Here is a 187,681-nt window from a genome sequence, read left to right as displayed (position 1 = left end):
GATATGTACAGAATCTGCAAGACCGAATTACTAACTTCGACTTGTTTATCAGTCACTTTAAAGTTGAAAATGAAACTGGAAAGAATCTTGCAAAATTAATTGTAAATATTTAATATACTTTATATAAGTTTTTTTGAAAGATTTAATGCTTGCTTCTTCCCAAAATCGCTAAACCTCCCATTTATTTGGTTAAATTAAATACCAAATTATATTTTTTTCAGAGATTCAAAACTCAATATATCAATTATTTATATGGATTTATCTTAATAAAGACTGTCGATAACAACTCTGTTTAACTCAAAAAATATACAAAAATTCAGAATATTATTTTGAATGTTTAAATAAGATGCTGAATATCAGTATATTGAAGTGATTATTTTAATATTGATGCCTGTTGTAAGCTGCGGTAAAATCAGAACGCATCGATTTGAAGCGGGCAATAACGGTCTGGATAAATTCTTCATCAATAATTTCAAAAACATCATTTACGCCACCGCCACTCAGGTCTAGTTCAGCAAGTTTATAACTTTGCTCAAAAGTACCCTGTTCAAATTTTACAATGTATTTTTGGTTCATTGAAAAAATGGTGATCTTACATTCCGGATGCGGAAGTTCTGCTACAACTCTCATTTAGGATATATTTTATTTATAATTCAACTGATGTTCCGTTAAGTGTTCCCCAGCTATCAATAATGGAGAAACGGGCAAAAAGTTCTTCTTTGTACCATTCTCTCGCTCTGGTAAGCTTAATCACATCGGCATGGTCGAAAGTTTTATAGGCATAGTTTTTTACACTCTCAGCATCGTCCCATATCGAGAAAGTGGCCTGGTCAAAAAATGGATTTTCTCCCATACCTGCAGATAGGACAAATCCTGGTGCCGTATGCATCGCATCTGCCGCCCTTTTAATATTATGCCTGAACTCTTTTAGTCGGTTAAATTTAATTGCAGCCCTGGTAATTACTGCAATTTTCCCAGAGGAAACTTTGTTTGTCTTATCAACTTTAAAAGGTTGTGCTTTTGACCATAAGCCATGACTTGTTAAAGGATTGAGTAAGATGGTTAAACTTTCTATTGCGAAAAAATTAAACCATTTCATCACTATAGAATTTTGGTTAAAATGATCATAATCTTTACGGTCATTCCAGGTCGTTAATACAGCCCAATGCTTGTAATCCGGAGATAAGTCAACCCTTGCATCTTTACCACTTCCCATTAATTTCCAAAAACTACACTTTTTATTTAGCCATAAGGGTAACCTTAAAACCGCCATTCCTATAAATGCGAAGGGGATAGTTAGGCCACGGAATTTAGTAATGGTTAAGGCTACGATCATAATAAGCGGTTAAGGGATCAAAACTAAGCATTTTCAGGATAGGTTCTCATTCAAATTTTTGTCATTAAAAACCATGCTGTCTTACAACTCGCATTTCATTATTAACTTTGAATTTATAAATAAAACAAATGGCAGAAGATTTAGTTATTACAAGAGATACTTCTAAAGAAGCGCAGTATCAATCCATTATCCCTCAAATTAAAGCGCTATTATATGGCGAAACAGATTTTGTTGCCAATATGGCAAATGTTGCCGCCGCACTTAAAGAGCAGTTTGGTTGGTTTTGGGTTGGGTTTTACCAGGTAAAAAACGATGAGCTTGTTCTTGGACCTTTTCAGGGGCCTGTTGCTTGCACAAGAATAAAAAAGGGTAAGGGCGTTTGTGGTACTTCCTGGGCTGAAGCTAAAACCATTATTGTACCAGATGTAGAAGAATTTCCTGGCCATATCGCCTGTGCATCAGCCTCAAAATCTGAAATCGTTCTGCCGCTGATTGTTAACGGTGAAGTAATCGGAGTGCTAGATATCGATAGTGAAGTATTAAATAAGTTTGATGAAACAGATCAGCTTTATTTAGAGCAGGTTATTGCGATTTTATTAAACAGATAATTTAGATTAAATATTGAAATTAAGTCCTGAATATTATCAGAATGAGAATGTGGTGAGCCTTGCGAAAGATTTACTGGGTAAGGTACTCTATACCAAAATTGGTGAAGAAATTACTGCCGGTATCATTGTAGAAACAGAGGCTTATTTCGGGGAAAAAGATAAAGCATCTCATGCATATGGCGGTCGCCGTACCCACCGCACTGAAACCATGTATGGTGAAGGCGGTGTTGCTTACGTATATCTCTGTTATGGTATGCATCATCTTTTCAATGTGGTTACGTCAGTTAAAGACGACCCGCACGCGGTTTTGATCAGAGGGATAGAACCAATGCTGGGATTAGAAATTATAGAACAGCGACGGAATATGTCTCGTTCAAAAGGTGCTATTTCCGCCGGACCCGGTTCGGCTGCAAAGGCATTGGGGATCGATAAGACTTTTAATGCCAAAAATCTTTCCAATGAGGAAATCTGGATTGAGGACCATGGTATCCGGTATGCAGACGAAGATATTGCAGCAACACCACGTGTTGGTATCGCCTATGCCAAAGAGCATGCGTTACTACCATGGCGATTTTTTGTAAAAGGCAATAAATATGTAAGTAAACCGAATAAGGTTTAATTTATAGAAACCTTTTAAGGCGCTTGCTGTTTTTCTCTATAAACAATCAAAAACATGAAAAACGAGAAAAATATAGCCATCTTAAAAGAGATGGCAGAAAGTGTAAGAACCTGTATGTTTACTACCTTTTCTTCAAACGACGAATTTGGAAGCAGGCCAATGGGTACTGCGAAAATTGAAGACGATGGCACCCTGTGGTTTTACACCAACGAGTACTCCTTGAAATCGAAAGAAATTTCAAAAGAAAATAATGTATTGCTGGCTTATAGCGATCCTTCTAAAAATACTTATTTAACGGTAAAAGGTAAAGCTGAACTTGTAGACGATAAAGTACGCAAAGAGGCTTATTTTTCCCCATTTGTAAGAGCCTGGTTTCCTGATGGCATTGAAGATCCGAGATTAATTCTGATAAAGGTTACCCCTGAAGAAGCAGAATACTGGGATTCATCTTCATCAAAAATTGTGGTGTTGTTTAGTATTTTGAAAGCGGTAGTTACCGGAGATACGCCAGATTTGGGTAAACATGATACAATGAAATTCTAATAAATTTAAAAGAATTGAAAGGCAGGATTGGAAACAGTACCTGCTTTTTTGTAATATTGGCTGATGAATTTCGAAAACACACTATCGTTTGCCCAATTACAGGATGAGGCTGATCAGCTTCATCACTTCAGGTCTCAGTTCTTATTTCCAAAACATAATGATAAAGATTTTATCTACCTGTGTGGCAATTCATTAGGTCTTCAGCCTAAAGTGGCGGAAGAAGTCCTGAAGGGGCAACTTAACAATTGGGCCAACTACGCTGTTGAAGGTTGGTTTGATGGAAACGAGCCCTGGATGTTCTACCACAAGGCGCTTAAAAAGTTAATGGCTCCGATCGTTGGTGCGTTACCCTCTGAGGTTTGTCCGATGAATACCCTGACCGTAAACCTTCATTTGTTAATGGTTAGCTTTTATCAGCCCAATGGCAAACGCGTTAAAATCATTATGGAGGGCGGTGCTTTTCCATCCGATCAATATGCAATAGAAAGCCAGGTGAGGTTTCATGGTTTTGACCCTAAAGAAGCGATTATAGAGGTTTTTCCTAAAGAAGGTGAGGAAATACTTCTTACCGAAGATATCATAGCTAAAATCAAAGAAAATGCTGATGAAATTGCTTTAGTTTTGTTTGGTGGAATAAATTACTACACCGGACAATGGTATGATATGGAAGCCATTACCAAAGCAGGACATGAAATAGGCGCAGTAGTGGGCTGGGATCTGGCGCATGCTGCAGGTAATGTCCCTGTAAAATTGCATGATTGGGATGTTGATTTTGCATGCTGGTGTTCGTACAAATACCAGAATTCAGGTCCGGGTGGCATAAGCGGAATTTTTGTTCATGAAAAACATTTTGGCAACGCCGAACTAAACCGGTTTGCGGGATGGTGGGGCTATCAGGAAAGTAAGCGTTTTAAAATGGAAAAAGGCTTTGTTCCGGAAGCCGGGGCAGACGGGTGGCAGGTAAGCTGTACGCAGGTAATGCCGATGGCATTATACCATGCTTCACTTCAGATTTTTGAAAAAGCAGGATTCATTGAGCCCTTAAGAAAAAAGAGTATCACTTTAACTAAATATTTGGAATTTACTATAAATGAAGTAAATAAAGAATTAGGATTTGAGCAGTACAAAATTATTACGCCAAAGAATCCTGTAGATAGAGGCGCGCAGTTATCCGTTATTGCACAGCGCAATGGTAAAGCGATTTTTGACGGCTTAATGGCGAATCACATTCTTGGCGATTGGCGCGAACCCGATGTAATCCGTTTAAGTGCCGTACCACTTTATAATTCTTATGAGGACGTTTATTTGGCAGGGCAAGCGTTATTAAAAGTCAGTAAAGATATTTTAACGTAGAAAAGAAAAACAATGATTAATTACAACCCTAAAGACTGGAGTACGTTCATTTTTCATATCGATAAAAGTGACACTTTTAGAAAACTTTGGCCGTTAATGCTTGGCGTAGCTGTATTTTCAGGACTGGTTGCCTATGCCGAATTGAATTACTTTCAGCTTTCTAAAACGAGCAATGTAACCAATATTGGCATGATGCATAGTTTATTGGGTTTTGTATTGTCGCTTTTATTGGTTTTCAGAACAAATACGGCTTACGACAGGTGGTGGGAAGGCCGGAAATTGCTTGGGTCATTAACCAACGTGAGCCGTAACCTGGCTATAAAGATTAAAGCACTTAAACTGACAGATGAGGATGTTCGCTTTTTTGAATACGGCATCCCTAAATATGCTTTTGCATTAAAAGAACATTTAAGAGAAAAGATGTATTTTGGTAAGAATAGCTTGCTAATCGAAGTTGAAGAAGGTAAACACATCCCAAACCAGATAGCAGGCAGTTTAACCAACAGATTCTATGGACTGCTGGAAAAGGGGGCAATTTCGCAGGAACAGTTTATTGTTCTTTCCGGTGATTTTAATCAGTTCACCGATATCTGTGGTGCCTGCGAAAGAATTAAAAATACGCCGATCCCGTTTTCTTATAGTGCATTTATTAAAAAGTTTATTTTTGTTTATGTGATTACTTTACCCTTTGGCTGGGTGTTCAGTTTAGGTTATTTTGTAGTGCCAATTGTTCCTTTTATCCTCTATGTATTAGCGAGTTTAGAGTTGATAGCTGAAGAAATAGAAAACCCGTTTGGTTACGATGCGAATGATCTTCCGGTGGATCAGATCTGTACCAATATCGAAAAACACGTAGGAGAAATTTTAGGCTAATGATCAGAATTGCCTGGCATCCGCTCTACGCACATCCTTTGCCTGAGGGGCACCGTTTTCCGATGCTGAAATATGAACTGATACCGGGGCAGCTTTTACATGAGGGAACTATAAAGTCTCAGAATTTGTTTAGTCCAGAACCCGTTTCGGAAGAGATTATTCTCCTCTCTCATGAAAAAGCATATTGGGAACAATTGAGGGACTTAACACTTTCTGCTAAAGATCAGAGACGGATTGGATTCCCGTTAAATGCGCAGCTTTTGGAGCGTGAGCTAAGGATTACACAAGGCACAATTGACGGAGTTCATTTCGCTATAGATAATGGTATTGCCTTTAATGTTGCAGGTGGCACCCATCATGCAGGAAGCAATTGGGGTGAAGGTTTTTGTTTGTTAAACGACCAGGCTATCGCTGCTAATTATCTGTTACATAAAAAGTTAATTAATCGCATATTAATAATTGATTTAGATGTACATCAGGGAAATGGTACGGCCGAGATGCTCCAACATGAGCCTAGGGCATTTACTTTCTCCATGCATGGCGAAAAGAATTTTCCGTTTAAAAAAGAAGTTTCAAATCTTGATGTTCCTCTAGATGATGGAATAGCTGATGATGAATACCTGTCCATATTAAATGTCAATCTGAAGAAGGCTTTTGAGATGGCTAAACCTGATTTCGTATTTTATCTATCGGGAGTGGATGTACTTTCAACAGATAAGTTGGGTAAACTGGCTTTAAGCAAAGCAGCATGCAAAGAACGTGACAGGATGGTGCTTCAGGCGTGTAAAAATAAAAATCTACCTTTGCAGGTAAGCATGGGCGGAGGCTACTCGGCAGATATCAAGGATATTGTAGATGCGCATTGCAATACCTATCGTCTTGCTTTTGATTTATTTGGATGAGCGCTTTTGCAAAGCCATAATATCATTATCTTCGCGCCTATATGTTGGAGATTATTTATCAGGACGAAAATCTAATTGCGATTAACAAACCTCATGGCTTGTTGGTGCACCAGTCTTCCATCGCAAGAGACGCGACAGAATTTGCCCTGCAATTGTTAAGAGATCAGGTAGGGAAGCATGTCAGTCCCGTACATAGGCTAGACAGAAAAACCAGCGGTATATTGTTGTTTGCTTTTGATAAGGAGTCTGAAATTGCTATGCATCAGCAATTTATGAATGCTGAAACCGATAAGAAATATTTGGCCATTCTGCGTGGTTTTACACCCGATCAGATGGAAATTGATTATCCTTTAGCCAAAGAAAACGGAACCATACAGGAGGCTTTAACGTCATTTCGTACACTTCAGAAAGCGGAGGTACCGGTAGCTTTTGGTAAACATCCAACCTCCCGTTATTCACTGGTAGAAGCCGCACCTAAAACCGGACGGATGCATCAATTGAGGAGACATTTTAGCCATATTTTACATCCGATTATCGGCGACAGGACACATGGCTGTAACAAACAAAACAAATTTTTTAAAGAACAATGGGACATGACAACCATGTTGCTCCATGCTTCTGAATTAGGATTTGTTCATCCCATTACAAAAGAAAGAATCCACCTGAAAGCCGGTTTGCATGATGAGTTCAAAAGAGTGATGGATTTCATGAAAATGGAACTTTAGCACAATTTTTACCACCAAAATCTGTTTATATAACATCTATGATTAAATACTTACGTTTTACACTCCCTGTTTTAGCGCTTTTTGCAGTCAGTTGTTCTTCAGTTTATATGCCAAACGTTCCAAATACCCCCATGTTAAGTAAACAGGGTGAATTTAGTGGTGGCGCTCATATCTCTTTAAAAGGCAATGCCAGTGTTAACGGTGCTTATGCTGTTTCTGATCATATAGGCGTGCTTTTTAGCGGCTCAAGGATGAACAGTGAAAGAAAAACCAAAGATTTCGGGCACAAGCTGATTGAAATCGGAGGAGGTTATTTTGATACTTTTGGTCCGGATGATAACCGCATTATCGAAATTTATGCGGGTGTAGGAAAAGGTTGGAGCGACATTACATTCCGTGATTATAAAAATGATATCCTCATTAGTTCTGAACTGCAGGAAGTAGATTACAGAAAAACATTCTTACAGGTAAACTACAGCTCGAAGAAGAAAAATAATTTGCGCTTGTTCGGAACCGATTTTCCCATTAATTATGGTACCGCTTTGAGGATTAGTCATATTAAAATGGATCGGTTCTTTTTAAATGGTGCAGTGCAGCCTAAAGAAGATAATATTTTCTTTGAGCCGGTTTTTTTTACGCGGATGGCGCTTAGCAAAACTTTTCAGCTTCAGTATACCACAAGCAGCAATATAGGCTTAAAGAATCGCAAATATATGTCTGCTGGTAACTCGATTTTTACCATAGGGGTTGTGGTGAATGTTGGGGGAAAATAATTTAGTTATTCCTCTTTTCTAAAGTCACTTGGTATGACATCAAATAAACGTCGTCATTGCACGCCACAATTACCGTCATTTCGGGTGAAGTGCAACGGAGTCGAGAACCCGAAGGCTCCGAGAAGCTAAATCGATCTCTAGGGTATCTTTGATTATAGATCTCTCCATTGCGCTGCGCTTCAGTCGAGATGACGATCGTTTAATTCAAACTCCTCGTCTTGTTCTGAAACCTTAAAAACAACAGGATAGAGGCCGTTAACAAGCCCAATGTTAATCCATACCAGATTCCATTAACGCCTAAGTTGAAATGAAATCCCAAAACATAACCAATAGGGATCCCAACTACCCAATAGGCTAAAAAAGTAATTAAGGTTGGCATGTTTACGTCACCCATTCCGCGTAAAACCCCCAATCCAACCACCTGTGTGCCATCAAAAAGCTGAAAGAATCCTGCGATGATTAATAGTTGTGCCGCAATTGGAATTACTGTGGCATCTTCGGTATAAATAAAAGGCATCAAATCATTAGCAATTACAAAAATGACCGCTGTACACGACATAAATAGCAATATTACATGATAGCTGGCGATTGCCGATTTACGAAGGTCATCGAAATTATTTTTACCAAAGTTATTTCCGGTTTTAATGGTTGCTGCCGATGCCACGCCACTGGCGATCATATACGTCATAGCCGCTAAACTAATAGCAATCTGGTGTGCGGCTTGTTCAATCGCACCAATGGTACCGATTAATAGTGCAGCACCACTAAAAGCACTGATTTCAAAAGAATATTGCATCGCTACCGGCATTCCGATTTTAGCGATTTTAACCGCCCTCATCTTATCAAAAAAAGTTGCCTTAAAACCGGTCAGATACTTTTTAAAATGCTTTGAGCGTAATACATAAAAGCACATCACAGCAGCCATCAAAATCCTGTCTATCAGCGTGCTTAAACCCACACCGCTAACGCCCATAGATTGGATGCCAAACATGCCTTTCACGAAGATAATTCCTAAAATAATATTGATGGCATTTCCCCAGATGGAAACAAACATGGCTTGTTTGGTAAAGCCTAAACCTTCGGCAAATTGCTTAAATGTCTGGAAAATCAACAATGGGATAATCGAAACAGATAAAAGATTGAGATAAGGTTTTGCATAGCGTACTACCTCGGGCGTCTGGTCCAGCCGATCAATAACAAAAAATATCCCCAGTTGCACCAGCACATATAATAATACGCCAACACAAATGTTAATGATTAAACTGTTTGACAAAAGCCTCCCGCATTCATCATCATGTTGCCGGCCGTTTTCCTGTGCAATAAGCGGGGTTAAACCATAAGAGATGCCAAGGCCAATTACGAGAATGAGCATAAAGATACTGTTCACCAGCGAAACAGCAGCTAACTGAATGGTATCGGTAAAATGACCCACAATGATGCTATCGGCCATGTGCACCAAAGTATGGCCAACCTGCGAGCCCACAATTGGCAAGGCCAAATGAAGATTTTCTTTATAATAGGGCTTATACCGGTTGTAAATTTTAGAAAACATGAGTTTGCAAAGATCGGTTTTTTAAACCTCATAAAATAGGGATGTAGAAAAGTTAATATTAAGGAGCCGTTAAACAGACCCTGAAGCAGGTTCAGGGTGACAATATCTTTACCTGATCCGTCATGCTGAATTTAGTTCAGCATCTTTCCTGTTACCCTCTATATTACCATAATATGATTAAAATAGATCCTGAAACAAGTTCAGGATGACGACAATCAAGAAAAATCACGCTACCTCACGGCCGTAAAATACTCTTCCTTTTCGGTGGTATGCGATTTGATTACGTTAGTTAAAATTAAATTAACCAGTACTTTCTGGGCCTTGCGGTACGAACTCCGCAACAGTTTGCTAAATTCTTTCAGGGTAATCTTTCCATTTTGCTCCAGGTATTCGAGCAATTTTTTTTCATTATCAGAATAGGAGATGAGTACACCATTGTCTTTATCCTCCTGTTTAAGCACTTCAACAATAATCCGGCTGGCTAAAACGCTTTTATCATCAATGCGGATATAAGCCCACCATTTCTTTTGATGATCAAGTGCATAGTGCGGTTTGGTATCACTTTCAGGAATTTCAACCACCAAAACCAGCTTATCATCTACGTAAATCTCTTCAAAATGAGGTTCAATAGCCGGTTTGCAGAACTGATGTGCAGCAGTTAAAATCATGTATTTCTCTTCTTCTTCAGATTTCACTCCCTTAATGGATCCATTATCTGCAATGCCAATTAATAATTTACCACCTCTATTATTGGCAAAAGCAACCAAACTCTTAGCTATTTTTTCGGTACTCGTAATGGTTTTTTTGAAATCCAGCATCACGCCCTCACCCTGCAAAATTAAATTCTTAATACTCGGCATAATCTAAAAATTAGTAAGCAACTCTTGGTGTTTCGCCCTGGTGCAGGTTTCTGATGTACACTTCATTCATTACGGTTGCACACAATTCGCCTTTTTTATTGGTGATCTCCATAGGGTAGGCTTTTACGAACTTTCCAATGGTTCTTAAAGCCTGCTCAGCGTCATTAAGCATGTCATCAGTTACTGTAATAGTGAAATATAAAGTAGAACGTCCGGGTTTTAAATATTGTATTGAAGCACTCTTAAGCCAAACCCGGACTTTAAATCCCCGACGCTGCATCAGCTGATCAAATAAAAGCGCGTAAAATGGATCTGTAGCTGCGTAAATAGTTCCTCCAAAAATAGAACCGTTGTAATTTTTATTCAGAAAACTCTTGCTCAGTTTAACCGTACAGCTTCTAAAGTCGTTGTCAAATTTCTGAACCCAAATGCGTTGAAAAAATAGGGGTGGGTAAAAACGCATTACCCATTTAAGGGTGTTTTGAGAAATAATCATATTTACTAATATCAGAAAGTTTTATCACCTTTTAAAGTTTTACCGATCTTGTTTTGGTCATATTTTTCTGAAATGACAGATTCCCTTTTTATGGCATCTCGATCAAGACTTTTGGTTATATAGTTTTTTTTATAGCAGCTTATGGTTAAACAGTATTTAGGGAAATAATATACCGGAATGTGTGATGATATTATCTCGAAAATTAAAAATGACAACAAATACCGTTTGATCTTCTTCGTTAAGGCTCAATAGCTGGTGTTTATTTGCGAAAATATTATCCTTTGTCGGATAATATTTAAAACCAAATGATAGTAAGGTTGTTTTGGATGATAGATAACATTAAAAACTATGAAAAAGATAATTTTAAGTCTTGCTTTTGCTGGTTCTCTTATGATAGCCACATCAGCATGCAATTCGTCAAAAAACATGGCTGGTTCTTCAGACAGCACAACAACGGATTCGACAACAACGGCGCCAATGGATACAACATCCAAATCAATGCCAGACACGACAACAAAAATGCCACCCGACACGACAAAACAAAATCCTCCTATGTAGGATCTTAAAAGCCATCCACACAGGGGTGGCTTTTATTTTAGAAATCTATTTTAAATATTTGTGTTAATGCGTACTTTCAGCCGATTAAACCAAATAGTTAAATGGATCATCAAGCTAAAACCAACAGCCGTAATGTAATTTTTTTAGTTATTGTAGCTGCTCTGGGCTATTTCGTCGATATTTACGACCTCGTTCTGTTTTCCGTAGTGCGCTTAAAGAGTTTTACCGATATAGGTGTTTCTGCAGCAGATATGCGTACCGAAGGGGAATACGTTATCAATATGCAGATGTTTGGCCTGTTGCTTGGAGGCTTACTCTGGGGAATCATAGGCGATAAATTCGGGCGAATCAAAGTATTATTCGGATCAATTTTAATGTATTCACTGGCAAATATAGCCAATGGCTTCGCTACTGATGTGCATACCTATGCCATAATCAGGTTTATAGCAGGCATTGGCTTAGCGGGCGAATTGGGTGCGGGCATTACCCTTGTTACGGAAACCATGGATAAAGAGAAACGTGGTTACGGTACCATGGTGGTGGCTGGCATCGGTTTACTGGGCGCCGCGGCAGCAGCTACCATTGGAAAGCATTTTACCTGGCAAACGTCTTATTTTGTAGGTGGCGGTATGGGCTTGCTGTTATTGCTTTTGCGTGTAGGCACTTTTGAATCGGGTATGTTTAAACATGCTGAGCAGGATAAACAGATTTCAAAAGGTAATTTCTTTATGCTATTTTCTGATCGGAAAAGATTCTTAAAGTACCTGGCCTGTATCTGTCTCGGCCTTCCGCTCTGGTTTATTGTCGGGATTTTAGTTACCCAGTCACCAGAAATAGGTAAAGCATTGGGCGCTAAGGATGCCTTGAATGCAGGAACCGGCATTATGTATACCTATTTTGGTATTGCCATTGGCGATGTGGTTTGTGGTATTTTAGCACAGGTTTTAAGATCGCGTAAAAAAACAGTACTTATTTTTCAAAGTTTATCGGTAATCACCGTCCTGGTTTACTTAAATAGTACTGGTTTAACAGAAAGTAATTTTATCCTGATCTGCCTTTTTATGGGTTTTGCAGTTGGTTACTGGGCAACGTTTGTGACGATTGCTGCCGAACAGTTTGGTACAAACATCCGCTCAACAGTTACCACTACAGCGCCCAACTTTGTGCGTGGCGCTTTGATTCCGATCACGTTTGTTTTCGAATTCTTTGTGCATCGCTACAACATTGTATCTGCCGGTTTTATTGTGATGGGGATTGTAACCGTAATTGCCATGATTTCTGTTGCTTCTTTAAAAGAAAGCTTTAATAAAGACCTTAATTACCTGGAACAATAGGCACAGGATTCGGGACAGCGGAGATGAAAGACTCCTGGCTAAAAAGCAATGTCAACGCAATGTACTATATAAACATAAATCAATATAGCTGCCTTATTAGCTTTAAATTTGTATGGAAATAGAAAAAATCATCATGTTCAAAGAAGAAGTAGCAGTAAGATATAAGCAAATACAGGATGAAATTTGCAGGGGACTGGAAATTGCAGATGGCAAAGGAAAATTTGAGGAAGAGCTCTGGGAAAGAAATGGCGGGGGAGGCGGGCGTACCCGGATTATGCAAAATGGCGCAATCATCGAAAAGGGTGGCGTGAATTTTTCTGCTGTACATGGTAAGCTGCCCGAAGCGGTAAAAAAAGCCTTCAAGGTTAATGAGGATGATTTTTTTGCTACAGGCGTTTCCATCGTAATCCATCCAAATCATCCACTGGTACCGATCATTCACATGAATATCCGTTATTTTGAACTCAATGAGGAGACGCGTTGGTTTGGTGGTGGTATCGATTTAACACCGCACTATGTTTTCGAGAACGATGCACGTTTCTTTCATCATAAAATAAAGCAGGCATGCGACGATTTCAGCACTGAATTTTATCCAAAATTTAAAACACATGCTGACGATTATTTCTTTATTAAACACCGTGAAGAAACGCGCGGTATTGGCGGTATTTTTTACGATCGCTTAAAACCTGAAAATACCAATCTTTCATGGGAACAGATTCTAGATTTCTCTATCAACATTGGTGAAACATTTTTACCAATTTATTCCGAATTAATTGACCGTAACCGGGATAAGGAATTTACCAAAACTCAGAAGGAGTGGCAATACCAACGCCGTAGCCGGTATGTAGAATTTAATTTGGTATACGATTCAGGAACAAAATTTGGCTTGGAAACCAACGGTCGGATCGAATCGATTTTGATGAGTTTACCGCCACAGGCCAATTGGGGCTACAATGTGCAGCCAGCAATAGATTCAGAAGAATACAAAACGCTGCAATTGCTTAAAAAAGGGATTAACTGGATTTAGGTTGATCGTGTCGTCACCCTGATCCGATAACTATTGTATTTTTTCAGGGGCTTTCATGCAGAAGATGCTGAACAAGTTCAGCATCCTGGCTTTGAGCTAAAATAGCGTTAAGGGTGCCGATACTTCATGGAAACCAGCTTTCAGTTTACCGGTTCTGAAATCATTTACAATATTGTGCGCCATACGTGTTGGCTCAGGGATTCGGTAATTCCCCACGCAGTTTTTTACAATTTCCAGGCTTTGATCAGCGGTAATTAAATGACCGGCAGATACGTAAACCGGCGCACACTTGATCTTTGTGCGTAAAGCGAAACCTAAGGTTTCGCCATGACTGATAATTTCTGTAGTGCTTAATTTTTTATTTTCAGGAACATGGTTTTCACCGTATAAAAGGCTCTTGGCACAACCTATAGTTGCTTGATTGGCCAAAATCCCAAAATGTGAAGCAACGCCCATTCGCCTCGGGTGTAAAATTCCATTTCCATCCAATACCACAACATCTGGTTTATTTTTAATCAATTCCCAAACTTTTAATAATGCAGGCACTTCTTTAAAACCTAAAAAACCAGGCTTATAAGGGAAACTGGTTTCATAAGTTGCTAACGAGAAAGATTTCAAAACCATATCCGGATAGGTGAGTATTACAATTCCCGCATACATTGTATCGCTGTTTTTGTTAAAAGAAATATCAGCCCCGGCAATCGTTTCAATATTTTGGAGCTGCTGAAACTTTAATTGTTTGGCGAGTTCGGTTTGATAAGCGGTAGCTTCCTCGAAGCTGTAATGGTCGTACATAATTTTAGTACAAGTTCAGGCCATAATTGTTTGCATTAACCTAAAGGCAATGGAATTGGGGAGAACTCAAAACAATTTTAATGGTTGATAATCAGCTAAATTAACAGCGTGCATTCTGGGAGAATTTCTCCAGCTTACTGACCGGTTTTTCTTTGATCCATCACGATATTGACCATCTACCTGTTCGCTTAAAAAGGAAAATAAGAAAAGATGATGCTTCGGAAAAACGACTTCCTCATCTTTGATCAGAGGAATTTCATTTAACTGTTTACTGATTTGGCCGATCAAATGAGTTGGCTCAGCGCTAAAAATTGGTATATCCTGAAAATGGAGCAGTTTTGCGCGGTCATCGGCAAAAATTTCCACCAGCTGATCTGCTTTGTACTCCAGGGATATTCCTGATTCCCAAAACGTGGTGGAAATATCGTCCCCGCTCATTGCCAATAGTTTCCTCTAATGCTTCAATTGCGATTTTTAAATCTTCTTCATTGAAAAATTGGGTGAATTGTTTAACTGTATCCTGTAAATCCTGTTTTCGTTGTTCCAGGTTCTCGTGTTCTTCTGCTATGATTTTACCCAAGATTTTATCATATAACTGTACATCTGTTTTCTCGGAGAGAAACTGTATAGGTCCTAAGCCTTTTAGTGGCAATAATTCCCAAAACGAATGTAAATCTAATTGATCCATAATTTAAATGTAGTTAATTAACGGCGTATAGATTTTATTTTTTAAAAAGCGTAAATAAACGTGTAATAACTATCAAAGTAGTATTAAATTTCATTACTTTAACTATTTTAGGAATATGTACCAGAATTAAACCTGAAAATGGACAATATAGCCTTCTTTGATATAGAGCTAAATGCCTCGGGCAAACAATTGCTTGATATTGGCTGTGTTTTGTCAGATGGGCAGGGCTTTCATAAAAATCACCCGGAAGAATTTTTAAATTTTATCAGGAAGTGCGACTTTATTTGTGGACATAATATTGTAAAACATGATCTGGCTTACCTGCAAAAGTATTTTGGTCATGCTGAATGGGGCTTCGGTAAAGCTATTGATACCTTGTTATTATCGCCTTTATTGTTTCCGAAACTACCTTATCACCGTTTGTTAAAAGACTATAAAGTTCAAACCGAAGAACGCAATAATCCTTTTAACGATGCGAAAAAAGCAAAAGACTTATTTTACGATGAATTAAGGGCTTTTACAACGCTTGATGATCGCTTTAAGTTGATCTTGTATAGTCTGTTGCATGATCAAACCGGTTTCGATAATTTCTTCAGGTATCTTCATTATTCCGCACCAGTTACTAAAGAACAGCTTAATACCAATATCAGTATTTTATTTCAAGGGAAGGTTTGCAAAGAATGTGAACTTGATCATTTTATCGATACAACTCCTGTTGCTTTGGCTTATACGCTGGCTTTGCTCCATTGTGATGATCGTTTTTCGATTACACCACCCTGGGTATTAAAAAACTATCCGGATGTAGAGCGCCTGCTATTCCTGATGCGGAACAATCCGTGCTTGCATGGATGTGATTATTGCAGGCTTGCCCACGATCCTATATTGGCGTTGAATAAGCATTTTAGTTTTTCCGGGTTTCGTAAGTATGGCGATGAACCGCTCCAAGAGGATGCCGTTAGGGCTGCTATTCAGGGTGAATCTATTCTGGCTGTATTTCCAACGGGCGGTGGTAAGTCTATCACCTTCCAGGTACCTGCATTAATGAGCGGCGAAAATGCAAAGGCCTTAACCGTGGTAATTGCTCCCTTACAATCTTTGATGAAAGACCAGGTAGATAACCTGGAAAAGAAAGGGATTACAGAAGCGGTTACCATCAACGGACTGTTAGATCCAATAGATCGTGGCAAAGCGATAGAACGTATAGAAAATGGCTATGCAAGCTTACTTTACATTTCGCCTGAATCGCTTCGTTCAATTACTATCGAAAGGCTGCTGCTTAAAAGGAAGATTGCCAGATTTGTGATCGACGAAGCACATTGTTTCTCATCCTGGGGACAGGATTTCCGGGTAGACTACCTATATATTGGCGATTTTATCAAAAATCTGCAGCAAAAGAAAGGACTTGATCATACCATTCCGGTGTCGTGCTTCACGGCTACAGCAAAGCAGAATGTAATTGAAGATATCAGGTCTTATTTTAAAGAGAAATTACAACTTAATTTAAAAGTATTCAGGGCTGATGCTTCACGCACAAACTTACACTACCGTGTTTATCAACGGGATAATGAGGATGAAAAATATAATCAGCTTAGAGATATCATCGAGGAAAAGAATTGTCCTACAATTGTTTACGTATCCCGTACAAAAAGGGCCAGGAATTTGGCCCATAAGCTAACCAAAGATGGATTTGTTGCCAAGGCCTACCATGGCAAAATGGAAAAAGACGAAAAGTCTCAAAATCAAAATGCTTTTATGCGCGGTGAAGTCAACATTATGGTGGCCACTTCTGCATTTGGTATGGGGGTAGACAAAAGTGATGTTGGCGCCGTTATCCATTACGACATTTCCGACTCGCTGGAGAATTATGTACAGGAGGCTGGCAGGGCAGGGCGTGATGAGCAGCTACAAGCCGATTGTTTTGTACTTTTTAGTGAAGAAGACCTGGATAAACATTTCATCCTACTCAACCAAACCAAAATTAGCAGCAAGGAAATAAACCAGATATGGAAAGCCGTAAAGGAGTTAACCAGATCAAGGGATAAAGCTTCTAATTCAGCACTGGAGATAGCAAGGAAAGCAGGCTGGGACGATGGCATCAGTGAGATTGAAACCAGGGTAACCACTGCGATTGCAGCATTGGAAGATGCCGGTTATTTAAAGCGAGGACAAAATATGCCTAGGGTTTTTGCGACCAGCATATTGAGTAAAAATGCACAAGAGGCAATAGAGCGGATTTATGCATCAGAAAAATTTTCCGAAGGCCAGCAGAAACAAGCGGTGCGGATTATTAAAAAACTTTTTTCGAGCAAAAGCAAAAGATTATCAACAGATGAGGTTGCTGAGTCGAGAGTAGATTATATATCCGATCAGTTGGGTATGTACAAAGAAGATGTAATTAGGACAATTGAATTGATGCGTGAGGAAAAAATACTGGCCCATACCAAAGACCTTACAGCTTTTATCAAAAAGACAGAGTCAGCCAGCAGATCATTAGCTATTGTAGAAAGTTTTAGAAAACAGGAAGAAATGTTATTGTCACAGTTAAAAAACGGGGAAGGAGCTTACTATCTAAAGGAAATCATTGAGGTATTTTTTAATTCCGGTATCAAAGATAGTTCGCTTAACCAGTTAAAGACGATTATTAACTTCTGGGCGATAAAAAAATGGATCAATCGCCGTAATTTAGAACACACGAAAAACCATATGCAGATCGCTTTACTGGTGGATAAAGCAATCTTTAGCGAAAAGCAGGAAAAACGGCATCTTCTTGCACGGATGATTACAGAATATCTGCACAGAAAAGCATTGGCACTTGTTAAATCTGATAACAATGAAGAAGAAGAGGTCTTGATTGAATTTTCTGTACAGGAACTTAAAGAGATGGTAAAGAAGGAGCAAGGCATGTTTTCTATCCAAGCTGATATCGATGATATTGAAGACAGTCTTTTTTACCTGTCGCGCATAGGCGCGATAAAGATAGAAGGCGGATTCATGGTTGTACATAATAAGCTCACCATTGAGCGGATTGAAAAGAACAACCGTATACAATATAAAGAAAGTGATTACGACAAACTGAAATTGTTTTATCAGCAAAAAGTGCAGCAGATCCATATTGTTGGAGAATACGCCCAGAAAATGATCCGTAATTATAATGAAGCGCTAAAATTTGTCGACGATTATTTCAAACTAAACTACCCATCTTTTCTCTCGAAATATTTTCCCGGCAGCAGGCAGGATGAAATAAAACGCAGCCTTACGCCTGCAAAATTTATGAAATTATTTGGTGCGCTTTCTCCAACACAGCTAAAGATCATTAATGATACAAGCAGCCAGTACATCGTTGTAGCTGCCGGACCCGGAAGTGGTAAAACAAAGTTATTGGTACATAAGTTAGCCTCTTTACTAATGGCTGAGGATGTAAAACATGAGCAATTGTTAATGCTTACATTCTCGCGGGCAGCGGCAACAGAATTCAAGAAACGGTTGATGGAACTCATTGGCAACGCTGCTCATTATACCGAAATCAAGACTTTCCATTCGTACTGCTTTGATCTGTTAGGCAGGGTAGGAAGCCTGACGGCTTCTGAAAACATTATCCAAGCGGCGGTTGACAAAATTAAGGCTGGGGAGATGGAGCCTTTCAGGATTACAAAATCCGTATTGGTTGTGGATGAGGCTCAGGACATGAATAAAGAAGAGTATGAACTGGTACAGGCCCTGATGCAGCAAAATGAAGATATGCGGGTAATATTGGTTGGCGATGATGACCAGAATATATATGGTTTTCGCGGAGCAGATGCCGCCTACATGCAAGCCTTTATTACTGAAAAAGATGCTGTTAAATATGAGCTTACGCTGAACTACCGTAGCAAAAACAATATCGTATCGTTAGCCAACCAGTGGGCAGCAACCATTAGCGGCAGGCTCAAAACTGAACCTTGTTTTGCAAGCCAACATCAAAACGGACTGATCCACATTATTGAGTATGCCAAAAACCAGATTATCGTTCCTTTAGCTGATAATTTAAGCGCAGCGGAACTTTCCGGATCTACCTGTGTGCTTACAAAAACCAATGAAGAAGCCATGTTACTCTGTGGCCTGCTTTTGCAGAAAGGAGTAAAGGCGCAGCTTATACAGTCAAACGATGGCTTTAACCTGCAAAATCTTTACGAGCTCCGCCTTTTCTCTGATATGATCAATGCCTTTTCAGACAGCCCGCTGGTAGCAGATGAAGAATGGAGTGAGGCCAGTCGGCATTTAATGAGTTATATTGAAACCAGTGCCCAGAAAAACATTGCTATTTCTGCAATACGTAAGTTTGAGGAGGTGAATAATGCAAAGAAATATAAAAGTGACTGGAAAGCTTTTCTTTTTGAATCTAAAGTAGAAGATTTTGTGGATATTGATGCAGTAGTAGTATATGTCTCCACGATCCATAAAGCTAAAGGTAAAGAATTTGACAATTTATATTTGTTATTACAGCATTTTAAACCCCTTAACGATGAGCATAAGCGGCAATTTTATGTAGCCGTTACCAGAGCTAAAACCAATCTTAATATATACTATCAGGGCCGTTATCTCCGGCATTTTGCCGCAGACGGACTTATATATGCCAAAGATGATAACCAATACCCTGAGCCGCAACAAATAACCATGCATCTCACGCTTAGAGATATACAGCTTGGTTATTTCGAATATATACAGAATCGCATCAATTCAATCTTTAGCGGCTTACGTTTGCAGCCATCAGATGAAGGATTAAAAAATGGTAATGGTGAGCTCATCGTTAAATATTCACAAAAATTCAAAACCATTCTACAGGAGCGTTTTGACCAGGGATTTAAAATAGCTGCTGCGAAAATAAATTTTATAGTGTACTGGAAAGACGAGGAGAAACAAAAAGAATCAAAGATTGTGTTGCCATCATTATTGCTGAAAAAAGATTGAGGATTTTAAATAAGAATACGCATAACAAGCAATATAATATTGTCTTATAATTAATATTATGTTAAGTTACATATTACAACAGTACCCTATCGCGTTAAATTTCAAACTCTTCTATAATTCCTGAAGTCTGCGGTTAAGTTCCTGTACTTTATTTGTTGTTCCTTTTTTATTATAGATATCGATCAGCAACTGCACGGTTTTTCTATCGTTCGGATTAATTTCGTTGGCGCGCTGCAAAGCAAATTGGGCACGGTTAATTAAACCTTTATATTTTTCGGTTTTATCTGCGTCGCTTTTACGCAGCGTTTCATTTGCGGTATTGATGTATGCCAGACTTAATTGGTACAAAGCGTCAAAATAATTCTGATCGGTAGACAATGCTTTATCATATGCTAAAATTGCCGTAGCGTTATTGCCGCCAATCTGCTGCAGGTATCCATAAAGGAAATAAAGTAACTTATTGCCTTTTTCTACCTTTAAATTGCTTTCGATCAGTCCCTGTGCTTTACTATAATTTTCGGTATCCAGCAACAAGTTAATATAGTCGTTGGTTAAAAAACGGTTAAACGGATTAAGTGCTAATCCTTCTTCAAGGGTTTTAATGGCGGTTTCAGTTTCCGATTTAACAACATACATCTGTGCCATTTTTTGAAAAACTGATGGATTTTTGATCCCGTTTTCTTTAGCGCGTTTAAAATAAGTTAAAGCTTCATCATAAGCCTGGATGTTTAAGGCGCAAATGGCGGTATTTAGTGCCAAGGTGGTATCAGCAGGGAAATTATCGCCTACATCTTTCAGATCTGCAAATGCCTCCTTGAAATCGTTGTTGAAAAAAGCCTCATTGCCCTTTTCTTGTTTTTTGATCAGGATATTGTGGTTGGAAGCCTTAATTAAGCCTGAATTGTCATCGTAGCGGTCGAGCGATTTTGCCTTTGCAACAGCATCAATCGCATTATCATAATACTTATTGGCATTATTCGGATCAGTATCTATTAAGCTCGCGAAAGACATCAGATAAGATTTGATCGACCAGGTTTCCGCCCATTTTTTTGTTTTATTATCTTTTTCTGCAGATTCAATAGCTTTTAAACCCTCGTTTATAATAGCCAATTGCTTTTTTTCATTTTCTTTATTGGCGATAGATGCCTGCAATTTACCTACTGCGTTTCGGGCAATCAAGATCTGACTTTTTTGCGCAACAGCATTAAAAGAGAGGAAAATTAAGGCAATCAATAATATTTTAAAGCAATTTTGCATAAGCTAGATTATGTAGTAAACCGTAATAAACCATAAAAATAAACATAAAAAAAAGAGCCCCGAAATTTCAGGGCTCTTTTTTTAGATCGGTATCAGAATTATTCTTTAGGCAAAGCGTCTAAACGTTTTTTGATATCTTCATAATTTTTAGTATCGTTTCTGAACGCATAGATGGTTTTCAACGTTTCCAAAGCCCCCTGATTTTTAGCATCAATTTCTAAAGCTTTTTTGTAAAAAGGAAGAGATTTATCCAACAAAGCATTCATTTTACCCGTTACTTCGTTAAATTCTTTCACTTTTTTGGAGTCGATTTTATTTCTGTCGGCTTGTAATTTTAATGCCTGACTGAAATAGATATTACCTAATAAAACCTGATAACTGGCATTGTTTGGCTCCTTAGCGGCCAATGCTGTTAACATCTGCTCAGATTTTGCTGCGTCACCCCTATCAATATAAATCTGCGTTTCAGTTTTGATCCAGTCAGTATTTTCAGGAAATTTTGTCGTAGCTTCTTTGATTAGCGCTAATGCGGCCGTAGTATCTTTTTGCTTACTTAAAGTAGCATTCAGTATCTCAGAATATAAATCTTTAGATTGAGGTGAATTTAAAGAAATCACTTTTTTAAACTGAGTAATCATTGCCGGATAATCCTCTATATTTCTCGCTGCAATACCAGCGTTCAGATACATCGCAGTATCTTGTGGGTTAATCACCGTTGCAGCCACAAATTTCTCGTAAGCAGTTTTGTAGTCTTTTTTATTATAGGCAATTACACCAGCATTTCTGACAGCGTTGCTAACATTGGTTTCTGCTAAACTGATGTTATCTTTTTCATTACCCTTGGTATCTAATTTCTTTGCTTCAACAATTGCATCCTGGGCAATTTTTAAATTCGCATCAGCATTTGCAGCGCTGGTAGAATCCAGAATTGCTGCAGAGGAAGCAAATAGTGCACGGTATGACCATGCTTCAGGCATTATTTTAGATTTCTCATCAGCAATGGCTTTATCTGTATGGGCTAAACCTTTTGCCAAAGCTTCAAGTTTCTTCGCTAGTGGAGTTGTTGCACTGGAATTGGTGATCTGGAACAAATTCCAATCGTTTTTTGCGGCATTAACTTCACTTTTCTGAGCAAATGCAGCGCTTACCGCACCTGCTAAAACTATACTTAGAAATACTTTTTTCATAATTTTTATGCTAATCTTATTTTTAGTTTAATTTTCTTCTTCTTCCGCTTCGTTATCTGATTCCCCCTCTTCTTCTTCAGTCTCAGTATCATCAGTTTCAGGTGAAGTATCCGCTTCCAGCTCTTCGCCGTTTGTAACTACCACATCAGTTAAATCTACTGTTTCTTCTTCATCTTCCTCATGGTCGATTTTTGTTACTGAAGCAATCTCGTCATCACCTTTTAATGAGATTAAACGAACCCCTTGTGTGGCGCGTCCCATTACCCTCAATGCTGAAACCGGAATTCTGATAACAATTCCTGAACGGTTAATGATCATCAGATCTTCGCTGTCGGTAACGTCTTTTATAGAAACCAATTGTCCGGTTTTTTCAGTAACGTTAATCGTTTTTACCCCTTTACCACCACGGTTGGTTACACGGTAATCTTCAATATCGGTACGTTTACCATATCCTTTTTCTGATACTACTAACACCGTAACCTCAGGATTGTTTACAGCAATCATGCCAACAACTTCATCCTGATCATGCGCAAGCCTGACACCACGTACACCTGTAGCGGTTCTACCCATCGGACGAACGGTTTTTTCGTTGAAGCGGATGGCCCTGCCTGAACGCAATGCCATTACAATTTCGCTTTCGCCATTGGTTAAACAAGCCTCTAACAAGATATCGCCTTCATTAATGTTAATGGCATTGATACCATTAACACGCGGACGTGAATATGCTTCAAGAGAAGTTTTCTTAATGGTACCTTTTTTAGTACACATAATGATGAAATTGTTCTCTAAATATTCCTGGTCTTTAAGGTTTTTAACCTTGATATAAGCTTTGATTTTCTCTTCTTTCGGAATATTAATGATATTCTGTATCGCCCTTCCCTTACTGGTTCTCGAACCTTCCGGAATTTCGTATACCCTCAGCCAGAAACACCTTCCTGCTTCGGTAAAGAATAACATATAATTGTGGTTGGTGGCCACCAGCATGTGCTCAATAAAATCTTCATTTCTTGAGGTACTGCCTTTTGAACCTTTTCCGCCCCTGCCCTGTGCTTTAAATTCGCTTGCCGGCGTGCGTTTAACATAACCTTCATGAGATATGGTAATCACCACTTCTTCATCATCGATGAAATCTTCCATGCTCATATCTTCAGCCGAGTGAACGATGGTGGTTTTACGCTCATCGCCAAACTTCTGTTTTACTTCTTCCAGCTCGTCTTTAATGATTTTCATCCTTAAACCTTCATCTGCCAGGATAGATTTCAAATATTCGATGGTTTTCATCAGTTCGGCATATTCTTCTTTGATCTTATCACGCTCTAGTCCGGTTAAACGACGTAGAGTCATATCAAGAATAGCACGTGCCTGAAGGTCGCTCAGCCCGAATTTCTCCATCAGGCCTAAACGGGCTTCGTCTGGTGTTTCGGAAGCACGGATTAATTTAATTACTTCATCTAAATGATCCAAAGCAATCAAATAACCCTCTAAAATATGTGCCCGTTTTTCAGCCTCAGCCAGTTCGTATTTGGTACGGCGAACGATTACATCATGGCGGTGATCCACAAAATGTACAATCAAATCTTTAAGATTCAACATTTGTGGACGTCCCTTTACCAGTGCAATATTATTTACGCTGAAAGAGGTTTGTAAGGCCGTATATTTATATAGGTTGTTTAAAACGATTGAGGCATTGGCATCGCGTTTAATTTCGTACACGATACGGATACCATCTTTGTTCGATTCGTCTTTAATGTTGGCAATGCCCTCCAGTTTTTTCTCGCCTACCAATTCAGCAGTACGCTCAATCATCTGGGCCTTGTTTACCTGGTAAGGAATTTCGGTAACAATAATAACCTCGCGGTCTTTAATGCTTTCTATTTCGGCTTTTGCACGCATTACAATACGTCCGCGGCCGGTTTCGAACGCTTCTTTAACGCCGGTATATCCATAAATGATACCGCCGGTAGGGAAATCAGGAGCTTTAACAAACTTCATTAATTCCTCTATGGTAATATCCCTGTTGTCAATATAATTTACCACCCCATCAATTACTTCTGTTAAATTGTGTGGTGCCATATTAGTGGCCATACCTACTGCAATACCAGAAGATCCGTTAACCAATAAGTTAGGGATTTTTGCAGGTAAAACGGTTGGTTCTTGTAGCGTATCATCAAAGTTTAACTGAAAATCTACCGTATCTTTATTGATGTCGGCAAGCATTTCTTCAGCGATTTTCGAAAAACGCGCCTCCGTATAACGCATTGCCGCCGGAGAATCGCCGTCAATGTGGCCAAAGTTTCCCTGGCCATCTACCATAGGATAGCGCAAGCTCCAATCCTGGGCCATACGTACCATGGTAAAATATACTGATGCATCACCATGGGGGTGATACTTACCTAAAACCTCCCCTACAATACGGGCAGATTTTTTATGTGGTTTATTGCTGGTTACACCAAGATCAAGCATACCATATAAAACACGGCGGTGTACAGGTTTTAATCCATCGCGTACATCAGGCAATGCCCTTGATACGATAACCGACATTGAATAATCAATGTAGGCCGATTTCATCTGCTCTTCTATGTTAATTGGAATGATTTTGTCGTTCTGCTGATTCTCTAAATCTTCTGCCATAAATTATTATTCTCGCTACTTGAAACGATATTAAAAAAGGGTGTTGTTATAACCTTGCGAATTTAGCAAAATTTAGCCGGATTAAGGCATTGTGGAAAATTTTTGACCGTTGCCATAGGTTTTTTACTCTCGGCCGGATTTTAAGTTATTGAAGGCCAGTTTAAGAGTTTTTAATCTATAACCTGTCAGGTTTTTGAAATCTGACAGGTTTGCCTACTTGGATGGATGATTTTTTTGGAAATGTAGGGTACTGTTTTAGTGGCAGTCTGCAGCCCTGCTACCGCTCCAGGTCCTCAATCGTACCTCGCTGTGGGATTTCCGCTATATCAGGTTTATGAACGGCGATTGTGTATGATATGCTGATTTAGACCGCTCAGTTTTCTGGAACTAAAATTTACATTCTTAAGTAATTCTGATACTTTTGTTTTTCAACCTTTTAAAGATGGCAAACAATAAGAAATCTGCAATGAGTTTCATTATGGTCACCCTCCTGATTGATTTTACAGGTTTTGGGATCATTATCCCTGTTTTACCTAAGCTTATACAGGATTTGACCGGCAGTGGTTTCGGTTTGGCCGCAGAATACGGGGGCTGGCTTACACTGGCCTATGCATCAGTACAATTTATAAGCGCTCCAATTATCGGTTCATTGAGCGATCGTTACGGAAGAAGACCCGTATTATTAAGCTCTTTGTTTGGTTTAGGTATTGATTATATCTTTTTGGCGTTTGCTCCTTCCATTATATGGTTGTTCGTAGGACGTATCATTGCAGGTATCACAGGTGCCAGTTTTACTACCGCCCAGGCATACATTGCCGATGTTTCAGCTCCCGAAAAAAGGGCGCAAAATTTTGGGCTGGTTGGCGCTGCATTCGGTGTTGGTTTTATTTTAGGTCCCGTTTTAGGTGGTATTTTTAGCCATTTCGGCACCCGGGTACCATTTATGATCGCTGCAGGCTTGTCCTTAGTGAACTGGCTTTATGGTTATTTTATATTGCCGGAATCGTTACCTATTGAGAAACGCAGGGCTTTCGACTGGAAAAGGGCCAACCCCATTGGCTCATTGCGCAGTATCGGTAAATATCCGGCATTGGCGGGCTTAATGGCTACCTTATTTTTGCTGTATTTTTCCAGTCATTCGGTTCAATCCAACTGGACATTTTACACCATGGAGAAATTTAACTGGGATGCGGCATGGGTTGGTTATTCATTAGGCTTTGTGGGGTTGGTTATCGGAATTGTACAGGGTGGATTAATCAGGATAATTTTACCAAAAATAGGTGAAAAAAAAGCAGTTTACTTCGGTCTTATTTTATATGTAATCGGCTTTGTAGCATTTGCCTTCGCATCTAAAGGCTGGATGATGTTTGCGTTTATGCTTCCTTACGGTTTGGCCGGAATTGGCGGACCTGCCATGCAGGGGCTGATTTCTAATCAGGTGCCTGCCAATGCGCAGGGCGAAATGCAAGGTGTTTTAACCGGTTTACAAAGTTTGGCAGCCATATTTGCGCCCTGGGTAATGACACATATTTTTGCTTATTTTATAGAAGGTAATGCACCGGTTTATTTTCCAGGTGCACCGTTTATATTGAGTGCGGTGTTAACTTTGATTGGATTGTTTATTGCGATCAGATCTTTGCAAAAGCACCATTAACAAAAAAGTAGATTGATGAAAAAAATATTAAGATTTACATTTTTGCTTTATTCTTTATTTTTTATTGAGAATAAATGCCACGCTCAAAGCAAAGCAATCCACTGGGAAGGAACATATACAGTGAATTATCAAGCAGATTTTAAAATTAAAATCTATAAAGTCAATAGTAAATATAAAGCTATAGTGACCACTGAATTTACAGATCAGTTGTGTAACACAGCATTTCCTGACGAACACACCATTACCTTGTATTTCGAAAAAAACACCAGAGGGAAGGGTTTATCCTTTATTAAAAAAGGGGATTGGATAATACAAATTAAGAATATTAGAAACGATTACTATTTCATGCATAGAGGATTTCCGTTAACATCAAATCCAGATGATATCAGAATGAAAAAAACTTAAATAATTTAATGAATTAATTTAAAGTTAGAGTAACTCATTTGCCAGATTAGCCAACTCACTCCGCTCTCCTTTTTGTAAGGTAATATGCGCATATAGCGGATGGTTTTTTGCGTTTTCGATTAAATAAGACAAACCATTACTTTCCGAATCGAGGTAAGGTGTATCAATCTGATAAATATCACCAGTGAAAACAATTTTAGTATGCTCCCCTGCCCTTGAAATGATGGTTTTAACTTCGTGCGGTGTTAAGTTCTGTGCCTCATCAATGATGAAGAAGATTTTGGTGAGGGTTCTGCCCCTGATAAATGCCAGAGGTGCGATGGCTATTTTTTCAGTTGTAATCAGTTCATCAATCTTTTCTGACATTTTATCATCTCCAATAAACTGCTCTTTGATAAACCGCAGATTATCCCAAATGGGTGCCATAAAAGGATCTGTTTTAGATTTTGCATCGCCCGGCAGGAAACCAATATCTTTATTGCTCAGTGAAACAATGGGCCGGGTGACATAAATCTGCCTGAAATTTTTACGCTGTTCCAGCGCACTGGCCAGGGCCAACAGTGTTTTACCAGTTCCGGCATTGCCCTGTATGCTTACCAGTTTAATTTCCGGATCTAAAAGTGCGTGGATGGCAAATGCCTGCTCGATATTTTTCGGTTTTATTTTAAAGATTGCATCGGTTGAGACAGCCGAAATCGTTTTTAAACGATGGTTATAAAATACACTGGCCGTTTTTCTTTTATTTTTTAAAACGTAAAAGTGATTGGCGTTTTTAGGTGGTAGTGTTATTTCGCCTGCATCAATAAATGATTGGTTTTTTACTTTCTCAATGATGTCAATCGGAAAATTACCCAATTCGGTCTTGCCGGCGTAGAGTTCATCTACATTTTTAATCTTGCCTGTTTCGTAATCTTCAGCATTTAAATCCAAAGCCTTTGCTTTTAACCTCAGACAGATGTCTTTAGATACCAGTATTACTTTTTTATCTGGGTATTCTTCTTTTAAACTTAATGCTGCGTTTAAAATCTTATGGTCGGTTTTACCTTTTCCATAAACCTCTTCTGCATTTACAGTTAATGACTTTTCATTTAAAACGACCTTAAATTTACCTAAATCGTGACTTTTCAGTGAAATCCAATCGCTGATGAGTTTTTGCTTCGAGGTTTCATCAATAAGGCGGATAAAACTTCTGGCTTCGAAATTTCGGGTATCATTACCGCTTTTAAAATGATCGAGTTCTTCTAAAACCTGGATGGGAATGGCTACATCATGCTCCTGAAAGTTGTTGATCGCGTCATGATCGTATAAAATGACTGAAGTATCAAGAACGAATATCTTTTTTGACAGACCGGAGAATGATTTACCTTTTTTAGCCATTTGGTAAATTTAATGTTTAAGCATTAAATAAAGGAAATTCCTTGATTTTTATATAATGGATGCTACCTCAGGATACGCCAACACCTGGGTTTAAAATAAAAACGGGGACCTTCTTCTTTCGATTGAGTTCCCCGTTTTAACTTTAAAATAACCGTAGTTACATTTAAAGCATCAAATCTTGTTTACTTTGATTTTTCCGTTTTCGTTAGGTTTTTTCAACTTTTACGATTCGTGAAAATTTATTTCCAGCTCATCCGTCCGTAAACTTCGTAGCTTTCTATAAGCGCTGTTTGGGCCTGTGCGATTTTCTTATTGTCCAATCTTTCGATGTGTATATATATTCTTACTCGGTTTTACCCTTTCTGAAATTAATCGTTTTCCCTGTAAACGATCCGAAATAATTCTCCTTTCGGTTCTTTATCTCTTTTGGATTGTTTTGTCAGCATTCAAAGTACTCCGTATTTGATATGATCTAATTTAGGGCATAAACTATTAATTATCAAGTATAAAGTAAATGTTTTTATGAACAATGTTATCCACTTAAAAACACTGGTTATCAACAGGTTGAATTCAACTAAACTTCGAATTTATGGTTGAGTGCGGCATTTTTTGAGTTTGTCAACAACAGACGTTAATACACTTATTAACATGTTTACAGGTGTTTAGTAATCAGTTGATTATCGTTTTTCTGCGCAAGGATAGTAAAAAAACAAAAAACTTAATTTTAATCCCAACAAAAAACATCCCTATTATGTTATTTTTGTAACATGCAGATCAGGCAACCCATTAGAAATATACAAGACTTTTTATTGAGTACGTATTTTGCCGATGGTCTCCGTATTACCATAGGTGTACTACTCCCCTCTTTAATCTTTGCCCAGTTTAGCTTATTAAAATACGGCATGACTCTATCTTTGGGCGCTTTATGTGTCAGTGTGGTGGATAGTCCGGGGCCGATGGTACACCGCCGAAATGCCATGCTGATTACCACGGCACTCATTTTTACCTTCTCCATCATCACTGGCCTAACCAATAAAAATCATTACTTTATAGGCTTTTTATTGGCCGTATCAAGTTTTGTATTTTCGATGTTTTATATCTATGGCATCAGGGCGGCATCAGTAGGTACCGCAGTATTGTTGATTATGGTACTGAGTATTGATGATATCCGACCATGGCAGGAGGTATTGTTACATGCCGCTTTGGTGCTGGCTGGTAGCCTATGGTATACCGGTTTAAGCTATTTTGTGTATCGCTTACGTCCTTTTCGTTTGGTACAGCAATCGCTAAGTGATTCCATTTTAGAGGTGGCAGAATTTCTTCGTGAAAAAGCCAAATTTTATCATCAGAATAATAACTATGATAAAACCTATTCAGAACTGTTACAACTTCAGGTCTCCGTTCATGAAAAGCAAGATGCGGTGAGGGAATTATTATTCAGAACCCGCGAAATTGTGAGGGATTCGACTCCTGAAGGCAGATTTTTATTATTGGTGTTTGTAGATATGGTAGACCTGTTTGAGCAGGTGATGTCTACCTATTATAATTACCAGCAGTTACACGACCAGTTTGATAAGGCCGGTATCTTATCAGATTATGAAATGGCCATTAAGCGGATTTCGTATGCCCTTGATGATATTGCATTTGCCCTGAAAAGCGGAGGCATACCTGTTATTTCGAAGCGTTTACTGATTGAGATCGAAAGGTTAAAGATCAAAATAAATCATCTGGAAAAAAACAACCAAAACCAGGAATACAATACCCTGGGCATTATCGCCTTGAAAAATATCGAGGTGAACATCGAAAATATCCTGGCAAGGGTTAGAACCATTTTCAGCTACTTTAAAATCAGAAACAGCAAAGATATTAGAAAGGCTGAGGTAGATACAGAGAAATTTATCACCAGGCAAAAATTCGATTTCAACCTGTTTACAGAGAATTTAACCTATACCTCTTCTACCTTCAGGCATTCGTTACGGGTTACCGTGGTGATGTTGCTGGGTTTTATTGTGGCTCAGATTCTTGATTTTTCACATAGTTACTGGATTCTTCTCACCATCCTGGTGATTTCGAAACCGGGATTCAGTTTAACCAAAGAGCGTAATTATCAGCGTTTAATCGGTACTACGGTCGGGGCTTTTATCGGTATGGGGGTAATTACCTATATCCATGACCGGAATACGCTGTTCGTCATTCTGTTAATCTGCATGATCGGCTGCTACAGTTTCCAAAGGAAAAATTATGTAGTCAGCGTACTTTTTATGACTCCTTATATCTTAATCCTGTTCGATTTTCTGGGAATGGGATCGATCGCTTTGGCACGTGAAAGGATTTACGATACCTTTATAGGCTCTGGTATTGCTTTGTTAGCCAGTTATTCCTTATTCCCAACCTGGGAACATGAAAAGCTGAAAGAAGCTATGGTAGATATGCTAAAAGCAAATAAAGCGTATTATGAACAGGTGATTAAATTGTATTTTGAAAAAAATTACAACAGAACGGAATATAAGCTGGCCCGTAAAGAGGTGTATGTAAGTACCGCGAATTTAGCTTCATTATTTCAAAGGATGTTCTCTGAACCCAAAAGCAAACAGCTGTTTATTAAAGAGGTTCATCAGTTTACCGCACTAAGCCATTTATTGTCATCTTATGTTGCAACACTTTCGCTATACAATAAAGAACACCAGTTTATCTTCGAGAGTTTCGAGACCTTAAAGCCGATCGCCAATAATACCAACTATTTATTAGACGCTTCTATTGATAATCTGGAGCAGGGAAAGGACGCAATAGATAATGTACCTTTAATCAGGTTAAACGATAATGGAGTTGCAATAAAAAAAGGAGAAGACCTGGTTCCTGAGCAGTTTGACCTGATCCAGAAAGTGGCTTACGATATTTACAAATTATCGGTAAAAATAAGGCTTTAATTGATAACCGGAATTAACTTCCAATTTCACCCTTAGACGTTTCAGCAGGCAGTATTTACGGATGCCTGAAACAAAGGCCAGTATAATTTGTTAAACCTAGTCAATTAAGAAATGATGATGGAAAAGTTATATACGGCTGAAGTTACAGCTACCGGAGGAAGAGACGGACACATTAAATCGGGTGACGGAATTTTAGATTTAGAGCTGAGAAAACCAAAAGAATTAGGTGGCCAGGGTGGAGCAACGAATCCTGAAGAATTATTCGCAGCAGCATGGGGACCTTGCTACTTAGGTGCCTTAGGTTCTATTGCCGAACGCGAAGGTGTTGATGTTAGCGAAGCTAATGTTAAGGTGCTTGTTTCGTTTAATAAGGATGGAAATGCATTTGCACTTTCGGCAGATCTTGATGTTCACATTCCAGGGATTTCGCATGAGGAAGCCCAGGCGCTAGCAGATAAAGCTCATCGTGCCTGTCCATATTCGAAAGCAACCAAAGGTAATATTGAGGTAAGGGTAACAGCGGTATAGACAAATTTCCCTCGTGCTGTCGGATGTTACCATCCGACAGGTAGATAGATTTCAGACCAAAGTATTTATAAACGATAAAGTCCCGGATTTTAATCCGGGACTTTATTGTTTATAGCATTATTTGCATTGTGAGTTGGAAACAACTGACAGCACAGATGTTTTATGAATTATGTTAAACAGCTTCCGGCTCCATTCTTGTATTAGCGGGTCTGCCATTTTTAAACGCATCGCGGGTTTTCAATCCTAATAATTCAAACATGGCCATATCATCAACAAATGCCGGATTAGGTGTAGTTAATAGCTTATCACCAGCAAAAATAGAACTTGCACCAGCCATAAAGCAAAAAGCCTGTTCCAGTGTACTCATTTCATTTCTGCCAGCTGATAAACGTACGACCGAATTTGGCATTACAATACGTGCTGTTGCAATCATCCTGACCATATCCCAGATCGGAACACGTGGCTGATCGGCTAAAGGTGTTCCTTTTACCGGTACCAAAGCATTAACGGGTACTGATTCGGGATGTTTTTCCATGTTTGATAAGGTTTGCAGCATGGAAACCCGGTCTTCTACTGTTTCCCCTAAACCAATAATACCGCCACTACATACGGTTAGTTTAGCTTTCCTTACATTTTTGATTGTATTTAAACGGTCATCATAAGTTCTGGTAGATATAATCCGCTTGTAATCATCTTCAGAAGTATCGATATTATGATTATAGGCATACAAACCCGCATCAGCTAAGCGCTGTGCCTGGTTTTCGGTAAGCATGCCCAATGTGCAGCAAACTTCCATATCCATGTCATTAACGGCTTTAACCATTTCAATCACACGGTCAAAATCGCGGTTATCGCGTACTTCGCGCCAGGCAGCACCCATACATAAACGAGATGCTCCGCCCTCTTTGGCTTTAACAGCAGCGCTAACTACCTGGCTTACCTGCATCAGGGGCTGTACTTCTAAATCAGTATGGTAGCGGGCCGCCTGTGGGCAATAGCTACAATCTTCTGCACAGCCACCGGTTTTAATGGAAATTAATGAACTCACCTGAACTTCATTATAATCTTTATTTTCGCGGTGAATGGTTGCGGCTTCATAAACCAGATCCAAAAACGGTCTATTATAAATTTCGTATATTTCTTCTTTTGTCCAATCGTGTCTTGTTGTTTGCATCGGGATCAGATTTTGCAGATAATTTTTTTGTTTTAATTAATTAACAGCCATTCCAGTTTGGTTTTGCCCTAATCCTGGTCTTGCTGGTTTATAGTAAAAGTTTGCTGGCCAATCCTAAAATTAACAGGAATCCAAAAACATCGGTAAAAGTAGTAATAATTATAGATGATGCAATGGCAGGATCAATACCTACACGTTTTAAAATAAGCGGAATACCTGCACCTGTTATCCCTGCAATAATCAGATTACCGGTCATAGCCAGGAAGATAACCAGACCAAGCATTGGGTTTCCATCAAAAAAGAAAGCAAAAATAAATACGATTAAACCATTAGCTGCACCGTTAATTAAGCCTACCGTAAATTCTTTCAATACCGTTCTGTAAGCTTGCTTATCCGTCAAGTCATAGAGCGATATACGTCTTACCGTTACCGCAAGTGCCTGGGTGGCTGCATTTCCGCCCATGCCCGCAATAATGGTCATGTACGCCGCTAATGATGGAATCAGTTTAATAGTGGGGTCGAAATAACGTACTACTGAAGAAGCAAGGAAAGCCGTGCCCAGGTTAATAATTAACCAGGGTAAACGTGATTTCACGGCTTCAACCCAGTTACCGCTCAATTCCTCATCTTCCGATACTCCTGAAATTTTCAGGATATCCTCGGTACTTTCCGCTTCCATTACATCAATCACATCATCGAAAGTTACCCTGCCAAGCAGTTTTTGATTTTCATCTATTACCGGGATACTGGTTAAGTTATACTGTGAAATCAAATTGGCTACTTCTTCCTGATCTGTATTAGGATGGACATAAACCGCATCTATTTTAACCAGTTCCGTTATTTTGGCATTGTGTTTTGCCTTAATGATATCTTTTAAGGAAACAATGCCTTTAAAAGCTTCCTCATCATCCACTACATAAATGGTATAAAACTCCTCCATTTCCTCGCTCTGGCGGATAATCTCATCAATAGCATCCTTTTTGGTAAGGTTAATGTTTACACAGATCAGTTCTGTGTTCATCAAACCACCTGCAGTTTTTTCGTCGTAGGTTAAGAGGTTTCGGATTTCTGAAGCATGGTCTTCGGTCAGGTCTTCCAGAATTTCTTTCTGCTCATGGTCTTCCAGTTGCGAAATAATATCTGTAGCATCATCATAATCCAGCTCTTCAACAATCTCTGTACGTTTATCGGGGTGAAGTTCAAAAAGTAATTCCTCCGGGTGGGATTCCTCATCCATTTCCGAGATAATCTCTGAAGCTATCTCGGCCGGAAGAAGGTTTATAATATGCCGCTGTTCAGATTTATCCAAACGTTCGAACAAAATCGCGATTTCGGAGGCATGGTACTCCTCTAAAACCATTTTTAAAGTTTCATCGCCAGCTAAAATTGCATTTTTAACCTTGAGTACGTCGCTTTTATCTATTTCGAATGACTGCATCTATAACCTAAACCAAAATGCCCTAAAGCTACGAATATTAACAATTGATTTCAGGACCCTTTCAAATTTATATTAATCTTTTAATTTTTCCTATTGAATGTATTTATACGTCATGAATCATGATAATGCTATTTTGGCGTCATCGTTTCAACTGGAACGCAGCGGAATGGAGAGATCTATATAGATAGAATTCCCGAATGCGTTGCATTTCGTTCAAAATGGAGAAACTAGAGGAAACTTTTTGTTCAAGTTCTATTTAAACCAACCCTTCCGCCAAAAATAAATCACTTGTATAATGGCAATCACGGCCATAACAATCCAGGTGTACAGATAACCATGTTCAGCATATAACTCTGGCATATTATCTTTTAATATTTTTCCGGTTAGAGGATCCTCTCTGCTGAAATTCATACCATAAATTCCCGCTATAAAGGTTAACGGAATAAATATTGACGAAATAATGGTCAACACCTTCATGATTTCGTTCATGCGGTTACTGATAATCGATAAGTTCATATCAATATTGGCAGATGCAATCTCCTTTAAAGATTCGATAAAATCGATAATCTGGATGCAATGGTCATAAGCATCTTTCATGTAGGTTTTGGTCAGATCGGATATTAATGGACTGTCTGAGCGGATAATGTCATTTAATTTATCCCTTTCTGGCCAGGTTACTTTTCTAATGGTGATCAAAGATCTTTTAATGGCCTGTGTATCGTACATGATCCTTCTATCAGGATGGTCGTATAACCGGTCTTCAATCGCATCTAATTCTTCGCCCCAAAAATTCAGAAGTGCAAAATAGTTGTCTACAATTACATCCATGATGGCGTACATTAAGTAACTACTGCCGCCAATGCGGATGTTGCCCTTTCCTATTTCCAAACGTTTCCTTACCGGCTCAAAACAATCTGCATAGGTTTCCTGGAAAGTGATTAATGTACGCTCTGATAAGATAAAAGAAATCTGATCGTTACAGAGCACATTTTCATCGCTTAAATATAAATGCCTGCTTACTGAAAAAATGTATTTATCGTTATCGTATTCATCCAGTTTAGGACGTTGATAAGAGCTGGTAATGTCTTCCAGTACAAGCCTGCTGATATCTAATTTAGCATATAGAGTTTCAAATATATTGGGGTCAGCCAGGCCTTTAATATCAAACCAGTAAAAAAAGTCTTTGTTTTCGATCAGTTTATCGATGTTATTGATGTTTTCCAGTTCTGTTTTCTTATAACTCTTATCGTTATAAGCATGCAGTACAATAACTGGCTTTAAGGCATCTTCATCAATGGCGTATAAACCCGGACTGGTGCCGGGAGCCGGGACTTTGTAGTGCTTATGACGGTTACGTGGCTTGCTTTTTCCCATATGTTATAAATATAGCCGGGCTTGTGGACCCTGGTTAAATAACAGATCAACAATACTTAAGTTGGGTAAAAATTGATGTTTATCTTCAAAAACCTGATAATAGGGTTTATTGTTTACAATATCTTCAGGTTTTTTAGGGTTCATGGCTGAGCGGAAATCGAGTGCAGGCTGGATGTTATCAAAATACTCGCCCGTGAGTTCAAAGCGTTTATTTAGTTTTAATTTTTTATTCAGCCACATTAAAAGTTCGAGGTTGTAATCGAACAAAAATTCAAATTTATCGGTATAGAAACGATTAAGTTCATCTTCATAAAACTCAAAATAGGCTGAGCTGCGGTAACAGCTTTCTAAGCTTAACCAATGTAAACGTTGCCAGTTAAAATCGTAACTTATCCGAACATCTTTCATTTTTGTATGTGTTTTTGAACCTTTAACCAACGGAACGGTAATATCTAATTTGCCATTAGGTGAGTAAATGCTGGCCCTGTTACGGTAAGTCTGTTTGGCTAAATGCTCATGTTGTTCTATTAAAAAATCTTCTCCCAGCTGTTGCAATAAACTAAAATAACCTACTGGTGGAAGATAAAATAATGGAAGTATAGCTGTATTTTGCATTTGAAAATTTATGTTTGTAGCTGAAACGTTTTAAAAATAATGATTAAGAAAGGGATTGCGCATGTAGGCGTATTTTTTTTGTACCTGTTATCGCTGCTCCCCCTGCCCTTTTTGTTTTTTTTTGCAAGATTACTATATTATCTTCTTTATTACGTAATTGGCTATCGAAAAAAAGTTGTCAGACAGAATTTGACGCAATCCTTTCCTGAAAAATCTGCTGCCGAAATAAGAGTCATCGAGAAAAAATTCTTTGTATACCTGGCAGAACTCATTTTTGAAATCATCAAAATGACGAGTATTTCAAAATCGGAAGCTTTAAAAAGGGTAAAGTTTACGGGATTGGAACAATTAGAGTCGCATTTTAAAGCCGGAGAAAGCGTACTGGCTTGCACCGGTCATTACGGAAACTGGGAATTGGGTACCCTGGCGCTTGGATTAAGCATATCTGCCAAAACCCTGGTTATTTTTAAGCCCATCAAAAATAAAATCTTCGAAACGTGGTTTGACTGCATGAGGACAAAGTTCGGTAATGTTTTTATTGCCATGAGGCAAACCCTGCGGGGAATAGCTGCTTATAAAAACGAACCTACCCTATTGTGCTTTGCTAGCGACCAGTCGCCCACCAGGGAGGAAGCCAAATACTTTACAGATTTTTTAAATCAACCCACAGCTGCACTTTTAGGCGTAGAAAAGATTGCGAAATCGACCAGAAGACCGATATATTATTTCAAAGTAAGTGTAGTCAAAAAAGGTTATTACCATGTAGAAGTAATACCCATGTGTCTCGATCCGGAAAGCATACACGAATTTGGGATTACTGACCTGCACTTTAAATTTTTAGAAAACATTATAAAAGATCAGCCCCAATACTGGCTATGGAGCCATAAGCGCTGGAAATTTAAACCCGAACAAAAAGAATGAACCCATCAGTAGCTGTTGTAATTTTAAACTGGAATGGAAAGGCATATTTAAAGCAGTTTTTACCCGGAATCCTGCTTTCCGAATATGACAACCTGCAGATTGTTGTGGGCGATAATGCTTCGACCGACGATTCAGTTTTATTTTTACAAGAAAACTTTCCAACTGTTAAAATTATTCAGAACGACCAGAATTATGGATTTGCGGGAGGCTACAACAAAGTTTTGGAGCGCGTTGAAGCAGATTATTTTGTTTTGCTTAATTCTGACGTAGAAGTAACCCCAAATTGGATCAAGCCTGTGGTTGATTTGATGGAAAGCGATATGCGTATTGCTTCGGCACAGCCTAAAATTAAATGGCAGTTAAACAAAAAACAATTTGAATATGCAGGTGCCGCGGGCGGATATCTTGATATTTATTCGTTTCCTTTCTGTCGCGGCAGGCTTTTTAATGTATATGAGCTTGACAATGGTCAGTACAATGATGCAAGGGAGGTTTTTTGGGCAAGTGGGGCGGCATTTTTTATCAAAAGTAAATGCTGGATAGAGGCCGGAGGACTGGACGCCGATCTTTTTGCACATATGGAAGAAATAGATCTTTGCTGGCGATTAAAAAACCTCAATTATAAAGTCATGTACTGTCCGGACGCTGAAGTATACCACGTAGGCGGCGGAACTTTACAAACTGAAAATCCTTTTAAAACTTACCTTAATTTCAGGAATAACCTGATCATTATGCAAAAAAACCTCCCGGCAGGTGATGCAATTTTTAGGATTACCATCCGGATGTTTATCGATTTTGTTGCCTGGTGGCATTTTTTACTGACCGGAAAACCAAAATTTACGATGGCCGTGACCAAAGGCCACTGGCATTTTCTTAAATCGCTTTTAAAAACAAGCAAAAAACGGACAGCTTTTCAGAAAAATTATACCAAACACACAGGGGTGTATAACAACAGTATTGTTTGGGCATTCTTTATAAAGAAAATTCAATATTTTTCGAAATTAAAATAAAGCATTTCGTCCTTTCGAGTGAAGCGAACAGATATTCATCAGTAGCAAAATATTTAAACTTGCTTAAAAGATTTCTCGACTGCGTTGCACTTCGCTCGAAATGACGAATCGATCTTCCCGATATTACCTGATGCTACCTGTGATAGTTTTAAGACTAACAAATTATATTACACCAATAAACTTTCTATTGCCAGGCGGTAACCCTTCATTCCAAAGCCGGTTAACACCCCCTGGCAGTTTTTTCCGGTTAAGGAAACATGTCGGTATTCTTCACGGGCGTAAATATTAGAAATATGCACCTCAACCACCGGCGTTTTAATGGCGGCAATGGCGTCTGCAATGGCAACCGAGGTATGTGTATAACCGCCAGCATTTAGCACTACTCCATCATAACTAAAACCAACCGCATGTAATTTATTAATAATCTCACCCTCAACATTACTTTGATAGTATTCGATTTCGATATCCGGATAAGCCGTTCTTAGTTCTTGAATATAATCTTCAATGCTGGTATTTCCATAGATAGACGGTTCTCGTACGCCTAATAGATTTAAGTTTGGGCCGTTAATAATTTGTATTTTCATCATATAATGTTGTAACGTTGCAATGTTATAAAAAATCTCAAATAAAAGCATGCTTTGGTCATCATATATTAAAGGATTTAAATCGTATTTGAAACTGGAACGGTCATTATCTGGAAATTCAATTGATGCCTATCTCAACGATCTCAATAAACTGATCCAGTATTTTCAATCGTTAAATGCAGAACCAAAACTGAATGAAATTACAATAACCCATCTAAAATCTTTCATTTCATGGTTAAATGAACTTGGAATGCTGCCGAGTACGCAAGCCAGGGTAATATCGGGTTTAAAGGCTTTCTTCGCCTATTTAATGATTGAAGATTTGATTTCAAATGATCCAACAGCATTATTGGAAGCGCCAAAGCTCAGTAGAAAATTACCGGATACGCTGAATATTTATGAAATTAATGCCCTTATAGCTGCTATAGATGCTTCCAAACCTGAAGGCATGCGCAACAAAGCCATTATAGAGGTGCTGTATGGTTGTGGTTTAAGGGTAACTGAATTAACCGAATTAAGGATATCAAATGTGTTTGATAAAATTGAATTTATCAGGGTTATTGGGAAAGGAAATAAAGAACGTCTGGTACCCATCGGTAGTGTAGCGCTTAAACTAATTAATATTTACCTGAATGAAGTTCGTGTACATGCCAATATTAAAAAAGGAAACGAAGATTTTGTCTTTCTAAACCGTTTTGGGGCGAAACTTTCACGTATTTCGATATTTAACCTTATTAAAAGCCTTGCTATCTCCGCAGGAATAAAAAAGACGATCAGTCCACATACGTTAAGACATTCATTCGCGACTCATTTAATTGAAGGCGGTGCTGATTTACGTGCGGTTCAGGAAATGTTGGGTCACTCGAGTATTACGACCACGGAGATTTATACACACATTGATCGGGATTATTTAAGGGAGGTGATTACACAATTTCATCCAAGGGCTTAATTATAGACAAATTTAAATATGATTAAAGTTACAGTTCCATTTGATAAAAGCATTTTCATTAAAAGTAATAAACTCAAATTTAGATTAGAATATAAGCAGAGTTATATAAAATTGCTCATTTATGTTATGCTAACAATGGGATTAATAATTTTAATTATTACAGATAAAGGACCATCCTCATCTTTTTATGGGGTAGCTGGAATGATACTTTTCATATTGACCTTTAATTATATCTTAAGAATTATAAATTTAAGAACACTTTTTTTTAGAGAAATGGATGCCCTGAGTGAGAAACATGAGAAACAGAATTTCATTTATACTTACGAATTTACTAATGATGAATTTTGTTATTCTGATAATGAAAAAAGATTTCATTTTAATTGGGGAGCCTTCTCAAATTATTCGGTTATCAATGATTTCTTTATATTGTTTATTGACAAAAAAATATTTCTCATGCTGCACAAATCTGAAACAAGTGAGTCACAATTTAACAATATCATTGAATTAACTAATTCAAAGCTGGATTTTAAAAAAGTTTAGTCATCATAGCCTTACCTAAAACAGCTAATTTTCCTTGCATTATTTTTAAGCACGACGGCATAAATTTGAATTAGAGTGTTTTTGCTGCTTTATGTTTCTTGACTTTTGGACGCCTGACTTGGTGATATCTTCCTTATGATTAAGAAGTTGAGGATATTAAGAATTCTGGATGAGTCCTATAGCTATAGAAATTGATCATTGTTATTGGTTTAGATTCCATCATCCATTTTTCATCGCACCTCTAACATCAAGCCCTGCTTTTACCATCCTATCTTTACCTTGCATGTCTTGTCTTAACTCTATATTTATAAAACCTTTATCTTCCAGCATCTCGATAGTTTCTTTACCAAGATATTCGTTTATTTCGAAGTAAAGTTGTCCGCCAGGTTTGAGGTTTGTTTGTGCAAATGCTGCAATAGCCTTGTAAAATAGCAGCGGGTTGTCGTCACTTACAAATAATGCCAGGTGTGGTTCGTGTAATAAGACATTGTGATGCATGTCTTCTTTTTCTAAATATCTGATATATGGAGGGTTACTGACGATGATATCAAATTTTTCTTCATATTCAAAATGTAAAATGTCTGCCTCTATAAAATTGATTTCTACACCAATTTGTCTCGCATTCTGTTTGGCGACTGCGATAGCTTCAGGGGAAACGTCCAGGGTAGATACTTTTGCGTATGGCAGATGTTTTTTTAGAGCGATAGGTATACAACCAGATCCGGTTCCAAGATCAAGTATGCTTTGGGCTTTGGAAGATGCCAAACCATTAACTGAAAACTGTTTACTGCAAACCGAGATGATCCAATCTACCAATTCCTCCGTTTCTGGCCGGGGTATCAACACATTTCCATCAACTTTAAAAACTAGTCCATAAAAATGTGCTTCTGCCAAAATATGCTGAATGGGTTTTCCGATCTGCAAATCGTTCAGGATACTCAAAAGTTTTTGCTGATCGATAAAGTTGATTTCCATGTCTTTCGCCATCATCAGTTTACTGCGAGACAGGTTTAAAACCCGTTCGGCAGCCAGACTAAAAAGCCATTTGGCCTCCTCGCTGTCGTAAAACGGCACCAATTCCAATTTATAATGCTCTTCAAGCGCTCCTATTTTCATGTCAGACAAAATTACTTATTTGCGACGATAACCATTCTCTTTTGATCGGCCTGTGATGCTTTTTTTACTACTTTTGCGCTAATGAGTGATGAATTTTATATCAAACGATGCCTTGATCTGGCTACCTTAGCTTCAGGGAATGTTAGCCCTAATCCCATGGTTGGCTGCGTGATTGTTGCAGACGGGAAGATTATCGGGGAAGGTTATCATCAGGAATATGGAATGGCACATGCAGAACCCAATGCGGTTAAAGCCGTATTTGATGCTTATGGCAAAGAGGCCGGGAATCTATTAAAGCGAGCTACAGCGTATGTTAATCTGGAGCCTTGTGCACATTTTGGCAAAACTCCGCCATGTGCTGATTTATTGGTAAAACATCAGCTAAATAAAGTAGTTATTGGCAATAGGGATCCTTTTTCAGGTGTTGACGGCAAAGGTATCGAGCGACTTAAAAATGCAGGTATTGAAGTGGTGAGCGGGATTTTAGATGATGAATGTCATTACTTCAACAGAAGATTTTTTACCAGGATAAAAAAACAAAGACCTTATATTATTTTAAAATGGGCCGAAACCGCTAATGGCTATTTCGCTACAAAGGATGGTCATCAGAAATGGATCAGCGGTGCCCTGGCTAAACGTCTGGCACACCAATGGAGAAGTGAAGAGGATGCGATCCTGGTTGGCAAGCAGACCGCGATAATGGATAATCCGCAGTTAACGTCCCGCGAGTGGCCGGGTAAAAATCCTGTCCGTTTGGTAATTGATAAAAATCTGCAGGTACCACTGTCAAATCATATTTTTAATAATGAAGCCAAAACCATCATTTTTAATGAAATTAAAACCGATGTTGTTGATAATATTCATTATATCCAGATGGAAGATATGCACTTTTATCTGGCGCAAAAAATAGCTTTCCAGCTTTACCTAATGGATATACAGTCGGTTATTATTGAAGGTGGTGCCAAAATTTTAAGTCAGTTTTTAAGTACCAACCTGTGGGACGAAGCACGTATTTTTACCTCATCCGGCAGTTGGAGCGATGGCGTACCTTCTCCAAATATTAGTGGAAACCTTCAAGAAACTGTACAGGTTGGAGACGACAAGCTCTCGATCTATTTAAACGACATCCGATAAAATGATTTATATTATTTTAAGTATTTGCTGCAGTGTTACGGTAGCTGTTTTATTAAAGCTGGCTAAACGATACCAGATTAGCGTTATTCAAGCCGTTACGGTCAATTACTTTATCGCATTAAGCTTATGTTTCCTTTTTTTTAAGCCTGATGTTAAGCTGATCACCTATGCTTCTCCATGGCCCATTTACATTGCACTGGCGATTCTACTGCCTTCGATATTTTTGTTTCTTGCCGCATCAGTAAAGAAGCTTGGCATCGTTAAAACCGACATTGCCCAACGTTTATCGCTATTTATTCCGATACTGGCGGCTTATTTTCTCTTTAGAGAAGATTTTAATCAGTTCAAAGTTATTGGCCTGGCGATAGGGTTCGTTGCTATTGTTTTAACATTCCTCCGAAAATCTGATCATCAGAAAACCGGGAAAGAAAGTTTGCTCTATCCTATTATGGTTTTTGTTGGTTTTGGCGTCATTGATGTGCTCTTTAAACAAATTGCGCTGTACAAAGAATTACCCTATACCACCTCACTTTTTACTGTTTTTGGTCTGGCCTTTATTGTTTCGTTGATATTGGTAATTGCCATGGTGGTGGCTGGCAAAACAAAACTGCAATTGATAAATGTAGTTTGTGGATTTATTTTAGGCTTGTTTAATTTTGGCAATATCCTTTTTTATATGAAAGCGCATAAGGCATTGGCAAACAATCCATCTACCGTTTTTGCCGCGATGAATTTGGGGGTAATTATTGTAGGCACTTTAATCGGGCTGATTGTGTTTAAAGAAAAACTGAGTAAATTAAATTATGCGGGGATAATTTTGGCCATTGCGGCAGTTATCTTCATTACCTTATCACAACATGCTGTTCGATGATTCTTATAAAACAATCGAAAATACTTCAGAGGGTATATTTCGAGATAAGGGGAGCAAATTTATTGCATATGCCTACCCCATCCGTGGCGAGGAAGAAGTAAAACCGATTGTAATGAACCTGCGGTCTGCAAATCCTAAAGCCAATCATTTTTGTTATGCTTACCGTTTAACACCAAAACGTTCGGTTTTTAGGGTAAGCGATGATGGTGAACCATCCGGTACTGCAGGCAAGCCAATACTGAACTGCCTTTTATCTGAAGATCTTACCAATATACTCATTGTAGTGGTACGTTATTTTGGCGGCACCCTACTGGGCGTTCCTGGTTTAATTAATGCCTATAAAAATGCTAGTATAGAGGCTATTAAAGCTTCAAATGTCATTTCCAAAACGGTTAATGATGTGTATGAAGCTCACTTTGAATACCTGCAGATGAACGATGTAATGAAGTTAAGCAAAGAAGAAAATCTGCAGATTTTAGCACAGCAATTTGATATCAATTGCATCTTGAAATTTGAAGTGAGAAAAGCACAACTTAATCAGGTTTTAAGTAAATTTGATAAGATTGATGGTGTCAAGCTAAAATATTTATACACCATTTAGTCACCACAGGTAGTAGCCCACCGAAATCTGCGTGAAAAATACCATGTAAAGAACTTAATCAGTAGCTGCAGATTTGGATATTACAGCGATAAATCTGTTTAAGCCAAATCTGTTGGGATAAAATAAACCAAATATGAAAATATCAGAAAGCGACCTAATCATCAATCCTGACGGCAGCATATATCACCTCAATCTTTTACCAGGAGATATTGCCGAAACGATCATCACTGTTGGTGATCCTGACCGCGTTGGCGAGGTTAGTAAATATTTTGATCAGATAGAATTTAAAAAAGGTAAACGGGAATTTGTTACACACACCGGGTATGTAGGCAAAAAACGCGTTACCGTACTCTCAACAGGAATCGGAACGGATAATATAGATATCGTTTTCAATGAGTTGGATGCACTTGTTAATGTTGATTTTGAAACGCGTGAAGTAAAAAAATCGCTTACTTCTTTAAATATAATCAGAGTAGGTACATCTGGTGCGGTCCAGCCAGATATCCCGATGGGAACCATTTTAGCTTCATCGTATAGCTTAGGAATGGATGCTTTAATGAATTATTATGTTCATCAATTATCTCCTGATGAACAACTGTTGCTGGATGACGTAAAAACTCACTTTGGTCAACTTAAACATATTAACCCTTATCTAACTGCTGCGGATGATGGCCTGCTACATACCATTGGTAAAGACATGATTCACGGTATCACCATTACTGCCCCGGGTTTTTACGCGCCACAAGGCAGAATCGTAAGGGCAAAAAATTCGGTTACAGATTTCATTGGTTTAATTAACAGTTTTCAGCGTAACCAGCACCGCATTACTAATTTAGAAATGGAAACTGCCGGTATTTACGCTTTAGCTAAAGTTTTGGGGCATAAAGCACTGTCAATTAATGCTATTTTGGCCAGCAGGGTAAAGTTTGAATTTAGCAATGAACCGAATAAAATTGTAGAGCAAGCGATTAAAATGGTACTGGAAAGGGTTTAGTTATTATTGTTTAATATTAGTTTTTCGATCAGATTAGGTATTTTTAATTAGGCCGGGCGTCCCCTGACCTGTGAGCTACGCAGTAAACCGAGCCTTCTTCGAGCTCACCGAAGGTTATTTATTTGAGGGTCTTCCCAGCTAAAAGATGTTGACCACGAGTGCTGAGCTTGCCCAAGTATCAAAACGCTTTTAGGGAATTTCAAACATGATCCTTCGACAAGCTCAGGATGACACTTTTACTTAAAATATAGTCTTTGTATATTTCTAAATCGTAGGAATAGTTTCCTTTACCAGTTCATTTCCCCCGGCATCTAAATAAGTACAGGTCATTTCATCCAGGTCTGTAACCCATTTTTCTACACCCGCGTCTGCCGCCTGTTTACAAAAGCTGATGTAATCTGTTTCACCTTGTTGATGTACTTTTAAAGCGTGCTCCAATTTTCCTGCAGAAGCTTCCTCATTAATGACCAATGTTGGATATTCATCAGGACTTACCTGCTGTGCATTGTCTTCATCATCGAAATAGATCGATAAGCCATTGCTGACGTAAACATCATTCCGTTTAACCCCCAATTCCTTAATTTCCTTTATAAACTTCGGAAAATCTGAACCGGATTTGATTTTTGACGCTGCGGCCTGTATATGTTCAATAGTAAACATAAATTATTTATTTAATGAAACTTTGTAAATGGTTGTTTGCGTATACAGTTCATCCGGCCTTAAAATCGTATTAGGGAATGTTGGGATATTAACTGCATTAGGATGATGCTGGGTTTCGACACAAAAGGCATCAAAGCTGTTGTAATCCTTACCCCCCTTTCCATTCTTTACATCTAAATATTTCGCAGTATATAAATGAGCTACCGGTTCTGTGGTGTAAACGCTTAATACTAAACCGCTTTCTTCTTCAATTGTTTTGCTTGCCAGCGACAAATCGCCATAAATTTTATCCAAAACAAAACTCTGATCATAACCTTCATCCCTATTCCAGTCTTGACCTATTGCTTTAGGTTTGGTAAAATCCAGAGGTGTGCCCGCAACAGCGATAAGGTTTCCCGTTACAGAATAATTATCATCCTGCTCTAAATAATGTGAAGCAAAAACCTGTTGTTTATGATTTTCGACACTTCCGCCATTAGGAGCCAGATTAAAATAACCATGATGAGTTAAGTTTATGGCGGTAGCCTGATCTGTTTCTGCTTCATAACTTAAAATCAACTCATCATTTTCGGTGAGTTCGAATGTCAGATCAATCACCAGGTTTCCAGGAAAACCCTCTTCTCCATTCACGCTTTCATATTGCAAGGTAACCGAAGGTTGAGCGCCATCATTGATTTCAATAATATCCCAAATCTTTTTATCAAAACCTACAAGGCCACCGTGCAGCGTATTATCGCCGGCATTTTGCGGCAACTGATAGTCTTCCCCGTCTATACTGAATCTTCCATTTTTTATACGATTGGCATATCTGCCAATGATGGCCCCTAAATATGGATATTTTGCCAGATAACCCGGACTCAGGTATTCATCAAATGTATCGAAGCCGAGAACAATATCCTGCTTTTCACCCCTGGCATTTGTGACTATAAATTTATTGATAATAGCACCATAATTAAATATTTTGACGTAAGTGCCTTTGCTATTGGTGAGTTCGATTGCGATAACTTCATCGCCATCAATAATTTTTCCGGTGGGTATTTGCTGTACGCTCATAAATTGTAACTTAGGGCTTTTGTTTTCAAAACAAACATAGCATTATTAATGCTTTTTATAAATATATTTTAACCCAATGAACATCAGCCTGCAGGAAAAATTCGCCCAGCAATACCATAAAAATGCCGAAGCCATTTATTTTACACCTGGACGGGTTAATCTGATCGGAGAGCATATCGATTATAATGGCGGTTTGGTTATGCCCTGCGCCATCTCTTTAGGAACCTGGGTAGCCATTGCCCCGAACAATGATGGGCAATTCAGGTTTAAAAGTTTAAACTTTGATATTGAAACGGTAGTAACCAGTAATACGGTTAATGAAAAGAATGGCAGCACCTGGACGAATTATCCTATTGGGGTAATCAATGAATTTATAAAAGACGGTAAGGATATCAGCGGCCTGGATTTTCTATTTTATGGAAATATTCCAATCGGATCTGGGCTATCATCTTCAGCTTCAATAGAAATAGCCACTGCTTATGCCCTGAATACCTATTATAACTTAGGCTACGATAAATTAGCGCTTGTTAAAATCGCCAAGCGTGTTGAGAATGATTTTATTGGTCTAAATTCGGGCATCATGGATCAATTTGCGGTTACTTTCGGAGAAAAAGACAAAGCCATTGTGTTGGATTGTGAAACCTTGAAATACAAAATGGTTGATGTTGATCTGGGCAATTATGTGCTGGCCATCATTAATACCAATAAACCGCGGGAACTGGCAGATTCAAAGTACAACGAACGGGTTGCAGAATGCCAAATAGCCCTGAAACAATTAAACGAAGAAATTACGCTCAACTACCTTTGTGAACTTAATGCAGAAAAGTTTGCCCTGCACAGTCATTTAATCAGTGATGAAACCATACTAAACAGGGCTACACATGTGATTAAGGAGAATGATCGTGTACATTTAGCTGCTAAAGCATTAAATGGAGGAGATTTAGCAACATTTGGCCGCTTAATGTATGCTTCTCATGAATCTTTGCGTACCTTATACGAAGTAAGCGGAAAAGAGTTAGATACAGTAGTAGATTTCTGTTCGGGCTACGATCATGTAATTGGCGCGCGTATGACGGGTGCAGGATTTGGAGGATGTGCCATTGCGCTTTTAGAGAAAGGCTATGAAGAAGATTTTGCTAAACACTTAACTGGTTATTATCTTGAAAGAATAGGTTATTCAGCTGCAATTTATATCAGTGAAATTGGTGGCGGACCATCCATTTTATAAAAACAATTGCCACAAGATGCATAACATGTAAATACAGATTCGATATTACATCCAATCTGTGTAATCCTTCCATCTGTGAAATCATTTTGAAAAATAATGAGAAAATTAAAATTAGACGAGTTAAACCGTCCGGATATTGAAGCATTTAAAACACAGGAAAAGTTACCTGTGGTGGTGGTTTTAGATAATGTGCGCAGCATGCACAATGTAGGTTCTATATTCCGTACTGCAGATGGTTTTGCGCTTGAGAAAGTAATACTCTGTGGCATCACCGCACAACCACCCCATCGTGAGATTGAAAAAACGGCCTTAGGTGCCACACAATCTGTTGATTGGATTCATTACACTGATACCCTACAAGCTGTTGACACCCTGCGGAACCTGGGTTATGAAATAGTGGCCATTGAGCAGGCCGAAAACAGTACCATGCTGAATACTTTCAATCCCGATCCCGAGAAAAAGTATGCTTTGATATTCGGGAATGAGGTTGATGGTGTTAGTGATGAGGTAATGGCCAAAATTGATGAATGTATTGAAATTCCACAGTTTGGCACCAAACATTCGTTTAACATCGTCATTTCTGCCGGGATCGTATTCTGGGATTTCTTCGCTAAATTAAAATTGTAATATCCTGATTCAATTCAGCGGCTTTGCGATTCAACATCCATCCGTCTTCACCACATGGGATGTTGGATTAATTTTATCAATGTTTCTCGCTATCAGGGTGCGAAGACTGAGGTTGGGCAGGGAAGCCATAAACCATCATTTAGATAAAATTTCATAGGATAAATCTTAATCATAAACCATTATTGTATATTATTGTGTACAGTAAAATATGGTGCAACTGCCGTTACGTAACTTTTTTGTGAAATAAATTTAACATGTTAATTATCTGATAATATGCTAATTGTGTATTAAATAAGCTATTTGGCAAGATTTTTTCTTATTAGGTTCAAAACAGTAGGATAAAAAAACTGTTAAGACACTAATATTTAAAAATAGAAGAAAATGAATACTAGAATTACTAAATCAACAATGTTGGTTGCCTTATTAGGATTATCATCACAATTATTTGCACAGGAAGTACCACCTCCGCCTCCGGGAAGGTTTGGTAAGCAATCATTAAGAACTTGGAGTATTGGTGCCCATGGCGGTATTCTTAGCCAAAATACGTTTTTAGGTGGCGGAAGTGTTAAAGCTGAAGAGTTTAAAAGTATCGGTTACGGCGCTTTTGTTAAAAAACAAATTTTACCAGCGTTAGGTTTACAGGCTGACTTTTTACGCGGTGAGATTAAAACCCTTAACCAGGCCAGCACCATTGAGCAAAAGAATAGCATTAACTGGTCAGGTTCATTAACAGCTGTTTTAAATATTGCCAACTTCAGTCTGAATACTGAGAACGCAGTTTTAATTCCTTATGTTAAAGCGGGTGCCGGATATATGTCATCTGATTCTGAGGTTGCATCAACCCAGGCTTTCACTGATAGAGAAGGTTGGTTCATTCCTACTGGTGTGGGATTTAAACTTGGTGTAGCTAAAGGAATCAACATCGACTTAGGCTACGACATTAACTTCATCAAGTCCTCTCCAACAGTTAAAAGTGCTTACAACGAGAGCAGATTTTCTTATGCACACGCAGGTTTAGAGTTTGCTTTAGGTAACAAAGAAAATTCTCAGTTACAAAACTACAGCGCGGTTGCCGATTTACGCAAACAAAGTGCTGAAGAAAGTGCTGAGTTAAGAAGAGCCTTATCAACTGCTGAACAAAATGCACAACGTGATAGAGAGCAATATGCTAAAGATTTAGCTGATGATGATAATGATGGTGTAGCAAACAAATTTGATAAATGCCCTGGAACTCCTTCAGGAACAGTTGTTGATGGTTCTGGTTGTCCAATCAAAGTTCAACGTGAAATCATTAAAGAAACTAAGGTAATTACTGAAGAAGACCGTAAAGTGGTTAAAGATGCAATTTCTAACTTAGAATTCGATTTAGGAAAATCAACTATCCGTTCTAAATCATATGCTACTTTAAACCGGGTTGCTGCATTGTTGGTAGATAAAAACTTTAGCCTGAAATTAGCTGGCCATACTGATAACACCGGTGGTAGAGAGTTAAACTTACGTTTATCTAAAGAAAGAGCAGAATCAGTTAAAGCTTATTTAGTATCTCAAGGTGCAAATGCATCTAGAATTGAAGCTACAGGTTACGGACCTGACCAACCAATTGCAACAAATAAAACTGCAGCTGGCCGTCAAGAAAACCGTCGTGTAGAGTTTACTTTATACTAATCGTAAATAACGGTTAAATAAAAGCTCCTCATATTAATTTCTGAGGAGCTTTTTATATATTAGAAATCGCCATCCTGAACTCGTTTCAGGATCTTTATTGGCGGAATAGACTTTGAAACAAGTTCAACGTGATGTCCCTCGTTAAGACAATCCCTTTTTATTCTTATAGGTCATTTTAGCTTTAGCGCCTGCACTATAATTGTAATTTTTTAAGTTGCTGGCCTTCTTTTCGTGAAACGCTGCACCCCTTTCAGACGATTCATCATCCTCAGTACCTTTTTTTTTCTTTGGTTTATCAGCAGCATCAACCACCTTTAAATCTTCAGGTAACTCCATTACTTCCAGTTTCTGACCAATAGCCTGCTCGATTTTTTTTACTTCAATCAATTCAATGTCTGTAGAAAAAGTGATGGCTACCACATCTTCATTACCATGCTTGACAATACGTTTAATTAAGGTTTCTTTTTGTTCTGGCAATTCGAAATGAAAAATGAAAGGAATTCCTTCAATATTGAGTTCGCCCGAATTCTCATTAGCCACAATTAATACCCTGGCCTCTGGGGTATTTTTAAATTCGTTAATATCATCAAAACCCCTATCATCAAAAAACAACGGACGGTAAATGCTAATTTCGCCCTCTTTATGCTGGTTAAAGTTTTTATACACGGTTTGTGCGGTTAAACGCGTATTAACAAAAACCACAGCCTTATCAAAAACTTCAGCATCATTTAGTAGCAAGGTTAATAAATTTAGCTTTGTCCTGAAATTGGGTACCTGATAAAGCATCTGATGGTAAACTTCTGCCTGCTTCTCGCCAATCTCGTCTACCTCGATGGTTGCTGCCGAATCTTTCATGAAAGGGGCAATCATGTGTTTAAGTTTGTCGTGCAGTACCTCTGTAAACACCACATGTTGAGATTTGTAGGCGCTGTTTGCTAACTCTACAACTGGTAACTGCAGACCTTTTTTAACAATAAGTTCTGCATTATCTACTATAAACAACTGTATTTTATTGGTATTTAAAGCTAGCTTTAAATACAATGCCCGGGCACGATCCGGTACGGCAACAATAATATCACAGCCATCGGTAACCTCATTCATTTGCGTTTCAATGGTGCCCCGGCTGTCAATTCCTAAAATCCTGAAAGTATTGTTGAGGTTCAATAGTTTAAATTGTTCCAAAACATGGTCTACATGGTCAATGTCAGGCACTAAAATCAATGCTCTTGGCGCCTCCTCAAATGCATATTTCAACTTCATTAAAGTAGCTAAAACATAAGTAGTAGTTTTTCCTGAGCCCTCTGGTCCAACCGCTATAACATCCTGACCACCCAAAATACGCGACATCGTTCTGATCTGGATTTCTTTTGGTGTTAAAAATCCCGCATCCGTCATGGCCGCTACAAGTGGTTTGCTAAGTTTCAATTTATCTAAAGACACAATTACTATTTTAATGTTTGAAATGCAAATATCCTTAAAATAATTAGCTTTTATGAAATTGAATTTAAAGGATGTAAAAGCGCCTGTTAAAATATGCTTTACACCTCGCTTATTTCAGCAAAATAGTAACTTTTTTAGTTCAAAACCAACTTCAATAGCTATTTGATACACAGTAATGTTTTTTATTTTACTGTAAATGAAGTAATTAAATTAATTTCTGAATAAATAACTACAAAATCTATAGATATTATATACTAATTTATATATTTGTCTAAATCTAAGTGTTACATTGTTGAACGATTAATATTAAAAATCATGTCGATTTATTTCCAATACCCTGCTATAGATGAATATCCGCAATTGCTTAATCCTTTGCAAACCGATGCAGAAAAATTAGCAATTGATCAGGATGAAGATAATTTAAATAAAGAACAGATTTTAGCGCTAAGAGATTATTTAACACTAAAGCAATTGTAAAAACACGGCCAGTTGACCGATTGGAAGGTGGAGTTTCATAAACTCTTTATAGTGGTTCGAATCCATTACTAGGCCGCAAAGTGTATCTCATAGCACTTTATCCTGATTCTGCTCAATCAGGTAAGATTTGGTTATCTTATATTTGTTTTGTTGTTAGCAAGGCTATTCGCGATGGATAGCCTTCCTTTTTATTAGACGCTGTTACCCTCCGTGCAACGAAGGATCTTGATTAAGTTAGCGCGATTTGTTGTTTTTAGAAGCGCAGTTTCAGTGCTGTTGGCAGAGGTTTGGTCCTGCTGTACACTTCAATCTTTTTGGGAAAATTAAGAAAAGACAACACGTCTTTGCCAAAAAGGATTTCCGTTTCCATCAGGGCTATACAGCAGGTATAGTGGTTTAAAATTATTTGGTAAGGAATCAAATTGTTAGACATACAAAATACATAAATTAGTAAAAGATTTTATGTATTGTTCTAAACGGCAAATATTTTTAAAATCTCAAAACATTTTATTTCAAATGCGGTTACTTATATAATTCACATTATACTAATCTTTTACAGATTAATTTGTTTGGTTTAAAAAAGGGATTTATGGATATAAATCCCTTTTCTTTTATGCAATTAATTTTAACTCTATATTTAGCCGTATCAATTCCACTATCCTGTTTTAGATGAATAGAAAACATTTCCTTTCTTCGTTTATTGCATCAGGTACGATGTTGCCCGCCTTTAGCGCTTTAGCTATGGAAAGCGAAAGTTCGGCGTTTAAAATCCCACCCTATTTAAAACCTGGAGATACTATCGGAATAACCAGTCCGGCAGGATACATTACCCTGGAACAGATTCAGCCTGCGGTTTTGCAGATGCAAGGCTGGGGATTTAACATTAAGGCAGGCGAAACCATCGGTAAACGTGATTTTACCTACGGCGGAACAGATGAAGAAAGGCTGGCTGATTTCCAGAAAATGCTAAATGATCCCGATATTAAAGCCATTATGTGTGCACGTGGCGGTTATGGTTTTATACGCATTATTGATCAGCTTGATTTTTCTTTTTTTAAAAGAAATCCTAAATGGATTATCGGTTTCAGCGATATTACTGTACTACATTGCCATCTGGCCAAAAAATTTGGCATTGCTTCGATCCATGCCAAAATGTGCAACAGTTTTCCCGATGATTGGGCTAAAGCTGAACCCATACAGATAGAAACAATCCTCTCCATAAAGAATGCTTTGACCGGTGAAGAATTGGGTTATACTGCTCCGGTAAATAGCAATAACCGTTTTGGGAATGCGGATGCAATATTGGTTGGCGGGAACCTGAGCATTATTGAAACACTTGCCGGCAGCTCATCAGACTTAGATACCAAAGATAAAATTTTATTTATAGAAGATACCGGCGAATACCTGTACAGCATCGATAGGATGTTGTGGAACTTAAAACGTAGCGGCAAACTTAAACACCTGAAGGGACTGATTGTGGGTGGGTTTAAAGTGAAACCCGACGATGCAGGCGAAGAATTTGGGAAAAATATTTATGATATCGTACTGGAGAAAGTAAAAGAATATACCTACCCTGTGGCATTTGATTTTCCTGTTGGTCACCAACGCAATAACTTTGCACTCAAATGTGGTGCAAAACATACGCTTATGGTAAATGAAAACGGCTCGGCCTTGCGCACGATTTAACTCTATAAGCTTAGTGATAAGTTTTCGCTTTATAATAGCGACTAATTACTGTTAAAATTTCGTATTTTTGATAATAAAGTATTGGTCATGACTATCATCGCACATCCTAAAAACAAAAAGCAAGCGGCTGCAATTGAGGCTGTTCTAAAAGCTTTAGATGTATCTTTTCAAAAAGAAGAGGCAAGTCCTTATCATCCTGAATTTGTAGCTAAAATAAAGTCCAGGGCAGCAAGCGCTGAGAAAGGCAACACAACCAGAATTAAAGATCCTAAAAATATATGGGAAAGTATTTTATAGAAGTTGAAAAACAAGCTAAGAAAGATCTAGAAATACAATACAAATCTGGGGATAAGGCCTCAATTAGAAGAATAAATCAGATTTTTATCGAATTATCTGAACATCCTGAAATCGGAATCGGAAAACCTGAAAGATTGAAATTTGATCTATCAGGTTTTTGGTCAAGGCAGATAAATCGTAAAGACAGGTTGATTTATAAAATAGAAGAAAATATAGTAACCGTTACCATAATATCAGCATTAGGCCATTATAGCGACAAATGAAATCTAAGCCGTTTTCACTTCATCCTCGCTATAATCCTTGATATCAGTAATGTAACCGTTTATCAAGAGAAAATCGAACAATGGTTTGGCTTCTGGTGTAATCGGCATATTCTCCGTTGTAATGACCTGATTGGTTTTTTTGTCGAGAAAAGGGTAAGCAAATAACCGCACATTGGTATTAAACATGTCGTTTACGTAGCTCAATAGTTGACCCGAATAATTTTCGCCACTGAAGTTTTTAGCATTGAATACGAACTTTAAGTTGTTGATGTTTGTAGCCAAGCCAACACTTTTTGGCTTACACCGTGCCAGATATTTGGCAAGGCGGTTATGACGGGTAAAATTAGAAACAATCACCGTGTTTCCGGTATCGCACATTTCCTGGGTACGTTTAGCTACTGTTTCTAAATCGATATCATCAGGTGTTTCCTGTGCATCGGTTAAAACATTGGTTGCCAAAACTTCAATCATTACAGCAAGATTTCCCTCTTCTACTTTATTGGTACGTTTAAACTGCTCGGTAGCTTTGTTAAACAGGTTAAAGTTAGGCAATGATTTTTGCCCGTATTTAGTCCGTAAAATCATGATATCTTTCTTGTACAAAAGGTCCTTGGCCTGTCGTGGATGCGCATCAGCATCGAAAATGGCTGCAGCCGAGAAATCTTTCATAATCATGTACAGATTGAGTAAGATGTTATCTACTCCAGGAAATGCTGGTCCTTTAACCGAAATCAAATCAATTTCTACTGATCCGATGGTTAAATTGTCAGCCAGCGATTCTACCATGATCTTAGGATCCTGGTTATAATAGAAAGCTGCATAAAGCAAGTTTACACCGATGATACCCAGCACACGCTGTTGCATGTTTACATCAGTATCTAACAAACGGACATGAAAGAATATTTCATTAGGGAAGCCTCCGGGCTCATTTTGGAACCTGATTCCAACCCAGCCGTGGGGTTCGTTGGTACGTTTATAATTTAAAGTGGTTACGGTATCAGCAAAAGCAAAAAAGGTGCGGCTTTCATACTTTTCGCCTGATAAACGTTCATTAAGCAATCCGAATTCATGGTCAAGCATCTGTAAAAGCCTGTTTTGGCTAACGTACCGTCCATTTGCTTCTGCTCCATAAATAGCATCACTAAAAGTCATATCGTAGGCCGACATGGTTTTTGCAACTGTTCCAGAAGCTGCTCCGGCATTAAAAAAATTTCTTGAAACTTCCTGTCCGGCACCAATTTCAGCAAAAGTGCCGTAGATTCTTGGGTCAAGATTTATTTTGAGTGCTTTGCGTTTCGTATCCAGAATTTCTCTTTCCATACCGCGAAAATACAAAAAATTGAGGTTAAGCTAATTTTAAGTATGTAACTTAAAATCGATCTAAATACTAAACGACTCCACGGCCATCACCTACGGCGATTTAGAATGAAATCTTGCAGAATGGAGAAATCCGATTCCTTTGTCAACTAGATAGATTTCTCCACTTCGGTCGAAATGGACGATCCGTATTAAAAAAATAAGGTTAATGCCATCCGGCATTAACCTTATAAAACCTAAACCTAAACTCAATGATTACGAAATCTGCATCAGCCACCAATCAACTTCATCTTTAACCCTACTGATGCAGGTTTCATAATGCTTAAAAACTAAACTATTATGAAAATCCTCTTCCGAGAATGCTTTATTACGATACTACAATTTCTCTGTGCTGTAATTTCGCTGTATCTTTTTTGCTGATGTTGATCGATAAAATGCCATCTTTATATTCGGCGGTGATTTTATCCCCATCAGCAGTATCAGGTAAATTAAATGATCTGGCAAATGAGCTGTAATCAAATTCTTTACGGGTAAAATCTTTAGCTACCTGGTTTTCATCTTTTTTTACTTCCGCCCAAACAGAAAGCGTGTCTTTTTTTAAATTGATTTGAAAGTCTTCTTTTTTCAATCCCGGGGCAGCCAGCTCAATTACATACGCTGCCTCATTTTCATGGATATTCACATTCGGTGATTTATCAACCATTTTGTTTTTACTTACAGCGTCGCTAAACAATGAGTCAAAAACATTGTTAAAGTAAGGAGCAGTGTTACGGGTTCTGTTGTTAAAATTTACAAGTGTCATATCGCTTATTCTTTATTTTTTCTAATTTTTAAATTGATAATTCATTCTATTCAACTTATATACCAATCCAGATATTTATGATTTTTAAGACATTTTGGCAAAATAAATCTAAATCAAAAGACAAATTGACAGAAATTAAGGCTTTTTCAGACAAATTCAATTATAAAACAAATATTCATCTGCGCTTTGTTGATTTTGATATGATGGGGCATGTAAACAATTCTGTTTACTTCACCTATCTGGAGATCGCCAGAACTAAATACTGGGAAGAAATTATTAAATGGAATTGGAAAAAGACGGGGATAGTGATTGCGCACGCAGAATTAGACTATATTTTACCCATCGTAATGAACGATAAGGTTGCTATCCACGTGAAAACATCAAGAATTGGTAATACAAGCTTCGATCTTGAGTACCAGATTGTAAAGCTAAAGGGAAGTGAAGAAGTAATCTGCAGCAAAGGAAAAACAGTTTGTATAGCCGTGGAATATTCTACAGGTAAACCTACGGCAATTCCTGAAGAAGAAAAACAAAAAATGCTGGGTTTTGAGCAATTGAGTAGTCAATAGTCATCGTGCTGGAATTGTTTCTCTGAGTTATAGACTCAGTTTTATTAATGAGTCCGTAGAGCCGCTGTGCTTAACTCTACGGACAGAAATGAATCAGTAGTCGTTATGCTGGACTTGTTTTTACTGAATTATAAACTCAGTTCTATTCATCAATCCGTAGAGCCGCTGTGCTTAACTCTACGGATAGAAAGGTGAATTTGTTTCAGCATCTTAAAACCAATAACTGATGATACCCTTAAACAAGTTCAGTGTAACGAATAAATCAATCTGGCATAATCTTTCCCGGATTTAATATTCCATTAGGATCAAAAACATGTTTAATTCCCCTCATTAAATTAAGGTGTATTTCTGAGTACTTTATGGGCATAAATTCTTTCTGAACCAGGCCAATGCCATGTTCTCCTGAAAGGGTGCCGCCTAAAGCGGTGGTGAGTTCAAATATTTCAGCGATACCAGATTTGAGTTTGTTTTTCCAGTCCTCATCACTCATTCCCGCCTTAATAATATTTACGTGCAGATTTCCATCGCCCGCATGTCCGTAACAAACACTCTCAAAGCCATATCTGGCGCCAATCTCTTTAATACCACTTACGAGTTTGGGTAAAGCCGCGCGGGGAACGACAGTATCTTCTTCCTTATAAACCGAATTAGATTTAACTGATTCGGCCATTGTTCTGCGCATCCGCCACAATTCCTCTTTTTGAGCAGCTGTATCAGCAAATAAAACTTCCGTACAGTGGTGTTCTTCTAAAACGATGTTGGTTTTCTCGCAATTTTTAAAAATATCATCCAGGTCATCGCCATCAAATTCAATCATCAATAGAGCAGCCACATCATCTTTTAAATCAAATTTAATATCATCAAATTTGATTACCCATTCTACGCCTTTCCGTTCCATAAACTCCAGGGCTGATGGTGTTACGCCGGCCCTGAAAATGGCTGAAACTGCAGCACAGGCAGCTTCGTTAGTGCTAAAAGATCCCATCATTAAAACCGATTGACCAGGTTTAGGCAATAGCTTGGTTACGATTTTAGTCACCACACCTAAGGTACCTTCCGAGCCGATCATCAATTGCGTTAAATTATATCCTGAAGCATATTTCAAGGTATTTGCGCCTGTCCAGATAATATCGCCGTTGGGCAACACCACTTCCAGATTTAAAATGTATTCGCGGATGGTACCATATTTTACTACTCTTGGGCCACCAGAGCCGTGCGCCACATTACCTCCAATAAAACAAGATCCTTTACTACTGGGATCAACCGGGTACAAAAGGCCTTTTTCTGCTACTGCATTAATAAATTTTTCGGTAATTACCCCGGGCTCAACAGTTGCCTGTAAGTTTTCGGTATCAATATCCAGAATGGCCTTAAACTTTTCCATTGATAGCGAAACCCCGCCATAAATGGGCAAGGCAGCGCCACTTAAGCCTGTTCCACCTCCACGGGGTGTAACCGGAACATGATGGGCATTGCAGATTTTCAATAAGGCCGAAACCTCTTCCGGCGTAGTGGGCTTAACCACCACCTCCGGCTGATAGCGTAAATCTTCAGTTTCATCATGGCTATATTTTTCGAGGTTTTCTGTGTCTGTGAAAACTTTATCGGCACCAATTGCTGAGGTGATTGCTGCTAAAATTTCGTTATTAATAGGGGTAAAATTCATTTTAATTTGTTGCTGAATAACTAAGTTGAACAAAAGAATGGCCGATTTGTCCGGGCATTGGCGGATGAAGCTTTTTTATGCCTACATCAATCTTTTCTACAAAGGGGTATTTTTCAATTACTTTTGAGATGATGTTATTCAAAACGGTTTCTAATAGCTTTTGGGTATTTTTCATCTCCGCAATAATAATATTGTTCAAATCTTCGTAATTAACGGTCTGCACCAGTTCATCATCAAAACCCATTGGCGTAAATTCGGTTGTTAAATCGATAATAAAATGATTTCCAGTCAATTGCTCTTCAGGGTAATAACCATGCAAAGCAAAACATTTCACATCTTTTAAAGCTACAGTTTGTTTGAAATGGCTCATGTATGTTCTTTAAGTTGTAAAATTAAATTTTTATTCATGAATTTAATGCCCATTACCGTAAATTGTTACCTTTGAAATGAACGCGGTTTTTTAACCAGATAATACAAAATTACATGAGCAAATCAGTGAAAAAAGACCTGTATGAGGCGCCAGACTATTATTTATTAGATGAATTATTAACCGATGAACACAAATTAATCCGTTCTACGGCCAGAGATTGGGTAAAAAAGGAAGTGAGCCCTATTATTGAGGATTATGCTCAAAAGGCAGAATTTCCTAAACATTTAATAAAGGGACTGGCGGATATCGGTGCTTTCGGACCTACCATTCCGGTTGAGTATGGTGGTGCCGGACTGGATTATACTGCTTATGGGATTCTGATGCAGGAAATAGAACGGGGCGATTCAGGCATCCGCTCTACCGCATCTGTCCAGGGTTCGTTGGTGATGTACCCTATTTATGCCTATGGAACTGAAGAACAGCGCAAAAAGTACCTTCCTAAATTGGCTAGTGGTGAAATGATGGGCTGTTTTGGCTTAACGGAACCGGATCATGGCTCCAATCCGGGCGGCATGGTTACCCATATTAAAGATGCCGGAAGTCACTATATTTTAAACGGTGCAAAAATGTGGATCAGTAATGCCCCCTTTGCCGATATTGCTGTGGTTTGGGCAAAAGATGAATCAGGCAAAATCAGAGGAATGGTGATAGAACGTGGAATGGAAGGCTTTTCTACACCAGAAACCCATAATAAATGGAGTTTACGTGCATCGGCAACCGGTGAGCTTGTTTTTGATAATGTTAAAGTGCCAAAGGAGAATGTTTTCCCTGAGATCAGCGGATTAAAAGGTCCGTTGGGTTGCTTAAACCAGGCACGTTACGGTATTGCCTGGGGTGCTTTGGGCGCAGCAATGGACTGTTATGATACCGCTTTGCGCTATTCGAAAGAGCGTATTCAATTTGGAAAGCCGATCGGTGGTTTCCAGCTGCAACAAAAAAAACTGGCCGAAATGGTAACCGAAATTACGAAAGGTCAGCTGTTGGTTTGGCGTTTGGGCGTACTTAAAAGCGAAAATAGGGCTACAGCCGAACAAATATCTATGGCGAAAAGAAATAGTGTAGAAATTGCCCTGGATATTGCCCGTAACGCACGCCAAATGCTTGGTGGAATGGGTATTACCGGCGAATACTCCATTATGCGCCATATGATGAACTTAGAATCTGTAGTTACTTATGAAGGTACACATGACATACACCTATTGATTACGGGCATGGATGTGACCGGATTGAATGCCTTTAAGTAAGAAAGGATTAAAAAGATTTTAGATTTTAATGATAAGGAATACCAGATCAGATACATGGATATTTAAGATTTAACTTGTCGAATAACTTTTAAAAGAGAAGCTGAAAAGGAATTTTGATGAGGTTTGATTGTTGGAAAACGGCCTACCCATTGTTATTAATAATCTATTAACTTTAGAGCTCAAGGCGCATAAATTTAGAAAACTATCGTTCGGCACAAGCTAAAAATTTTATTGTAGCTTATAATTTCAATGTCGGATTATTGATTAATTTTGGCGCAACAAGTCTCCAGTTTAAAAAGATTTACAATCCTGGAATGGATATAAATCAGGATTGAGCAAAGTCTAATGATTGGGATGATACCATATACTTAACCTTAACTAATAAATAACCGGATCTGATTTTCCTGAGCTTTGATCATTAAAATCTTTAAATCCTAAAAATCATGATACAGAATGGACTTTAAAAAATATACCTACATACCTGCCCCACCCGAAGAAGTTTATTTAGCGCTGACCAAGGACATCAGCATAAAATTATGGACCGGTGCCGAAGTGGAGTTTGAAGAAGTACCCGGAACGGAATTTTCTTTCTGGGATGGCGATATTACTGGCAAAAACATCGAATTTGTTTATGGAAAGCAGATTGTACAGCAATGGTATTTTGGAGAAGAAAATGAACCATCCATCGTAACCATTAAACTGCACGAAGATAAAAAAGGAACATCACTTGAATTTAGGCAAACCAATATTCCCGATGAAGATTATAAAGATTTTACGGAAGGAATTCAGGAGTATTTTTTAGGTGGTCTGGTCGATTTTTTTGAGGAGTAACAATAGCATCAATGAAAGCTCCAGTTAATACTCTCCTTTTTTCTTCTTTGCTAATGGTCTTTTTATCAAGTTCCTGCAGAACCTACATAAGCCCAGCTTTACCTGGAAATAATATGGGTTATCTGCCACGTCAAATGGAGGCCGATAGCATTAAATCGTTAACACATGCATCAGCCAGTTACGCCGGGGCGTCATCTCCTGGAAATGGTAGCGTTTCATTTGAAATGGGTATGTTAAACATTAACCGTGGGCATACTTTTAAGGGGTTTAATGTTGCATATGGTGTGATGGGTTATTTAGGAAATGCTGAACACCAGTATTCAAATAATAGGAATGATGCCAATGGCGATTACCCGCCCGCTTTTAACAAAAAAATGTATGGTTTTGGTTTAAGAACTTCTGTCGGTTTTCACAGTACTTCCATAAATGGAAATACCGATTTCAGATTTATAAACTGGGAAAACGCACTAAGTACCGAAAATGGAGCATATGCTGATTTCAGGAATGAAATTTATAATGGTAAAGTTTATAATTATGCCGGTGTTTCAAACAGGAAAAGATTTTGGACAACCGGACTTTCAACCGAGGTAATTTTCAGGGCCAGGCGCAACCATGATATCAAACACGCTTTCAGGCTGTTCATTGGTGGAACTCCTGGACTGGCCAACAGTTTTAAATACGGCCAACTCGCAGATCTTGATAAAGTAATCAACAGTTCCTCTGCATGGAATTTTAACTACTTTTTAAGCGTAAAAAGATTTACACTTTCACTTGAAATAGCGGAAAATATAAATCTTGCCAGTAAGATTTCTCTTGGGTATAAATTACAATAAAAACATATCAATGCCAGAGCTGTTCTAATATAAATTAAAAGCAATATTATGAACAGAACATTAGGAATTGTATTGATTGTTGTGGGCATTGCCATGCTCATCTGGACTGGTTTCTCTTATACTAAAAAAGAAAAAATTGTGGATGCAGGTCCCATTCAGATATCAGCAGATAAAGAAAAATCTGTAAACTGGCCTCCGTATGCCGGTGGTATTATTTTAATAGCGGGTGTAGTTGTTTTTGCGACTTCAAAGAACAAGAAATAATATTGAAAAACCCTTTCTGGCTATTATTTTAATTGAGTTAAATTATAATCCCATTGAGGTAGTTAATAAGCTTAAATAATATACTGATTTTCAATTACTTATAATTTATCGCCTATGTTTATGCAACATGGTTGCAAAAATACAGGCGATTATTTTGCAACTATGTTGCAATTGATTAACTTAGTGCTGTTGCAACCGGGGATAAGCCGAACCCCCGTAACCACAGTAGGCATCAATATTAATCAATTATTTTATGAAAAATCAATCAGAAAAAATCACATTGAGCTTGGAAGACCTTCAATTGGAAAGTTTTGTAACCAGTATCGACAGCGAAGTGGCTGTGCGTTTATCTGGTGGTTTGGGTAATGTATCTGAGCCAACCCATACTGAGCAAACAGATGACCACCATACGCCACCAGTTAGGTGTACTACTGTGATCTGTTAATTAACGCAGGTATTTTCATCTCAAGGCGCTTTAGGGCGCCTTGTTTTTTAAGGTGGTTGTTCTTAATCAGTGGTAAGCGACTATGCATGATCAAATGATTTGAGTTTAGCGTTTAAGGCGCAGTTTGCTATTTCTTAATGATTGATCATTTACGACTTAGGCTATTTGGGTATTGAAAAAAGCTACCATTTACAGAATCCATTAGTCCGGTCCTCATCGAATAGCTATCCGATGTCGCGCATGCAAATCTTAAAACATTTTAATTGTGGTTTTTATGAGTGTTTTTTAATTTATTAGCATTCATGGACAATTGGCAGTTCCCAGATTAACTGATTTGATGAATTTGATCTGTTCTAGACGACAACTTCCGACGAAGTTATCTATTCGGATCCTGAAACAAGTTCAGGATGACGACTTGATGGAAAGTTTTTGCGTTTAATCAATTAATCATTTTGCAATCCAATTTATATTGCATACTTCAATAAAGCCAGCCTCAATCAATAACCTGATTTGCTGAATCATTTTCTTTGTTAACTCCTCCAAAGACTTTTCGTTTGGAGAATCTTCAAATAATGTGGATTGGAGTAATTTTACGAGCTCTTCTCCTTTCATTTTTTCTTTCTCTGTTGCATTTAAAATTATCGCGATAAATACGCCAACACTAATTTCTCTTATTCCGTTTTCATCACTGATTAATAGAAGCATCTCATTTTCTCTATGTTGTTTCGGACGATAAATTTTTATCCGATCGCTTAATCTGAAAAATTGATGGAGTAACTCCAGATCAGTTAGCTTAAGGCTTTTTTCGGCCTGTTTAAGCCAGTATTTATGTTTTTGCCTGAAACTGAAATAACCTTTGTGTTTTTTCCATAAATCAACCAAAGTGCTTTCCAGATTAAATGAAGTTGCAATATCATCGTTGCGGATTTTCGAAATTTCTGATTGTAGTTTTGCTCTAAAATTGTAAATGTCTTCAGCCTCAAAAGCCGAAAAATCCTTTAATTTCGACAATGTTCTGGGATAATATTTTGAAAAAATCGACCTTTTAATTTGAATTTCATCATATTGATGGCCAAGTATTGATTTTTGATCATTGTGGGGTAACCCGGGATTCAAAATGTTATCAAAGCCTTCCCCCTTTAAAATAGCTAAAATAATATAACCCACTCCTGTTTTTCCTGATAACAAGCCATAATCATCAATACCTGATGACACATAGGTGTTATAACTGTTTGTTCTTTGATGGAGTTCTCCGGCCTGATCTAATATTAAATCAATTTGAGATGTTAATTGATAACTTAATAAAACCGGGATCATTCCACAATACCCGCTCACTAAGGTAAAATCAGTTCGATTTAGCTTTTTTAAATCATCCAGACAGCGTTCCAGTGCGTTTCGGCAATCCGCTTGGTAATCTTTTTGTTTTGTATGCTGCAGAGCCATTTGTCTCGTTAGTCCGATTCCCGCAGCACCATGCGCCCATGAATTTACATCCGTCATTTCAGGTAAAAACGTCTCCAGCCTCCATTCATGTACGTCAGGCTTATTTAACCTGTGCGGGCCAAGCCGCAAGTCCAGCCAGTTTTTAGCAGGTTGGTGGAAATATTGCATTTCGTACCGCAAAGCTTCTTCAGCCAGATAAATCAATCCCGAAGCATTAAAATACTGGCCAACCTGCAGCAACACCCAGGCAATACCCGAGGCGCCGTGAGAAAAGCCGGTCATGCTATCATAGGCTTTTTTCGATCTGGAATAGTCCCACTTTAACCCCTGTTCGGAGATCCGTGCTTCTGCAATTAACCGATCGATCAGCAATCTCACCAGGTTTAATACTTGAGGGTGATTAGTGTAGTGATAAAGTAAGTTTAATAACAGCAAATTACCACAGTAGCCACTTAAAAGATCGGCTTTTAATAATTCGGTTAATTGTTTTTCATGATGGAGCGTTAATGTTAACGCTTTTTCTTTATAAAACCCGTCATTCGTCACTTCGTAAATTTTGAGGCAGTTGTAAATTACCCCTCCCAAACCGGTATACAAAGCAAAAGATTTAGGGTGAAGCACTTCTTCTGCATTTAAAATCCGGTGCATCGCTTTGTTTATGATACGCAGGTGATCTGCATTTCTATCAAACTGATATAATTGGAGAAAAAAAAGAACGATACCACAATTACCGTTAAAGAGGTCATAACTTTCCCTAAATTCATATTCTTCAGGGTTGATATAAAAGGGCGTTGGCCACCAGATTTCCTGATCGGTTTCTTTGAAATTCAGGCATAAGTCATCGTAAATCTTATAAAGCTGATTTCTTAATTTTTCGATCTGTTTTGCAGTAAACATTATCAAATATTACGTGATGGATTATTCATGGATAAACTCAAGACAGGTTAGTATACAATACATGATGTAAGCTTCTTCATAATTATAAACACCTAAACGGTTATTATTCATATGCATAAAGCTGGATATTACCTGAAATAATTTATTTTCTTCCAAATCAGACGATCTGTATAGTTTTAGTATCCCAATGGTTTCAGATAAATACGCGTTTAGATCATCATCTGCTTCCCTGGCTTTAAGCGATTGCCAAAACTGGTCTGCAGCTTTAACCATTTGAGGTTTTGATGTTTCAAAAACGGTTTCAAACTGGTTTAACCAAAATAACCTTTGCCTTTCCTTCGGTTCTGTTTGGTTAAAGAGTTTGGGTAGCCAGCCTTCTAAAAATAAGTTACACACATTTATTAATGCATCCTTATTCCATCCGGTAGCATATAACAAGGTCAGATGTACTTTTATAGCCTGTGCAATGGGCGATTGGTTAGTTTTCTGATTGACGATCCAGTTTAAAATATAGGCAGACGAACATTCAAAATATTGTTCTGCCCATGGCATAGTCTCTAAGTTTCCATATCGCTCGACTTCTGGTTCATATTCGGCGATCTGAATGGATTTTATTACTGAACTTTCTGCAGAAAGTGACTTAACGATTGAATGGTGCCCGTTTTTTGTAGCTTTTAACCTCAAACGGATATGATCGCCGCCTTCCCAGTAACGTATAAAAAACCAGGGCGCATGCCATTGCTGAATAAAAGGATGAACCAGCTGTTTTAAAAGTTGATCGGCATCTCCATAATGGAATAAATATACCGATAACCATTTAAATTGTCGATTTTCCATAAAGTGATCAGTTATTGTACCATTGGATCAGGTATTCGCTTACCTTATTCTTTGTTGGTTTCGGAAATACCTCTTCAAGGGTAATGTAATTGCCGGCCCTCAACAATAATTTCTTAAACATGGCTAAAAATAATGGGCTATGGAAAGAAAGGTATTGCGGTTTATAATCATCATGCAGGCCTTCCCTTTTGTCATCCGATTGAGTTTGATAAGCACGTTTTCTTAAAAAGATAAATATCTCCCAAGGTATCTGATTATTAATGAGCCAGTTGTTTAGTCTGATAAAATATTCAAAATCTGTTTCAAACTGATCCTGTTGAGGAATAATGGATGTTTTTATACGCCATGTTTTACGCCTTAAAATAATATTTTGGGCATAAACGATCCTCGGCAATGTAAATAAATCAGGAGAAGGAACGCGATGTCGATCTAGGTAAAACTGGTCAACCAGTTGAATAAAGGGCTGTAACGAGACACGCGCATCGGGATTGAAATGTGCGAGCAGTTGATAAAGGTTAGACCGGTTGTAAAAAGACTCTAAACTTAAATCATAACTGTAAAATTCAGTATCTTCTTTATAAAGTCTTAACACTTCATTTTCTTTATCATAATTTATCCTTAAATCGCTTATGTTAAATTGTTTGCCAAACGGATAAATGTTATTTCCGCCCGGAAGTTCAAGTTCATGAGCCAGCAATGGCGGATGGATATTCGCATTAAATGTGGAAGCATCGTTCAGTTCTACCTTAATGGCGCCATGATGAAGGTTTTCATTTAGCTTGACAATACTGTTGGTAATTTTTTGATCAAAGAGCGATAAAAAGCGGCAGCTCACTTTGCCCATTCCTGGCAATAAAGCGTTGATAACGCCGGCAAAGCCATTTTCATTCTCGACAAATTGTACAAACATTCCTGCTGCAGCATTTTTAGCTAGGTCAGAGGCAGCTGGCAGGCCATCAAAGAAATTAACGTCTAAATGAATCCGGCTTTCATCATTGTCTTCAATTGCTGATAGTTTCTTTAAAACTGCATCTTTCCAAGACTTTAAAGCAGGAAAATCAGTAGTTGGAAGTGATTCTTCTTGTTTTTCAGGCTTTTTTACGTGGAAGTAGTAATTTCTGTAAAAAGTTATCAGGTCTGCTGTTTCATTATCCCCGTAGTGCGCTAAAAAGAAATCACGCATTTTTTTACGTTCTCTACGCATCACATCAAGCGGAAGTAAGAAACTGATCAGTTCATTTGTTTTATCAACAAAATCCTTTATCTGTTGTTCAGGTAGTTCCAGTTTTTCTGTTGTAAAGCAGTCTTCGTAAAAAATATGCCTGGCTGAAAAATAGTAAGGAATAAATTTATGGACTGAAATTTTTTCGGCTTCAGGGCTTTCTGGAGTTATTTTTTTTTCTGATGCGCTACTGTAAAAAGGAAGTCCAGCCTCCTGTTGTAATCGGCAAAACACTTCATTTAATTGTTTTTCTGCTTCCTGAAGAATTTGATAGCGTTCAAAAGGACCAGTTGATGAGTACTCATTTCTGTATTGCTGCAGGTTTTGAAATAGTGTGATAACCGGTATTGCTGATGGCTCCACCCCTTTGAACGATTTCAGAAAAAGTAATAATTTGCTGTCCCATGCTTCGTCCATACCAGAAAATCCTAAGCTCATTTCAAGCATACCCGCTTCAACTAATTTAATGACGTATATCTTGATACTTTCATAATCCGCGTTGTCAACATTCTGATAAAGTCTCAGGATCAATTGTTTAAATGAGATAAGTTGACGCTGATTTAATTGCTGGTAAACTAATAACTGCAGGCCTTTTGCATTGATCTGCTGAAACGATTCGATGTTGTTGAAATTGCTTAAGAAGCAGATTTTATCCTTTTTAATTGACGCCGTTATATTCAGTTTAATCAATAGTTGCTCGTTTAATAAAGGATGCCTTTTCAATATTGATTTGAGGTATTCGAATATCGCATTATTTAATTTTAATCGGCTACAAACTCTATGATGAGTCGTTTTGGATATCTCCGATGCACCCAATGTTGCCAGCCCGGTATAGGTAAAACTACTGAATGGTGACGTTTTAAAAGTCATCCTGCTCAGGTACCTCATCAAGCTGAATAAGGTCCGGTGCTCTTTCTGTTTAAAGCTTTTAACGTCTTTTTGCGTAAAATTGCTTAACTGCTCATAAAGTAACGGACTTGATAACAAAAGCCCGTTCTGCAGTTCAGGCAGTTGTGCTGTTGCCTGTATTTTTTGCTGATGAATATGCTGTTCTTCTTCAAATTTTAGGGAACACTCATTTTTAAAAAGGGTAATTTGTTCCAACTTGTTTAAATAAGCCTTAAAATCATGCTGAAGTGTTTGTGGTAATAAAGAAACATAATGAGGATCGATCTGTTTATTGTTGAATAACTGACGTTTAAGATTAATTAATTGCTGTCTAACTTTATCATCCGTCTGAAGATTAATTACAGGATATAAAGCATCACATATTCTGTTTTTTAATTTCTCTTTGTCATCAAAATGATTTTGATAAGATGATAAAAGATGTTCTGCATCTCTGAGTTGCAGTTGATCAAAAAGTTGATGGTGTAATCCGGCATAACGTACCAACGAATAAGGAAAAATCTGTGAGCTCATATCTATATTTTATTTACCGAGTTCGAGTTGATTTTTGATCAGGTTATAGTAACTCCCTTTATTGAGCAATAACGTTTCATGCGTACCACATTCCATTATTTCGCCCTGGTGCAGTACGATAATCTGATCGGCATGTTTAACCGTGCTGAGCCGATGGGCTACAATCAGCACTGTTTTACCTTTAAAAAAAGTATTAAGGTTATTCACTATCGAGCGTTCATTCTGCGCATCAAGTGCATTGGTGGCTTCATCCAAAAAAATATAATCCGGATTACGATAAATCATCCTGGCGATTAAAAGGCGTTGTTTCTGTCCTTCACTAAGTCCATAACCATCTCTTCCAACTACTGTATCATAACCAAAGGGCATTGAAGAGAAAAAATCGTGCATATTAGCCATTTTTGCTGCTTCATAAAGGCGTTTATAGTCTTTAATCGCTGCACCCGCGAAAATGTTATTGGCTATAGAATCCATAAAAACATAACCATCCTGCATCACTACGCCACAATGTTTCCGCCACAATTTTGCATTTACCTGCTCAAGTTTTTGCTCTCCTATAAAAATTTCACCTTCCGTAAGACCATAAAACTTTAATAATAACTTGATAAGCGTCGTTTTACCGCTTCCACTCGTGCCTACAATGGCGGTTACTTTTCCAGCCGGAATAAATAGATCAATATTTTTTAAAACGCAAGGTGCATGCCTGCTCCCGTATCTAAATGACACTTTGTTTAATGAAATATCAACCGGGCCAAAGTTTTTTAGTGGTTCTTTCATATTTAGGTCCTCCTCCTCCTCCTGTTGCACTTCATCTATCCGCATTAAACTGAACCTGGTGTTTTGTGATACCCTCGCAAATTCTACCAGTTGGTTTACAGGAGCATTTAGCTGTCCACATACGTAAGTAACGGCCAGCATGCCGCCAAGGGTGATCTGATCATTGATCACCAACATGGCTGCAGCGTATGTAATCAATACGTTTTTGATCTCATTGATAAAAGACCCCACCCCTTGCATGCGTTGATCAAGTTGGAGGGCTTCCAGTTTTAAGTCAAACGACTGGTCCTGGAGGCTTTCCCAGAGCTGCTTTTTATTTTCTTCGCTACCTGTAAGTTTAATTTCCTGCATGGCATAAAAAATTTCCAAAAGCAACTGTTGATTGGCCGAGAGTACCTTAAATTTTTTCTGATCGATGATTTTGCGTTTCTGTTGAAAAGAATTTGACCATAAGATGCTGCCGGCGGCACCAATAATAAAAAGCAGAAATATTTGCCAGTTGTAATGAAAGAGTACGCCGCCTAACACCAGTAAGGTAATGGCCGACAGGATAAAATTAATGAGGAAATTGGTCAGAAATTCCTCGATGCGCTGGTTATCATTTACCCGCTGCATATTGTCGCCGGCCTGCCGGTTATCAAAAAATGAAAACGGGAGTTTCATCAATTTGGCGAGAAATTCTTTTAGCATGGTAATGCTCGTTCTGGCACCAATACGAAATAGAATCCTGGCCCGCATAAAATCCATCAACATCCTGCCCGAAAAAAGCATTAGCTGACCAAGGCAGATGAGCAAGAGTAAATTGGTGTTTTTGGCATTAATTCCCTTATCAACTACCATTTGGGTAAGTAATGGGATAATTAATGAAAAGCCACTGGCCAGAAACAAGCTGATTAGAATGGGGAGCCAGCCTTTTTTATGCATTTTAAGGTAAGGAAATAACGACCATAAGGAAGTTTTATGTTCATCGGGCGCTTTCAGCTCTTCGAAAGCCTGGGTGGGCTGAAGTAACAAAACGCGCCCCGTATTCTTTTCTGTATTGATTGTCCACGCAGTTAAAAAATCGTCAACGCTGAGTTTAATTTTGCTATTTAGGGCCGGATCGGCCAGGTACATATGTTTATCATTTACTTCATAAAGAACCACATAATGTTCTTTTTGCCAGTGTAATATGCACGGCAAAGGAATGTTTTTCAGTTTATGAAAAGGTAATTCTGCTGCAAGTGTTTTAAAACCCAGCTGATCCGCAGCATCGGTCAGATTGAGCAACGTTGTTCCCTGCTTTCCGATCCCGCATAACTTTCTTAAATACTGCATAGACAGGTTTTTACCGTGATGAGCTGCAACCATTTTTAAACAAACCGGACCGCAATCCATGGCATCGGGCTGTTTGTAAAACGGATAATTATTTCTACGGATAAAATCTTTAATCATGAAAAGACCAGATTATGTAATGCAATATAGTTGCAAATATGTAAAATATAATGCAACTTTGATGCATTAAAAAAATATAAATTTCAGATGAGAACGAAGCGTTTTGGCATGTGGCAGATGCTGATCAAAAAAGAATTATCACTGAGCTACCGGAATAAAACAGTGCTGATTTCGGCCATTGCCATATGGATATTGTTTATAGCCGCTATGTTTTGTACTTTTTTAAATTACAATGCCAACCATAAACAGCGATTGGAAGCCAATGCTTTATTCAGACAGCAATGGGCGCATCAACAGCGTAACCCGCATGATGCTGCACACTTTGGAACTTACCTGTTCAAGCCCATGCATCTGCTTAATGTTTTCGATCCGGGTATTAATGATTATACAGGAAATACCTACCGGATAGAAGCACACCAACAGCACGAAATCAGCGATAGTAACGCTGAACATCATGATTCGGCTATGCGTTTTGGCAACCTCAGCTTCGCACTTATTTTACAGTTGTTAGTCCCCTTGTTTCTGCTGTTTATTACTGCTACCAGTGTCACCAGCGAGAAAGAGAGCGGTACGCTTAAAATGCTTTTGGCTCAGGGTTTAAGTAGCAGAAAAATGATCTGGGCAAAAGTTTGTGCCAATTACCTGCTTATCGTAATGATCATACTTCCCGCCTTTATAATCGTGGCTTTAGCGGTTACTTTTACAGGCGATACCAGCCTGCTCTTTGGCAGGCTGGTATGGATTTTAGCAACTTGTTTATTATACTACCTGCTGGTTGCTTTACTTGGTACACTTATTTCTGCAGTAAGCAATCATTCAGGGAAAGCATGGTTAGGTGCCTTATGCTTCTGGATTTTCATGAGCATTATTTTCCCTAAAATAGTAACCGGTATAGCCACCCATAACTACCCGTTAATGTCTCGCGCCGCTTTTAATGATTTGGTGGAGCAGGGTTACAGAAAGGGCCTAAATGGAAAAGATCCTTACGCTGACCGCGGAAAACGGTACATCGACAGTTTATTGAATAAATATCATGCAGACAGTGTACAGGCGTTACCTTTTAATGTAGACGGGTTTACCCTTCAGTTTAATGAAGATTATCGGACCATGGTCTTTAACCACTATTATAAGACCGTTGAAAACCGTTTTGATCAACAGCGACGTCTTTTAAGCCTATCCGGTATTTTTGATCCCTTTTTATCAACCAAACGCCTTTCGATGGCGCTGGCAGGTTCTGATTTTTATCACCACGAACAATTTTTTAAACAGGCACAAACCTATCGCAACCACCTGATCAGAAAATTGAATTTACAGTTGGCTATGCATGGTAAAGATGTTAAGGGAGAATATGTGGTAGGCCCCCGCTATTTTAGCCAGCTTAAAGATTTCAGCTATCAATTACCCACACTTTACAGGGTATTACAGTTAGAAAACATTGCTATCGTTTCATTGATTGGATGGATACTTATGCTTATGTTTTTACTTCAGTTCATTGTTTCACGTTCTTTAGCACTTAATTATGCAACTCTTTAAAACCATTTTTTTATTCGAGTTCAGGCTGTTGACCAGGCAAAAATTTATATTGGTTTTAATCGGTTTTTTCTTTGCAGCCGGACTTTACAGTATTTACGATGGTTTCCGTTTTACTCAAAAACAATTATTGGCTATTGATAGTCTTCAACATGAATATCAGAAAAAGTATGAGGAAGCTGTCGCAAGTTTCTCTGCTGATACAACTACTGCAGCTGGAAAGACTTTATTTAATCAGGCTGGAATTCCTTCGGTAATTGAGTATAAAAACCCTTTATACGCAATTCATAAGCCTCATTCATTAAGTATTTTATCGATTGGACAAAGGGATTTAACACCTTATTATGATGTGATTACACGCAGACGGAATTTTGTTCAAGGTTCAAATGCTGAAATTTCTAATCCAGAGGCGCTCGCATCAGGAAATTTCGATCTCGCTTATGTGATTATCTATCTGCTCCCCTTACTCGCCATTGCATTAAGCTATAACATCTTATCAAAGGAGAAGGAACAACAAACGGATAAATTACTTTCTTTGCAAGGGCTGTATTTTGCCAGGATAATTAGCTATAAACTTGTTTTTAGGTTTATGCTGATTGGCACAATGGCCTGGTTGCTCAGTATTGTCGGTTTTGTCAGTTCGGCCTTATTGATTTCTTTTGATGCAATAGCGGCTATATTTTGGATGCTTAGCATTAGTGTTTATCTTTTCTTTTGGTTTGCAGTTATTTTTTTGATTGTCAGATTAAATCAAAATTCTGTTCATAATGCACTTTATCTTTTAGGAGCATGGTGTTTTTTCTTAATGCTCTTACCCGCATTGTGTAATGCCATTGTGCGTTTGCATTATCCCATTCCACTAAAAACCGACGCTGCTGTTGCCTTAAGAGAGAATAGTGAATCGGTTTGGGCATTGCCGCGCAAACTCCTTATCGATACCTTTTACCTGAATAACCCAAAATACAGGCATTTAAGGACAGCATCTGACACGAGCGAAAACAATACTAAACGTTTTGCAGCCTACTATGATCTTTTAGGACGCCGAATGACCGGGGTTGCAAAAAATTACAGCCAGTATCCTGCAAAACAAAATGCTGTTGCCAATCATGTAAGCTGGATAAATCCGGCAACTAAAACTCAATATTTATTGAACGGGATTGCTGAAACCGGATTGAAGGATTATCTCTCATATCAGGACCAGGTAAACGCTTTTCAGAAACAATGGGTTGATTTTATGAACGATTATATCATAGCAGATAAAAAACTAAGCTTAAATGATTTAAAAACCCTACCTGAATTTAAGCTTAAACCAGCACCAGATAAAAATCAGCAAATTCTGCTTGGTATATTATACCTGTTTTGTATTGACGTATGCATCATCTTTTTTGCCACAAAACTCCGGATTTAAATTAAAATCACCATACATATAACAAATCAATCACACACAAAAAAAATGAAGAAAAAGTTTTACATTATCTTATTTTTACTGATTTCGATACAACAGGTTTATGCACAGCACGAAAAGCGCAGTAAATCAGTGCAGGATTCAACGGCCAAAGTACGCCAGCTTAGCGAAGTCCGTATCGATGGTCAGAAAGCAATCAGGCTCAAAAAGGATACTTTATCTAATAGTTTGAGGATGCAGGTTCCGCTTTTACAGATGCCCCAGAATATCATTAGCATTTCTGCTGCGCTGATACAGCAACAAGGCGGGTTACAATTAAAAGATATGGCCAGAAATGCCAGTGGTGTATATTTTGGATATAACAGTTCACCTTTCGATAATTCTGCATCAATAAAAGTGAGGGGATTTAACGCAGCCACCACCATCAATGGAATGCCAAACCGGTTGGTTTTAGGCGCAACGCTTGATGATGAAGCCATTATCGAAAACCTTGAATTTGTTAAAGGACCGGCAGGATTTATCAGTGCGTTGGGTGAGCCTGGCGGAACGTTGAATATTGTGACAAAATCACCAAAAGAAAAACTGCTAAATGTAATGGTTACAGGGGGCAATTACAATTTGTTACGTGCCACAGCAGATGTTGGGAGTGCATTAAAAAGCAAGGGCTTTTCGTATCGCTTCAATACGGCTTTTCAGCATCAGGATTCATACCTCAATTACATGAAAACAACCAAATATGTAGTAGCACCTGTGTTGCAATATAATTTTAGTCCGCGTACATTTTTAATTGCAGAATACAATTACATTCGTGGAGAGGTCAGAAATGGATCTTCCATCAATAAGTTGCGTCAGGATAAGGATGTGCTGCAAGATCCGATCAGCTTAAATTTCAGTGCTGGAATTGGTTTGCCTTTAAGTGTTTCGCAAACACACACCTTCAGGTTTAATGCTGTTCATAAATTTAATGAGAACTGGCAGCTCACATCACAATCGAATTTTGTGAAAGCACCCGCCAACCAGTGGTACATGGTATCGGCCAATAACCGGACATCGATCAGTTTTAATGCTCAAGGCAAAACGAACCGCATTGCAAGCAATTCCAATATGTTGGGCGAAACCTATAACACCAACTTGTTTCTGTCTGGTAAATTTAAAACCGGTACATTTAAACACACACTATTAATTGGTAGTGATTATACTACCGGTAAAGATTCACTGTCAACCTACTACGGAACCAACTCCTTCTCTTTCGAACGGAATAATCCAGATTTTTATGTAGATGCGAATACCGTAGGCGTCACTAAAAGATCAATCAGACAGGAGAATCACATTCACTACTCAGCAGCCTATGTTTATGATAATATCGCCTTTGACAAATTTCTACTGACCGTTGGGGCGCGTTATACCGATTACCGTAACCGCAATATTTTAACCACTACAAGAGGCCCGCGCCTGCCAGATTATTACAGACAACATGCTTTCTCGCCCCGTGCTGCGCTAAGCTTTATGCCTGATTCGACTTTGTCTGTCTATTTTCTTTATGATCAATCATTTGTACCTAAAACCGGTCAGGTAGTAACCGAAACCATTGATGGCCCACAGGACGGACAAAAAACGGTTACCGCATCAAAACCTGTTGAGCCTGAACTGGGCAATAATTATGAATTGGGCATAAAGAAAAACTGGTTTAATGGCCGTTTATTAACTACGGTAAATGGCTTCCACACGGTAAAAAGAAATGTAGCGGCAAGAGATTTTAGAAGTTATACGTCTGCTGCCGGGGCCATAGCCTATTATCTTCAGTTGGGTGAAGTAGTGAGCAATGGTTTTGAGGTGGATGTAATCGGAAATATCACCGATCGGCTATCACTGATCACAAATTACACTTATGTAGACGCCAAAATAACCAAAGATAATAACCTCAATCCAACCGCTGATGATCCATCAATTATTGGACAAAAAATGCCGGATGTACCTCAACAAGTATTTAATACCTGGCTACAATATAGTTTTCCTCTAAGCGGTTACCACAAAATCTCCATCAGCGCAGGGCAAAGCACCATTACCAAACTTTCTGCCATCAGTCAAAGGGATACCTACCTGCCCAACTATACTAAATTTGATGCTGGTTTGAGCTTTAGCAGTCCGAAGTATATGTTTAGGTTAATTGCAGATAATCTAACCAACAAGCGCTATATGGCATCTGGCGACATTACTACGGATTTTCCGTATGCTGGCAATAATTATTTCTTTGTTGAAGGAGAACCATTTACGATCAGACTTTCGTTAGGGGTTAAATTTTAAGCTATACACGATGTTAGAACCTGTTGGATTAACCAAAAATAACGGGAACATATCGCTTTAAATAATCTGAGTTTAAAGGTAGGAGCTGGAGAAATATTTTATCTGCCTGGATAAAATATGCGGGCAAAACCAGGGTAAACAATGTGTTTGTTGGCACTAACTACGAGCAAAGCAAACAATTTTTAGCCTACATGCCGGAGGCGAAGACGATTTGAGATAGTAAAATCGTTATTGCACGAATGTCTTTTCAGAAAAATCGTCATCTCGACTGAAATACAGTGGAACGGAGAGATCTATCAAATAGATTTCCCGACTTCGCTGCACTTCGCTCGAAATGACGAGTTTTAAAAATCTATATCTCGTAACTATATACCGATCTTATCGCATCTCTTAGGTTATATTTTGAGGCCATCACTTCTCCGTAAGCACCTGCACTTCTGATAGCAAAAATATCCCCTCTAAACGATTCGGGTTGTTCTACCTCTTTTCCAAAACAATCGGTACTCTCACAAATTGGACCGACGATATCGTATTTTACGACTTCGGACTCTGGGCTCCGGACTCCGGACTGACTAAGATTCTCTATTTTATGATAAGCCTGATACAATGCGGGACGCATCAGTTCGGTCATCCCTGCATCTAAAACAACAAAGTTTTTCTTCTTTCCATTTTTAATATATAGTACACGGGTAATTAATGATGCTGATTGACCAACCAAAGCCCTGCCCAGTTCAAAATGCACTTCCTGACCAGGTTTAATGGTTAAGAATTCATTGAAAATTTTAAAGTAAGATCCGAAATCAGGAATTTGATGATCGGGATTGTGGTAGTCGATCCCTAAACCTCCACCTACATTCAATACCTGAAGTTTAAATCCCTTATCTTCAAACCATGCGGCAAATTCATTTACGCGAACGCAAAGGTTTTTATATACATCCAGATTGGTAATCTGCGAGCCGATGTGGAAGTGAATACCGATAAACTTAAGATTTTCTGAAGCTTTTAGGGCATCGGCACATTCAGTTAAATCCCATGAATTGATCCCGAATTTATTTTCATCTAACCCTGTTGTAATATTATGATGGGTATGTGCATCAACATTTGGATTAATGCGGATGGCAACCTGAGCAGTTTTACCTTTTTTAGCCGCCAGTTCATTTAATACCGCTAATTCCTGGATAGATTCTACATTAAAGCAGAAGATATCAAGATCCAGTGCCTCATTAATTTCTTTGTCAGATTTACCCACGCCGGCAAAAACAATTTTTTTATTGTCGAAACCAACCTCTACTGCTCTTTTAACCTCGCCGGCACTCACACAATCTGCACCGAAACCAATTTCTTTGATCTGTTTTAACACTATAGGATTGAAATTTGCCTTTAATGCATAATGGATGTGAAATTGATAAGGAGCTGCTGCATCTGCACAAGTTTGCAGGGTTTTTTGCAACAGATCGGTATCATAGTAGTAAAAAGGCGTTTCAATATTGTTAAACTTTGATATATCTTTATCGGCGAACATGTTCAAATTCCTTGTTATAATTTTAATTTTATTCTTTGCGCTAATTTATCTGGGTAACTACCTCGATTTAAAGCATGGAAGAGTTACCCGGAAACAATACAATGGGAAAATCCGATTTTTTATCGTATTACTATTATTGTTACTGTTTCTTTTATTTATAAAAAAATGAAGATAGCGGCCGCCATATTTATTGTTCTTATTCTTTCTGCAGGATTATTTAATTCTTACAAAAAATATAAAAACGGTTTGTTACCAGCAAACTTTCTGGCTTTTCATTGCCTTGTCGGCCTGCTGGTTGTAATCGGCGCCTTTTTCTTGTTATTCGAATAACCTGTTGTGTAAGCTTCTCAAAGCCTCTGTTTTATATTCGCTTAAAATTAAAAGCGAAACGTTATAGTTACTTCCACCATATGATATCATACGGATCGGAATGTGTTTTAATCCTTCTAAAACCCTACTGGCGAAACCGTGTTTCTCTGAACCGAAATCGCCCACTACACACACAATACTGTGATTGGTATCTACTTCAACAGTTCCAAAACTTTCCAGTTCTTCAATAATCTGTGGCAAATGTGCGGTTTCATCAATGGTTAAAGATACGGCTACCTCAGAAGTGGTAATCATATCAATAGGTGTTTTATAACGTTCGAAAACCTCGAAAACCCTGCGTAAGAAACCATAGGCCAGCAACATCCGACTGGATTGGATGCGGATTGCCGTAATACCATCTTTAGCAGCTATTGATTTAATTTTACCTTTTTCGCTATTATGGGTAATTAAAGTGCCGGCAGCAGAAGGTTCCATAGTATTCAGCAAACGAACCGGTATCTTATATTTCTGTGCAGGGAAAACAGATTGAGGATGTAAAATTTTGGCCCCAAAATAAGCCAGCTCAGCTGCTTCATCAAATGATAACTGCGCAATTGGTTTAGTTCCTTTAACAATACGAGGATCGTTATTATGCATCCCGTCAATATCCGTCCAGATCTGAACTTCTTCCGCCAGAATTGCCGCGCCTAATAAAGATGCGGTATAATCACTACCGCCACGGCGTAGGTTGTCAACTTCACCAAAACTGTTGCGACAGATGTAACCTTGTGTAATGAAGAGTTTATTGTCTTTATGTTGTTCCAGCAACGGCATTAAGTGCTTTGTGGTAAACGGAATGTCAGGTTCATTATCCTCATCCGTTTTCATAAAATCCAAAGCAGGCAATAGTACAGATGGTACGCCAATGGATTTTAAATAAATATGGTATAAATTAGTTGATAAAAGCTCCCCTTGTGCCAATACCACTTTCTCTTCAATTGATGTAAAAATATCATTGGCTAAACCTGCCAAAAAGTTGAAGTGATAATCGATTACTTCATTGCCCTGTTCCTGAAATTCGGCAGCAGGCAATAACTCAATCACAAACGTTTTATATTTTTGATACAGGTTTTCTACGGCTTCGCTTCCCTTCTTCTTATCGCCAGCTAAAAAATGAGTTGCAATTTCTACTAAACTATTTGTAGTTCCAGACACGGCTGATAAAACTACAATCTGCTCTTCATTTGGATTAATGATATCCAACAATTTCGTCATGCGCTCAGGACTACCTACAGAAGTACCCCCAAATTTTAATATTTTCATTTGCTTGCTAATGGTTTTAAAAGGTAACGAAACGCTCAGTTTTTTTTATCCCAGGGCTTGGTTTAAAAGTTTATGATGATTCGTTTATTTATAAACTGTTTCTAATCCATGATTATGCGAGGAGAACCTTACTGATTTTGCAACGATTATGAAAAAAGTTAAAATCGCCTCACATTAATAATGGATTTTCTTTATTATTGTATCGGGGCGTGAAATTAAACAAAAGCAGCTTAAAAGCAACACCCTCAACAAAATAAAATTTGGATGAATTGAAATAAATATCTTCAAACCAAACCTCATCCATTAAAATTTGTTCATCACGAGATATTAAACTAAAAAAAACAGCTCAATGCAGGCAATTGACCAATCAACGCAAGCCACCATTAATCAATGGTTAAATGGAAATTATGATGAAGATACCAAGGCTGAAATCCAGTCCCTTGTAGATAAAAATGCAACAACCGAACTAACTGATGCATTTTACAGAAGTTTAGAGTTCGGAACAGGCGGTTTACGCGGCATTATGGGTGCAGGTTCTAACCGCATAAATAAATACACCATAGGAACGGCTACACAGGGATTAGCCAACTACCTAAACAATAAATATCCTAACGAACAAATCAAAGTGGCGATTGCGCACGATAGTCGCAATAATTCGGATTACTTTGCAAAAATCACTGCCGATGTGTTTTCGGCCAATGGCATATACGTATATTTCTTCTCTGGATTAAGACCAACGCCAGAGCTTTCTTTTGCTGTACGTCATTTTGGTTGCAAAAGTGGTGTAATGTTAACGGCATCGCATAACCCTAAAGAGTATAACGGTTACAAAGCTTACGGTGCTGATGGAGGTCAGTTTACTTCTCCCGATGATAAATTGGTGATTGATGAAGTAAATAAAATTAAAAGCATAGATGAAGTAAAATTTGATCGCGTTGATGCAAACGTTCAATTGATTGGTGAGGAGGTTGATCAGTTATATCTGGATGGCATTACAGCGCTATCGATTTCCCCTGATGCGATTAAAAGACAACAGGATTTAAAAATTGTATACTCTCCTATTCATGGAACTGGAATTACATTGGTTCCTAAAGCTTTAGCACAGTTTGGCTTTACGAACGTAACCATTGTTGAAGAGCAAAGTACGCCTGATGGTAATTTTCCAACTGTGGTGTATCCTAACCCGGAAGAAAAAGATGCGTTGACTTTAGCGATGAACAAAGCTAAAGAAATAGATGCTGATTTAGTTCTGGCAACCGACCCTGATGCTGACCGCGTGGGTATTGCCGTAAAAAACAATAATGGCGAATGGGTATTGCTTAACGGTAACCAAACAGGCAGTTTGTTGATTAATTACTTATTATCTGCATGGCAGGATAGCGGTAAATTGGATGGCAATCAGTTTATTGTAAAAACCATTGTAACCTCTAACCTGATCGAAGAAATTGCCAAAAAGAAAAATGTAACCTACTATAATACGTTAACCGGATTTAAATATATCGGACAGTTAATGACCGAACTTGAAGGCAAAAAGTATTTTATCGGTGGTGGTGAAGAAAGCTATGGCTACCTGATTGGTGATTTGGTACGAGATAAAGATGCTGTGGTTTCTGCCGCTTTCATTTCTGAAATGACGGCGTATTATAAAGATAAAGGTGCTAGTTTATACAATGCCTTGTTGGATATGTATGTAGAGTATGGTCTTTATAAAGAAGACTTGGTTTCGCTAACCAAAAAAGGTAAATCCGGTGCTGAAGAAATCAAAGCCATGATGGTTAAATTTAGAGAAAATCCGCCTGCAACTTTGGGTGGTTCTAAAGTATCGGTATTAAAAGATTATGAATTAGGACAGGAAACAGATTTATCAACGGGAAAGATAACCAAACTGGATTATCCTACCTCTGATGTTTTACAGTTTATTACTGAAGATGGCAGTATTGTTTCAGCCCGCCCGAGTGGTACAGAGCCTAAAATCAAATTCTATTGCAGTGTAAATGCACCTTTAGCCGATAGAAAAGATTTTGATTCGGTTAATGCAAAGCTTGAAGAGAAGATCAAAACGGTTATGGCCGATTTACAGGCGTAATCTTAATGCTTAATTATAGTTGTGGTTGTCACATCGAGCTTGCCGAAACGCTTTTTAAACATTCACAAGAGGTTCTTCGGCAAGCTACCATTGACAGAATCTACTAGTTGGTCGTCATCCGATAGCAATCGGATCTCGCGCATGCGGGAATCACCTCTACTGGTCTTAGCGTCTCGCTAAGACCTTTAATTCTTATATAGCGGCGTATTAGTACGGGGGATTTCGATCAATGCTATTTTACCTTATGTTTCTAATAGTAAGCGTTACAATTCTTATACCCTCAACTGGTCTTAGCGTCTCGCTAAGACCTTTAATTATTATAAAGGGACGGATTAGTACGGAGGATTTCGATCAATGCCATTTTACCTTATGTTTCGAATAGTGAGCGTTATAATTCTTATACTTCTCTTATATCGGGACTTGGTGATGTAAATTTATTTTTCGGAAGTCAGTAAAGCTGGTCAGAAGTATAAAGCCGACAATTTTGAACGCCGGACTTCTGAGGTTTCAAGTAATGAATAATGCAAGAGTTCAAGAACTATTGCTGAAAGATATGATGCATATGTTCTGACCGCCCAAACTTCCTACTTTCGGACATCTGACCCCGGACTTTTCCAAACATTAAAGATCTAAATAAATACCTTGTATATTTGCATCTTTAAGATAATATCATGAATAAAATCACAATTTATTTAGCTACTTCCCTGCTAGCTGTTTCTATATTTTCGGCTTGTAAACAAGAAAGAAAGCTTCCATTTTATGGGGAACGTCATGCTGAAACGGTTAAAAATGCTGCAGGTGTAGAGAAAATTGACACTGTTTATCAAACCATTCCTGCCTGGTCTTTCCTGAACCAGGATAGTGTGATCACCACAAATAAAGCTACTGATGGAAAGGTTTATGTCGCCGATTTCTTTTTTACTTCCTGCACCACCATCTGCCCTACCATGCACCGCAATTTAATGACGGTTTACAATGATTTTAAGGCCAATCCAGATGTAATGTTTGTATCACACACGATTGATTTTAAATATGATAAGCCTCATGTTCTGAAAAAATATGCTCAGAAGTTAGGTGTTGATGGTCCTAAATGGTTATTTCTTTACGGCACAAAAGATAGCGTATATACCTTGGCCGAAAAGAACTACTTAGTTGCTGTTGGCGAAGACAATACGGCTAAAGATGGTTATATCCACCAGGGTTATCTGGTTTTGATAGATAAAGACAGACGGATTCGCGGCGCTTATGATGGTACTAAAGCAGACCAGGTAGCGCAATTGAAAAAAGATATTCCGGTTTTACTGGCAGAGTATAAAAAGTAATCATCAGTCTTCATCCCTATCCGTTAGGGATGAAGATTTTATAATAAACATCCATGCGTAAGTACATTATCAATGCACTCTTTTTTATCTCACTGGCTGCCATTATCGTTTCCTGCCAAAATCAGGAAACCATCGATCTGCAAAATTATATGTCGAATGGAAAAGATATCTATAAAACCAAATGTCAGAACTGCCATGGTGAAAATGGTGAAGGTTTAGGCCAGCTCGCTCCCCCGTTAACTGATTCTGTGTTTTTAAAGGCAAATAAATCCCGTTTAGCGTGTTTCATTAAAAATGGAGTAAATGAATCATTAGTTGTTAACGGTAAAGAATACAAGGAAAAAATGCCTGCTTTTCCAGAACTCGCTGACATTGATGTGGCGCAGGTAATGGTTTACATTACCAATTCATTTGGCAATAAGCAGGGATTTGTGCCTTACTCGCAGGTTTCAACAGATTTGGAGAATTGCAAGTAAATATTATTTCGTGTATTTAGAGTATGACAACGATAACTCTTCAAGTTCCAGATAGCTTAGGTAGGCATGAGCAGGATACGGTACGTTTCATCGCAGCAAAGCTGTATGGATCTGGAAAATTATCATTAGGTCAAGCTGCTGCTATGGCTGACTTATCTGTACGTACCTTTTCTGAATTACTTTCAGATTATGATGTTTCGTTAATCAATTATTCTGTTTCAGAAATGTTAAAAGATGCAGGAAAAATATGAAATCGTAATCGCCGATACAACCTGTTTCATTTTATTAGAAAATATCGGAGAGCTTAATCTTTTAAAATCTCTTAGCCACCACAACGATAATCGCAAAGGAATTTGGTTCCCCTTTGCCTGATTGGATTGAAATCAGAACACCAAAAAACATTTCATTTCAAAATTCCCTGGATCTCGAGGCTGGTGAAGCAAGTGCTATTGCATTAGCAACAGAATCAGAAAGTTCTCTTCTCATTTTAGATGATAATAAAGGGAGAAAAGCAGCCGAACGGTTATAGCTTCTTTATACGGGTACATTAGGCATAATTTTAAAGGCAAAAAATGTTGGTTTGATTACTTCAGTTAAACCTATCTTTCAAAAAATACAACTGACAAGTTTTAGATTTTCTCAAAAGGTGCTAAATGAAATATATGCACTCGCTAATGAATAGTATTATGACTATTGTAATAAAAAACCCATCTTTGCGCAAAATGCAGGTTGTTCTATCGCTGTTCCGAATAAAATCGGAAGAGAGGAAAGTCCGGGCAACGCAGGGCATCCCGCTTTCTAACGGAAAGGGGTTCAGGAATGAAAACCTGGACCACGGATTAGTGCAACAGAAAATATACCGTCCCGGTTTTACATCGGGATAAGGGTGAAAACGTGCGGTAAGAGCGCACGAGCATTGCAGGCGACTGCAGTGGTTTGTAAACCCCGGGAGTTGAAAGACCAAATAGGCTAACATCCTGACTTACCGTCGGGATAAAGGGCTGCCCGTCCGATGTTAGTGGGTAGGTCGTTAGAGATAAACGGCAACGTTTATAGTAGATAAATGATAGAAATCCTGAGCAATCAGGAGACAGAACCCGGCTTATAGACCTGCATTTTTTTTACTCACTTAATAAAATGCGCTTGGCTTCGCCAAGTTTAGCATCTTCCGCCTCACCTAATACAGGAAATTTCAAGTCGAGGCTTTTTAATTTGTCTTCAATAATTTCGCTTATTGCCAGCCTGGCGAACCATTTTTTATCAGCAGGAATAATGTGCCAGGGCGATTCCGGTGTGCTGGTTTCGTTAATTGCATGTTCGTAGGCATTCATATATTGATCCCATAATGCCCTTTCTTCAATGTCTCCTGAAGAAAATTTCCAGTTTTTGGTGGGGTCATCAATACGTTCTAAAAAGCGTTTTTTTTGCTCATCCCGGCTTACATTTAAAAAAAACTTTAAAACAACTGTTCCATTGGCGGATAAATGTTCTTCGAAATTTTTAATGCTCTTATAACGCTTTTGCCAAAAATTTTTGCTGATCTTTTTAACATCACTAAGGCCTGGTATATTTTCGTTTAAAATATATTCGGGATGCACCTTGCAAACCAATACATTTTCATAGTGGGAACGGTTATGGATCCCGATTCGTCCACGTTCAGGCAGCGCCTTATAATGTCGCCACAGAAAATCGTGCTCATATTCTTTTTGCGTAGGCGTTTTAAAGCTATAAACCTGACATCCCTGTGGGTTTAGCCCGCTCATTACATGCTCAATAGCGCTATCTTTACCGGCAGCATCCATAGCCTGGAAAATAATAAGTACCGCATGTTTCGCGGAGGCATACAATTTTTCCTGTAAATGACTCAGCGATATTTTCGAGTTTACCAGGGCATCTTTCGCTTTTTCTTTGTTATAACCGCCTGTAAAATCAGTTTTATGGTTTTTTAAGGAAAATTTCTTATCTCCCTGTACAATTAAGCCTTTAAATTCGTTTTTCATCATTATATTATTTCCAGGTAACCGATGCGTCGATAATTTAAATATAGAACTAAAAAATAAGTAAATTAAATCCGTTAATTTGCATACAGAGTTTTTTATATTTAACGCCACAGCTTTTACCTTAAGATTATCTTATCCAATATGTTTAAAGAGATAAAAAACAAGTACTTACGTTATTTTGCCATAGTTTTATTTTTTATAATAATTTTCTTTTCCGCTCTGCAATTAAACTTTTTATGGTTGTTTGGCTATTCACCAAGTGTTCGGGATATTAAAGCACCTACGCTACGTGTGGGTTCTGAACTTTACACTGCAGACGGCAAACTAATTGGAAGATACTTTAAAGAGAACAGAACACCTGTAAATTACAATGATATTGCACCGAGTGTAATACATGCGCTGGTTGCTACTGAAGATGTACGTTTTTATAAACATTGGGGAATTGATGTGCAGGCCGTGGGGCGGGCAGTTGCTGGCTTAGGGAAAGATGGTGGTGCCAGTACCATTACCCAGCAATTGGCCAAAAACCTCTACCGTACGCGTTACAATAAATCGCAGGGATTATTGATTAAGATACCTTTGGTGAGAACCTTGATTGTAAAGTTAAAGGAATGGATGACGGCGGTAAAATTAGAAGCCAACTATTCTAAAAACGATATCATTACCATGTATCTGAATACCGTTTCTTTCGGTAACAATGCTTACGGCATAAAAACGGCCAGTAGGATTTACTTTGATAAAGAAACCAAAGACCTGGCCACTACAGATGCAGCGATGCTTGTAGGGATGTTAAAAGGAACTACCTTATATAATCCAACCAAAAATCCTGAAAAAGCTTTGGAAAGAAGAAATGTAGTGTTGGCACAAATGAACAAGTACAACTACCTAAGCAAAGATAGTTTGATCCAATTATCAAAGGAGCCTGTTAAATTAAAGGAAGGTAAAATGCAGGATGGCAGCGACGGCGATTCTTATCTGAGGGCAGCTGTGGCAAAATATTTAGAGAAATGGTGTACTGATAATGGTTACGACCTGTATGAGGATGGACTAAAAATTTACACTACTATAGACTCAAAACTGCAGAAATATGCTGAAGAAGCTGTTGCCGATCAGATGAGAATTTTGCAGCGCAGGTTTTACAGCGTTTGGGGCAATGAAGATCCATGGTACGATTCGGAAAAACACAAAGTTGATTATCCGGATAGAGCAATGAAAAACCTGCCGGTTTATGCACTTTTGCAAAAAAAGTTCCCCAACCATCCAGATTCTGTTACTGCCTATTTCAATAAAAAGAAAAGGATGCAGGTTTTTACCTATAAAGGCGATCGTGATACTTTGTTCTCTACTCTGGATTCGATCCGTTATTACGGAAAAATCATGAATACCGGAATGATGACCATGGAGCCCGCAAGTGGAAAAATTAAAGTTTGGGTTGGCGGTATCGATCACAAATTCTTCAAATACGATCACGTTAATCAGGCTAAACGCCAGGCAGGTTCTACCTTTAAGCCATTTGCTTATTTAACAGCTTTAGAACAAGGGATGAGTCCTTGCGATAAATTTACCGATAAACCGGTTAAAATTGCTTATCAGGACAAAGGTGAAACCAAATATTGGGAACCGAAAAATGCCGATTATAGTGTTTCTTATCGTGAAATGAGTTTGCGCTGGGCAATGGCTAAATCGGTAAATACCATTACTGCACAGGTAACCGAAAAGGTGGGTTGGGATAATGTGGTCAAGTATGCACACGAATGCGGGATTGACAGCCATTTGGAGTCTGTACCTTCCGTAAGTTTAGGTTCGAATGATGTTACCGTTTACGAAATGGTAAAGGCTTACGCTACCTTTATGAATAAGGGGATTAAAACAGATCCCATTTTAGTGGAAAAAATTACCGATCAGGATAATAATCTAATTGACGAGTTTAAGCCTAAAACAAAAAGGGTTCTGTCAGAAGAAATTGCCTGGTTAATGACCTATATGTTCCGTGGTGGTATGGAAGAACCTGAAGGTACCTCACAGGCATTGTGGGAATGGCCAGACTTGTTTAGAAAAAATAATCAGATTGGCGGTAAGACAGGCACCTCATCCGATTATGTAGATGCATGGTACATGGGTTTAACCAAAGATTTGGTAACCGGGGTTTGGGTGGGTTGCGACGAAAGAACCGCACACTTCAAAAATGGTGAACAGGGAGAAGGATCAAGAACGGCACTACCTATTTTTGCCAAGTTTATGGAAAAGGTATACCTCGATCCAAATTCAGGTTATACTTATGGCCCTTTTCCAAAAGCTACCGTTGATATTACCCGTACTTACAATTGTCCTAGTCCGAGAGTTGTTAGGGATACTACATCAACTGATAGTGTAGCTGTTGATTCTACTGATTTTACCGTCCCTACCGAATTGCCGGTTACTACTGAGCCGGTAAACAATGAACCTGAAGTTAAAAAAGAAGAAAAGAAGACAGATCCTGTTCAAAATCCCGTTACTCCTACCGTTCCACTTACCAGAAAAGAAGAACGTGAATTGAGAAGAAAACAACGTCAGGAAGAGAAGGAAAAAAAGAAAAACGAAGAAACTAGTCAGCAATAGTTTGTTGGAATAACAAAAATAGTTTACCATACGTGTAAAATAGCGAGTATGATTTTAAAAAAGTGTTAAATTTTTAATACTCTTTTAAACAATTATTACTTTTATTTCCAGAACTTTTTACCATTTCATTTTCATAATTTTTCGAACAAACATCACTAAAACCACATATATGAAAATAGGCTCTACTTTATTTAGGCGATATTCTCCTTTGTTGCTCCTGCTTATTCTTTCTTTTTCAGTTAATGCCCAATACTTTGGACAAAATAAGGTTAGATATAAAAAACTCGACTTCAAGGTTTTACAAACGCCTCATTTTGAGATCTATTATTATATCAAGAACGATAAACTTTTAAAACGTTTTTCGCAGGAAGCCGAAACATGGTACAAAATGCACCAGGAAGTTTTTAGAGATACTTTTCTTAAGAAAAATCCTATCATTCTATATAACAACCATCCCGATTTCCAGCAAACAACGGTACTTAACGGAGAAATTGGAATCGGTACCGGTGGGGTTACCGAGGCGTTAAAAAACCGTGTAATTATGCCTGTTATGGAGTTGAATAGCCAAACCAGACACGTTTTAGGCCATGAGCTGGTTCATGCTTTTCAATACCATTTGCTGTTAGAGAAAGATTCAATCAGTTTAGAGAACGTCGGACAAACGCCACTATGGATGGTTGAGGGTATGGCAGAGTATTTATCCATCGGAAAAAAAGATGCATTTACTTCCATGTGGATGCGCGATGCCATGTTGAACCGTGATATACCTTCGTTAAAAGATTTAACCAATTCCAATAAATATTTTCCTTACCGTTATGGTCAGGCATTTTGGACTTACATCGGTTCCCAATATGGCGATACCACTATTGTTCCGCTATTTAAGAATACGGCAAAATATGGTTATGAAAATGCCATAAGGTATACCTTCGGGTATGATGATAAAACATTATCGGGTTTATGGAAGAATTCCATTGATGCACATTATAAGCCGATGTTGAAAGCAGATAGTTCGCAGATTAAAATTACCGGTACAAAAATTATCGACAATAAAAATGCCGGCAATATGAACGTCGCCCCTGCCCTAAGTCCGGATGGAAAATATTTGGCATTTATGTCTGAGAAAGATCTTTTTGGTATAGATTTATTTCTCGCCGATGCCAAAACCGGTAAAATTATCAGAAAACTCAGCAGCCAGATCTCCAATGGGCATATTGATGATTTCAATTTTATAGAATCGGCTGGTGCTTGGTCGCCGGATAGCAAACAATTTGCTTTTAGCATCTTTAGTCATGGTAAAAACCAGATGATGATTATCGATGTTTCTAACGGATCTACCATATCTCAAACGGCCATGGGGCAGGTACAACAGTTTGGTAATTTAACTTGGTCACCAAATGGAAAAGATATTGCTTTTTCAGGTATGGTTGAAGGGCAAAGTGATATCTTTTCTTATAACCTGGATACCAAAGCAGTAACTCAGATTACCAATGACGTTTATTCTGATTACGCCCCCAATTACTCGCCTGACGGTAAAAAACTAGTGTTTTCGTCCGATAGAGCAGCCATTCAGGCCAATACAATTAATGCCGTGCTGCCTATAAACCTTGCTGTTTATGATATTGCTACTAAAACGGTAAGTAATTTAGATGTTTTCCCTGGAGCGAACAACCTGAATGCCCAGTTCTCATCAAATAGCCAAAATATCTATTTTTTATCAAATAGAGATGGGTTCAGGAATTTGTATAAATACAACTTTGCTGATCATTCGGTTGATCAGTTAACCGATTATTTTACTGGAATTAGCGGGATTACCGAATTTTCTCCTGCCATTTCGGTGTCGGCAACCGATGATATTGTTTATAGTTATTATCGCTACCAGCGTTATACCCTTTATAATGCTAAATTAAGCAGCTTTACAGCGAAAAGAATTGGTAATCACGAAGAAAATTTTGATGCTGCCATTCTTCCTCCAATGGAAAACATTGGCGTAAATATCATCAATTCTAATTTAAATAATTTCGACCGTTTCGAAAAAATAGTTGCCGATTCCATGAAAACGGTACCTTATAAACCAAAATTCAGGTTAGATTATTTAGCAAATAGCGGTGTAGGTGTTTCAACCAGTCGTTTTGGAACCGGCGTTGCTGGCGGAATTGTAGGCATGTTCAGCGATATTCTGGGTACCAATCAAATTATTGCCAATATTTCTGTAAATGGTGAAATTTACGATGCTGGTGGATTAGTTGGTTACATTAATCAGAAAAGCAGGATAAACTGGGGGGCAGCCGTTTCGCATATCCCTTACGTATCTGGTTTTAGGTCTTACGGCTATCAAAACATACCTACAGGAGATAATACTACCATTAATGCACTGGCAGACCGGACAGATATTATCAGGACCTTCGAAGATCAGTTTCAGGTTTTTGGTGCTTATCCATTTAGTAAAATACATCGTTTTGAGTTAGGCGGCTCATTTTCGCATTATGGCTATAGGATTGATCGATATAGCAATTACTATAATGCTGACGGTTACTACATTGGTTCAGATCGGAGCCGGATTTCTAACGATGTAGCTTCTAATGATTATGGAATTCCATTTAATTCTTTTACACTGTATCAATTAAATGCCGGATTTGTAGGCGATAATTCCATATTCGGTCTTACCGGCCCGCTGGATGGTTTCAGGTACCGGGTAAGCGGCGAAAAATATTTAGGCACTTACAACTTCGCCGGTGTAACAGCAGACCTCCGTAAATACTGGAGGGCTAAGCCGGTAACATTTGCGGTAAGAAGTTATAATACCTTAAGAATTGGTAAAGATGCAGACAGGCTTTACCCAATGTATGTCGGTTATCCCTATCTGATCAGGGGGTATGAATCAAACTCCATTTACAAAAGTACTTCTGCACAGTCTTCAGAATCTTTTGATATTAACCAGTTAACAGGAAGTAAAATAGCTGTTTTTAATTTCGAAGTACGACTTCCATTTACAGGGCCTAAAAAGTTAGCAGCTATACCTTCTAAGTTTTTATTCTCAGATTTGAACTTATTTTTTGATGCAGGACTGGCCTGGACGAATGATACGCAGGTAAAATTTAAAGGTGAACCAACTTATACAACTCAACCTGTTTTGGACGCAAATAAAAAACCGGTTGTTGACGAAAAGGGAAATCCGGTTACCTATCAGGCTACAACAGAGCGTGTGCCGGCAATGAGTGTCGGTATATCTTTAAGGGTTAATGTTTTTGGCTATTTTGTACTCGAACCTTATTACGCGATCCCTTTTCAAAGAAAAGATGTTAAAACCGGAGTATTCGGTTTAACGTTTGCGCCAGGTTGGTAAATTGAGTTAAGAGATCAATTTAATAATCTAATCAGTTAATCATCTGTTAGCCTTTAGGTTATAAATATTAATTTTAGCTTGAATGATCAGGGTGACCAATCCTGATCATTCAAGCATTTTTATATATTTATAGATCATGATTCATATTCAATCGGCAAGCATTAGAGCTTAAACCTGGCTAAGAGAGGCTTGTAAATGAGAGTTTAACCTGATTGTTGATATTGCGGTGTAGCAGGATATTTTCGAAATCAAGACCAATCGTCAAATCAATCCAATCCGGATTACAGGATCTTACTAAACGTTCTTTTTGCATACGTGTAAAGCGGCTGATTGATTTAAAACGTACCAAAGCCTGTGCCTCAGTTTTAAATTCCTCAAAATAAACCAAACGGGTTAATTGCTGACCGTTATCAAAAAACAAGTTTGGCATCTGTTTGTAGAAATCAAGGGTTTTGATCAAATCTGAACTCATGCCTACGTGCATACTTGTACGGTTTCTGTCGGTAACGATATAAACAAATTTTTTCATGATCTTATGTTTAAAATTTAAAACTAAACTATTTAGTATACTTTCTTGCAAATCAAAATAATATTACTAACTTTATGAGCATAAAATTACTAACTATTTTAGTAATTCCAAATTTATTTTAAAATTTATTTTTATGTCAAATATTTCAAATAATTTAAAGTACCTCAGGAAGAAAAAAGGCCATACACAGCAAAATTTCGCTGATATTATGGAAATCAAGAGATCGCTTATCGGGGCTTACGAGGAAGACCGGGCGGAACCTAAATATGATTTGCTAAAAAAAATAGCTGAATACTTTGATCTGACCATTGATGAATTCATTAATGAAAAAATATCTGACAGCTGGAAACCCAAGCCAAAAAGCCAGGGATCTAACCTTCGGGTGCTGAGCATTTCTGTAGATCAGAACGACCGCGAAAACATCGAATTGGTTCCGGTTAAAGCAAGTGCCGGTTATTTGAACGGGTTTTCAGATCCTCAATACATTAGCGATTTGCCTAAATTTCAACTTCCATTGCCTGCGTTAAGACAAGGTACTTTCAGGGCTTTCGAAATCATGGGCGATAGTATGTTACCGGTACAACCGGGAAGCATCATTATCGGCGAGTACCTCGATAACTGGAATGAAGTAAAAACCGGTGAAACCTATATTGTGATCAGTAAAAATGAAGGTGTCGTATATAAAAGAGCAGGTAACCGTTTCAGGGAAAATAAGGATTTGAAACTGATATCAGATAATAAAGTATATGATCCTTACACCATTGCTGCAGATGATATTCTGGAAATATGGAAAGCCAAAGCATATATATCTACATCATTACCCGAGCCTGCCCCAGATCCGACAATGGAAACACTCACACAAATGATGGCGCAGATGCAGAAATCAATTTCTCAGTTGAATAAGAATTAACATTTTTTTAACAAGTGCCAATTAAACTGTTTGTAATTTTTTATATCTATTCATTTAAAAACACATAAAAAAACATAACATGAAAAAGGCAATTTTAACAGTGGCAATTGCGGTAATGGGTTTAACTGCTACATTTGCGCAAGACACAACAAAACACGCAAGACGGGCAATGCCTAAAATGACGGCTGAACAAAGAGCAGAAAAGGTGACCTCAAGATTGGAAAAACAGCTGAGCTTGACCGCTGATCAAAAAAGTAAGATTTACGCTATTGAGTTGGAGAATGCAAAGAAATTGGAAGCCTGGAGATCTGCTGATAAAGGCGATATGAAAGGCAAGATGAAAGAACGTAAAGCAGCAATGGATGAGCAAAAATCTAAAATAGATGCTGTTTTAACTGCTGATCAGAAAACTAAAATGGATGCTTTCCGTGCAGAGGCGAAAGAACGGGTTGAGAAAATGAGAAAAAACATGGGTACAAGAGGAAAAAGAGATAAAGAACCTGTCGTTTCCAATCCTCCTGCACAAGGTTAAATAGTAAAGCAGTAATTAATTATATTTTGGAAAGCGTTTCGATTATTCGGGACGCTTTTTTTACTTTTGGGCGATGCGTAAAGTTGAACAGTTTATTAGCGGTAAGCTTCAGGAACGGAAAGATAAACTTTCGATCAGGAATTTATCGATAAACATCCCTCCTGTTGATTTTTGTTCCAACGATTATCTGGGTTTTGCCAGATCTGGTGAATTAAAGGAGAGCATGAATATTACCCTCGCCTCCATGCCACATCACCTGAACGGCGCCGGTGGTTCAAGATTATTAAGCGGAAATACCAGGTTTACCGAAGAGACAGAGCAGTTCATCGCCGATTTTCACCAGGCCGAAAGCGGATTGATCTTTAATTCAGGGTATGATGCCAATGTGGGGCTGTTATCCAGTGTACCACAACGGGGCGATACTATAATTACAGACGAACTGATTCATGCAAGTATCATCGATGGCTGTAGGTTAAGCCATGCTACACGATTTAAATTTTATCATAACGATATAAACGATCTGGAAAGCAAACTGAAACTGGCAAAAGGAAACATATTCGTTGTAGTAGAAAGCGTTTATTCTATGGACGGGGATATCGCCCCTTTACCGGCGATATCAAATCTTTGTGAGCGGTATGATGCTAATCTGATTGTAGATGAAGCCCACGCCACCGGTATTTTTGGCGCAAAAGGTCAGGGATTAATCAATCACTTTAACTTAACTGACGGCGTATTTGCGCGTATTGTAACATTCGGTAAAGCATTGGGGGTACACGGAGCGGTCGTTTTAGGAAGTAAAAACCTTCGGCACTATCTTATTAATTTTGCCAGATCATTCATTTACACTACAGCTGCGCCCATTCATAATATCGTTGCGGTTAACTGCGCATATCAATATTTGTGTGAAATTGATCATCAGTTAATTCATCAAAAAATTACCGTATTCAGAAAAGCATTAAAAGAGCATCATATTAAAGCACTTGATAGCGAAAGCACCATCCAGGGAGTTTTATTTTCATCAAATGAAGCAACCAAAAAAGCCGCCGCCAGCTTACAAAGCAAAGGCTTTGATGTAAGGGCAATATTGAGCCCTACAGTAGCGCCAGGTAAAGAAAGGCTCCGGATCTGCCTTCATACGTATAATACCGACGAAGAAATTAAGTTATTGGTTAATTACCTCAAAGAATTAAATTAAATGAATAAATATTTTATTACCGGCATTGGGACAGGTATCGGAAAAACATTGGTTAGTGCTATTTTGACTGAAAAATTAAAAGCCGATTATTGGAAACCCATTCAGTCTGGAGATTTGGAAACCAGCGATAGCATAACAATAAATAGTTTAGTGAGTAATAGCCGTACCGTTATACATCCTGAAAGCTACAGATTAACACAGCCCCTATCACCACATTTATCCGCCAGATTAGATGGTATTGAAATAGACCTTAATCAAATTAATCTTCCTGAAACGAACAACAACTTAATTATTGAGGGTGCTGGCGGATTAATGGTACCTTTAAACGAAACGGAGCTGATTGTCGACCTGATCAAAAAACTGGAAGTAGAAGTAATATTGGTTTCACAAAATTATCTGGGCAGTATTAACCACACCTTACTATCGGTCAATTTACTCAGGCAATACGAAATTCCTGTTAAAGGAATCATTTTTAATGGTACTGAGAATGAAGAAACCGAAAGATATATCCTTCAGTATACCAAAATAAAAAAGCTAGGTTACATACCTGGCTTAGATCAGATTGATAAAGCGCATATTGCTTCAGCCGGAGAAAATATAGTGATTTAATGATCAGCATTGGTCGAGATTGCACAAATCTCGACCAATAAACATTTAATCTGCTATTAATCAGTAATCCAACAAGCAATTATTTTGCCTGCACTAAAATATCCGGATAATCAGAAATGATTCCATCTACCTGTAAAGCCTTTAGTTTCTGAATATCGGCCAGGGTATTTGCCGTCCATGGAATAATTTTGACACCATCTGCATGAGCCTTTTTAACCAGTTCTTCGTTTACCATTTGCCATAGCGGACTCAATATAAATGGTTTAAATCCCAGGTCGGCAATATTTTCTTCATATGTTTTTTTATTGGCTACCAAAAAAGAAGTTTTTATTTTTGGGTATTTCTCATGGATAATCTGAATTGTCCTTTTATCAAAAGATTGTATTACCACGAAATCTGAAATTTTTTTCTTGATGATTACATCCATCAAAAGCTTGACAAACTTATCCGGATCAGGATTGGTTACCCCATCACCACCTTGGCTGCACTTTGTTTCGATGTTATAGAAAAACTGTTTGCGTTTGTTATCTTTAATATCGCTTTGTACGGCGTCAATCAAATCAGAAAGTAAAGGTAAATGTGTCTTTATTTTCTGCTGTTGCGGGAATTGCGCAAAATATTTAGTGCCCAGGTCAAACTGTTTAATGTCTGCATAATTCATTCCAAAAATGCAGTATTTTCTGGCATCTGTTTCCGGAATATCTTTTCCATCAGGTGTAAGCATAAAAGCCGGGCTCAGGTAATCATCATGTGTAACCACCACCTTACCATCTTTGGAAATATGTGTATCCATTTCCAAAGTGGTAATGCCATCGATTTTCATTGCATTTAACATCGCCTCAATGCTGTTCTCTGGCATTAAACCCCGTCCACCCCGGTGTGCTTCGGCACTGAATGCCGGAAATTTAACTTCCTGGCCTTGCGATTTTATGGCCAATGAAGCCAGAAGAATAACTACTGCTGTTTTTTTAAGGTTCATATCAAAAAAGGAATTTTAAAAGGTCTTAGTAAGTTAATTAGCTGTTGGATGGCAACATCCAACAGCACGATAATTAATTTTTAGTGTCGTCAGATGTTACCATCTGACGGGATTGATTAAAAAAAGATTCTAATTTACAGAGGACTAATTGTCGGTACCGCTTTCCGGATGGCTGGCATGACGACTAAGCATCAGCTTCGGCTTCAAATTTTTCTCCAAAACGATCCGTGGCCACTACTTTTACCTTTTTAACCGATGGGCTAAAATGGGCTAAAAACAAATGGTCTGTAGACACCGGCTCAACAAATGGTCTGGGGTTTGGCAATTTATCACCCTGGTACAATTTTACCGATAAAGGATCGAATCCATCCTGAATGGCCAGAGCGCCCATCGCCTTTCCGTCTAAAAAGTATTCTACTTTCCATTCAGGATCATAATTCCAAACATTTGCGATTAGTCTTTTTTGATTGGTAAGCGTATCTACGTAGATACTCAACTGTTTTTTACGGTCTTCACCGGTTGACTTATAATACCATTTCAACGCTGTTCCATCTACCTCATAAACACCATAACCACGCGGTGTCCCGTCGCCACAAATGGGACCTGTCCACCAGCCACCACATACTGTACCATGGTTATGTTCATAAATGCCGTTTTTAATTACATTTTTATTAAAGTGTGTATGGCCGGACATGATATGCACATTTTTGAAATCTTTTAAAACAGCATAAAAATCATCGTTGTTTTTTACCGAGTTATGTACAGGAATATGTAGGCAAACAATAAGGAGAGCATCTTTCGGAACAAACTGTAAATCTTTAGCCAGCCATGCTAATTGTGTTGGGGTAATGTAACCATCATAAGTCCGCTCTACACCAAGGTAACGCACGTCATCTAAAATTACATAGTGGGCCTTTCCCCTATTAAAAGAGTAATAGGTTGGCCCGTAATGTGCCTGAAATGTACGGTCTGAAGTATCGTCATCACCCATGCGGTAATCCATATCATGGTTACCCAGGCATTGGAAAAACGGAATACCAATCTGTGCAATTGCCTCATCATACGCTGGAAAAAGCACTAAGTTGTCCCATACCAGGTCACCTACACCAATGCCATGAACAGGTGTTTTTCCCATTCCTTTTACTACCTCACGCGTATCTGGCACCGAAGTTTCCATCATTTGTTGCACATCTTTTTTGGTTTTTACCTGTGGATCGGCCCAAATGATAAAATTGTGTTTGTTGTCATTCTGTTTTAGTGGTTTGAGATCGAAGTTTAGTTTACCTGCCGTATCTGGCTTATAATAATGGCGGGCAATGCTGCTTTCGGTCTTAAATTCATAACCTGATGGTGTACTGATCCATACAAAGCGGGCCAGTTCGTGAAGTTTTAGTTCGTAATTACCACTTCTGTCAGTTTGTACTACGCTATAGCCGTCAGAAATGACAACGCCGGCCAGGGCTTTACCTTTACTGGTTACAGTACCGCTTACCAGGCCATCAACAGCGAATAACGATGAGGGAAAGGATTTTAAGCTAACAAATAAAGTGGAGGTTAATAAAGTTGATTTTTGTATAAATGATCTTCTGTTCATGTTGACGTAAAATTGGGATTACAAGCCACAAAGAAAACCCAGGGCTTTCTTTGTGGTTAGGATAGTTTATTTCAATCTGGTTGGTGGAATGGTGTCTGTGCGGATATATTCTCCGGTCACCGCATTTATAATTCTCACCAAAGATGTGCCTTCAATATCTTCGAGGGTTGATGAAGTATTAAGGTCAATATCCGATTGGCTTCTGGCTTTGACCCATTTACCCAATGATGGGTTGTAAATACCACCAAGTTTATTCCAGAAACCTTGATCGGCAGGAAGCTGATAATTGAAGCACAACGTATTTTCACCGCTTCTGTAATATGGTTGAGGGGCAAGTGTAATCGGATTGATCTTATCGTAAAAGTCGGTATTGGCAATTTTGTAGCCTGCCGAAGGCGCATTGTACAAACTGCCGCCACTACCTATAAAAATCACATCTATTGGTGCCGTATTCACGTTAACCGTTGTACCTTCAAAAATGGCAAAGCCTGAGGCATTTCCCGAGTTGGCAAATAACCCTGATGTATATAAACCAAAACCATCTCCATTACCTGCAGGTGCTTCAGCAGGAGTAGCTAAGGTATAATTTTTTGCCTTGATCCAATTGGCAGATGCAATTGATTTTGATTTTGATCCATTGATCATTTTAGAAGATCCGCCTACATAAAAGAATGTGCCCTTTGCTGCTTTACCAGAAGTTAAATCAAATTTATAGGTTCTGGCTACTAGTCCTGTCGGGTTTTTCAATGCGTCAGCACCCGTTGCCCACCCTTTTATCGGGAATACACCTGTTGGCGATGATGCACCTGCGTTGTTTGTTACTACTACGCAGAAAGGAGTCACCGAAAAATCAATATCCCTGGTGGCCATAAATTGCATGTATTCATAATTTCCATCACCGCCCTCAGCATCAGCCATATAACCTGTTATAATAGCCGAAGCAATATCTGGTGTAGAACTTAAAGCAACCGCATCTTTGATGGTACGCATTCTATGGTGCGGTTTTAACGTTCCGTTTGCGGTAACGGTGTTAAAAATGATTCCGTAATAATTTCCGTTGAAATTAAGTCCGCCCGTGTTGGCAAAAGTGGCCGTTGCCTCCGTGTGCAGGGTAAAATTATCAAAACCGTCGTTGATGGTTTTATCACCCGCATAAGTATCATTAGGGCCGGCGCCAGGCTCAAATCCAGCTTTTACAATCGCAACCAGGGTACTTTCGTAATCGTTAGGTTTGGCCAGGATAAAACTACTTCCTACCCGGTTGGGTGGAATCGGCACATTGGATGCGATTTTGGTAACCGCACTGGCCGGAACACCCGTAACCTGCAAAATTCCATCTACCCTTTTTAAGACTCCACCTTCAACTCTTATCCCAACAGAGTCGCCCGGAACATATTTCGAGGCATCAGCACCGATGGCAACAGAGATACCTCTAATTAAGCCTAAACGTCGCCTGTCCTGTATAATAAGTAAGCCTTCAGGCAGGTTTTTACCCGAATGGTCTGATATCACTACGCCGGTTATGCTGCTCGATCCAAACATGTTCTCATTGGTAAGCGTAACATCTGATCCTTTATAAAGGTTCCTTAAATCATATAGCGGTACATAATCACCAATCACACCACCAGGATAATTTGATTTTTTACATCCAGACCAGGTTAAGGCCAGTGACAGAAAAGTTAAGCTATAGAATATTATCTTTTTCATTTTAATCATTTTTAATTGTGTGTTAAGGTTTTTGCCACCATACGTTGGTATTGATTGCGTCAGGTCCCTGTTCTGCTACGGCCAGTTGGTAATTTGTTGGATTTGCAGACTGTACATACACCGGATAAGTCATCCGTGCCGGCATTACCCCGCCATTTCTTAACCCCGGTCCTTTTGGCAGAACCGGATGGCCGGTACGGCGGTATTCGAACCATTGCTGCATATCAACAAGAAATAGTGCAAAGTACTTCTGCAGGTGTATCTGCTCCATTTTACCTTCCGTAGATTGGGTATTGTCCCAATCGATATCCGCATCGGTAACATATTTGGTAAATGCTGCTGATGTAGTTGAAGTGGTAAATGCAGGTACCCAATAGTTAATGGCATTGGCAATGCCGGCATTATAATAATTGGCCGCTGACCCTTTGATCCAGCCTTTTACTGCAGCTTCAGCCAAAATAAACTGAAGCTCCGCATAGTTCATCAAAATGCCTGTTTTAGGCGATTGCTGTAAAGATCTGGCACCATAGGTGCTGCTGCCAAGGGCCTGATCATATGAATAAAAATAAGCCTGTTTTACCACCCCGGCACCAACGGCATAACCGCTTGGCACACCTGAATATCCTTGTGGCCCCTGCGCAATTCCTAACCGGTTTGCTCCTCCATCACCATTTGGCGAATTGGCATCAATACGCGGATCAGCCCAGTCTCTTAAATGCTCAATAAAAAAACTTCCAATTGCCGGAGATCTGAAATCCTGTACCCTAACCCCATTTACATAAGGATTTACATAAGGATCTGTTCCGGTTAAACCAGTCCATGGTAAAGTTGCCGATTCGCTATTGTTTGCCATGACCGGATAATTACCAGGATTGGTATCTACAATTTCTTTGATCTTGGCAATTGCCTGTGCCGAAACTTCCGGTTTGCCCGATACCCTCAGCAATAATCTTAAATACAGTGAATTACAGAATTTCCGCCATTTGGCTATATTCCCTTTAAATACCGGATCGCTTGATGGGGTTATCGCAACGCCTGAACTTAACAAGGTATTGGCTTCCTCCAGTTTTTTAAACATATCCAGATAAATATCTTTCTGTTTATCAAACTTAGGTTCTAAAACGCCGCTGCTGCCCTGGTTGGACTGAAAATATGGGATATCGCCATAAGTGTCTGATAACATAGAGTAAACCCATGATTGGCAAACCAAAGAAATGCCCTGATATGATTTGTTTTCCATGCCGGGTTTACTTGCTAATTTGTAAATATCTTTAAAGTTGGTAAGCTGAACATACCAGGCATTCCATAAATAGTCAGAAAAGGTGCTTCTGTATTCGTACCTAAAAACGGTTCCGTCACCATCGCTGATACTAACCGTTACCTGCATCAGTTCGTTATTAAAATTACGGTTACGAACCATTCCGCTGGTTAAAGTATTCACCAGTGCTGGAGCCAATAATTTATCAGGTGTGGTGGACAGGATATTGATCGGATCGGTGTTAACTTCCTGAAAGTTTTTATCGCATGATGAAAGTGTAGTAGCCGATACCATTAAACCTGCAATAATTTTATATAGATTCTTTTTCATGTTTTAAAAGATTATATGCCAATTGATAAATTGAAACCAAAAGTTCTGGTTGATGGGAACTGACCGATCTCAAAACCGGTAACGATATCAGAACCGCTAAGCGTTCCAAATTCCGGATCAAACATCGGCCATGGCGACCAGATGAAAAGATTACGGCCATAAACCCCAAAAGTTGCGGAGGAGAGACCAATCCTTTTGAGAAAACGTGGATTGAACCTATAATTTAAAGAGGCTTCCCTAAATTTAATAAAATCGGTACTGAAAGTACTGCCCTCTGCGTTATCCGTACCGGCATGCGAGCGGTAATATTCATCAATATCATAAGCAACTGTTGTATTTGGCACATAAGAGCCATCCGCCAGCTGAACTACTCCATTACCTATAATACCATTATACCTTCCCGGCAGTGTGCTGGTTAATTTACCCTGCTCAACCATTTTGTAGTTTAATAAAGAGTGTGCAACGGCGCCTATCTGCGCATCAAACAGCACGTTTAAACTGATATTTCTATAAGCAAAAGTACTTCCGATACTGAATTTGTATTTAGGCATGGTATTGCCCAGGTAAACCACGTCATTGGTTATTTTGGCAAATCCTGTGGTAGCATCGTAAACTACATTACCCTGTGGATCGCGCACATAGCCCCTGCCATATAAATCACCCATACTACCGCCCACCTTAGCCACAATCTGGCCACCTGCAACCGGACCGGTACGCAGGATAATCGAACTATCTGTTAAGGCTTTAATTACATTTTTGTTCGAAGCAAAAGTGGCATTCATGGTCCATTTAAAACCGCTTTTAGTAACAACAGGTGTTCCATTTAAGGCTACTTCAACACCACTATTGTTTACCTGCCCTGCATTGATCAATGCCTGGTTATAGCCTGTTGAACGGTCAATAATTCTGGTTAGAATCTGGTTTTTGGTATTTCCGGCGTAAACAGCAACATCAAAACCTAACCTGCCCTTAAATAAACTTACTTCAGTGCCTACTTCATAGGCGGTAGTTTTAAGCGGTTTTAAGTTCTCGTTTGGTAAAATGGTTGGATTTACAAGTGAGCTGTCAGGATAAGTGCCATTAGACGCCAGTGAATAGGTATAGGCTGTACGATAAGGCGTGGTGCCACCGCTACCAACCTGTGAAACTGATGCCCTTAACTTAGCAAAGCTGACTGCTTTAGGCAGTTTGAAGAATTCTGAAAGCACAAAACTGGTGCTGATTGCCGGATAGAAAAACCCAACATTATCTGTCCTGGTGGTTGTAGCCAATACACTGCTCCAGTCTTTACGTCCGGTAAGCTCCACATACCAGTAGTTTTTGTAGTTGGTAGATAAGACTCCATAAAAACTATTGATCCTATATCGGCTGGTATCCGGGATAGAAATTAAAGGATACAGATTGTTGGTTAATTCGTAAATATCCGGTACGATCAAACCATCGGCGCGTAAATCTGATTTGTTATATTTATTTCTTAACTCACTTCCACCAAAAGAAGCATTGATACTAAAGTTTTTATTGATTTTTTTATCATACCTCAACAAGAAATCGATGTTGGTTTCCTGCGCATTGATGTGTTGTTGCCGGGTTGAACCTTTAGGTAACCGGCTACCGGCATCGTACGGACGATCCTGCGCGCGCCTTTCGTTTGAATAATCAATACTGGACCTTAATAATAGGCTCAGTTCCTTTGTAAACTGATAGCTAGCCTGAATATTCGCCGTGATGTTATTACGTCTTGTCCTATTGATAAACTCGTTAACAACTGCATAAGGGTTCTCAGGAAATGAACTGAACGGATATTTGATGACCTTATTTTCCTGTCCGTTTGCCCAATAGTTTTTGATCCAGTCCAAACTTGCATTCGGTTGCCAGAAAATAAACCAATACATCAACGATTGATTCCCATAACCTGCACCAGGTAAGTTATCGCTAAAGCGGTTGCCATAATTGATTTTCGTGGCGATTTTTAATTTAGAGGTTACATCGGTATTGGTAGATAAGGTAAGCGTGGTACGCTCTATGCCAGTGTTGGGTACAATCCACGTATTGTTCTGGTTGGTAACCGAAAAGCGGGCTGTGGTATTTTTATAGCGGCCATCTAAACTCAGGGAATTGGTTAAATTATCGCCCGTGGTAAAGAAATCCCTGATCTGGTTTTTATAAGGTACCCAGGGTGTTCTGGTTTTACCTGCAGTTTGTGTAACCGGATCGTACTGGAAAAACATCTGACCATCAAAACGCGGTCCATAGGCAGAGCTGGTTCCGCTTGTACTTGCACCATCAGCACTTGCACCATAAGAATAATAGGCTGCACCATCTAATCCCTGGCCATATTCATATTGCATATCAGGCCAACGGTTTACCTGCTCAAAAGACCCGTTGGAAGTGAATCTGATGTTTACCTTCTTGTGTTTTGAACTTCCTGATTTGGTGGTGATAATAATGGCACCATTGGCGCCGCGCTGGCCGTATAAGGCGGCAGCTCCTGGTCCTTTCAATACCGTTACACTTTCAATATCTTCAGGGTTGATGTCGTTAATAGAGCTTCCGTAGTCAGCCGGCATATTATCACTCCCGGTTCCATACACCCCATCAGAACTGTTGGCAGTACGTCTACCGCCGGAATTATTGATTACTACTCCATCCAGCACAATCAAGGCTTCGTTATCACCTGTCAGGTTGTTTTCGCCCCTTAAAATGATTTTGTTTGAACCCGCCGGGCCGCTGTTGGATCTAATCAGGTTTAAACCGGCAACCTTGCCTGAAAGTGCATCCGTCCAGTTGGTAGAAACGGCTTCTGTTAACTGGTTGCTATCAATTTTTGTTACTGCATAGCCTAATGCTTTCTCCTGCCTTTTTATACCTAAAGCGGTAACTACCACTTCATTTAACGAATTGTCAGCTTGTACCAATTTAAAATTAACACGTGTAGTTGTGCCAACGTTAACCTTTACCTGCTGCTTTCTGGCAACTTCATAAGAAATGAATCTTGCTTCAACAGTATAAATGCCTTCGGCTACATTCAGGTTATATTCACCGTTGTTATTGGTTTGCCCAAGGATATTCAGTTCAACAATTTTAATGGTAGCAGCCGGAATAGGTTCGTTGTTTTCATCAACAACCTTACCGCTAACTTTACCGGTGTTGGTGTTTTTTGCCGTAATAATGATATTCCCTGTAGAACTGGCCTTATAGGTAAAGGGCATTCCTTTTAGCAGCAGATCAAGTATTTCAAAAAGCGATCTTGTCCCTCTGGAAACATAAATCTTTTTCTGATCGTTGAGCTGGTTATTGTTATATGCAATATGATTGCCGCTCAGCTTTTCTAAATTATCGAAAGCTTTTTTTAGGGTGATGCCGTCCGCTTCGAATAAAAATTTCTTATCGCTTTGCGCATAGGTATTTAGAGAGAAAGAGAGCAGATTTAACATGATTATGGCCATAATTACCATAATTCTTGTGGGATACTGATGGAAAACTTTAATCCATCGGGTATTAATTTTCATATCTTTACTAAGTTTTACTTTGTCAAATGAGTATACAGTTTTCAGGGCTTGAAATGTGTCCAGCATTTCGAGCCAATTTTTGGTTTAGTAATTTTATATCATATCTATCTTTATAGTTTGCCGTTAATAAATGATTAGTTTATTTTCATAGATGGTATATTTTGAGTCGGAAAGCTTAGCAATTACATCCATAATCTGCTTAACTGAACATTTATCAAATTTTGCAGTAAGTTTTACGCCTTTTAAAGCCTCCTTTTTAATTTCGACATCAAGATCATACTCACGGGCGATCACCTCGGCTATTTCGATCAGGGGTTTATCGTGGAAAAAGATTTTGTATTCCCTCCAGCTGTCATAATCAACCGCATTTACCTGATGTTTATTAGCCTGTCCGTTACTGCTGTCGATGCTGAGTTGTTGATTTGGTAAAAGGAACCGTACAGGGGCGGCTTTACGTTTATCTTTAAATAAAACTCCCACTTTACCCGTTTGTACGGTGATGGCGATATTTCCTGAGGACGGATAGGCATTGATATTAAATGAGGTGCCCAGCACGGTGGTGCTTACTTTTCCTGTATGTACAATAAAAGGCTGCTTGCTGCGGTGCTGTACATCAAAAAAAGCTTCACCCGATAGGTAGACAATACGTTTACCGGTATTAAAATTTAAAGCGTACCGGATTTTACTATCCCCGTTTAAATAGATGTTGGAACCGTCGGGCAAAGTCACCAGTCTTTTCTGTCCACGTGGATTGTAAATTTCATGGTAAGCAATGGTTGTGGTTTTTTTGGGATGAGAACGGGTAAGATAAAGTATTGGCAATACAGCAATCACCAGAATTGCGGCAGCTATTTTAAGATAGCGCTGGTATTTAATTTTCTTGATTAGCGGTGGTTGTTCAGTATTACTTTCAATATGTTGTTGGATGGCCAACCAGCTTTTTTGCTGGTTAACAGGTTTGTTAAGCGAATGATCTGCCGCTTCAAAAGCTTTTAGGATTTCCCTGAAAATCTGCTGGTTTTCCTGGCTACTTTCTACCCAGGTCAATAAATCAGTTAAATCTTCTGTGCCGATGGTTTTCTTGCTGTAATCTTCTATTAATCTGTAGTAACGTTCGTCCATTTAGTGATGCGGTTCTGAATGTAAGACAGATTAATGCCTGCTGATACGTAGCGAAAAAGATCAAGTTATTGTTAACAAATCGTTAAGTATAAAGGGTTGCGTATCGACCCAAATCAGTTCATGAGTTGAAGGCGTATTTCATCAGGTAATATGAATGTTTTCGGTTTGGAAATGAAAGGTCAGCAATTCATAGCCCTTGTCGACCTACAATTAATGGACACCTACACGGGTGAAATAAACCCGATTGTCTGGAGGAGAGCTTCCGATTCCTAATCGAAACTCGTACCAAAAAGCGCGGCTGAAGACCCCTATGGAAAACTGAACCAGCCTTTCCAAAAACTAATACAAATAATATTTGGATGAATGATCTTTTTAGGACGATTGCGTTCAAACCTATGCTTCTCCAGAAATAACGACATAGAATTAAATAGCCGATCGGTCCGCAGTAAGCAATCTGAAGTTTTTCACGGCCTGGTATAGTAATGTTTCTACCGTTCTGGTCGTTATTCCGAGTAAATCGGCAATAATGCTTTTTTCCATCATATCTATGCGGCTCATTAAAAGCACCTCCCGTTGTCGGTCGGGCAACAGTTTAATCAGATCCATAATCTCGGAGTAAGATTCCCTGCTGATAAGCTGCTCATGCGGGTTTAGATAAGTATCAGGATAATCAAGGGTCTCTTCACGGTCGTTGATACTTAATATATGGAATTTTATACGTTGAACTTCATTAAAGGCTAAATTTTTTGCAGCAGTAAACAGGTATTTTTTGATGGATCTGATCTGCAAATCGTGTTTTTTGTCCCAGAGCTTCATAAAAAGATCCGCAATAAGCTCTTCGGCCCTATTGTAGTCTTTAATATAGATCGAGGTAAATTTACATAAAGCAGGATAATACCTGTTAAAAAGCGCTTCAAATGCCAGGCTGTCTCGATTGATCATCAGAGACATTAAGTCTTCATCACTTTTGCTTAAATATACATCCTTCATCTTGCGAGCAAAAGTAGCCCGCTAACGTTACGGTAATATTAAGCAAACTTTTACTTTAGGTTACCTATGTATTAATTGTGTTGGATTGGTAGTTGAAAAAGTGTTTCTTATACAGCCTGTTCAAAGAAAAATTACGCTCCAGAATGATCAATCCTACAACAGGGAATATCAGGAGTTCGATAATGTTAAAAATGTAAAAGAGATAACCAATTACCAGTATTAACCTGAAGCATTCCAGATAATAAATCCATTTGCGCTGTTCCAGTAATGCCCCTAAATTAATCAGCGTAAGCAAAATAAATGTAGATATGGCTACTTTGTTTACCAAAGTTAACGAGTTGTAAAACATGGTAGTGCCTGTAAGCATGGTAACAATGCCAATTAACTGTATATTTAAATAGGTTTTAAACCTGGGTTTGCCCTGATGGTATTTTTTTTGCTGAGCATAACGTTCCTCCAAAACAGGCCTGATAGTTTGATCCATTAATGCCGGACTGCCAAAAATAGCATTCCACTTGGCTTTAAACCCGTTTGCACGCTTATAGGCCTCTCCTATTTCCAGGTAATAATGAAAATGCTGCCAAAGGAAACTATAACTTTTGATAGGATGGGTTAAGCCATATTTTGGGGCCTCTTCTTCTTTTTGGAAAGTACCAAAAAGTTTATCCCAAAAAACAAACACATCACCATAATTTTTATCCAGGTATTTCTCATCGGACGCATGATGAACGCCATGTAAAGAAGGCGTAATCAATATATTTTCCAGCCAGCCTAATTTACCCACTAATTGTGTGTGTGTAAAAAATGAGTAGGCCCCGTGAGCCAAAAGTATAGTAATGATCATAGTCGGGTGAAAACCCAATAAGGGTAATATACACCAGAATACATTACGGAAAATGGCCTGGATGGTGGTAATCCTCGCGGCTGCCGACAAATTAAATTCTTCGCTCTGGTGATGTACAATATGTGCAGCCCATAAGAAATTAATTTCATGACCCAACCTATGGTACCAATACCAAACAAAATCGGTTGAGAGCAGCAGCAATATCCAGACATACCAATGAGTAGAAATCTCGAAAATCGCATAGTTGGCATACACCCAGTTATAGACCTGGTAAAAACTGGCCGCGATAAACAAATTCAATAACCTTTCGGCAATGCCAACACTAAAATTTGCTACCGTACTCTCATATTTGAAGATTTTAGTTTTCTTTTGGCATTTGGCAATCTTAAATTCAATAAATACAAAAATAAAAAAAGCTGGAATAGCAAAGGCAAGGTAATTTACCGTCATAAAATTTATATCTTTTTATGTTAACGGGACAAACATAAATATATTCTATTAAATACATAGATTTTATAGTTTATTTTGTTTGTGTAAATCAATCTTCATTTAATGTTTGCCATTTTAATTTATTTGTAGAACTTCGGAATTATAAATAAAGCAGTATGGCTACAGAGAAAAAAATTGAAAACAACAATATATTATCGATAGATATTGGTGGTACAAGTATAAAAACGGTTCTTTTGGATGAAAGCGGCAATATGCTTAATGAATATGTAAAAAGTAAAACACCGCCCGAAGCTACACCAAAGGATATCGTAAACGGAATTGTAGATCTGGTTAAGCCTTTTCCGCAAACTTATAACCGCATTTCCATTGGTTTTCCGGGCTATGTTAAAAATGGTATCGTTAAAACTGCACCGAACCTGGCGAAAAATAAATGGGAAGATGTAGATCTTGCACAGCGTGTTGCTGATGTACTGGGGCATCCCGTGCGCCTGGTAAACGATGCCGATCAGCAAGGCCTAGGTGTAGTGGACGGAAAAGGTTTTGAAATTGTTTTTACTGTAGGAACAGGTTTTGGAACGGCACTATTATTTGATGGTGAACTACTGCCGCATTTGGAACTGGCGCATTTCCCGATTAACAAAGAAGAAGATTACGATGATTATATCGGGAATAAAGCTTTTGAAAAAATTGGCGCTGAGCGCTGGAATAAGCGGTTAAAAAAGATTATCGAAATTTATAAAACAGTTTTCAATTACGATACGCTCTATATTGGCGGTGGCAATTCTAAACACATCGATTTTAAATTAGAAAACAATATCAAACTTGTAACCAACAGAGACGGGATTAAAGGAGGTGCTAAACTTTGGAAACTGGCCGATAAGTACAATATTTTCACCGTCGAACCTAAAAAATAATAACCTTTTATTACAATCTTTTAACAACAATAAGTCCGATATTAATTTGTAAACCCTAATTTTGGGTATATTCTAAAACACAAAAAATGGCAAATAACGATTCTGAAAAATATAAGTTGGGAATGATCGGTTTAGGCACAATGGGCCGAAACCTGTTGTTAAACATGGCTGATAAAGGCTTTTCCGTAACGGGGTATGATAAAGATAGCAAAATGATTGCTAAACTTGAAGAAGAAGGTAAAGCACATCAGCTGGAAGGCTTTAATGATATTGAAAGCTTTATCTCTAGTTTACAAACCCCGCGTACCCTGATTTTATTGGTACCTGCAGGCCCGATTGTAGATAGCGTTATTGCCGAATTAAAACCGCTTTTAAGCAAGGGAGACATCATCATCGATAGCGGAAATTCACATTTTACCGATACCAACCGCCGTGTTGATGAGTTAGAGAAAGATGGCTTACATTTCTTCGGAATGGGTATTTCTGGTGGTGAAGAAGGTGCACGTTTCGGTCCGAGTATGATGCCGGGCGGCGATAAACAAGCATATAATGTGGTTAAGGATGTTTTTGAAGCTGTAGCTGCTAAAGTAGGTACCGATCCCTGCGTTACCTACATTGGCCCGGGTGCTTCAGGCCACTTTGTTAAAATGGTACACAATGGTATCGAATACGCGATTATGGAGCTTATTGCAGAAGTTTATGGCATCCTTAAAAATGGCTTAGGTTATTCCAATGAAGAAATTTATAAAGTATTTAAAAAGTGGAACGAAGGCAGATTGCAATCATTCTTATTGGAAATTACTGCTGAGATCTTCTTGTTTAAAGATACAGAGACAAAGAATGACCTGCTAGACCAGATTAAAGATGAAGCGCGTTCAAAAGGCACCGGAAAGTGGACTTCGGAAGTTTCAATGGAACTTCAGTTACCTATACCAACCATTAATGAAGCTGTTTCTAACCGCGATTTATCTAAGTTTAAAGCCTTAAGGGTTTCTTTAGAAGAAGCATTTGGTAAAAATGATACCAAAATTGCGGTTACCGTTGAGGAGCTGGAAGATGCATTTTACTTTTCAATGATCAGTGCTTATGCGCAAGGGATGCATTTGTTGGTGCAGGCATCAAAAGAATATCAGTACGATTTACAGTTGCAGGAAATTGCCAAAATCTGGCGTGGTGGCTGTATCATCCGGGCTAAATTCTTGGAAGATATTTATCAGGCTTATGATAAAAACAATGCTCTGGAACATTTATTCAGTGATGCAGGTATTCAAAATATCATTAAAGATACTTTAAAGGGTACCCGTAATACAATTTGTGCCAGCATAAATGCTGGTTTAGGCATCCCTGCTTTTGCATCTACCCTAACCTACTTTGATACTATTACTACCGGCAGAATGCCTTCAAATTTAATCCAGGCACAACGGGATTTCTTTGGTGCGCACACTTTTGAGCGTATTGATAAAGATGGCGTTTTCCATGCCGATTGGAATAAATTATCTTAACCTAATAGACACACGAACAAAATATAAGATGAAAGCCAAAACCGCATTAAACCCTACCATTTTTGTAATATTTGGTGGAACAGGCGATTTAAATAAAAGAAAATTAGCACCAGCGCTATATAACCTGTTTATGGAGGGCTATATGCCTGAAAAATTTGCCATTATAGGTACCGGAAGAACAGAATTTACCGATGACAGTTATAAAACTGCATTGGAAGAAGCGGTAAATGACTTTTCTCGTAGCGGGAAAGTTAAAAAAGACAAATGGGAAGATTTCGGAAATACGATCCATTATTGCCCTACCGATTTTGCTGAACCGAAAACTTTTGAAAATCTAAAAGCTGCCGTAGAAAAATATCAAAAAGAGTTTGGTGCTGGTACCCAGGTCATTTACTATCTGGCAGTGGCGCCTAATTTCTTCCCTATTATCGCGGAGTGTTTGCAGAAATATAAATTAACGCAAGATGAAGATAATAGCCGCATCGTTATCGAAAAACCTTTTGGCCATGATTTAGAATCAGCAAAAGAGTTAAACGCATTGTTAAGCACCATTTTTACCGAAAAACAGATTTATCGTATCGATCATTATCTGGGCAAAGAAACCGTGCAAAACATGATGGCTTTCCGTTTTGCCAATGCTTTGTTCGAACCATTATGGAACAGATCTTATATCGATCATGTCCAGATTTCAGTAACCGAACAGTTAGGTGTGGGCGATCGTGGAGGTTATTACGAAGGTTCGGGTGCTTTAAGGGACATGATCCAAAACCACCTGTTACAATTGCTCTGTTTAGTTGGAATGGAAGCACCAATTAATTTTGATGCCGATGAAATCAGAAACCGCAAGGTAGAGGTATTAAAAGCAATGCGTCCTTTTTCTGCTGAAGATATCCGTTTTCATACAGTTCGTGGCCAGTATAGCAAAGGTTGGGTTGAAGGCAAGGAAGTTCCCGGCTACCGTCAGGAAAAAGGTGTTGATCCGCACTCCAATACCGAAACTTTTGCGGCAGTTAAATTCCATATCGATAACTGGAGATGGCAGGGTATCCCTTTCTATTTAAGAACAGGAAAACGCTTAAACCAAACTTCATCATTAATAACGATCCAGTTTAGAGATGTGCCACATCAGATTTTCTCTTCAGATGTAACTGAAAATTGGCAGCAAAACAGGTTGGTGATCAGCATCCAGCCGGAAATGAGTATCCGCATGCAGGTGCAGGCCAAAAGACCTGGATTAGACATGGTATTGAATCCTGTTGATATGGTATTTGATTATAAAGGCACTTACGAGGGTGATACACCGGAAGCTTACGAAACCTTGTTATTGGATGCCATGATGGGCGATCAAACCCTGTTTATGCGAGGCGATCAGGTAGAGGCAGCCTGGGAACTGGTGATGCCGATTTTAAATACCTGGGAAAGCAAGAAGTCGATCAACTTCCCTAACTACCCTGCTGATAGCTGGGGACCTGAAGAAGCTGAAGCACTTATTGCAAGAGATGGTTTCCACTGGTTTAACCTGCCATTAAAGAATAAGGAATAATTTATCCACGGCACGTCACCCTGAACCGAGCTTTGGCGAGTTCACCGAAGGTAATTTAGTTCAGGGCCTTTTTGGGATAGATGCTGAAATAAATCCGATAGCTATCGGATCAGCATGACGACTTTATTATTGATAAAATGAATCTACTCATATATAAAACATTAGAAGAACTAAACCAGGATCTGGCAGATTATGTAATCAAAATTGCAGAAATGTCTATCGAAGAAAACGATCGTTTTAATTTCGTACTTACAGGCGGTAGTTCTCCTAAAGCGCTTTATCATCTTCTGGCTACAGAGGGGCAGCACAGGATCGATTGGGAAAAAGTATATTTTTTCTTTGGCGATGAGCGCAACGTTCCGGCCAGTGATGATAACTACAATGGATTAATGGCCAAGAAAACTATTTTAGATCCGTTGGGTATTAAAGAGGATCATATTTTTTATGTAGATACTACTTTGGCACCGGAAAAAGCGGCTATTGAATATAAAAAAGCAATTGATCAGCATTTTAATGGCGAAGACATTGTTTTCGATTTAATCCTGCTAGGCATGGGCGATGACGCGCATACCGCTTCGATTTTTCCGCACACTACATTGGTGAAGGATGAAGAAGTGAATGTAGCAGCTGTGTATGTGGAAAAACTAGATACTTATCGCATTAGTTTTACTGCACCATTAATTAATAAAGCAGATAATGTTGCTTTTCTCGTTTTTGGAGAGAATAAAGCCGAAGCACTTAAACATGTAATTGGCGATACAGAAAAAAATCCTGATCTGTATCCCTCTCAGCTAATCGATCCGATTGACGGTAAATTAACCTGGTTTGTAGATGTAGCTGCGACTAAGTTGCTGGAAGATTAATGAAATGTGCATTCGGATGTTACCATCTGAATGTATAAGACAGGATTTTCTGAATGTCAGCTGGTAACATCTGACACCACAGATCGAAAAATTAGCGTTTAAATGTGAAGTCGGATGTTACCATCCGAATGTATAAGCCAGAATCGTCTGAGTGTCAGATGGCAACATCTGACACCACGGAAGGGAACAAATCAGTTTTGAATGGGCTGTCGGATGTTACCATCCGACAGTTCTTAAACCATATTGGTCAGGGTATCAGACGGAAACATCTGACGCCCTGGTTACCTAATCCAACTTCTCTTCAATCAGCAATTTAATAATACCATCAGCCATACCCACCTTAGGTACATAGATCTGTTTTATACCTGTCCACTTCATTAAGGTTAAATAAATCTCGCAGGCCGGGATAATCACATCTGCACGATCGGGATTTAAACCCAATACATGAATCCTTTCTTTCAGTGAATAACTGGTTAATTTATTATACATCGAATTCAGTTTCTGCAATGATAAAGGTGCATTTTCCTTTTCATCAGACATGCGGAACAATTTATTGATATTGCCACCTGTACCTATGCCTGCTAAATGTTTATAGGTTTTGGTATGCTCCTTAACCCAATCTTTCATCTCTTCCCAGGTTTCTTCCTTATCCTGGTTATCAAGCATTCTGATCGTACCGATATTAAATGATCTCGATGCCTCCGGCACACCCTTTACAAAAACAGATAACTCGGTACTACCGCCGCCCACATCAATATACAGGTAATTTTTATTTTCGTCTAATGCTTCTTCAATGTGGTTGGCGTATATGATATTGGCTTCGCGTTGTCCCTCAATAATTTCTAGAGTAATGTCTGCTTCTTTTTTAATCAGTTTAACAATATCTTCACCATTTTGGGCCTCGCGCATGGCAGAGGTTGCACAGGCCAGGTATTCAGAAACATGGTAAACATCCATCAGGTTTTTAAAAGCAATCATGGTTTTTACCAGATCGGCTGATTTTTTCTCCGAAATATGTTGGTCCAGAAATGCATCATCGCCCAATCGTAGGGGCACACGTATAAGCGTATTCTTTTTATATTTATATTTTCCGTCTTGTTTGCTGATATCGGCAATGAGTAACCTCACCGCGTTAGATCCGATATCGATAGCTGCGTATCTTAACATTATGATTGATGCTTGGTTTTTAAATAGTTATAAATATCCACCTGCGCCCTTATTTTTTTACTTAATCTGTTTTTATGATATTTATTGCTGTTAGTGGCATTTATTTGTCTTGATTTGGTATTATCTTGCAGCTGCAGATCAATGATATCTTGTATTTCCTGTTTAATATCATGATCCAGCACCGGAAAGCCAACCTCAACACGATGTTCAAAGTTTCTGCTCATTAAATCTGCAGATGATAAATACATGTCGTTTTTGCCGTTGTTTCCAAAAATATATACCCTTGCATGCTCCAAAAACTTATCGATAATACTAACCGCAGTAATATTTTCACTAAACCCCTTTACTCCTGGTACCAGGCAACAAATCCCACGGATAATAAGCTGGATTTTAACCCCGGCATTGCTCGCATCATAAAGTTTTGATATAATGCCTTCATCGGCCAAACTGTTTACTTTTAACATGATATAAGCAAGTTTACCTTGTTTGGCATTTCTGATTTCGCGGTTGATAAAATTAACCAGTTTAGAACGGCTCTCCAACGGAGAAACAATCAAATGCTTGAAACCTTTGGTTACGGTACGCTTATTTAGCGCATCAAAAAGTTTAACCAGATCATTGGTGATCTCTTTCCTGGCGGTGAAAATGCTATGATCGCAATATAAACCTGCGGTTTTTTCATTGAAATTCCCTGTTGCCAGGTTCGCATAGTATACCGCTTTATCTTTTTCTATCCGTTTAACCAAACAGATTTTAGAATGTACCTTATAATCTGTTAAACCATAATTTACTTTAACACCCTCTTCCATTAACCGGCTTGTCCAGTAGATATTGGCCTGTTCATCAAAACGAGCTTTAAGTTCTAACAGAACAGACACGTTTTTGCCATTTTTAGCGGCATTGATTAAGGCGTTGATTACTTTTGAGTTTTCGGCTAAACGATATAGGGTGATTTGTATTTCCGTTACTTTCGGATCAATGGCAGCTTCACGTAAGAACAAAATAATATAATCGTACGATTGATAGGGTAAATTGACCAAATAATCACGCTGTGCAACTTTATTGAACATACTTTGCGTTCTATGCAGATCATGAACCTTTAACGGTACATTTGGTGCATACTCCAATTCCTTTTTGCCCACATTCGGGAAAGCAATAAAGTCGCCGAATTTATGGTAGCGGTTACCCGGAATCAAACTTTCGGCTTCCAGTTTAAGCTTGTTTACCAACACGGTAAGCATATTCAGTGGCATGGCCGAATCGTAAAGCAAGCGCATCGGCTTTCCTTTTTTTCGTTTCTCTAAGCTGTTTTTTAAATCATCAATAAACTTGTCACTAATGTTTTTATCAATATCCAATTCAGCATCGCGCGTCAACTGAATGGAGTAAGCTTCCAGATTATCGTAAGTGAAAACATAAAAAATATCGTCTAAACAATATCTGATGATGTCTTCGGCAAGAATAATAAACTTTAAATCGTTTGTTTCGGGCAGTACCAAAAACCGGGGTAAATTGGGCGGAATTTCAATAAGTGCATATTTCTCTTTAACTTTTGTATCTTTTTTAGAAAGTTTGACAAAAAAGTAAAGGTACCGGTCTTTCAATTCCGGAAAAGGTTTATCCATATCAAGCATGATCGGAACCAGGTTGGATAAAATTTTATCCCTGAAATGATTTTTAACAAATTCTCCCCTGCTTACATTTAGCTGTGTGTCGTTTAAAATAAAAATCCTGTTTTGAGCAAGTTCGTTAATTAAAGTAGCCTGAAACAGCTGGTCGAATTTTCTTTCCTGTTTAACAACAATATTTTTAATCTCATTCAGAATTTTTTTCGGGTTAAATCCTAAAAGTGCTTTGGCTTTATCGTTCAGATTGGTGAGCCGGCTAATAGTGGCCACCCTAACCCGATAAAACTCTTCTAAATTGGAAGAATATATAGATAAAAATTTAATCCGTTCAATCAGCGGAACTGTTTCATCGGCTGCTTCCTGCAGTACGCGTTCATTAAAGTAAAGCCAACTGATTTCGCGGTTAAAAAATGGAATCTTCTTATTGCTCATCTAAAAAAATAAAAAATCCCTGCCAAAACAGGGATGTTCAAAACTGCAAATTATTTTGTTAAATCGATGTTAATTCATTTGCATGTTAACGTTAACAAATTTATTTCTTGGTTGGTGTTTTTACATTTTTCTTTGCTTCAGAACTGTCTTTAGCAGCTGTTTTGTTCAGCGTTTCAGGTGTTTTTTCCGGTGCCTTATCCGCTGCTTTTTTGGTTGTTTTAACTGTTTCATTTACAGTCGTTTTTGACTTATTCAATGGCTTTGCCAATACCTTTTCGGCCTTCTCTTCGGTCTCTATTGCGGCAACTTTAACACTTTGTACCACCGGTTTTGCTTTAGCTATAGCTTTTTTAACCACTTTTTCAGCAGATTTTTCAGATTTACTTACCGCTTTGGCAACAGGTTTTTTTATTTCTTTTGCTTTTTCTTGCGAAGCATGCAACAAACCATCAATTTTTTGACCCACATCAGACTTAACAATGGTAAATTTTTTGGTTAATTTTCTAGCCACCCGCTTACTTGCTTTACCCACCTCCGTACTGATTTCAGATACATCATGACCTAAACTTTTAATCACATCTAAAAATTGAGTAGTAATAGACTGTTCAAGCTGTTTTTTGGCTTCTTTTTTTATAATCTTTTTTTGAGACTTCGGCTTAGGGGTTTTCATATTATTTTCGTTTTTTTGTGAGAATGGATTAATTTCTATTAAATCTACTTATTTTTTTACTTTAAAGCTAAAACCATGCCTTCTTTTGATATTGTAAGTAAAGTTGATGCGCAGACATTAGACAATGCCATTAACAATGCTAAAAAAGAAATACTGAACCGATTCGACTTTAACGGATCAAAAAGCACAATCGATCTGGATAAAAAAACAAATGTGATAACCATTGTGACTGAAGACGATATGCGTTTGAAAGCTATTGAAGGATCTATTATTTCCCGGATGATGAAGCAGAATTTGGATCCAAAAAGTTTAAATTTCGGCGATGAACACCATGCCTCAGGTAACATGATCAGAAAAGAAATCAGCATCAAAGAGGGATTGGATAAAGAAGCGGCGAAAAAAGTGGTAGCCAAAATCAAAGCCAGCGGGTTAAAAGTTCAGCCTGCCATTATGGATGATCAGGTTAGGGTTACGGCCAAAAAAATTGATGATTTACAAGCTGTTATCAGTCTTTGCAGAAACGAAGATTTTGATCAGCCATTACAGTTTATCAATATGCGTAATTAGTTTAACTGGTTAACTGTTAAAATCGGTCAATTGTTAATAATAATCAGACAATTAAATGGTTAACCAAATTTAAACAATTAACCGATATCAATTATGGAAATCAGCGAAAACGGTTTTATATTTTCTGATCAAAAAGAACGCTTAGATCTCGAAGCTATCCATCAGTATTTAAGTGTCGAATCCTATTGGGCGAAAGGCATTCCTATAGCTACCGTAAAACGATCCATAGAAAATTCATTATGTTTTGGTATTTATAAAGATCATGTGCAGGTAGGTTTTGCCCGTTGGGTAACCGATAAAGCAACATTTGCCTGGCTTTGCGATGTTTACATAAACGAGAATTACCGTGGGTTGGGCTTGTCAAAAAAAATGATGTCATTTATGATTTTCCATCCGGATTTGCAGGGCCTGAGGCGTTACCAATTGGCTACGTTAGACGCCCATGGCCTCTATGAACAATTTGGGTTTTCAGCTATTCAAAATCCCGAAAGGCAAATGGGCATTGTGATTCAAAATCCATATCGTTAAGGGCCAGAAGAGATATCAAAAACCTTTTTTCGAGTATCTTGTTTCTCATACATATTAAACATTGAGAAAACATGAAAAAGATATTTCTATTGTCGACAGCTTTTGCCCTGGCACTTTCTTTTGAGGCCTGCCAAACTGCAGATAAAAAATCAGCAACTACTAAAGACAGCGTTGCTGGCGACACCACTATGGTAAACGGTAATCACGTTGCCGGATCAGAAAGTACTGAATCTGGAGTGGATGAAGCAGGTGCTACTTTTTTAAGAAAAGCGGCCGTTGGCGGTATTATGGAAGTTGAAGCGGCCAAGATTGCAGCCCAGAATGCTAAAAGTGCAGAGGTGAAAGAGTTTGCGGCTAAAATGCTTGCCGACCATGAAAAAGCCAATGCAGAATTAAAAGCATTGGCTGTAAGTAAAAAAGTAATTACCCCTGATGCCTTACCAGCTGATGAACAGATTCATTTAGATGGTATGAAAAAAATGACTGGTGCGGCGTTTGATAAACACTATATGGATATGATGGTTACCGATCACGAAAAGACGGTAGCACTATTCAAAAAAGGTACTGAAAACCGCGATCAAAGTATTAAAGAATGGGCTGCGAATACTTTAAAAGTAATCGAATCGCATAACGAGATGGCTCAGAAAATTGCCGCAGGCTTAAAATAGGTTATCAAGTTATCCTATATCAACTAGTCGTCGTTTCGAACCTGATATAACGAAGTCGGGAAATCTTTTCAGATAGATTTCTCCATTCCGTAGAAACTGGTCCGGAACGACGACTTTTTTCATTATTATCGGTCTTAATTGTTATAAAAGCACATCAATATCAATTTAATTTAAACACAATTTCTTTCAACAAAAAATTAAAATTAACTTTCGCCGTTTAATACAAAAATATATAAATGAACAAGAGTAGAATTTTTAGAACATTGTTGGGTATTGCAATTGTTAGTGCAGTACCAACTTTGGCTCATGCGCAAAAAGCCAATTGGCAAAACCTCGACCTAAAAAGCGATAGCACATTCGGAATCAGTACGGAGAAAGCATATAAAGAACTTTTAAAGGGTAAAAAATCCGTAAAAGTTATCGTGGCTGTAAATGATGGTGGTGTAGAAGCTACACACGAGGATCTGAAACGGATTATGTGGGTAAATACCAAAGAGAAACCCGGCAACGGTAAAGATGATGATAAAAATGGCTACATCGACGATATTAACGGCTGGAATTTTATTGGAGGACCAAAGGGATCTGTAAATTTTGAAACCTTAGAACTGACCCGTTTAGTTCGTCGGGATCAGGCACGCTTTGCCAATACTACAGATACAAATGTAGCAGAAAAGGATAAAAAGGATTTTGAAGCATTTAAAGCAGAAAGGTCCGAGTTGGAGCAAAAACTGGCCGAAGCAAAAGAAAATTTAGCGGGTATTACTGGTTTTAAAACAGCGTTAGATGCTGTAGTACAGAAAATTGGTAAAGAAAATCCAACAGCAGAAGATTTTAAAAACTTTAAGCCATCTACAGCGATTGAAGGTCGTATCCAGGGAATATTGATCCAACAACTGGAAAAAGGCAGTTTTAAAGATTTTTACGAAGACCAGATTAAAGAAGGATTGGATTATTATACGCGCCAGGCCGAATATAACTTAAATCTTGATTATGATCCACGTTCAATAGTTGGCGATGATCCAAATAATGATAAAGAACGGTTTTATGGGAATAACGATGTTGCAGGCCCTGATGCGATGCACGGTACACACGTAGCAGGTATTATTGCAGCAGATAGAACCAACAAAATTGGAATTTTAGGTGTAGCCGATAACGTAGCCATTATGGGCGTGCGTTGTACGCCAAACGGTGATGAAAGGGATAAAGATGTAGCAAATGCGATCCGCTATGCAGTTGATAATGGCGCTAAAGTAATCAACATGAGTTTTGGTAAAGCTTATAGCTGGAATAAAGCAGTTGTTAACGAAGCAATGAAATATGCGGCATCTAAAGATGTATTGATTGTTCAGGCTGCAGGTAACGAGAACAAAAATATTGATGTTGAAAATAATTTCCCTAACCACAAGGATTTAGATGAGAAAACTATTGCATCATGGATTACCGTTGGTGCTTCAGGTCCTAAAGATGATGAAACTTTGAAAGCCAGTTTCTCGAACTATGGTAAAAACCAGGTTGATGTTTTCGCGCCAGGTGTGCAGATTTATTCTACCGTACCAGGTTCTAAATACAAAAGCTTGGATGGAACCAGTATGGCCTCTCCGGTTGTGGCTGGCCTGGCTGGCTTAATCCGTTCTTATTATCCAAAATTAACGGCAGCGCAGGTGAAAGAAATTATCGTTAAATCGGTTACCAAAGTAAACCACAATGTAGAATACGCAAAAGGCGAAGGTCCTGATGCCGAAAAAGTTTCTGTTCCTTTTTCTGATCTTTGTATCAGCGGCGGAATTGTAAATGCTTACAATGCATTAAAATTAGCAGCAACTTATTCAGGTAAGTCAGTTGCTAAGTAATTTTTTCAGATTGTCATTCTGAGCGAAAGCAAAGGATCTTCAAGCTGTTTTCCTTAACAGAAAAATAAAAATGCGTCCCAATGTAAAATCTGGACGCATTTTTTGTTTCGTGTGTTTAGAGAAGTCAGGTTTTGAAAACTTGACTTCTCTTGTGTTAAGCCAATATCTTATCAGGTGTGATGGGTAATGTTCTGATCCTCTTTCCTGTAGCATTAAAAACGGCATTGGCTACTGCAGCAGAAAAGCCGATCAAAGCAATTTCACCCATACCTTTTGCACCCATAGGGTTAATGTAAGGATCAGGCTTATTGATGAAATTAACATCGATTTCCGGTACATCAGCGTTCACAGGAACGTGGTAATCAGCAAAGTTGTTATTGATGTATCTTCCATAACGGTGATCGATTATTGATTCTTCTGTTAAAGCCATTCCTATACCGCCAACTGCGCCGCCCACCATCTGGCTTCTGGCGGTTTTCGGACTCACAATGGTTCCTGAATCACCTACAGAAACAATTTTACTTATTTTTACCACTCCCGTAAGGTTATTTACTTTTACCTGTACAAAGTGAATGGAGAACGAATACATTGAGTAATTATCTCTTTCCTTACCGCCCTGACTCTCTTTTGTTATTTCTATTTGCGGCAGATTATTCTTTTTCAAAACCTCAACAAAATTAGACGTTGCATCCATATTTGAATTTGCTGCGAGTTCGGCAATGGTAGATTTTAAGGCTACACAAACATCATTCACTGCCGAGCCTACGGTAGATAGTGTGGCCGAACCGCCCTGACTTGGCGCTGGCGGTAAAGATGAATCACCTAATTCGAAAGTGATTTTATCTACAGGAATACCCATCAGTTTACTGGCAATTAAAGTCATACCGGTTCCTGTACCAGGACCAATGTCACTTGTTGCACTTTGTAAAAGAAGCGATCCATCAGCTTTTAAAATGCCTTTTGCGCTGGCTTTTCCCCTATTGGCATTAAATACACCAACACTTACCCCGTAACCGGTTTGCCATGCCCCTTCAACTATACTACCCGGTTTGTTTTTTCGGTTGCGCCAGCCAATCTTCTCAGCTCCGATTTTATAGGCCTCTTTAATATTCTTGCTGGAAAAAGGCTTGTTTTTTTGTTGATCGGTTTCAGGATCATTTTTAATTCTAAATTCCAATGGATCCATGTCTAGGGCATGCGCCATCTCATCAATCGCGCTTTCGAGCGCAAAAGCTCCGGTGGCTTCCCCTGGTCCCCGCATCCATATCGGCACGCCCAAATCAACCGGAACAATAACATAAGAAGTATTTACATTATCGCATTGGTACATAAACTTCGCCATGTTCACTACACCTTCGGTAAAGTTCTCATAAGCAGAAGTTTCACCATAAGCCCTATGCGTAATGCCCGTTAGCTTGCCATCCTTATTTGCACCCAAACCAATGGTTTGTATGGCCGCTGGCCGATTACCTACCATCGTAAACATCTGCATTCTGGTAACAACCAGTTTTACAGGTTTGCCAATGTGTTTAGAAGCCATTATTGTTGCGATCTCCAATGGCCATGTGCGTAAGGCCATCCCAAAACCACCGCCCACAAACTCCGAGTTCACCTGGATATTTTCCATTGGGATTTTAAAAACATTCGCGATAGTTCCCTGCGTAGCTTTTACGCCTTGTGTTTTGGCATAAACGGTAAGCTGGCTATTTGGTCTCCAATCGGCAATAATCCCATGTAATTCCATTGGATTATGCGTCTCAATTGGAAGAAAGTACCTTTCTTCGAGCTTTACCTCTGCAGTTTTATAAGCATTTTCTTCACCACGTTTATAGTCGGCCTGCCCCTGTAGCTTTTTAGCTTTCGGATCTTTCAGCGCTTTTTCAAAATCAGTATTAAAAGTCTCTTTAGTATAGGTTGCCTTAACTAATGATGCAGCATAAGTTGCCCTTTCAAAAGTATTGGCCACCACAATAGCTATGGGTTGTCCGTTATAGAAAATCTTATCGGTATAAAAAATCTTCATCTGTGGCCCACCCTCCTGTTCGTAAGCGGCCGCCGAGGGCTTATTCAGGTGCGAAATCACCGCCACCACTCCCGGAGCTTTTTCGGCAGCTCTCGTATCAAGTGCGGTTATTTTCCCTTTAGTAATGGTACTGGTTACCAATACACCGTAGGTTAAACCAGGTAAATCATATTCAGCAAAATATTTGGCTTTCCCGGTCACTTTCAAGAAACCGTCTACTCTGTCGTTTTTATCTTTTAGCATATTCTTTTCCATAACTAGGCTTTTGATTTTGCTAGGTTTAAGGCCTCAATAATTGTATTGGGTGCAAGTTTTAGCTTGAAGTCGTTTCCTCCAAAGCTTTTTGCATCTTTCATGGCCAGTTGCGCAGCCTGCTCAAAATTGGTTAAGCTGGCTTCTTTTCCTTTTAAGAAAATCTCAGATGCGGTTAAACGCCAGGGTTTATGTGCCACGCCGCCCATGGCCAGCCGAACATCAGTAATTTTATTATTGACGATTTCAAAAGCTGCCGCTACTGATACCAGTGCAAAAGCATAAGAAGCCCTATCCCTGACTTTTAGATAATGGTAATTTTTGGCCAAGTTGTTTGTAGGGATTTCCAAACCTATAATCATTTCATCGGCCTTTAAGTTGTTGTCTAACTGTGGTGTATCTCCGGCTAAGCGATGAAAATCTTTAAATGATAGTTTGCGTTCTCCTTTTGCATTGGCCAATATCACTTCAGCGTCTAAGGCAATTAAGGCTACACACATATCGCTCGGATGAACAGCAATGCATTTTTCTGAAGTTCCGAAAATAGCATGCATGCGGTTAAAACCTTCCATTGCTCCACATCCCGTACCCGGCTGGCGTTTATTACAAGGCATTTCGATATCGTAAAAATACCCACAGCGCGTACGCTGCATCATGTTCCCGCCAACCGTAGCCACATTTCTGAGTTGCGCTGATGCGCCGGCTTGTAAAGCCCGGGAAAGTAAAGGCAGTTTCTCTTTAATCAGGGGATGATCTGCAACTGCCGTGTTCGAAGCCAAAGCACCGATATGGATTTTATTCCCGATCTGCCTGATTTGTTTCAGCGGTACGTGGTTGATATCAATAAGTTTTTCCGGTGCGGTAACACCTCTTTTCATCAAATCGATTAAATTGGTACCACCTGCCAGGAATTTGGCATTTTTATCTTTACCCAATAAAGCAATGGCTGATTTTGCTGTGGTTGTTCTGAGGTATTGAAAATTGATCATATGGTCTCACCTCCTTCTTTCACTTCAATAATTGCATCAACTATGTTTGGATAAGCACCACACCTGCAGATATTTCCGCTCATGTATTCGCTTATTTCAGCCCTTGAATTGGCATGGCCTTCACGAACACAGGCTACTGCCGACATGATCTGCCCTGGTGTACAGTAACCGCATTGAAAACCGTCATGTTTGATAAAAGCAGCCTGCATCGGATGTAAAGTATCGCCATTTGCCAAACCTTCAATCGTGGTTATTTTCTTTCCCTCATTCATCACTGCTAAGCTGAGGCAAGCGTTTACCCTTTGTCCATCTACATGAACAGTACAGGCGCCACACTGGCCATGATCACATCCTTTTTTAGTCCCCGTTAAGTGTAATTCTTCACGCAGATAATCTAAAAGGGTTACCCGGGGTTCTACCGTTGTTTGATAAGCTTTATTGTTTACCGTAAGCTTTAAGGGTATTTTCTCAAAAAGTTCGGCAAAACGTTCATCGGCATTATTTTCTGCTGCTTTAATTGCAGTACCAGGCGTTAGTGCAATGGCCGTAATTACTGAGGTCTTTTTAAGAAAATCGCGCCTGCTATCACCCTGATTTGGTTTCTGTTCAGAAGATTTCATAGTTGGATGTTTATAAATGGTTGCGTTACCAGAATCTTCATTATTATCAATTCTTCGATAAAAATTAACCGTCTTTCCGGTATTTCCATCTCTAAATTTAAAATAAAAACTAAAGCTAATTCCCTTAAAATTGATAGGTAAAAGAAAAGTTACGCCCCGACTTTGATGCCAACATACATAAAACCAACAATTTCAAAAATTGTTCGAACTTTTGTACTACAATTATTGCCTTTCTACCTGGTTAAAAAAATTAGAATGATTTTGATTTAACGGGAAAAAAAATCAAATTCAGAATAGTCATGATCATTGCGTTTAACCTGAATGATGATAATTCCGTCTAAAATCGTTTTCCTTTAAGTACCCTGATTTCTGATCCTTCTGCCAGGAAAACAGAATCTGGCTCGACATGGTTTAAGAAAGCAAAATCATTACCATAGTTTATCCCAAAATTGACGTTGATTTTATAACTTTTTATAGGATAAACTTGCCAGCGCGGATGTTCTACCCCATATTCAGAGGTTTTATTGCGGCCAATTTTTGTGTATCCCCAGTAATGTTCGGTAATAAATTCTTCTTCGCTACCAGGTGCAATTTCTTCTGCCTTAGCATTGGCAATAACCTGAAAATTATGCCATGTTTCACTTTTCCAGAGATAATCCACCTCAAGCTGGTTTTCCTGTTCTACCCAAGCATGTTTCATAGGTAAAGTTTGATATTGTTCGTTATAAATGGTATTGGCAACAAATGTGATTGCAGGCAAAGGAACAATTTCTTTAACAAAAACAACTCCTCTTTTCCATTCTTTACCATCTTTATACCGAACATAGAAGCGTAGGTTAACCACCTCAAAATTTGTATGTAATGGAATATTAAAGCCAAGTAACTTTACATTCATAAACATAAAACCCACTAAGCTCACATAATACTTTCCATTCCAGCTATCTAATTCGGTGTGCGGAGGAAGATACTTTAAAAGAATTTGCTCATCTACCGCATATTGCGCAAGTGCTAACTTTCGCCATTCCGCAGTTAAGAAAACTCCTTTTTTAGCTGTCATGATATAACAGCTTGTCTTAAACGAACTAATTTGACTAAATTTTCTTCGAGCAAATCTAAATGAAGCATATTAGCTCCATCTGATTTGGCATTTGCAGGATCAGGATGTGTTTCGATAAATAAGCCATCAGCACCAACGGCAATGGCTGCTTTTGCAATAGTTGAAATCAGTTCGGGTTTACCACCGGTAACTCCGCTGCTTTGATTAGGCTGTTGTAAACTATGGGTACAATCCATTACCACAGGCACACCAAAACTTTGCATTTCGGGTAAACCGCGATAATCTACAATCAGATCCTGATAACCAAAGGTATTTCCACGATCGGTTAAGATGACCTTATTGTTGCCCGCCTCTTTTACCTTTTCAACCGCAAATTTCATTGACCCAGCCGATAAAAACTGGCCTTTTTTTACATTTACCACTTTCCCCGTTTCTGCAGCAGCAACTAATAAATCGGTTTGGCGACACAAAAAAGCCGGAATCTGCAATACATCAACATACGCAGCAGCCATCGCGGCTTCACCACTTTCATGAATATCGGTAACGGTTGGCACACCAAATTCTCTGCCGATTCTTTCTAAAATGCGTAACGCTTTTTCATCGCCAATGCCCGTAAATGAACTTCCTTTACTTCTATTTGCCTTGCGGTACGAACCCTTAAAAATATATGGAATCTGCAGTTTATCGGTAACCGTAATAATCTTTTCAGCAATTCTCATGGCGATATCTTCGCCTTCAATCGCGCATGGACCCGCCATTAAAAAGAAATTACCTGAATCTGTATTTTTTAATTTATCTAAATAGTTAAGCATGTTTGAGATGTGAGATGTGGGATGTGAGATGTGAGATGTGAGATTTCTCTCAGATTTAACGTCTCAAATCTCATATCTGATTTTTAGTTTCCTAATTCCGACATAAATTTTATCCGCATCAATTGAATTTCTTCCCGGGTGTAATCGGTTTCGCCCAGTTCATTTAGTGCTTCGTCTATAGAATCGCTTTCAGCTGCCCTGAAGTAATCAAAAACTTCATCCTGCCTATCGTCGTCAATGATTTCATCGATAAAGTAGTTCAGGTTCAGTTTGGTGCCGGAGTTTACAATCGACTCTACTTCTTTCAGGATCTCTTCGTAAGTGATGCCTTTTGAATCGGCAATGTCTTCCAGGCCAATCTGTCTGTCGATATTTTGGATGATCGATACTTTCATCTGTGATTTATTGGCCTGCGTTTTAATGATCAGATCAATAGGACGTTCGATGTCGTTATCCTCCACATATTTTTTGATCAATTCAATAAAAGGTGCACCGAATTTCATTGCTTTACCCGAACCTACACCCGAAATCTGGCGAAGTTCTTCCATGGTAATGGGATAATGGGTACACATTTCTTCTAAAGACGGATCCTGGAAAACCACAAATGGTGGAACGCTTTTTTGCTTCGCAATTTTTTTACGCAGCTCTTTTAGCAACGATAACAGATGGGTATCCAAAGCACCTGTGCCTTGTTTTACATCCTCATCATCATCGTCGGTACTGTTTCCTATCGGCTCGTTTAATATGAATTTGAGGCTGTAAGGATTAACGATAAAATCTTTTCCCTGTTTAGTTAATTTTAATAAACCGTAATTATCGATATCCTTAAAAAGATAATTATTTAAAACCGCCTGGCGGATAATGGATTTCCACATCAGTTCACCGTCTTCCTTGCCGATTCCAAATTCAGGAACCTTACTATGTTCATAAGCAATGGTTTGCGCTGTTTCCAGACCTAAGAACACATTTAACAGGTGTGCATCATCAAATTTCTCACCGGATTTTTCAATAAACTTTAGTAAGGTAGATAACTGACTTTCTACTTCAAACTGTTTTTTAGGCTTTTTGCAGTTGTCGCACATGCAGTTGCAGCCGGTTTCGTTAAAGTTTTCGCCAAAATAGTGTAGGATTTGCTTACGACGGCAAACGCCGGATTCTGCATAATCAATCACTTCCTTTAATATCTGTGTACCAATCTCTCTTTCAGAAACCGGTTTATCTTTCATAAATTTTGCCAGTTTATCTACATCTTTTTGAGAGTAGAAAGCAATGCACACGCCTTCGCCACCATCACGTCCGGCCCTACCTGTTTCCTGATAATAACCTTCCATACTCTTAGGCACATCGTGGTGGATGACAAAGCGGACATCTGGTTTATCGATCCCCATACCAAAGGCAATCGTTGCAACAATTACCTCGGCATCTTCCATCAAAAATTTATCCTGTGTTTCGGCCCTGACTTTCGGATCTAAACCTGCATGATAGGGCAAGGCACTGATTCCATTCAGGTTTAAAGCTTCGGCCACTTCCTCTACCTTTTTACGGCTTAGGCAATAGATAATCCCTGATTTACCCGGATTAGACTTGATATATTTAATGATTTCTTTGGTGATATCTTTTTTAGGACGGATTTCATAAAATAAATTCGGCCGGTTAAATGAAGATTTGAATAACGTGGCTTCCGTCATGCCCAGATTCTTCATAATGTCCTGTTGTACCTTTGGCGTAGCCGTCGCAGTTAATGCAATAATCGGGATATTATTCCCCAACCCTGCAATAACCTGTTTAATCTTACGGTATTCCGGCCTGAAATCGTGCCCCCATTCAGAGATACAATGCGCCTCATCAACGGCGACAAAGGAAATTTTAATCAGGTTTAAAAATTCAATGTTATCCTGTTTTGCCAAAGACTCTGGCGCAACGTACAATAATTTAGTCTGACCGCTTAAGAGGTCAGATTTAACTTGGGTAATTTCAGATTTGTTTAAGGATGAATTAAGAAAGTGAGCAATACTGTCATTTCCACCAAAAGCCCTTAATTGGTCTACCTGGTTTTTCATTAATGCGATTAAAGGAGAAATCACAATTGCTGTACCCTCGCTCATTAAAGCGGGCAACTGATAGCAAATAGACTTCCCTCCGCCTGTGGGCATAATAACAAAAGTATTATTGCCTTCTAAAATATTGGTAATGATCGACTCCTGATCACCCTTGAAATTATCAAACCCGAAGAAATTTTGTAGGTTATCAAATAACGACTTTTTCACGTCCATTTTGTGTAATAAAATATGCGATGCTATTTTTGTATCCAAAATAACATAATTTTACAAGAATTTCAAGTATTAACAAACAATTATTTTCTCTTTGAAAAGTAAAAAATCCATAATCCAATCAGCTATAGGCACTTTAGAGCTTGAAGCAGCTGCAATATTAAATGTTGCGAAAAACATTAACGGCGATTTTGAGAAAGTCGTATCAAGCATTCTAAATAGCAAAGGACGGGTGATTGTAACGGGCATAGGTAAAAGTGCAATTATCGCGCAGAAAATAGTGGCTACTTTTAATTCAACGGGTACGCCCGCTATTTTTATGCATGCTGCAGATGCGATCCATGGCGATTTGGGTATGATCCAAATGGATGATATTGTCATTTGCCTTTCCAAAAGCGGAAATACGCCTGAAATTAAAGTGCTTACCCCTTTATTGAAAACAGCTGGCAATTTACTGATTGGTATGGTTGGCGAATTGAATTCTTTTTTGGCAGAGCAGGCAGATCTGATTTTGAATACCGCTTTCGAAAAAGAGGCCTGTCCGCATAATTTGGCGCCAACAACCAGTACAACTGCGCAATTGGCATTGGGTGATGCTTTGGCCATTTGTTTGTTAGAATGTAGAGAGTTTAATGAATCTGATTTTGCAAAATATCACCCGGGTGGATCTTTAGGTAAAAAACTTTATTTAAAAGCACGTGATTTAGCCCTGTCTAACGAAAAACCAGCTATACATCCTTCTGCCTCAGTTAAAGATGTGCTGATCGAAATTAGTAAAAACCGTTTGGGGGCGGTAGCTGTTGTAGATAGCGACGATAAGGTACTGGGCATCATTACCGATGGCGATGTTAGGCGGATGTTGGAAAATAATACTACTATTGCAAACTTAAAAGCTGAGGATATTATGGGCAGAACACCAAAGAGCATACAATTCGATGCTTTAGCTGTCGATGCCCTGGATATTATTAAGCAAAACAATATTACCCAGTTGTTAGTTCTGGAACAAAATACTTACTTTGGCATCATCCATTTACACGATCTTTTGAATGAAGGCATTGTGTAATTTTAAATTATAAAATGAATAAAAACTACTATGCATTAATTATGGCCGGTGGCGTTGGAAGCCGCTTTTGGCCGGTGAGCAGAACAGAATATCCAAAACAATTCATAGATTTTTTCGGTGTCGGAAAAACCCTTATTCAAAGCACTTATGAAAGATTTCTGAATATCTGTCCCCCGGAAAATATATTTATCGTTACCAACGAAATTTATACCGGTCTGATTAAAGAGCAGTTACCACTGTTAACGGATAACCAGATTTTGGCCGAGCCTTTAATGAGAAATACAGCACCTTGTATAGCTTACGGAAGTTTAAAAATCGCAGAATTAAATCCTGATGCGACCATTGTGGTTGCGCCATCAGATCATACCATCGCTAATATTGATGGCTTTGTGGCATCCATTGAGCAATCTTTAGAAGCAGCATCCAAAAATGATTGTTTAATCACGTTGGGAATTAAACCTAACCGTCCGGATACCGGTTATGGTTATATTCAGCATACTGATTATGTGCTTAATACCGATACTGACCTGCATAAGGTTAAAACCTTTACCGAAAAGCCAAATTTAGATTTGGCTAAATCATTTATACAAAGTGGTGATTTTTTATGGAATGCCGGGATTTTTATCTGGTCTGCCAGGGCGATATTAAAGGCTTTCGAGAAACATCTGCCAGATATGTATGAGATATTTAATGTTGGAAGGGCTGAGTTAAATAAGGCCAGTGAAAAAGAATTTATCAATAATGCCTATTTCCAATGCACCAATATTTCAATAGATTTTGGAATTATGGAAAAGGCAGAAAACGTTTACGTACTTCCATCTGATTTCGGATGGTCTGATTTAGGTACCTGGGCGTCTATTTATGAAATGGCTGAAAAGGATTATGTGGGTAATGCCGTTATTCCTTCAGAACAGGTGCTGATGTTCGATTCATCAAATTGTATGGTAAATGTTCCAAAGGATAAATTGGTGATCTTACAAGGGCTGCATGATTATATTGTGGTTGAAAACAATAATATGCTTATGATCTGCCCTAGAGACGAAGAACAGAAGGTTAAAGAGTTTGTTGCGGAAGTTAAATCCAGATTTGGGAATAAGTTTATTTAAGGATGGATAATGTGGGATGTAAAATGGATGATGTGGCATAGTTTCATCATCCATTTTACATTTAAGCGTTTCCGGATCCATGAAACAAGTTCTGGATAACTGCTTCGATGGGATATTGCTATTGCCTGAATTGTCATTGCGAACTTTATTTCCGCGCATGCGCAAACCACAAAGTGCTCAGAAAGGCAAATCTTAAAGCGCTGGTCGTGAAATCACAGGTTAATCAAGATATATATCAACTTTCGATGACCGTAAAATGAAGTTCAAAGATGCTGAAATAAGTTCAGGATGATGGCCCTGGTTGAATTCCATCATCCATCTTCCCTTTTCCATTAAATTGCATTTACAGATCCTTAAACACGTTCAGGATGACGGATCTGGTTGAATTCCATTATCCATCTCCCCTTTTACATCTTACATTGTTATATCCTCTGCCTAACTGCCTCGTATAAAATTACCCCGGCAGCTACCGAAACATTTAATGATTCAATTTTTCCTGCCATAGGTATTTTAGCTAAATGATCTGCTACCCTCAAAAGGTCGTTAGAAATGCCTTCATCTTCTGAACCCATTATAATTGCTGTAGGCATGGTATAATCTGGGGCGTAAATAAAATCATTGGTTTTTTCAGTACAGGCCACAATCTGCAGACCACTCTCTTGCAGAAATAAACAGGTTTTATGCAGGTTGGCATGGCGGCAAATCGGAATGCTGAATAACGCCCCTGCAGAAGTTTTAATCGCATCTGCATTAATCTGTGCCGCATTTTTTAGCGGAACAACTATGGCGTGAACACCTACACAGGCAGCCGTACGTGCTATTGCACCCATGTTGCGCACGTCAGTTACGCTATCTAAAACCAGAATTAGCGGCACTTCGCCCTTTTCGAAAACAGCAGGAATAATGTCTTCAATATTTTGATAGGTAATTGGAGAAATGACAGCAATTACGCCCTGATGGTTTTTCTGAGACATGCGGTTTAGCTTTTCCACAGGAACCGAATTTAATGGTATAAGTGTATCCTTTAGAAGGGCTTTCAGCTCCAGAAAGAGTTCACCTCCCAAACCGCGTTGCTGATAAATGGTTTCAATGTCTCTTCCTGCTTTAACGGCTTCTATCACGGCCCTGATGCCGAATACAAACTCATTATTCTCTTTTGCCCTTTGCGGTCTTCTAAAATTATCCATGTTTCAAAATTGTTAGGCAAAAGTATTCAATTAAAATGTTTTGACCCCAAACAATATGTAGCTTATTAACATTTAATTGTTTAAAATTTTTAAAGCCTCATAAATGCGATAAAATTTAATTTGATTATCCCTCAATTTGTTAACAAACGGCTAGTAACTATTCAAACAACCCCATCAAAATTTGCTTACTTTTGTAGAATGAGTATCGATAACGAACAAGGCGGAAAGAGTAGCATGACTGCTAGAAAAAGCAGGTTAAGTAACACCATAAGTTCACAGGGGAAAATCCCCCCACAGGCATTAGACCTGGAAGAAGCTGTTTTAGGTGCATTGATGCTCGAAAAAGATGCACTCTCAGCGGTAATTGACGTTTTAAAGCCAGAGGTTTTTTATAATATCGCACATCAGAAAATTTTTGAAGCGATCCATATCCTTTTCCAGAAATCGAAACCGGTAGATATTTTAACGGTAACCGCCGAGCTCCGTACTTTAGGAGCCTTAGAAGTGGTTGGTGGCGCTTATTATATTACTCATTTAACCAACCGTGTTGCTTCGGCCGCCAATATTGAGTTTCATGCGCGTATTATTTCTCAGAAATATATTCAGCGTGAGCTGATCAGAATTTCGACGGAAATCATTACCAATGCATACGAAGATACCACAGATATCTTCGACTTATTGGATCAGGCTGAAAAAGGCCTTTTTGAAATCGCCCAGAATAACCTGCGTAGAGATACACAAAAAATGGACGATATCGTTAAACAATCACTGGCTACACTCGAAGAACTCCGTACCAAAACCGATGGTTTAACTGGCGTGCCAACCGGGTTTACCGGGCTGGACCGTATTACCGGAGGTTGGCAAAAGCAGGATCTGGTTATTATTGCTGCGCGTCCGGCGATGGGAAAAACCGCATTCGTATTAACCTGTGCACGTAACGCTACTGTTGATTTCCAAAGACCTTGTGTCGTATTCTCGCTGGAGATGTCTTCAGTTCAGCTGGTAAATCGTTTAATTTCAGGAGAAGCAGAAATCGAGCAGGAAAAAATCAGGAAAGGAAATTTACAGGAATGGGAATGGCAGCAGTTACACAGCAAAATTGGACGTTTAACCGAAGCGCCGCTATTAATTGATGATACACCTGCATTAAATATTTTCGAGTTCAGGGCAAAATGCCGGAGACTAAAATCACAATACGATATCCAATTGGTTATTGTCGATTACTTGCAGTTGATGCATGGTAAAGGTGAAGGAAAAGGCGGTGGTAACCGTGAGCAGGAAATCGGTAGTATTTCAAGGGCACTTAAGTCGGTTGCAAAAGAACTGGATGTTCCGGTGCTGGCATTATCGCAGTTAAGTCGTGCGGTAGAGAGTAGGCCTGGTTTACAGGGAAAACGGCCTATGCTGTCTGATTTACGTGAGTCGGGTTCTATTGAACAGGATGCGGATATGGTATTGTTCTTATACCGGCCAGAATATTATGGTATTACCGAAGATGAGCAGGGACGATCACAGGCTGGTATCGGTGAGGTAATCATTGCGAAACACCGTAATGGTGAAACCGGAATCGTACCGCTTAAATTTGTGGGTAAATTTGTTAAGTTCCAGGATCTGGAAGATGATTTCAATGCGCCGCCAAATTCATTTGCTGCCGATCCTTCCGCTGGAATGTATCCATCTCAGGATTTTGAAAAACAAAGCAATGTGATTATCCGTCCTTCAAAAATGGACGACTACAATGACGATGATCCACCTTTTTAATCATCTTTAATCGTGATTCGAGCATAGGAGAAATTTTTGGTTATGATGATCCTAAAAGATCGGTATTTATAAAAAAGAAGCTGTATCATAAGTGCAGTTGTCATCCTGAGCTTGTCGAAGGACCATGTTTTAATTGCTCTAAAGACCTTTCGACAGGCTCAACCTGACAAAAAAAAGGTAAAGTTACAAATCATGACACAGCTTCTTTTATGTAAGAAATGTCTTTCCTATAAATCGAAAAGCAGGCCAGCATTAAAACTCGATCGGTTTGTCCTGACCTGGTAACCTTGATTTTGTTTAAAAAGATCGGTAAGGCCGGATTGTCCGTCAAGTTCCAGTAAAACCTTTACTTTATTGGCTACAGGTAACTTTACACCTATACCCAGGTCAATGCCAATATCTCTGTTATGGATAAAATTCTTTAAATCGGTATTGAATTTTGTTTCGTTCGCATTCAATAAAATCCCGAAATATGGCCCGAAGTTCAGGTACCAATTTCTTTTTTTTCCAAAATGCCAGTTCGCCATTACAGGGATAGTCAAATAGTTAATGCGGTAATCTGTAACAAAGCTTTGCCCGTTATCCAAATTGGTGATGTAGCCACTGTCCCAACCTTTTTGATCATAACCAATCTTAGCTTTAATGCTCCACCTGTCTGAAAAGAAGTAGTCGCCAACAGCTGTAAGGTTAAAGCCATTTCTGTAATCGCTGTTTGTTTGGCTACTGGTTGATACGGTAGCGAGGTTAAATCCGGCATGTAGTGCCAATTCCAGACTGTTTTTTTCTTGTGCCGATGCGGTTATGCCGAAGCCGGCAACTAATAAAAGCGTTAATAGTTTCTTCATTGTTTGATCTGATTTAAATTTTGATGAAGATAAAACTAAAAAACAAGTTATTGAAGAACGGACTGTATTCTGAAAAAAAATGTTAAGAGTTAAAGGATGTATCCTATAAGAATGCCTGCTATTACGATAACCGGCGGACTTATTTTAGTGAAATTAAGCAATAGAAATGTACCGAGCATAATTCCCAGAAACAACCAGTTAAAGCCTATTGGAATCAATAACAGCACAAAAGCAGCAATAATAAATCCTACACTAACTGCATTAATGCCCGAAAGGCTATGGCGGATCCTGGAAATCTTTTTCAGATCATCCCAAAAAGGCACAATGAATAACACGAGGATAAGGCCGGGTAAATTAATCCCGATTACGCCGATCAATCCACCTAAAATCTGCCCCCATAATCCATATCCAAAATTCTTCATGCTTAGTGCGCCCAAATAGCTCGTAAAAGAAAACGTTGGTCCAGGTAAGGCTTGCTGTAGCGCGAAACCTGATAAAAACCCGGATGAAGGAAGGTAATGTTTCATCTCTACAAACTCGGTAAACATTAGCGGAACCAGCACCTGCCCTCCTCCAAAAACCAATATTCCGTTACGGTAAAAGTTCTCCAGTAAACGGATGGGTAAACTAAAGGGAGAGGTTCTGTTTATAATTGCGCCTACCAATGCAAACAAAAGTAAAGCACCAAGAAAGTAAACCAGTTTTCGGGGATTGATATTCGAAAAAAGTTTTACCCTTAACTCCGTTTCCTCTTTTGGTGTTTCAATAGCCGAAGAGATCATTCCTCCTATCAATATCGACAACGGAAATACATAAGCATTTCTTAAAACCAATGTGGCAATAACCGAGGCAATAGCTAAAAATATAGAAACCTCTGATGATAAAACTTTTTTGCCAAGTTTCCAGGCACCATAAGCAACAATACCGAGTGCAATGGGCTGAATATATTCTAAAACATAACTAAACTTCTGTTTTTGATCGAGCAAGGCGTAACTGATGGCAGCTAAAGTCATTATCGTTGCGGTGGGTAATATCCAGATCAGGAAAGTGATAATGGCCAGCTTGAGCTTTCCAACCTTCCAGGCTATGCCAACCAGGGTTTGTGTCGATGCTGGTCCGGGAAGTACCTGTGCCAAGGCATTCAACTCTAAAAGTTCTTCCTCTGAAATAAACTTAGCACTCTGCACAAAATATTTTAGCAACAAGGCCAGATGCGCCTGTGCGCCACCAAAAGAAGTGAAGGTGAAAAAAATTACATTCCGGATAAACAGCAACTGTCTTTTAGCAGCGATGGGTTTGTTTTGCATTAATTTAAACTGATAAGGTTAACTGAATGCAGTTAACTGACAACTGTAAACTGAGAATTTTAAACTGACAACTGTAAACTGACAACTGTAAACTGAAGATCTGCCTAGTCATCCTCATAATCTAATCCCGCGGCTGTATTATACGCGCCCTGCAATTCTGAAAAGGCGTGCATATCTCTTTTATTTCGGGCTACCTGCATCCCCTTTTGATAAATTTCGATTGCTTTCTCTTTTTGATCGTCTTTTTCCAATAACTTGCCTAAATGGTAATAGGTACCTACATAATCAGGATGTTTATCCGTTAACTGAAGGTAAAAAGAATAGGCTTTTTCTTTATCATTTTGAGCATTATACTCTGTGGCTAAGGCATATAGTATAAATGGATCGTTTGGATCGCTTTCTAAAAATTCCAATAACTTACTTAAACGGGTGGATGACATTTTATTTCCTTGCTTTTTTAATTAAATTTGCAGAAAGACCTTATATAATAATCATATCGTATATGGACTGATCGATAGCTAAACAATTTTAGTTCGAGATCGTTCATAACAATAAAACCACTATTAACATATGAAAATATTAGTTTGTATCAGTAACGTGCCAGACACAACGACAAAAATAACTTTTACTAATGATAATACCGAATTCAATACGGCAGGAGTTCAATATATTGTTAATCCATACGATGAAATCGCTTTATCACGCGCAATTGAGTTAACTGAAGGTGGAAAAGGAACGGTAACCGTGATCAATGTTGGCGAAGCAGCTAATGACCCAACCATCAGAAAAGCCCTTGCAATTGGTGCTGATGATGCGGTTCGGATAAATGCAGCACCGAGAGATGCTTATTTCGTGGCTAAACAAATTGCTGAATATGCAAAGGACAAAGATTTTAATCTTATTTTAACGGGTCGCGAATCAATCGACTATAATGGTAATCAGGTTGCCGCTATGGTTGGCGAATTTTTGGATATTCCTTCGGTATCTATTATCAAAAAATTAGCTATTGATGGAGATACAGCAACAATTGAACGTGAAATTGAAGGTGGTAAAGAAGTTTTAACTGTTTCGGGCAAATTTATTGCCAGCTGTGCTGAAGGTGTGGCGGAACCTAAAATCCCGAATATGCGTGGTATTATGAGCGCCAGAACGAAACCATTGAATGTGGTAGATGCAGTTGATGCTGAAGAAGTAACCAAAGTTATTAAATATGAAACCCCTGCTCCGCGTGGAACGGTAAAATTAATTCCTGCAGATCAAACGGAAGAGCTGATCAGCTTGTTGCACAGCGAGGCCAAAGTAATTTAATTGGCAGTTTGATGTTTTCAGTTGCCAGTTTACAGAGATAACAAATAGAATATTTCATTAAAATAAAGTCCCCTTTACGGGGTTACAGGATAAATATATGTCAGTATTAGTATATGTAGAACAAGCTGAGGGAAAATTTAAGAAGTCGGTTTTTGAAGCTGTATCTTATGCCAAAGCCATTGCCGATCAACAGTCAACCAATTTAACTGCTATTTCTATTGGCGATGTAGCCGACAGTGAATTGAAAGAATTAGGTAAATACGGTGCATCAAAAGTGCTAAATGTAAGTGCCGATCAGTTAAAGACCTTTGTAAATCAAGCTTATGCAAGTGTTATAGCTGCAGCAGCAGAAAAAGAAGGTGCAGATATTGTTGTGCTGTCTAATTCCTTTTCTGGTAAGGGTTTAGCACCGCGTATTGCAGTAAAACTTAAAGCAGGTTTAGCCGATGGAGCGGTAGAATTGCCAGGTACAGATGGGAAGTTTGCGGTTAAGAAAACAGCTTTCTCTGGTAAAGCATTCGCCATTACCGAGTTAACATCAACCAATAAAGTAATTGCTTTAAATCCTAATGCGTTTGGTGTGAAAGAAAATGCTACCGATGCAGCGATAGAAACTTTTACTGCAGATGTGAAACAATCAGATTTAGGAACGGTTATAAAAGAGATTGTCAGGGCAACCGATAAAGTATCATTACCTGATGCAGAATTGGTCGTTTCAGCAGGCAGAGGTTTAAAAGGACCTGAAAACTGGGGAATGATCGAAGAATTAGCTGGTTTATTAGGCGCTGCTACAGCCTGCTCTAAGCCAGTATCAGACGCAGATTGGAGACCGCATTCAGAACACGTTGGTCAAACCGGTATTGCAATTAGTCCTAACCTTTATATAGCAATTGGTATTTCCGGCGCTATCCAGCACCTGGCGGGTGTGAGTTCATCAAAAGTAATTGTTGTCATCAATAAAGATCCGGAAGCGCCTTTCTTTAAAGTAGCAGATTATGGTATTGTTGGCGATGCTTTTGAAGTTGTACCAAAATTAATTGAGGCATTAAAAGCACATAAAGGATAATACCTTATAGACCTTATCGGTTTTTAAAAACCGATAAGGTCTTATCACAAATATGAAAAAAGTTAAATTAGATATTGTAGGTTTATCTTACAGCCAGACGCAATCTGGTGCGTATGCCCTGGTTTTAGGAGAAGTAAACGGGCGTCGGCGCTTACCGATTATTATTGGTGCATTTGAGGCACAGGCGATAGCGATAGAAATTGAGAAAATGACTCCTAGCCGGCCATTAACGCACGATTTATTTAAATCAATGGCTGATACTTTTCATATCGGTATCAAAGAAATTATCATATACAATTTGGTTGATGGTGTTTTTTATGCAAAGTTGATCTGTAGTGATGGTAAAAACACACATGAGGTTGATGCCAGAACTTCAGATGCTATTGCTCTGGCTGTTCGCTTTAATGCCATGATTTACACTTACGAATTTATCCTGGCTTCTGCAGGAATTGTAATCGAAGGCAATGACTTTCTTTTCCTCGAAAATATGGATTCTATTGCAAAAGAACATGAAACCGAAAACTTGTCAGGCTCAACGCAGCAACCGGGCTTTGGTGATTTAACATTAGACGAACTTCAGCAAAAACTACAGGAAGCCATTGCCGAAGAAGCCTACGAAAGAGCCGCAAGATTAAGAGATGAATTGAACAAACGCAGTAAATCCTGATACCGGCGTGCTTAAAATGTTCATCCTTTCAAAAGCTCTTGATTTTTTTTTCTCAAATCCCATTTGTAAAAGCTAAATTCTAAAATGATCCGAATTAATTAAAATAATTTGGGTTCATTTTGGATTATCATTCAAAATAATTCTATATTCAGCTTTTACTTTCAATCATTCAAACTAAAGTATTATTATGAATGTTAAGTTTCGCTTAACTATAATGAGTTTCATGCAATTCTTTGTATGGGCTGCCTGGTTAATTACAATTGCAAATTATTGGTTTGGGACCAAACAATGGGATGGTGCAGATTTTGGAATCATTTTCTCCACCATGGGTATTGCATCGCTGTTTATGCCTACCATTACCGGTATTTTAGCCGATAAGTGGATCAATGCAGAAAAACTTTATGCTATCTTGCATCTTCTATACGCCGCAACCATGTTTTACCTTCCGCAGGTAGATAATCCCCATACTTTTTTCTGGGTAATATTGGTAGCCATGTGTTTTTATATGCCAACCATAGCGCTGAGTAACTCCATCAGTTACACCACTTTAAAAAACGGCAATTTCGATGTGATCAAAGACTTTCCGCCAATCAGGGTTTGGGGTACCATCGGTTTTATTGCCGCCATGTGGATAACCAATTTAACCGGCAATAAAGCCAGTGCCAACCAATTTTATATTGCAGGTATAAGTGCTTTATTGTTGGGTATATATTCTTTTACGCTACCCGCTTGTAAGCCTTTAAACTTAATCAGCGATAAAAAAACATTTGCACAAAAACTTGGACTGGAATCCTTTAAGCTCTTTGCCGACTACAAGATGGCCTTGTTTTTTATCTTTTCGATGTTCTTGGGTGCAGCTTTACAGTTAACCAATGCTTATGGTGATGTTTTTCTGGATGAATTTAAATTATTTCCTGTTTTTGCGGAGTCATTCGTAATTAAGTATTCTACCATTATTTTATCGATTTCGCAAGTGTCAGAAACGCTTTTTATCCTGGCTATCCCCTTCTTTTTGAAAAGATTTGGAATTAAGTGGGTTATTGCCATTGCCATGTTTGCCTGGGTGCTACGTTTTGGATTATTTGCCTATGGCGATCCATCAACCAATCTATGGATGATCATCATTTCATGTATTGTGTATGGAATGGCATTTGATTTCTTTAATATTTCAGGGTCGTTGTTTGTCGAAACATCAACCGCTCCTAAAATCCGTTCTTCTGCACAGGGCTTGTTTATGATGATGACCAATGGTTTTGGTGCCGTTTTTGGCAGTTTGGTTTCAGGCTGGATGATTAGCCGTTTCTTTACAACATATTACCATACCATCGGATCGCTATCCAAATATGTTAAAAGCGAAGAAGACAACGTGCATCTGCTTAAATTTCTTAAAAATAAAGGGATTGATGTACTACCAAATGGCGAACTGAGCCGGGCGCTGGATGTAAAAGACTGGCATAACATCTGGTTAACCTTTACCATTTACGTACTCATAATTGCCATTATCTTTGTTGTCACTTTTAAACACAAACATACCCGAGCCGAACTCGAAGTCATTAACCATTTATAATTTGCGATTAGCCTCTTATGTCAGCTGGTAAATATAGAAAAGAACACAATTGCTTAAACTGCGGTGCTCATGTTGAGAAACATTATTGTAGCGATTGTGGTCAACCGAATTTAGAATTAAAAGAAAGTTTCTGGACTTTTATAAGTCATAGTATTGCCCATTATTTTCATTTCGACAATAAGTTTTTTCAAACGCTGGTCCCTCTCCTAACCAAACCAGGTAAAGTTACACTTGATTATCTGGCTGGTAAAAGAGCCCGGTATATCAATCCGGTAAGCATGTACATTTTTGTTTCCATTGTCTATTTTTTGGTGGTATACTCTCCAAAGCATGTAGAAAAGGATCCCGATCATGGTCATATCGACATTGAAGAAAAAAAGGGTGCAAATGTTTCCGACAGTGTAAATAAAGCACTAAAACTCACAGGTATATCTAAAGAAATTGCAATCAAAGCTACAATATCAATTAATAAAGCAATCAAAAAGAAAGAATTCATAGAACTTGGTTTTGCTGATCAAGAGAAGGAATTAAAAAGACTTAACGCAGAAAATGCCAAACTCAAATCCGATTCCCTTAGCGATATTATTGATGAGTACAACGATATTCATATCGAACGGAACGATAGCACCTATGCGGCTTATCTGTCAAGACAAAAAAAACTCCCTGTTTCAAAACAGGATAGCTGGTACGATAGATTGATTAAAAAAAGAGCAATTACCCTTGGAGAAAAATCAGAAGTCATTCAGGAAACCCTTGAACATAACCGGCCTAAACAATATTTTTTATTGATGCCATTGCTGGCCTGGTTTATTATGCTCAATTTCAGGAAAAATCATATCTATTATCTTGATCACCTGATTTTCACCATCCATGGTATGATGGTTTATTTTATCGTCTCGATAATCACCCAGCCTGTAATGAAGCATGTTTTCGGTGAAGATTCCTTCATGAGTAAAATTATAGCGGTGTGTGTGACGATATTTTTATTCTGGTACATGTTTAAGGCGCTTACCATTTTTTATCAACGAAAAACATGGAGTACCATTTTTAAAATATTCTGGATCTTGATCTTGTATGCTGTGGCATTTAAGCTAACTGAAATGGTGATGATCAATTTAATTTATTATGTAGCGACTTAGTTTATCATCATCTCAACGAGAACGCAGTGAAATGAAGAGATCTATTTAGAGCAGATTTCTCGGCTACCTTGCGCTCTGCTCAAGACGAATCTGATCACGCAAATTCGTGGTTCTGAACTTGTTTTACGAGTAGAAATGATATTTTCAATGGCCTTATGTCTATTTTGTGGTCAGCATCTTATTGTTGAACCACCTTTCTATAAAGACCCTGAAACAAGTTCAGGGTGACGACCGTTTCCTGTAAGTCGGCAACAAACCTAAATTATAGCAAATTATTAATTGAATTCAGGTTTTTATCACTTAAACATTGTTTAAAGATCTCTCGACTGCGTTGCACTTCGCTTGAGATGACGCATAAAACCAAAAAAAACCACCCGGATTCGGGTGGTTTTTTATCTTTTTTTTGAAATTATTTTCTGTCTTTAAGTTCAACAAATTCCCTGTCGGTTTCGCCAACGTAAATCTGACGTGGGCGACCAATCGGTTCTTTGTTTTCGTGCATTTCCTTCCACTGTGCAATCCATCCTGGTAAACGGCCTAAAGCAAATAACACCGTGAACATTTCGGATGGGAAACCCAATGCACGATAAATAATACCTGAATAAAAATCCACATTCGGATATAATTTACGGTCAATGAAGTATTGATCCGTTAAAGCTGCCTCTTCTAATTTTTTAGCAATTTCTAAAATCGGATCATCAATACCTAAGTTCTCTAAAATATCATCACAAGCTTTTTTAATGATTTTAGCTCTTGGATCGAAGTTTTTGTACACCCTGTGTCCAAAGCCCATCATGCGGAACGGATCGTTTTTGTCTTTAGCTTTTGCAATCCACTTTTCTGTATCACCACCGTCAGCTTTGATCAATTCAAGCATATCAATTACAGCCTGGTTAGCACCGCCATGCAATGGTCCCCACAGCGCGGCAATACCAGCAGCAACTGAAGCATATAAATTACAATCTGAAGAGCCTACAATACGAACGGTTGACGCAGAACAGTTTTGCTCGTGATCGGCATGCAGAATCAGCAATTTATTCAAGGCATTTACCACGATAGGATTCACATCATAATCCTCCGTACGTTGGCCAAACGTCATCCAAAGGAAGTTGGTTACATAATCATATTTATTTTTTGGATAAATAAGCGGGTGACCTAATGACTTTTTGTAAACGAAGGAAACAATGGTTGGAAATTTAGCCAGGAGCTTAATTATGGTTAAATTCTGCTCTTCTGCAGTTTGATTTGGCTTTAAGCATTCCGGATAAAACGTTGACAACGAGAAGATCAGTGAGCCGAGTTGCCCCATAGGATGAGATCTTGACGGATAACCATCAAAAAATTTCTTCATATCCTCGTGGATGAGCGTATGTTTACTGATTTCGGCCTGTAGCTCTTCTAACTGGGGCTGTGTAGGAAGATCGCCATAAATAATCAGATAAATCACTTCCAAAAAACTTGATTTTGCTGCAAGTTCTTCAATAGCGTATCCCCTATATTTTAAAATGCCTTTTTCACCATCTAAAAAAGTGATTTTACTTTTTGTAGAACCAGTATTTTTAAAACCAGTATCTAAAGTTACAAAGCCTGTTGAATCTCTTAATTTCGAAATATCTATGGCCTTTTCATCTTCTGTTCCTGTTATTACTGGCAATTCTACTGTCTTACCATCAACTTTTATCTCTGCAATATCTGACATATTATTGTATTGTGTTTATAGCTTTCTAAATTATATAAAATTAATATACATGCATAACAAATCTGTTAAATTAATATGAATAATTGGTCAAAATGACGTAACAATCATGCTTAATTTAATCCGGTTAAGCATCTTATTTTGCTTTGATTTCTTCTGCAACTCTGCCACATTCTAACATTTCATTGCCGTAATAAGGATTTTTAATTTCCTTTTCGGTTGATAACCAGTCCCCTCCATCTCCCTTATTCGCCATCGGACAATGCTGAACATAAATGGTTCCTTTTTCTATTTCTGCATTTTTAAGCAAAGCAATGATATCGGCACTTAAAGCAGTAAAATCTTTTCTTTGTATAACCAGGTTGTTACTTGCCGCTATTTTCTGAGCAATTTCTGCAGTTGGCTCACAGCCCTCGTAGGCAGCCAAACTATTTTTCAGTACGGCAGCAGTTTTTTGTGCATTTGCGGCATCAGACTTCACCAGCGCATTTTTCAAATTCACATAGTTTTTAAATATCGCCAGTTTCTTCTCGTCCTTTATTGAAACCTTGCTGTTAACCGATGTAGCTTCGGTTTTGGTAGAATCTTTGGTTTCAGTAGATTTCTGCTCTGCCTGGTTGCAGGCCATTAAAGTAGTAAATATGGCTATCCCGAATATTCTTTTCATGGTATTTGGTTTTCGGCTCAAAATAGGAATTAAAATGGTAAATAAATAAAAAAGTCCCAATTTTCATCGGGACTTTAATATTATATGATGTTTGAATTATAATTTGAAATTGTAAGCCAGCCTTAATGCGTACTGACCTGTTTTTCTGAAATAGGTTGCTGATGAGCTATCATTCACATAACCTTCATATCGAACACCAGCGTCGAAACCGCCAAACTCATAGCCCAGTCCACCCGAATAAATAAAGTTTGTTTTGCCACCATCTTTAATGGCAAAGCCTGCACCTGCTTCAGTGGCTAAATACATTCTTTTAATCGGGAACACTTTAACGCCACCTTTGGCCGGGATAAAATCAATGTCAATGGCGTTATTTTTAGTCATTAGTTTGGTATAACCACCTGAAGCAGTCACGGCAACATATGGTGATAAATCCCATTGCAATTTCAAATCAGCACCATAAGCGTAATCCATTGGCGATTGATCACGGAAGAGTCCGCCGTTAACACCAACCCCTATTTTGAAAGCCATTCCCTTAGGAGCCGGATTCGGATCAGTTTCTGTCATGGTTTGCGCATTTAGTGTTGTAGTGGCAAACAAAGCAACTGCAGTAGCTGCTGTAGCGAAAATTTTAGTAATCATTTTCATATTAGATAAATTAAGTTAATACTAAGGTTTTGGTAGATATACGTAGTGTGATTTCGTTCAGATTTTTATATTTTCATTTTTTTCAGAAATAATGATAAATAAAAAAGCCCCGGCATTTGCCGGGGCTTTAAGTATCAGGTAAATAATCTTACAAGCTAAATCCGTAAGCTAAACGGAGACCAAAAAATCCAGTGCTTGCTCCATCTCGTGCTAAACCTTCATATTTAACACCTAAGTCCAATCCATTGCTCCATGCATAACCAACTGCTGGTGAGTACACAAATGAAGTGCCGCTACCAGATTTGGTACCGAAACCTGCACCAAGTTCAGCTAAACCATAAATGCCAGAACCAGAATCGTTAAAAAAATATTTAACACCAGCTTTAACCGGTACATATCCAAAATCTACTCCATCAAGTGTGGTATTGCCAACGGTAATATCTTTAGCAAACATGTGAGTGTAACCTGCAGTTACTGGAATCGACAATTGCTTATCAATATCGAACTGATAACGTAAATCTATTCCACCCACAAAATTATAAGCATCACTTGTTGGTAAACCAGCTGTTAATCCTATTCCTAATTTCTGAGTTGATTGTGCATTAGCATTTGTAGTAAAGAATAAAGCCACGACAGCTGCTGAAGTAGCAATGATTTTGGTAATTGTTTTCATTTTAAGATATTATTTTTGAGTTAAATTATATGCTTCAACAAACACAAAGGTTGTGCCAAAAGGGCTTTTTTGATATGATTTGAAGGGGTTAGTTAGCTCAAAATGGTTTTATTATGTTAATTCTGTATTAACTGAAACTTTTTCCAAAATCGACTGTTTTAACAGGTTTGTCGGCGTGCTGCCATCAAGCCAGATAATCTCTACACTGTCCTTTTCCATTTTTCTGAAAAATGTATTTTGTCTTTTAGCATACTGACAAATAGCGGTACCAAGTTTCAACTTTAGTTCCTCAAAGGTTAATAATCCATCAAGATAGTTTACGATAAATTTGTACTCCAGGCCGTAGAAAACTAAGATTTCCCGATCAATTCCCTCTTTCAGCAATTGTTCTACTTCTTCCACCAGGCCGGCTTTGAACCTTTCGTTCAACCTGTTTAGAATTTTAGCCCTGGTAACTTCAACCTCGTTTTTTAACCCAAAAATAACCGGTTTAAGTGACGGTCGATTTACTTCTTCGAGTATGTTATGTTTGAGATAATCTGCTATTTCTAATGCGCGGATCAGTCTTTTTTTTGAGGATAGATCAACATGTCCGATATTTTGGCTTTCATCACTTTGCAATATCAAAACCAGTTCTTCCTTTGATAATAAATCTAATCGATCTCTCAAGGGTTGATTGACGGGGACAGCGGTATAGGTTTGATTCTGTAGTAGGCTGTGGATGTACATGCCTGTCCCGCCGCACAGCACCGGCATGTTGTTTTTTTTCGTTATGGCTGCGAATGCCTTGTAGAAATCGTTTTTAAAGGCATCTACATGATAACGTTCGCCTGGCGATAAAATATCAATCAAATGATATGGAATCGTTTTGCCGTTGATATGATACTCTTGCAGATCTTTACCTGTGCCGATATCCATTCGTTTAAAAACCTGACGGCTATCGGCACTAATGATCTCGCCATTTAAAGCATCTGCAACGCTAACGGCCAGCTTCGTTTTTCCAGACGCAGTTGCTCCTAAAATGATGATGAGATTATGTGGGTCCATTAAAACTGAAGAATAAATTTAAAACTCCCGGTGTTGAATATCTCCTGTGCAAAAAACCGGTCATCTTTTTTGAGTACACGATTAAGATTCTCATCCAGACTGTAAATCTGAGGTTCCAAAATTGCAGTTTGTAAAAAGCCCAGTTTAGTATAGGCCTCTCCTGCAGACCAATCGCGATCAGCGTAAGTCATGAGGTCGTTAGGCTGATAGGTTGCAGCAAAAAATGAAATCAATTTACTTAATCCGCCTGTAATAGAATAACCCGCTTTAACTGCAAACCTGATCAGTTCTGCAGATCTGTAATTTTCGGTATGGTTCATTTTGCGCAATCCCGAAAAGGTAGCAACAGCCACCAGTTGATCTTTTTCAAATAAACCCATTTTATAACGGCTCGTTACCGCACCCTGCAAATGATTTTCAATTAAAAAAGAATCAGCAACAGGTTTGGTAATTTTTAATATTTTAGTTTTCCTGCCGTGAATGCGGCTATTTTTGCCAAGCAAAGATTTTATTCTCGCTAAAACCTGCCCGGGTTTTGATAACCAAAGGTCTTCCCAAAGGTGAATGAGCTTAATGCCTTTCTGATAATGTCGTTCCTGCAGTGCAATAAGATCCTGTGGAACAAAGCTATTTTGTAAGCTGACCAGGTGGATGATCAGTTGATGATCAATCCGAAATAACTGAAAACCATCTTCTGAAAAAAAAAAGCACCCAATTTTATGATCAGCAAGGGCCAAACTAAATTGATGGTGCCAGTTATATTCAAAAGTTAAATTATTCAATCAGTAGAATGTTATTCAGAAATATATCTGCTGCAAATTTAACCATCAGATTGTTAAATCCATTCTTTTTCTTTAAAGTTCGTACTGATAATCTCTATTAAAGTTTCTACTTCCTTTAATTTGGCATCATCAAGAGCCGAAATTCTCAAGCCAGCTTTATTATGGTCAAAATCAGTCAAATTATGATTGTCTGTATAAAACTCTTCTGTATTGATCTTAACTTCAACGGCATCTCCATTGATATAAACACCTGCAAAAAATCGCTCGGTTATTTTTTGTCCATTTAGTTCAATATTTTTTTCACTATACAGATCATATCCATTTTCTGAATTTTCGTGTACCGTATATCCGCGGGTGGCATAGGGCTGTAAGCCGGCTCTGATGGTTTGAAAAATTTCTACAAGATCAGTTTTCATAATGGTATTTGATTTTAGCATTAAACACCATAGTCTTCTTATTGTTTAATTTTTTATTCTTTTAGCCACCAGTTTTCGGTTGGTAAATATTCATCTAAAATAATGGTTTCTCCTAATTTTGGAGTGACCAAAGGAAACTGTTTTGCTGCTGCGGCTACAACTATCCGTTTTATTGGCTCATTCCAGGGGTGCATGGCCAAGCTGAATTTTCCCCAATGTACCGGCATTAAAATTTTAGCTTTCAGGTCGATTGCGGCCTGTACAGTTTCTTCCGGGAACATATGGATGTATGGCCAGTAAGCATTATACTGTCCGCACTCCAGCAAGGCCAAATCGAAAGGACCGTGCTCCTCACCTATTTTTTCGAAGTGTGTATCATAACCGGAATCGCCACCTAAAAAAAGTTTAAAGTCTGCAGTTTTCAGTACGAAGGCCGACCACAGTGTTTGATTTCTTTTAAATTTTCTGCCTGTAAAATGCCTGGCCGGAACAGCTGTTAAATGCAAACGGTTAAACAATGTGACCGATTCGTTCCAACTCAGCTCATTAATTTTTTCTTTTTTAATTTTCCATCGCTCCAGATGCGACCCTACACCAAGCGAAGTGACAATACTGTTAACCTGCGGCGAAATTTTTAATATACTCTCATAATCCAAATGATCATAATGATCGTGTGTAATGATGAGGATATCAATATTTTTAAATTCTTCGGCCTTTATAATGTCAGTACCCAAAAAAGCCTTACTCCCGATAAATGAAAACGGAGAAGGTGTTTTGCTGAATATAGGATCAACCAAAATTCTTAGTCCGTTTATTTTGATCAGATATGACGAATGGCCAAACCAGATAATTTCAGGTGCATTACCCTCAGCACTGCCATTAATGTTCGGTGAAATATATGGAAGCGCTTTGCTCGGAGCCTTATCCGGATGTTTTTCAAAAAAGAAAGCGCTTAAAATCTTAAAAAAGCTTACTCCTTCTGGCTGCATTGGTGTGATGGATAAGTTCTGCAGCGCACCATTGCGATAATTACTCAGGCTTCGGGTTTTATCCAAACGCAATCCCTTTGGTAACTGTCCGAAAACCGGCAGATTGGTTATAATAAGGAATAAGGCGACAACAAAAACTAAAATATATACTGCGATCATTTTTAAAAATAAATAGCAGCCAAAATATGAATATGATTTCAAAGATGCGGCCGGTGTGATATATATGACGAATGGATTACAGGTTAGATGTAACTACATATCTTTTTAGCTGAACAAAGGAGTGAAAACAGCGCAAACGTTTGATTAATTTTGTATTATTATATGTTGAAGCAATTTAATATAGTAGTTTAGTACGCATCATGCAGTCGAAACCCACAACGATCAAGGAAATAGCCAGAATCTTAAATATCTCACCCTCCAGCGTTTCAAGGGGCCTGCACGATCATCCGAGCATTGGGGCAGTTACCAGGGAGAAAATTAAACAATTGGCGAAGTCGCTAAATTATGAGCCTAACAAGGCTGCCATTCTATTTCAAAAAGGAAAAACATATACCATTGGCGTCATTTTACCAGAGCTATCAGAACACTTTTTTTCGATCGCTATCTCTGCAATTGAAGATGAGGCGATGAAGAAAAATTATACCGTGATTTTCGCCCAGTCGCACGACCGTTATGAGCTCGAAGTAAAACTTGTTGAGAAAATGAAAAATCAACGTGTTGACGGTTTATTGGTATCAATCAGTAAGCACACCTGTAATTTTGATCATTTCGAAAAAGTTAATTCGTTTAATATTCCGGTTGTATTTTTTGACCGGATACCACCTTTAAAAAACGTGCATTACGTTGCATCCGGCTTGGAAAGTGCAACAGTTAAAGCGGTGAACTATCTTTTGAAAAAAGGACACAGAAGTATCGGGATGATTAATGGCCCAGGTACCTTATATGCCAGTGAAGAGCGCAAAGACGGTTACAAACAGGCGATTACTTTTAACCGTTTAAAGTTCGATCCATCATTGGTCATCAATTGCGATTTAACAGAACAAGGTACTATAGCTGCTGCCGAAAAGTTTTTAAAGCATAAAAGAAAACCAACGGCTATAGTCGCTTTTAATGATTATGTGGCACTTTTTCTAATCAAACACTTTAAAAAGATGAATGTAATCGACGATTTTGACATCGTAAGTTATGCCAACCTCCCTATTATCAGTTATCTTGATCACGCTCCCGTAGCTTCGGTAGAGCAATACCCATATTTGCAGGGGCAAAAGGCGGTAAATATTCTATTGGATCTTATTCATAGCCCCAATGCTGAAAACCAGGCCTATTATAATACCATTGTTGATGCCGATCTTATTGTAAATGAAACGAATTACTGAACAAACGTTTGCGTGATGCTTCAGGTTGCTTAAACTTTCGGGTAAGCGTGTTGAGCCTGTAATCATTAATCTCCATTTTATTTGGTATCAGTATTAAAGAATGACAAAGTTGTACATCTGCCTTACCAATTTCTTCACTAACAGAATCTTATATATATCACCCCTCCCCCTACACTCATTTCCTTTTCTTAGTAGACGTTTGCAATAGTGATGTGCATGCCAATAAACGAATTCGAATGACGTGTAATGTTTCATGGTTTGCAGTGAAAATTGTTTCACGCTCTTCCATAGCCTAGTACCATGAAATTTTCGCGATGCATCTGGTCTTAAATAAGTTTTTTTCTGAAGAAATGAGAGGTAAATTCATATTCACTTATGCGTTTACCGTTCTCCCCCTCTTAGAGAATATCGATATATTTTATAATTATTTATAATTAGTCTAAATAAGTTATAAGATAATTATATATTTGTGTAAGAAATGGGCCAAGAGATATTTGGATTACGGGCAATAAGTTTGCAGATTTTAAAATTCAAATTTTACCGCAGATGTGTAATTGACCGGGTTAATATGATAATGATTTAGCGCAACACACCGGGTTTAAATATATTGATAAAAAGAATATCCATTTTAGTGAAGATCTTAACCTGGTAAAAATATGTTTTGTTAGTTGGATACATGCTCCCCGCGATGGGGAGCTTTATCATTTATATCGGTATGTTTGATAAGCAAGTTTTATTTAGTCGCTATCAAATTATCGAAGGCATTAAGATGCTAAAAAAGTCTGGAATGGAGATTTCTGGTAGTCGCTTTATTTATGTGCTTAAATAAGCGGAGCGTTAGTAGCTAAACCGAATTTAGATTGAAGAGCGATGATATCTAAACGCAAAAAGGGCTTTGGCGTACCAAAAACCCTTTTTGTTTCATACTCGCGAAATATTATTTTCCAGAGTTTTTCTTTTCAGTTACTTCTGCACGGATTTCTTGTGCTAAAACTTTAAGATCTTGCATTGCTTTACGCACACGAGTACCAGCAGCTGCGTTGCCAGCATTGTAAAATTTTTCTACGTCTGCTTCAATAGCAGCAACAGCAGCTTTAACTTTTGAGAATTTTTCCATCGCTAATTGATGTTTTAAGGTTTAAAAAATTTATTTTTTTTCAATAATACATATTTACCTCGAATTAACAACAGAAAGCAAATATTTATTTACAATAAGTTTTGCACATTTTCAAAATCAAAAAAATGCCCTGGCACATATTACAACCACATTTTTAGTTTTTTTAAATTAAAATAAGTTGATTTATGTCATTTGTTTGGAGAGCATAATCAGGTTATTAAAGGTTTGGTTTGCGCTATTGCTACAACGTTCGTAATCGGCTTCTGCAACATGCTCGTTTATTACCATAATAAAGCTTTTCCATTTAGTGCTGAGTTCATCGCCATACACACCGTAATAATTTAAGCCACCCTCCAGGTTTATAAAATTTGGATTGGCCAGTATATGCTTTTTAATTACGTTACCACCTAATGTAGCGCCCTCAAGCACATATAATGCGCCTAAAACCTCTGCTGTATGCTGTTCAGGAACAAATAATTCGAAATTTAAACCCGGTAATGTCAAACTGCTTATTTCCCAGTAATTCAGGTCTTTTTCTAAAGCATTCAACTTAAAACGACCTTTCATGTCTAATTTCTCCGCAATAGCCAGGTCTAGCATATTTGCCAGTGCATTCTCCAGTTTTTGGTGAACGATATAATTAATGGTTAACAGCTTTTTATATTGATCGATACTTAGAGAATGGTTCATAATTTCGTTAACGAACATCATTGACTCTAGTGTTTTGTGATTCTGCGCTGTTTCCGTTCTCAGTAAATTGGCAATCATACAGGGAAGTTTACGATGAAATAGAAAAAATCCGGGACCTGCCGCCAGATTTTTTCATATTTTTATTATATAATTAATTTAACCTCAAGTGCTGGTTAAACCAAAAGTCGTGTACGGAATGTACGCACTTAACCAGGTTCTCGTAACCATCCGGTTTGGTGAGGTAAGCATTGGCTCCAAATTCTATCGATGCTTTTACATCGTCCGGATTATCGGATGTTGAAAATAAGATAACCGGCACGGTTTTTAAATAAGGAATATCACGTATAAATTTCAATAAATCCAAACCGGATAAGCCTGGTAAGTTCAGGTCAAGCAGGATTAACTTTGGTTTCGTTTTATGTTCTGCAAAATGCTGAAGTTTTTTCAACGCCTCTACCCCATCTTCAACTATGGCCAGATTAAGCGTGTTCTTAACTTCCTGTACAGCACTTTGCATAAAAAATGCATAGTCTATGTCATCTTCAACATAAAATATATCTGGTGTTCTCATTTATCTGTTTTTAAAAGCTACAAAAAAGGTAGATCCAACATTTAACTTACTTTCGAACCAAACCCTGCCATGATGTTTCTCTACAATCCTTTTTACTATAGCAAGTCCTACTCCTGATCCTTCAATATCTTTCACATTATCCATGCGCTTAAAAAGCTCAAAAACCCTGTCGTAATAACGGTTATCAATTCCTATACCATTATCTTTTACCGAATAGATGATTTCTCCCCCTTCTATATACGCAGCAACTTCTACTTTGGGTTTGTTGGCATTTGAAGAGTATTTTACAGCATTTCCGATCAGGTTGGTAAAAACCTGTGTAATCATGGTTTTATCTCCTTTGATATTCGGAAGTTGTCCTAAAACCAGCGTAACATGATCTGCTTTGTAGGCTGCCCAAACTTCGCTCGTGATGTCTCTTATCAAAGAGGCTATATCAACTGTTTCAAAATTAATTTCAGAGCGGCCAACTCTTGCTAAATTTAAAATCTCTTTAATTAACAAGTTCATTTTATCGGCACCCACCAAAATTCTGCTTAACATTTTTTTACCTCCCTCATCTATGCTTTTGTTTTTAGACATCAGCTCTGCGTAGGTTTTAATAGAGGTAAGCGGTGTTCTTAAATCGTGCGACACGGTGTAGCTAAACGTATCCAGTTCTTCGTAAGCGGCCTGAAGTTTTTCATTAAGCGATCTGATCTCGTTTGCTTTTTTATTAATATCGGTAATGATAATTTCGCGTATCCTTAATACGGAGGCAATTTCTTCAGCCATCCATTTTTCGGAAGTATTATTAACAACCTCTGCCCAGATTTCGAAAGATTTACGGGGAGATAAACTCATCAAGCCATTTTCCGATGGAACTACAGCTTTGTCCGGATTTCCAGCCCAATTTACCTGTGTAATCATTTCCGGCTTAAACCAAATGATCATTTCGCCCATTTCCTTATTGATCACGCATGAAAGAATACCAGATGCTACAGACTTGTATTTTTTAGCCGGAGAATAGATTTCAGACAATCGGTGGGTATAATATAACGACTCATCGCTGGTGGTTTTTAGCCAAAAAGCAAGGTCACTTATTTCTTCTGCTGATGGTACATTCCCAATAGTTTTAAGCTCGTTTTCAAAAATGATCGCCACTCCGCTGGCTTTAGTGGCATCAAGAACGGTTCGTTTGTGGGTGGTTATCGCTTCAATCAGATATTTATCCCGGTTTAAATGGTCTGACAGTATATTCGCGGTATTTTTAAATTGTTCAATAATCTTGGCATCTTCCTCTTCCTGGCGATATTCAAGCGCTGAGGAAAGAATCTGTCCGATTAACTTTGCACCCTCTCTTGCCTTATAATCTATAAATTTAGGGCTATAGTTATGGCAGGCAATCAACCCCCAAAGCTCGCCATGAGAAATCAGGGAAATACTAAAACTGGAGTGAACGCCCATGTTTTTCAAATATTGAATATGAATGGGTGATACGGCGCGTAAGCCGCCGTTTGTTAAATCCAGCGCTTCACCCTCCTTAAATGTAATTACCTTCGAATCGGTTATGTTTACATCGGCAATTAACCTCGTTAAGTTGAGCTTATACAGTTGTCTGGCCTGCTTTGGAATATCTGTTGCCGGATAGTGTAAGCCAAAAAATGCTTCCAAACCGGCTTCTTTTTCTTCTGCTACCACTTCACCATGGCCATCTTCTAAAAATTTATAAACCATGATCCTGTCGTAATTGATCAATCGTTTTACTTCCTTGGCAGCACCTTTTAGCAGGGACTCTATGTTTTTTCCCTGAAGCATCGATGAGGCCGAACGGCCTATAGAACTTTGAATGTCATATTGAAGTGTAACGGGTTCAAATTCCAATAGCCAATCGTTTTTTGAGGAAGAAATAATCAGGTAAAACGGATTTCCTTCAATTTCGATTGGATGCGGACTTATGGCATCGAAACTTTTACGAATGATGCCCAGCTTTAACAAATCCTCGATGCGCAGAGCTGAATCCGGTTGGCTGAACAAATCATTTAGCGTAGATAATGGGGTATTTAATAAGCTTTTGGCATCTTGTTTTAAAAAATCTCCTGTATTTTCACTGATATAGGAAATGGTTGAGCTATTTTTATCAACAGCTATCAGAAAACCATGTGATTGAATCTTGCCCGGTATATGAATTGGCTCTTGATCACAATTGGTCAGGTCTACAGAAAATTTACTCATGTGTTTGATGTTGCAACATATTTAATCTCGCAAATTAACAATTTTAAAGCCTAATTTTAGAATGTCTCTAATTTGATAAATTCAGATTTGAGATTTATTTTTTGTTATATATTTGTTTGAATTTAAAAAAAAACATTCAAACTTTGGCAAAGAAAAACATTTTGGTGATTGAAGATAACCATGCAATCCTAGACGTTATCACACTTATTTTAGAGAGCGAAGCATTTAACGTTGACGGATTAAATAAGGGTGCTGATTTTATTAACCATGTTCAGGAATTCAATCCAGACGTAATCATCATGGATATTATGCTTCCTGACGTTGACGGAAGGGTGCTTTTAAAGGAACTTAAAAATTCTGAGGCTACAAAGGACATTCCGGTTTTGATGATTTCGGCCCGTTACAACTCCAGCAACTATGCACTTGATGGTATAGAGGCAGATGACTTTATGGCCAAGCCTTTCAATATTGATGAGTTGATGGACAAGATTTACGCTTTATTAAAAAGCTAAATTTTTATTCAGGCATACCCGGTAATTTTATTCCTCCAAGTTTTAGGTTTTTCATCAACACTTCCAGAAATGAAAGCTTGGTATCAGTAAATCCATGAGCGTTTACCCAGATATTTAAACTTGCTTTGAAACCGTTATCCTCTAGAGAGGATACACCAATTCTCCGCTCGGGGGTTTTTAAGCAAGATTTAAACTCATCCACCGTTTTATTAAAAATGGAAACCACCTGCTCGTAATCAATTCCGTAGCTAAATTTAATTTCTATATCCAATCTTCGAGTACCTTCCCGGCTGATGTTGATAATCACCTCGTTTGATAGTTTACTGTTGGGTATCACCACAGTTCTGTTGTCAAATGTTTTCACAATGGTATAAAATATCTGTATTGAGGCTACTGTTCCTTCCTGGCCTTGCGCAATGATGTTATCTCCGGCAACGAATGGTTTCAGGAGTAAAATCAATACACCGCTGGCAAAATTCTGCAGGGTACCTGATAACGCCAAACCTGCCGCAACGCCAATACCACCAATCAGCACGGTTAAAAAAGTAAGCTGAATGCCAATAACCTGCATCACGGTAAGAACAAGCAAAACCCTCAAAGTGATGATGATCAGGCTTGTTAAAAAAGGTCGTAGTGACGGATTGATGTCTTTACGGTGCATGCCGCCCTGCATCCATTTTCCCAGCAGCTTAATGAGCCATAAGCCAAAAATAAGCAGTATGATCCCTAAAATTACTGAAGGTCCCCTGTCTATTATCCAATCGTAAGCTTTATCATAAAAACGGTTTACATTACCCGCATCAACTTTCATAATGGTATTCAATCTATCTCTGATTATTGTTTTTTCTGTTTAGCTGATTTGTCTTTGGTTACATCCACTTTCTCCGCATCTTTTGCTGATGTCACTTTATCATCAGCACCTTTGGCTTTAACATTTTTCGGTGCAGTAGCCTTGCTACTTTCGGCCGATGTTTTTGAATCTTTCATATAGTTTAATCGTTAATCTTCAGCATTAAGCCAGGCTTTTGCCTCTTCTATTTCTTCGGGTTTAAAGCCTTTCGACTGACCAGGTGTAGCGATGGTGAATACGTCAGTAAACCACTCCACCCCTTTTTCAGCACTTACAACTGCAATTTTTTTCCATTTACTGAAATTTTGCAGGCCCGCTTTAATGTCTTGTGCCCATGCACCGGCCGTAAAATTTTTTACGTCAGTTTCCAATACCAGCAAATACCTGATTTCTTTAAACCTCCTGGCCGTCCTTTGCAAACCAGTTAATAAAACGCTTTTAATATCATCACTGGTAACTTCTCCCGTGGCTCTTACGCCAAAAATGTGATCTGGTAGTCCTGTAATTTCTGTCAACATAAATTATTCGTTTATTTAAGAACATATTAAGCTGTCAAGAAGTTTGCCATTTATATAAATTCTGAAAAGTTGTGTTATCATAAAAACACATGTATTACCGATTACGTTATAAAGCCATATTAAAAATAAAACAACCCTATGAAAAACAACCTGCTAAAACCTATTATTCTGGCTTTCGGAACAGCCATTTTGCTATCAGCCTGTAGTGGCGGAACAAAAAATACAACAGTTACAGATTCTTCCATGACTGATTCTACGCAGATGGCGACATTAAAGCCTGCCGGGCCTGCACCGGAATGGGGTAAAACGATCAGACCTGAAATGCAGGTAATAATAGAAAAGTTAAGCAGTTATGGTGATCAACCCATAGAAACTTTAAGTGCTACTGATGCACGTAAGAACCATACCCCGACAGATGCGGTAATGGACGTAGCCAAACAAAATAATATTTCGGTACCAATGCCTAAGGTAGATACCACTGGAAAGGATATTGATGCCGATAACGGGAAGGTTCACCTGCGCATTTACACGCCTAAAGTTGGAAACGGGCCTTACCCGCTCATTGTTTATTATCATGGAGGTGGTTTTGTTATTGCTAATCTGGATGTTTATCATGCATCTGCCCAGGCCCTGGCAGAGCAAGTGGGCGCAATTGTCGTTTCTGTGGCTTACCGCCTGGCACCAGAGAATAAATTTCCTACAGCGCACAATGATGCATTTGCAGCCTACGAATGGGCAGTTAAAAATGCTGTAGACTTAAAGGCAGACCCGGCAAAAATTGCTGTAGCTGGCGAAAGTGCGGGTGGAAATTTAGCAGCAAACGTTTCTATTATGGCCAGAAACAAACACATTATGCTTCCTGTACACGAAGTTTTGATCTATCCTATTGCACAGGCGGATATGAATACGGAATCTTATAAAATGTATGCGAATGCAAAGCCTTTAAATAAAGCGATGATGGGCTGGTTTACAGAAAAATACCTCAATAGCATGATAGAAGCGCAAGATCCAAAGATATCCCTGGTTAATGCAAATTTAAGAGGACTTCCATCAACCACTATCATCACCGCCGAAATAGATCCTTTGCATGATGATGGCGTAATGCTGGCTGATAAGCTTAAAGCTGCCGGGGTAAAAGTTGATCTTAAAAATTATGAGGGTGTAACACACGAGTTTTTTGGCATGTCGCTTCTTGTACCGGAAGCTAAAGCCGCACAGGCGTATGTTGCTGACCAGTTAAAAGCTGCTTTTAAATAAAATTAGCTGCATTGGAGTGGAAACACTTCAATGCAGCTTTTTATGTGCGCTCAGCTTAAAACTTTAAAATTTCTCATCCAACCTAATAACTGCAAACTGATAACAGTCTAAGCTCCTTTCTTCGAACCCAGACTTTGCATCAACTGGTCATATAAATCATCACTTGAGGCTTTTTGAGGTTTTATCTTTTTTACCGTAGCTCGTTTTCCTTTAGCTTTAGCTTTAATAATTTTTAATAATTCGTTACTGTAGTCATCTTTAAAGGTGCTCAGGTCAAATTTCGAACTGTATTGTTTAATCAAAGCCAATCCTACATCCATTTCTTTTTTAGTGATGCTGATGTCATCCGCCTTATTAATCTCAGATAAACTTCTGATTTCCTGGTCAAATCTAATTTTTGTGATGACAATAACGTTTTCCATGGGATGGATAACACAAAGATTTTCGGTATTCCTTAACACAAACCTGGCCACGCCGGCTTTGCCAGATTTCTGTAAAGCCTTTAGCAATAAGCTATAGGCCTTTCTACCCTGCTTCTCAGGTTCGGTATAATAAGATGTTTCGTAGTAAATGGGATTAATATCTTTGATATCAACAAAATTTTCGAGTTCAATAATCTTTGTTTTTTCAGGTGCAGCCTCTTCAAAATCATGTTTGTCTAAAATGATGTACCTGTCCTTTAAAAAGTAACCTTTTACGATCTTATCATAAGGTACCTCTTTTTGTGTATTTTCATTTACCCTTAAAAATTTGATCTTGGCATGGTCGCGTTCGTCAAGCATATCCAAATCAAGGTTACTGTTCTGAACACCGGAAAATAATTTAACCGGAATATTTACCAAACCAAATCCAATCGAACCTTTCCATATTGATCTCATAGCTAAACTTTTAAATATTATCTATTAACAGCTGTTTAAAACTTATTGTTTTAGGTTTTATAAGCTGTAAATCGACTGATAAGCAAACTATTTGGATTCAAAAATGTTATTTAATTATAACCTTATAGAAATACTTGTGAAACCATTATGATTTTTCAAAGTAATAAAGGGAACGAAGAGATCACGATTGTGTAATTACCATTGAAAACATTTATAAAGATGAAAATAGCCTATATTTCTACCTATCCGCCCCGTGAGTGTGGTTTAGCTACCTTCAACCAAAATTTAGTTAATGCTTTAAGTTTAAATCCTACCTACGATGCCCGCAAGAGTTTTGTAGTTGCGATGAATGAGTCGGATGATGTAAACGAACATCAGTACCCAGGCGAAGTAAAATTTGTAATCCGACAACAAAATCAACAAGATTATATTGAAGCAGCTGATTTTATCAATAACAGCGATATAGACACTTGTATTATTGAACACGAATTTGGCATATATGGTGGTAATAGCGGTGTTTTTTTGCTTTCACTAATTAACCGGTTAAAAAAGCCTTTCATCACTATTTTGCATACGGTTTTGAAAGAACCAAATTTTATGCAGCAAACCATTATCAAGGAAATCGCATCTAAAACGGCTAAATTGGTAGTGATGAGCAAAAAAGCCGTAATGTTTTTAACAAGCATTTATCAAATTCCACAGGCATCTATTAAATTAATAGAACATGGTGTTCCTGATTTAGAACCGATCGTTAATAATCAAATCAAACAGAGCGATTTATTTAAGGGTAGAAAAGTACTTTTTACTTTTGGTCTGATTAGCAGGAATAAAGGTTTAGAAACCGTAATCAATGCTTTACCTGATATCGTATCAAAACATCCTGATGTTTTATACCTGATTTTAGGGAATACCCATCCTGGTGTAGTTAAACATAATGGCGAAGAATACCGCGACAGTTTAAAGGCCCTGGCGATAGATTTAGGTGTAGAAAAAAATATCGCTTTCGTGAACAAATTCGTTTCGGAAGAAGAACTGCATCAATATTTAACCGCATGCCATTTATACATTACTCCCTATTTAAATGAAGCCCAGATTACCAGCGGTACCTTGTCATATGCTATCGGCGCGGGTGCGGCAGTAATTTCTACACCTTACTGGCATGCACAGGAATTATTGGCCGATAACAGAGGTAAATTATTTGATTTCAAAGATCATCATAAACTGGCCGTAATTGTTAATGACCTTTTAGGTGACAATGATAAATACCAGGAACTGAAAAAAAATGCATACGAATATGGATTAAATCTGCGTTGGCCAGCCATCGGAAGCATTTATCTTAATGTATTGAATGAGGCCTTATCATCCGAAGTTAAAGCACAAAGAACGATTCCGCCAATTATAGATGTAGAAGGAATGCCGGCTTTAAATTTAAACCATATTGCTTTACTCACAGACGATACCGGAATTATTCAACATGCACGATTTGGTATTCCAAATTTAAAAGAAGGTTATTGCATTGATGACAATGCAAGGGCATTAATTATGTCTTTAATGGCTGTCGAACAGGATAAGAACAAAAGGGCTTTATCTTTTATGCCGATATACCTGAGTTTTATTCAATACATGCAAACTGAAGATGGAAATTTCAGGAATTTCCTGAGTTTTAACAGACAGTTTTTAGATGAGGTTGGCTCTGAAGATTCATTCGGCAGGACCATTTGGGCATTAGGCTATCTGGTTTCCAGCGCACCGAATAATTCCTATCGGGAGTTTGGCCGCGAACTTTTTTCTCATTCTATAAAACACTTTAAAGAACTAAAATATCTGCGTGGAAAGGCAAATACGGTTATTGGTTTATCTTATTACCTGAATGCTCATCCCGGAGATGAATTGATTAGCCAGGAGATTAATATGCTGGCAAGTTCATTGGTGGCATCATATAAAGAAAACAAAGATGGAGACTGGCATTGGTTTGAAGATATTCTGACTTATGATAACGCCATTCTTCCCTTAGCTTTGCTTCATCATTATGAGGTTACGGGTAACAAGGAATCGTACCAGGTCGCTATGGAAAGTATTAAATTCCTGAACAGTTTCTCTTTTGAAAACGGATACCTGAATCCGGTTGGAAATGCCGGATGGATGAAAAAGCATGGTAAAAACCCTATTTATGATCAACAGGCTATAGAAACAATGGCCATGGTTTTATTGTATGCTAAAACTTATGAGATTACTAAAGATGATCAATGCCTGAACCTGATGCACATCAGTTATAAATGGTTTCTAGGCGAAAACAGCCTTCACATCCCACTGTACGATTATGAAACCCATGGCTGTGCGGATGGATTGCAGTTTAACAGTGTGAACAGAAATCAAGGTGCCGAAAGTACATTGGCTTATTTCATCTCGCACTTGGCGATTTTAAAAATTGCCGAAGCAGAATATGAAACTTTGTCTTCACCACTAATGGAGACAGAGAAGATCGGTTAGATTAATGGACTTGCCCGGAGCTATCAAAAGCTGGTTCGAAATGAATCAGCTTTTTTTTAAAGATCAATTCATTTGATAACGTAAAAATATAAAAGCCATCTTTTGCTTGCTAGAGATGGCTTCGTGTGAAAGGATTTGTTACTAAAAATATTAAACCAATAATTTCAGCTTTAACTTAGCTCCATTTTTTCAGGCTAACTCTAGCGCCTGTAATAATAAAGAAGAAGTGTCTAAATGCTTTGCTGTAATTTAATAACGGTATTTAAACTGCTTGAGCCGAAACTTCTGAATCTCGCGCTGAAATTAAATTATACCGGTGTCACAACATAACGATGATCGATGGCAGTATATTAAATCTGATTATTCTCTAATAGCCTATTCAACAGTAACTCCAAATTTACAGTAGCAAATGATGAGCTATAGTCTGATAAACCATAAGGTATAATCAATTCGCCATTGCTGATAATAGAACCACAAGAATATACCACATTTGGGACATAACCTTCCCGCTCGTCATTATTAGGGATAATCAATGGTTCCTTTAAATGGCCTATTTCAATACTGGGATCTTCCAGGTCCAATAAACTCACACCAATGCAATATCTCCGCATCGGCCCAACTCCATGCGTAATCACCAGCCACCCTTTTTCAGTTTCTATGGGCGAACCGCAATTACCGATCTGCACCAGTTCCCAATCATAACGGGGCTGCTTTAAAAGAACCGGGTTTTCCCAAACATTCACCTTATCCGAAAACATCAGGTAATTGTTCCATCCATCTATCCGGCTCATCATCACATATTTTCCTTTGATTTTCCGTGGAAATAAAGCAAGGTTTTTATTCTGTGCACCGTCGCCATAAAGGGGAATCACTTTAAACTCATAAAAATCTTCTGTTTGAACGAGTTTGGGAATAATTAAAGAACCATCAAAAGCAGTGTAGGTGGCATAGTATAATACTTTGCCATCATCTTTAATAAACTTGACAAATCGAGCATCTTCAATCCCCTTGCGTTCAAATTCTGAGATAGGAAAAATTACACGATCAGAAATATCCGTATCCTTTGAAAAGGTGATGGTGTGATAAGTGTCTGATAACCAAAGTATCTTATCGTACTCGATTAAACGTGCCGGATTCTCTTTGTATAAGCTTTTAGAATCTTTGATGATATTGCTTAAACTGGTGTATTCAAATTTATCATCAAGTTTAGACTCAATTTCTTCTAAAACAGCAGGATCAATCTGCGCATAAGCCGCTTTTTTCAGGAATAGTTTTTTGATGTAGATGGCATTCTTTACTACCTCGGCCTCATCAACATAATTTCCAACTGGTAAAACCTGTATGTTGTTATTTTTATCAATTAAGGCACGTCGGAATACAATAGACGAAATGTGCCCCTCGCCTACAGCCCTAAAGCTTATGATTACCCTTTTTTCACCTTCAACTAAATCGGTCTGATCAGGATCATCAACAATACTCGGATTGAAAAAAGCAGCCGATTCTATGGAATATTCGTGTGTAAAATATGCGCCAATCAATAACCGGGTATATTCATCAATATCTTCGAATGAGGTGTCCAGGGCTAAAAACTGCTTTTTTAATTTCTTACAATGACGGGTTAATATTTTAGTGATATTCCGGTGTCTTTTGGAATATTCCTGCAGTATAGGCGATATCAGTGAAAATACTTTTTCATCTGAAAATTCCAGGACCTTTCTGATTACTTCCAGTGCCCTCTCCTCTCCATTAAAAAAAAAACGTGCAATAACTCTCTTTGTATCTGGATTTACCTTAACAGGTTTACGTTCTATATATAGTCTCATTTTTTAAAAGTTATGATGGTAATTTTAATGCATTCGGATCTGTAATCTCCAACCTAAACATAACGAAAATTACTGCTTAATTGTTTATGGTATTGTATATAATTTTTACCTTTAATAATTCATCCATCTATTAAATTGTGCCATAAATGCTATACGAAAAAGCAGAACATGATATCTCCTCAGATGAAACCTTACGTTTGAAAAAGCTGGGTAATTATGAGATATTAAATACCGCGCCAGAAAGTGCTTTTGACCAGATTACAAAGCTGGCTGCCGAAATATTTGATGTGTCATTTGCCGGGATCTGCTTTGAGGGTGATGGTATTTTTTTCGTGAAGTCGGAGGTCGGCGGAGCTGCATTGGAAATTATTCAAGATCAGGGTAAGGCAGGATTTACTTTTTTTACTTCAGCACCCATCGTATCGCCTGATGGTTATCACCTTGGACTGATTTACGTTGCAGATACAAAATCTAAAACGATCGATGAAAAGAAGTTGAAAATGCTGAGGCATTTGGCTGATATGGTAGTGGAAAAACTGGAGTCCAGAATGGCAATAAGGAGAACTTTAAGGGCTTATGATGATCGTTTACATGTACTTGTTCATGATCTTAAAAACCCAATGACCACCATTACGCTACAATCTGAACTGCTGGGGCGAATTTCAGGTATTGATGATAAGGCATCTTTAATTGCGGGTAAGATTAATGCACAATCTAAAAAGATGATTGATAATCTGAACGGCATTTTAAGCGCTGCCCGGAAAGAGGCAACTTCATTTAAGCCCCAAAAGAATAAGATAGATTTAAGACAAATTCTGGAAAAAGTAAAAAAAGAATTTACGCCAGCGCTTGCGCGTAAAAATCAGACAGTTTTAATCGAAATTGAGGAAACTGCTGAGATTTTTGCTGACCCGGATAAAACCGCTATGGTTTTTAGCCAGTTGATTGATAATGCGATCAAGTTTTCGCCAATAGGCAATAAAATTGTGATCACCCATCAAAGTTTTGACAATCACATCACTATTGCGGTAAAAGACCATGGCGTGGGTTTAACCCAGGAGGATTTAGACAGCGTTTTTCTGAAATTTGCGCGTCTGAGTTCGGTAAGTACAAACCGGGAAAATAGTTATGGATTGGGACTGATTACGGCAAATGCGTTTGTGGAGATCCATAAAGGGAAATTGTGGGCAGAAAGCGATGGAAAAGATTTGGGAACTACTTTTTATGTAACGTTACCCGTTAAATAAGTTTGAATGCACTAAATCGTTGATTTTCATTTCCTCAAGTATTATCCTTTCGGGTACAGTATTGGTATGGTATGACCATTTGATTAATCTGATCAAGCCATCAGCAATTTCGATCCCGGTAATATCGCCGTCACTAAAGCAGCAGCATCCGCTGTTAAAATAAACCGGCTTGTATTTGCCAAAAACCGGGGCCTGGTCTCCTTCTTTGATCCGTTTATGAAGTTCGGCATTTAGAAACGCGATGTCGCTGGTATTTTTCTCGTCTTTTGCTTTTTTTAACTTCATGTAAATTCGTTCCAGATGAGTTAATGAGGCAAAAACTGGCTGGTGCGTGTGCCCCGTAATTAAAGCCATATTACGCTTGGTAATCGCCCAATTGTACATCAGTGTGTTGTGAACTGTTTTAAGCTGATTATCGTATGCCGGCGTATTCAGATTAATCTGAAGGTACGACTGTAGCGGTGCCCATATCGTACTTACAAACCATTTGCTAAACCAATTTCCGTCACTCTGCAAGTCGCCCTGATGTCCATGCGTTAAGAAAATATCAAACTTGCCATTCTTTACCGGCATCCTTAATATGGCTCCTTCGTATATACGGATCGCGGCTCCGTAAAGTCTGTTGAGGTTAAATCCAGCCAACGGATCATTATCCCAATATAAATCATGGTTGCCAAATATTTTGGTGAACTGATTTTTAGCAATAAATGCTTTCTCTGCTTCGAATGTTTCTTTATTATGTTTGATTACCGATTCGAGCAAATTCTCCCAAAGCTCCTCACTATCCCCTAAATTTATATAATGAAAGTTCTGTTCATTATAATACTGAAGTGCCTTTAAATAATTTTTTTCAGCTAAAGTGAAATCGTCTGCATCATCTCTGGCACCTTTATGCTGATCTGAAAAAATAATGAATTTATGATCATCAGTAACTTCGAAAATAAGTCCACGTTTTCCCGGGTTATCATTAATGGTCTTGTAAAGTTTATCTAAAGCCTCATGGATGCGTTTAGCGTTGGGATTTGAACTAAACTTATTCGACAGGTGAATAATGCAGGAACTGAGTAAACGTTGTAGAAATTTGCGCATAGATAAATAAGCCTTTGCCAGGATGTTATTTCTCAAAATAACAAAAAATATGATTAATCGTTTTGTTTCGTTAAATCGGTCAGGGGTATTGCTTTCAAAACATGTGCAAAAATTAATTAGCCACGGAAACAAAGAAATCACGGAGGAGATTAAAATTTTTCCGTGTTTTTCGTGCTTCCGTGGCAAACATAATGCTTATGCATGCGCACAAAGAGCTAGAACTAACAAAAAAAGTTAAAAGCGATTTCCCTATTAAATCGGTAATCACTTTTTCGATTTTGTAAATTTTTTACTAATTTTGTTAGTATTGAAAAGATCAGGAAGTGCAGATTTACCCTTACATTATGGCCATGTCCCACTATGGCTGGCACAACGCATGGCCAAACTTGGTTTAGCAATAACAGAAGCCATACTGTTGGAATATGGTAAAGCCGAAGTAATACGCCGGTTAAGTAGTCCGTTCTGGTTCCAGAGTTTAGGTGCGGTAATGGGTATGGATTGGCATTCTTCAGGAATAACGACATCAGTAATTGGGGCTTTAAAAAAATCCATAAATCCTTTATCAAAAGAGTTGGGCATTTACATCTGTGGCGGCAAAGGAAAGTATAGTAGGGAAACACCAAATGAACTTCTGAAAATTGCCGATAAAACCGGATTGAATGGTACAGATTTGGTTCGTGCGAGTAAACTCAGTGCAAAAGTAGATAACACGGCCATCCAGGACGGATTTCAATTGTACCTTCATAGTTTTATTTTGAGCAATGAGGGCGATTGGGCAGTGGTGCAACAAGGCATGAGCAATAGCAGCGCAACAGCGAGAAGATACCACTGGCATTCTAAAAATTTAAAATCCTTTGTAGAAGAACCGCATACGGGAATCTGTGGCATTAATCAAGGTCAGATCCTCAATTTAACAGCTTATGATGCTGATCAAACCAGGCAGAGCATGATGGGCATGACGGCTGAATCGCCTGTTCGTATGCTTAATGAGATACAAAAATTGGTGTTACCTCATCATCACGATGTAAAAGCAAAAGATGTTGATTTGAAACGTTTGGGCAGTATATTGTGGCTGGCACAGGAAAAGCAACCCCGCAATTTTGAAGAATTATTGTTACTGGAGGGCATGGGACCAAGAACCTTACAATCTATGGCTTTAGTAAGTGAGGTAATTTACGGTACGCCTTCTCGGTTTACTGATCCTGCACGTTATTCATTCGCTCATGGAGGCAAAGATGGCCATCCTTTCCCTGTTCCGGTAAATGTTTATGATGAAACAATTAATGTTTTGCAAAAAGCAATTGATAAGTCGAAAATCGGCAATACCGACAAACAACAAGCGATAAAGTCACTACATCAAATTGCCCGAAATGCAGAAAAAGACTTCGTTCCTAATATGGATTTTGAAAAAGTAATTCAACAGGAACGTGAGGAAAGCTGGAAATACGGTGGTCGAACAGTTTTTGGGAAAGAGAAGCCACCCATAGATAAACAGTTGAAATTGTTTTAATTTTTATTCTGCCAGGTCATTTATTATCATACTGTTTTCAGTTTCTTTCTGTAAAGTTCCGAAGGACTCTGGGATTGTAAAATGGATAAGAGTCTCTGAATCGGTTTGTTACTGAGTTGTAAACTCAGTTCTATTCTTCAATCCGTAGAGATTCTACGGATAGTGTATGTGAATGGTAAGCCTCTGTTTATTCTATAAAGTCTATTTCTATCAATCCTCTTTCTGTTGTATAATAATCTATAGCAGAGGAATAAACGTACTCTTCTGCACTCCTAACCGCACCTGATCTTACAGGATTATCATGTAAATAATTTAATCTTTGATCCACCATTTCATTGGTAGAAAGTTCCACCGGATGATTTTCCTGCTGCCAAAATTGATAATCTTTATTTCTTTTATTTTCTTCTCCAGCTTTTTTAAATATCCAAAGCATCCAGCTTCGTCTACTTTCATGATTATTGTTTTTGATTGCTTTAATGATGTTGTTAGATGTAAACTTTTTAAAATCTCTTAACGTATCAGATAGATTACTATCACTTGCTGATAAAATCAAATGAAGATGATTACTCATAATACACCAGGCATGAATTCGTAAACCTTTATTCGTTTTGCAATAAATTAGACTTTCTACAACGATATCAGCATATTCTTTTCTGGTAAATACATCTACCCACTGTACAGTAGCAAATGTTATAAAATATATAGCCTCCTGATCTTTTATTTGATAGCCATTTTCTCCCATATACTAATATAAGTTTTTAGAATTAAGATATTTATAGCGTTTCAAAATAGACCGTAGATTATAGACGATTTATAGAATAGCTAAGTCTCTGAGTCGCCATTTTTGCTGAGTTATAAACTCAGTCTATTCTTAGATCCGTAGAGACGCTGCGCTTAACTCTACGGATAGTATGGTTGATAGTACGGTTCTATCCGTAGAGTTCCGAAGGGCTCTACGGATTTTGGAATGGACAAGAGTCTCTGACTCGGTTTTGTTGCTGAGTTATAAACTCAGTTCTATTCTTGAATCCGTAGATACGCTGCGCTTAACTCTACGGATAGTATGGTAAGGATATGGTTCTATCCGTAGAGTTCCGAAGGGCTCTACGGATTTTGGAATGGGCAAGAGTCTCTGACTCGTTTTTGTTATTGAGTTATAAACTCAGTTCTATTCTTGAATTCGTAGAGACGCTGCGCTTAACTCTACAAATAGTACATGAGTTATAAACTCAGTTCTATTCTTAAATCCTTAGAGGCGCTGCGCTTAACTCTAAGAATAGTACATTTTTGTTACTGAGTTATAAACTCAGTTCCATTAGCAAACCCGTAGAGATGCTGCGCTTAACGCTACGGATAGTATGGTTTGTTGCTGAGTTATAAACTCAGTTCTATTCTTAATCCGTAGAGACGCTGCGCTTAACTCTACGGATAGTACGGGGAAATACGGTGGCCGAACAGTTTTTGGGAAAGAGAAGCCACCCATAGATAAACAGTTGAAATTGTTTTAGTTTTTATTCTGCCAGGTCATTTATTATCATACTGTTTTCAGTTTCTGGCTGTAAGTTCCGAAGGACTCTGATATTGTAAAATGGACAAGAGTCTCTGACTCTGTTTTGTTGCTGAGTTATAAACTCAGTTCTATTCTTAATCCGTAGAGACGCTGCGCTTAACTCTACGGATAGTACGGGAGTTATAAACTCAGTTCTATCCTTAAATCCGTAGAGACGCTGCGCTTAACTCTGCGGATAGTATGGGATTTTAGGAGCTATCTGATTTATTTCAGGGTCTATTTTGCCGGAAAGATGCTGACCACGAAGTAGCTACAAGGCAATTGAAAATAATATTTCTTCCTTGTTAATAAATTCAGCATGACGATCGAATGAGATATCAGTTTCATTGTATAAAACAAAAAAGGTCGTGGTTTACACCACGACCCAAAAAAATATAGAATTTAAACCTGTTTAAGCATATGCTACTGCATCTTTCGATGCCAGCTTAGTTGCTCCCATTAAGTATTCATCTACCTTACGGGCAGCTTCTCTACCTTCTGAAATGGCCCAAACCACTAACGATTGTCCACGGCGGACATCGCCTGCAGCAAAAATCTTTGCAATATTGGTTTGATAGGTATGTTCAGATGCCTTTACATTTCCACGGTTATCTAATTCAATACCCAATTTTTCAAGTAAACCTTCTTTCTGAGGATGTAAAAATCCCATTGCTAAAAGCACCAGCTCGCATGGAAGATCTCTTTCAGTACCTGCTACTTCTTTAAATGTAACCGGACGCCCGTTTGCATCAATTTCCCATTCTACATCAACAACTTTTAATGCTTTAAGATTTCCTTTTTCGTCAGCAATAAAGTTTTTGGTATTAACTGACCAAGCTCTTTGTGCACCTTCCTCGTGAGAAGAAGTATTTTTCAGCAACATTGGATAATTTGGCCAAGGCATATGCTCATTGCGTGCCTGGGGTGGCATTGGCATGATCTCGAATTGCGTAACGGATTTTGCGCCATGGCGGTTTGAAGTACCAATACAATCAGATCCGGTATCGCCACCACCAATTACAATCACATTTTTACCGGTAGCCATAATATCTTCTGCTTCTACAGTCCTGCCAGCCACACGTTTATTCTGCTGTTTTAAGAAATCCATTGCAAAATGAACACCTTTAGCTGAACGGCCATCAATCGGCAGATCACGTGGAATTGTTGAACCACCTGCCAATACAATCGCATTAAAATCACGTAACAAGGTACCTATTTCAATATTCTCGCCTACGTTGGCCTTGCATTTAAAAATGATGCCTTCTTCTTTCATCAAATCAATACGGCGATCTACCACGTTTTTTTGCAGTTTGAAATCGGGAATGCCATATCTTAATAAACCACCCGGTGCATCATCGCGTTCGAAAACGGTAACTTCATGCCCGACTTTATTTAGCTGGGCAGCAGCTGCCAGGCCTGCAGGACCTGAACCAATTACAGCAACTTTTTTACCCGTTCTGATTAACGGTGCTTTAGCTTTGATAAATCCTTTTTCGAAAGCAATTTCGATGATATGCTTCTCAATCTCTTCAATAGAAACCGGTGGTTTGTTAATACCTAACACACATGCCGATTCACATGGTGCCGGGCAAATTCTACCCGTAAATTCCGGAAAATTATTGGTGCTCAATAAAATATTTGCCGCTAATTCCCATTTACCCTGATAAACAGCATCATTAAATTCCGGTATCACGTTACCCAGCGGACAACCTGACTGGCAGAAAGGCACTCCGCAATCCATACAACGGGCAGCCTGATTATTTAATTCTTGTGGCGGTAAATTATTTAAAAATTCACCATAGTGTTTTACACGCGTTGCAACCTCTTCTCTAATGGGTGCAACTCTGTCGTATTCTTGAAATCCTGTTACTTTACCCATGGCCTAGTGTGTTTTTACTTGTTGGTTACGTTTGCTTAAAACTGCCTTGTATTCTTTAGGGAATACTTTTACGAAATGCGCAGACTGGGTTTTCCAATCGCTTAAGATAAACTCAGCTACCTTGCTATCTGTTAAGCGGATATGTGCTTTAAGTAAGGCTAAGATACGTTCTTCATCTTCTGCCTGAAGTGGATCCAAATCAACCATTTCCTTATTGCATTTACGCTCGAAAGTTCCATTGGCATCGAAAATCCACGCCACACCACCACTCATTCCAGCGGCGAAATTGCTTCCGGTATCGCCAAGAATCAGCACCTCACCGCCAGTCATGTATTCACATCCATGATCGCCAACTCCCTCAACAACAGCTGTTGCACCAGAGTTACGTACGGCAAAACGTTCGCCTGCTTTACCACGGGCAAACAACTCACCAGAAGTTGCACCATACAGGGCCACGTTACCAATAATGATATTTTGTTCAGGAACAAAAGTAGCGTTTGAGAAAGGGTAAATAGCCAGTCTCGCACCTGATAAACCTTTACCTACATAATCGTTTGCCTCGCCTTCCAGTGATAAAGTAACCCCACGGGTATTGAAAGCACCAAAGCTTTGTCCGGCAGAACCTACAAATTTAAAGTTGATCGTATCCGGAGGTAAACCAGCACTTAAATGAACTTTTGAAATTTCATTAGACAGCATGGTACCTATTGCACGGTCAGTATTTTTTACATTAAAGCTTGCAAATACAGGTTCGTTATGATGGATGGCAGGTTGGGCTGCAGCAATCAGCTGGTGATCTAAAACCTGATCCAAGCCATGATCCTGAGCTTCTGTATGATATAAAGGCAAACCATTTTCTTCTGCCTTGTATAATATGGCTGATAGATCAAGGTGTTTCAGTTTCCAGTCTTCGGCAGGCAATTCACGTAATTTTAAAATATCAGCCTGGCCAATCATTTCGTTAATGGTCCTAAAGCCAAGTTCGGCCATAATCTCCCGTAATTCCTCGGCAAGGAAATAGAATAGGTTTACTACATGGTCTGCATCACCGGTAAATAATTTTCTAAGTTCCGGATCTTGTGTCGCCACCCCTACCGGACAGGTATTTAAATGGCATTTACGCATCATGATACATCCTGAGGTTACCAATGCGGCTGTTGCAACGCCCCACTCTTCTGCACCCAATAAAGCTGCAATGGCGATATCCCTACCTGTTTTTAGCTGACCGTCTGTTTGTAAAACGATACGGTTGCGCAATTTGTTCTTTACCAGGGTTTGGTGTGCTTCCGCCAGACCTAACTCCCATGGTAAACCCGCATGCTGAATAGAGGTTAACGGCGAAGCACCGGTACCACCATCAAAGCCGGATACAAGAATAACATCGGCATGCGCTTTAGCTACGCCGGCTGCAATAGTACCTACGCCGGCTTTAGATACGAGTTTCACATTGATCCGTGCCGCGCGGTTGGCATTTTTAAGATCATAAATTAACTGTGCCAAATCCTCAATGGAATAAATATCGTGATGTGGAGGAGGCGAAATTAAACCTACGCCTGGCGTAGAGTGACGAACTTTTGCAATCCAATCATCTACTTTGTGTCCAGGTAATTGCCCGCCTTCTCCCGGCTTAGCGCCCTGAGCCATTTTGATCTGTAACTCATCAGCATTGGTCAAATAATAGCTCGTTACACCGAAACGCGCAGAAGCCACCTGTTTAATCGCTGAGCGCATGCTATCGCCATTTGGCAGTTTGGTATAACGCATTTCATCTTCACCACCTTCTCCGGTATTGCTCTTTCCGCCGATACGGTTCATGGCAATGGCCAAAGTAGAATGTGCCTCATGCGAGATTGAGCCGAAAGACATCGCTCCTGTGGCAAATCTTTTTAAGATAGATTCCGTAGCTTCTACCTCGTTTAAAGGAACAGAAGGACGGCTATAATTGAATTCAAACAATCCACGGATGGTGTAAGCCTGTTGTGTTTGCTCATTTACCAGTTTAGAATATTGTTTGAAGATGTTGTAATCGTTTTTACGTGTTGCGTTTTGTAGTAAGTGAATGGTTTGCGGATTAAATAAATGCGCTTCACCTTTGCGGCGGAATTTGTATGTTCCGCCAGCCGGCAATAAGTTTTCTGTCTGCGTTAGCGGGCCAAAACTGCGGTGATGCTTGATTAAAGTTTCTTTCGCAATCTCATCCAAACCTAAACCACCTATACGAGAAACCGCACCCGTGAAATAGGTGTTCACCACCTGTTTGTTTAAACCTAAAATCTCAAAAATCTGCGCACCCTGGTATGATTGAAGGGTCGAGATACCCATCTTAGAGAAAATTTTAAGTAAACCGCTGTTTACCGCGTAAATATAGTTTTTGGTAAGCTGTTCTGCCGACAAACCAGATTCTTGCTGGAAACCATTGATGGTTTCTAAAGCCAGATAAGGGTTTATAGCCGTAACCCCAAAGCCCAGCAAGGTAGCGAAATGATGTACTTCCCAAATATCTCCAGCCTCAATCACAATACCAACCGCACCACGGTATCCTTTACGGATCAAATGATGGTGTACTGCCGAAACCGCCAGTAGAGAAGGCATCGCTGCATGTTCAGAATCGATAGCCCTATCGGTTAATACAATCACCTGGAAACCGTCTTCAACCGCATCAACCGCATAGCGGCACAAACGATCTAAGGCTTTAGCCATAGCGCCTGGTTTGCCATCTGCCCTGAAATAAGTCTGCAAGGTTTTTGCCTGGAAAACGCCGGTATCAATACTCCTTAATTTCTCTAGTTCCTGGTTGGTTAAAATCGGATGTTTAATTGCAACGCAATGTGCCTGTTTTGGTGTTTCTTCCAGCAGGTTGCCCATGCTGCCCATAAAACTGGCCAAACTCATTACCACTTTTTCCCTGATCGGGTCAATTGGTGGATTAGTTACCTGTGCGAATAACTGCTTGAAATAGGATGATAAGTGTTGCGGACGTTTTGACAGGATAGCCAGAGGCGTATCGGTACCCATTGAACCAATCGGTTCCTTGCCTTCAATGGCCATTGGTTTAAGCAAAAGATCTACATCCTCTCTGCTATAGCCAAAAACCTGTTGATATTTGAAGATAGATTCAGTAGATAAGCCGGTAAACATTACGCGGGGCTCAGGCAATTCCTCCAAGCGGATCTGGTATTGGTTAATCCAGTCGCCGTAAGGACTTTTGCCACAAACTTCTTCTTTAATTTCATGATCGCTGATGATCCTGCCCTGCTCCATGTCTACTACAAACATTTTACCGGGAGTTAAGCGGCCTTTTTCGATGATCGTGCTCTGATCGATGGCCAGCGCTCCCGCTTCAGAACCCATAATTACGCGGTCATCAGAAGTAATGGCATAACGCGAAGGACGAAGACCATTACGGTCTAAAGTAGCACCAATTAATTTACCATCAGTAAAAGCGATGGCGGCAGGTCCGTCCCAGGGCTCCATCAAAGTGGCATGGAATTCGTAAAACGCCTTTTTAACAGGATCCATATCCTCATTGCCATCCCAGGCTTCAGGCACCAGCATCATTAGTACATGTGGCAGGCTTCTTCCTGAATGAAGCAACAGTTCAATCACATTATCCAGACAGCCTGAATCTGAGTTTGTTTCGTCGATTACAGGCAGTAACATATCAAGTTCTTCCGGTGTAAAGTAAGCAGAAGCAAAAGACTTTACGCCTGCTCTAAACCAGTTTAAATTTCCTTGTAAAGTATTGATCTCGCCGTTATGCGCAATAAAGCGGAACGGCTGGGCCAGTCTCCATGAAGGAAAAGTATTGGTGGCAAAACGCGAGTGAACCAAACCTAGGGCAGACACCATACGCTTATCGGTAAGATCGGTAAAATAGGTGCGTACCTGTAAGGAAGTGAGCTGACCTTTATATATAATGGTTTGTGCGGAAAGCGAAACGATGTAAAAATCTTTACCGCCATGAACGGTATTTACGATCAGTTTGATCAGGTAATTTTTAAAAATGTAAAGTTTGCGTTCAAAATCTGCACCTGGTGCCACCGCATAAGGGCGGGCAATAAACACCTGTTCAATTTCAGGTTCAACGGAAAGGGCCATGTTGCCTATATCCCTTGTGTCTACATCAACCTTTCTAAAACCTAAAATTTCAAGGCCTAGCTTTTCAGCAGCACGGTAAATCAGCTCTCTGCATTCTTCTCTGGACCTGATATCCTTTGGCATAAATAACATACCAACACCATAATTATTGGTTTCTGGTAGGCTAAAGCCTGCTTTTAAACATTCATCGTAAAAAAATTCGTGAGGAATCTGAATCATGATACCTGCTCCATCGCCTGTATTTGGTTCTGCTCCACATGCCCCTCTATGATCTAGATTCTCTAAAATAGTAAGTGCATCAGAGATGATTTGATGCGATTTCCGCCCTTTCACATGTGCAACGAACCCAATACCGCAGGCATCGTGTTCAAATTGCGCATCGTACAATCCACTGTTTGGTTCCATTCTTTGCTCGTTAGTTGTTAGTGTATAGGAAACACTAAGATAGGAAAAAGAAATCTTAAATTACAGAGTTGACACGATTTTTGGAAAAATTTTAGTTCCTAGGTAATTTAATGCGTTTAAATTTGAAAAATAATAATTATTGCCTAATACATTTAGTAAATTGATAATGGTAATATTGTACAATAAATGCTAATTTCAGTCCAATATTAAAACTAAACCGTTTTAATAAGTGTTTCAAATATGAATATTTTATTTAAATATAAAATAAACTACCGAAAGTGGGTCTGTTGTGATCAATTTAAAATGCCGGTTTCGATTTTATTAATTTATTAATCAGCTATATAGCTTAAAACTAAAAAAAAATACAGAAATGCATTTTGCAAAACAACTTCTTTTTCTACCTTTGTGGCCGGGCAAGTCTTTTACGACCAGCTCCCTTTGAACTCCCCCAGGGTGGGAACGCAGCAAGGGTAGAAGGTTGTAGCGGTGCGATAGAAGGTGCTTGCCCTTTTTTTACCCCCTTATTCCCCTGAAGGGGGGATATTAAATTCTTCAGGGCTTCTTGCAGCAGAACCTAATAATCATTTTAAGAATTTATAAACATGAAATTTTTTATTGACACAGCAAATCTTGATCAAATCAAAGAAGCTCAAGATCTTGGCATTTTAGATGGCGTAACCACCAACCCTAGCTTAATGGCTAAAGAAGGTATTACCGGCGATGAAAATGTAATTAACCATTATAAAGCAATCTGCGATATTGTTGACGATAATGTAAGCGCAGAAGTAATTTCGACCACTTTTGACGAAATTATCAAAGAAGGCGAAGCACTGGCCGCATTAAACCCGAAAATCGTAGTTAAAGTTCCGATGATTAAAGATGGTTTGAAAGCCATTAAATATTTTTCTTCAAAAGGAATTAAAACCAATTGTACTTTGATTTTTTCTGCCGGACAGGCTTTATTGGCAGCAAAAGCAGGTGCAACATACGTTTCTCCATTCTTGGGCCGTTTAGACGATATTTCTAACGATGGACTGGTTCTAATTGAAGATATCAGAACAATTTTTGATAACTACGGATATGAAACACAAATTTTAGCGGCATCCATCCGCGGACCATTGCATATTGTAAACTGTGCTAAATTAGGCGCCGACGTAATTACGGCACCATTGGCTGCTATTGTTGGTTTATTAAAACACCCGCTAACAGATAGCGGTTTAGCAACATTTTTAGCCGACCACGCTAAAGCAGCCGGTAAATAAGTTTGGAGTATTGAGCTTGGAATGTTGAGTTCCAGGCACACAAGAAAGTCCTGAATTAAGTAATAATTTAGGACTTTTTTGTTTAACAAAATTTAATGAATAAGAGTTCCTTAGGGTTTGCTACCTGAGCACTTTGCTTATTCCAAACTCCAAACCCCGAACGCCAAACTAAGCTAATATTTTATTTTCAATAATTTAGCATTTTCCCTCTCCCATTTTCCCTGATTTTTTGGAGAGCATAACCAGTGCCAATCGGTTGCTCCAGTCCTGCTTTCCATTATATTCCGGTGAATTTTCCGAAGATAAATTGATCGGACACCGGAATGCCATTTCAATCAGGTCTAGCTGGCAGTGTCAGCTTAAGAAAGTTCAAAGTGCAAGCGCGTGGAACGATTTCGAAAGTTTGGCAAGGCTGGTTCCATCATCTATTTTCCCTCTTACATTTTCATCTTTCTACTATTAAGAAGTTAAGATTTTTAGGGCCTTATTAGTGTTTATTATTGCAAATTGCAGGTTCCATCATCCATTTTCCCTCTTCCATTTTCCCTGATCTTTTGGAGAGCAGAACCACCAGTGCCAATCGGTTGCTCCAGTCCTGCTTTCCATTATATTCCGGTGAATTTTCCGGAAAGATAAATTGATCAGACACCGGAATGCCATTTCAATCAGGTCTAGCTTTCATGGGCAGCTAACGAAATCTCAAAGGGCAAGCGCGTGGAACGATTTCGTAAGTTGATTAAAGCTTTCTTAGGTTTCTCGCTTGCGAAGTTGCCAACCGATCCTTCCCTTTTTAAATTTCACATGTCATTGCATTATTCTGCGTTAATTATCGAAACAGCATTCTTTTTGGCTGTCAATCCTGAAGGATAATTTATACTGTAAAAATCAATATGATTGACGGATGTACAAACAAAGTTTGAATGGTCTCGAGTTATCGTCCTTTCGAGCGGAGTGCAACGCAGTCGAGAAATCCTTTAAACTATATTTCAATAATTCAATTCAAAGATCTCTCCATTCCGCTGGGCTACAGTCGGGATGACGAAAATTTTATTGGCATCTGTAAATGCCAGCTTAATCAGAGGGTTATCCAAAAGATATAGTGTACAGCGTGTTAAAACGCCCAAATCATTAAAATAGATAAAGTAAGAAGGATAACGGGCAAATTGCAGGATAGATCTCCTGTATTACCTTTTCCATATTAGTTTGGTATGGGCAATTTACTTATTCCAAACTCCTAACCCCGAACTCCAAACTAAACTAAAGATTCTCTTTTCAATACCTCCTTAACCTTCTCGTAACTGATCTGTTCATCCGGTTCAATCAATATGCCCTTCACTCCTGCCCCATTTGCGGCTTCTACGTCTCTGGGTTTATCGCCGATCATAACAGACTGCGCCGGATCAATATCATACATGTCAATGGCATCCAGAATCATTCCTGATGCAGGTTTTCTACATTTACACTCCCCACCAACAGTTGGATGATGCGGACAGTAATAAAAGCCGGCAATATCAGCCCCCTTAGCCAAAAAAGCATTGCGGAGCATCTGGTGCATAATAGCCAGCTCTTGTTCAGTATAGCGCTTCAATGCAATGCCGCCCTGGTTAGTAATGACAATCAGCAAATACCCCTCATCAAAAAGTTTCTTTAGTACAGGAATTTGGTAATCCAGGATTTTAAAGTCTTCAACGCGACAAATGTAATCGTATATTTCGTGGTTAAGTACACCATCACGGTCTAGAAAGATAGCTTTGTTCATTGTTGATATTATGGGTTTTGGGGTATTAGTATCAAGATTTAAGTATTAAGTAGCGAGATTCTACCTGTTTATAATTTCGGCAAAATAACTGAAAATTAAGCATAAAAGAAAGCCCAACCTCATTAAAGGCGGGGCATAATCATAAAATTGATCTGGTTTGCTTATTTCAAATTCAATCCTGCCTTGTGGCCTTTTATGGCAAAAAACAGAATGTATAAGTAACAGGGCAATACCGTTAACAGGTAGGCCAGTTGAAAGTTGATATGCAGCTTTTCATTTAAGAAAGCATATAGTAGCGGCATTATGGCACCCCCTGCAATACCCATAATCATAATGGCTGAACCTATTTTGGTAAATCTGCCCAGATGACTAATACCAAGCGGGAAAATTGCAGGCCACATCAATGAATTGGCTAAGCCCAGTAAAGCCACGAAAATTACCGCGAACCAGCTGGAAATTACAAAAGATAAAATGGTGAATAAGATCCCTAAAATCGCACAGATTCTTAAGGCCTTTTGCTGCGAGATGTATTTTGGAATGGTTACAATGCCAACAATGTAACCAATTAACATACTAAAAAGGGTAATGGAAGTTAGTTTTCCGCTAATCTCGGCTTTAATGCCCAATTCACGGCCATAAATTCCGATAATATCACCAGCCATAACCTCCGCTCCCACATATACAAAAATACAAAGTGCTCCCAAAAATAAATGTGGAAACCGGAAAATACTTTTGTGTTTGAGTACCGCTCCTTTGCTTTCGTCTACCACATCCTCTTCAACCTCAACCTCCGGCAAATTGGTAAATTTAATCAGCAATGCAAAAAGGCAGAAAACAATGGCTAAAACAACGTAAGGCATATTCACGCGACCTAAAACATCATTTAATAACTGTTGGTGCACTGCACCGGTAGCCGATTTAATTTGTTTTTCTACTTCAGAAGCATTTTTTAAAAACAAGGTACCCATAACCAATGGCACAATCATTCCGGCAAATTTATTGCAGATCCCGGCAATGCTGATGCGTTTGGCTGCACTCTCAATAGGTCCTATAATGGTTAAGTACGGATTTGATGCGGTTTGTAACAAAGCCAGTGCCGCCCCTTGCACAAAAATACCGGTTAAAAATAAACCAAAAGTTCTGGTTTGAGCCGCCGGAATAAATATCAATGAGCCTAAACCCAAAATAATCAAACCTAAAACAATCCCGTTTTTAAAGCCCACTTGTTTCAAGATCCACGACGATGGTAGTGCCAAAAAGAAATAGGCCATGTACGAGGCGAAGGTTACAAAAAATGCCTGTAGGTTTGACAGGCCAAAAGATAACTTAAAAAACGGAATCAGGGTTCCATTTGCCCAGGTTACAAAGCCGAAAATAAAGAATAAAGCACAAATAATAATGAGCGGTTTCGGCCCCTGTGCCAGGGCTGATGTTGTTTTTTGCTGCATGAGTTTGGTTTGGTTTATTTGTTCAGGCCAAACTAAAAAATAATTTTTAATAAATAGGTATCACCGCTTTCGCAATTTTATTTTTAACATATCTTTAAACCCATTTCGCTATGGATGATCTACATTTAAGCATAGAAAACTTACAAAATCTTTTTAAAAAAGGACCGCCAGATAATTAATTTACCTATAAATCAATACACTACCGCATTTATCGATTTTTTATTTGCAGGAAACAGTCTATACGCCTATATTTGCACCACTTTAAAGGAAACGGTTAACGTTGATGTAAAGTAGATTCCGTAGCTCAGCTGGTAGAGCATTACACTTTTAATGTAGTGGTCCTGGGTTCGAATCCCAGCGGGATCACACCAAAGACTATCAAAACGTATAAAACCCTGCAATCGCACGATTAGCAGGGTTTTTGCTTTTAGGGAATTGCCAAAAATCGCATGAATTCACAAAACTTTGGTGAGTGATTCGGTGAGTAAGGCAAAACGGTTAAATTGACTCACCGAATTGTACATAATCATTTATTGTACAGGTTGTTACGAACTGAACATCTTGTGTAGATTTAGTTGCAAAGCTATTTTTGTTTCATCTTTAGTCGTTAGATGATGAAGACCAATTTTAGCCTGCTTTTCTATCTGAAAAAGCAAAAGAACTATGTAAGTGGAAATGTGCCGATCTACATGAGGATTACCGTAGAAGGAAACCGTGCAGAGATGGCCACAAACCGGGATTGTGACCCCAAACGATGGAACGCCAAGGGCAACCGGGCCATCGGCTCCAAAGAAGAGATCAAGGTGTTGAACACCCATCTTGACCATTTGCAGAATGCCATTTATTATGCCCATCAACGTGTTTTCGATATGGGCTTGCCAATTACTGCCGATGCCATCAAATCAAGTTATCTAGGTACGCTCACCAATTCCCATACCCTATTGGAAGCTGTTGCAGACCATAATTTAAAGATGGAACAGCTTGTGGGTAAAGGTTATGTGCGTGGCACATTGAACCGTTATAAAGTTTTGGAAAGGCACCTTAAGGTTTTTATCCCTTTGAAATATGGTGTAGCCGATATGGACATTAGAACTATCGACCAGGCATTTCTGAATGGATTTGACCATTACCTAAGGTCTGACAAGAACTGCGCAAACAATTATGTGGTAAAAAACATTAAGAACCTCGGGAAAATCCTTCGCATATGTATGGAGAATGAATGGATAGATAAATCGCCATTTACAGCTTATAAAGGCAAAACAAAGAATGTTGATCGCTTTTATCTGAACAAGGAGGAATTGGCTCATATCGCGGGAAAAGAGTTTTTATCGGAGAGATTGAAGCAGGTAAGAGACGTTTTTATTTTCTGCTGTTTTACTGGTTTGGCTTATGTCGATGTCTTCAAACTGAAACAGGAGAATATCAGAAAGGGAATTGATGGCGACCGATGGATCTTTACCAATAGGCAGAAAACCAAAACAAGGTCATCGGTTCCGCTACTTTCAACAGCTGTTGAGATTGTTGATAGATATTCCACCAACAAAGTTTGCCTCAATAAAGGCCTGCTTCTACCGGTTCCCAGCGACCAAAAGATGAACGAATACCTGAAAGAGATTGCCGACTTGTGCGGAATAGAAAAGAAGCTGACTTCGCATATTGCCCGCCATACTTTTGCTACGACTGTTACACTTTTGAATGGTGTGCCAATTGAAAGCGTTTCAAAAATGCTCGGGCATACGAACATCAGGACTACCCAGCATTACGCGAAGATTTTGGATATCAAAGTAAGCGAAGACATGGCGGTGCTAAAGAAAAAGTTAGCTATGATATAAATCAATAAATTTAATAATAACAGTCAACTGACAAATATTTAAAAATATTAGGCATTAATTCCTGTTTTGGTTAGCTTTGTAGGATGTTAAAGGAATTGAACAAAAGAGTAATCGTTGTGCACTGGAAAAGATTTGCCAGTACAGATATCGATGTGTTTTCAAGTCTGAAAGGATTTTGCGACAGCTACCCAACCTATAACTATCATACATTGAACAACTATCTTTCGAAAAAGAAGATTCCGTTCGAAAACGATGAAATCAAGATTGAAAGACAGCCACTGATACAAAAGATCAGAAGACCAGACCTTCCAAAGGTACTGTTCTGGGATTTCGATTTCGAAAAACTGGACTGGAACAGGAGTTACAAAACCGTTATCGAACGGGTGTTTGATAAAGGTAGTTCTAAGGATTGGAAGGAAATGATCAGATTTTATGGGCGAGAAAATGTAGTGAAAGCCCTTAAAGAAGACATCACGTACCTTTCTGATATGACCATGGAGGCCGTTTGTAAATATTTTCAGTTGAGCAAAGAAAAACTCAGATGTTACACAAAGAAACAGTTACACCAGGGACACTGGATTTAATCCAGACACTGATGCAAGACCATCAGCTCAACTCCTTTTACCTTGTTGGAGGAACCGCACTATCTTTAAGGATTGGACACAGGGAGTCCATAGATATCGACCTTTTCAGCTCATCGGACTTTGATGGTGATGGACTCGCTGTACACTTAAGGAACAGCTATGGCGCAGACGTAAAACGCCACAAGAGCAATTATGTAAGTGGTAGCATTGGCGAAGTTGATTTTGATTTTATCTCGCACAAGTATCCATCTATCAGACCAATAGAAACAATCGAAGGCATAAGGATGATGTCCAATCAGGATATATCGGCCATGAAAATCAATGCAATTGTGAATAGCGGACAAAGGATCAAGGATTTTATCGATATGCATTACCTGTTAATGGAAATGCCTTTGAATGAAATATTGGATTACTACTGCCAGAAATACCCAAATGTCGATCCCAACACCGCTAAGTCATCCCTAATGTATCATAACGATATCGACTTTAATGTTCCCGTAAAACTCATGGACGGAAAGCTTAAATGGCAGGACGTGCAGAAAAGCATTTTAAAGGCAGTACGTGACTACACCAGTCTACTAGAAAGCAGCGAATTGTACCGTAAGCTTCAGGAAGCAAAAAATAACCAGAAAAATGACCGTGGCAGAGGGATGGGTCGCTAGATTTTAACAATAAATAGGTTATCACAATTCGTGATAACCTATCTTAAGGTACCAAATTGGCACCTTATAATTTGGATAATCTAACTGGCTTGTAAAGTTTATTTTACACTCTCAAGGTAAGACAGGTTAAGTAATTACTGACTTTGAATAATTGTAGGAACTTTCTTATAATTCTTCATTTGGCTTTCGGTGCCAACAATGTTTACACCTTCGTCAACATAAATTATATTCATTTTAAGGTTTTGGTTTTTTGTAATATCAATTACTTTAATACCATTTCCATTAACTGTTATTTGAACTAATTCGGGGTTATTCGATAATTCAAGAGTCTTTAATTTATTGTTGTCTAATACCAAGTACTTAAGTCTATAAAATTGACTTAGGTCGATTTTATTAAGTTTGTTGTCCATCATATTCAATGATTCTAAATTTGGACAATTTTTTATACTTACTTGTGTTAGTTCATTTAGGCCACAACTAATTTGCTTTAGAGCTGGCATATTTGAAATTTCAAATACTTTTAAAGCATTTTTAGCACAATAGATGTCTGTCAAGAACTTTAAACTATCAAGTGTCAATCTACTAATTTTATTATTTGTTATTAATAGTCGTTCTAAGTTCTTGAAATATTTTACGTCATTAACATTTACAAGATTTTGTCCCATTAGGTCAAGCGTTTTTATTTGAGTAGCCTCATTTGCCTCAATCCTTTCGTTACTGTTTAAGTCAATTTCTGGATATTTGCTTAATACTATTCTTTCGAAATTTGGATTCTCAAATTTAATCTCGTCCTTATATCCTAAAATTTTAAACGTAAAAAGTATTATCAAAATTTCTATTCTCATTTTTTCTGTTTACGGTTATGGTCGGAATAATTAACTTCATTAATTCACAAATAAAAGGCATGCTACTTTGTTTCCCGTTAGTGTGAAAGCAAGGGTATTTTAATTCGGCGAAACATAAATATAATCCACTATAAACTTAACAACCGATTCACTCGCTTCCATTTAGGATCGAAGTCAATTTCGTGATTGAAAGATACCAATCTGTTTTCTGCCAGACTAACCTTTCTTAAAAATTGCGCAATATGTTCATTCTCTTCCGAATAACATTGAATTTCCATTCCTATATCTGATACGAACCTAGAAACCAAGTGGCAAATGCAAATCCTCTTCAATTCATCTGAAAAGAAATCCTCAATTGTGCCCATATCCAAGTCGGGATTATTCTTGGCAACTTTATCAGTGAGATCAATACTTATTTCGATATGGTAAGGGCAAAATTCTTTGAACTCGTACTTTCTATATGATTTATCAACCCAGCCGGTGCCTAGCTTGCCATTTTGCATGGTTAGCTTTAAGAGGGTAAAAGAATGTTTCGGATATATCTGATCCGAATATTTTACCATCTCCCAGTCAACTACAGGAGGTTTGTTTCCAAAAAACTTGTAAAAAAAGTTCACTTTTTTAGGGGGTTATTGTAGTTACGGGGTCTTTTGCTTTTCTTCGTTGATCCTCCTGTAAACGAGTTTAACTATCCAATCAAGTTCGCTCTGCTCACACCAATATTCACTAATATGTCCAAAAGTCTGGTATGTTGAGACGTTAAAGCCTTCCTCAATGTCATTGTAAAAAACTACCGCATTACCGAAGATTGCGACCACCCAAAATCCTCCGCCCTCGTTTCCATATTCTTTTTCCTGCCATTTATGGGGTGCGATTTTAATCAGGTTCCAAAAGTTCAATGGCTCACCTTCGAGTTTTGATTCTCCCCTTGAGATCCATTCTTCTAATTCGGTTAATGAAATCGGTGTCCACATGCTAGAAGTCGTAAACTGTTACTTCAATATTTTTTTCAGCCAAGGCTGATTTGATCAATGGTTCGATTTTATCCCACGTACCGCCAGCCAGACCACATCCAATCCTAGGCATATGCACCGTTGCACCATTTTCAGATGCAAACTGGGCAACTTTTTCTAGACCCTTGGATATCGCCTCGTACCGAATTGGTGCGTTTCCCATTTCGTCTTTGTTTATTTTATGTTGGCCAATCAGGTTCGCAATCCAAAGGTCGTCTTCAACTTTCACGAACTGAACTTCGCCAAGGGAGAAACCAGTCTTTGATTTGAACCACTCACGATATCTCTTTTCTGGTTCTTTCCAGCGTTTTGAGATTGCCATTACAAAACCTTTTCCCCACCCGCCAATATCATTGCAGATATGTACAATTATCTTGTTACCAGCAGCTGCAGGATTGGTGGCATCACCTTTTAAATAATTTATCTCCATTATTTTGATTGTTCAATTCCATCATAGTCTTCATTAAAAAAATCGCTCAAACTCACGCCAAAACAATTTAAGATGTTGATCAATGTGCCAATTGTGATATTGGTATTGCCTGCCTCATATTTACCGTACTGCGAACGGTTCAGATTGTTCTCATAGGAAAACTTATCTGGACTGGTATAACCTTTAGATTTGCGGAGAGCTTTTAGTCTTAAGCCTATTTTCCTTAATTCCTTTTCGCTTGTTAGGAGATTGCCTTTTGCCATGAAATAAAGTAAAACAAATACTCCATTTTAACACACTCCATAAAAAGAGTATTTTTATTTGGAGTATTGCAAATAACTGATTACCTTAGGGGATTGGATAATCGGAATATATAAGATTAAACAACGACAAAATATTAATGGTCTTGCGGTTGCATTTCTGAAGCCGTGGCGCAAGACAGCAGAACACCCAGCCTATTTGTTAATATGCTATATTTGCGTATTCCTAAAATAGGTGCGGGACTGCTGTACACTCGTGTTACGTAAGGCTTCAGAAACTTTTATGCAACCACGAGATGCAGTTCCCGCACCTATTTCTGCATCTCCAAGACTCATTTAAATGCTATTAACTAAATGAGATCAATATGGAACCATCAAAATTATCACCAGAAGCCGAACACGCTATCCATTTCAGGGAGTTTATCCATCGGCTCGCCCAGAAGTTCGAACCGCTACAGATCTTCAACTTTTCACAGAACAGTTACACCCATAATTCCCAAGGCTGCTTTAACGACAATCAGGGCTATTTAAAATGTGACCATTGCCTATTGGTAGTTACCGAAACTGCAACCCGAATAGATTACGAAATGCAGGATTTTGCCAACACCTATTATCAGCATGGAACGATTACTGTGATCTCCCATGGTAGACAATCGGTTATTGACGCAGTACAGCAAAATAGCCGCTTTTTTATCGGGGTGCTTACCTATGGAAAACTGCTCTATTGTAAGGATGGACTATTAGACAGTGATCCAATTGCTGCGTTTATACCCACAAAGGGCGCAATCAAGGCGCTTAAACATTATGAACATCGTATACCACTGGCTGACGGATTTCTGATGTGCGCAACTGAGTGTCTGGAAAAGGAACAGTTCGGAATATGTGCCTTTATGCTCCATCAGGCCGTAGAACAGACTTGTATCTGTCTGTTGAGGGTTCATATCGCCTACCGTTCGGAGTTCCATAACCTTTACCGCCTGCTCCGTTTGTGTACTTGCTTTTCTGAAAAGCCATTTCAACTTTTCCTGTCCACTACCGAAGATGAGCGCTTATTTGATGTGATGGCAAAAAGCTATTCTGGTTCACGTTATAAAGATGATTTTACGGTTCCCAGGCAAGATGCGGAGCGTCTTTATCAACGGGTCGCATCTTTTCTTTTGTTGGCAAAGGAGATGTGCAACGAAAAAATAGAACTGCTGGCCAAATCGGCATCAGATTATGCAGCCCTAAAAAGTGCTGATCATGTACAGATAGAAAAAATATTACAAACCAATATTTAAGGCTATGAAGAAGCAGATAAAAAATACATCAGATAACAGGATCGTTTATCTTAACAATGATGAAATAACAGATCCGATAAAAGTGATAAACGATTTTTTCAGTTACTCATGGTTGCCCAATCATTTGAAGATGCTGAAACGCTGGCGAAACGATGCAGCGCTTGAATCCGAAAAATCAAAAAAATGTAGCCCAGACTACATTGTTTATAATTACGAACTGACCATAAAACTGATAGAGGCCGCCTGGCTATTAAAGCGCCACAAGCTTGGCAGACTTGACTTCGATGACAAACAGGAAAGTGATATCGCAAAATGGTACATCAAAACGGAAAGGAAGAAGCTACGGGATTATCCTGAAAGTCTGAGCATCCGGGAGATCGTAAAGCCTTCATCTGTACTAAAGAAAATGTTCAGGATCCATAAACTGGATGGGTACAGAAAAATCCTGAACACATGGCTTCACAATGCGCTGAGCACTTCCTACATAGAAGAAAGCCTTTCAAAATCTGAAGTAATCACAGTTTACGAACAATTGGTCAAACTGTTCGAGGCTACTTGGCTGATTAGTCACCGCATTGAGACAAAGGCTTAAATTAATTTTAACAGCCTCCAGCCTAAAAAAATAGCTCGGTGTTTAAGGTATTGAATAACATATCATACTTTATAGCTGTTAAGTTTGCTCAACTGTAACATCTGATAATAGATATAAACGAGTATATTCGTTTATAGATATATAGGGAAATAGGATTTACAAGTACAGAAATTTTATGCCATCCAAAATGCATACCTGACTATACGTATACTCATTCATATAAATGATATAAAAATAATTAAATGGGAACTTGGGGAACTTCAATAAAAGACAACGACGCATTTGCTGACATATATAGTGAATTTTTTGACCAATATAATAAAGGTGCAGAGCCACATGCTATTTCAGAAAAAATAATCAATGACAATTGGGAAATACTGGAAATCGAAGAAGAGAAAAACAGCCTTTGGTTTGCCCTTGGCCTTGCGCTTTGGGAAACTAATTCTCTCAATCCCCAGATATTAAATAAAATTGAAAAAATAATTGAAAGTGGCGAAGAGTTGAAAATCTGGCTTGACCTTGGCGCAAGCGCAGGAGACATTAAGAAACGCAGAATTTCATTAGAAAAATTTATAGACAAATTAAGAACAAACAGGCCTAAGCCAAAGCCTCGTAAAAAAGCTAAGTTAAAAACCCCGGTGTTTTCTACTGGTGACTGCATTAGCTTCAAACTGGACAATGGAAATTTCGGAGCTGCAATAGTCTTGGCTTCGGATCAAAATCCTGAAACAGCTTACAATTTAGTTGCTACAACGAGAGTGAATAGTTCAACAAAGCCAACTTTGGATGACATTAGAAATTCTGAAGTATTAGTTCTCAATTTTGCCAGCTGGGAAGATAAAGTTGAGGTGACTTGGTACATGCCAGACTTGTATTTCAAAAATTATTCAATGCTATATGAAGTAATTGGACAAATCGATATTGATTTTGAATATGATGTGAAAAACTGGAGTGGAAAGGGATACCACTTCAAGCCAACATTTACATCTGGATGGAACATGAATGAAATGATGGACAAACAGTTGAAATCTGAAAAAACAAAACCACAACCATTAAAATCCTTATACGTCAAAAAACTAATTAAAAAGGACAAATTCTGGACATTGTGGTAAGGGGTTTTGACAAAAGTGGCGGCAGTAATTGAATGCAGTACTAGCAGTCACAGCGATTACATTAAAGCGTAGGATTAAATAGAATTATCCTGACTAACATAACAAACCGCCAAACCTTTTCCGTAGACACCAGAGCAAAAACAGGGGGGCTGTGTGGGCTGGCCGTTTTTGCAGGCCGCAAATGCGCGCGGGAAAAATCTGAGACTACCGCCCAAGGCCTTGGTTTTGTTGCATCTGCTGTAATAGCCACTACTTAATCTGACAGTTGGTTAGTTTTTGCTAATTGTCAGATTGAATTTCTGAATATGTTTTTTGCTCTTCTGAGATCGTTAATTTATCTATTACTTTCTCTTGTTTATAGCTCT

General features: G+C 38.5%; 162 protein-coding genes, 1 tRNA gene and 2 other RNA genes. 84 read left to right on the top strand and 81 right to left on the bottom strand.

Going from position 1 to position 187,681, the window contains the following annotated elements; all coding sequences use genetic code 11:
* Positions 1 to 378 precede the first annotated feature (378 nt).
* Both ACFE6N_RS13275 and ACFE6N_RS13270 read right to left on the bottom strand, forming a co-directional pair.
* Positions 379 to 630, bottom strand: a complete 252-nt coding sequence (locus ACFE6N_RS13275) for a hypothetical protein (RefSeq protein WP_090987251.1) — start codon at positions 628 to 630, stop codon at positions 379 to 381.
* A 16-nt stretch (positions 631 to 646) separates the two neighbouring features.
* A complete protein-coding gene (locus ACFE6N_RS13270; protein ID WP_378937169.1) occupies positions 647 to 1,336 on the bottom strand; it encodes a DUF3291 domain-containing protein in 690 nt (229 codons plus the stop codon).
* A 128-nt stretch (positions 1,337 to 1,464) separates the two neighbouring features.
* On the opposite strand from ACFE6N_RS13270, the gene ACFE6N_RS13265 reads away from it, so the two are divergent.
* The 8 genes from ACFE6N_RS13265 to ACFE6N_RS13230 all read left to right on the top strand — a co-directional run bounded on the left by ACFE6N_RS13265 (position 1,465) and on the right by ACFE6N_RS13230 (position 7,732).
* A complete protein-coding gene (locus ACFE6N_RS13265) occupies positions 1,465 to 1,944 on the top strand; it encodes a GAF domain-containing protein (protein ID WP_378937167.1) in 480 nt (159 codons plus the stop codon).
* A gap of 13 nt (positions 1,945 to 1,957) precedes the next feature.
* On the top strand, positions 1,958 to 2,563 hold the full coding sequence (locus ACFE6N_RS13260; RefSeq protein ID WP_378937165.1) for a DNA-3-methyladenine glycosylase: 606 nt from the start codon (positions 1,958 to 1,960) through the stop codon (positions 2,561 to 2,563).
* A 54-nt stretch (positions 2,564 to 2,617) separates the two neighbouring features.
* Positions 2,618 to 3,106 (top strand): pyridoxamine 5'-phosphate oxidase family protein, encoded by a 489-nt coding sequence (locus tag ACFE6N_RS13255; protein ID WP_378937163.1) that lies wholly within the window; start codon positions 2,618 to 2,620, stop codon positions 3,104 to 3,106.
* Positions 3,107 to 3,169: 63 nt separating this feature from the next.
* The gene (gene kynU, locus ACFE6N_RS13250; protein ID WP_378937161.1) at positions 3,170 to 4,459 is read left to right on the top strand and encodes a kynureninase; all 1,290 of its coding nucleotides are present in this window, start codon (positions 3,170 to 3,172) and stop codon (positions 4,457 to 4,459) included.
* Positions 4,460 to 4,471: 12 nt separating this feature from the next.
* Positions 4,472 to 5,332 (top strand): bestrophin family protein, encoded by an 861-nt coding sequence (locus tag ACFE6N_RS13245; RefSeq protein ID WP_090987238.1) that lies wholly within the window; start codon positions 4,472 to 4,474, stop codon positions 5,330 to 5,332.
* Complete coding sequence (locus ACFE6N_RS13240) at positions 5,332 to 6,234, top strand: histone deacetylase (protein ID WP_378937159.1); 903 nt, start codon at positions 5,332 to 5,334, stop codon at positions 6,232 to 6,234. Before ACFE6N_RS13245 ends, ACFE6N_RS13240 begins: the two co-directional genes overlap by 1 nt.
* A 41-nt stretch (positions 6,235 to 6,275) precedes the next feature.
* Entirely contained in the window at positions 6,276 to 6,959 is a 684-nt protein-coding gene (locus tag ACFE6N_RS13235; RefSeq protein WP_378937157.1) for a pseudouridine synthase, read from the top strand.
* Positions 6,960 to 6,997: 38 nt separating this feature from the next.
* Entirely contained in the window at positions 6,998 to 7,732 is a 735-nt protein-coding gene (locus tag ACFE6N_RS13230) for a hypothetical protein (RefSeq protein ID WP_378937155.1), read from the top strand.
* A 199-nt stretch (positions 7,733 to 7,931) separates the two neighbouring features.
* Here ACFE6N_RS13230 and ACFE6N_RS13225 read toward each other — a convergent pair whose 3' ends face one another.
* The 3 genes from ACFE6N_RS13225 to ACFE6N_RS13215 form a co-directional block, all read right to left on the bottom strand.
* On the bottom strand, positions 7,932 to 9,284 hold the full coding sequence (locus ACFE6N_RS13225; RefSeq protein WP_378937153.1) for an MATE family efflux transporter: 1,353 nt from the start codon (positions 9,282 to 9,284) through the stop codon (positions 7,932 to 7,934).
* A gap of 230 nt (positions 9,285 to 9,514) precedes the next feature.
* Positions 9,515 to 10,144, bottom strand: a complete 630-nt coding sequence (locus ACFE6N_RS13220; RefSeq protein ID WP_378937151.1) for a helix-turn-helix domain-containing protein — start codon at positions 10,142 to 10,144, stop codon at positions 9,515 to 9,517.
* Between the two features lie 10 nt (positions 10,145 to 10,154).
* Complete coding sequence (locus ACFE6N_RS13215) at positions 10,155 to 10,640, bottom strand: DUF4442 domain-containing protein (RefSeq protein ID WP_378937149.1); 486 nt, start codon at positions 10,638 to 10,640, stop codon at positions 10,155 to 10,157.
* Positions 10,641 to 10,945: 305 nt separating this feature from the next.
* Between ACFE6N_RS13215 and ACFE6N_RS13210 the strand changes: the two genes are divergently transcribed.
* From ACFE6N_RS13210 to hemF, 3 genes are all read left to right on the top strand, one after another.
* Positions 10,946 to 11,206 carry a hypothetical protein gene (locus tag ACFE6N_RS13210; protein ID WP_186462383.1) on the top strand — a complete coding sequence of 87 codons (261 nt, stop codon included), beginning with the start codon at positions 10,946 to 10,948 and terminating at the stop codon, positions 11,204 to 11,206.
* Positions 11,207 to 11,299: 93 nt separating this feature from the next.
* Positions 11,300 to 12,532, top strand: a complete 1,233-nt coding sequence (locus ACFE6N_RS13205; protein WP_378937147.1) for an MFS transporter — start codon at positions 11,300 to 11,302, stop codon at positions 12,530 to 12,532.
* Between the two features lie 112 nt (positions 12,533 to 12,644).
* The gene (gene hemF / locus ACFE6N_RS13200) at positions 12,645 to 13,559 is read left to right on the top strand and encodes an oxygen-dependent coproporphyrinogen oxidase (protein ID WP_378937145.1); all 915 of its coding nucleotides are present in this window, start codon (positions 12,645 to 12,647) and stop codon (positions 13,557 to 13,559) included.
* A gap of 96 nt (positions 13,560 to 13,655) precedes the next feature.
* Here hemF and nfi read toward each other — a convergent pair whose 3' ends face one another.
* Complete coding sequence (gene nfi, locus ACFE6N_RS13195; protein WP_378937142.1) at positions 13,656 to 14,354, bottom strand: deoxyribonuclease V; 699 nt, start codon at positions 14,352 to 14,354, stop codon at positions 13,656 to 13,658.
* Positions 14,355 to 14,700: 346 nt separating this feature from the next.
* Positions 14,701 to 15,042: a hypothetical protein gene (locus ACFE6N_RS13190; protein ID WP_378937140.1), complete on the bottom strand. Its 342-nt coding sequence runs from the start codon at positions 15,040 to 15,042 to the stop codon at positions 14,701 to 14,703.
* 138 nt (positions 15,043 to 15,180) lie between these two features.
* Between ACFE6N_RS13190 and ACFE6N_RS13185 the strand changes: the two genes are divergently transcribed.
* Positions 15,181 to 19,989 carry a RecQ family ATP-dependent DNA helicase gene (locus tag ACFE6N_RS13185; protein WP_378937138.1) on the top strand — a complete coding sequence of 1,603 codons (4,809 nt, stop codon included), beginning with the start codon at positions 15,181 to 15,183 and terminating at the stop codon, positions 19,987 to 19,989.
* Between the two features lie 111 nt (positions 19,990 to 20,100).
* Here the strand turns inward: ACFE6N_RS13185 and ACFE6N_RS13180 are convergent, their stop codons facing one another.
* The 3 genes from ACFE6N_RS13180 to gyrA all read right to left on the bottom strand — a co-directional run bounded on the left by ACFE6N_RS13180 (position 20,101) and on the right by gyrA (position 25,064).
* Positions 20,101 to 21,246 carry a tetratricopeptide repeat protein gene (locus ACFE6N_RS13180; protein ID WP_378937136.1) on the bottom strand — a complete coding sequence of 382 codons (1,146 nt, stop codon included), beginning with the start codon at positions 21,244 to 21,246 and terminating at the stop codon, positions 20,101 to 20,103.
* Between the two features lie 98 nt (positions 21,247 to 21,344).
* Positions 21,345 to 22,433 (bottom strand): tetratricopeptide repeat protein, encoded by a 1,089-nt coding sequence (locus ACFE6N_RS13175; protein WP_378937134.1) that lies wholly within the window; start codon positions 22,431 to 22,433, stop codon positions 21,345 to 21,347.
* A gap of 27 nt (positions 22,434 to 22,460) precedes the next feature.
* Positions 22,461 to 25,064 (bottom strand): DNA gyrase subunit A, encoded by a 2,604-nt coding sequence (gyrA, locus tag ACFE6N_RS13170; RefSeq protein ID WP_378937132.1) that lies wholly within the window; start codon positions 25,062 to 25,064, stop codon positions 22,461 to 22,463.
* 442 nt (positions 25,065 to 25,506) lie between these two features.
* Here gyrA and ACFE6N_RS13165 point away from each other — a divergent pair, with 442 nt between their 5' ends.
* Together ACFE6N_RS13165 and ACFE6N_RS13160 are read left to right on the top strand one after the other, a co-directional pair.
* Complete coding sequence (locus ACFE6N_RS13165; protein WP_378937130.1) at positions 25,507 to 26,718, top strand: TCR/Tet family MFS transporter; 1,212 nt, start codon at positions 25,507 to 25,509, stop codon at positions 26,716 to 26,718.
* 15 nt (positions 26,719 to 26,733) lie between these two features.
* Positions 26,734 to 27,123 carry a hypothetical protein gene (locus ACFE6N_RS13160; protein ID WP_378937128.1) on the top strand — a complete coding sequence of 130 codons (390 nt, stop codon included), beginning with the start codon at positions 26,734 to 26,736 and terminating at the stop codon, positions 27,121 to 27,123.
* 24 nt (positions 27,124 to 27,147) lie between these two features.
* Here ACFE6N_RS13160 and ACFE6N_RS13155 read toward each other — a convergent pair whose 3' ends face one another.
* Complete coding sequence (locus tag ACFE6N_RS13155; RefSeq protein WP_378937126.1) at positions 27,148 to 28,500, bottom strand: PhoH family protein; 1,353 nt, start codon at positions 28,498 to 28,500, stop codon at positions 27,148 to 27,150.
* 767 nt (positions 28,501 to 29,267) lie between these two features.
* On the opposite strand from ACFE6N_RS13155, the gene ACFE6N_RS13150 reads away from it, so the two are divergent.
* Both ACFE6N_RS13150 and ACFE6N_RS13145 read left to right on the top strand, forming a co-directional pair.
* The gene (locus tag ACFE6N_RS13150) at positions 29,268 to 31,427 is read left to right on the top strand and encodes an FUSC family membrane protein (RefSeq protein WP_378937124.1); all 2,160 of its coding nucleotides are present in this window, start codon (positions 29,268 to 29,270) and stop codon (positions 31,425 to 31,427) included.
* Positions 31,428 to 31,544: 117 nt separating this feature from the next.
* On the top strand, positions 31,545 to 31,955 hold the full coding sequence (locus ACFE6N_RS13145) for an organic hydroperoxide resistance protein (protein WP_378937122.1): 411 nt from the start codon (positions 31,545 to 31,547) through the stop codon (positions 31,953 to 31,955).
* 172 nt (positions 31,956 to 32,127) lie between these two features.
* Here the strand turns inward: ACFE6N_RS13145 and bioB are convergent, their stop codons facing one another.
* From bioB to ACFE6N_RS13125, 4 genes are all read right to left on the bottom strand, one after another.
* Complete coding sequence (bioB, locus tag ACFE6N_RS13140) at positions 32,128 to 33,129, bottom strand: biotin synthase BioB (protein ID WP_378937120.1); 1,002 nt, start codon at positions 33,127 to 33,129, stop codon at positions 32,128 to 32,130.
* Between the two features lie 88 nt (positions 33,130 to 33,217).
* The gene (mgtE, locus tag ACFE6N_RS13135) at positions 33,218 to 34,567 is read right to left on the bottom strand and encodes a magnesium transporter (protein ID WP_090978865.1); all 1,350 of its coding nucleotides are present in this window, start codon (positions 34,565 to 34,567) and stop codon (positions 33,218 to 33,220) included.
* A 252-nt stretch (positions 34,568 to 34,819) separates the two neighbouring features.
* Positions 34,820 to 35,941 (bottom strand): magnesium/cobalt transporter CorA, encoded by a 1,122-nt coding sequence (corA, locus tag ACFE6N_RS13130; RefSeq protein ID WP_378937118.1) that lies wholly within the window; start codon positions 35,939 to 35,941, stop codon positions 34,820 to 34,822.
* 3 nt (positions 35,942 to 35,944) lie between these two features.
* Complete coding sequence (locus ACFE6N_RS13125) at positions 35,945 to 36,556, bottom strand: WbqC family protein (RefSeq protein ID WP_145854275.1); 612 nt, start codon at positions 36,554 to 36,556, stop codon at positions 35,945 to 35,947.
* A gap of 39 nt (positions 36,557 to 36,595) precedes the next feature.
* Here ACFE6N_RS13125 and ACFE6N_RS13120 point away from each other — a divergent pair, with 39 nt between their 5' ends.
* Together ACFE6N_RS13120 and ACFE6N_RS13115 are read left to right on the top strand one after the other, a co-directional pair.
* Complete coding sequence (locus ACFE6N_RS13120) at positions 36,596 to 37,477, top strand: lysophospholipid acyltransferase family protein (protein ID WP_378937114.1); 882 nt, start codon at positions 36,596 to 36,598, stop codon at positions 37,475 to 37,477.
* Positions 37,474 to 38,487 carry a glycosyltransferase family 2 protein gene (locus ACFE6N_RS13115; RefSeq protein ID WP_378937112.1) on the top strand — a complete coding sequence of 338 codons (1,014 nt, stop codon included), beginning with the start codon at positions 37,474 to 37,476 and terminating at the stop codon, positions 38,485 to 38,487. The genes ACFE6N_RS13120 and ACFE6N_RS13115 overlap by 4 nt, the downstream gene beginning before the upstream one ends.
* Before the next feature lie 167 nt (positions 38,488 to 38,654).
* On the opposite strand, the gene aroQ is transcribed toward ACFE6N_RS13115, so the two are convergent.
* Positions 38,655 to 39,071: a type II 3-dehydroquinate dehydratase gene (gene aroQ, locus ACFE6N_RS13110; protein WP_378937171.1), complete on the bottom strand. Its 417-nt coding sequence runs from the start codon at positions 39,069 to 39,071 to the stop codon at positions 38,655 to 38,657.
* Between the two features lie 49 nt (positions 39,072 to 39,120).
* Here aroQ and xerD point away from each other — a divergent pair, with 49 nt between their 5' ends.
* Both xerD and ACFE6N_RS13100 read left to right on the top strand, forming a co-directional pair.
* Positions 39,121 to 40,020, top strand: a complete 900-nt coding sequence (gene xerD / locus ACFE6N_RS13105; protein WP_378937110.1) for a site-specific tyrosine recombinase XerD — start codon at positions 39,121 to 39,123, stop codon at positions 40,018 to 40,020.
* Positions 40,021 to 40,038: 18 nt separating this feature from the next.
* On the top strand, positions 40,039 to 40,560 hold the full coding sequence (locus tag ACFE6N_RS13100; protein WP_378937108.1) for a hypothetical protein: 522 nt from the start codon (positions 40,039 to 40,041) through the stop codon (positions 40,558 to 40,560).
* 219 nt (positions 40,561 to 40,779) lie between these two features.
* Here ACFE6N_RS13100 and prmC read toward each other — a convergent pair whose 3' ends face one another.
* Positions 40,780 to 41,676, bottom strand: a complete 897-nt coding sequence (prmC, locus tag ACFE6N_RS13095) for a peptide chain release factor N(5)-glutamine methyltransferase (RefSeq protein ID WP_378937106.1) — start codon at positions 41,674 to 41,676, stop codon at positions 40,780 to 40,782.
* A gap of 81 nt (positions 41,677 to 41,757) precedes the next feature.
* On the opposite strand from prmC, the gene ribD reads away from it, so the two are divergent.
* From ribD to ACFE6N_RS13075, 4 genes are all read left to right on the top strand, one after another.
* Positions 41,758 to 42,810, top strand: a complete 1,053-nt coding sequence (ribD, locus tag ACFE6N_RS13090; RefSeq protein WP_378937104.1) for a bifunctional diaminohydroxyphosphoribosylaminopyrimidine deaminase/5-amino-6-(5-phosphoribosylamino)uracil reductase RibD — start codon at positions 41,758 to 41,760, stop codon at positions 42,808 to 42,810.
* 1 nt (position 42,811) lies between these two features.
* Positions 42,812 to 43,681, top strand: coding sequence for an EamA family transporter (locus ACFE6N_RS13085; protein WP_378937102.1), 870 nt, complete (start codon positions 42,812 to 42,814; stop codon positions 43,679 to 43,681).
* Positions 43,668 to 44,282: an IMPACT family protein gene (locus tag ACFE6N_RS13080; RefSeq protein ID WP_378937100.1), complete on the top strand. Its 615-nt coding sequence runs from the start codon at positions 43,668 to 43,670 to the stop codon at positions 44,280 to 44,282. The genes ACFE6N_RS13085 and ACFE6N_RS13080 overlap by 14 nt, the downstream gene beginning before the upstream one ends.
* Positions 44,283 to 44,415: 133 nt before the next feature.
* On the top strand, positions 44,416 to 45,276 hold the full coding sequence (locus ACFE6N_RS13075; protein ID WP_378937098.1) for a nucleoside phosphorylase: 861 nt from the start codon (positions 44,416 to 44,418) through the stop codon (positions 45,274 to 45,276).
* A gap of 264 nt (positions 45,277 to 45,540) precedes the next feature.
* Here ACFE6N_RS13075 and ACFE6N_RS13070 read toward each other — a convergent pair whose 3' ends face one another.
* Positions 45,541 to 45,936, bottom strand: a complete 396-nt coding sequence (locus ACFE6N_RS13070; RefSeq protein WP_378937096.1) for a DUF1398 domain-containing protein — start codon at positions 45,934 to 45,936, stop codon at positions 45,541 to 45,543.
* 3 nt (positions 45,937 to 45,939) lie between these two features.
* On the bottom strand, positions 45,940 to 46,989 hold the full coding sequence (locus ACFE6N_RS13065) for an aldose epimerase family protein (RefSeq protein WP_378937094.1): 1,050 nt from the start codon (positions 46,987 to 46,989) through the stop codon (positions 45,940 to 45,942).
* Between the two features lie 76 nt (positions 46,990 to 47,065).
* Between ACFE6N_RS13065 and ACFE6N_RS13060 the strand changes: the two genes are divergently transcribed.
* The 3 genes from ACFE6N_RS13060 to ACFE6N_RS13050 all read left to right on the top strand — a co-directional run bounded on the left by ACFE6N_RS13060 (position 47,066) and on the right by ACFE6N_RS13050 (position 50,509).
* A complete protein-coding gene (locus ACFE6N_RS13060; RefSeq protein ID WP_378937092.1) occupies positions 47,066 to 48,217 on the top strand; it encodes a galactokinase in 1,152 nt (383 codons plus the stop codon).
* Positions 48,218 to 48,313: 96 nt separating this feature from the next.
* Positions 48,314 to 48,844, top strand: coding sequence for an RNA methyltransferase (locus ACFE6N_RS13055; RefSeq protein WP_378937090.1), 531 nt, complete (start codon positions 48,314 to 48,316; stop codon positions 48,842 to 48,844).
* A gap of 381 nt (positions 48,845 to 49,225) precedes the next feature.
* The gene (locus tag ACFE6N_RS13050; RefSeq protein WP_378937088.1) at positions 49,226 to 50,509 is read left to right on the top strand and encodes an OmpA family protein; all 1,284 of its coding nucleotides are present in this window, start codon (positions 49,226 to 49,228) and stop codon (positions 50,507 to 50,509) included.
* A 141-nt stretch (positions 50,510 to 50,650) separates the two neighbouring features.
* On the opposite strand, the gene ACFE6N_RS13045 is transcribed toward ACFE6N_RS13050, so the two are convergent.
* Positions 50,651 to 51,949, bottom strand: a complete 1,299-nt coding sequence (locus ACFE6N_RS13045) for a DEAD/DEAH box helicase (protein WP_378937086.1) — start codon at positions 51,947 to 51,949, stop codon at positions 50,651 to 50,653.
* 315 nt (positions 51,950 to 52,264) lie between these two features.
* On the opposite strand from ACFE6N_RS13045, the gene ACFE6N_RS13040 reads away from it, so the two are divergent.
* The 4 genes from ACFE6N_RS13040 to ACFE6N_RS13025 all read left to right on the top strand — a co-directional run bounded on the left by ACFE6N_RS13040 (position 52,265) and on the right by ACFE6N_RS13025 (position 54,672).
* Positions 52,265 to 52,426, top strand: coding sequence for a hypothetical protein (locus ACFE6N_RS13040; RefSeq protein WP_378937084.1), 162 nt, complete (start codon positions 52,265 to 52,267; stop codon positions 52,424 to 52,426).
* 669 nt (positions 52,427 to 53,095) lie between these two features.
* Positions 53,096 to 54,112: an LD-carboxypeptidase gene (locus ACFE6N_RS13035; protein WP_378937082.1), complete on the top strand. Its 1,017-nt coding sequence runs from the start codon at positions 53,096 to 53,098 to the stop codon at positions 54,110 to 54,112.
* An 87-nt stretch (positions 54,113 to 54,199) separates the two neighbouring features.
* Positions 54,200 to 54,409 carry a DUF2683 family protein gene (locus ACFE6N_RS13030; protein ID WP_090978927.1) on the top strand — a complete coding sequence of 70 codons (210 nt, stop codon included), beginning with the start codon at positions 54,200 to 54,202 and terminating at the stop codon, positions 54,407 to 54,409.
* A complete protein-coding gene (locus ACFE6N_RS13025) occupies positions 54,391 to 54,672 on the top strand; it encodes a Txe/YoeB family addiction module toxin (RefSeq protein WP_090978930.1) in 282 nt (93 codons plus the stop codon). Before ACFE6N_RS13030 ends, ACFE6N_RS13025 begins: the two co-directional genes overlap by 19 nt.
* 3 nt (positions 54,673 to 54,675) lie before the next feature.
* Here ACFE6N_RS13025 and ACFE6N_RS13020 read toward each other — a convergent pair whose 3' ends face one another.
* Both ACFE6N_RS13020 and ACFE6N_RS13015 read right to left on the bottom strand, forming a co-directional pair.
* Positions 54,676 to 55,992: a nicotinamide mononucleotide adenylyltransferase gene (locus ACFE6N_RS13020; protein WP_378937079.1), complete on the bottom strand. Its 1,317-nt coding sequence runs from the start codon at positions 55,990 to 55,992 to the stop codon at positions 54,676 to 54,678.
* A 364-nt stretch (positions 55,993 to 56,356) separates the two neighbouring features.
* A complete protein-coding gene (locus tag ACFE6N_RS13015; RefSeq protein ID WP_090978936.1) occupies positions 56,357 to 56,791 on the bottom strand; it encodes an Hsp20/alpha crystallin family protein in 435 nt (144 codons plus the stop codon).
* A gap of 77 nt (positions 56,792 to 56,868) precedes the next feature.
* On the opposite strand from ACFE6N_RS13015, the gene ACFE6N_RS13010 reads away from it, so the two are divergent.
* Positions 56,869 to 57,360 carry an acyl-CoA thioesterase gene (locus ACFE6N_RS13010; RefSeq protein ID WP_378937077.1) on the top strand — a complete coding sequence of 164 codons (492 nt, stop codon included), beginning with the start codon at positions 56,869 to 56,871 and terminating at the stop codon, positions 57,358 to 57,360.
* A 262-nt stretch (positions 57,361 to 57,622) separates the two neighbouring features.
* On the opposite strand, the gene ACFE6N_RS13005 is transcribed toward ACFE6N_RS13010, so the two are convergent.
* Entirely contained in the window at positions 57,623 to 59,026 is a 1,404-nt protein-coding gene (locus ACFE6N_RS13005; RefSeq protein ID WP_378937075.1) for an FAD-binding oxidoreductase, read from the bottom strand.
* 1 nt (position 59,027) lies between these two features.
* Positions 59,028 to 59,396, bottom strand: a complete 369-nt coding sequence (locus tag ACFE6N_RS13000) for a dihydroneopterin aldolase (RefSeq protein WP_378937073.1) — start codon at positions 59,394 to 59,396, stop codon at positions 59,028 to 59,030.
* A 113-nt stretch (positions 59,397 to 59,509) separates the two neighbouring features.
* Between ACFE6N_RS13000 and ACFE6N_RS12995 the strand changes: the two genes are divergently transcribed.
* From ACFE6N_RS12995 to ACFE6N_RS12975, 5 genes are all read left to right on the top strand, one after another.
* Positions 59,510 to 60,700: an acyl-CoA dehydrogenase family protein gene (locus ACFE6N_RS12995; RefSeq protein ID WP_378937071.1), complete on the top strand. Its 1,191-nt coding sequence runs from the start codon at positions 59,510 to 59,512 to the stop codon at positions 60,698 to 60,700.
* A 453-nt stretch (positions 60,701 to 61,153) separates the two neighbouring features.
* Positions 61,154 to 61,531: an SRPBCC domain-containing protein gene (locus ACFE6N_RS12990; RefSeq protein WP_090978950.1), complete on the top strand. Its 378-nt coding sequence runs from the start codon at positions 61,154 to 61,156 to the stop codon at positions 61,529 to 61,531.
* A 113-nt stretch (positions 61,532 to 61,644) separates the two neighbouring features.
* Positions 61,645 to 62,364, top strand: coding sequence for a hypothetical protein (locus tag ACFE6N_RS12985; RefSeq protein WP_378937069.1), 720 nt, complete (start codon positions 61,645 to 61,647; stop codon positions 62,362 to 62,364).
* 48 nt (positions 62,365 to 62,412) lie between these two features.
* Positions 62,413 to 62,628, top strand: coding sequence for a hypothetical protein (locus tag ACFE6N_RS12980; protein ID WP_378937067.1), 216 nt, complete (start codon positions 62,413 to 62,415; stop codon positions 62,626 to 62,628).
* A gap of 253 nt (positions 62,629 to 62,881) precedes the next feature.
* Positions 62,882 to 63,073 (top strand): pinensin family lanthipeptide, encoded by a 192-nt coding sequence (locus ACFE6N_RS12975; protein ID WP_378937065.1) that lies wholly within the window; start codon positions 62,882 to 62,884, stop codon positions 63,071 to 63,073.
* 447 nt (positions 63,074 to 63,520) lie between these two features.
* Here the strand turns inward: ACFE6N_RS12975 and ACFE6N_RS12970 are convergent, their stop codons facing one another.
* The 4 genes from ACFE6N_RS12970 to ACFE6N_RS12955 are packed head-to-tail and all read right to left on the bottom strand — an operon-like array spanning position 63,521 to position 71,102.
* Positions 63,521 to 65,413, bottom strand: coding sequence for a lanthionine synthetase LanC family protein (locus ACFE6N_RS12970; protein WP_378937063.1), 1,893 nt, complete (start codon positions 65,411 to 65,413; stop codon positions 63,521 to 63,523).
* A gap of 21 nt (positions 65,414 to 65,434) precedes the next feature.
* Positions 65,435 to 66,250: a thiopeptide-type bacteriocin biosynthesis protein gene (locus ACFE6N_RS12965; protein WP_378937061.1), complete on the bottom strand. Its 816-nt coding sequence runs from the start codon at positions 66,248 to 66,250 to the stop codon at positions 65,435 to 65,437.
* 7 nt (positions 66,251 to 66,257) lie between these two features.
* A complete protein-coding gene (locus ACFE6N_RS12960; RefSeq protein ID WP_378937059.1) occupies positions 66,258 to 68,891 on the bottom strand; it encodes a lantibiotic dehydratase in 2,634 nt (877 codons plus the stop codon).
* Between the two features lie 9 nt (positions 68,892 to 68,900).
* Positions 68,901 to 71,102, bottom strand: a complete 2,202-nt coding sequence (locus tag ACFE6N_RS12955; RefSeq protein ID WP_378937057.1) for a peptidase domain-containing ABC transporter — start codon at positions 71,100 to 71,102, stop codon at positions 68,901 to 68,903.
* A gap of 87 nt (positions 71,103 to 71,189) precedes the next feature.
* On the opposite strand from ACFE6N_RS12955, the gene ACFE6N_RS12950 reads away from it, so the two are divergent.
* The 3 genes from ACFE6N_RS12950 to ACFE6N_RS12940 are packed head-to-tail and all read left to right on the top strand — an operon-like array spanning position 71,190 to position 76,341.
* On the top strand, positions 71,190 to 72,635 hold the full coding sequence (locus ACFE6N_RS12950) for an ABC transporter permease subunit (protein WP_378937054.1): 1,446 nt from the start codon (positions 71,190 to 71,192) through the stop codon (positions 72,633 to 72,635).
* Positions 72,622 to 74,040, top strand: a complete 1,419-nt coding sequence (locus ACFE6N_RS12945) for a DUF3526 domain-containing protein (protein ID WP_378937052.1) — start codon at positions 72,622 to 72,624, stop codon at positions 74,038 to 74,040. The genes ACFE6N_RS12950 and ACFE6N_RS12945 overlap by 14 nt, the downstream gene beginning before the upstream one ends.
* A 45-nt stretch (positions 74,041 to 74,085) precedes the next feature.
* A complete protein-coding gene (locus ACFE6N_RS12940) occupies positions 74,086 to 76,341 on the top strand; it encodes a TonB-dependent siderophore receptor (protein ID WP_378937050.1) in 2,256 nt (751 codons plus the stop codon).
* Positions 76,342 to 76,693: 352 nt separating this feature from the next.
* Here the strand turns inward: ACFE6N_RS12940 and lysA are convergent, their stop codons facing one another.
* Positions 76,694 to 77,863 carry a diaminopimelate decarboxylase gene (gene lysA / locus ACFE6N_RS12935; protein WP_378937047.1) on the bottom strand — a complete coding sequence of 390 codons (1,170 nt, stop codon included), beginning with the start codon at positions 77,861 to 77,863 and terminating at the stop codon, positions 76,694 to 76,696.
* A gap of 165 nt (positions 77,864 to 78,028) precedes the next feature.
* Here lysA and ACFE6N_RS12930 point away from each other — a divergent pair, with 165 nt between their 5' ends.
* Positions 78,029 to 78,193, top strand: coding sequence for a hypothetical protein (locus ACFE6N_RS12930; RefSeq protein WP_378937044.1), 165 nt, complete (start codon positions 78,029 to 78,031; stop codon positions 78,191 to 78,193).
* Here ACFE6N_RS12930 and ACFE6N_RS12925 read toward each other — a convergent pair.
* Complete coding sequence (locus tag ACFE6N_RS12925) at positions 78,182 to 79,495, bottom strand: aspartate kinase (protein ID WP_378937042.1); 1,314 nt, start codon at positions 79,493 to 79,495, stop codon at positions 78,182 to 78,184. The genes ACFE6N_RS12930 and ACFE6N_RS12925 overlap by 12 nt on opposite strands.
* Positions 79,496 to 79,844: 349 nt before the next feature.
* On the opposite strand from ACFE6N_RS12925, the gene ACFE6N_RS12920 reads away from it, so the two are divergent.
* From ACFE6N_RS12920 to rnpB, 6 genes are all read left to right on the top strand, one after another.
* The gene (locus tag ACFE6N_RS12920) at positions 79,845 to 81,581 is read left to right on the top strand and encodes a phospho-sugar mutase (RefSeq protein ID WP_378937040.1); all 1,737 of its coding nucleotides are present in this window, start codon (positions 79,845 to 79,847) and stop codon (positions 81,579 to 81,581) included.
* Positions 81,582 to 82,252: 671 nt separating this feature from the next.
* Positions 82,253 to 82,903, top strand: a complete 651-nt coding sequence (locus tag ACFE6N_RS12915) for an SCO family protein (protein WP_378937038.1) — start codon at positions 82,253 to 82,255, stop codon at positions 82,901 to 82,903.
* Between the two features lie 53 nt (positions 82,904 to 82,956).
* Entirely contained in the window at positions 82,957 to 83,379 is a 423-nt protein-coding gene (locus ACFE6N_RS12910) for a c-type cytochrome (RefSeq protein WP_378937036.1), read from the top strand.
* Positions 83,380 to 83,402: 23 nt separating this feature from the next.
* The gene (locus ACFE6N_RS12905; protein WP_378937034.1) at positions 83,403 to 83,630 is read left to right on the top strand and encodes a UPF0175 family protein; all 228 of its coding nucleotides are present in this window, start codon (positions 83,403 to 83,405) and stop codon (positions 83,628 to 83,630) included.
* Positions 83,631 to 83,959: 329 nt separating this feature from the next.
* Complete coding sequence (locus tag ACFE6N_RS12900; RefSeq protein ID WP_378937032.1) at positions 83,960 to 84,061, top strand: hypothetical protein; 102 nt, start codon at positions 83,960 to 83,962, stop codon at positions 84,059 to 84,061.
* 39 nt (positions 84,062 to 84,100) lie between these two features.
* Positions 84,101 to 84,500, top strand: an RNA gene (gene rnpB, locus ACFE6N_RS12895) — RNase P RNA component class A.
* Here rnpB and ACFE6N_RS12890 read toward each other — a convergent pair.
* Complete coding sequence (locus ACFE6N_RS12890; protein ID WP_378937030.1) at positions 84,501 to 85,382, bottom strand: polyphosphate kinase 2 family protein; 882 nt, start codon at positions 85,380 to 85,382, stop codon at positions 84,501 to 84,503. It abuts the RNA gene before it with no gap.
* 138 nt (positions 85,383 to 85,520) lie between these two features.
* Here ACFE6N_RS12890 and ACFE6N_RS12885 point away from each other — a divergent pair, with 138 nt between their 5' ends.
* A complete protein-coding gene (locus ACFE6N_RS12885; protein ID WP_378937028.1) occupies positions 85,521 to 87,977 on the top strand; it encodes a transglycosylase domain-containing protein in 2,457 nt (818 codons plus the stop codon).
* 169 nt (positions 87,978 to 88,146) lie between these two features.
* Entirely contained in the window at positions 88,147 to 91,320 is a 3,174-nt protein-coding gene (locus ACFE6N_RS12880; RefSeq protein ID WP_378937026.1) for a peptidase MA family metallohydrolase, read from the top strand.
* Between the two features lie 178 nt (positions 91,321 to 91,498).
* On the opposite strand, the gene ACFE6N_RS12875 is transcribed toward ACFE6N_RS12880, so the two are convergent.
* Positions 91,499 to 91,849, bottom strand: coding sequence for a GIY-YIG nuclease family protein (locus tag ACFE6N_RS12875; protein ID WP_090496344.1), 351 nt, complete (start codon positions 91,847 to 91,849; stop codon positions 91,499 to 91,501).
* A 133-nt stretch (positions 91,850 to 91,982) separates the two neighbouring features.
* On the opposite strand from ACFE6N_RS12875, the gene ACFE6N_RS12870 reads away from it, so the two are divergent.
* The 4 genes from ACFE6N_RS12870 to bioD all read left to right on the top strand — a co-directional run bounded on the left by ACFE6N_RS12870 (position 91,983) and on the right by bioD (position 95,095).
* On the top strand, positions 91,983 to 92,759 hold the full coding sequence (locus ACFE6N_RS12870; RefSeq protein ID WP_145854326.1) for a LexA family transcriptional regulator: 777 nt from the start codon (positions 91,983 to 91,985) through the stop codon (positions 92,757 to 92,759).
* A 79-nt stretch (positions 92,760 to 92,838) separates the two neighbouring features.
* Entirely contained in the window at positions 92,839 to 93,291 is a 453-nt protein-coding gene (locus ACFE6N_RS12865; RefSeq protein ID WP_378937024.1) for a hypothetical protein, read from the top strand.
* Between the two features lie 73 nt (positions 93,292 to 93,364).
* Positions 93,365 to 94,486: an aminotransferase class I/II-fold pyridoxal phosphate-dependent enzyme gene (locus ACFE6N_RS12860; protein ID WP_378937022.1), complete on the top strand. Its 1,122-nt coding sequence runs from the start codon at positions 93,365 to 93,367 to the stop codon at positions 94,484 to 94,486.
* The gene (bioD, locus tag ACFE6N_RS12855) at positions 94,487 to 95,095 is read left to right on the top strand and encodes a dethiobiotin synthase (protein ID WP_378937020.1); all 609 of its coding nucleotides are present in this window, start codon (positions 94,487 to 94,489) and stop codon (positions 95,093 to 95,095) included.
* Positions 95,096 to 95,174: 79 nt separating this feature from the next.
* Here the strand turns inward: bioD and ACFE6N_RS12850 are convergent, their stop codons facing one another.
* From ACFE6N_RS12850 to ACFE6N_RS12815, 8 genes are all read right to left on the bottom strand, one after another.
* Positions 95,175 to 96,074, bottom strand: coding sequence for a glycerophosphodiester phosphodiesterase family protein (locus ACFE6N_RS12850; RefSeq protein WP_378937018.1), 900 nt, complete (start codon positions 96,072 to 96,074; stop codon positions 95,175 to 95,177).
* Positions 96,075 to 96,258: 184 nt separating this feature from the next.
* Complete coding sequence (locus ACFE6N_RS12845) at positions 96,259 to 97,668, bottom strand: calcineurin-like phosphoesterase C-terminal domain-containing protein (RefSeq protein ID WP_378937016.1); 1,410 nt, start codon at positions 97,666 to 97,668, stop codon at positions 96,259 to 96,261.
* A 66-nt stretch (positions 97,669 to 97,734) separates the two neighbouring features.
* Positions 97,735 to 99,375 carry a DUF5689 domain-containing protein gene (locus ACFE6N_RS12840; RefSeq protein WP_378937014.1) on the bottom strand — a complete coding sequence of 547 codons (1,641 nt, stop codon included), beginning with the start codon at positions 99,373 to 99,375 and terminating at the stop codon, positions 97,735 to 97,737.
* A gap of 22 nt (positions 99,376 to 99,397) precedes the next feature.
* Positions 99,398 to 100,963 carry a SusD/RagB family nutrient-binding outer membrane lipoprotein gene (locus ACFE6N_RS12835; protein ID WP_378937012.1) on the bottom strand — a complete coding sequence of 522 codons (1,566 nt, stop codon included), beginning with the start codon at positions 100,961 to 100,963 and terminating at the stop codon, positions 99,398 to 99,400.
* Between the two features lie 11 nt (positions 100,964 to 100,974).
* A complete protein-coding gene (locus ACFE6N_RS12830; protein ID WP_378937010.1) occupies positions 100,975 to 104,472 on the bottom strand; it encodes a SusC/RagA family TonB-linked outer membrane protein in 3,498 nt (1,165 codons plus the stop codon).
* Positions 104,473 to 104,595: 123 nt separating this feature from the next.
* Positions 104,596 to 105,594, bottom strand: a complete 999-nt coding sequence (locus ACFE6N_RS12825) for a FecR family protein (protein ID WP_378937008.1) — start codon at positions 105,592 to 105,594, stop codon at positions 104,596 to 104,598.
* A 423-nt stretch (positions 105,595 to 106,017) separates the two neighbouring features.
* Positions 106,018 to 106,536 carry a sigma-70 family RNA polymerase sigma factor gene (locus ACFE6N_RS12820; RefSeq protein ID WP_378937006.1) on the bottom strand — a complete coding sequence of 173 codons (519 nt, stop codon included), beginning with the start codon at positions 106,534 to 106,536 and terminating at the stop codon, positions 106,018 to 106,020.
* A 112-nt stretch (positions 106,537 to 106,648) separates the two neighbouring features.
* Positions 106,649 to 107,878 (bottom strand): sterol desaturase family protein, encoded by a 1,230-nt coding sequence (locus ACFE6N_RS12815; RefSeq protein WP_378937004.1) that lies wholly within the window; start codon positions 107,876 to 107,878, stop codon positions 106,649 to 106,651.
* A gap of 155 nt (positions 107,879 to 108,033) precedes the next feature.
* Here ACFE6N_RS12815 and ACFE6N_RS12810 point away from each other — a divergent pair, with 155 nt between their 5' ends.
* The 4 genes from ACFE6N_RS12810 (at position 108,034) to pgl (ending at position 112,700) form a co-directional block, all read left to right on the top strand.
* Positions 108,034 to 108,792, top strand: a complete 759-nt coding sequence (locus ACFE6N_RS12810) for an ROK family protein (RefSeq protein WP_134203531.1) — start codon at positions 108,034 to 108,036, stop codon at positions 108,790 to 108,792.
* Positions 108,793 to 108,878: 86 nt separating this feature from the next.
* Positions 108,879 to 110,294, top strand: a complete 1,416-nt coding sequence (gene gndA, locus ACFE6N_RS12805) for an NADP-dependent phosphogluconate dehydrogenase (protein WP_378937002.1) — start codon at positions 108,879 to 108,881, stop codon at positions 110,292 to 110,294.
* A gap of 28 nt (positions 110,295 to 110,322) precedes the next feature.
* Complete coding sequence (gene zwf, locus ACFE6N_RS12800) at positions 110,323 to 111,837, top strand: glucose-6-phosphate dehydrogenase (RefSeq protein ID WP_378937000.1); 1,515 nt, start codon at positions 110,323 to 110,325, stop codon at positions 111,835 to 111,837.
* A 137-nt stretch (positions 111,838 to 111,974) separates the two neighbouring features.
* Entirely contained in the window at positions 111,975 to 112,700 is a 726-nt protein-coding gene (pgl, locus tag ACFE6N_RS12795) for a 6-phosphogluconolactonase (RefSeq protein WP_090979030.1), read from the top strand.
* A 285-nt stretch (positions 112,701 to 112,985) separates the two neighbouring features.
* Here pgl and ACFE6N_RS12790 read toward each other — a convergent pair whose 3' ends face one another.
* The 3 genes from ACFE6N_RS12790 to ACFE6N_RS12780 form a co-directional block, all read right to left on the bottom strand.
* Complete coding sequence (locus ACFE6N_RS12790; RefSeq protein ID WP_378936998.1) at positions 112,986 to 113,867, bottom strand: exopolyphosphatase; 882 nt, start codon at positions 113,865 to 113,867, stop codon at positions 112,986 to 112,988.
* On the bottom strand, positions 113,867 to 115,927 hold the full coding sequence (gene ppk1, locus ACFE6N_RS12785; protein WP_090979036.1) for a polyphosphate kinase 1: 2,061 nt from the start codon (positions 115,925 to 115,927) through the stop codon (positions 113,867 to 113,869). Before ppk1 ends, ACFE6N_RS12790 begins: the two co-directional genes overlap by 1 nt.
* 100 nt (positions 115,928 to 116,027) lie before the next feature.
* Positions 116,028 to 116,597: a hypothetical protein gene (locus tag ACFE6N_RS12780; RefSeq protein WP_378936996.1), complete on the bottom strand. Its 570-nt coding sequence runs from the start codon at positions 116,595 to 116,597 to the stop codon at positions 116,028 to 116,030.
* Positions 116,598 to 116,672: 75 nt separating this feature from the next.
* Here ACFE6N_RS12780 and ACFE6N_RS12775 point away from each other — a divergent pair, with 75 nt between their 5' ends.
* The 4 genes from ACFE6N_RS12775 (at position 116,673) to ACFE6N_RS12760 (ending at position 120,210) form a co-directional block, all read left to right on the top strand.
* Positions 116,673 to 117,164 carry a YajQ family cyclic di-GMP-binding protein gene (locus ACFE6N_RS12775; RefSeq protein ID WP_378936994.1) on the top strand — a complete coding sequence of 164 codons (492 nt, stop codon included), beginning with the start codon at positions 116,673 to 116,675 and terminating at the stop codon, positions 117,162 to 117,164.
* A 93-nt stretch (positions 117,165 to 117,257) separates the two neighbouring features.
* Positions 117,258 to 117,692 carry a GNAT family N-acetyltransferase gene (locus ACFE6N_RS12770; protein ID WP_378936992.1) on the top strand — a complete coding sequence of 145 codons (435 nt, stop codon included), beginning with the start codon at positions 117,258 to 117,260 and terminating at the stop codon, positions 117,690 to 117,692.
* 71 nt (positions 117,693 to 117,763) lie between these two features.
* Complete coding sequence (locus tag ACFE6N_RS12765) at positions 117,764 to 118,360, top strand: DUF4142 domain-containing protein (RefSeq protein WP_378936990.1); 597 nt, start codon at positions 117,764 to 117,766, stop codon at positions 118,358 to 118,360.
* Positions 118,361 to 118,596: 236 nt separating this feature from the next.
* Entirely contained in the window at positions 118,597 to 120,210 is a 1,614-nt protein-coding gene (locus tag ACFE6N_RS12760; RefSeq protein ID WP_378936988.1) for a S8 family peptidase, read from the top strand.
* Positions 120,211 to 120,364: 154 nt separating this feature from the next.
* Here the strand turns inward: ACFE6N_RS12760 and ACFE6N_RS12755 are convergent, their stop codons facing one another.
* From ACFE6N_RS12755 to recQ, 6 genes are all read right to left on the bottom strand, one after another.
* Positions 120,365 to 122,488 carry a xanthine dehydrogenase family protein molybdopterin-binding subunit gene (locus tag ACFE6N_RS12755; protein ID WP_378936986.1) on the bottom strand — a complete coding sequence of 708 codons (2,124 nt, stop codon included), beginning with the start codon at positions 122,486 to 122,488 and terminating at the stop codon, positions 120,365 to 120,367.
* 2 nt (positions 122,489 to 122,490) lie between these two features.
* Positions 122,491 to 123,474 carry a xanthine dehydrogenase family protein subunit M gene (locus ACFE6N_RS12750; RefSeq protein ID WP_090979061.1) on the bottom strand — a complete coding sequence of 328 codons (984 nt, stop codon included), beginning with the start codon at positions 123,472 to 123,474 and terminating at the stop codon, positions 122,491 to 122,493.
* A complete protein-coding gene (locus ACFE6N_RS12745) occupies positions 123,471 to 124,094 on the bottom strand; it encodes a (2Fe-2S)-binding protein (RefSeq protein WP_378936984.1) in 624 nt (207 codons plus the stop codon). Before ACFE6N_RS12745 ends, ACFE6N_RS12750 begins: the two co-directional genes overlap by 4 nt.
* Positions 124,095 to 124,431: 337 nt before the next feature.
* Complete coding sequence (locus ACFE6N_RS12740; RefSeq protein WP_378936982.1) at positions 124,432 to 125,151, bottom strand: YqjF family protein; 720 nt, start codon at positions 125,149 to 125,151, stop codon at positions 124,432 to 124,434.
* Positions 125,148 to 125,963 carry a 3-deoxy-8-phosphooctulonate synthase gene (gene kdsA / locus ACFE6N_RS12735; RefSeq protein ID WP_378936980.1) on the bottom strand — a complete coding sequence of 272 codons (816 nt, stop codon included), beginning with the start codon at positions 125,961 to 125,963 and terminating at the stop codon, positions 125,148 to 125,150. Before kdsA ends, ACFE6N_RS12740 begins: the two co-directional genes overlap by 4 nt.
* A gap of 83 nt (positions 125,964 to 126,046) precedes the next feature.
* Positions 126,047 to 128,236, bottom strand: a complete 2,190-nt coding sequence (gene recQ / locus ACFE6N_RS12730; RefSeq protein WP_090979074.1) for a DNA helicase RecQ — start codon at positions 128,234 to 128,236, stop codon at positions 126,047 to 126,049.
* A 91-nt stretch (positions 128,237 to 128,327) separates the two neighbouring features.
* On the opposite strand from recQ, the gene ACFE6N_RS12725 reads away from it, so the two are divergent.
* Both ACFE6N_RS12725 and ACFE6N_RS12720 read left to right on the top strand, forming a co-directional pair.
* The gene (locus ACFE6N_RS12725; RefSeq protein ID WP_378936978.1) at positions 128,328 to 129,296 is read left to right on the top strand and encodes an SIS domain-containing protein; all 969 of its coding nucleotides are present in this window, start codon (positions 128,328 to 128,330) and stop codon (positions 129,294 to 129,296) included.
* A gap of 14 nt (positions 129,297 to 129,310) precedes the next feature.
* The gene (locus tag ACFE6N_RS12720) at positions 129,311 to 130,402 is read left to right on the top strand and encodes a mannose-1-phosphate guanylyltransferase (protein WP_378936976.1); all 1,092 of its coding nucleotides are present in this window, start codon (positions 129,311 to 129,313) and stop codon (positions 130,400 to 130,402) included.
* A gap of 422 nt (positions 130,403 to 130,824) precedes the next feature.
* Here the strand turns inward: ACFE6N_RS12720 and rlmB are convergent, their stop codons facing one another.
* Positions 130,825 to 131,589, bottom strand: coding sequence for a 23S rRNA (guanosine(2251)-2'-O)-methyltransferase RlmB (rlmB, locus tag ACFE6N_RS12715; protein WP_090979083.1), 765 nt, complete (start codon positions 131,587 to 131,589; stop codon positions 130,825 to 130,827).
* 198 nt (positions 131,590 to 131,787) lie between these two features.
* On the opposite strand from rlmB, the gene dnaB reads away from it, so the two are divergent.
* Positions 131,788 to 133,350 carry a replicative DNA helicase gene (dnaB, locus tag ACFE6N_RS12710; protein ID WP_378936974.1) on the top strand — a complete coding sequence of 521 codons (1,563 nt, stop codon included), beginning with the start codon at positions 131,788 to 131,790 and terminating at the stop codon, positions 133,348 to 133,350.
* Between the two features lie 227 nt (positions 133,351 to 133,577).
* On the opposite strand, the gene ACFE6N_RS12705 is transcribed toward dnaB, so the two are convergent.
* The 3 genes from ACFE6N_RS12705 to ACFE6N_RS12695 all read right to left on the bottom strand — a co-directional run bounded on the left by ACFE6N_RS12705 (position 133,578) and on the right by ACFE6N_RS12695 (position 135,942).
* A complete protein-coding gene (locus ACFE6N_RS12705) occupies positions 133,578 to 134,195 on the bottom strand; it encodes a porin family protein (protein WP_378936971.1) in 618 nt (205 codons plus the stop codon).
* A gap of 89 nt (positions 134,196 to 134,284) precedes the next feature.
* Entirely contained in the window at positions 134,285 to 135,502 is a 1,218-nt protein-coding gene (gene chrA / locus ACFE6N_RS12700; protein ID WP_378936969.1) for a chromate efflux transporter, read from the bottom strand.
* Positions 135,503 to 135,606: 104 nt separating this feature from the next.
* On the bottom strand, positions 135,607 to 135,942 hold the full coding sequence (locus tag ACFE6N_RS12695) for a tetratricopeptide repeat protein (RefSeq protein WP_090979096.1): 336 nt from the start codon (positions 135,940 to 135,942) through the stop codon (positions 135,607 to 135,609).
* Between the two features lie 130 nt (positions 135,943 to 136,072).
* On the opposite strand from ACFE6N_RS12695, the gene ACFE6N_RS12690 reads away from it, so the two are divergent.
* From ACFE6N_RS12690 to ACFE6N_RS12670, 5 genes are all read left to right on the top strand, one after another.
* Positions 136,073 to 136,810, top strand: coding sequence for an electron transfer flavoprotein subunit beta/FixA family protein (locus tag ACFE6N_RS12690; RefSeq protein ID WP_378936967.1), 738 nt, complete (start codon positions 136,073 to 136,075; stop codon positions 136,808 to 136,810).
* Between the two features lie 97 nt (positions 136,811 to 136,907).
* Positions 136,908 to 137,876, top strand: a complete 969-nt coding sequence (locus tag ACFE6N_RS12685) for an electron transfer flavoprotein subunit alpha/FixB family protein (RefSeq protein ID WP_378936965.1) — start codon at positions 136,908 to 136,910, stop codon at positions 137,874 to 137,876.
* A 52-nt stretch (positions 137,877 to 137,928) separates the two neighbouring features.
* Complete coding sequence (locus ACFE6N_RS12680; RefSeq protein WP_090979106.1) at positions 137,929 to 138,543, top strand: bifunctional nuclease family protein; 615 nt, start codon at positions 137,929 to 137,931, stop codon at positions 138,541 to 138,543.
* Between the two features lie 187 nt (positions 138,544 to 138,730).
* Positions 138,731 to 140,110: a nucleoside permease gene (locus tag ACFE6N_RS12675; protein WP_378936961.1), complete on the top strand. Its 1,380-nt coding sequence runs from the start codon at positions 138,731 to 138,733 to the stop codon at positions 140,108 to 140,110.
* A 17-nt stretch (positions 140,111 to 140,127) separates the two neighbouring features.
* Entirely contained in the window at positions 140,128 to 141,249 is a 1,122-nt protein-coding gene (locus tag ACFE6N_RS12670; protein ID WP_378936959.1) for a DUF3667 domain-containing protein, read from the top strand.
* Positions 141,250 to 141,658: 409 nt separating this feature from the next.
* On the opposite strand, the gene ACFE6N_RS12665 is transcribed toward ACFE6N_RS12670, so the two are convergent.
* From ACFE6N_RS12665 to ACFE6N_RS12630, 8 genes are all read right to left on the bottom strand, one after another.
* Entirely contained in the window at positions 141,659 to 142,948 is a 1,290-nt protein-coding gene (locus tag ACFE6N_RS12665; RefSeq protein WP_378936957.1) for a citrate synthase, read from the bottom strand.
* Positions 142,949 to 143,081: 133 nt separating this feature from the next.
* The gene (locus ACFE6N_RS12660; RefSeq protein ID WP_378936955.1) at positions 143,082 to 143,612 is read right to left on the bottom strand and encodes a DUF3347 domain-containing protein; all 531 of its coding nucleotides are present in this window, start codon (positions 143,610 to 143,612) and stop codon (positions 143,082 to 143,084) included.
* 96 nt (positions 143,613 to 143,708) lie between these two features.
* A complete protein-coding gene (locus ACFE6N_RS12655; RefSeq protein ID WP_378936953.1) occupies positions 143,709 to 144,257 on the bottom strand; it encodes a hypothetical protein in 549 nt (182 codons plus the stop codon).
* Between the two features lie 148 nt (positions 144,258 to 144,405).
* Positions 144,406 to 144,930: an outer membrane beta-barrel protein gene (locus ACFE6N_RS12650; protein ID WP_378936950.1), complete on the bottom strand. Its 525-nt coding sequence runs from the start codon at positions 144,928 to 144,930 to the stop codon at positions 144,406 to 144,408.
* Between the two features lie 111 nt (positions 144,931 to 145,041).
* Positions 145,042 to 145,977 (bottom strand): tRNA (adenosine(37)-N6)-dimethylallyltransferase MiaA, encoded by a 936-nt coding sequence (gene miaA, locus ACFE6N_RS12645; RefSeq protein WP_378936948.1) that lies wholly within the window; start codon positions 145,975 to 145,977, stop codon positions 145,042 to 145,044.
* The gene (locus ACFE6N_RS12640) at positions 145,977 to 146,759 is read right to left on the bottom strand and encodes a hypothetical protein (protein ID WP_378936946.1); all 783 of its coding nucleotides are present in this window, start codon (positions 146,757 to 146,759) and stop codon (positions 145,977 to 145,979) included. Before ACFE6N_RS12640 ends, miaA begins: the two co-directional genes overlap by 1 nt.
* A 53-nt stretch (positions 146,760 to 146,812) precedes the next feature.
* A complete protein-coding gene (locus ACFE6N_RS12635; RefSeq protein ID WP_378936944.1) occupies positions 146,813 to 147,175 on the bottom strand; it encodes a hypothetical protein in 363 nt (120 codons plus the stop codon).
* Between the two features lie 53 nt (positions 147,176 to 147,228).
* The gene (locus tag ACFE6N_RS12630; RefSeq protein WP_378936942.1) at positions 147,229 to 148,323 is read right to left on the bottom strand and encodes an MBL fold metallo-hydrolase; all 1,095 of its coding nucleotides are present in this window, start codon (positions 148,321 to 148,323) and stop codon (positions 147,229 to 147,231) included.
* A gap of 200 nt (positions 148,324 to 148,523) precedes the next feature.
* On the opposite strand from ACFE6N_RS12630, the gene ACFE6N_RS12625 reads away from it, so the two are divergent.
* On the top strand, positions 148,524 to 149,540 hold the full coding sequence (locus ACFE6N_RS12625; protein WP_378936940.1) for a LacI family DNA-binding transcriptional regulator: 1,017 nt from the start codon (positions 148,524 to 148,526) through the stop codon (positions 149,538 to 149,540).
* 937 nt (positions 149,541 to 150,477) lie between these two features.
* On the opposite strand, the gene ACFE6N_RS12620 is transcribed toward ACFE6N_RS12625, so the two are convergent.
* The 4 genes from ACFE6N_RS12620 to ACFE6N_RS12605 all read right to left on the bottom strand — a co-directional run bounded on the left by ACFE6N_RS12620 (position 150,478) and on the right by ACFE6N_RS12605 (position 154,132).
* Complete coding sequence (locus tag ACFE6N_RS12620) at positions 150,478 to 150,657, bottom strand: hypothetical protein (RefSeq protein ID WP_056096518.1); 180 nt, start codon at positions 150,655 to 150,657, stop codon at positions 150,478 to 150,480.
* A 183-nt stretch (positions 150,658 to 150,840) separates the two neighbouring features.
* The gene (locus ACFE6N_RS12615; RefSeq protein WP_378936937.1) at positions 150,841 to 151,425 is read right to left on the bottom strand and encodes a biliverdin-producing heme oxygenase; all 585 of its coding nucleotides are present in this window, start codon (positions 151,423 to 151,425) and stop codon (positions 150,841 to 150,843) included.
* Between the two features lie 73 nt (positions 151,426 to 151,498).
* Positions 151,499 to 151,918, bottom strand: a complete 420-nt coding sequence (locus tag ACFE6N_RS12610; RefSeq protein ID WP_378936935.1) for a response regulator — start codon at positions 151,916 to 151,918, stop codon at positions 151,499 to 151,501.
* On the bottom strand, positions 151,919 to 154,132 hold the full coding sequence (locus ACFE6N_RS12605; RefSeq protein WP_378936932.1) for an ATP-binding protein: 2,214 nt from the start codon (positions 154,130 to 154,132) through the stop codon (positions 151,919 to 151,921). It lies immediately after the preceding gene.
* A 143-nt stretch (positions 154,133 to 154,275) separates the two neighbouring features.
* Between ACFE6N_RS12605 and ACFE6N_RS12600 the strand changes: the two genes are divergently transcribed.
* Positions 154,276 to 154,644, top strand: a complete 369-nt coding sequence (locus tag ACFE6N_RS12600; protein ID WP_378936930.1) for a response regulator transcription factor — start codon at positions 154,276 to 154,278, stop codon at positions 154,642 to 154,644.
* Positions 154,645 to 154,648: 4 nt separating this feature from the next.
* On the opposite strand, the gene ACFE6N_RS12595 is transcribed toward ACFE6N_RS12600, so the two are convergent.
* Genes ACFE6N_RS12595 through ACFE6N_RS12585 form a run of 3 tightly spaced genes read right to left on the bottom strand, consistent with a single transcriptional unit; the run spans position 154,649 to position 156,012 of the window.
* Positions 154,649 to 155,467 carry a mechanosensitive ion channel family protein gene (locus ACFE6N_RS12595; RefSeq protein WP_378936928.1) on the bottom strand — a complete coding sequence of 273 codons (819 nt, stop codon included), beginning with the start codon at positions 155,465 to 155,467 and terminating at the stop codon, positions 154,649 to 154,651.
* Between the two features lie 11 nt (positions 155,468 to 155,478).
* Complete coding sequence (locus tag ACFE6N_RS12590; protein WP_166672290.1) at positions 155,479 to 155,631, bottom strand: hypothetical protein; 153 nt, start codon at positions 155,629 to 155,631, stop codon at positions 155,479 to 155,481.
* Positions 155,632 to 155,643: 12 nt separating this feature from the next.
* Positions 155,644 to 156,012 (bottom strand): STAS/SEC14 domain-containing protein, encoded by a 369-nt coding sequence (locus tag ACFE6N_RS12585; protein ID WP_378936926.1) that lies wholly within the window; start codon positions 156,010 to 156,012, stop codon positions 155,644 to 155,646.
* A 138-nt stretch (positions 156,013 to 156,150) separates the two neighbouring features.
* Between ACFE6N_RS12585 and ACFE6N_RS12580 the strand changes: the two genes are divergently transcribed.
* The gene (locus ACFE6N_RS12580; RefSeq protein ID WP_378936924.1) at positions 156,151 to 157,269 is read left to right on the top strand and encodes an alpha/beta hydrolase; all 1,119 of its coding nucleotides are present in this window, start codon (positions 156,151 to 156,153) and stop codon (positions 157,267 to 157,269) included.
* Between the two features lie 107 nt (positions 157,270 to 157,376).
* On the opposite strand, the gene ACFE6N_RS12575 is transcribed toward ACFE6N_RS12580, so the two are convergent.
* The gene (locus ACFE6N_RS12575) at positions 157,377 to 158,147 is read right to left on the bottom strand and encodes a Ku protein (RefSeq protein WP_378936922.1); all 771 of its coding nucleotides are present in this window, start codon (positions 158,145 to 158,147) and stop codon (positions 157,377 to 157,379) included.
* Positions 158,148 to 158,366: 219 nt separating this feature from the next.
* On the opposite strand from ACFE6N_RS12575, the gene ACFE6N_RS12570 reads away from it, so the two are divergent.
* On the top strand, positions 158,367 to 160,637 hold the full coding sequence (locus ACFE6N_RS12570) for a glycosyltransferase (protein ID WP_378936920.1): 2,271 nt from the start codon (positions 158,367 to 158,369) through the stop codon (positions 160,635 to 160,637).
* 350 nt (positions 160,638 to 160,987) lie between these two features.
* On the opposite strand, the gene ACFE6N_RS12565 is transcribed toward ACFE6N_RS12570, so the two are convergent.
* The gene (locus ACFE6N_RS12565; protein ID WP_378936918.1) at positions 160,988 to 162,460 is read right to left on the bottom strand and encodes a glycoside hydrolase family 130 protein; all 1,473 of its coding nucleotides are present in this window, start codon (positions 162,458 to 162,460) and stop codon (positions 160,988 to 160,990) included.
* A gap of 146 nt (positions 162,461 to 162,606) precedes the next feature.
* Here ACFE6N_RS12565 and ACFE6N_RS12560 point away from each other — a divergent pair, with 146 nt between their 5' ends.
* A complete protein-coding gene (locus ACFE6N_RS12560; protein WP_378936916.1) occupies positions 162,607 to 163,707 on the top strand; it encodes a sensor histidine kinase in 1,101 nt (366 codons plus the stop codon).
* On the opposite strand, the gene ACFE6N_RS12555 is transcribed toward ACFE6N_RS12560, so the two are convergent.
* Positions 163,693 to 164,832: a metallophosphoesterase gene (locus tag ACFE6N_RS12555; RefSeq protein ID WP_378936914.1), complete on the bottom strand. Its 1,140-nt coding sequence runs from the start codon at positions 164,830 to 164,832 to the stop codon at positions 163,693 to 163,695. The two genes, ACFE6N_RS12560 and ACFE6N_RS12555, sit on opposite strands and share 15 nt — an antisense overlap.
* A gap of 271 nt (positions 164,833 to 165,103) precedes the next feature.
* Between ACFE6N_RS12555 and ACFE6N_RS12550 the strand changes: the two genes are divergently transcribed.
* On the top strand, positions 165,104 to 166,306 hold the full coding sequence (locus tag ACFE6N_RS12550) for a DUF763 domain-containing protein (protein ID WP_378936912.1): 1,203 nt from the start codon (positions 165,104 to 165,106) through the stop codon (positions 166,304 to 166,306).
* A gap of 187 nt (positions 166,307 to 166,493) precedes the next feature.
* Here ACFE6N_RS12550 and ACFE6N_RS12545 read toward each other — a convergent pair whose 3' ends face one another.
* The 3 genes from ACFE6N_RS12545 to gltB all read right to left on the bottom strand — a co-directional run bounded on the left by ACFE6N_RS12545 (position 166,494) and on the right by gltB (position 174,237).
* The gene (locus ACFE6N_RS12545; RefSeq protein ID WP_378936910.1) at positions 166,494 to 167,048 is read right to left on the bottom strand and encodes an REP-associated tyrosine transposase; all 555 of its coding nucleotides are present in this window, start codon (positions 167,046 to 167,048) and stop codon (positions 166,494 to 166,496) included.
* Positions 167,049 to 168,267: 1,219 nt separating this feature from the next.
* Complete coding sequence (locus ACFE6N_RS12540) at positions 168,268 to 169,734, bottom strand: glutamate synthase subunit beta (protein WP_378936908.1); 1,467 nt, start codon at positions 169,732 to 169,734, stop codon at positions 168,268 to 168,270.
* Positions 169,735 to 169,737: 3 nt separating this feature from the next.
* Complete coding sequence (gene gltB, locus ACFE6N_RS12535) at positions 169,738 to 174,237, bottom strand: glutamate synthase large subunit (RefSeq protein WP_378936906.1); 4,500 nt, start codon at positions 174,235 to 174,237, stop codon at positions 169,738 to 169,740.
* A gap of 411 nt (positions 174,238 to 174,648) precedes the next feature.
* Here gltB and ffs point away from each other — a divergent pair.
* Both ffs and fsa read left to right on the top strand, forming a co-directional pair.
* An RNA gene (gene ffs / locus ACFE6N_RS12530) (signal recognition particle sRNA small type) lies at positions 174,649 to 174,748 on the top strand.
* Between the two features lie 91 nt (positions 174,749 to 174,839).
* Positions 174,840 to 175,499 carry a fructose-6-phosphate aldolase gene (gene fsa / locus ACFE6N_RS12525; RefSeq protein ID WP_378936904.1) on the top strand — a complete coding sequence of 220 codons (660 nt, stop codon included), beginning with the start codon at positions 174,840 to 174,842 and terminating at the stop codon, positions 175,497 to 175,499.
* Between the two features lie 1,252 nt (positions 175,500 to 176,751).
* On the opposite strand, the gene ACFE6N_RS12520 is transcribed toward fsa, so the two are convergent.
* Positions 176,752 to 177,258, bottom strand: coding sequence for a D-glycero-alpha-D-manno-heptose-1,7-bisphosphate 7-phosphatase (locus tag ACFE6N_RS12520; protein WP_378936902.1), 507 nt, complete (start codon positions 177,256 to 177,258; stop codon positions 176,752 to 176,754).
* 161 nt (positions 177,259 to 177,419) lie between these two features.
* Positions 177,420 to 178,706, bottom strand: a complete 1,287-nt coding sequence (locus tag ACFE6N_RS12515) for a sugar MFS transporter (protein ID WP_378936900.1) — start codon at positions 178,704 to 178,706, stop codon at positions 177,420 to 177,422.
* 293 nt (positions 178,707 to 178,999) lie between these two features.
* Between ACFE6N_RS12515 and ACFE6N_RS12510 the strand changes: the two genes are divergently transcribed.
* The 4 genes from ACFE6N_RS12510 (at position 179,000) to ACFE6N_RS12495 (ending at position 181,784) form a co-directional block, all read left to right on the top strand.
* A tRNA-Lys gene (locus tag ACFE6N_RS12510) sits at positions 179,000 to 179,072 on the top strand.
* Between the two features lie 245 nt (positions 179,073 to 179,317).
* Entirely contained in the window at positions 179,318 to 180,538 is a 1,221-nt protein-coding gene (locus tag ACFE6N_RS12505) for a site-specific integrase (RefSeq protein WP_378936898.1), read from the top strand.
* Between the two features lie 83 nt (positions 180,539 to 180,621).
* A complete protein-coding gene (locus ACFE6N_RS12500; protein ID WP_378936896.1) occupies positions 180,622 to 181,122 on the top strand; it encodes a DUF6922 domain-containing protein in 501 nt (166 codons plus the stop codon).
* On the top strand, positions 181,080 to 181,784 hold the full coding sequence (locus ACFE6N_RS12495; RefSeq protein WP_378936894.1) for a nucleotidyl transferase AbiEii/AbiGii toxin family protein: 705 nt from the start codon (positions 181,080 to 181,082) through the stop codon (positions 181,782 to 181,784). The genes ACFE6N_RS12500 and ACFE6N_RS12495 overlap by 43 nt, the downstream gene beginning before the upstream one ends.
* A gap of 134 nt (positions 181,785 to 181,918) precedes the next feature.
* Here ACFE6N_RS12495 and ACFE6N_RS12490 read toward each other — a convergent pair whose 3' ends face one another.
* From ACFE6N_RS12490 to ACFE6N_RS12470, 5 genes are all read right to left on the bottom strand, one after another.
* A complete protein-coding gene (locus ACFE6N_RS12490) occupies positions 181,919 to 182,629 on the bottom strand; it encodes a hypothetical protein (RefSeq protein WP_378936892.1) in 711 nt (236 codons plus the stop codon).
* A 128-nt stretch (positions 182,630 to 182,757) separates the two neighbouring features.
* The gene (locus ACFE6N_RS12485) at positions 182,758 to 183,132 is read right to left on the bottom strand and encodes a DUF695 domain-containing protein (protein WP_378936890.1); all 375 of its coding nucleotides are present in this window, start codon (positions 183,130 to 183,132) and stop codon (positions 182,758 to 182,760) included.
* A gap of 135 nt (positions 183,133 to 183,267) precedes the next feature.
* A complete protein-coding gene (locus tag ACFE6N_RS12480; protein WP_378936888.1) occupies positions 183,268 to 183,603 on the bottom strand; it encodes a hypothetical protein in 336 nt (111 codons plus the stop codon).
* Between the two features lies 1 nt (position 183,604).
* A complete protein-coding gene (locus tag ACFE6N_RS12475; protein WP_378936886.1) occupies positions 183,605 to 184,072 on the bottom strand; it encodes a macro domain-containing protein in 468 nt (155 codons plus the stop codon).
* Positions 184,072 to 184,335 carry a helix-turn-helix domain-containing protein gene (locus tag ACFE6N_RS12470; protein ID WP_378936884.1) on the bottom strand — a complete coding sequence of 88 codons (264 nt, stop codon included), beginning with the start codon at positions 184,333 to 184,335 and terminating at the stop codon, positions 184,072 to 184,074. The genes ACFE6N_RS12475 and ACFE6N_RS12470 overlap by 1 nt, the downstream gene beginning before the upstream one ends.
* A 362-nt stretch (positions 184,336 to 184,697) precedes the next feature.
* Between ACFE6N_RS12470 and ACFE6N_RS12465 the strand changes: the two genes are divergently transcribed.
* From ACFE6N_RS12465 to ACFE6N_RS12455, 3 genes are all read left to right on the top strand, one after another.
* Entirely contained in the window at positions 184,698 to 185,612 is a 915-nt protein-coding gene (locus tag ACFE6N_RS12465) for a HEPN domain-containing protein (protein ID WP_378936882.1), read from the top strand.
* A gap of 4 nt (positions 185,613 to 185,616) precedes the next feature.
* Positions 185,617 to 186,204, top strand: coding sequence for a hypothetical protein (locus ACFE6N_RS12460; protein WP_378936880.1), 588 nt, complete (start codon positions 185,617 to 185,619; stop codon positions 186,202 to 186,204).
* 242 nt (positions 186,205 to 186,446) lie between these two features.
* Positions 186,447 to 187,316, top strand: a complete 870-nt coding sequence (locus ACFE6N_RS12455; protein WP_378936878.1) for a hypothetical protein — start codon at positions 186,447 to 186,449, stop codon at positions 187,314 to 187,316.
* Positions 187,317 to 187,681 lie beyond the last annotated feature (365 nt).

Source organism: Pedobacter sp. BG31, from assembly GCF_042464845.1.
GTDB classification, from domain to species: Bacteria; Bacteroidota; Bacteroidia; order Sphingobacteriales; family Sphingobacteriaceae; genus Pedobacter; species Pedobacter suwonensis.
The sequence above is the reverse complement of the archived record's forward strand: the minus strand, read 5'-3'. Positions and strand labels throughout refer to the sequence as shown.

Bases quoted from the DNA above. Each gene is read 5' to 3' on its own strand.
- ACFE6N_RS13275 (WP_090987251.1), bottom strand. From the start codon at position 630: ATGAGAGTTGTAGCAGAACTTCCGCATCCGGAATGTAAGATCACCATT.
- ACFE6N_RS13270 (WP_378937169.1), bottom strand. From the start codon at position 1,336: ATGATCGTAGCCTTAACCATTACTAAATTCCGTGGCCTAACTATCCCC.
- ACFE6N_RS13265 (WP_378937167.1), top strand. From the start codon at position 1,465: ATGGCAGAAGATTTAGTTATTACAAGAGATACTTCTAAAGAAGCGCAG.
- ACFE6N_RS13255 (WP_378937163.1), top strand. From the start codon at position 2,618: ATGAAAAACGAGAAAAATATAGCCATCTTAAAAGAGATGGCAGAAAGT.
- kynU (WP_378937161.1), top strand. From the start codon at position 3,170: ATGAATTTCGAAAACACACTATCGTTTGCCCAATTACAGGATGAGGCT.
- ACFE6N_RS13245 (WP_090987238.1), top strand. From the start codon at position 4,472: ATGATTAATTACAACCCTAAAGACTGGAGTACGTTCATTTTTCATATC.
- ACFE6N_RS13240 (WP_378937159.1), top strand. From the start codon at position 5,332: ATGATCAGAATTGCCTGGCATCCGCTCTACGCACATCCTTTGCCTGAG.
- ACFE6N_RS13235 (WP_378937157.1), top strand. From the start codon at position 6,276: ATGTTGGAGATTATTTATCAGGACGAAAATCTAATTGCGATTAACAAA.
- ACFE6N_RS13230 (WP_378937155.1), top strand. From the start codon at position 6,998: ATGATTAAATACTTACGTTTTACACTCCCTGTTTTAGCGCTTTTTGCA.
- ACFE6N_RS13225 (WP_378937153.1), bottom strand. From the start codon at position 9,284: ATGTTTTCTAAAATTTACAACCGGTATAAGCCCTATTATAAAGAAAAT.
- ACFE6N_RS13220 (WP_378937151.1), bottom strand. From the start codon at position 10,144: ATGCCGAGTATTAAGAATTTAATTTTGCAGGGTGAGGGCGTGATGCTG.
- ACFE6N_RS13215 (WP_378937149.1), bottom strand. From the start codon at position 10,640: ATGATTATTTCTCAAAACACCCTTAAATGGGTAATGCGTTTTTACCCA.
- ACFE6N_RS13210 (WP_186462383.1), top strand. From the start codon at position 10,946: ATGATAGTAAGGTTGTTTTGGATGATAGATAACATTAAAAACTATGAA.
- ACFE6N_RS13205 (WP_378937147.1), top strand. From the start codon at position 11,300: ATGGATCATCAAGCTAAAACCAACAGCCGTAATGTAATTTTTTTAGTT.
- hemF (WP_378937145.1), top strand. From the start codon at position 12,645: ATGGAAATAGAAAAAATCATCATGTTCAAAGAAGAAGTAGCAGTAAGA.
- nfi (WP_378937142.1), bottom strand. From the start codon at position 14,354: ATGTACGACCATTACAGCTTCGAGGAAGCTACCGCTTATCAAACCGAA.
- ACFE6N_RS13190 (WP_378937140.1), bottom strand. From the start codon at position 15,042: ATGGATCAATTAGATTTACATTCGTTTTGGGAATTATTGCCACTAAAA.
- ACFE6N_RS13185 (WP_378937138.1), top strand. From the start codon at position 15,181: ATGGACAATATAGCCTTCTTTGATATAGAGCTAAATGCCTCGGGCAAA.
- ACFE6N_RS13180 (WP_378937136.1), bottom strand. From the start codon at position 21,246: ATGCAAAATTGCTTTAAAATATTATTGATTGCCTTAATTTTCCTCTCT.
- ACFE6N_RS13175 (WP_378937134.1), bottom strand. From the start codon at position 22,433: ATGAAAAAAGTATTTCTAAGTATAGTTTTAGCAGGTGCGGTAAGCGCT.
- gyrA (WP_378937132.1), bottom strand. From the start codon at position 25,064: ATGGCAGAAGATTTAGAGAATCAGCAGAACGACAAAATCATTCCAATT.
- ACFE6N_RS13165 (WP_378937130.1), top strand. From the start codon at position 25,507: ATGGCAAACAATAAGAAATCTGCAATGAGTTTCATTATGGTCACCCTC.
- ACFE6N_RS13160 (WP_378937128.1), top strand. From the start codon at position 26,734: ATGAAAAAAATATTAAGATTTACATTTTTGCTTTATTCTTTATTTTTT.
- ACFE6N_RS13155 (WP_378937126.1), bottom strand. From the start codon at position 28,500: ATGGCTAAAAAAGGTAAATCATTCTCCGGTCTGTCAAAAAAGATATTC.
- ACFE6N_RS13150 (WP_378937124.1), top strand. From the start codon at position 29,268: ATGCAGATCAGGCAACCCATTAGAAATATACAAGACTTTTTATTGAGT.
- ACFE6N_RS13145 (WP_378937122.1), top strand. From the start codon at position 31,545: ATGGAAAAGTTATATACGGCTGAAGTTACAGCTACCGGAGGAAGAGAC.
- bioB (WP_378937120.1), bottom strand. From the start codon at position 33,129: ATGCAAACAACAAGACACGATTGGACAAAAGAAGAAATATACGAAATT.
- mgtE (WP_090978865.1), bottom strand. From the start codon at position 34,567: ATGCAGTCATTCGAAATAGATAAAAGCGACGTACTCAAGGTTAAAAAT.
- corA (WP_378937118.1), bottom strand. From the start codon at position 35,941: ATGGGAAAAAGCAAGCCACGTAACCGTCATAAGCACTACAAAGTCCCG.
- ACFE6N_RS13125 (WP_145854275.1), bottom strand. From the start codon at position 36,556: ATGCAAAATACAGCTATACTTCCATTATTTTATCTTCCACCAGTAGGT.
- ACFE6N_RS13120 (WP_378937114.1), top strand. From the start codon at position 36,596: ATGATTAAGAAAGGGATTGCGCATGTAGGCGTATTTTTTTTGTACCTG.
- ACFE6N_RS13115 (WP_378937112.1), top strand. From the start codon at position 37,474: ATGAACCCATCAGTAGCTGTTGTAATTTTAAACTGGAATGGAAAGGCA.
- aroQ (WP_378937171.1), bottom strand. From the start codon at position 39,071: ATGAAAATACAAATTATTAACGGCCCAAACTTAAATCTATTAGGCGTA.
- xerD (WP_378937110.1), top strand. From the start codon at position 39,121: ATGCTTTGGTCATCATATATTAAAGGATTTAAATCGTATTTGAAACTG.
- ACFE6N_RS13100 (WP_378937108.1), top strand. From the start codon at position 40,039: ATGATTAAAGTTACAGTTCCATTTGATAAAAGCATTTTCATTAAAAGT.
- prmC (WP_378937106.1), bottom strand. From the start codon at position 41,676: ATGAAAATAGGAGCGCTTGAAGAGCATTATAAATTGGAATTGGTGCCG.
- ribD (WP_378937104.1), top strand. From the start codon at position 41,758: ATGAGTGATGAATTTTATATCAAACGATGCCTTGATCTGGCTACCTTA.
- ACFE6N_RS13085 (WP_378937102.1), top strand. From the start codon at position 42,812: ATGATTTATATTATTTTAAGTATTTGCTGCAGTGTTACGGTAGCTGTT.
- ACFE6N_RS13080 (WP_378937100.1), top strand. From the start codon at position 43,668: ATGCTGTTCGATGATTCTTATAAAACAATCGAAAATACTTCAGAGGGT.
- ACFE6N_RS13075 (WP_378937098.1), top strand. From the start codon at position 44,416: ATGAAAATATCAGAAAGCGACCTAATCATCAATCCTGACGGCAGCATA.
- ACFE6N_RS13070 (WP_378937096.1), bottom strand. From the start codon at position 45,936: ATGTTTACTATTGAACATATACAGGCCGCAGCGTCAAAAATCAAATCC.
- ACFE6N_RS13065 (WP_378937094.1), bottom strand. From the start codon at position 46,989: ATGAGCGTACAGCAAATACCCACCGGAAAAATTATTGATGGCGATGAA.
- ACFE6N_RS13060 (WP_378937092.1), top strand. From the start codon at position 47,066: ATGAACATCAGCCTGCAGGAAAAATTCGCCCAGCAATACCATAAAAAT.
- ACFE6N_RS13055 (WP_378937090.1), top strand. From the start codon at position 48,314: ATGAGAAAATTAAAATTAGACGAGTTAAACCGTCCGGATATTGAAGCA.
- ACFE6N_RS13050 (WP_378937088.1), top strand. From the start codon at position 49,226: ATGAATACTAGAATTACTAAATCAACAATGTTGGTTGCCTTATTAGGA.
- ACFE6N_RS13040 (WP_378937084.1), top strand. From the start codon at position 52,265: ATGTCGATTTATTTCCAATACCCTGCTATAGATGAATATCCGCAATTG.
- ACFE6N_RS13035 (WP_378937082.1), top strand. From the start codon at position 53,096: ATGAATAGAAAACATTTCCTTTCTTCGTTTATTGCATCAGGTACGATG.
- ACFE6N_RS13030 (WP_090978927.1), top strand. From the start codon at position 54,200: ATGACTATCATCGCACATCCTAAAAACAAAAAGCAAGCGGCTGCAATT.
- ACFE6N_RS13025 (WP_090978930.1), top strand. From the start codon at position 54,391: ATGGGAAAGTATTTTATAGAAGTTGAAAAACAAGCTAAGAAAGATCTA.
- ACFE6N_RS13020 (WP_378937079.1), bottom strand. From the start codon at position 55,992: ATGGAAAGAGAAATTCTGGATACGAAACGCAAAGCACTCAAAATAAAT.
- ACFE6N_RS13015 (WP_090978936.1), bottom strand. From the start codon at position 56,791: ATGACACTTGTAAATTTTAACAACAGAACCCGTAACACTGCTCCTTAC.
- ACFE6N_RS13010 (WP_378937077.1), top strand. From the start codon at position 56,869: ATGATTTTTAAGACATTTTGGCAAAATAAATCTAAATCAAAAGACAAA.
- ACFE6N_RS13005 (WP_378937075.1), bottom strand. From the start codon at position 59,026: ATGAATTTTACCCCTATTAATAACGAAATTTTAGCAGCAATCACCTCA.
- ACFE6N_RS13000 (WP_378937073.1), bottom strand. From the start codon at position 59,396: ATGAGCCATTTCAAACAAACTGTAGCTTTAAAAGATGTGAAATGTTTT.
- ACFE6N_RS12995 (WP_378937071.1), top strand. From the start codon at position 59,510: ATGAGCAAATCAGTGAAAAAAGACCTGTATGAGGCGCCAGACTATTAT.
- ACFE6N_RS12990 (WP_090978950.1), top strand. From the start codon at position 61,154: ATGGACTTTAAAAAATATACCTACATACCTGCCCCACCCGAAGAAGTT.
- ACFE6N_RS12985 (WP_378937069.1), top strand. From the start codon at position 61,645: ATGGGTTATCTGCCACGTCAAATGGAGGCCGATAGCATTAAATCGTTA.
- ACFE6N_RS12980 (WP_378937067.1), top strand. From the start codon at position 62,413: ATGAACAGAACATTAGGAATTGTATTGATTGTTGTGGGCATTGCCATG.
- ACFE6N_RS12975 (WP_378937065.1), top strand. From the start codon at position 62,882: ATGAAAAATCAATCAGAAAAAATCACATTGAGCTTGGAAGACCTTCAA.
- ACFE6N_RS12970 (WP_378937063.1), bottom strand. From the start codon at position 65,413: ATGTTTACTGCAAAACAGATCGAAAAATTAAGAAATCAGCTTTATAAG.
- ACFE6N_RS12965 (WP_378937061.1), bottom strand. From the start codon at position 66,250: ATGGAAAATCGACAATTTAAATGGTTATCGGTATATTTATTCCATTAT.
- ACFE6N_RS12960 (WP_378937059.1), bottom strand. From the start codon at position 68,891: ATGAGCTCACAGATTTTTCCTTATTCGTTGGTACGTTATGCCGGATTA.
- ACFE6N_RS12955 (WP_378937057.1), bottom strand. From the start codon at position 71,102: ATGATTAAAGATTTTATCCGTAGAAATAATTATCCGTTTTACAAACAG.
- ACFE6N_RS12950 (WP_378937054.1), top strand. From the start codon at position 71,190: ATGAGAACGAAGCGTTTTGGCATGTGGCAGATGCTGATCAAAAAAGAA.
- ACFE6N_RS12945 (WP_378937052.1), top strand. From the start codon at position 72,622: ATGCAACTCTTTAAAACCATTTTTTTATTCGAGTTCAGGCTGTTGACC.
- ACFE6N_RS12940 (WP_378937050.1), top strand. From the start codon at position 74,086: ATGAAGAAAAAGTTTTACATTATCTTATTTTTACTGATTTCGATACAA.
- lysA (WP_378937047.1), bottom strand. From the start codon at position 77,863: ATGTTCGCCGATAAAGATATATCAAAGTTTAACAATATTGAAACGCCT.
- ACFE6N_RS12930 (WP_378937044.1), top strand. From the start codon at position 78,029: ATGAAGATAGCGGCCGCCATATTTATTGTTCTTATTCTTTCTGCAGGA.
- ACFE6N_RS12925 (WP_378937042.1), bottom strand. From the start codon at position 79,495: ATGAAAATATTAAAATTTGGGGGTACTTCTGTAGGTAGTCCTGAGCGC.
- ACFE6N_RS12920 (WP_378937040.1), top strand. From the start codon at position 79,845: ATGCAGGCAATTGACCAATCAACGCAAGCCACCATTAATCAATGGTTA.
- ACFE6N_RS12915 (WP_378937038.1), top strand. From the start codon at position 82,253: ATGAATAAAATCACAATTTATTTAGCTACTTCCCTGCTAGCTGTTTCT.
- ACFE6N_RS12910 (WP_378937036.1), top strand. From the start codon at position 82,957: ATGCGTAAGTACATTATCAATGCACTCTTTTTTATCTCACTGGCTGCC.
- ACFE6N_RS12905 (WP_378937034.1), top strand. From the start codon at position 83,403: ATGACAACGATAACTCTTCAAGTTCCAGATAGCTTAGGTAGGCATGAG.
- ACFE6N_RS12890 (WP_378937030.1), bottom strand. From the start codon at position 85,382: ATGATGAAAAACGAATTTAAAGGCTTAATTGTACAGGGAGATAAGAAA.
- ACFE6N_RS12885 (WP_378937028.1), top strand. From the start codon at position 85,521: ATGTTTAAAGAGATAAAAAACAAGTACTTACGTTATTTTGCCATAGTT.
- ACFE6N_RS12880 (WP_378937026.1), top strand. From the start codon at position 88,147: ATGAAAATAGGCTCTACTTTATTTAGGCGATATTCTCCTTTGTTGCTC.
- ACFE6N_RS12875 (WP_090496344.1), bottom strand. From the start codon at position 91,849: ATGAAAAAATTTGTTTATATCGTTACCGACAGAAACCGTACAAGTATG.
- ACFE6N_RS12870 (WP_145854326.1), top strand. From the start codon at position 91,983: ATGTCAAATATTTCAAATAATTTAAAGTACCTCAGGAAGAAAAAAGGC.
- ACFE6N_RS12865 (WP_378937024.1), top strand. From the start codon at position 92,839: ATGAAAAAGGCAATTTTAACAGTGGCAATTGCGGTAATGGGTTTAACT.
- ACFE6N_RS12860 (WP_378937022.1), top strand. From the start codon at position 93,365: ATGCGTAAAGTTGAACAGTTTATTAGCGGTAAGCTTCAGGAACGGAAA.
- bioD (WP_378937020.1), top strand. From the start codon at position 94,487: ATGAATAAATATTTTATTACCGGCATTGGGACAGGTATCGGAAAAACA.
- ACFE6N_RS12850 (WP_378937018.1), bottom strand. From the start codon at position 96,074: ATGAACCTTAAAAAAACAGCAGTAGTTATTCTTCTGGCTTCATTGGCC.
- ACFE6N_RS12845 (WP_378937016.1), bottom strand. From the start codon at position 97,668: ATGAACAGAAGATCATTTATACAAAAATCAACTTTATTAACCTCCACT.
- ACFE6N_RS12840 (WP_378937014.1), bottom strand. From the start codon at position 99,375: ATGAAAAAGATAATATTCTATAGCTTAACTTTTCTGTCACTGGCCTTA.
- ACFE6N_RS12835 (WP_378937012.1), bottom strand. From the start codon at position 100,963: ATGAAAAAGAATCTATATAAAATTATTGCAGGTTTAATGGTATCGGCT.
- ACFE6N_RS12830 (WP_378937010.1), bottom strand. From the start codon at position 104,472: ATGAAAATTAATACCCGATGGATTAAAGTTTTCCATCAGTATCCCACA.
- ACFE6N_RS12825 (WP_378937008.1), bottom strand. From the start codon at position 105,594: ATGGACGAACGTTACTACAGATTAATAGAAGATTACAGCAAGAAAACC.
- ACFE6N_RS12820 (WP_378937006.1), bottom strand. From the start codon at position 106,536: ATGATCAATCGAGACAGCCTGGCATTTGAAGCGCTTTTTAACAGGTAT.
- ACFE6N_RS12815 (WP_378937004.1), bottom strand. From the start codon at position 107,878: ATGACGGTAAATTACCTTGCCTTTGCTATTCCAGCTTTTTTTATTTTT.
- ACFE6N_RS12810 (WP_134203531.1), top strand. From the start codon at position 108,034: ATGGCTACAGAGAAAAAAATTGAAAACAACAATATATTATCGATAGAT.
- gndA (WP_378937002.1), top strand. From the start codon at position 108,879: ATGGCAAATAACGATTCTGAAAAATATAAGTTGGGAATGATCGGTTTA.
- zwf (WP_378937000.1), top strand. From the start codon at position 110,323: ATGAAAGCCAAAACCGCATTAAACCCTACCATTTTTGTAATATTTGGT.
- pgl (WP_090979030.1), top strand. From the start codon at position 111,975: ATGAATCTACTCATATATAAAACATTAGAAGAACTAAACCAGGATCTG.
- ACFE6N_RS12790 (WP_378936998.1), bottom strand. From the start codon at position 113,867: ATGTTAAGATACGCAGCTATCGATATCGGATCTAACGCGGTGAGGTTA.
- ppk1 (WP_090979036.1), bottom strand. From the start codon at position 115,927: ATGAGCAATAAGAAGATTCCATTTTTTAACCGCGAAATCAGTTGGCTT.
- ACFE6N_RS12780 (WP_378936996.1), bottom strand. From the start codon at position 116,597: ATGAAAACCCCTAAGCCGAAGTCTCAAAAAAAGATTATAAAAAAAGAA.
- ACFE6N_RS12775 (WP_378936994.1), top strand. From the start codon at position 116,673: ATGCCTTCTTTTGATATTGTAAGTAAAGTTGATGCGCAGACATTAGAC.
- ACFE6N_RS12770 (WP_378936992.1), top strand. From the start codon at position 117,258: ATGGAAATCAGCGAAAACGGTTTTATATTTTCTGATCAAAAAGAACGC.
- ACFE6N_RS12765 (WP_378936990.1), top strand. From the start codon at position 117,764: ATGAAAAAGATATTTCTATTGTCGACAGCTTTTGCCCTGGCACTTTCT.
- ACFE6N_RS12760 (WP_378936988.1), top strand. From the start codon at position 118,597: ATGAACAAGAGTAGAATTTTTAGAACATTGTTGGGTATTGCAATTGTT.
- ACFE6N_RS12755 (WP_378936986.1), bottom strand. From the start codon at position 122,488: ATGGAAAAGAATATGCTAAAAGATAAAAACGACAGAGTAGACGGTTTC.
- ACFE6N_RS12750 (WP_090979061.1), bottom strand. From the start codon at position 123,474: ATGATCAATTTTCAATACCTCAGAACAACCACAGCAAAATCAGCCATT.
- ACFE6N_RS12745 (WP_378936984.1), bottom strand. From the start codon at position 124,094: ATGAAATCTTCTGAACAGAAACCAAATCAGGGTGATAGCAGGCGCGAT.
- ACFE6N_RS12740 (WP_378936982.1), bottom strand. From the start codon at position 125,151: ATGACAGCTAAAAAAGGAGTTTTCTTAACTGCGGAATGGCGAAAGTTA.
- kdsA (WP_378936980.1), bottom strand. From the start codon at position 125,963: ATGCTTAACTATTTAGATAAATTAAAAAATACAGATTCAGGTAATTTC.
- recQ (WP_090979074.1), bottom strand. From the start codon at position 128,236: ATGGACGTGAAAAAGTCGTTATTTGATAACCTACAAAATTTCTTCGGG.
- ACFE6N_RS12720 (WP_378936976.1), top strand. From the start codon at position 129,311: ATGAATAAAAACTACTATGCATTAATTATGGCCGGTGGCGTTGGAAGC.
- rlmB (WP_090979083.1), bottom strand. From the start codon at position 131,589: ATGGATAATTTTAGAAGACCGCAAAGGGCAAAAGAGAATAATGAGTTT.
- dnaB (WP_378936974.1), top strand. From the start codon at position 131,788: ATGAGTATCGATAACGAACAAGGCGGAAAGAGTAGCATGACTGCTAGA.
- ACFE6N_RS12705 (WP_378936971.1), bottom strand. From the start codon at position 134,195: ATGAAGAAACTATTAACGCTTTTATTAGTTGCCGGCTTCGGCATAACC.
- chrA (WP_378936969.1), bottom strand. From the start codon at position 135,502: ATGCAAAACAAACCCATCGCTGCTAAAAGACAGTTGCTGTTTATCCGG.
- ACFE6N_RS12695 (WP_090979096.1), bottom strand. From the start codon at position 135,942: ATGTCATCCACCCGTTTAAGTAAGTTATTGGAATTTTTAGAAAGCGAT.
- ACFE6N_RS12690 (WP_378936967.1), top strand. From the start codon at position 136,073: ATGAAAATATTAGTTTGTATCAGTAACGTGCCAGACACAACGACAAAA.
- ACFE6N_RS12685 (WP_378936965.1), top strand. From the start codon at position 136,908: ATGTCAGTATTAGTATATGTAGAACAAGCTGAGGGAAAATTTAAGAAG.
- ACFE6N_RS12680 (WP_090979106.1), top strand. From the start codon at position 137,929: ATGAAAAAAGTTAAATTAGATATTGTAGGTTTATCTTACAGCCAGACG.
- ACFE6N_RS12675 (WP_378936961.1), top strand. From the start codon at position 138,731: ATGAATGTTAAGTTTCGCTTAACTATAATGAGTTTCATGCAATTCTTT.
- ACFE6N_RS12670 (WP_378936959.1), top strand. From the start codon at position 140,128: ATGTCAGCTGGTAAATATAGAAAAGAACACAATTGCTTAAACTGCGGT.
- ACFE6N_RS12665 (WP_378936957.1), bottom strand. From the start codon at position 142,948: ATGTCAGATATTGCAGAGATAAAAGTTGATGGTAAGACAGTAGAATTG.
- ACFE6N_RS12660 (WP_378936955.1), bottom strand. From the start codon at position 143,612: ATGAAAAGAATATTCGGGATAGCCATATTTACTACTTTAATGGCCTGC.
- ACFE6N_RS12655 (WP_378936953.1), bottom strand. From the start codon at position 144,257: ATGAAAATGATTACTAAAATTTTCGCTACAGCAGCTACTGCAGTTGCT.
- ACFE6N_RS12650 (WP_378936950.1), bottom strand. From the start codon at position 144,930: ATGAAAACAATTACCAAAATCATTGCTACTTCAGCAGCTGTCGTGGCT.
- miaA (WP_378936948.1), bottom strand. From the start codon at position 145,977: ATGGACCCACATAATCTCATCATCATTTTAGGAGCAACTGCGTCTGGA.
- ACFE6N_RS12635 (WP_378936944.1), bottom strand. From the start codon at position 147,175: ATGAAAACTGATCTTGTAGAAATTTTTCAAACCATCAGAGCCGGCTTA.
- ACFE6N_RS12630 (WP_378936942.1), bottom strand. From the start codon at position 148,323: ATGATCGCAGTATATATTTTAGTTTTTGTTGTCGCCTTATTCCTTATT.
- ACFE6N_RS12625 (WP_378936940.1), top strand. From the start codon at position 148,524: ATGCAGTCGAAACCCACAACGATCAAGGAAATAGCCAGAATCTTAAAT.
- ACFE6N_RS12620 (WP_056096518.1), bottom strand. From the start codon at position 150,657: ATGGAAAAATTCTCAAAAGTTAAAGCTGCTGTTGCTGCTATTGAAGCA.
- ACFE6N_RS12615 (WP_378936937.1), bottom strand. From the start codon at position 151,425: ATGATTGCCAATTTACTGAGAACGGAAACAGCGCAGAATCACAAAACA.
- ACFE6N_RS12610 (WP_378936935.1), bottom strand. From the start codon at position 151,918: ATGAGAACACCAGATATATTTTATGTTGAAGATGACATAGACTATGCA.
- ACFE6N_RS12605 (WP_378936932.1), bottom strand. From the start codon at position 154,132: ATGAGTAAATTTTCTGTAGACCTGACCAATTGTGATCAAGAGCCAATT.
- ACFE6N_RS12590 (WP_166672290.1), bottom strand. From the start codon at position 155,631: ATGAAAGATTCAAAAACATCGGCCGAAAGTAGCAAGGCTACTGCACCG.
- ACFE6N_RS12585 (WP_378936926.1), bottom strand. From the start codon at position 156,012: ATGTTGACAGAAATTACAGGACTACCAGATCACATTTTTGGCGTAAGA.
- ACFE6N_RS12580 (WP_378936924.1), top strand. From the start codon at position 156,151: ATGAAAAACAACCTGCTAAAACCTATTATTCTGGCTTTCGGAACAGCC.
- ACFE6N_RS12575 (WP_378936922.1), bottom strand. From the start codon at position 158,147: ATGAGATCAATATGGAAAGGTTCGATTGGATTTGGTTTGGTAAATATT.
- ACFE6N_RS12570 (WP_378936920.1), top strand. From the start codon at position 158,367: ATGAAAATAGCCTATATTTCTACCTATCCGCCCCGTGAGTGTGGTTTA.
- ACFE6N_RS12565 (WP_378936918.1), bottom strand. From the start codon at position 162,460: ATGAGACTATATATAGAACGTAAACCTGTTAAGGTAAATCCAGATACA.
- ACFE6N_RS12560 (WP_378936916.1), top strand. From the start codon at position 162,607: ATGCTATACGAAAAAGCAGAACATGATATCTCCTCAGATGAAACCTTA.
- ACFE6N_RS12545 (WP_378936910.1), bottom strand. From the start codon at position 167,048: ATGGGAGAAAATGGCTATCAAATAAAAGATCAGGAGGCTATATATTTT.
- ACFE6N_RS12540 (WP_378936908.1), bottom strand. From the start codon at position 169,734: ATGGGTAAAGTAACAGGATTTCAAGAATACGACAGAGTTGCACCCATT.
- gltB (WP_378936906.1), bottom strand. From the start codon at position 174,237: ATGGAACCAAACAGTGGATTGTACGATGCGCAATTTGAACACGATGCC.
- fsa (WP_378936904.1), top strand. From the start codon at position 174,840: ATGAAATTTTTTATTGACACAGCAAATCTTGATCAAATCAAAGAAGCT.
- ACFE6N_RS12520 (WP_378936902.1), bottom strand. From the start codon at position 177,258: ATGAACAAAGCTATCTTTCTAGACCGTGATGGTGTACTTAACCACGAA.
- ACFE6N_RS12515 (WP_378936900.1), bottom strand. From the start codon at position 178,706: ATGCAGCAAAAAACAACATCAGCCCTGGCACAGGGGCCGAAACCGCTC.
- ACFE6N_RS12505 (WP_378936898.1), top strand. From the start codon at position 179,318: ATGATGAAGACCAATTTTAGCCTGCTTTTCTATCTGAAAAAGCAAAAG.
- ACFE6N_RS12500 (WP_378936896.1), top strand. From the start codon at position 180,622: ATGTTAAAGGAATTGAACAAAAGAGTAATCGTTGTGCACTGGAAAAGA.
- ACFE6N_RS12495 (WP_378936894.1), top strand. From the start codon at position 181,080: ATGTTACACAAAGAAACAGTTACACCAGGGACACTGGATTTAATCCAG.
- ACFE6N_RS12490 (WP_378936892.1), bottom strand. From the start codon at position 182,629: ATGAGAATAGAAATTTTGATAATACTTTTTACGTTTAAAATTTTAGGA.
- ACFE6N_RS12485 (WP_378936890.1), bottom strand. From the start codon at position 183,132: ATGCAAAATGGCAAGCTAGGCACCGGCTGGGTTGATAAATCATATAGA.
- ACFE6N_RS12480 (WP_378936888.1), bottom strand. From the start codon at position 183,603: ATGTGGACACCGATTTCATTAACCGAATTAGAAGAATGGATCTCAAGG.
- ACFE6N_RS12475 (WP_378936886.1), bottom strand. From the start codon at position 184,072: ATGGAGATAAATTATTTAAAAGGTGATGCCACCAATCCTGCAGCTGCT.
- ACFE6N_RS12470 (WP_378936884.1), bottom strand. From the start codon at position 184,335: ATGGCAAAAGGCAATCTCCTAACAAGCGAAAAGGAATTAAGGAAAATA.
- ACFE6N_RS12465 (WP_378936882.1), top strand. From the start codon at position 184,698: ATGGAACCATCAAAATTATCACCAGAAGCCGAACACGCTATCCATTTC.
- ACFE6N_RS12460 (WP_378936880.1), top strand. From the start codon at position 185,617: ATGAAGAAGCAGATAAAAAATACATCAGATAACAGGATCGTTTATCTT.
- ACFE6N_RS12455 (WP_378936878.1), top strand. From the start codon at position 186,447: ATGGGAACTTGGGGAACTTCAATAAAAGACAACGACGCATTTGCTGAC.